We start from the raw sequence: 226,607 nt of genomic DNA on the forward strand, positions 1-226,607 counted from the left end.
GGGACGCTGCCCGTAAAGCTGACGACACGCGGTATGGGGCTCGTCACGAGTGCGCTCCCCACTTCGGCATCGCCATAGACGACACTCAAGGCGTCTTCGACAGCGTATTCGCTTTCGATGAAGAGTTTTGCGAAGAGGTAGGCCGTCGCCGGCGCTTCCGGGGTCGGCTTGAGCACGACGCTGCAGCCGGCTCCCAGGGCGGGAGCGAGTTTGTGCGCGGCGAGATTGAGCGGGAAGTTGAACGGGGTGATCGCCACGACGACGCCGGCGGGAACGCGGCGCCAGAAGGCCGTCGATCTCTTTCCGCTCGGTGTCGCGTCGGTCGGGATCGTCTCACCCCGCAGATGAACCAGTGCATCGGCCGTCAGGTCGATCGTCTCGATACAGCGATCCACCTCGATGCGGCTGAACATGACCGGCTTCCCGATCTCGTCGGTAATCGTTTTGGCAAAAAGCTCCTTCTGTTCTCTCATCCGTTTCGCCACGTCACGTAGCCATGCGATACGCTGTGAAAGCGGTGCTCTCCTGCTTCGCTCGAAGGCGCTTTCCGCTACCTTCAGCGCCGCTTCGGCATCTTCGGCACCGCAAAGCGGAAACACTGAAACCACCTCACCGCTGTATGGTGATTTTCTCTCCCCTTTTTCACCTTTTGAAACCGTTTTGGACCCCATAAAGATTTTCGCTTCGATCATGCTATCCCTTTTTCAAAAACTGCTTTTAATCTATTATAAGATAAAATCAACCAATTTTTTACTGAAACATCTCTTTTGGAGTACTGAATGAAACAAGCTGATACCATTTGGATGAACGGCAGACTGGTTCCCTGGGACGAGGCGAACGTTCATATCCTGACACATACGCTACACTACGGCAACGGCGTCTTCGAAGGGACCCGCGCCTACAAGACCGACAAAGGACTGGCGATCTTCCGTCTGCGCGACCACACCCGGCGCCTGCTCAACTCGGCCAAGATCACGATGATCAAGAGCCCATACACACTCGAAGAACTCGAAGCCGCACAGCTGGAACTGCTGCGCGAAAACCACTTCGAAAGCAACGTCTACATTCGCCCGCTCATCTATCTGGGATACGGCGTCATGGGCCTCTACCACATCAACGCCCCCGTCGAAGTGGCGATCGCGGCATGGGAGTGGGGCAGCTACCTCGGCGACGATGGGCTCGAAAACGGAATCCGCGTCAAAATCGCCTCGTTTGCCAGAAACTCGGTCAAATCGACGATGGGCAAAGCCAAGGCGGTCGCCAACTATCTCAACAGCCAGATGGCCAAATTCGAAGCGCTCGAAGCGGGCTACGAAGAGGCGCTGCTTCTCGATGACGAAGGCTTTGTCGCCGAAGGGAGCGGCGAATGTTTCTTCATCGTCCGCGACGGTGTCATCGTCACGCCACCGCACGACAACAGCCTCGAATCGATCACCCAGGCGACTGTCATCGAGCTTGCCGAAAAACTGGGTTACACCGTCGAATTCCGCCGTATCACCCGCGACGAAGTCTACATCGCCGACGAAGCTTTCTTCACGGGGACCGCGGCGGAGGTGACACCGGTGCGCGAAGTCGACGCCCGCGTTATCGGCGAAGGCAAACGCGGCCCGATTACCGAACATTTGCAGCGTGAATACTTCGATGTCGTTTACGGCCGAAACAAAGATTTCGAACACTATTTGACCTATATCTAAATTTTGTTATCGGGTATACTGGGATTGAAAAACCTTTTTTCAAAAACCAAAACACTCGATACACAACATAGTACTTAACACAAAAAAGGAACATCATGCCAGCAGACATGAACGACTATTTCAATAAGCAGCGCGGCAAAGGCGGCGACAACCAGCCTCCGAAACCGCCACAGTTCATCCAGGATTTCAGCAAGAAAGCGACGGCGCTTTACGTGCTCATCATCGTCGCGGCGCTACTGATATTTTTCAAACCGTTCGTCGTCATCAACTCCGGCGAAGTCGGTATTTTGAAAACGGCGGGTAAGTTCGATCCCCAGCCGCTTCAGCCGGGGCTTCACCTCTTCATTCCCGCCATACAGGATGTCATCGTCGTCGACACGCGCGTACGGATCGTCAACTATAAATCGCATGCGGGCGAAGGGGATTTCGACCGACGCGGCGGCGTTTTGATCAAACCGGCGATCGAAGTGCTCGACGCACGGGGCCTTCCTGTCAATATCGAATTGACGGTTCAGTACCGACTCAACCCGATGCGCGCTCCCCAAACCATCGCGGAATGGGGCCTCAACTGGGAAGAGAAGATCATCAACCCCGTCGTGCGTGATGTCGTTCGAAACGTCATCGGCCAGTACAAAGCAGAAGATCTTCCCGTCAAACGGAACGAAATCGCGATAAAAATCCAGACAGCGATCGCCAAAGAGATCGACAAACTGGAAGGCGAACCGGTCGAACTGGTCGCCGTGCAGTTGCGATCCATCATGCTGCCTCCGAAAATCAAAGACCAGATCGAGCGCGTTCAGATCGCGAAGCAGGAAGCGGAGCGTGTCAAATACGAGGTGTTGAGAGCGAAACAGGAAGCCGAGAAAAAAGCGGCACTCGCAAAAGGTACAGCTGACGCGAAAAAGATCGAAGCGCAAGGCGAAGCGGACCGTATCCGCATCGAGGCCAATGCACAGGCCAAAGCGAACAAACTGATCAGCGATTCACTCTCCGACAAACTTTTGACACTCAAACAGATTCAGATCCAGGGCAAGTTCAACGAAGCACTCAAGTTCAACAAAGACGCCAAAATCTTCCTGACACCCGGTGGTGCGGTACCGAATATCTGGATCGACAGCAAAGACAAACAGAAGACGACGACCGTAGGACGTTAGCATGATCACGATCGACTGGGAAAAGACGCCGCTCGTTCCTGCCATCGTGCAGGATGCCGACACCAAAGAGGTGCTGATGCTCGCTTACATGAACAAAGAGGCGTTCGAGAAAAGCCGCGACACCGGATATGCACACTACTACTCCAGAAGCCGCAAGCGTCTCTGGAAAAAAGGTGAAACCAGCGGCCACACCCAGGAGATCGTGCAGATGATGCTCGACTGCGACGGCGACACCTTGCTGCTGCTGGTGCATCAACACGGCGTCGCCTGCCATACGGGCCGCAAAAGTTGCTTCTTTACCGATATTCAGTCCGGTAAAACGACCACGGACGCGGAGGTCGATACGACTGCAGTCTACGGCGTCGTCGACACACTCTACCACACCATTCTCGAGCGGAAAAAGAGCGATCCGAACACTTCGTACACGGCAAAACTGCTGCAGGGAAAAGAGAACGGCATGCTCAAAAAAATCGTCGAGGAGGCGGGAGAGTTCTGTTTCGCCGTCAAAGACGACGATGAGGACGAGATCGTCTACGAGTGTGCGGACCTGACCTATCATGTCCTGGTCGCACTCGGAAAAAAAGAGATCTCTCCCGACCGTATCAAACAGGAGCTCGCACGCCGCTTCGGCATGAGCGGCATCGAAGAGAAAAACAGCAGAGACGATGGCTGAACTTTTTAAAAGTTACCTCTACTACACCTTTCATTCTCTTACAAAATACGATTTTATGGCGATTGGATGGGTTCTCTTCCTCGCTGTGCTCCTAATGATCCTCGGTGCTTTCATCAAGCGAAAAACGATTGCTTACGCACTTCTTTTTATCGGTTTTCTCCTCTTCTTCGCAGGCCCGCCAGCCATCAAGGTGGCGATGGACAGTTATCTAAGAGCAGCCGAAGTCGAGGTTGAAAAGGTAAAAACACTGGCATACAGCGACGCCGCTATCGTTGAAGGTACCATAGAAAATCGTGGAAAGATCAACTTTTCAAAATGCGATCTCGTGCTGATTTTCCGCAAACCTGCGAAGGGCGGGATCGAAGCACTCTCCGCTTTTTTCAAACCGCTCGATATCCGTATCGAGCCACTCGGCGAGGCACTCGAAAAAGGCTCGGCTAAACCCTTTAAAATAGTCGTCGATCATTTCAGTAGAAACGATTTCAATCTCTCCGTACTAGCGAGGTGCTATCCATGACCTATTTCACCATCATCCACTGGCTTATGCTTCTCTTTTTTCTGGCCCTCTTTATCCTACTGGTCATCGTCTCAAGAAAAGAGAGCCGGCCAAACGTCTTCTGGTCGATGGTCTTCGCATCGTTCCTGGTTACGTCGACAGCAGCCGTATTCAGCATGTTCGTACTCGACAAATATACAAAAAAAGGGAAACTGCTCTCGATAGAGAATCATCGGATACTCCGTACCGAAGAGATCGTTTTCAAAGGGAAGGTCGCCAATGTCGGGAAGTTCACGATCGGGAAGTGCAAACTCACGGTCAAGATGATCAACAATCCGGTGGAAGCGGGAAAACTGAGCGGAGGGCAGATATTCAAGCCTTCCGGACTCGAGTTCTTCAAATCGAAAGAGAAGAAGGAAAACCGGCCCAATACGATCGAAAAAGAGTTTGTCGTAGCCAGAGATCTCAAGCCGAGAGAAGTGCAGCCTTTCACGATACGGATGCACTATCCGCCCTACTTTTCAAAGACACGCCTTATCTACAAACTCTACTGCCACTGAAGAGTTTTGAGTTTTGAGTTTTGAGTTTTGAGAAAGATGACATGAACGGGAGTTCATGTCAAGGGTTCAGTAGATGTACCCCGCTTTTTTCAGCGCTTCACGAATATGCTTCATCTGCCGATGTTTGTTGCGGCACCACTCCGGAGCGAGCAGCGAATCGTCTTCGATACCTGCCGTCACACGCTGCACGCTGATCGTCGGCGGCAGCATCTTGATCGACTCGACCAGCAGCCTGATGTAGGTCTCTTCATCGATAGGCGTGAACTTTCCCTTCAAATAATCGACGGCGAGCGCCGTGTTTTTGACGACATAAAGGGGGTGAATCTTGATCGAGTCGATACCCCACCGGATTGACTCCCGAACGGTATCGAGCATCATCGTCTCATTTTCACCCGGCAGACCGAAAATCACGTGGCCGCAAACATTGAGCCCTTTTGCCTTGCTGCGTTCGATCCACTCTTTGACATTGGCACTGTCGTGCCCCCGATTGATCGCTTCGAGCGTCTCATCGTAGATCGACTGGATTCCATACTCGATCCATATCTCATACCTTTCGGAAAGTTCCGCAAGATAGTCGAGAATCTCGTCGGTCACGCTGTCACTGCGTGTTCCGATGCTCAGGCCGATACAGCCAGGCTGCCGCAGCGCCTCTTCATAGAGCGCCTTGAGCGTCTCGATAGGAGCATAAGTATTGGTAAACGACTGAAAATAGGCGAGAAACTTTTTCACGCCATATTTGCCCGCAAGGCGCTTCGATGTGGCACCGTACTGTATGCGCACCTGCTCGAGCTGTTTTTCAAGCAGCGGGTTTTCGCTGCTTGCGGGATTGAGATAGAACTTTTTCGAAGGTTTGGCGAGATTGGGGCTGAACGATTCGTTCAGACAAAACGTACACCCTCCCTTCGCGACGGTCCCGTCGATATTCGGACAGGTAAACCCCTGGATACTGAGCGGTACCTTGTAGACATCTTCGCCGAATTTTTTGCGAAAATACCGCCCAATGGTCAATACTTTTTTCACACTCCCCCTTTAACGCTTCGCTTGGCTGGAGGTGGAAGTCGAGAGAGTTTTCGTCTTGAAAACTCGGCTCCAACCTTCGCCTCTTCAACCTTCTAAACGATATAGTTCCCGTCGAAACAGGCTTTACAGTAACTCTGGTCATCCCCTACGGATCGCATGAGACCCTCGATCGAAATATAGGCGAGCGAGTCGGCTCCGATATAGTCACGGATCTCTTCCGTCGTCATACGCGCGCTGATCAATTTGTCTTTTTCCGGCGTATCGACCCCGTAGTAACAAGGATCGGTCGTCGGCGGAGAGGAGATACGCATATGTACCTCCGCCGCCCCCGCCTCTTTGAGCATCGAAACGATCTGTTTGCTGGTCGTACCCCGTACGATCGAGTCGTCGATGACGATGAGGCGCTTGCCTTCGATCACTTCGCGGATCGGACTCAGCTTCATTTTGACCTTCAGATTGCGAAGTTCCTGCGTCGGTTCGATAAAGGTACGGCCGACATAGTGGTTCCGCATAATACCGAGTTCGAACGGAATGCCACTCTCTTGCGAATAGCCGAGTGCCGCGGCAACGCCGCTGTCGGGGACCGGTACGACCATATCGGCATCGACGGGAAGCTCTTTGGCGAGTTCACGCCCCATCTTTTTCCGCAGCGTATAGACATTTTTTCCGTAGACCACGCTGTCAGGACGCGCAAAGTAGATATATTCAAAGATACATTTGTGCGGATCGGGCTCGAAAACCTGGATGGATCGCGGCGCTTTGCCCTTTTCGAATATCAGCATCTCGCCCGGCTTGATGTCGCGGATAAACTCCGCACCCACCAGATCGAACGCACACGTTTCGCTGGCGACCATGTAGCCGTCACCGAGCTTGGCCAGGCTTAGCGGGCGGAAGCCGAAACGGTCACGCACCGCATACATCTTGCTGCGGCTCTGGATGACGAAAGAGTATGCCCCCTCCACTTTGTGCAGTGCGTCGACGATACGGTCGATCAGGCGATCCTTTTCACTCTTGGCGATCAGGTGGATCATATTTTCCGTATCCATGAAGGTCTGGAAGATCGCACCCCGCTTGATCAACTGGTCACGCACCTCCTGTGCATTCGTCAGGTTGCCGTTATGAACGATCGCGATCTCTCCGAGATCGTAGCGTGCATACACCGGCTGAGCATCGAGAATCGAATCGTCCCCCGCAGTCGAGTAGCGGGTATGGCCGATCGCCATATCGCCCTTGAGCTTTTTGATCTTCTTTTCGGTAAAGACGCGCGTCACGAGCCCCCGATCTTTGATCAGATGAAACCTTCCCTCTTTGTTGGAGCAGATTCCTGCCGCCTCCTGGCCGCGATGCTGCAGCGCGAAAAGACCGAAATAAGCGATCTGCGCCGCACCTTTGACGTCGAAAACACCGACAACCGCACACTTTTCGTTTAATGCTCTATCCATCGCTACAGTCCCAGACAATCACTGATATCGTAAAGGCCGGCAGGCTGGTTCACCAGCCACTTGCAGGCACGCACCGCACCTTTGGAGAAGGTCTCCCTGCTTGTCGCCGTGTGGTTGAGTTCTATAAATTCACCGTCGTTGTAGAACCCCACCGTATGCCGGCCGACCACATCGCCACCGCGAATCGCCATGACGCCGATCTCCTCTTTGGAGCGTTCTCCTGTCATGCCGTCGCGGCAGCTGACACGCGCCTTGTCGAGATCGACGCCGCGCCCTTTGGCAGCGAATTCGGCAAGCGTAAGTGCCGTACCGCTCGGTGCATCTTTCTTGTACCGGTGGTGCTGTTCGACGATCTCGATGTCGAAATCACCCAACTTTTCCGCGGTCATCTGTACCAGTTTCTTGAGCAGTGCGATCCCTGCCGACATATTGGTCGCATAGAGGATCGGCATGATCTCGCTCGCCTCTTCCAACAATGCACGCTGTGCATCGTTCAGTCCCGTCGTCCCGATCACCAGCGGTTTCGGGCGATCCATCGCCGCTCTCAAAAGTGCTTCGGTCGCTTCGGGGACCGTAAAATCGATCGCCGCGTCGCAGCTGTCGAGAAATATTTTGGCATCGTTGGTGACGACCGACCCCTCCGGTGCATGGTAGTCGATGCGGTCTCTTTCGCAAAGCGCTGCGACCGTGGTATCCGGATCTTCCGTCAAATTTTTGACCAACAGCTGGCCGACGCGTCCATTGGCGCCGTAGACTCCAACATTCAGCATAGATTCTCCCGTTTAAGATGTTCTACATAGGCGATGGCACCGATGGCGGCATTGGCACCGTCACCGGCGGCACAGACAACCTGTTTGGGGGCCATAATGCGCAGATCCCCCGCAGCGAACAGGCCCTCTTCACTCGTTCGCATCGCCAGGTCGACGACCACTTCGCCCCATTCGTTCAACTCGCAGAGAAACGAACCGTCTTCTTGTTTCAGTACCTCGTTGTTTACATTGTTGCCGACGAATACGAAGACGCCCGGTACCGGCAGGTCGATCACTTCACCCGACTCTCTCTTTTTCACTTTCAGGCCGTTGACGCCCATCGCATCGCCGTAGACCTCTTCGGGAACGGCATTCAGAACCAGTTCGATCTTCTCGTTCTCCTTGACACGTTTTACCGTGGAAGGCGCGGCCCGGAACTCGTCACGACGGTGTACGACATAGACTTTCGAACAGATGTTGGCGAGATAGAGCGCCTCTTCGAGCGCCGTATCACCGCCACCGATGACAGCCACCTCTTTGCCTTTGTAGAAAAATCCGTCGCAGGTGGCACAGGTGCTGACACCACGGCCGAAAAACTCGTCTTCACCTTTGAAGCCGGCACGCTTGGGCGTGCTTCCGGTACAGACGATGACGCTCTTGGCCGTTTCGACCCTCCCGTCGCTCAGTTCGATCTTGAAACAGAGCCCTTCGGGACGACTGACACGACTCACCTCGGCCATCTCATGCTTGAGTCCGAAACGCATACACTGTTTCGGCCACTCCTGCATCAATTCCATCCCCGTTACCACCTCCGCGATACCGGGATAGTTCTCGACCTCGCTGCTCTGGGTAATCGCACCGCCGGGCATCCCCTTTTCGTACATCACGACATTTTCGAGTCCTCCGCGCGTGGCGTAGAGCCCTGCCGTCAATCCGGCCGGTCCGCCTCCGATAATCGCCAAGTCAAGCATCTTTTCTCCTTCTTATTGCACTGTATCCAGCAGATAGATTTTGCTGTCTTGTTTGTAACGCCCGTGGTCGTTCTGCTTTTTAATCATAAAATAGCTTGGAACTTCACGAATGTGAAACCGATGAATGATTTTAAGCAGCGTATTGGTCCCCGCCGTCGCAAAAGTCACATTTCCTTCAGCGGCTCTGCGCTGTTGATACAAGTCGATCGCCAGTACACTGTTTTTTCGCTGAAGCGGCACCAATGCTTTGTCGATATTTCCCATATGCGAACTGTAGATCACAACGATGTAGCGATCTTTCTCAGGTACGAATAATTGGGACTTAGTATAGAGTATCGTCTCTTTGAAATTGATAAATTTGTACTGGGAGTATTTGTAGTTGAAGTAGGCGAAAGCCGCCGCGATCATCGCCGCGCCGAAGAACGACGCGAAAACATACGAGAAGGAGAAAAGAGATTTTCCCCTCCGTTTCTGCATCGGTTTCAGACGTTAGCTGAGCAGTGCGTCGAGTTTTTCGGCAAATGCCTGCTTCGAAGCGGCACCAACCATCTGATCTACAACCTGGCCGTCTTTGAAGAAGAGGATACTAGGAATAGAGCGGATACCGTATTTGATCGCGAGATCCTGCTCTTCGTCAGTGTTGACTTTCGCGATTTTCGCTCTGCCTTCATACTCTTCGGCAAGCTCTTCGATAACCGGCGCGATCATACGGCACGGTCCGCACCACGGGGCCCAGAAATCTACCAGAGTCACACCCTCTTTTACCGTTTCGTCGAAGTTACCGCTGTTCAGTTCAATATATTTACCCATTATGGATCTCCTTGAGAAATTTGTTGATAGATTATAGCGGGTAAATCTTTAAAATATTTTGTTGTCGGGGACTAATCGTGTCATCAAACCGTAATATTTTCTATCCATTCGCACCGCTCACCCTTTACGATCAGCGCATCGAGCTGATAAGGGCTTTCGAGTCGATGTTTTTTGAGATAGGCATCGATAGAACGGAGGAGTTTGGCAAGTTTGGAAGGCGTGATATTGTAGATCGGCTCGAAGGTGGTTCCGCTCTTGACCTCGACAAAGTGGAGAACGCCGCCCTTCTCGGCGACAATGTCGATCTCGCCGAAGCGGGAATAGACATTGCGCTCCAAAATCCGGCACCCCTGCAGCATCAGCCAATCGCAGGCGAGATCTTCGGCGCGGTTGCCCCGTTCTCTGCTCACGCCGGAAGAACCTCCACTTTGATCGATTTGAACGCAGCGGTGAGGATCAGCTCGTCGCTCGCATCGCCGAAAAGATAGTTGATGTGCGATTTGGCGTGGTGGAAAGTGGTAAAGAGGGTATTCGGCCTGATCTTGTCGCTAAATTTGACACACAGCGGAGCGCTCTGGCCGTAGGCACTCTTCAAAACGACGTACTCGCTTTTTGGAAAGCGTGCTTCATCCTCTTCACTCGCCAAAAGAATATCCTCGGCATAGCGGTTGTTCAGCTTCTCGCTCCGGATTGTCTGAGCGGCATTGTTGTAGTGAGCAAGCGTTCTCCCGGTTGTCAGGTAGTAGCCCTCTTCGACACCTTCGTTCAGCAGCTCTTCCACCATCCCGCGCAGTTTGTAGGAGTGGTAGATGAATCTGCCAAGGCCATCTTCTGTGCGAAAATCGAGCAAATGCAGCACCGGCGTATCCTCGATATAGACCGGCCATTGCAACCCGCGCTTGCGGTGGCGTTTCAGACGCAGGTAGCTGGCGCCGCTGAACCTTCGATGGGCCACTTCACGCACTTCGTTCCAGACATCTTCACTCGTTTCGTAGTCGTAGTTGCCCCCCATCGCGTTATCGAGCATCTTGATCACTTCCCAATCGTCGGGAAGGTCGCTTTCGATCAGCGGTTGAGAGAGGTGAAGGCGCCGCATCGCGTTGACATAGACGCCCTCCTTTTCGTACGCCGATTTGACGCCGATGACGATGTCGGCGCGCTTTGCGATCTCGGTCATGAAAAGCTCCTGCACCATGATGAACTCGAGCTCGTTCAGTGCTTTGTCGATCTTGTTCTGGTTGGGGTGGATATGGGCGATATCTTCACCCATATTGAGCAGTGCCTTGATTTTGCCCTCCAGCATCGCATCGACCAGCTGCGGCGTCATCAACCCCACCTTTTTCGGTGTCTGGTAGTCGGGATCGTAGTAGGGAAGACACCCCATGTCGCACGCACCCTGTACATTGTTCTGGCCGCGCAACGGCATCAGCCCGGCTCCCGTCTTTCCAATATTGCCGGTCAGCAGCGCCAGATGGGTGATCGCCATCACCGCGTAGCTTCCATCCAGATGCTCCGTGATCCCGAGTCCCCAGAAGATCATCGATTTTTTCAGTGCATACTCGCGTGCGATGATAGGAATGAGTGTGGCCAGATGTTCGTAGCCCGGAATCTTTCTGAAGAATTCCGGATCGGCATACGGGTCGTTCAATATCTTCTGCCTGTAGGCCTCGAATCCCGTCGTCCGGCTCTCCACGAACTTCTTGTTGTAGAGCTCGTCCTTGAGAATGACGTATGCCATCATATTGAGTACCAGGAGATTCGCTTCATGCGGGATGACCGCCTTGTGCTTGGCGTATTTCATCATCTTGATCTCGCGCACATCGATGACTGCTACATTGTCGTGAAGTCTCGCCGCATCGATGATGCGGTTGGCGACGATCGGATGCGCTTCGGTTGTATTGGAGCCTATGATCAGAATAAACTCGGTCTCGTAGATGTCGTTGTAGGGATTGGTCGCAGCCCCCTCGCCGATCGTGGCACGCATTCCCTTGAGGCTGGGAGAGTGGCAGACACGCGCACAGTTGTCGACATGTGGCGAGTTCATAGCGTCGCGGGTGAACTTTTGAAAGAGGTAGGCACTTTCACAACTGGTACGTGCCCCGCCGATGGCGCAGAAACTCTCGTCGCCGTAGCTTTTGCGGATTTCGCTCAGTTTCATCGCCGCGGCTTTGACGGCACTTTGCAGATCGGTCGTATACCAATCGTCGTCGAGCGGTTTCAAAGCGCCTTCTATCTCGTTTCTTATAAGCGGATTCTTTTCCAGAAACCGTCTGGCGATACGCGGTTCGCGGAGGCGTGCATCGGCATCGAGGAAGTCGAACCCATATTTGCCTTTGATGCAGAGTTTTCCCTGGCTGACATAACCGTCTTTGTCGGCCGTGATTTTCTGGATTTTGTTGTCGTCGACCTGTGCGACGATATCACAGCCGACACCACAGTAGGTGCAGACACTTTCGATTTCGGTGTAATGCAAGATGAGCCCCCTGATCAGTTGAAAACTAAAAATTGAAAATTTCAGTAAACTGCTCTACAGTCAACATTTAAAAATTATAATAAAAAGCGAAGCGCTTTTCCCAAACTTTTCATTTTTAGTTTTTAACTTTTAACTGGCGTTATGCACCATGCACTCCCATCCGCCACTCAAACGTCGTACGAGTGCACGAGGCAGCGGCAAGGAAAGCTACGTTCGAAGCTTTTCAACGGCGTTCTCGTTTGACGGATGGCGGTGTTTGGTGCGTAGCGTCGGTTTGAACTTACGCTTCCATCCGTATCATCATCGGACGCTCTTTGACACTTTCGAGCTCGAAGAGAGCTTTAAGGGCTTCCTGCATCGCCCGCTCTTCACAAGCATGCGTCGCAAGCAGCAGTGATGCGGAGCCCTCTTGCCCAGGTTTTTGAAGCATCGTCTCGATCGAGATATTCTGCTCGCCCATTACCTGGCTCACTTTGGCCAATACACCCGGACGGTCCGCCACTTCGAGGCGAAGATAGTATTTGCTGACGATCGATTCGCGACCGAGCAGTTTGAGCCCGCTCTCGAGCGGACGCTTGAAGCCGAGCATCGGTGATGCCTTGCCGCCACGGGCGATCGCGATAATGTCGCTGATCACGGCACTCGCCGTCGCATCGCCGCCGGCACCCGGCCCGTAGTACATCGTCTCGCCGACCTTGTCGCCAATGACGCTGATACCGTTCATGACGCCGTCGACCTTGGCGATCATCTGGCTCTGCGGAACCAATGCCGGATGAACACGCAACTCGACGAACTCGCCCACCTTCTTGGCGATGCCGAGCAGTTTGATCGTATAACCGAACTCTTTGGCGAAGCCGATATCGGCCTGGGTGATCTGCTCGATCCCTTCGATCATGATCTCTTCCGGCTTCGCATCGATTCCGTAGGCGATGGATGCGAGAATCAAAAGTTTGTGCGCCGCATCGAAACCGCCGATATCGAAGGTTGGGTCCGCCTCGGCATAACCGAGTTCTTGCGCCTCTTTGAGGACCGGCTCGAAATCGACCCCCTCGTTCATCATCTTGGTCAGAATGTAGTTGGCCGTCCCGTTGATGATCCCCTTGATCGACTCGATATGGTTGGCACTAAGCCCTTCACGAAGCGCTTTGATGATCGGGATACCGCCCGCCACACTCGCTTCGAACTCAAAGGGCAACTCGCCGGCCGTCTCCTGCAGTTCGTAGCGGTGATAGGCCAGAAGCGCTTTGTTGGCCGTCACAACCGCCTTGCCGTTTTGCAGTGCTTTGCGTACGACGCGGTAGGGCTCCTCGACTCCGCCCATCAACTCCACGACAATGTCGATTTCGGGATCGTCGAGAACCTCATCCACATTGTCGGTCAGAGGAATGTCGACATCGCGTGCCCGAGAGAGGTTACGTACCACGCCCTTTTTGACGACAATCTCTTTCCCCGCCCTTGCCGAAATGATATCGCGGTTGGCTTCGAGAATCTGTGCAACACTCTCACCGACGGTACCGACACCGATAATGCCTACCTGGATCATCACCCATCCTCTTTCAGTGTTTTCAAATATTTCTTGATATTGCGTGCCGCCTGACGGATGCGCTTTTCGTTTTCGATCAACGCGATGCGGACATACTGGTCGCCATACTCGCCGAATCCGATGCCGGGGCTGACCGCCACCTTCGCTTCGGTCAGCAGTTTTTTGGAAAACTCCAGGCTCCCAAGATGCAGTGCCTCTTTGGGCAGCTTGGCCCAGACAAACATACTGGCATTGGGCTTTTCGATCGGCCAGCCCGCTTTGTTGAAGGTGTCGATCAAAACGTCGCGGCGTTTGCGGTACTTTTCGATCGTCTTGTCGACTTCGCTTTCCAGCTCGTTGATAGCGATCGTCGCAGCCACCTGAATCGGTGTGAACATTCCGTAATCGAGCCAACTCTTGATCTTCTGCAGCGCACCGACCATCTTCGGATTCCCGACGATAAACCCGACGCGCCAACCGGCCATGTTGTAGCTTTTGGAAAGGGTAAAGCTCTCGACCGCCACATCCTTCGCCCCCTCGACACTCAGAATCGACGGCGTCTTGTAGCCGTCGAAGGTGATGTCGGCATAGGCGATATCGCTGATGATGTAGAAACGCTCTTTTTTGGCCATATCGACGAGCCGTTCGTAAAAGGCCGGTGTCACCGTCGCCGTCGTGGGATTGTGCGGAAAATTGACGACGACGAACTTCGGACGGGGCACCGACTCGATCAATGCCTTTTTGAGGTTGATGAAGAAGAGATCCTCATCCACTTCGTAATGGTCATTGAATACCAGTTCCATCTTGCGGACCGCGCCCCCCGCCAGCATAAAGGCATAGGAGTGGATCGGATAGGTCGGATCGGGAACGATGGCCGTGTCGCCGGGATTGGTGATCGCCTGTACGAGATGGACATATCCCTCTTTGCTTCCCATCGTCGCGACCGCTTCGGTCTCGGGATCGAGCGCGACGCCGTAGCGGCGCTCGTACCAGTTGCAGATCGCCAGGCGAAGCTTGTAGATGCCCTTGCTGGCGGAATAACCGTGTGTTTTTGGCTTTTTGGCCGATTCGACCAGCTTTTCGATAATTTTTTCACTCGGAGGCCCGTCCGGATTGCCCATACTGAAGTCGATGACATCTTCACCGGCACGCCGTGCCGCCATTTTGAGGTCGTTCACTTCGGCAAAGACATATTTCGGAAGCCGTTTCAGTTTTTCAAACTCTATTTCGTCAAACATCTTTTATCTTTCACCTTTGGCGGTCAGTTTGAGGCCGCTTCGAAGATTTTCCAGGGTAAAACGATCGCTGATTTTTACATAGACTGCATCGGGCGGCAGTTTGAGGCTCAAATAGCGTGTGCGCGTATCGTTCTGTTTCATGGATAAAATATGCAGCATTTTATCATAAACTACGACATCTGCATACCAGTGGCTGCCAGGTAATTCACGTACAATCAACCGTTTGATACGGGAAACGTCGATCCAGACAGGACGTACCGGCCGGACGATCTTCTCCACACTTCCGGCCTCCATCATCTTCGCATCGATGCGGGCATTGCTCATATCGATTCTGTAGCGCCATCTGGCCGCATCGAGACGTTCGAGTTCCGTGATCTCGACACGGTTTTTCTCCAGACGCTTCGCGACGAGTACAGGATCGGGAACCATTTTCGACTCGAACATCACGGTCCAGACAAATCCGTTCTTGTCCAGGACGGCTTTTTTCGTGAGCACGAAAGAGAGGCCCATATTGCGAAGCGTATCTCCCATCAGTTTCATAAAGAAGAGCGGATTCTCTCCGCCATATTCGAAGGTCAGCTCGATCTGCCGTGCAGCAGGAAGCGTCAGATTCAAAAGGCCGTTCTCTTCCAGCGTCGTCGCAACTTTGACCATATCGAAGCGGGAACCTTTTCGAAAAGCTTCTTCATCCTCGAAAAGGAGCGCGATCAGTTTTTTATGGGAGTTGTAGCTGTTTTCATCCATCAGTGAACGAGCCCGGTCCATCAAGCCTTCGGCACAAAGGAGCGAAGAAAAGAGCAGCGGCAACAGAACCTTTTTTACCAACCCTTGCCTCCGTTGAGACGTTTGAATTCGTCGGACCCGATCTCTTTGACCATGCCGTCATCGATTAGAAAATAGTGCTTTTTCGCATCGTTGAACTTGAAGAGGTTGCCGAACGCGTCACTGATCTCGAAACGTCCGTGGCCCGTGACGAGCAGTTTTTTCCCCGTGGAATCGATCTCGTATGGTTTGTCCGTCACTTTGGCGATACGTTTTTTCGTCTTGAGATCGATCACGCCGAACCAGAGTTTTACCAAAGGGGTGATCACGGCATTCTCCACAGGAACGTAGGGTTCGGATGCGGCACGCTTCTCTTCCTCTTTCACTTCTGTGCCCATGACGGAACTCCCGCTCTGCTCAGCCGCCGATGCAGGACGCTTCTGTGTTTCGTCGGTACCGGAACTGCCGTTCTCTTTTTCCACTGCCCCCTCTGGAAGCACGCCTTCCTTTTCAGGCTTTACCACCTGGGCCTTTTCCTGAGTGGAAACGGATAGAGCCTTTTCCTCCCGGGACGAAAACTCCTGCCGGAAAAGATAGAGTGCAAGAAAGAGAACCACTGCGGCCAGTGCCAGAACGATCCAAATCTTGCTTTTTGCCGGTTCACCCCTCTCTACGGCGACAAAGACCTCTTCGCTGCCCGTCCCGCTTTGTGAAAACCACGCATCGAGTGCCGATTTCAGATCACTGAAATCTTCATCGAACTCGCGTTCCAGAATTTTGACGAAGCCGTAGGCCTGGGGTTTCGTAAATCCTTCAAAGTCACCGCTTTGCAGTTTTTCGAGATTTTTCTTCGAGATCTTTGTACGATTGACCACCACCTCGATGCTGTACTGTTCCACTATCCGCTCAAACATGTCCCATCCTGTAGATCAATATCGCAGCCGCCGCACTGACGTTCAGAGAGTCGAAGGGCCTGGCCATTTCGACCGTGACGATTTTATCCATCTTTTCCATTGCACGTTTCGGTATGCCCGTTCCTTCACTGCCGAGAACCAGCACCCGTTTTTTATCGATCTTCACATCCTCGATCGCTTCGCCCTCCATGCCCGCGCCGTAAAGAGTGAACCCCTTCTGCTTCAGCTCGTTCAAAAGGTCCAGCAGATTGGGAGCGATCGCGACAGGCAGGTCGAACATCGCACCGGCGCTCGTACGTACCACCGCTTCGCTCTGCAACTGCTTGATGCCGCTGACGATCACACCGTCGGCACCGAGCGCATAGGCGCTTCGGATGATCGCCCCGATGTTGCCGACATCGGTAAGACCTGCCAGAACCACCAGGAAACCGGCCTCTTTCAACTCACTCGGGTCCGCATATCGGTAGGGCCTGATATCGCAAAGCCACCCCTGATGATTGCCCCCGCGCGCCAACGCCTGCGCCTTTTTCGGATCGACCTTTTCGATCGGTTTGCCGATCTGCCTCACCTTCGCGAACTCTTTTTTGTCGAGCTCTTTCGCCAGAATAAAACGTTCGATCAACTCCGGATGACGCTCGATCAAAATATTGCATATCTGTTTTCCATAAACTATCATAGGATGATAATATCGAAAGTTTGATTAATTTTTATCGTCGATACCGGGCAACGGGGTGTACTTCGTCAGTTGTTCGCTTTCGTTAAAAGATTTCGATAGCACTCCTTGACCGGTTGGCCGGTGAGCTTCGCGATCAGTTTCGCTTTCTGCTTGGGTGGCAGATCGAGTGCTTCGATCTCTTTGAGGGAGATAGCGGAGGTCTCCGCCTCGATTTCGGCCGGGGAGACAATGACGACCCACTCCCCTTTCAAAAGCGGGCCTGTGATCTCGCTTTTCAGTTCCGAGGGGGTGCCTTTGAAAAATCTCTCATGTTTTTTCGTGATCTCTTTGGCGGCGAAGATGATACGTTCCGGCACAGCCTTCTCGAGTTCTTCAAGCAGTTTTTCGAGACGGTGCGGCGCTTCGTAGAGGATGACGGGCCACCTCTGGCCCAGAAGGTGCTGCAAGGCATTCTCACGCTCTTTGCCTTTGTGGGGCAAAAACCCGTAAAAGGTGAAGTGTGTCTGTGTAAAGCCGCTTGCGGCAAATGCCGTCGCAAACGCACTCGGTCCCGGCAAAACCGTATATTCGACCCCATGCTTCTGGCAGTAAGCCACCAGAAGCGCGCCCGGATCGCTGATGCATGGCATGCCCGCATCACTCATATATACGACGTTCCGCTCAAAAAAAGTTCTGTCGAAGGTTTCGAGTGTTTCCGCTTCGTTATGGCTGTGAAGTGAAATGAATTTTTCAATGGAGTGCTTCAGGCCGTGGCGTTCGGAAAGAAGATGAAGAAGTTTTTTGGCGACGCGGGTATCTTCACACAGAAGCACGTCGGCCTCTTCCAGAACCCGAAGCGCACGAAGCGATATATCTTCGATATTTCCGATCGGGGTTGGAAGAAGTGTGAGCAAAGGTGTGGGGTGTTACTTGCCCAGTTTGTATTTGCTTTTAAATTTCTCTACACGTCCGGCTGCATCGACGATCTTCTCGGATCCCGTGAAGAACGGATGGCACATGTTGCAGATATCGATTCGCATTTCAGGCTTGTTGGAGAGTACGGTAAAACTGTTGCCGCATGCGCAGCTGACGTGGCATTCGACATACTCAGGATGGATCCCTTTTTTCATAACTGTGTCCTTGTGTATTGATTTGGCGTCATATACAACAGCGGCTTCGGAAATTTACGAAACCGCTGCTACATAGGGGGAGGGTTGAAATTATACTTGAATTGCAGAAAAATTGCAAGAAGAGATCGTCAACCGCTTAAAAAGCGAACCAGTAAATATCGGCATACGCGTTGTTCTGCGTATTGTAATCGGTCGGCGACTGGATGTCTCCGGCATTGTATTGGCCGTCGTCATACTTTTCGTCGAGTGCCTTGATGACATCGGTCGGAATGTTTTCGACATAGATATAATTGCCGGACTTCCCATTGTAATTGTTGCGATACCTGAACAGATATCTTCCCCCAAAAGGCGTACGCTTGGGATTGGTCGCTTCATCGTTGTCCGTTGGGTCTCCGCTAATGAATCCAGCACCGACCAACTCCTGCCATGCGCAGGCATACTCGATCGCCCCTTGGTCGAACAAACCGTTTCCATTGCCTCCCGTACATCCTGTCGCTCCAAGATCTGTAGTTCTGTCGTTTCTGTCATCTCCGGGAAGATAGCTATATTTGTCCTGATAGCTGTAAACCGCCGCGACAATCGAGTCTATATCGCTTTTAACCCTTTTGATCTTCGCATTCTCGATCATCGCTTTGCCTTTCAGCACTCCACCGATCAGAAGTCCGATGATCACCAAAACGATCGAAAGTTCGACCAACGTAAATCCACTTCGCATTTTGCTCATAGCAACTCCCTTTAAATTAAGTTTTCACTAGAGTATATCGGCCCTTTTCAAAGCCATTTAACCCTTTGGCGGAAATTTTACACGCCCTTTTATAAAAAGCCTCTGACATACCGTTTCATTTGATACTGGAGAGCATATCGTACAAGGGGCCCATGATACTTATCATCACCAGAGCCATGAAGCCTCCGACCACGATGAGGATGACCGGTTCGATAATCTTGCCGATATTTTCGGCATAGTACTCGACCCTTTCATAATAGTAGTCCGATACCGTTTCCAGCTGCTTGTCCAGCGAGCCGGACTCTTCCCCCATGGTCAGCATCCGGATCACGAAAGGGGTCATGATACCGGTCTTTTTCAGACTTCCCGAGAGTTGATGCCCCTGCTGGATGCTTTCGAGCGTCGAATCGAGTGCCCGCTTGAAGACTTCGTTGGAGATGTTTTTCCGCAACGAGTCCAAGTTGTCGACGATCGGGATGCCCGATTCGATCCCGATTCGCAGATACTCCGAAATAAACGCGATGTTGAACCCTTTGACGATCTGGGAGACGATCGGTATTTTCATCACCGCTCGGTCGAGATAGAAACGAAACTGCGAAGATTTCCGATAGGCGGCGATCACCAAAACGGTCACGGCGGCGATCCCTGCGATCAGATAGAGAATATACTCCTGCAGAAAATCGGACGCGGCCATCACCGCAAGCGTAATACCGGGCAGTTCGATATCCATCTCTTCGAAAAGCTGCGTCATCTGCGGCAAAACGTAGATCATCCAGACAAGCATGGCGGAAAAAACGGCGATAAAGGCGAAAGAGGGGTAGATGAGTGCCTGTTTGGCTTTTCTTTTGAGCGATGTCGTCTTTTTTAAAAATTCGGCTGCGCGCCTGAGCGTCATTTCGAGCTGTCCCGTCCTCTCCCCGATGCGTACGAGATTGAGAACCACATCGCCGATGGAGCGGCGATAGGGCTCCATCGAGGATTCCAGCGAATGGCCGCTGTTGATCTTCTTCGCGATATGTTTGAGCATCGTTTTATAGCGTTTGTCGGATGCATCCTGTGCCAGATCCATGATTCCGCGGTAGAGCGGCAGGCCAGATTTGACGACGAGATGGACATTTTCCAGAAGTTCGATGACATTGTCGGTAGAGACCTTCCCGGTTTTTCCGACCAGAAGTTTCCCCAAAGCGGGAGGCAGTACGGCGATCTTTTGGGGAATCAACTCTTCGAGTGCCAGTTCCTCCAGGAGCGTTTCGAAGTTTTCGACTTCGAAAACGGAGAAAACCGTTTTCCCGCTTTCCGTTTTGGCATGAACGAAAAAGTAGATCACGTGACGACCCTGTAAACCTCTTCGATCGTCGTGACCCCTTCAAGTACCTTTCTGAACCCATCTTCCTTCATCAGGTGCATCCCTTTGCTTATCGCTTTCTGCTGAATGTTGAGGACCGATTCGCCGGCTGCGATCATCGCTTCGATATCCTTGTCGACCTCGAGAATCTCGATGATCGCTTCCCTTCCGGCGTATCCGGTATACCGGCAATGCTCACACCCCACCGCTTCGTATATTTTGACCGTATCCTGCCCTTTTAGCATCGATTCGGGGATACCGAGTGCCACGAGATCCGCTTTCGGAACCTCGACGGGATGCTTGCAGTAACGACAGAGTTTTCTCACCAGCCGCTGTGCGAGAATGGCCAGAAGACCGGAGCCGACGAGATAGGGCGGAACCTGTAGGTCGATCAACCTGGGAATGGCACCGACGGCATCATTGGTATGCAGTGTCGTCAAAACCAGGTGGCCCGTGATCGACGCACGTATCGCCAGTTCGGCCGTTTGGGGGTCACGAATCTCTCCGACCAGCATGACGTCGGGGTCTTGGCGCATGAAGGCGCGGATGGCCGCATCGAAAGTGTATCCCGCTTTGTCATTGGCCTGCGTCTGTTTGATAAAGGCGAATTTGTATTCGATCGGGTCTTCGATCGTCAGGATGTTCTTCTTTAACGAATCGACCTTTCTGAGTGCGGAATAGAGTGTCGTCGTCTTACCGCTTCCGGTAGGCCCCGTTACGAGAATGATGCCGTAAGGCTTGGAGAAGTAATACTCGATCTTGTTTTTGTTCTCTTCGGAGAAACCGAGGTGGTGGAGGCTGAAGAGCGAACCGCTCTTTTCAAGCAGGCGCATCACGATATTTTCGCCATAATTCGTTGGAAGTGTCGAGATACGCAGGTCGAACTCTTCTCCGAGGAAGGTGTAGGTAAACCCGCCATCCTGCGGTTTTCTCTGCTCCGCAATATCGAGATTGCTCGCGATCTTGACCTTCGCGACGAACTGCTGATGAATCGATACCGGAAGGGCGTAATAATGCTTTAGCACACCGTCGAGGCGGTAGAAAATGTGCAGCGTCCCGGCCTGCGGCGTGATATGGATGTCGGTCGCTTTGTCTTTGATCGCATTGTTCAGGATCATATTCAGCAATGTCTCGATATTGATCGTACGTCCCGCCTTGACATCTTCGATGATCGCGGCGATCTTCTTCTCGATCGGGTTTTCGAGCTGATAGTAGTAGATCTGGGCATAGTGGATGATTTTTCGTTTGTCCGCCACCCGGTACTCGATCGTACGTCCCGCCGTCTTTTGAAGAAAGTCGGTCAGCATCAGGTCGTTGACATCCTGCGTCGCCACGACCAGGCTCCCATCCCTAATTTCGAGCGGGAGCACCGTTTTGGAAAGCGCGATATCGTGGGGAATCGATTTGAGTGCCTCTGTCTCGGGAACGATCGTATCCAGATCGATATATTCTACATTATACTGCAGTGCCAGTACTTCCGCGACTTCGCTGCTACTTACAAAATCGAGCTCCTGGAGGATCTCTCCGAAAAACTTTTTTTCGACTTTCTGAACAGCCAGCGCCACTTCGATCTGCTCTTCGTTGATATAACCTGCCTCTTCGAGCAGTTTTCCTATCGGTTTGTTCTCTGCCATCGTCTATCCTCGCTCCATCGCATTTACGGCCGCGGCCAGGGCCAGGGCCATCCGCCGCCGTTGCCGCCTCCGCCGTTTCCACCGCCATTTCCTCCGCCATTTCCTCCGGAACCGCCGCCGCTGCCGCTGTCGACGGTCAATACGAGCGTGCGTTTCGCGCTGCGCCCCGTCCCGTCGACAACCTGGAACGTCAGCGGATAGCTTCCGGCGGTACCGGCGTTTGGCGTACCGGAAATATTATTGTCGTTATCGCCACTGAAAGAGAGCCCTCTGGGCAAGTTTCCGGTCAGCGAAATGGAGTAGTTTCCGTCACCGCCGGTCGCCGCCAGCTGTGCCGTATAAGGTATCCCCTCCGTTGCTCTCGGCAATTCGGTATTGGCGATTTCTGGATAATCGGGTTCCACGACGACCGAATACTCTTTTCTGGCGATATTGTCGTTGCTGTCGTGCAGATAGAACCGCGCGGTAAAGATGTTCTGCGTACTCGAACCGGTCGAACCCGACAGAATCGGTCTGGTGCACTGCCCCCAGGTAGCCGCACCGTTTTTCGTTCCGTCACTTTGCAAACAGGAGGAACTCACTGCCAAAGTCCCATTGCACGAGACCGAAATCCCGGGAGGAAGAGAGCCCTCCCAACACCACTCGGCATCCTCTTCCGTATCGCTGTCGCCTCCGTCGGGGTAGGGCACGCCCCCCGCAAATGAAAGCGATGCTTGATATCCGTGATTTTCATATGCTTTCGGAAGTTCGGGCGTAATGATCTCTATCTGTCCGCTTTTACACCCCATTGCGATACGAAGTTGCTGCAGCGTCATCCATTCGGCCAAATCGTCGTAAGGCTCCAATCTCGAAACCGAATCGCCCTGTGCCGTCTGGTTGTCGTCGACGTTCGGTTTGCCCTGTTTGTAAATTTTGACTTCGCTGCCGCTGCGTGCCGTCTGCATATTGTAGTTGCCGCCACCGCTGACAATGACGAACGCCACATCGCTGACATTTTCGTCACCCCCGATCCTGAGCTGCGTCGTACGGTAGTAGCAGACGTCATCGTTCATCAATGCCGAATCGGCAGTGTACAAAAGCGGTTTGTCCCAGCTGTCTCTGTTCTGCTTTACCAAAGAGGAAAACTCGGCTCCATTCGGAAGATAGCCGTGCGTCTGGGCAAAACCCGTAACCGCCTCTTTCGCCGCTGCGAGAGTCTGTTTCGTCTCGGTCACTTTCGCCCGTTTGCTCAAAATCTGCATCGTTTTGAATCCACCGCCGACCAACAGGCCGATAATGATAAGGACAATCGCCAATTCGATCAGCGTAAAGGCTCTTCTTCCCATCTCACTCTCCTATCTGCTGCAATCTTCGCAGCGCATACGCCTGCAGATCTTTTTGGGCGAACGGCATCTGCACGATACGCGCATAGATCTTTGCGGCCTCTTTTTTACGGTTCTGCATATCCAAAATTCTGGCGTAGGCATACGCGACATAGGGATCGCCGGGATTGGCCGCATATCCTGCCGAGTACCACCGAAACGCTTTCTGCATCTCTCCTTCTCTTTCGTAAAATGCACCGAGAAGAAGCATGAGCCGGCCACTTCTGTCGAGTCTGGCGAAAGGGGTGATATGCTCGATCTCGTTCCTGCGGAAACCATGCATCGCTCCCAGTGCATACGCATAGACCAGTGCATCGAGACCGTGCCGCTTTTTCATCAGTTCCCTGGCACTCACCCAGTTCCCCTGCAAGCCATAGAGATATAAAAGGTTCGACAACGCCCTTCTGTTTTCCGGCTCCGCCCCGTTGACCAGAAGTTCGTAAATTCTGACGGCCTGCGGGATATCTCCCTCCTCGAACGCCCTGTCGGCTTCTGCCGCCAGCACCATCTTTTTCCCTCTGTCAAGCGAAAAAGGGACCTTCCCGTCTCCCGGCCTCTTCTCCTCTACCGGAACCGCTTCGGATTCTTTCATCTTTCTCATCGGTTTCGACTTGACGAACGCATCGTGAAAATAGTTTTTCCGAATCATGGAAAGTATCTTTTCGAAACTCTTTGGGGTGGCGGCTCTTCCATACTCTCCCACATAGTAGCCGCCGAGCTTGATGATTCTCGTATCTTCGACGAATGGTTCGGGCAGTTTTCGGACCAGCTCTTCGGCCTTCGACTCCTTTTTGACACTGAAAAGCTGTATCGTATAGAATTTTTGGGTTTTACTTAGCGAAATCGTATGCTCTTCTGCCTGCAACAACAGAAAAAAAACCGAGAGCAGAGCGATATATTTTCCCATTATCTAACCACGTTTATTTTCAGGAGTATGACCATTTCGCGCTTTTCGAGACTCTTCTGCTCGTTTCTGAAAAGGGCTCCGACTCCGGGGATTTCATCGAGAAAAGGGACACCCTCGACGATATTTTTCTCGGTCGTGTTGATAAGCCCCCCGATGACGACGATTTCGTTGTCGTTCGAGAAAACCGTCGTGCCCGCCTCTTTCATATTGATAATCGGAGCCGTCGCCACCGTATTGCCCGCTTCATCCTTGTACTCGACGATATCCTCTATCGAAGAGTTGATCGGAACGATATTGAGCATGATACGGCCGTCGGTCATGATGACAGGCGTCACTCCGATTGCGATACCGTCGAGAACATCACGTCTGTTATAGGTGATCTGGGGAACCGCGACCGTGTTGGACCCTCCACTCGAAACGGCGGTATACTCGACCTCCTTCTCCCAAAAAGGCACCAGTTTTCCGGAAGAAAGAAGTGCCGATTGACCGTTGAGTACCTTGATTCTGGGGTTCGAGAGGGTTTCGACATCGCCGGCGTTGTGAAGGACTGAGAGAATCACGTTCCAGTTGTCGCTGGTATACTGGATCGCTCCGGCGACGGCCCCCTGAAGGCCGAGTGATTGGGAAAAGGTCAGTTTCCCGTTGTTCGCGAGATTGTCAAAGACCCTTTGCCATTCGACACCATACTGATGATTATGGTTCAGAACCACTTCGAGGATCTTCGCTTCGATGAGAATCTGTTTACCTGTTCGGTCCATGACCGATTTGACGAGCGACTCGACCTCCTCCACCCTCTTTTTGGTGTCATGTACCGTCAACACCCCGCTATAACGGTTCAGCGTGTAACGCCCCTCTTCGCTCAATGTCTTTTGTACATTCTCCTCGAGTTGCGCGTAAAAATCGTTGGCCTCTTCCGGATTGCTGTACTTCAACGTACGCTTGCCGGAAACTGCGGTTTGTCCGGAGCCCCCTCCAGAACCGCCCGAAGAGGATGAAGAAGAGCCTGTCTGTGCGGAGCCGAGAATGTCCCCTCCGAGTTCCGTCACGGAAGAGGTCTGCATATGGACATACGGAACGATAAAGGTTTTCGTCACCATCCTTTTGACATGAAGGATCGACCCCTTAAGCTCGTAGTAGCAGCCGGAGATATCCATCACCACACCGAGCGCCTCTTTCAAAGAAGCGTTTCTTAGTGTCAGCGTCACCGGCATTCCGGCGGGAACGTCCTTGTCGATGACGAGATTCAATCCCACACTTTTGCTGATGGCATAAAGAAGTTTGGAGAGTGCCACGCCTTCACCCGTGAACGAAACAGTCCGATCGGCCAGTGGGTCCAGAGGCTGGTACACGGGTGGCAGAACGAGCGGTGGCGGCGGAGACGAAACGGGTCTTTCGTTCGCCGCCGCGATCTCCTTTTTTACGGCCTGCGTCCCGTAATCCGGTGTCGTAATCTTTCGCTGCTGCTGACTACATCCTGCAAAAAGAAGAAATATTAATACTATTTGAACAATTCCAACCATTTGACAACATTCCCTTTTTTTAGTTTGACACTATCGTTCGTAATTTTCGCAATCGTGTAACCATCGACCTTTTCGCCGATTTTATAAATGCGATCATCGATGATCACATATCCACTCCCGGGAATAACCATCTGCAACGTAAGCGTACGATTTTTCGCCGAGGGCCGGTGCCTCGACGCTTTCGGCCGATAGAGATAGCGTTCGACCAACCATTTCGATTTTCCGGGTCGCGATTTCACCTTTTTGTAGATTTCATCGAACGCCTTTCTCTTTTTGGCGATTTCCGTATAGACCTTGATCTTCTGCTCGAAATCCACGTTTCTGTAAAGCTGGTACTTCGGCAAGAATGCATCGAAAGAACCGACGAAATATTCACTCACCGTCCCTATCGCCAAGGCCAGTACCAGGGGAGAGGCCAGCAGCGTCCACTCCTTAGTGCGCAGATACATTCCCGTCCCTTTCCGCGAAGAGTCGGTAAAGGCGCAACTCTCCTTCGACCATCCCCTCGCCCACATCGAACGCAAAGAAACCTATCATACCGTTTTCGAATGTATGGTTCAAGAGACGGTATAACCTTTTTTTATCTCGACGAGGTACTCCGAACCGATAGTCCATCTGGGCATTCTCTCCGTCGAAATAGATGAATCTCTCCAGTTCGAGGCCGAAAGGTGCTCTATAGGTATCGAAATATCGCAACATCTGCAGATCGTACGCTCCTGTAGATTTGATCTTTTCCACATAAGGAAAGACCTCACGTTCGAGAAAGTCGTTGATACGCTGTGTCTCTTTGATCTCTTGTATATCCCTCAAATGTTGACGATTGATCTTTTCCAGTTCGAGACGTTTGCCATCGAGCCATGTCGAAAGTGGGAGGAAAAAAGCCCCCATCGAAAAAAGCAGAAGCGCCACCCAGAACCGTCTCATCGATGCCTCCTTCTTCTGCCAACGCCGGAGACGCTCTTACGCTCCTTCTCGCCCAAATCGACTCTCATCGAAAAACGCCCCATCTTGTAATCGGTCGTGGAGATGAAACGCAACTTTTCATTCTCCTTTTTCAGTCGCTCCGCTATCCGTTCGAACGACTTTTCGAAAAGATAGAGATCGGAGAGATTCTTGAAATCCTTTTCGAAAAGGAAAGTAGCATAGGCACCCGCCGTTCCATTCCGCTTCCAGCTGCTCTTTTTTGGCGGAAGCAGTGCGATCAGTCTGTGCAAAGCGAAGTAGTCGTCGACCGGATGGTGTTTCATTACTTCCATATAGGTACCGATATAATCCCTGCTGTGAAGAAGTTTCGGCAGCGGATAGGTCTTGGCCTGCCGAACCGTTCTTTGCAGTCTGTTTTGAATCGTCTCATACGCTTCGACGGAACTTCGAAAATCGAGGGCCGAGAGAGCGAGATTGAATGAAGCATAAAGGAAAAAAAGGGCGGCACCAAGTGCCACGATACCGAGACCGGCATAGAGCTCTCCGGCCCGCAGAATTTTAGGTGGAAGAAAGTTTTTCTCTTTTGTCAGGCCCTGAACGCCGAAAAGGAAAATAGGTTCGTATCGCTCCTCCTCTTCGGAAAACCCTGCCGATGCAGGCATCAGGACAGCCGAAACCGGCAACCCCGAAAGCATAAAGACTCTTTGCGCGGCCTCTTCCCTCTCCGCCACCCCGCCGGCGAGTATCAGATGGGAATACTCCCGTTCCCGCTGATACTGCTGAATATAGAGGATCGTCTTTTCGACTTCGGAAAGTGCCCTATCCCTCTCTTCGCGTATGGGTATCACTCGTTGAAAAGTGATTTCACCCTCGGCGAGGGCAAGCACGATCACTTTGTTCTCATCGGTATAGACGGCCAGAACGTTCCCCTCAACGGCACGCTGGACGAAATTTGCGAAGGCATACTCTTCGAACGTCACAAAAGAGACGGCATAGAGTTTTTTCAAAGATTTCGTAATTTCATAAAAACGGGAGTCGTTGATGAGAAACACTCGGTAAACCGACTCTTTCGTCTCCGTATCGGTGGAGAGATGCGTAAACGTGAAAACATCGCTCGCGATCTCGGCGTGCTCTTCATCCAGCCTCTGGCGGATCAGTTGGCGAATCATCGCATCCGAAGTGACGAGCGAAGAGAGCGTCACGTCGATCTCGAGCTTCGATTCCGATGGAAGGACCAATCCGATGCTCTTCTGGGTATTCAGATATTGCACCGCGTCTTGTATCGAAGCGAAACGTTTCGTTTCGATACACGTTCCGTCCGCCTTGAACTTCCCTGCATAAAAAGTCCCCTCTTTCATATGCAGGACGGTCAGGGCCCTGACGCTTCGGTGCGACAATGTCATCATTCCCAATCCGTCACTCCTCTCTTCTATCGCATCAACGTTAGAGATGCGACCGCTATCGCGGCACTTTCGCTTCTTAGAACCAGCGGTGTTTCCATGCCATAAATCGGCCGATTTTCGAAAAGTTTTCGCTCCTCTTCGCAAAATCCCCCTTCCGCTCCGATGAGAATCGATTCGAACGGCGTTTCACACTGCAAAGACGCACCTCCGAAATCGAGTATCGCACTCTTTGGATAGGCTTCAAGATAGGAAGCGGCCGAATCGAACGTCTCGAGCGACATCATCTCGCTACGGCCACACTGCTGAGAGGAGTTGACGAGAATGCGGTGAAGGCGTTCGAAGTCCGGCTTGAAGTTTTTCTGACTTCGGTCACAGTAGACGAAAGAGATCTTCGTAACACCCATTTCGTTGAGCATCGGAAGACTCTTTTCGACCGTTTTCGGATCGACGACGCACCATCCGATATGCAGCCGTCGGCGAGGCATGACGATGCGCGCCTCCTTTTCCTCCAAAACGAGCTCCGCCTCTTTTTTCGTCACCCTGTCGATACGATAGAAATAGAGATATTCATTCGTCAGATTGCGTAAGGCGATACGTTCGCCCTCATTATGGCGGCGTACTTTGAAGATGTAGCGGTAGGCTTCGCCTTCGATCGTGATATCGGGCAAACCGGCATCGGGATGGTAAAGAAACTGCATCGGCTTTCTCCTTACGGCAGCTGTGGCACGAAGCCCCCGATCATCAGGATCCAGAGGAGCTGGAAGATGTAGTAGCGTAGAACTTTTTTTCTTGCATCCGAAAAACATTCGTTACCGGGACGCGACCGTTTTATCAGATAGTGCCGGCGTATCTCGAGCGACGAAAGGGCGACAGCCGCGACGATCATCAAAATAATCTTGACCGAAAAACCGATGTGCAGATAGGCCATCACGGCAGCCCCGGTAAAGAGAATCATACTCATCAGCGTTGTCCATGCCGTCGCCTGGATACGCAGATACTTTTTCAGTTTGCGGTCGTCTTTTTGCATCAGAATCACCACGATATTGAGAGCGATCAGAAAAGCTAGCGCAACCACTGGCCAAATGTGCAGCTGAATCATCATATTTTCCATAGTTTCCATAAGTTCGATTGTACTATAATCACTTTAAAAAAAGACCTTGACTCTCCGGATGATATATAAGGTCTTCTTAAACACTGCCGTTACGCGGTTAAAAAGGATTGGTATGGTTTCGATCACGGAAGCACTGGAGCGCATTCATGCAAATGTCAAAGCGGCGGGAACCGAAATCCTGCCTATCGAATCGGCAGTCGGATACGTCAGCGCCGAACACCTCCATGCACGATTCGATTTGCCGCGGTTCGACAACTCCGCGATGGACGGGTATGCGGTCACGATGGCGGATGCCGGGGGAATCATCGCTTCGCAACCGACCATTTTCGCCGGTGATGAGAGTGACGTAAAAGTACGTCCCGGATACGGAGTGAAGATCATGACGGGCGCCGTGATGCCCAAAGGCGCGGATGCCGTCATTCCGGTCGAGAACACGATTGAAACTGCCGAGGGCATCTCTCTTCCGGATACGATAAAACGGGGGGCACATATTCGCAAAAAGGGTGAAGACATCACGAAAGGCGAACGCATTCTCTCGGCAGGCGAAACGATTACCGCATACGCCCTCACCCAGCTTGCCAGTCAGGGTATCACCCATGTGAGGGTCTTCCAAAAACCGCGCGTTACCGTTTTCGCCACCGGCCATGAACTGCGAATGCACTACGAACCGATCGAAGCGCACCAGATCTACAACTCCAACGCCCCGATGTTCATCGCCAGATCTCTGGAGCTCGGATGCGATGCCAGATTTACGGGAGCGACTGCCGATACGATGGAGTCGATCAAAGCCCATATCGCTGCGGCACTCGATGCCGATCTCATCATCACCAGCGGCGGCGTCAGCGTAGGGGATGCCGACTTTACCAAAGAAGCGTTCGCCGAACTGGGCATGGAGACACTTTTCAGCAAGGTGGACATCAAACCGGGAAAACCGACCAGTGTCGGACGCATCGGAAAGACGTGGGTCGTCAACCTTCCAGGGAACCCCTCTGCCGCAGCCGTCAACTTCGAGATCTTCGCCCGCTCCATCATCAACCGGCTTCACGGCATGCAGGCACCCTATATCGCACCGATCGTTACCCTATGCGCTGAGAGCAAAAAGATCAAACCGGGAAAGTACAGCGTGCTGATGGGCAGATTTGACGGAGAGGGATTCGAGATTCTGGAGAAACAAGGACCGGGCATGGTCAGTCCCCTCAAAGAGGCGGACGGTCTGATCATCGTCACACCAAAGGTAGAGTGCCTCGAGAAAGGGCAGCGGGTCCGGATGATTCCGCTGCGATGCAATCAGACGGCCGAAAGCGCCGTGGAACTCTTTACTTCAGTTTAGCGATATAACCGGCGAGTGCCTCGATCTGACCGGAGGTGAGTGAACGGACCTGGCCGGCCATCAACCCTTTCATCGGGCCGCCGTAGGTGCCGTTTTTATACCCCTCCATCTTTTTGACGAGGTCGGCTTTGGACTGCCCGGCGATAATGTTGCTCTTGCCGAGCGCATGTTTTTCGCCTTTGAGGCCATGGCAGCCGGCACACTTGGTGAACAATGCGGCCGCATCGACTTTGACCTCTGTCTCTTCGGCTTTCGGCTCAACCGCTTTGGGTGCCTTTTGCGCCTCCGCCTTCACACTCTCGGAGATCGCTTCCACTTTTTTCGCAGCCTCTTCTTTCGCCACTGTGGCACTTTCGGTAACCGGTTGTGACGCAGGCGACGCCGCCGATTCTCTCTTCTCGGCCGGTTTGACAGCAGGTGCTACTGCCGCGGATTCGACCTTGGCCGAAGGTTGTGCAGCCTCATGCTGCACAGAGTCACTTTTTTTCTCTCCGCATCCGCTCATCATCACCATTGCGGCAACCGCCATCGACAATGCAATTCGTTTCATTCGTTCACTCCTTGAATTTCTGCCATCTTAGTCCTCCCGTGCTTAAAAAGGACTTCATCGATTTTAAACACCGGTGTTAAACGATATCCGGATTGAGAAACCTCTTTCCGGCCAACAGCTCCTCGAACATCTCCGGGTTGGACCACTCCGCCTTGACCCGTTCCGAGAAGACAATTCTATCGAGTTCGGTGGGGCCCATCGTGGAGTTGTAAGCATCCTCCCTCTTCGCTTTGGCGTATCCGGTTTCCGTTTCATGGACGATGACACCCTCGAGCATGACATCCGATTCACCGTTGATCATCTCGGTCTGCTGGAGTACTCTATCGACGAGAAGGAAGATCGTGCGGGCGAACTGCTCCGCCGAGGGGTTGACGGGCAGCTCCACCCAGCGCTCGCTCCACTTTTTCATATCGGCGAGATAGGCCGGATCGTCGCCGCTCCATAGCGTTATAGCATGATCGAACGCATCGATAAACTCTTTGATCATTCCCTTCGTGAGGCCGAAATCGTAGACCATCTGTCCGCGATCGAGAGAGGGTGCGGTAAAGAGAAGCTCCACCTTGTAGGAGTGTCCGTGAATGCTTCGACTGCAGCGCCTCGATGTACACTGCCGCACAATGTGTGCGTTCTCGAATTTGTAAAGCTTACGAATGAGCATGAGCCCCTCCCCAATGTTCAACGTCCAACGACCAACGACAGATTCTCATCGTTTCTCCTCTCTGTTCCACAATCGCACATGCAGCCTGTCGCTGTAGCGATAGCCGGACCGCAGGCAAAACTCTGCCACAACCGGGGCGTTCGCTTGCAGTTGCCGCACATTGTCCCCCAGCGGCATACAGTAGATCTCATTCTCGAACGGCTCGCAAATTTCGCGAATCTCCCGCTCGACCTCCTTTTCTATCGAGGTAGAGTCGAGCGTAAACTTGAAAAAAGAGTCGTTCCCCTCCTCCGCCAGGCGCCGAATGATCCCGGGAACCACTCTCTTCGCTTTGGGTTCGCCGCTATTGGAAAGCTTGACCGCCATCGCGAAGGTTACGTCACGATAGGCAGGATAGGCTTCAAACGGAGGTGCCAGCGTGGCATTGGTTTCGATCGTTACGCGAAACCCATGTTCCAACATCCATACGACCGTTTCGTAAAATATCGGATCTTCCGCATAGATCATCGGCTCTCCGCCGGTCAGAATGATATCGGGGCGATATGCAACTCTATCGACATATTGCATGACCACGCTTTGCAATGCCCCCTCATCGTCCACGCTCTTCCACATATGCTTGAAACGCTTTGTGTGTACTGCGCGTATCGTGTCGCATCCTGCAATCCTTTCCCCACCGATCTCATAGGCCCCGAAGCCCCGACATCGAAGATTGCAGCCGCCAAAACGCAAAAATATGGAAGGCACTCCGCTGTAGCGCCCCTCTCCCTGAATGGAAAAAAAGTGTTCGACCAGATAGATCATCGATGCCTCTTGGCTTTCATCTGTTTCAATCTTGAAAACTTCCTTTTATTTCACTTCCGGCTATCCGGACCATGCGGCTGCAAGTTTGCAGACCGCACGCTCGTAAATCGCCGTACGATTCAGCCTGGCCGTTCTTCCTTTGGCCCACCCGGACCATGCGGCTGCAAGTTTGCAGACCGCACGCTCGTAAATCGCCGTACGATTCAGCCTGGCCGTTCTTCCTTTGGCCCACCCGGACCATGCGGCTGCAAGTTTGCAGACCGCACGCTCGTAAATCGCCGTACGATTCAGCCTGGCCGTTCTTCCTTTGGCCCACCCGGACCATGCGGCTGCAAGTTTGCAGACCGCACGCTCGTAAATCGCCGTACGATTCAGCCTGGCCGTTCTTCCTTTGGCCCACCCGGACCATGCGGCTGCAAGTTTGCAGACCGCACGCTCGTAAATCGCCGTACGATTCAGCCTGGCCGTTCTTCCTTTGGCCCACCCGGACCATGCGGCTGCAAGTTTGCAGACCGCACGCTCGTAAATCGCTAAAAAAGGCAAGCAGTTGCCTTTTTCTTTACGCGATTTACCCACCCGTTTCGTAAAATGCACGGGTCGACTCTTCGCCGTTCTCTTCATCCCATCGGTTTTTCTCCGGCTTGTTGCGAAGTACTTCACGAAGCACCTCGCTCGCTCCTTCTATGTCACCGGCTTTGACGGCATCCCGGATACTCATAGCTTCATCAAAATAGAGGCAAGGAATTAGAAATCCCTCGGCCGTAAGACGAATACGGTTACAGCTTTCGCAAAAATCGTGTTTATGCGGATCGATGACTCCGAACTTGTAACCGTCATCCGTCAGGTAGTTGAACGCGGGACTGCTTCCCTCTCGACCCACTTTTTTTATGACATACTTCTCTTTCACCCTTTCGAGAATCTCTTTGCCGCTCAAGCCTTTCAACCCTACCTTGGCATGAACGTTCTCCATATATTCGATATAACGAATCGTCATGCCACGCGCTTTGGCGTACTCCATCACATCGACGATCTCGTCGTCGTTGATTCCCTTCAGGGGAACCATGTTGACTTTCACTTTCAAGCCAACTTCAAGTGCTTTTTCAACACCTGCGAGTACTTTGTCCAATACATCTTTCTGGGCTATTTTTGCCGCAACTTCGGGTTTGAGCGAGTCTATGGAGATGTTGATTCGCTTGAGGCCCACCTCTTTCAGCCGCTCCGCCACGTCAGCGAGGAGATACCCGTTGGTCGTAAGCGCCAGATCGATATCGGGTTTATGGTCGTGAATCATTTGAACAAAACGATCGAGATCTTCACGCAGAAGCGGTTCGCCTCCCGTGATACGGATCTTGTCGACCCCTTCGTCGATCGCGACGCGTACAAAGCTGAAAAGCTCTTCGAAGCTGAGAAGATTCTCACGCGGAACCCATGAAAACGGTTTCTCCGGCATACAGTATTGGCAACGGAAATTACATCGTTCCGTCACGGAGATTCTAAGATAATTGACCGTTCGGCCATGTCCGTCTATTAACATTGCAACTCTTTGAAGAGAAATTTACTCTTATTTTACTGCAAATACTAAAAAAGAAGTTTAATCGTAGAAAGAATCCGCAAAGCCGAAGCTCCGCGGATTATAGAAGAGGAAAAGAGTTCTTAGTGAAGCTCTTTCCAGATGCTCTGTTTCCAGAGGTAGGCGAGGAAAGCGAAGATGAAGAGATAGATCATCACTTTTTTCCCGACACTGTCGCGCTCGGCATGTTTGCTGTCGCCGACTTCCGTCAGATACTCGAGGACTTTCTCGGCGCTTTCGGCCGTTACACCGACACGCGGCATCGCGGTACCCGGAAGAAGGTTCTGTGGATTTTCCATGAATGTCTTGATGTAGTGCTCGCCGCGTGAGCGGATATACATCGAAAGATCCGGCGGAAGTTTACCCATATACTTGGTCAGGTGATCCTGATAGTCGAGTACTTTCGCATCGTAAAGAAGCTCGTCTTTTTTATACTTGAACTTCGGCTTTTCACCCATTTGCGTCCAGTTGTCGTAATGGACGGCATGACAACGTCCACACGCTGTTTCAAACGCCATTTTAGGCGTAATTTCTTCAGCCTTCGGAGCGATCGATTTCAGATAAGCTACGATATCTGCAACTTCCTGATCGATATCCCCGCCAAGACCGTAGAAAGCTGTCATAGGATGTTGTCGCCCGCCGGTAAATTTGTGTTCAACTTTCAGAGCGTGCGCAGGATTTTTAATCAGTGCTGAAAGAAACTTTTCGTCAAAAATCGCACCAGCCTCACTGAGATCCGGAGGATTGACACCAAAACTTTGTGCTGCTGCAATAGGATCCATTGGCGCGGGCATACCTTGAGATTTGACACCATGGCACCCAATACATCCAGCATTCATAAAGGTTTCGGCACCTTTGGCCGCATCACCTTTCTTGCCTGTATCTTTCAGATCGTTGTAGGCAAAGTTTTCACTCTCGACATGCGGATGCATGACAGAGTGCGCATATGGCTCGACACCCCAATAGGTCAGCAGTGTAAAGAATACGACTACCGCTAAAATTTTCAATTCTTTCATTTCAGCCCCCTCACACTGCTTTTTCTTTTTTGGTAATAAACGGTAAAAGTATCCAAAGAGCGATGAACACGACTGCCGCAACCAAACCAATTGTACTATAAATGCCCTGTGGAGGCAGTTTACCCATCACTGTCAACACGATCATATCAAGTAAAAGTACCCAAAACCATACCGCAAATATACCACGTCGACTCGCCGGTGCAACGTTCGGACTCTTATCGAGGAACGGAAGCAGGAAGAAGATAACCTGTGCAAACCCGAATGCGACAAGGCCCGGATCTTTCGGGAACGGACGCAGAATCTCGTAACTCCAGAGGAAGTACCACTCAGGATAGATGTGCGGCGGAGTTTTCAGACCGTCAGCAGGATCGAAGTTAATCGGGTCCATAGCGAAATCGAAATGCCAGAAGACAAGATAGAAGTAGAAGATCAGAAAAATACTGACGACAAACATATCTTTACTCAAGAAGTCATTCGCGAAACGGATAACTTTCGCCTCTTTCGTCTTACCTGCAAGATACTTTTTCGCTTCCTCATCAAAGTCGATCTCTTCACCGTCTTGGTTGTTGACATGCGGGATACGCAGCGTACCGAAGTGCAGACCGATCAGCGCCATGATCACAAGCGGTAGCAAAAAGACGTGAAGCATAAAAAATCGTGTCAGGAATGCCTGTCCCGGAACATAGTCACCGCGAATCCACTCGACCAGGCCATTGAGCTCCAGAGAGCCGAGGCTGAAGAGGTTGGTGATAACCATACCGGCCCAGTAGCTCATCTGTCCCCACGGTAACATATAGCCACTGAACGCCTCTGCAGAGAAGCTGACAAACAATAGCATGCCCGAAATCCAAATAAGCTCGCGCCCTTTTTTATAGGAACCGTAATAGATACCGGTAAACATGTGGATATAGATGATCAAAAAGACGACCGATGCCGCGACCGCGTGCATATGGCGCCAGAGCCACCCGAACTCCACTTCCTGCATGATCGTATAGTTGACGCTGTCGAACGCCAGATCGACGTTCGGCTGGTAATACATCAAAAGGAAAATTCCGGAAACGACCAAAATGCCGAACGTGAAGGCGAGGACCATTCCCATCGCCCAAAGGAAGTTGATGTTTTTCGGAATCCAGTACTCCTCCGCCAAGACACGCCGCAGTGTCTTGATCGCAAGACGCTGGTCGAGCCACTCTTCTAAACTGTGTGCTTTTTCAAAATGTGCCATTTATCTGCTCCTTTAGGCGATAACGCCGGCTTCTTTCATCTTTTTATACTCAGGTCCCTCTTCACCGAGAACAATCGTCGTCCCTTCTATTTTGAACGGAGGGATAACCATCGGGCTTGGTGGCGGTGGAAGGGTATTAATTCCACTTACATCGAACTCCCCTCCATGGCAGGCACATTTGAAATCATGTCTATCGGGGCGATAGGCTGGAATACATCCAAGGTGTGTACAAAGACCGATACAGACAAGAAAGTGATCCTTTCCAACAACAACATCACGTGCTGTCTCTTCTTCACTTTGTTTTGCCACCATTTCCGGGGTTTTCTTAAGGATAAAGATGGGTTTTCCGCGCCATTTTTCAACGTTAAGTACGTTGGGTTCCGCAGCGGAAAGATCCACTTTTGTAAATCCTGCCGCTTTAACGCTTGGAAGGGGGTCCCAGGTCTTCTTGGCCGCGTAAAGCGCACCAAGGCCACCAAGAGCCGCCCAACCGCCAAAGACTTTACCCATAAAGTCGCGTCGGCTGCTATCTGCCATAGCTGATCCTTTTGTAGAGATTTTAAATCAGCTTATTATAGGGCTTAAAAGGTTAATTTCTTATAAATATTACCTGAGATTATCTTTAATATAGGTCGCAACTTCTGAAGCTGCTTCTTTTCGTAGCACTTTCTTTCGATAAACCAATGTTGCGGAGAGCGCTTGCTCTATCGCATCCTTGTCGAAGGAAGAAAGTACGGGAATTCCAAGACTCTCCATCTTCGCATCCCATGCAACCGAAATGCCGCTTTTTTTAAGATAGAGAGGGTTCGAACCCGCTGCAAGCGCTTCGAGCACACTCTGCGGTGACGACGAAAGGAACCGTCCCGCATGCATCAAGACCTCATCATAGTTTTCCGAATCTTCGACGCTCTTGAATTTTCCGGCGAGTTCGCTCCCGTACTGCATGAAGAAGTAGTACCCCTCGAGCAGGGTGATATCCAACCCTTCAAAGGCGTCGGCAACTCTCAAAAGTTCCTGGTCGTAATCGTCGTCACCCCAGAAATAGATCCTCTCGTCGCCGTGATCGGTCGCTTCGAAATAGCGTGGATCGACAATATCCGCCTTTGGCGCATCCCCGATGGATTTCATGCTCGAAATCAGAATCTCGCCGGCTTCCGCAAAATCGTCCGGATTGTCGCTGATACGGATGAAACTTCGAAAATAGGTCGCCATATCCGCCCACATCGCACGACTCTCCTCTTCGGAATCGAACACCAGTGCATCGGCAGGTGTCGCGATATTGGCGATATTACGGACCACATCGACACTCACGTATTTCCTGATACCGAATTGCTCTTTGGCATATTCACCGGCCCGAAAATCGTTCGTCAGCATCGATACCTCGATGCCCATGTCGCTCAATGCATTGATGACCGGTGCGCTTCGGCGAAGCCTGTCGAGTCCGATTCTGTGACCGGTATTGATATAATAGTAGAGTTTCAAATGGATTCCTTTTTAATAACTGACGTTACGCACCCTATGCCGCCATCTGTCGAACGAGAACGGATGCAATGCAAGGCGGAGGACTTCGGGCGTAGCCGTAGCTACGTTCGGAGTTCTCCAACGAAGTCAGTGTGTGCGTTATCGTTCGACCCCATAGGGGCGGCGTTATCGCCATACGATTGCCGCGTTACGACGGCATCGGTGTAGCTTCGGCTACACCTCACCACCGTGCCTTGCACTCCCACGACGCTAAAGCCGCAGATGGTGGCATAGGGTGCGTAACGTCAGTGAATGAGAAATATTCCCCGCGAAGCGGTTCAGACTCATTTTTAGTTTTTAGTTTTTAGTTTTTCATTCCTCTCGGCCATCTTGATATAGATATGCAAAATATCGATCGCAGCCGGTGTCATACCGCTGATCTGGCTCGCCGCCTGCAACGTCGGAGGTTTGAAACGGGCCAGTTTCTCCTTGATTTCGTTGCTGAGACCGGAGATGTGTTCGAACGTCATCCCTTCGGGAATCTTCACTTCGAGCATTTCGTGCATCTTGTCGATCTGCTCTTTCTGCTTCTGGATATATTTGTCGTATTTGGCGTGAATCAGCAGCTGTTCTTTGACATCGTCAGGAAAGTCGGCCACTTCCGGGATCAGTTTTCCGAGTTTCTCCATCGTAAAATCGGCCCGGCCGACAATCAGCTTCAACGGCGTCTTATCGGTGATCTTTTCGACCCCCAACGCTTCGAGCAGCTTCAGCCCCTCTTTGCTCGGTGTCAAAAAGCGCTCTTCCATCAGCTTCAGCCCTTCGTCGATCATCTGCTTCTTCCTGAGAACTTTCGCATAGGTCGCTTCATCGATCAGCCCGAAGGCGTGGCCGTACTTCATCAGGCGCAGGTCGGCATTGTCCTCGCGCAGGATAAGGCGGTATTCCGCTCGGCTCGTAAACATACGGTAAGGCTCTTTGGTCCCTTTCGTCACCAGGTCGTCGATCAGAACCCCGATGTACGCCTCGTCGCGCCCCAGTACAAAGGGCTCACTCCCCTCTGTCGCCAGTGCCGCGTTGATACCGGCCATCAGACCCTGTGCCGCCGCCTCCTCATAGCCTGTGGTACCGTTGATCTGCCCTGCCAGATAGAGCCCTTTTATCTTTTTCGTCTCCAGCGTATGTTTCAGCTCCGTCGGATCGACATAGTCATACTCGATCGCGTAGCCGTACCGTACGATCTTGGCATTCTCCATCCCCTTGACGGAGCGGATCATCGCGAGCTGCACATCGGTCGGAAGCGAGGTGCTCATGCCGTTGATGTAGTACTCCGTCGCTTCCAGCGTCTGCGGTTCGACAAAGAGGTGGTGCCGTTCTTTGTCCCGGAAGCGGTTGATCTTGTCTTCGATGCTCGGGCAATAGCGCGGCCCCACGCCTTCGATCTGTCCCGAAAAGAGCGGCGCACGATGGAAGTTGCCTTCGATCAGCGCATGGGTCCGCTCGTTCGTATAGGCAATGAAACAGGGCAGCTGTTTTGGATGGAACGACGCACGGTCGGTACGGAAACTGAAGGGTTTCGGCGGTTCGTCGCCAGGCTGCGGTTCCATCTTCGAAAAGTCGATACTCGACCCGTCGATACGAGGGCAGGTTCCCGTTTTGAGCCGGCCGACATTCAGCCCCAGCTGCTTCAGGTTCTCCGCCAGCGCCGTCGATGCGAACTCTCCGGCCCGGCCCGCCTCCTGGGTCACCTCGCCGATATGAATGACCCCGTTAAGAAAAGTCCCTGTCGTCAAAATCACTTTCCCGCCATGGAACGTTTCGCCAAGCTCCGTCTTCACGCCGACCACTTCTCCGTTTTCGACGATCAGCTCTTCAACCATCCCCTGCAGAATGTCGAGATTCTCCGTTCCGAGGCAGACGGTACGCGCCTCGATACGATAGCGATCCATGTCGATCTGCGCACGGCTTCCGCGTACGGCCGGCCCTTTGGTTTCGTTCAGAATGCGGTACTGCAGTCCCGCCTTGTCGGTCAGAAGCCCCATCTCGCCGCCCAGCGCATCGAGCTCCTTGACCAGGTGCCCCTTCGCCAGTCCGCCGATCGCTGGATTGCAGCTCGCCGCGCCGATCTGTTCGGCCAATATCGTGATCATCAACGTTTTGAGCCCCATGCGTGCAGGCGCCAGCGACGCCTCGATCCCTGCATGCCCTCCGCCGACTACGATTACATCATATTTCATACATCCATTCCTGTCGATTTCAAATACGTTTCAACGAATATCTCCGATGAAACGGGACCGGTCGCGGTTTTCGAGAAACGGAGCGTTTGCCAAAAAAGCGAACCGTTTCCAAATCTCTGAAAAATATCGGGAGGAAACTCCGAAAAACAAGCAGCCAGTTCCCATTTCATCACAGCTCGGTGGCAACCATACAATAATGCGGGATTATAGCTTTTTGAGGTTAAAAAAGATATGATAATATCAATCTAAACCAAAAGGCGGAACGTTGCAGGGGAAAATCGTCGTCTACTCCGATCAGACCGGTATCGGAAAGATCATCACTCCCGAGCATAAAAAGTACAACTTCACAATCGACGAATGGAACGAATACGAAACCATCCCGCAGATCGGTCAAACCATCACCTTCGATCCGGAAGGCATCGATGCGAAGAACATTCTCCTCTCGTCGGCAGATGCACCGCCCCGGACACCTGCTCCCACCGTAGAGGAGCGCTTTGCGCCGCATACAAACGACGAAACACCGCTCGAAACATCGAAAGAGGAGCCGGTGGAAGAGGATTACGGGCTGGAGCCGAGTGTAGATGTCGACACTGCCATTCAACTCCATTTCAGCGATATCCAAAAGAGAATTTCAGACAACAAAGAGCTCATCAAAGAGAATCGAAAGCTCGATTTTATCCGGATGAACCGTTTTTTGACGACCGCCTACAACAATCTCATCGAGATTGACCACGGTTTCGAAAACCATGCTCTGACCGAACTCAGAATAGAGCTTCTGGAAGCCTATGAAGCCTATCAGAATTTCAAATCGAAAACCTCCTATCTCCAGAACGCCTATGAAGATGTCTTTTTGAGCAAACAGATACGCTACAAGGAGTTGCGTGCGAAACTGGAGCTCAACAAAACCCAGATTGCCAATCTCAACGAAAATGCCACCAAACGAGAGATCGAGATCAAGGAGAAGAGCGGAAAACTCGCGGCACTGGGTTCGCAAAGCGATGAGTACATCTACCTTTCCAACGAAATTAAAATATTGAAGCGGACGATGGTCGATGCGATTCACGAAGTGGCGAAACTGAACGAAGAGAATCGTCTCTATATCGATCTTCTGGACAACTTTTACAAAATGCATTATGAAAGATTCAAAGCTTCGTTCGAAGAGTTCGTCCAGACCCATGACTCCCTTCTTCGCAAGATACAGGATGTTCTGGCCTATCGATTCGACGCACTGATCTGGCAAAAAGCGAACTGCTCCAAACCGATTCAGAATTTTTTCGTCCAGGCCGGGATTGCCGACGAGTTCAGCTCCATTACCTATCTAAAATACTACCTCAAGACACTCGATGCCTCCAAACTGAACCGGCAGAACAAAGAGCTTATGGATCTACTTCAGTATCTCGAACAGCAGGCGAAAAAGAAGATCGTCTGCATCGACGACGACACGGAATTTCTCGGCATGGTCAGAGAGGTTGTGGGGGAGATCGACAGAGAGATCAAAGTGACACTGACGACACGGCCCGAAGCGACACTGCCCGATCTCAAAAACATCCAGCCCAATATTCTCATCATCAATCCCGATATGCGCAACATCCATATCGAAGCTCTCCTCGAATATGCCAGAAAAATCGTCCCCGAGATCGAAGTGGCTTTTTTTGCCAAGCGGATCAGCCGGGAACTCCTGCTTCAGGCCAAACGCTATAATGTCGCAGCCATTATTCCAAAAAGCGTTCACAAACAGGAACTTTTGGAACAGTTCAAACAATATATCGATTAGGGGAGCAACATGTTTACGGGACTGATACGGGAGATGGCCGAAGTCGTCTCTTACGAGAACAATGTTTTGACACTCAAAGCTTCCTACCGTCCGAATATCGGAGACTCCATCGCCGTCAACGGTGCCTGCCTTACGGTCGTAAAACTCGGAGAGGGAACGTTCAGTGTCGAACTGGCCGATGAAACACGTAAAGTCATCGCCATGGAAAATCTCAAAGGGAGGGTCCATATCGAACCTGCCATGCAGATGGGAGAGCGATTCGAGGGGCACATCGTTCAAGGGCATGTCGATACCGTCGGCACCGTCACGCGAATCCAAAAACGTACCAACGGCACCGATTTTTTCATCACCATTCCCGGAGAGTTCCTTCAGTACGTTATCCCAAAAGGCTCCGTCACGGTCGATGGTGTAAGCCTGACCGTCAATGAAGTGACGGACGATGGATTTCGGCTTACGATCATTCCCCATACACTCAAAGAGACACTTTTTGGAAACTACCGCATCGGTACCCGCGTCAACGTGGAAACCGACCTTTTCGCCCGCTATGTCGCCAACATTTTAGAAAAGCGGGAAACGGCGAAGCGGAGCGGATGGGATACCATCGAACGGATCCAGGCACTCTACTGATGCGCCTCTTTCTCGGAAGTTTCGCGACGGTTGAGTTTTACGACGATATCCGCCGTGATCTGCAACCCTTCTTCGAAGGCAGATGGGTCGCCCCCCAGCATCTGCACATGACATGGTTCTTTCTCGGAGAAAGAGAGTCACCCGAAAAAATTGTCGATGCCCTTCAGCCGCTCAAAACCATCGGCAGACGGCCCCTCGCCATTCAAGGGTTTGGAATGTTCGGCAAGCCGGACCCGAAAATCTTCTACCTCAAAACTTCTACGAAGGCGCTGCTTCCGATCTATCGCCGTATCGAAGAGCTGCTCGGAGAAAGAGTCCGAAGCCCCTTTCGCGCCCATGTGACACTGGCCCGTATAAAACGTTTTCGCTCGTTCGGATTCAGACATCTGGAGCGCCCATGGATGAGTGAACCGCTCGGGACCATCGAACCGACGATCCGTCTCGTCGAAAGCCGGCTCACCCCTTCCGGCCCTGTCTACATTCCCCTGGAGACGTTCTGACATGAAAAATCTGCTGAGTATCCCTATCCCGAAAGTTGGAGAGTTTTTCGAAACGCTTCTTTGCAATGCACACGTGACGATCGAAACGATCGTCAGCAGCGATACACCTGAACCGAAACTCTACAAGCAGCCTCACGATGAAGCGGTTCTTCTGATCGAAGGGGAAGCGGCGTTGGAAATAAACGGAAAAACCATCCTTTTGAAAGCCGGAGATTTCCTTCATATTCCCGCCCATACGCCGCACAAAGTTTCAAAAACGAAAAACGGAACCCGCTGGCTCGCGATTCATTCAAAGGAGCCGCTGTGCTGACCCCCAAGGCGGCCGCACTCAAATACAATGCCGACATACAAAACGCACCCAAAGTGGTGGCGGCCGGCCGAGGGAAGATCGCACAGAAGATTCTCGAAAAAGCGAAAGCCTTCGATGTGCCACTTTTTCAGAACGAAGCCCTCGCGGAAGCGCTTCTACAACAAGAGGTCGGTACGGAGATCGATCCGCAACTCTTTCAGGCGGTTGCGGAAGTCTTTATCTGGCTTCTGGAAAGCGAAGAGAACGCCGAACTCTCCAAATAGATTTTACGCACCGCATCCGGAATTGTCACACTCCTTGAACTTTTCGACCTGATAAACGAAAATCTGCGGATGATACGCCAGGCAGTTTTGCGGTAGCCCCGCTTTGAGACACAGGTGGGCGAAAAAGTGGTCGAAATCGTTCAGCTCTTCCCACACCTGCGGCAAGAAAGTCGCTTGGCGGCCATCAAGCTGCAAAATCACGCCATCGACACCGGGACGGATTTTACGACGCAAATCATCGATATCGTCATACTCCAACGAATGCGGTACCGTTAGAAGGGAAACTTCGATATCGACCTTTTCGAACTCTTCCGGTGTCAATGGAGAAAAGCGTGGATCGTCGAACGCCGCCGCTTTGGCATTGGCGACCAAATCGTCTATCAGACGGCGATGCGGAATGATCGATCCGATGCAGCCGCGAAGGTTGCCGTTGATCGTCAATGTCACAAACGTAGCCTGCTCTTTCGCCAATTCCGGGAATTGAGCAACCAACGCCTCTTTGTCCACTTCCGGCGTCAAGCCGAATGACGCGGCAATCGATTGGCGCGCGATTTTAAGTAAAAGCTCTCCCATATGAGCCTCCTTGTATAAGCTTTATTGAGCATTATACCATATTTTAAGATTTATTTAAAATCTTTGTCTCGCAGCGAGGCGGCGTTTGGATTGCGCTCTTTTTTGAGTTGCATGTCGATGGAATCGAGAGGAAGTTTCGAAGAAGGTGATGCGATCGTTCCACTTCGCACACCCGTTTTTGGGGGTTCGTAAACGTAAAGCCCATTTTCGACCATTCCCATGCGAACCGGTGTCGCCGACGAATAGGTCGTAACGACAGCATCCTTCTTTAGATGCTTCACAAGGTCGGCAAAATACTCTTTGGTCCAAAGCAGCGGGTTTTTTTTGGGGCTGAACGCATCCTGGTAGGCGATGTCGAATTTCAGATCGGTCGTTTTTAGAAAATCTCGGGCATCGCCGAAGACGACATCCACACGGACTTTCTCGTCATCGTAGTATCCGTGTGCCGCAATCGCGTCGACCACCCGTTTGAATGGCTGCAGCGCCTCGGGATAGGGAAAATCGACAAGCGAATGCACCAGCGCTTCGTCGAATTCCGGTGAGACGATACGAAGTTTACAGCGAAGATCGTGTTGCCGGGCGTAATAGAGCGTCGTCAATGTATTGTACCCCAACCCGAAGCAGATATCGAGAATCGTCAGCTCTTTTTTGGAAGTATCGATCAGAGAAAAAGCTGGCTCGATATGCTTTTTGAGCGACTCCTGCAGCGCCCCGTCACGCGTCGAGTGATAGCACTCGTCGAACCGTTCCGAGCGACAGGTATAACTGCCGTCTTCGGTTTCAATCAACTGTTTAGCCATAAATATCCTGCACCCGAAAATTAAAGCAAGTGTGGTTTGTCTTCACATGATCTCTCTGGGAGAATTTCGGCATCGGCATATCGTCAATAACTCGCTTCATGAAGCTCTTTGAACTTGAACCCTTCCATCACTTCATCGAGGTCCGCTCCCTCTCTGGCGACGAGTACGAAAATATTCTCCTCGACCATTGGCCAGATCGGCTCGCCCTGCTTGGCAACGATGGCATAGTCGACGAAATCGTCGATCTCCTCCCGCGTATCGTAGAAGTCGATCTTTTTCACCTCTCCTTCGTCGAATGTAATGAGCCCCCACACCGCAGCACTCTCCATCGCGACGAGTTTCGCGTTTTCGGGATCTTTGCTGTCAAGCGGCAGTTCGATCAGCATGTCGCTCCTTTCAGTTTTTCGGGGTCGAGTTTCAGCTCTTCGTTGTGCATGATGCCGATGCCTCGATCGAGTACCCCTTTGGCAATCGCTTTGGCTTCGTCGAGAGAGTGCATTTTACAGCTCCCACACTGGTAGATGTTAAGCTCCGGGATATCCGCCATACTCTGCACGTTCAGCACATCTCGCATCGCCGCCTCCCACGCTTTGGCGACACGTATCTCCTCCGGCTCGCCGATGAGACTCATATAAAAGCCCGTACGGCACCCCATCGGAGAGATATCGATGATCTCGACATCTTCGCTGTTCAAGTGGTCACGCATGAAACCGGCAAAAAGATGCTCGAGCGTGTGAATCCCTTTTTCGCTCATCATCTCTTTGTTGGGACGGCAGAATCGCAGATCGAAAACGGTGATGGTATCACCGCACGGTGTCTTCATCGTTTTCGCTTTGCGTACGGCAGGTGCCGGCATAATCGTGTGATCGACGGTAAAGCTCTCGAGTAGCGGCATGGTATAGACCTTTTTTCTTTGCAGTGTACATCAAAAAGGGTTAGGAAAAAATTGAAAGGAAAAAGTTATAAAGAAGTCGAAGGGTTTACGAAAGATGACCTGGTGTCTTGATGATATCCAACGGTTTAATTGTGTGTAGACCTGCTCCTCGAACGAACTCTACATCGATCTATCCCAAGGAGCTTGGCTCCTTGGGCATAAAACGAAAATGGCTGTTAAACACCCGCCTCTTCGCGTCTTTGGAGATACTCCCAGTAATCATCGACTCGCTTTTGCCACTCGTCGATCAGATACTCGTACTCCGGTTTGAAAAGATGCTTGAAGCGTCCCTGTGCGCCGAGGTAGTCACGGACCGGAACTTTGTTCTTCGGCCGGTAGGTGATTGTCAGTTTCGTACCGTTTTCGATCTCGTAAAGGGGGAAAACGAGCGAATCTGTCGCGAGATCGGAGATCGCGATCGTATCGTCCGGTGCAAACTTCCACTCGGTCGTACAAGCACTCATGGCATTGATGTAGACAGGACCTTCGGTCGCCAAACCTTTCTGGATCTTTTTAACCATGTCTTTCCACTTGTTTGGAGCGACCTGTGCAACATATGGAGCCCCATGCGCAGCCATGATCTGAACCATATCTTTTTTATTTTTCTTCTCACCATAACTGACGCGTCCAGCAGGAGAAGTCGTCGTGCTTGCACCGATAGGCGTCGATGAGCTTCTCTGCCCGCCAGTATTGGCGTAAACTTCATTGTCGAGACAAACATACATCATGTCATGCCCACGCTCGAAACAGCCGGAGATCCACTGGAACCCGATGTCATACGTAGCGCCATCACCGCCGAATGCAACGAATTTCGGGGTTTTGCCTTCGCATGAAGCCGGCAGTTTCCCTTTTCTTTTCAGCGCCTGATACATCGCTTCGGCACCGGCAACGGCCGTAGAACCGTTTTCAAAACCGATATGAATCCATGACGCGTCCCATGATGTGTAGGGGTAAACGGCGGTACAGACTTCAAGACATCCGGTCGAAGCGGCAAGGATCAGCGGGTCATTGGTTGCATTCAGAACTTCTCGAACGATAATCGAGTGTGCACATCCCGGGCACAAAAGGTTCGCACCCTCGAATCGGTCGGCAGAGGTCGAGAACTCTTTAAGGTTTTTTATCTTTTTCATTTCACTCATCGTGCACTCCTCTTAATAAAACGACAGTTTTGGACCGCGAAGGCCTACAAACTGCTGCAATGGTGTCGTCAATTTGCCCTCTTTGGCATTGGCATCCAGCTCGTTATAGATCTCTTTGGCGTGATCGATCGTAAAGTCACGTCCGCCAAGACCATAAATATAGTTCGAAATAACCGGATGGTTATCGCTTTGATAGAGTGATGCCGCAACTTCGTTGTAGAGCATTCCGAGTGCACCGTTTGGACTACTGCGATCGAGGCAGGCGATCGCCTTGACTTTTCCAAGCGCTTTTTTGATCTGCTCATGTGGCCATGGACGAATCAGACGAGGAGAAACGACACCAGCCTTGACACCCTCTTCGCGCATCATCTTCGCGACCATGACGGCCGTTTCGACTGTCGTACCGAGTGCGACGATCGCCACTTCCGCATCATCCATCAGATACTCTTCGACGATATTGTATCTGCGTCCCGTTTTCTTTTCGAACGCGTCAAACGTCTCTTCGACTTTTCCAAAGACTTTGGTCATCAAGTCCGCATGCTGACGCGCTTTGTGTTCGAAATGCCAATCCTCTTCCGTCTGTACACCGTAGGTAACCGGTTTCGCCAGATCGAGCATCGCGTTCATCGGCTTGTATTCGCCGACGAATTCATACGCTTCATCGTCGCTGAGAGGCCGGACGTTCTCTGCGGTATGCGACGTGATAAACCCATCCTGATGGACCATCACGGGAAGACGAACGGCATGATCTTCACCGATCCTGAACGCCATCAACGTCAAGTCGTACGCCTGCTGTGAATTGTAGGCATCCAGTTGAATCCATCCGCTGTCGCGTCCGAGATACATATCCGAATGGTCACCGTTGACATTCAGTGGGGCTGCAAGTGCGCGGTTGACGACCGTTAGCACGATCGGCAGACGCATACCACTCGCCTGATAGAGAACTTCCGTCATCAGTGCGAAACCCTGCGAACTCGTCGCCGTCGCGACGCGGCCGCCGGCTGCCGCTGCACCGACACATCCGCTCATTGCGGCATGTTCCGACTCCACCATGACGAATTCGCCATCGATATATCCGTTCGCCAAAAACGAACCATAGTTTTGTACGATCGGAGTAGACGGGGTGATCGGGTACGCCGCGACGACATCGATTTGTGCCTGGCGCAACGCCTGGCTCGCGGCCATGTTACCGTCCCAAACCTCTACTTCATTCAATTCCATTTTTTCAGCCATCAAACTCTCCTCTTACTCTTTCTCGGGCCACTGTGCAAGAGCTTCGTCGTTATCGACGCGCTCTTCGAACATCAGAAGCGATTTCGGGTTGGTCGGGCAGACTTCCACGCAGATGCCACACCCTTTGCAGTGGTCGTAATCGACACCGATCATCTTTTTGTCTCGTGAAATGATCGAAATATCGGGGCAATAGATCCAACAAAACTGGCAGTCGATGCACAGGTCGCGATTGTAGACAGGCTTCAGAACCCGCCAATCTCCGACATACGCTTCATGTGAGTTGGTTTCCGCATAAGGTCGCTCTTCAGGTAAAATCTCCGCCGCATCCTTCTCCAGCTCTTCATCGAACGAAAAGAGAATCGCTCCCGGGAGCAGTTCATCCCATCCAAGATATTTCATCGTCTCTCCCTTACTTTACTGAATTGTACGCACGTTCGATCGCAGCCATGTTGGCGTCAATGATCTTTTGCGGGAACTTTGCAAGAACCGACTTCATCGCATTCAAGAAATAGTCCAGATCGAACATTCCGGAGACTTTCATCAACGCTCCCAACATCGGCGTATTCGGAATGGCCCGGCCGATTGTATCGAGAGAAATCTGCATACAGTCGACAACGTAAACCTCTTTGCCTTTGAGTTTGGGTTGACTCTCGATCAACTCCTCTTTGCTCAAGTGTGTCGTAATGATATATTTCGTCGTATCTTTTTCATGCGCCGTAATGTCGGCCGTATAGGTAAGAGCCGGGTCGATAACCAGTACATAATCCGGATGCATGAATTTTTCATGATTCAAAATCTCTTCGTCATCAACACGGTTGTAGGCTGTCATCGCCGCACCGCGCTTCGCCGATCCGTAAAATGCAAATGCCTGCACATACTTTCCGGTTCGCGAGACGACATCCGCCAAACCTTTGGCGCCAGTAACCGCACCCTGCCCTGCACGAGAGTGCCAGCGAATTTCCAACATCGATTCTCCCTTTCAAAACGCAAAAACCAAATGGCTCTTTTGCGCTTATTATTAAACTTGTAAGGTAGCCTAATTGTAATCAAGCCGCTCTTAAAGCAAGCTTTTTTTCATCGCGATGTTTTCGATAGCGGTTTTCACGTCTTTGGCCACGTGTTCGCACGCATCCGACAGCTCCTCTTCGCTTCCGTAGCCACATGTCAGTGCGTAAGGCGTCACACCGGCTGCATGGGCAGCATGGACATCCAGAAGCGTATCGCCGATCATCCACGTGTTTGCGGGAGACGCCTCCATAGATGCCAACGCTTTATGGATCGGCTCGGGATGTGGCTTTGGATGTGTTACATCCTCTCTTCCGATCAAGACTTCGAAGTGGTGCATCAAGCCCATGTGCTCGAGAAGTTCTCTGGAGTAGCGGCCGGTTTTCGTCGTCACGACCCCGAGTCGCGCAAACCCGGAAGCCCGTTCGACAGCTTCCTTCGCACCCGGAAGCAGTACGGTCTTTTGCCGGCTGATCTTTCGATAATGCATTTTATAGGCCTGCACAAACGCATCGACCTTCGCGGAATCCACGCCAAGACGAACAAACATCACGTCGAGCGGATATCCAATCAGGGCCTTGATCTCATCCGCTTCCGGCGTGTTTTGCGAAAAAGTATCGTAGGCGACTGAAAAACTCTCCAGAATCGCTTCCGTCGAATCGATCAGCGTCCCATCGAGATCGAAAAGTATGGTGGTCATGGTTTTATCCAGTCGATTTGATTGTGCATTATGCCGATAATGGAGGGTTCGATCGGTGCGATCTTCCGGTTGACGACGGTGATCGAATCCGGGATATAGAGAAATATGTACGGTTTCTCTTCGGCAATGATTCGAAAGATCTTGCGATAAAGCCTGCCGACTTCTGCCATGTCGGTTATCTTCTCGGCTTTTTTGATAAGGTGATCCACCTCTTCGTTACGATATCCGACGAGATTGAAACCGCCCAGCTTGTCGGATTCGGAGTGCCACAACGCATAAGCATCGGGAATGAGCCCAAGACTCCATCCCAGAAGAATCGTCTCAAAGCGGCGGGGCGTCACAACCGTATTCAAAAAGGCCTGCCACTCCATCGCCCTGATCTTGACCCGTATCCCGACCTTTCCCAGTTGATATTGAATGATCTGTGCCGCATAGAGGCGTGTGCTGTTGTTCGCGTTGGTCGATATCGTAAATTCGAGAGGATGGTGCATGTCATACCCAGCCTCTTTCAGCAAAGCTATCGCCTTTTTCGGATCATAAACGCTTCGTCGGGGATGCTCCGGATAGGCAAACGTACCCGGCATAAAGGGACCGTTGCATATCTGTCCGTAAGAGAAGAAAAGAATGCGTATCATCTCCTCTTTGTCGATGGCCAGATCGACCGCTTTTCTGACACGCGGGTCTTTGAACTTTTCGTTGTTCAGATTGAATCCCAGGTAGGTATATCCATGCCCCGGCAAACGTACGATACGGTAGTAGTCGTTGAAGATTTGGTCGATCTGCTTTTCGATCTGAAGCGGTGTGAGCGCTCCAACATCCAGTTTATGCGCTTTGAGCGTCATAAACTGCGTCGTCGGGTCCGGAATAAAATGGTAATGAATCGTCTCGATGTTCGGAGTGTGTTCGAAATAATTGGGATTCGCTTTCAAAATGACATCCCCGGAGTTGGAGATACTTTCGAGCATGTAGGGACCCGTTCCGACAGGATGACGGTTGAGCTTCGATGTCATCGGATCGTCTACCGCTTTCCACAGATGCTTTGGCACAATACCGAGCATCCAGATCGATAGCGCTTTGTAGTAGGGTGCCTTGTAGCTGACTTCGACTGTATACCGGTCGATGGCGCGGACCGATTCGACGTAGCGAAATTCACTGCTGTAGGGGGTAAAGAGTTTCGGAGATTGCGAAAGGGTATAGGTGAAAACGACATCTTCCGACGTAAATGGATGGCCGTCATGCCAAAGCACGTTTTTTCTGAGATAAAAAAGAAGGTGAGTATCGTCTTTAAATTGGAACGACTCGGCCAAATCCCCGACGATGTTGTCATCTTTGTCGAACTTGACGAGGCCGTTGAAGATCCAGTTGGTGATTTCGCCGCTCGCACTGTCCGTAGCGAGTAGCGGATTGATTCGGCTCGGATTGGCTCCGAGCGATAGGTGGAGCGTCGAGGCGAAAAGAGAAAATGGGAATAAAAAAAGAAAAACGATCCGAATCATTGAAGATAGGGCTTCAAGGGCTTACCATGTCGTTTCCAGTTGAGAATACCCCCGCTTAGATGGTAGACATTTCGATAGCCAAGCTTCTCGGAGAGAAAGTTACCCACCATTCTGGTGCGGCTCGCGGAACGGCAGACGAGAATAAACGGCTTCTCTTTGTCGATACCCAAAGCGTGAAGCCTGTTCAAAAAATCTTTCACGTCATAGCTTCCATTGGGCCTGAAAAACATGACGGTATGACTTTTGTCGATAATTCCTGTCTCTTTCCACTCCTGAGGGGTACGGATGTCGATAACAGGAATACCGTTTTGTTTCAACTTTTCGAATGATGATATATTGAGATTTTTGACTTCTGCAAAAAGCAAAGCAGGTAAAAGAAGAATCAGTGCAATGAGTTTTTTCATGGTTGAGGCTCCCCCGGGATGGCTCCCGGGAAAAAGATTAACGTTTGGAGAACTGAGGACTTCGGCGCGCTTTATGTTTACCATATTTTTTACGCTCGACAACACGTGAATCACGTGTAAGAAGTCCGTGTGGTTTCAGAATTTTTCTGAACTCTTCGTCAAATGCGACCAGCGCTTTTGAGATACCGTGCTTCAGCGCATCTGCCTGTGCAGAGTATCCGCCGCCGAGTGTCTGAGCGACGATATCGACGCTCGTTTCCTGCTTTGTCAGAAGAAGAGGCTGCATGACTTTGCGTTTGATCGCTTCGTGACCGCCAAGCCATTCGTCGAGGCCCATGCCGTTGATTGTCATCTTGCCGCTGCCAGGTTTCAGCCAAACCTTCGCGACAGACGATTTACGTTTTCCGGTTGCATAAACATTTGCCATCTTAGTTTTCCTTTGCTTTTACTTGCGCTGTGTGAGGATGCTCGCTGCCTGCATAGACGCGAAGTTTTTTCAGCATCGCGCGTCCGAGTTTTGTCTTAGGAAGCATTCCACGCGTTGCAAGTTTGAAAAGTTTTTCCGGGTTTTTATGAACGAGTTCACCCAGTTTTTCGCTCTTGACGCTGCCGAAATATCCGCTGTGTCGGTGGTACTGCTTGTCTTCGAGCTTGTTGGCTCCGCTGAACTTCACTTTCGACGCATTGATCACGATGACGTGATCGCCGCAATCGACGTGGGGAGTAAAATATGGTTTGTGTTTTCCGCGAAGATAGGTTGCGATTTCCGTAACCAGTCGTCCGAATGTTTTTCCTTCTGCATCGATAACGATCCAGTCACGCTCTACTTGAGCGTTGTTTACCATCTTTGTCATTTTCATGGTAGCTTGACCTTTAAAAAGATTTGAACGAAGGGATTGTAGGGTAAGTTTGTTTAATTATTGCTTAATTTCAGTGTTCTATAAGGTTTTTACCAGGAAGGGGGGCTCCGTCAAACGCTTATTTGACGAAGGTTTTGTAAGTTTTGAAACCATTCGTTCCCTCGATCGTGACTTTGACCTCTATGTTCCAGCGTCCGCCGCGCTTCAGTTCGAATGGTTCGCTGAGAAACTTCTCTCCCGTCCATTCGAATTCATTCAACCGAATGTCATCCTTGGATGTTGTCGGCCGGGTAACGATGGCAATGACCTCGGCACCTTCTACAGGATTGCCATTTTTGTCCACAACACGGATCTCGATACGATTTTCACCGAGTTTGAGCGTATTGCCGCTCAAATCGATGCGATACTTTTCATCGAACATTTTCTGACTCGCCAGGATCTCGTTGATCTTTTCGTCGACGTCCTGATACTTCATCATGTAGCTGTTGTCTTCCTGCACCGGATTGTTGACAGCCACCTTGATCGTCCAGATGCCAAGCATCACGACCGTAAGAATCATACTAACGATGGCATAAGGCCAAAAATTGAATTCGTTTTTTCCAGTGTTACCCACGCTGTTTCCTCTTGTAATAGATATACCGCAAAAAAATAAATGCAAGTATGCCATAGAAGATCCAACGTACGATCAAAAAACTATCCTTACTTCCACTTCCTATACTTGAACTAAGCTTTACGCCTTTTGCTTTGGCAACCTGATCGACGATATCTGCGTAACCGTTAAAAATTGCTACCTCGAGTTTTACCGCTTCATTTTTACTGAATGCGGGACTCATCACTGGCTTGATCGTACCTAGCCATGGCAAAGGACTCAAGATCTGATCGAAATCGGCAAGTTTTTTGGCATCATCGCTAGAAAAGATATTCACACTTGTCGGATGCTTCGAAAAGTAAAGAAGAATGTAGGTCGGATATTCCCGCTCGATCCTTTCGATCAAATCGATGGGTTTGGTCCGATTCAAATCGTCGACGGCAGCCACAAAGACCGGTACATGGGCCTTTTGATAGAGTTCTCTACCCATTTCATTCAATTTTTCAATCTCTTTATCCGGCATAATAGCGTCATTGGCGATGATCGGGCTAAATGTAGTTCTTGCAAAAAGAGAGGAACCTAGAGAGAGTAAAATTAGGAGAAGGGGCACACATGCCCCTTTCCGCATGAAATGCTTCAACATCATCCTACAAAGGCGTGGTTTGCAGTCAATACGGCCCACAATGTGAAAACCGCTGTTACAACCAGACCCCATGAAAGTACTTTATCCATAATCTGAATCATTCTATTCTCCTTGTTTTTTCAAATGTTTTTGCGCGATGTCCCAACGGGGATAGACGAAGACTGTATGGCGTTCGACGACGATCTTTTCGGGATCGTCCACCGCATAGGCTTTGATCGTGATCGGAATCGGCGTATCTTTTCGCGTATCTTTCGCCAGCGGCTTGGTCGCCTCCAGCTGTACGATCTTTTTCGCTTTCTTGCCTGCCGCCAGTTTGAACGGCTTACTCGGCTTGACGATCTTGATCTCCGGGTGTCCCTCCACTTCGAAGTAGTACGTGTGCTCTTTGCTATCCGTATTCTGGAAGAGGAACGTATAGTCGTTGACGATCCTTCCGTCATGGGTGAACCGGTAGAGTTGTGCCGTCTTGTTGATATTGAGCAGCATATGCTCTTTTTTGGTCCCCATCACCAGCAGCGCGACGAAGACGATCGTCAGGGCCACGGCGTACGCGATCGTCCGCGGCCGTATGTAGTGGGTCTTTTCACCCTGTTCGATCTCTCTCGGGGAACTCCACACCACGAGGCTCGGTTTACCCAGTGCGCCCATCACTTTGGTACAGGCGTCGACACATTCGAGGCAGTTGATACATTCAAGCTGCATCCCCTGGCGGATATCGATATGGGTCGGGCAGACCTTCACGCAGCTTTCACAAGCCGTACACTCCGCCTCGGGCTCTCTTTCATGCAGCTCTTTGACGTTGTGAACCAGCTTTTTCGCATCCTGCCCCTCATGGTCGTAGATATGCCCTCCGCGGTGCACATTGTAGATCGCCATGATCGTATCGTCGTCGTACATGACCGACTGCACCCTGCTGTAGGGGCAGATATAGACACAGAAATTCTCTTTAAGCCACACCACATCGACGATCAGAAACAGCGCGATACCGATCCAGAAGCCGATGAGCACGGGGTGCTCACCGGGGTTCTGGATATACTGGAAAAAATCCTCCGGCGGAACGAAGTACCAGACGAAGTCCGCGGCCGCAATGAGGGCCAGCACGGACCACAACCCGATCGCGATCGCCTCTTTCGCCTTGTTCTCCGGTTTGGACCAGTCGGGCTCTTGCTGTTTGTTCGTGATACGTTTACGCAGGTGCAGCAGTTTCGTCTCGAACAGGTCACGGTAGATGACGCGGAAAATCGTCTGCGGGCACGCCCATCCGCACCAGACGCGTCCTCCGAGCGTCGTCATGAAAAAGATCCCCAAAAACAGCAACATCAACAGAAACGGCATCAGGTAGAGCTCCTGCATATCGAAGCGCACGAACAGAAAATGGAGCTGCTTGTGGTCGAAGTTCAGCAGGAAAAAGTGGTTGCCGTTGATCTTGATGAACGGCAGCACGAGTGCAACGATCGTTACGATACCGAAGAGCCAGTACCGCTTTATTCGGTACGGTACCCAGTTCTTCAGGTACTCTTTGGCTCTGTTTCTCTTTTTTGCACCCACCGCTCCCGTCATTGCCTATGCCTTACTTCTCGAATTTATATTTGTGGAGGGTATCTCCACCCACCGGATTACCGTGGATAATGACATGCGTCTCGTTCTCGAGGTTAGGTCCAACCATTTTAATACCGAGAGGATCAACGATCTCATACGACTGCTGCGCCGTTGCCTGCTGTGTAGCGATTGCAGCATAGGTCAATCCCGCAAGCGTTGAAAGCAATATTCCCGTCGCAATCAAAAATCCGGTAATTCCGTGAATTCCGAATGGGCTTCCTTGTTTTTCCATCATTTACTCCTTATTCGCCACGTGAAAGGCTGAGGATATAGGTACCGACAGCTTTTTCTTGAATCGGTGTCAATCGGCCTTTGAAACTGACCATCGTACCGATAAAACCTTTTTTACCACGGTTGAGTACATCCGCGACAAAGTCAGGGGTTCCGTATTTGGACAAATCCGGTGCCATACCGCCCATACCTTTTCCGTCCGCTCCATGACATCCTGCGCATGTCGCGAACTCGGCAGGCTGCTCGCCTTTCATGCCATTGGCGACATACTCTGCAACTTTCTGAGCCGCGTCACCACTAAGCATACCGGCTGGCATTTCCCCCATAGGATATCCAAGACCTTTCGATCCGTTTTTGATCGTCTCAAGAACTCCTGCAGCGGATCCCCACACAGTCAAGTCTGCCGCTTTGCCACCCATACCATCACCGGCAATACCATGACACGGTGCACACTGAACGAGGTAAACACCTTCACCCATCTCCTGAAGAGTCTGGCTGTCCGCGCTGGCCCATTTGCTTTCGAATCTTTGTGTATGTGCAGCGACCTCTTGATTGTATTCACCGATCTGGGAATATCCGTCGACAGGATATCCTGCAATCATATACCACATGCCCCAAATGATCGTACCAAGAAACGTATAGGCCCATCCAGCAGGGAGTTCGTTCTTGTATTCACCAATGCCATCCCAATTCTCTTCGGCAAGCTCACCCGTCGACTTCTCCGTCTTCATCTGTTTGATATATTTACCAGCGACGTAAATAGTCAGGATGAGGATAACGGCTGCACCGATCAGGGCGAGCTGATTGACATTATCGCTTAACCAGTTCATTTTTGCTCCTTGTTTTCATTCATCTCATCAGAATTCTCATTGGGTTCAACTGGCTTACTGTCGAGTTCATCGTCCAGCGCCAGATTCCCATATTTCTCATAATTTCTCGTGCCTTTTTTTTCGGCACGGTAGAGATGCAGGATATAGGCGTAAAGAACCACCACCAAAAAGACGGTGAAGAAAAAGTATCCAAATGCCTGCAATTCTCTAATATTTTCCATGCCGATCCTTAATGAAGGCTGTTCAGATATGCGATCAATGCAACGATTTCAGGAATTTCACCACGTGCTACCGCATCTTTGACATCCTGATTTTTCATGTCGTCAGCAACCTTTTTCGCCTCTTCGAGCGCCTCTTTTTTCGCCTCTTCCCATGTCCCGAGTTTAGTATGGCCCGGCTTGTCATAAGGGACGTTGAAAACTTTCTTGACCGTCAATGCTTCCGCATAAGCCGTCTCAAGATCGACATTTTGATGAAACATATGTTTATATGCTGGCATGATGGAACCAGGAACGACAGATGTCGGTTCCCACATGTGGTTCTCGTGCCAATCAGTCGTACGATACTCGCCAACACGGTGAAGGTCCGGACCTGTACGTTTTGAGCCCCACAGGAACGGTCGATCATACGCATACTCCCCACTTAGGCTGTACGGACCGTAACGGTCGGTTTCAGACTTGAATGGACGGATGAGCTGTGAATGACATGCATTACAGCTGTCTTTGATATAGACATGGCGCCCTGCAAGCTGAAGCAGTGTATAGGGTTGTTTACCTGCCACTGGACGGGAAGCCTGTGCAAAATCAGGCACGATCTCGATAAGTCCAGCGAACGCGATGACGAGGAACAGAACTACCGAAAAGAAAAACGGTCTTTTTTCTAGCCAATGAAACATTCTACCCTCCTCTTATGCGCCCATAGGCGATGCAAATGCAGGCTCTTTTTCAAGCACTTTGTCGCTTTGCATTGTTTTAACGAAGTTGTAAGCCCACATAAAGAGACCCACAACAAACAGCAGGCCGCCGATTGCACGAATCGTATAGTACGGATGCAGTACGGTGACCGTATCGATAAATGAATATGCCAGGTTTCCATATTGGTCGACCGCTCGCCACATCATACCTTGCGTAATACCAGCAATCCACATACTGGAGAAGTAGAGAACGATACCTGTCGTTTGAATCCAGAACTGCATCTCCATCAGTTTTTTACTATAAATCTCACGCTTGTAGAAACGCGGAGCCATATGGAGTGATGCGGCGATAATCATAAATGCAACCCAACCGAGTGTACCGTCATGAACGTGTCCCGGAATCCAGTCAGTGAAGTGTGCGAGTGCATTGACCGACTTGATCGCCTGAATCGGACCTTCGAGTGTCGAAAGCATATAGAATGTCGAAGCAAGGACCATGAACTTGATAAGCGGAGACTCTTTCAACTGGTTCCATTCACCCTTCATCGTAAGAAGCATGTTGATCGCAGAACCCCATGAAGGCAGGATTAGAATAACCGAGAAAATAGATCCCATTGTCTGCATCCAGTCAGGCACTGTCGAATAGATCAAGTGGTGTCCACCAGCCCACAGATAGACGAACATCAATCCCCAGAAAGAGAGCAGTGAAAGCTTGTAAGAGAAGACAGGCTGACCGGACTCTTTCGGAAGGAAGTAGTAGATGATCGCGATGATCGGCACGGTAAAGACGAATGCGACCGCATTGTGTCCATACCACCACTGAACGAGTGCATCATTGGTACCGGAGTACATGGAAACGGAGTGCATCCAGCTACCCATACCTGTCACGAAATAGGTCGGGACTTCCATGTTGTTGAAGAGATAGAGCATGGCAACACCGAGGAATGTCGCAATGTAGTACCACATGGAAATGTAAAGTGTTTTCTCACGTCGCATACCGATGAGACCGAACATCGCAGTACCCCAAAGAACCCAGACTACGACGGTCAACAGGTCAAGAGGCCACTCCATTTCGGCATACTCTTTGGATGTCGTAAATCCGAGAAGCTCGGAAACGACCATCCATGCAGCGAGCGCGAGGTAGAGCCAGAAATGAAGTTTTCCGACGCCATGAACGAATTTCGATTCGGCGATGGAAACTTTCAGAACACGCTGTGCTACATAGTAGAAAGTCGCGAAAATACCGCTCAGCGTAAAGCCGAACGCCACCACATTCGTATGGATCGGTCGAAGACGGCTGAATGTTCCATACTGGCCGAACAGATTGTTCAGTTCAGGGAACGCCAGTTCAAACGCGATATACGTACCAATTGTCATACCGACAATACCGAAAGTAATGGCCAGATAAGTGAACCATTTCGCGACGGTATAGTCGTATTCCAACGCTGCATTTTGCATGCAAACCTCCTTTGATTTATTGTCTTGACAGAACTCAAGAGAATATTACAGTGACATCATAGTGACATTTTTATGAAGATAGGCTTAAAATCTGTTAACCTTGAATTAACTTTTTTATTAAGGCAGATTTTATTAATGTGGTATTTTTCCGTCAGGGGAGTGCCCTGACAAGAGGTATTAAAATTGATAAGTTAGATTGCAGTAGTAGTAGCGGCCCGGTTCGTTCAAAAGCATTGGCTCATCATTCGTGCCCGTAACCAGGATCATGTCGGCATAAGTGTTTGTGATTGCATATGTGTGATCCAGTATATTGTCGATACCAGCCGTAATCTCGAAATGTCGGCTTACGTCTTTTCTTAATTTAAAATTGAAAACCGCATACCCTGGAAGCTCCTGTTCTCCATTTTCGTAATCGACATCTTTCCATCGACTCGCAGCGATCATACTCAGCCTCATCGTCAATGAATCGTCATAATCATAACCCAAGGCGATATTCGCCTTCAATGGCAAAATATTCGGCATATTCATTCCGCTTTGCCCTTCCAGAGGATTCTCTTTCTCACCGCGTTGATACGCAACACCGAAATCGGTGTAAAGCTGTTCTGTAATCAAATATGTACCGTCAAAAGAGACACCATATAATGTAGCATCAACATTTTCATATTTATTCGTTGTCTTCTCTTTATTGAAAGCAATAAAGTTATCTAATTTGCTATAAAAACCTTTAAGCCGTAAATGCGCCGAATCGAACAGATCTTTTTCGATTCCTATATCCACTTGATAGTTGGTTGTCTGATCGAGATCCGGTGTTCCTATATAAACGCCGGTTTTATCCTGAAAATAGAGTTCTTTGCCATCGGGAACACGGGAAGATTTTCCGATTCCTGCGAAAATTTTCGTACTTTCATCCATAGAATAGGTTCCAAAAACAAAAGCATTTACGGCAGTATAGTCGTTCGAAGCGGCCGTAGGGTCTTCGTTGCTTACAGAAGTGTCGTCATATCTCAACCCCATTTGAAAATCCATGCTTCCGAAACGTTTGTCATACTCCGCAAAAAGCGCACCGTTTTTGGTTTCGGCATAATTGATACTGTAAATAGGAGTGGGAATACCGTTTTTGACATAGCGCCCATCCCATTTTCTTTTACTGGCATCGATACCATAAGTCAGTATACCTTCCGCAAGATCCATTTTGTTTTTGATTTTACCACCATAGATACGGGAGTTCATCACATTCTCAAATACCGTATTCGTCATAACGGCAGAAACTCTGTAATATGTACCCATCGGATGGTAGACCCATGAGTTGTAAAATTCGAAATCGAGCTCTTTTGAAAAATATCCAAGATTCTTGACAACGTATTTTGCATTGAAAAGGTTGGAATCATCTTTAAGCGCATCCATCGGGGAGTTGGGATACAAAACATCTTCACTACGATTTGCCGTATAGCTAAGTTTCAATTCCTGATTATCTGTAATGTTTGCAAATAATTTCAGCATCGCCGTTTTTTTATTATACGCATCCATATCGTGATAAGGTGTAGAATATTTTCTTCCACCCTGGTCCGGATTGTCCGCGATATAGGCATCGACCTGTTCGGCAAGTGTAAGGCCATCTCCATCTTCATATTGGCCACTGCTTTCCGTGGAGGCTCCGACAAATACACGGAACTTCTCGTTTCCTCCACTTGCCTGAACTCCGATCTTTCTATATCCCCAGCTTCCGATATTCAAGTTTCCTTCACCGTGGAACCCCTGCTCCGGTTCAAGCGTCTCGACCTCGACGAGCCCGCTGAGCGTTCCGAAATTCTCCACATCGTAAGGTCCCTCTTTGACAACGATCTCTTTCACGTTGTTGGCGAGGACATGGGAAAGAGGAGGGTCCATGCGGTTGGGGCAGCCCCCATAAATTTTTCCGCCATCGATCAATACATTGATATCGTCTTTGCGCATACCGCGTATGATAATATCGTTGGCGATACCGCTCCGCCGGATCAACTGAATGTCTGGATCCAATTTGTAAAGTGAATCTGCCAGATCGGCGGAACGAACCTCTTCACCGGCGACATCTTTGACGATCGTCATATCGACCGTCTCTTCGACTTCGATTGTTTCCAGTGCCACATCTTCGGCATACAAAGAGAGTGACGCCGCCAACGAAATAGCACCGATGCTCAAGACTTTTTTCATCATTCGGTTCCTTCAGATAAAGTACCGCTTCAATAAAGGGAGTAGAAGTGGAGTTTTATGAAGCGGTTCTGAAAGGAAATTATAAAACAGTGTTGTTAAGTTAATGTTAACTACAAGAAGCGATGGAAGCGGAGTGCTATCTCCGCTCGATCATTTGAAGGAATTCGCCGAAAACGTATCGGCTCTCATGTGGCCCGGGTGACGCTTCGGGATGGTGTTGTACCGAGATGATCGGGCTCTCTTTGTACCGAACCCCTTCGATCGTCCCGTCGAAGAGATTGGTATGGGTCACGTCGGCGATTTCGGTGATGGAATCGGGAACGTTGTAGTTATGGTTCTGTGCGGTAATCTCGACAACACCCGTCTCGACATTTTTGACCGGATGGTTTCCACCGTGGTGGCCGAACTTCAGCTTGAAGGTATCGTACCCGTGCGCGATGGAGAGAAGCTGATGCCCGAGACAGATACCGAACATCGGCACTTTCGCCTCGATAAGTTTTCGGATTTTCACCTGCTCCTCTTTGAGGATCAGTGGGTCTCCGGGACCGTTGGAGAGAAAAAGGCCGTCGATATCGCCGCTTTCGTAGCGCGCGATCAGTTCATCGGCATCGACCGTGTTGGGTACCACTTCGACGGCCATACCGGCCTGTGTGAGCTCGTTGAGGATATTCCGCTTGACTCCGAAATCGAGCGCGACGATTTTCGCTTTCGGTTCGGGAGCTTCGTTGTAACGGTAACGCGAGGCATCGTACTGGCCGGTTTTGTGGAGGTAGGGCTCTTTTGTGCTGACAGCTTCGATATAGTTGACCTCACTGATATGCGGCGCATCGGAAAGCATTCGTGCAAGCTCCTCTTTTTCGCATACCTCGGTCGATGCGATCATCATCATCGCACCCTCTTCCCGAAGCATTTTGGTCAGAAACCGCGTATCGATATCGCAAATACCGAGGATTCCGAAACGATTCAGAAGTTCATGCAGCGGCTCTTCGCTCCTGAAATTGGAAGGCTCCTCCTGGTATTGCCGGACGATAATCCCTTTGCACCACGCCGCTTTCGACTCCATGTCTTCCGCGTTGCAGCCGACGTTTCCGATCTCGGGCATCGTGAAGGTAACGAACTGTCCGGCATAGCTTGGATCGGTTACGATCTCCTGATACCCCGTCATCGAAGTGTTGAAAACGATCTCACCGACGCGCGTTCCTTCGGCACCGAAGCTCTTCGCTTCCAAAAAAGTTCCGTTTTCCAGATAGATATAGATTGGTTGCAAAGTCATATTACATCATCCCCCGTTTGCGAAGCTCCTCTTCGTAGAGGCGCTCGAAAATAAGATCGTACTCTTCGGTACCCGGATGCAGCTCGCGCTTGTAGTGCGACATTTTCTCGAGTACCGCATCTTCGATCTGCTCGAACGATTTCATATAATCTTCTATCGCTTTGAAGATCACCCCGCGCACCTGATTTTCACTCACCGTATAGTCGATGAGATCCTCTTCCCAGAGCTCGTTCAGAATCTTGTGCGAAAGGTCGCTGTAGCGTTCTTCATTATTGAGGATGACACCATATTCCGGAGCCAGCTTCTTTTTGATCATCCAGAAAAGCTGGCGTACATCGGCCCGCATGAACTCGATCTCGTCCTCTTTCTCTTCCAGCAACTCGTTGACACGCTCTTCGAGTGCGCGCTCGTTCTTGATATCCGCTTCGATCACCTCTTTGGCTTTTTCGATCACCGGTTCAAGTCCCCGCTTGATCTCCACAAAAGGTGCGTTCGCCAGATCGATCCCGATTTTGTTGGCTATATAGGGAGCATGGGCTAAATTCAACTTCATAACGCGCCTTTGTCCTGCCCGCTTCTAAAGATACGGGCATAATTTTTTGATAGTTTATCGAAAGATATGTAAGAGATTGATGAAAGTTTGATAGTGAGTCATGGAAAAGGCCGAAAAACGCTCCATTTTCTACTTTTTCATATCGCCTTCAAGCAGCAGCGTGATCTTTGAAGCCTTTTGCGGATTCATTTTCGAAAGAATCTGGCCGACCGTTTTCGGCTTGAGAGTAGCGAGAATGCGAGCTGCCTCTTTCGGTTCCATCTGTTCGAGAATCTGTGCCGCGGCGGAGGCTTTCATCTTTGCATAGGTCTGGGAAACTTTGCCCGCTTTGGCCTCTTTGATCGCTTTGAGCAACGCTTCGTTTTGCGCAATGAGCTCTTCGATCGCTTTGCGCTCGGCTTCGAGTTTTTCACGTGTCGCATTGAGCTCACGCTCCTTTTGCCTCAGCATCTGCTCTTTGCGTTTGAACATCGATTCCGTCGCATCTTTGAGTGCTTCATACGCCTGACGCGCTTCATCGATCTCTTCGAGTTTGAGCTCGAGCTCCTGTTTGCGCTCTTCAAATATTTTGTTGCACTCCAGAAGTTGAGAGGTCTGGGCGAAGAGTATCATCGGCAGCAGCATAAAAAAGAAGCTCTTCATTTCCGCTCCTTCTTTCCCATATCCCGGTCACGCCAAAACCGCTGCGATGCAATTTCGTCAAGCCGCCCCGCTTCGTCGCGCTTCCGCTTCGCCATCATCTTTTGTATCGCTTGCGATTCGATACTCTTGGCCTGTTCGTAAGCGATATGTGCCGCTTTCAACAACTTTCTCTTCTCCTCTTTGAAGCGCCTTGCCGCATCGATCCGATACTCGAGCGCCTCGAGCGCAGACTTGATCGCACGTTTTTGATCGAGTAGAGCAGCGAGCTGCCTACCGGTCCCCGAAGCTGGCGGTTCGATCGCTCGTTCGTCGGAACGCAGTGCCTCCTTTTCGTCCAACAGCCGGATAAGCGCTCTCCCGGCTGCCGCCATTTCCTGTTCCGCACGTTCGAACTGCTGTCTTCTCAGTTTTGTCAACGCACGGTAATTTTTCGACACGAGAGAGGCCTTACCCTTATCTTACGATCGTATCGTTACGATCCGGGCTGGTCGATATGATACCAACTTTCACGCCGCTGACCCGCTCGATCGTCTCAATGTAGGCTTTGGCCGAATCCGGAAGCGCATCGTACTCGCTGATCCCTTCGACCTTTTCCCATCCCGGGAAGGTTTCATAGATCGGCTTGACACGCTCCAGATCGTAAGGGACATAGTCGATCACCTCCCCTTCGAACTCGTAGCCGGTACATATTTTTATCTCGTCGAACCCGTCTAAAACGTCAAGCTTCATCAATGAAATCTGATCGCATCCATTGAGTGCACAAGCGTGGCGGATCGCGACCGCGTCGAACCAGCCGCAACGCCTCGGTCTACCGGTCGTCGTCCCGAACTCATGCCCCTGCTGACGCAGCCGCTCACCTTCCGGACCGAACTCTTCACTCGGGAAAGGACCGTTGCCGACGCGTGTGCAATAGGCTTTGGCTATGCCGGTAACTTTGCCGATCGTTTTTGGCGAAAGCCCCATGCCTGTGCATGCACCACCGGCAACGGTATTGGAACTTGTAACGTAGGGATAGGTGCCATGGTCGATATCGAGCATCGTCCCCTGTGCCCCTTCCAGCAGTATCTTTTTGCCCGCATCGAGATATTTCCAGATCATCTGCGTCGTATCGGCGATGTAGGGCATCAAGCCGTCACGGTAACACTTCAAATCTTCTTTCAGTGAAGATTCTGTCGGAATCTCGACCCCCATCGCATCGAAAACAGGCTTGTTCTGCTTCAGATAGTCGACGATCTTTTCAAAGAGCGTATCGATATCTTTTAACTCCCCGACACGGTGGCCGGATCGTGAAATCTTGTCGGCGTAGGCAGGCCCGATGCCACGTCCGGTGGTACCGATCGCCTTGTCGCCTCGCATCCGCTCTTTCGCCTGATCGATCAATTGATGGTAGGGCAGAATCAGGTGCGCTTTGTCGCTGAGCCATAGACGCCCTTCGAGGTTGTCGAACTGCGACATCTCCTTCATCAAATTGGTCGGGCAGACAACGACACCATTTCCGATGATGTTGACCGCCTCGGGATTGAGAATGCCCGAAGGGATCAGGTGAAGCGCATACTTTTTGCCGTCGGTGACGATCGTGTGGCCGGCGTTGTGGCCGCCCGCGAAGCGTGCCACCACCTCATACTTCTGGGCCAGCATATCGACGATCTTGCCTTTTCCTTCATCACCCCACTGGAGTCCGACTATCAAATCAGCTTTTTGCAAATCTGCCTGGTTCATTTTACATTCCCTTTGAGCCGCGCCTCGATCAGCGCATCGGTATAGAGCGCAAATCCGGCTGCGGAGATGTCATCGTTTATAAAGTGCCCGCCGGAAGCCAGCGGCGTATTGTTTTTAAAGCATTGGAAAAAGAGTCCGTCATAGTAACGCATCTTCGCATAATAGAGTGGTGACAGCACACACTGCTCACATTGGCACGCCTCCGTCAGTTCTTTCATCTTTTCGAGTTCCGGCCGGAGAATCTGCGGAACATGTTCCATCACGGCATCGAGCTGCTCCATGTGTTGCACGCGTGCCAGCTCCCCCAACCACGCGTACTCGGTTCCAAGCAGCTTTTCGATCTGCATCGATGCGAACCACTCGAGAGGAATGCCAAATTCAAACGAGATAAGCACTGGAATCTGGATGTTCGAGATCTGCAGTACCGGCTTGACGTCCAGTGCGTCGAAGAGCGACATCGTCACATCGAGTACGTCCGCCAGCTTCCCATCGAGCCACTCGGCCCCTACCTGATTGATCTCGCGAGTCGGGTAGCGAAAGACGGGCTGGATGTAGAACCACTTCTTCTGCCCGGTCGAACGCCCCAGACGCTTCGTGACCAGCCGCACAACGTCGATCGTGCTGTCTGCACGCAGCGTCACTTCGCGGTTTTGCGGGTCGCCGAGGCGGATCAGCTCGTGGCGGTCTCGGATACTCTGGTGCTGGTGGTACGAGAAAAGAGGCGTCGCGATCTCCTCGAACCCCTCTCTTTGCAGTAGGTCGCTGGCGATCCGTTCGATCTCGCGCTTGGCCCTGGCGCTCTCGCCAAAATAGAGGCGGCTGCCCGCCGGGATTTCGTGTTCGAAAATCATAGCGTCTCGTTTGCGTAGTAGACTTCGTTGAAGACTTTCGAAGCCAGGCCGTCGTAGGGACGGCGGTCGAGTTTGTCATAGGCCCACTCGATCGCGTTGACAACCCAGGCACTCTCGTAGACCGGGATCAGCCCCATCTGATTGATACGGAAGAGCTTGCCCTTGAGGTGATCCTGACCACCCGCGATATTGACGCCGAACTCCGTTTTGAGAATGGAGCGAACGGCATTGGCCTCCTCGTCGTAGACCGCACTCATGGAGAGCGCCGGTGCCTTGGGGTAGAGCTGGCATCCGATCGCCTCCAATGCCGCACGTGTCGCCAGCGCACGTGCCTTCGTATCACGGTAGAATGCGTCGTACCCTTCCGCCTCGATGAGCTCGAGCATCTTGTTCAGCCCGATGATCAACGTTGTCGGTGCCGTGTAGGCAGTAGTGTTCTGGCGCTGCTTCTTGATTTCGGATGCGAGGTTGAAGTAGTAGCCGCTCCCTTCGCCGATCTTTTTGACCGCCGCGTCGCTGAGGCCGATCATCGCCATCCCCGGCGGCAGCATCAGCGCTTTCTGGCTTCCGGCGATCAGCGCGTCGATGCACGTCGTATCGATCGGCTCTACACCTACGGCTGTGATACCATCGGCGATCACCATGATCTCAGGGTTGATCGCTTTGATCGCCGCTGCAATCTCTTCGACCGGGTGGCGCAGACCCCCCGCACTCTCGCTCACCTGGATACAGAAGGCGTCGATAGCGGGATCGTCCGCCAGGGCCGCCTTGACATCCTCTACATTCGCTGGAGTATCCCAGGCATATTTGAGCTCCACATGCTCCAGGCCGAACGCCTGGACGATCTTTCCGAAACGCTCACCGAACTTTCCGGCATTGACCGTCAGCGCTTTTTTTGTGCATAGATTCGACACACACGCTTCCATCGCACCCGTACCGCTCGATGCAAGCATGACACACTCGTCCATGCCGAAAAGGCGCATCAGCCGTGTTCGTGCCTCTTTGAAGATCGCTTCGAATTCGGGAGTTCTATGGTGAATCGTGGGGCCTGCCATCGCCATGCGGACAGCTTCGGGAACCGGCGTCGGGCCGGGAGTAAAAAGCAGCATACGCCTACCTTTAAAACAGAAATTTTGGGTGATTATAGCAAATGTCTACTGAAAGGAGCGTGACCGGTAAAGAGGGCCGCAGAAACGGCAGCGGCCCGACAAAGCATAAAAAACTATTGACAGCGTCTCTTCGTCTTGATATCGAACGCGATCTTCACATCCTGCCAAGTTTTTCCTTTGTGAAGGTCGTAACAGGCTTTGTTGATGCTTTCCAGCGATGGCAGCATATCGAAATCGCCCAGATCGAGGTACCCTTCCGCCTGGACTTCATCTTCGTCGAATTCGACTTTCATCGGAACGATCTTCGTGATACCGTTCATCGTGACTTCGACATTCGCCACATCTTTTTCGATGCTCTTGATTTCGGCCGTAATCGTCTCGACACCCTGTATATGGAAGAAAAACTTCACCAGCTTGGCATCACGCCCCTTGTTTTTGGAATCGACACTCCGCGTATCGATCACCACTCTCGCACCCTCGAGCAGCCCTTTTTCCGTCTTGTCCGGCATCGCGTTCAGTTTGATCGCGTCGAACGTTCCGCCGACTCCGATTTTGAGCGGTGTTTTGTAGGCTTTCCACTCGACGTCGATATCTTTGACACTGTAGGTACATTCACCTGCGAAAAGTCCCACCGCCATAACGATTCCCATCACAAAATATTTCATCATCTTCCTTGTTTTATCGATCGAGATATTGCATGGTACTACGATTTGGATGGATGCACCTTTAAACAAAAAAACTATTTCCGCGCATCGACTCCTTTGGCGCGGATCTTTCTCCCCTCTTCATACCAAACCTGCCGGACAAGCCTGCTGCGCCACCTGCCGTCGACGCGTTCTATGTCGTAACCTTCCCGGTACAAAAGTTTTCCGGAGGGAAGATAGTCCGTCCGTTCGAGCAAAAGCTCCCTTCGGGTTTTGTCTCTGTCGATTTTTCCGAGAGAAACGAGCTCCACCGTTCCGCCTCCGGGAAGAAAGTGGGTCGTAATGATCTTGGCGGGGCTGAGCCTGTTTTTCAGATAGATGAAATGCTTGTGCATGCGCATCTCTCCGATGTCGGAGAAGTGCCAGATGTTGGAAGGGACCGGTATAAAATGGCCGGGTTTGTAGTTGATCAAACGATACTCCATAATCAGCGGTTCGCCGACAAACGAATAGAGTTCGACGGGATAGTAGCTCTTTCCGTCGCTCAGGTAGAGAATCCTCGACGAAAGAGACTCCTTCGCTTCCATTCTGAATCCTTCCGGAAGCGGCAGAATCTCCGTCTCGTTTCGATCGCGGATCCGCAGAGGAAGCTTCAGGCCGTGAAGCGAGCCAAGCGCTTCCAGCGAAACCCGCATGGGGCCCGGCAGCTGTGTCGGAGCACGAAAGATTCCGCTATCCTCATCACGAAGCGATCCTCTTCTTTTCCTGGATACCTCCGGCAGATCGAAAGAAGCTGCCGTCTGCGCGACGATTCGTGATGCGAAGTCGACTTTCTCGTTCAGACCGAAACGCTCCAGATTTTTCTGCAGAAGTACACGGTTGAGTTCATAGCTCCTTTGCAAAGCGGCGTGTTGCGCGGAAGAGGTGCCGATTTTCGAAGTTCGGTTCTCCTCGGGCAGGGAAGCCGCAGCGGCCGCCGGGGATGCCTTCGCTACAGAAATTTCCGCAGGGGCCTGCTTGTTTTCATAGAGCCATTTGGCTGTCAAAAAACCGCTCATGAAGATGAAGGCCACCGTGACCGCCGCACCGAGGATGTAGGCATACCGCTTCAAGGAATCCTCACTGGTCGGGTTTTTCGGCGGAATCGGTGCTTGCGGCGATTCGCTCTTTTTGCGATAGGCCAGGTACTTTTCAAGCAGATAGTCCCGTTCGGTCGCCAGACTCTTTTTGCCGAAATATTTCGAAGCGATGTCGGAAGGGAGATAGGCGTTTAGCAGCAAATCATATACCTTCTCGACAATCTTGACGTTGGACATCAGGGGAATGTCGTTGGCGACGAAATGCGATACCAGCCCCAATGCACGCTTCTCGCTGGCACCCCACGATTCATGCTTCAAGACGCGCTGCAGATCTTCCGTATTGGAAAATAGGGCGATAATCCGCTCCATTTTCGTCTGCAGAGGAATACCTTCTTCCGCATCCGCTTTTTCTCCATCCAAATGAATCCGCAAAATCGCATGTGCCCATGCGATGAGATTTTCATCGGGTGTGGAGTTTTGGAGTGTTCTGGAAGCATCGAGAAGCAGATACGCCTCTACACCGCTCAGAAGATAGCGCCGTTTTATCTCGTCCACCTCTTTTTCGGAGGGGATGGTCTCCATAAGGAATTTTACTTTTTCATCGAACGTCACACTTCTTCCTTTTCGAACCACGACGACAGCCCAGAGGAGTGTCGGGATTGGAATTTCAGAAGTGTATCAGCCATGAACTAAAAAAAACTTTTATTGCTGCTATGCTTCCTCGAATGGCATCGTCTCCTGCCCAATTTCCAGATAGCGGTTCCAGTAGTGGTCGACAAAGGTACGGACCGTTTCATTTTTGGGCAGCCAAACACCATCTTTTTTCTCGACATAACTCGCCAGGAATCCACCTGCATCACGTTTGGGAAGGTAGAACCCGTGCACGAGACGGATATAGCGTGCCCGATAGAGCGCTTTTTGCCTGCGATAGGCTCCGTCACTCAGATCGATCGAGAGTTTTTCGCCGTCGAACCCCAGTACTCCCGCTTCGAAGAGAATGTCGAGATGCAGCAACCCTTCGACATAATAGGGCTCCACCTCGCCCGTCTTGCGCCAGCTCATCAGGCTTACCGCACGGGCCACCGTATCGCGCAGGATCTCCTCTTGAAGCGTTTCGTCTTCGTGCATGAAAAATGCCATCAGCCCGCCTGTCGTCGCCTTGAACTCTTCGACGTTTTTATAGTTCCCGCTGCCGTTCATCTTCGTTTCGGTATCGTCGTCGACCCAGAGTACGTGGCCGTACTCGTGGCCAATCGTCGTGATCTCGTAAACTTTGTGCCAAAGTTCCGGTTTTTCAAGCATCACGGTACGCTGATGCAGAACAAAATCATCACCGAAGGTTTCGCGCGCAATGCGCATCACCGGACGCGCCTTTTTGGATTCGAGCACGTTGTCGGCGAACGCGAATATCTTTTTGCCGAGTTCACGGCTCACCTCCGTGTCGTTGGGGACCACCTGCGCCGAGAAGAGCCCCTGGAACTCCGCTCCGTAAAAGAGTGCCGGAATGCCGATGTAGAGCTGCGTACGCTCCACCTGCCTTGCACAGTTTTCATTAACCTCTCTTGCCTCTTCGCCAAATTCGTGGGCCAGCGCTTCGCTCATCTCGAGGATCCGGGCGGGGATCTTCGTCTCCTGCATCAGTTTCGGCGATGCCAGCCGGACGTCCCATTCCAATGCCACTGCCTTGCGGTAGTGATCTTCATAATACTCGAGAGGATGGCCGATCTGGATCGGTGCCGTGATCGCCATCCATTTTCGGTCTACTTCGGCCCACTTTTTGATCAGCCCTTCGGTTTCGGTATGGGAAAAAGCGTCGATAAGCGCATCGATATAGGCGAGCCACTCGGCCTGCTGGCCGAAGACCTCATCCTCCATCGTCGCCAATACGCCGCGCATATTGGTCAACTTGTTCACAACCTCCTGCACCTCCATCCGAAAGGCTTTCGCGTAAGGGACGCTTTTAAATCCTTTGCGCGTCTTCTTGAGTACCGAATAGCAGCGGTCGCCCACACACCCCTCTTCACGAAGATCGAGCAGATCTTCGGACTCCAGCATCTCGTAAATCTTCTCTTCATCCCCATTGAAGAGCTCGAAGAGTTCACGGTTGACACCGTGGATAATATGTGCCGTCCAGGCGCTCTGCCATGTGCTCATCGCTTCACCCACCCGGTGCGCCTCTTTCAAAATTTCGCGATAAAACGGTGTCAACAGCGCTTCATCCTCGATCCAGTCGAGCAGCTCCAGATGACGTTTCAGGTAGAAGTCGGCCACCATCTTGTAGGCACTCTCTTTCGCTTCGATGATCGCCTTTTCCTCGCGCCCCTCTTTTTCCAGCACCTGGGCCAGTGCATCGTCACGCAGGCCGATCAATCGCGTCAGCGCCGCCATCCGGGTCTCCGGCGTCTCGGGCAACTCGAGGCGTCTCAGGAAATCACCGATCCATGCCTCCGCCTCGGCATGGCCGCTCCCGAGCAGATCGTAGTAGCTTCCCAGCTCTTTTTGCCGCCGCAGGATTTCGTTATAGAGTGTTTGAAGATCCTCCATAAAGACCTCGTAGTAAGTTTCACGCATGCTGACTCCTGAGCATTTCAATAATCGGTTTCGCCAGTTTCAATGCCTTACTGCGGTGCGAAAGCTCTTTCTTGATCGCCGGATCGAGCTCCCCGATCGTTTCGTCGAACCCTTCGGGAACGAATATCGGATCGTAACCGAACCCCCCTTCGCCCCGCGGCGTGTCGATCGCCTTTCCGTGCATCCAACCGTGCACCACATATTCGGCATTTGGCGCGACGATGGCAATGGCTGCCGTATAGAAGGCCGGTGCCTCCTTCATGCCTCTCTTTTTCAATTCATCGACCAGTTTGCTCAGGTTATCCTTGTCGCTGGCACCTGCACCTGCATATCGTGCACTGTAGATACCAGGTTCACCGTTCACGGCCGGTACGGTAATCCCGCTGTCATCACTGATGACGATCGCGTCGTCTCGTCCGAGCTTTTCGAAGATCGTCCTGGCTTTGATCAATGCGTTTTCGGCGAAGGTCGAACCGTTCTCCTCGATCTCCATCGGTCCGAGAAGTTCGCTGAAGGGGACCACTTCGTCCTTTTCGAAGAGCGACTGAATCTCTCTTACTTTACCCTTGTTTGAAGTGGCGAGTATAATTTGCATTCTTTTCAATCCTTTTTTAATGATAGGAGTATAATTTTTGCAAAATTCTACCATAAGGAAAACAAAGTGAAAGAGATTTTCAAGAAGGTACTCCCTTTAAGTCTCATCGTCGCGCTGAGATTTTTCGGTCTCTTCATCGTATTGTCGGTACTATCGCAGTATGCGGTGGAGCTTCCGGGCGGTACGGCGTTTCTCGCCGGTGTCGCCGTCGGCGGATACGCCCTCACCCAGGCGGTACTGCAGGTTCCGTTCGGCGTGCTGAGTGACAAGATCGGGCGTAAAAAGACGCTGCTCATCGGTCTGCTCATCTTCGCGGCGGGATCGGTCATCTGTGCCGTCGCCGACAACATCTACATACTTCTGCTCGGGCGGTTCCTCCAAGGAGCCGGTGCGATCGGTTCGGTCGTCACGGCGATGATCGCCGACCATGTCCGTGAAGACCAGCGCGCCCATGCGATGGCTGTCATGGGAATGACGATCGCGATGAGCTTCGCCGCAGCGATGATCATCGGACCGATCATCGGCGGGTTCTACTCCGTCAGCGCCCTCTTCTGGCTCACGGCGATTCTCGCGATTCTGGCCCTTGCGATTCTCTTCACAGCCGTTCCGGAACCCCCAAAGATCATTCACAGCTACTCCGAAGAGGAGGCGAAGATCAAGCATGTCTTCAAAGACAAAGACCTTGTACGTATGTATATCACATTCCTCTTTCACAGTTCGACGATGGCGATCGCCTTTTTCCTGATTCCACTGGTGATGAAGCAGAAGTTCGGCCTGGAACCGGAGAGCTACTGGAAAATCTACCTGCCGGCCGTCTTCTTCGGCATCATCGCCATGGGGCCGGCGGCGGTATTCGGCGAAAAATATGGCAAAGGCAAAGAGGTCTTTCTGGTCTCCATCGCATTCATCGCCGCCGCCTTCGCTCTGATGGGATGGAGCAGTTCGGTCGTCTGGTTCGGCGTGGGTGCCACCTTCTTCTTCATCGGATTCAACATGTTCGAGCCGCTGCTGCAGAGTTTCGTCAGCAAGTTCGCAAAAGTCCATCAAAAGGGTGCGGCACTGGGTGTGGCCAACACCTTCGCCTATGTCGGGATCTTCCTCGGCGGTGCGATCGGCGGCTGGCTCTACCAAAAATTCGGCGCAAGCGGTGTTTCGATATTCGTCCTGTTCCTCACCATTTTCTGGGCGCTCTGGATCTTCACGATGCGAAGCCCCGGCGTGCGCGACAACCTCTTTTTACCGTATGTGGAATATGATAAAGAGAAAGTAGACGGGTTGAAACTGATCAACGGCGTGACCGATTTCTACCTCAACGAAACCGAGCAGATCATCGTCGTCAAATTCGACAACGAGATTGTCAGTGCGGAAGTGATCGAAACGTTTTTGAAGAAGTGAGAAATGGGTGGGCTTTGCCCACCGTCAGTATTGGGTGTTGAGGATTGAGTATTGAGCGTTGAGGGTTGAGAATTTAACTTGACCGGAGCTCGGCGAGCTACGCTCGCCTACTTCTCACTTCTCACTTCTCACTTCTCACTTCTCACTTCAGCGAAACCACCCGCACACGGTCACCCGCCTCTTTGTCACCCTCATCGGCATTCAGCCACAATAACCCCACGTCTCCCAGCATATTGGTCATGATGGCACTGCTGCCGCTGCGTTTTCCTTCGAAGTCGCACAGATACTCGCCATCTTCGAGCCACAAATTGCACGCTGCGAACTCCGTTTTGTTCTTCGTCTTCTTTCTGTAACCGTCGAGAATGCGGGCCGTCACGACCGGTATCGTGTATTCTCGCCCCTGCAAACGATAGAGAATCGGCAGGACATAGAGGATAAAAGTGACGGTGGAGGAGTAGGCGAAGCCGGGGAGTGCCACGATGAATTTATTACCTCTTTTCGCCACCATAATATGCTGCCCCGGTTTGATCAGCACCCCCTTGAAAGCGACATCGCACCCAAGCTCGTCGCGTATGACATCCTTGACGAAATCGTAGTCGCCTACGCTCACACCGCCGGTGGTGACGACGATGTCGGCACTTCGAAGTGCCTCTTTCATCGCGAAGGTAATGGCGGCACGCTCATCGTGGACGCTACCCATTTGCACCGGCTCCCCGCCGTGCTGTTTTACGAGCGCTTCAAGTGTGTAGTTGTTGGAACTTCGAATCTGCGCGGGGTTGTCACTGCACTCGCCAAGTTCCAGTACTTCACTGCCCGTGGCGAGAATGGCGACTTTGGGCTTTTGTACCACCAAAGGGGCCACGACGTTGAGGCTCGCCATAACGCCAACCTCGGCAAAGCCGATCGTACTCCCCTTTTTGACGAGTACTTCGCCTCTTTTGAAGTTCTCACCGACCGGTCGGACCGAAAAGCCCTCCGGCACCGGTTCATCGATACGTATGGCACCCCCTTCGACCGTCACATTTTCAATGGGAATCAGTGTATCGGCCCCTTCCGGCATCAGTGCACCCGTAAAAGTCTTTATGGCCGTTCCGGGTACGACACGCAATCCTTCCGTATCGCTGCCGGCGGGATTCTCTTCGATAATCTCCAGCCGCCCCAGAGATTGGTCGCTTCCGATAATCGCATACCCGTCCATCGCCGAAGTCGGATACTCCGGGGAGTTCTCCTGCGCGACGATATTTTCCGCCAGCACACGCCCCTGCGCGTTCGGCAGATAGACCTTCTCCACGCCGACCGCTTCGACAATCAGGCTATTCAACTTCTCCATTGATTCTTCGAAATCTATCATGATAATGTTGCCTTTTTAATTTCGGGATGTAAAACACGTGCAATTTATCTGCAATCGGACACCCACAAAGGGGCTGCTCATTTGAGCAAAAGCCCACTGCCATTCATGGGGGTCGAGCGTTTTTCGGCATAGATACGTTTGCCGTCGATCACGTCATATTTCCAGATCGGAGCGTTGGCTTTGAAATCTTCGACGAAGGCATCGAGCATCTCGAGTGCCACACGCCGCTTGGGACTGAAAATGGCGCAGGCGAAGGAAGATTTATGCACCGGAACATCGCCTTCGCTATGGGCCATCGCGAGCAACGCACCCTCTTTGGCCAGTTTCTCTTTCCATCTGCCGAACCACTGTTCGAGCACCGGACGGTAAATATCGAAACTCAGCGCTTCGATACCCCCTTCTTCACGGATCGTTCCAACGAAACTCACCATCGCACCGAAGTTTTTGTCGTGCTCCGCATCGTACCAGCGGCTCAGCAACTCCTCGACATCGATCGGTCCTTTGTATATCAACACCATCGCTCACCCGCCGCATACCGGAGGAAGAAGCGATATTCTATCCCCCTCTTTCAATTCGATATCGAGCGTGTTGACCATCGTGTCGTTGACGGCGACGGCGGACTGCTCGAGCCATTTCGCGATCTCGGGGTCCCTCTTCAGGACTTCGGCCACATCGGCGAGTGTTTTGGCGTCTATTTCGATCGGGGCTTTGCCGATTGGCCCCAAAAATTCCACTTTGACCATCATTTTCCCTCAATTTTTTGGAACGATTATAGCACAGTGGGTATAATGGCACTATGATTTTTGGAAAAATAGAATATCTCAACCTGCTGCCCTTTCATCTCTTTTTGAAACGCGCTTTACGCCACGGTATAGAGAAGAAAGCGTGGCAGAAACGCGGTTCGGTCCCCTCCCGGATCAACCGTGCATTCGAAGCAAGACGGGTCGATGCGGCCGTCATCTCCAGCATCAAAAGCAGAGGAAGAGAATGCACCGATTTCGGTATCGTCGCTGACGGCGAGGTGATGAGCGTTCTCGTTCTGCCGGGAAAAAGCCGCCGAGACACGGATTCGGACACATCCAACGCGCTGGCGAGCCTTCTGGGGATCGAGGGAGAGGTGATGATAGGGGACAAGGCACTGCGATATCGGCTCGCCAATCCGGGCGAAGGTATCGACCTCGCCGAAGCATGGAAAGAGCGGACTGGCCTCCCTTTTGTTTTCGCGAGGTTGTGCGCCCATTCCAGACATATCCGGCGTCTCAGACGGCTGACGCAACGCTTTTTCACCTCTCCTCCAAAAATTCCCTACCGAATCCTGAGGAGAGAGGCGAAGGCCCGCGGATTGAACGCTGCGGAACTTCGGAATTATCTGAATAAAATCTACTACCGGCTTGGCTGGCGGGAAAAAAGGGCGCTCAAACGCTTTTTACGAAACGAACGAAGAGGCAGAAGAAAAAGATGAAAATGAAATATACGCTTCTTTTTATACTTTTGATAGGAGGTGCGCTTCATCTATCGGCGGACGAACCGATTCAACCCATCCCTAAAACCATTCCCTACGATCACAAAAAAGCGGAACTCGGCAGGCTGCTTTTCATGGATCCGATGCTCTCTTCCGACGGTACGGTTAGCTGCCACAGCTGCCACGATTTCGACCATGGCGGAGCGGACCCGAGACCCGTTTCGATCGGCGTACACGGGAAGCCCGGCAATGTCAACGCCCCGACGGTCTTCAACAGCTACTTCAACTTCCGCCAGTTCTGGAACGGCCGCGCCAAAGACCTGAAAGACCAGGCCAACGGACCGCTCCACAATCCCGTCGAGATGGATATGATTCCCAAAGAGATCGAAACCTACATATCGAAAAACGGATACTACAACAGACTCTTCCGCGAAGTTTTTCACTCCGAACCCTCCTACCCGAAAGCGCTCGAAGCGATCGCGGAGTTCGAAAAGGCGCTCATCACGCCCAATTGCCGTTTTGACCGATACATGAGAGGAGAAATTGAACTCTCCGCTATGGAGAAAAAAGGGTACAGGCTCTTCAAAACCCTCGGATGCATCACCTGCCACAACGGAATCAACGTCGGAGGCAACAGCTACCAGAAATTCGGTCTCATCTTCCCTTACGTCTGGAGAGCGGAAAATCCCGACAGATATGCCATCACCCACGATCCGAAAGACAAGAATGTCTACAAAGTCCCGACGCTCAGAAACATCGCGCTCACAGCCCCCTACTTTCACGACGGGAGCGCGAAGAGTCTCGAAGAGTCTCTTCGTAAAATGGGCCACCACAATCTCGGTTTCGAACTGGAAGAGGAGGAGATCACGGCTCTGAAAGCTTTCTTGAACGCTCTCACCGGCGAAAAACCCGCCATTTTGCGAGAGGGCGGGCGAAAGCGATGAACCGGCTCTTCGCGAAAGTTGGCATCGCCCTGACGGCCGCGCTGCTCGGCATCGGCATCATCCTCTATCAGCAAAATTCTCTCAAAGAGAGTTTCGGTCGGATCGAATCGACCAACCAGACCTTCCAGAAACTCCATACCGACATCGTGACGCTCCAGCATACGGTTCTTCAGGCCAACTATTTTCTCTATTTCAACACCGACAGGATTCTTCAGGAGAGCAAAACCATCACAAACGAACTCCAATCGCTCGAAAAAAAGATCCGTGACAACGCCGACTACTATCCCTATACCCTTCACCATTTGCGAAAGACCCAAGCGCTTTTCGCAAAGCGGGTCGAAACGATCCACGATTTTCTGACCCTGAACGCCTCCTTGAAAAACAGTTTCGTCTATCTGCCGACACTGGCACGCAAAGCCTATACGCTCTTCGATATCACGAAACCGCTGGACCGGGAAATCATCCTGCTCCTTTCGAAAATCAACACCAGCCTTTTTCTCGCGAAAAACGCGCTCGACGAATCGTTCGTCGAAGAGCTGCACACGTACGAAAAGGAGCTGGCCGGCTATCTGAGACGTATCGGCGAGAAACGGAAAGCGCGTCTGCTGGAAGCCTCATACAGGCATCTCAATGTCTTCGTCTCCTATTTTCCGAGGTTTCATAAAGAGTTGAACGAAATTCTCGACAAATCGATGGTGCACAGCCTCGAGAAGACCTTCCGTCTCTTTTCGAAAGAGAGCAAAAAGGAGCTGGACCACATCAATACGATTGGAAACGTTTTCCTGCTCATCTATCTCGGCACCATTCTGGTCGTGATCTATTTCATTATCCATTCCGAAAAAGAGAATATCCGGTTGAAGAAGATGCGCGATTGGCTGGAAAAGTCGCTCGTGACCGATCCGCTTACGGGCCTTTTGAACAGAGAGGCGTACCATCACCGTAAGAACCTTCTATCGAAACCCGCACTGATTTTGCTCAATATCGACCGCTTCAAACATATCAACGAGTTTTACGGCGCCGCCATCGGCGATGCCGTCTTGCAAGAGTGCACCAAACGACTCAAAACCCTCCTTCAGACATCACAGAAAGCGTCTCTCTACCGTCTGGGAGGAGACGATTTCGGCGTTTTGTTCGAGTATGAAAACCAGGATGAGATCGAAGCGCTGATCGGAGAGATATTCGACAGCTGCGACAACACCTCCTTCGAGATAAACGGACTCGTTATCGATATCTCCATGTCCGCAGGCGCCAGCACGGCAAAAGAGCGCCTCCTGGAAACGGCGGACATGGCCCTCAAGGCGGCCAAATCATCCAGGCGTAGCCGCTATCTGATCTTCAATCCCTCCATGGACGTCTCCGAAACGATCGCCCGCAACATCCATGCCATTCAACAGCTCAAAACCGCCATCGCGAATGATGAAATTTTCCCCTATTTCCAGCCGATCGTCGATCTCGAAAGCGGAAAAACGGTCAAATACGAAGCCCTTGCACGCATGCGAACCGCGAGCAAAGAGGTTCTCACACCCTACCACTTTCTCGAAGCGGCGAAACAGGCGAAACTGAGCGGGACCATCACCGCAACCATTCTGCGCCAGACACTCGAAACGGCGCGCCAAAGCGGCGCGCACTTCAGCGTCAATATCTCGTCGGGAGATATCGCGAGCAGCTACGATAAAAAGATCATCTGTGGTCTTTTGCATGAATACGAAGAGATTGCGGACCGGATCACTTTTGAGATACTCGAAAGCGAAGAGATCGAGGATTACGAACTGGTGGCCGATTTTCTCAACCGGGTCAGACATCACGGCTGCAAGATCGCCATCGACGATTTCGGAAGCGGCTACTCCAATTTCGAAAAACTGCTGCAGCTCGATATCGATTTTCTGAAAATCGACGGTTCACTCATCAAAAATATCGACCACGACACCCACGCCGAACTCATCGTCCGAACCATCGTCGAATTCGCCAAAGGCGCGGGCATCGAAACGGTCGCGGAGTTCGTCCACTCCGAAGCGGTATTGAGAAAGGTGAAAAGCCTGGGCATCGGGTTTGGACAGGGCTTTTTTCTCGGCAAGCCACTCCCTTTTTCGGATTGTCCGGAGTGCCAAATAAAAGATTCATGATTTTCAGCTAAAATCACCTATACGCGATAGAATCTGGATGTTTCATTTTCCGCCCTCAGACAGAGCCAAACGAATGGAAGCTTCACCGAAGCCGGCTTTGTCAAAAAATTTCAGACAAAAGGTAAACCATGGATTTGGATCAACGATACGCCAATACCTGCCTACAGATACTAAGAAGTGACGACCTCACGCTTCCGGAGACGATCGAAAAAGAGCTTTCAACCCACCCCTTCGCAGCGGAGTTTATCGAAGACGAGAATGGTGCGCTCTATCTGAAGATCTACAGCACACACCATTTTATGTTGACGCAGATCGTACCACTTCTGAAAAATATCGGTCTGGCCGTCCACAGTGAAATCACCTACGAAATCCCTTTCGGAGAAAAAAAGATATCGGTCAGCCGCTATCGGATCGGAAACGAGCGTGTCGACGATATCAAGCGGACGAAAAAGAATATTCTCGAGCTTCTGGAAACGATGCTCTGCCACCCGAAACTCCCCAACACACCGCTTTTGCAGCTCACTCTGCTCGAAAATTTTTCCCCCCGGGAACTCGAGTTGCTCAACGCACTGATCGATTTCGAAAACCAGTTGGTCCTCTCCTTCAACCGCGTGACGATCACCGATGTTCTCATCAAACATCACCAAATCACCAAATCGCTTCTGACCTACTTCTATTTGAAATTCAACCCTGCCCTCAAACGCAGAAAAGAGCAGATGAACGAGAGCGAAAAGAGGATCGAAAAGATGCTCCATCCCATTACCCACATCACGGAAGATATGGTCATCCGTATGCTCTTCGAGATGATCCGACAGATGGTAAGAACCAACTTTTTTCTCGAAAAGGAGACGATCGCATTCAAAACACACACGGATCGAATCCAAGGCAAACTGGAGGGGATCCAGCCCCACATCGAAGCTTTCGTCCACCACTATCGTCTCAGCGGGGTCCATCTACGCATGGGAAAAGTGAGCAGGGGGGGAATCCGCTGGAGCGATCGATTCGAAGATTTCCGCGTCGAAATCCACTCTTTGATGCTTACGCAGGAGGGGAAAAATGCCGTCATCATTCCCCGTGGTGCAAAAGGAGGGTTTATCATACGTCTTCCGAGAGAAGAGATCGACCGCAATACTTTTAAACATTTCTACGAACTCTATATCGATGCCCTACTCGACCTTGTCGACAATCAGGAGGAGGGAAGAACGATCGTCAATCCGAAAATCGTCCGATACGATGGAGACGACACCTATCTTGTCGTCGCGGCCGACAAAGGAACCGCCCATATGAGCGATACCGCCAACGCGATCGCGCTAAAAAGAGCGTTCTGGCTGGGCGATGCGTTTGCGAGCGGAGGAAGCAACGGATACAACCACAAAGAACTCGGCATTACCGCCAAAGGAGCGATGCGTTCCGTGGAGCGCTTTTTTATCGAACGGGGCATCAACTTCTACGAAACACCGATAACCGTCGTCGGCATCGGGTCGATGAATGGGGATGTCTTCGGCAACGGTATGCTGCTGAGCCGCCATTTCAGGTTGCTGGCGGCCATAAGCCATAACGAAATCTTCATCGATCCAGACCCCGACCCGGAGATCTCCTACCAGGAGAGAAAACGCCTCTTCGCCGCGAGCCCCAAAGGGGGATGGCGATACTACGATCCTGAAAAGATCAGCGAAGGTGGCGGTGTCTTCGGACGCGACGAAAAGGAGATCCTGCTTTCGAACGCGATGCAGAAACTCTTCCGGACGACACGCCAGAGTATGAGCGGTGAAGAGATCGTGCAGGCCGTCTTGCGCTTGAAAGCGGATATGCTCTTCAACGGTGGCGTCGGAACTTACGTCAAAGCGAGTTGGGAGAGCAATCTCGACGTCGGCGACAAAGCGAACGAAAATGTCCGCATCGACGCGTCCGACCTGAAGGTTCATGCCGTTTGCGAAGGGGGAAATCTCGGATTCACGCTTCCTGCACGGATCGAATATGCGAAAGCGGGCGGCTTCATCAATCTCGACGCCATCGACAACTCCGCCGGCGTCAATACCAGCGATTACGAGGTCAATCTGAAAATCACGCTCGGTGCACTTGTAAGAAAGGGACAGCTGGACGACAAGAGCCGCCTCGAAGCGCTACAGCACCAGGCGGAAATGGTCACCAACAGGGTACTCTGGACCAACTACCACCAGTCGCTCGCCATTTCACTCGACTATCGCCGAAGCCAGCGCGATATGGTGCCGTTTCTACAGGCGATCGCCCTGCTCGAACGCGAACTTCCCGTCTTCAGCCGAAAACAGTTCCACATCCCCAAAGACGAAAAAATCGAGCAAGTACTCGATTCAAACCAGGGGCTCGTTCGTCCCCTACTCGGCACACTTCTCTCCTACGCCAAAATATTTCTGAAACGCCAGCTTCTCGAAAGCGACCTACTCGAAGAGTCGTTCGCCCAGGAGTACCTGCTCAAATATTTCCCAAAAACCTTTACCACCATCTACGAAGACGAAATACTCGGCCATCCCCTAAGGCGCGAAATCGCCGCTACCGTTATGGCCAACAGGGTCGTCAACAATGCAGGGGTCACCTTCGTCAGCGATTTCGACGAACTCGGCAACGAACGTTTCGTATCGAAAGTCAAAAGTTATCTGATATGCAACCAACTCTTCGGCTCCAACGATATCCGGTTCGAAATCTTCCGTCACGATTATGCGATGGAGGCCCAAAAGCAGTATGAACTGCTCTTCGAAATCGAGACGACGCTGGAGTTCAGCGTCAACTGGATGATACGCCATCTCTCACCCGAGCAGATCCATGCGCCGACACTTCTTCGGTACAAGAGCGAACTGGCGACCCTGATGGAGATGACACCGGATGAAAACATCGTTCCGATCGTCAACGAAAAGAGCCCGATCAACCGCTTTTTTCACCATCTTCCCTACATGAAATTCACTGTTGCCGCGATCATTCTGCATGAAAAGAACCACCGCCGCTTCGACGAAACGGCGAAGCTGATGTACGCCATCATCAAAGAGCTTCATATCAACGAAATCATGGAAGCACTGGAAAATTACCGTCCGAAAAACAAAGAGGAGCATACGATCAAAAAGCAGCTCGAAGAGTTCATCGAGTTCGCCGTCACCTCTCTGAGCGAAAAAGTGATCCACTACCAGAGAAAGAACGAAACGATGGAAGAGGCACTCAAAAGCTACCTTCACGATTGCGAAGAACGGTACACTTTCCTTCAGGAGAGTTTTGGAAAATTCATGGAACAGCCCGTCATCGAAAGGCTCGAGGATATCGCGATCCTCGTCAACAGCCTGATCCAGATGACCGTGGAGAATCCCATTTAAAAATGGGGAGATACGCCTCTATTCGCAGGGATCGGCGAGTATGAGTCCGATATCGGCGGCGAGCTTGGTGCGGTATTTGCAGTAGTCGAAACTCTCCACCTGCGCCACACCCTCTTCCACCGCCGCTCTCGCCACGGCCGCGGATTCCCAAAGCAATACCCGCTTGTCGAACGGTTTGGGGATCAGATAGTCGGGGCCGAAAGCGAGCTCCTCCCCACCGTAGGCATCTTTGACATATTGGGGAACCGGCTCTTTCGCCAGATCCGCAAGCGCTTTGGCCGCCGCCATCTTCATCCCCTCCGTGATCGCCGTCGCACGGACATCGAGCGCGCCTCGGAAAATGAAAGGAAATCCCAAAACGTTGTTGACCTGATTCGGGTAGTCGCTGCGGCCCGTACCCATCATCGCATCGTCACGCACTTCGGCGACCACTTCGGGCAAAATCTCCGGTACGGGATTCGCCAGGGCGAAGATGATGGGATCGGGTGCCATCGAAGCGACCATCTCTTTGGTCACGAGCCCCGCCCGAGAAAGGCCCAGCACCATGTCGGCACCGCGCATCGCATCTTCGAGGGTTCTGTCGGTGGTATCGAGTGCGAACTCGGCTTTGTAGGGGTTCAGGTCGTCACGTCCGCTGTGGATGACCCCTTTGGAGTCGAGCATCACGATCTCTTCGGCACCGAGCTGGCGGTACATCTTCGCACATGCAATACCCGCGGCGCCTGCACCGATGACGACGATCTTCATCTTCGAAATATCCTTTCCCGTCAACTCCAGTGCGTTCATGAGCCCCGCGCTCGTGATGATCGCCGTACCGTGCTGATCGTCGTGCATCACCGGAATGTTGGTAATTTTCTTCAGCTTCTCCTCGATTTCGAAACACTCCGGGGCTTTGATATCTTCGAGATTGATCCCGCCGAACGTCGGTTCGAGCGCTTTGCAGATCGCGATCAGCTTCTGCGGATCTTTTTCGTCGATCTCGATGTCGAAAGCGTCGACATTGGCGAACTTCTTGAAAAGGACCGACTTTCCCTCCATCACGGGCTTGCTCGCCCAGGGTCCGATATCGCCGAGTCCCAGCACCGCCGTTCCGTTCGTGATGACGGCGACGAGATTGGCTTTGTTGGTGTAGCGGTATGCCAATGCCGGGTCCTTCTCGATCGCCAGGCACGGCTCCGCCACGCCCGGAGTGTAGGCCATCGAAAGGTCTCGGGCGCTGTCGCAAGGCTTGGTGATCGCGATACCGATCTTGCCGCCTTCATGGTATTTTAGGACTTCGTCTTTTGTGATGCTATGAGGCACTGGATTCCTTTATGGTGTTCAATAGTTTTTCGATGCGCGCAACGGTCTCTTGTTTGCCGACGATACTCATCACATCGCTCAGATCGGGGCCGCCGAGGCGACCGATAAGTGCGACGCGAAGCGGCATGCCGATCTTGCCGAAACCGATCTCTTTTTCCTTGACGAAATTCTCCATCAGTGCATGGTAATCGGTCGGAAGATGCAACTCTCCGGCGGCATCTTCGATTTTCTGCACAAACGCTCTGAGAATCTCGGCGGCATTGCCTTTCATCGCCTTCTTGAGCGCTTTTTCATCGTAGCTTTCAGGTGTTTCGATCACCTCTTTGATCTGCTCCGCCATCTCTGCCAGCGTTTTGCATCGCTCTTTGAAAATGTCGAGCAGAATCTCGCGCTTGTCGTGGCTGAGCAGATAGAGGCCGAAATCTTCCAGCAGTTTCGCCAGACGCTCGTTGGAGCTGTTTTTGATGTAGTGGGCGTTGAGCCAGAGCAGCTTGTCCGGGTTGTACTGCGACGCGGAGGCGTTGATATCGGTCGGATCGAAGTGCTCGAGCATCTCCTCCATACTGAAAATCTCCTGGTCGCCGTGACTCCATCCCAGGCGTACGAGGAAGTTGAGCAGCGCTTCGGGAAGATAGCCGGCACGCTTGTAGTCCATGACATCGGCCGCGCCGTCGCGTTTGGAGAGCTTCTTTCCCCCTTCGCCCAGGATCATCGGCACATGATAGAAACGCGGCAGTTCGAAGCCGAGCGCTTCGTAGACGATGATCTGCTTGGGCGTGTTGTAGAGGTGGTCGTCACCGCGGATAACGTCGGTCATCCCCATCAGCGCGTCGTCGATCGCGACAACGAAGTTGTAGGTCGGAGTCCCGTCGCTTCGGGCGATGATGAAGTCATCGACTTCATCGGCTTTGATCGTGATGGTCCCTTTGATCCCGTCTTCGAAAACGATTTCGCCCTCCAGCGGCGCCTTGATGCGCACGACCGGTTCGACCCCCTTCGGCGGCGTTCCGGTGAAATCACGATAGCGCCCGTCGTAGCGCGGCCGCTCTTTTTTCGCCATCTGCTCTTCGCGGAGCTTGTCGAGCTCCTCTTTGCTCATGTAGCAGTAGTAGGCCTTCCCCTCGTCGAGCAGCTTCAGGATGTAGCTTTTGTAGAGGTCGAACCGGTCGGACTGATAGACGGGTTCGCCGTCGTAGTAGAGGCCGACCCAGTCGAACGCCTCGAGGATCGCTTTCGTCGCTTCGGCCGAGTTGCGGCTCTGGTCGGTATCTTCGATACGCAGCTTGAACTCCCCGCCGTTCCTCCGTGCCCAAAGATAGTTGAAAAGTGCGGTTCTCAGCCCGCCGATATGCAAAAATCCCGTTGGTGACGGGGCAAAACGTGTCACTACCATAATTTGTCCACCTTTGAAAATAGTTGGGCCATTATAGTTTCTTTTAGATAAAAAGCTGATACAATATCGGCTATAACTATTGTGAGGTATCCACCGAGATGATAAAACCGTTACGCCTTCTCCTTTCGGCATGTTTGATTTCCGCCACAACGATCTACGCCGGCCTTGTGGACGCCATCAGCATCGTTGTCGACGACCAGCCCATCACCCTGTACGAGATCTACAAAGCCCAGAAACAGCTGGGTCTGTCGAAAGAGAAAGCGGTCGAATACCTGATCAAGCAGCGCCTCAAAGACGAGGAGCTGAAGCGTCTGGGCATTCAGGTCGACGATTTCGACGTCAATCAGGAGATCGAACGCATTGCGCAGCAGAACAACATCGACTCGCTGAAGATGCGCACGATCCTGGCCAATCAGGGGGTCGACTGGGACGCATACAAAAAGAGGGTCAAGGAGAAACTGCTGCAGGAACGGCTCTACCGCCAGATCCTCAGCACCAAAATCCAGCCGCCGAGCGATACGACACTCGAAGAGTACTATCGTCTGCACATCGACGAATTTTCCATCCCTGAAGCGATACGCGCGATCCAGTACTCCGCCCCTTCCAGGCAGGCACTTCAAAAGGCGATGAAAAATCCGATGGCGGCCGTTCCGGGCGTCACCCAGACCGCCCAGACGATCCCCACGAACAAGCTCGACCCCCAGCTCCTCTATCTTCTGACACAGACACCCAAAGGGCAGTTCACACAAATCATCCCCGCAGGCGGGCAATTCGTCACATTTCTGATTCAGGAGCTCGTCAACCCAAGGCCGCTTCCGTTCGAACAGGTCAAGCAGAAAGTCTATGCCAAATGGATGGAGGAGAAACGCAAAGAGGCGATCGAAAGCCACTTTGAAAAACTCCGCGCCGCCGCCAACGTCAAAATCCTTCGCGCTCCCTGACCGTCATGATCCGGCATCTGCTCACGGCACTGCTCTGCCTTTTCGCCGCTCCCCTTTTCGCCTATGTCGATATCTCTCCCATCGAAATCGGGGAGCATCCCGGAACAAGCGGTTCACTGGCCCTTTCGCTCTCCAACCAGCGCGGCAATACGGAAAAAACGGAGATAGGGCTCGATCTCGACCTTCGCTACGACAGCAACGCCAGCTATGCCATCTGGGCGCTTGGCGGCTACAACTACACCGACACGCTCGGAGCGCAGATCGAGAACAAAGGATTCGCCCACCTGCGTTATCTTTACAAAATCAGTGATCCGTTCTATGCCGAAGCCTATATCCAGACCGAAAGCAACAAACTCAGAGAGATCGAGAACCGATCGCTGGCAGGAGCGGGGGTTCGCTACCGGTTCTATGACGACAGAACCTATGGGCGTATCTACTTTGGGATGGGCCTGCTCTACGAACGGTTGCGATTCAGCAATCCGGAGATCGATCCGGACGAATACAATACCCGTTTCAGCGGCTACCTCCACTACTCAAAAAACTTTTCCAACAAAACGGAGATCAACGCCTATCTCTTCTATCAGCCAAAAATCGATGCATGGGAGGACTATACGGTCCACTCCATCGCGGAACTGCAGACACCGATCTTCGAAAATTTCTACCTCCTGCTTCGCCTTATCAACAATTACGACTCCACGCCGCCCAAAAACAACGATGTCAAAACATACGACGTAGCGCAGAAAGTTTCACTGATGTGGAAGTTTTGAGAGAAAAGAGAGCGACAGAGTAACGAAAAAAACGGCCCGAAAAGGGGCCGCTTCCTACATGTGGGATTCGAGGTATTTGGTATCGAAGCGGTTTTCGATGAAATCGGGGTTGCGCATCATACGGCGGTGAAAATCGATGACGGTTTTGACGCCACCGATCTCGAACTCGTCCATCGCACGGCGCATCTTTTTGATCGCACGGGCACGGTCTTTGTCCCATACGATCACTTTTCCGATCATCGAGTCGTAATGCTGCGGGATAATGTAACCCGCATGGGCATGGCTGTCGATACGCACATCTTTTCCGCCTGGCGCGATCCATTTGCTGATCTTTCCGGGACAGGGGATGAAGTTGACCGGATCTTCGGCCGTGATGCGGCACTCGATCGCGTGACCCTCGAGTCGTACGTCGCTCTGGTCGAAAAGCCTCTCCCCTTCGGCGATGCGGATCATCCATTCGATGATGTCGATGCCGCTCACCATCTCGCTGACGCAGTGCTCTACCTGAAGACGGGTGTTCATCTCCATAAAATAGAAGTTTTTGTGTTTGTCGACCAGAAACTCGAAGGTTCCTGCACTCTCGTAGCCGATATGCTTCGTCGCCTTGACCGCCGCTTCATGCAGCTTCGCCCGCGTCTCGTCATCGAGGAACATCGCCGGCGACTCTTCGATCAACTTCTGGTGACGTCGCTGCATCGAGCAGTCACGTTCGCCGATATGAACGGCATTGCCGTGGCTGTCGGCAAGCACTTGGACTTCGATATGGCGCGGATTTTCGATAAATTTCTCCATGTAGATCGTCCCATCGCCGAATGCCGTGATCGCTTCGCTTTCGGCCGCGAGGAAGGCGTTCTCGACATAGCTCTCGTCTTCGACGACACGCATCCCGCGGCCGCCGCCGCCGGCTGCGGCTTTAAGAATAACTGGGAAACCCATCTCTTTGGCGAGTTTTTTCGCCTCTTCGACCGTTTCGACGGCCCCGTCGCTTCCCGGGATGACCGGAACGCCCGCCTCTTTCATCACCTGCTTCGCTTTGCTTTTGTCGCTCATCAGTGCCATGACGTCGACGCTGGGGCCGATAAACTTGATATCGTGAAACTGGCAGATCTCGACGAAATTCTGGTTTTCGCTCAAAAAGCCGTAACCGGGAAAGATCGCGTCGCACTCGCTCACTTCCGCCGCCGCGATGATCGCCGGAATATGCAGATAGCTCTCGCCGCTTTTTGCGCCGCCAATGCAGATCGTCGCATCGGCAAGCCGCAGGTAGCTGGCATCTTTGTCGGCCGTGGAGTATACGGCGACCGCCTCCTTGCCCATCTCTTTGATCGTTCGAATCGCCCGAAGCGCGATTTCACCGCGGTTTGCGATCAGGATACGTTTGATTTCAGCCATCGGCTCAGACCTTCTCTACCAGGAAAAGCGGCATGTCGTACTCGACCGGCTGGCCGTCTTCCACCAGGATATCGAGTATTTTGCAGTCGAACTCCGCCTCGATTTCGTTCATGATCTTCATCGCCTCGATGATGCAGAGCGTCTGACCTTTGCGAACGACATCGCCGATGTTGACAAACGGAGGGGAGTCCGGTGAAGGTGAGCGATAGAAGGTACCGACCATCGGAGAGGTGATGTAATCGGCATTTTCCGGGATGCTCTTCTCACTCTGCTCTGTCGGAGCGGGGGCTGTTGCGGCAGGCGCCGGAGCGGCCTGTACCTGCTGTACCGGTGCCGCTGTGGCCGCCACGGCCGCACCGCCTTTTTCGAGTGTCAGCGCAAAATCGCCGTCTTCGACTTTCAGCTTGCTCAAATCACTGCCGTTAAATACTTTTATCAGATCTTTTATCTCTTTCAGATTCATCACATTCTCCAAAAATTTAAAGTAAGGTGTAATATAATAACACATCTATATTTAGAGGATGATTGATGGGGCTCAAGAGCGATACGTGGATACGTGAAAAAGCACTGAAAGAAAAGATGATCGAACCGTTTTGTGAAGATCAGGTGGGCAAAGGGGTCGTCAGCTACGGCCTCAGCAGTTACGGCTACGACATACGCGTCAGCGACGAATTCAAAATCTTCACCAACGTCAACGCCGAAGTGGTCGATCCAAAACACTTCGACGAGCGAAACGTCGTCGATTTTCAAGGCGACATCTGTATCGTGCCGCCCAACTCCTTCGCGCTCGCGCGCACCGTCGAGTATTTCCGCATTCCCCGTAACGTCCTGGCGATCTGCCTGGGCAAAAGCACCTACGCCCGCTGCGGTATCATCGTCAACGTCACGCCGTTCGAACCCGAGTTCGAAGGCCACATCACGATCGAAATCTCCAACACGACACCGCTTCCGGCCAAAATCTATGCCAACGAAGGGATCGCACAGGTACTCTTTTTCGAAGGTGACGAGATGTGCGAAACGAGCTACAAAGACAAAGCCGGCAAATACCAGGCACAGACCGGCATCACGCTGCCGCGCATATTGAACGAAGATTGAGACAGACACTCATTCTGCTTCTTGTCGCACTCTTTGTCGCGGCCGCTTTCTACCTCAACCGCTCGCGCCATCTCTCCAAAACGGAACACCGCCACGAAACGAAGCGCGAAGCGGCCGAATGTTCGGTGTGCAGAGAAAAAGAGAGTAAAAAGACACTGGAAGAGCTGCGCTCCGTCGCCTACCTGGAACGCTACATCGAAAATGTCATCAACAACGGCTCGTCCCAAAAACTCGGGTACGCCTACGGCGACATGCAAGCCGGTTTCGCCGATCCGGAGGCGGCCAAAAAGATCGCTGCCTACGTCGTCACTCTGGCAGGTCTGAAACCGACCCATCCCGAGTGGGTCAGGGAAGGACACACCTTCTATGTCAGCAACTGCGGCGGATGCCACGGCGAAGACGGCAAAGGTGTCCACGGAACCTTCCCCGACCTGACGCGCCATCCGCTGCTGGGAATCGAAAAGCGCATCCGCGAGGCCGAGAAGCTGCGCTCATCCTCACCGAAAGAGTGAAGCGAGCCTCTTCCAGTCGATCTTTTTCATCAGATCGAGCGCCTCTTTCCAATCCATGTTCTGGAAGTTCCCTCCCAGCACGGCGTTGTCCGCCAACCGGACGACGATGCCCCCCGAACGCTCTTTTTTGTCGTAGGAGATACCGACCTGGAATCCGTCGATCGTTTCGAGTTTCACCAGCGCCTCGTCGTTTTCTATCGTGGTGCCGGCGGCGTAGGGTCCCCACATCATCATCGCCTGCATGCCGCTCACCACGGTCACTTCCAGGCTGCTGTCGCCTTTGGTATAGGTTTTGGCGGCCGTCACCACTTCGCCCATCATCGGGTTGACCATCTTCATCCCCTCACATTTGGTGAGGGACCATCCGGGAATCTCTCCCAACTCTTCGCACAGCGTCTTGTAGTTCGGAAGATTCGCACCCAGAGCCAGTGTGGCGCCGAGGGCCACGCTCAGTATACTTCTCGTTATCGGTTTCATCGTTCACTCCTTCTGTAGATATGTATGGTATCGAAATCACTGATAAACAGTGCATCGTCTCCCGCCGTCGCGTCCAGCACCGTCGAATCCGCAAAATCGACGAGCTGGCGCAATCGCAAATCCGAGGCGTCCAGCACCTTCAGCGCCACCGCCCGCCGCTTCAAACAGCCCCGGTAGGCGGCGAAGCGATTGTGCGGGGCGCTCATGAAGCCGAAGATATGGCGCCCATCCCGCGAGGGGAAAAAGAGGCCCGCATAACTTTCGTGCCTGCGGGAGGCGGCCACGGTGCGGCCCGTTTCGGCATCGAAGATCCGTAGCGCCCCGAAAATCGTCGAGGCGACGATCCTCCCGTCGCCGGGAAGAAAGGCGACGCAGCGGTAGGGTTTGTAGCTCTCTTTCGTCCGCCACCGCAGGGTTTTTGTCTCGTAATTCCAGAGTCGTCCGTTGTCGTCGAAGAGCCAGGGGCGGGTATGGGCGAAGACGAAAGCCCCACCGCCCCCTTCGATCTCGAAAACCGGCCGCAGGCTCTTCGTGTCGAAAAGGCCGATGCCGCCGTCTTTCAGCAGCAGGGCGACACGCTCGCCGTTAGGCGAGAAGCGGTAGTGGGGGACGCGATAGGATTTTCCGAAAGCCTCCCCCGAACTGTCGCGGGAATCGAAAAGCAGGGTGCGCTTTTCAAGTCGCCAGGTTTTTCTGTCGATGAAACGCAGTGCCTTCTGGTTCCACTTTTTCGGGTTTTCGACCAGAAAGGTCAGAGACTCACCGTCGGATGTGAAGCACACCTCGTCGACGGCGTTGGCGAAAATGGCGGAATAGAGCCTTTTGCCCGAGGGTACGGCCAGAACGTCGATGCGCCCGACGGGGTGGTAGCGCCCTTTGCTATCCTCCACGCTCAGATCGGTCAACACCGCCAGCTCGCGCCCGTCGGGAGAGAAGTCGAGCGACAGGACCGGCTGGTCGATACCCAGAGCGACTTTGCGCCATTCACCCCGGCCGCTCACCAGAATCACCCCCGTTTCGCCCAGATTGCCGATGGGCTCTTTGGAGGCTTCGGGGTGGCTTTTCGCATAGGTCAGCGCCCCTTTCAGAAACAGCGGCACCGCCTCCTGCACCACCGCCGGAGGCATCAGGCGCTTCACCCACGAAGGGGCGCCGGACTCCTCCCGGGCCGCGGCTTTGCGGCCCGCCTCTCTCATCGCCTTTTCATACTTCTCCCAGCTGCCGTATTCGCGCCGGATCCCTTCGTCGATGATGGTACGCATCCTCTTTTCGTGGGCTTCGAGCTCTTCGGGGGTGGGCTCGACCTTGCTGACGTAACCGAAGGCGGCCCACTCGCCGCCCGATCGCGCGGGAGTGAAGTAGTAGGTGCCGGGAATTTGGATCTGCCGCGTCTGCTCGAACGGTGCGGCCCAGATCGCTGTGGCGAAGAGGAGAGAGAGGAGCCAAAGCGCTCTCATCTTGGCACTCCACCGAAAGGAGCGATCGGAAAGGCGGCCGGCCCACGCGGCAGCGCGAAGGTTTTGGCCCGTTTTCTCGCTTTCGCGTCGATCGTCGTCTCGCCCCCTTCGAATCCGAAGTCGATCAGTTCAGCACCCGGTCGCCCGGGAAGGCGGACGACACCGAAAGGGACCCGTTCACTCACGAGTATCGTCTCCCCCGTTTCGGAGGTGATGGCAGTCGCTTCAATCCTCTTTCCGCTCTTTAGCCTGACCGACCGCGAAGAGAGCCGCGGTATATGGGAACAATCGGGTGGTACATGGATCTGAGCGGGAGTGAGAATGGTGCTGAGACTCCGGCGCCCCATAAAAGTTTCGAGTATGGATAGCTGGGAGTAATCGAGCCGAAAGAGGCCATTTTTCGTGCGCACGAACAGGAGACGTGGATCGAGGGTGCGCATCGTGTAGGTTTCGCCACCGATCGTGAAACGTTTGTCGACGATGGCGTACCAGACCTGTTCGACCACGGGAGCATTCCCAAACTCGATACCTTGCAGGGTCGAGTTTCCGATGCGCGCTCTGCCGGCGTAGACGGCTTTGACGCTCCGGTCGCCGGCACGATACTCGGCCCACGCGCCGGGCTCGAGTTTTTCGAACGCATCGGTCACGATGGCGTTTTGCAGATCGAACAGTTTTTGACTCGTTTCGATGCATAGCGCATCGTTTCCTGCCATCAGGGGCAGCAGAGAGAGTATCAGCGTCAAAAAAATCCGTTTCATTCCATCCTCCTATCTCAGCAATTCATAGCGGGGGCACCCCTCGGCGTCGATAAAGAAGCGGGCGTTGTTGTCCCTAGCTTTCCATCCCGGGGCGGGGGTTTCGACGATACGTCTGTATCCTCCCTCCCCATCGGGGACCCACCTCCACTCTTTCGTTTTGGCGGCACATCGGGGCGGAAGGTAGTAGAGGAGTTTCCCCCCTTCGGCCAGATGCGCGATCTGCTCCCGATCCTTTGCCGACAGCCCCAGGAGATACCCCCGGTTTTCGAGGGTTTCGAGAATCGTTCCGACGGCCTTGCCAAAATCGTAGTCGATTCTCTTTGGATGGGACTCTGTCCAGTAGATATCTTCGCGGCTGCGCTCCTCATCTCGGCTTTCGGGGAAATGTGCGCCGTAGACGACCTTTTTGAGCAGGGCGTTGATCCGGTGCAGGCTCGCCCTGGCCTCCTTCAGGCTTCCGAATCCTCCGGGCTCTCCGATGTTGGCTTCGATACGGAGGGTCTTCGGAGCTGGCCACCGAAGCTGCCACTTGAGAAAGTCGGGTTCCTGTACAGACGCCGCTTCCCCGCCCCCTTTTGGGCAGAGATCGCGATCCTCACCGCTGCATTCACACCGCTCCTCTCCCGTGAGTTTGCGAACGAAGGCTTCGTCGATCTTTCGGACCAGCTTCGCGTCCCCGGATTCGGGAGGAAGCTGGCAGGCATGAAAAACATCCCAACTGCCCATACACTCTTTGCGCTCGAAAAATCGGCTCAGATCCACCTGCGAACCCACTTTCGTGACCACTCTTTCCGGAGGGGGCGCCACGAGCACGATCTGTGCGATGTTCTCTTGGCTCTTTCCGATTTCGAGCCTGCGCGCCCCTGCCCTTTTTCTCAACCTCTCCACCTCTTCGGCGGGCGGTGTTTTCAGAGTGACGCCCGCTCTGTTCAGCTCGATGGCGAGGGTGTCCGGCATCGGCGGGCAGGCGAAGAGCCACCCGGCCAACGTCAGCAGGAGTGCCAGAGCTTTCATGGCGCTACTTCACGATCCGTATCTCCACCCGTCGGTTCTTCGCGCGGCCCGCTTCGGTGGCGTTGTCGGCGATCGGGTCGGCTTTGCCCTTTCCGACGATCTCGAAAAGCTTCGAATCGACCTTTTCGCAGTAGATCAGATAGTCCGCCACCGACTGGGCCCGCTGCAGGGAGAGTTTCAGGTTGTAGGCATCCGATCCTACGTTGTCGGTGTAACCGGTGACGATCAGCTTTTTGGCCGGATTTTCACGGATGATGTCGCCCACTACGCTCAGCGCCTCTTTGGCTTCGGGCTTGAGGATGAACTCGTTGAAACCGAAGAGCACCTTCTCCGGTACCGTCAGTTTCATCCCCTCTTTTGTCTTTTTGACGCCGATGCCCAGCTTTTCGGGGGTGGGCTTGGCCTCTTTTTTGGTATATCTGGCGACACGGATATTTGAAAGAAGCGCGCCGTAGGCCGGCATGTCCCAAAAGACGAATTCGAAGCCGTGGGCTTTAGCCTGAAAGGGGATCGAGGCCAGCCTCTTGCCATCGACGAAGACGCGGTACTGATGGCGCCGAACCTGAAGGGCAAAGTGAAGCTTTTTGACGCTTGGGTGCCGCACATCCATCAGCTTGCCCACCTGGCCGAACTGGATGCGGTCGCCATAGAAGGTGAGATCGTAGGGTTCGTCGATATGCGGATGGGCCTCCCTGTCCCACTCTTTTTCGCTTTTACCCTGGGTCAAGAGGCGCATTTTCACTTTGGGATTGATCCCCTTTTTGCTTTCAGGGTTGAGGAGCAGGTCGTACTCGATCGAAAAGTCGTTGCCGCCGAGGGCCAGCTTTTTCCAGAGCCGCATGCCGTTGTCGGTGGAGGGAGCGATCCAGATATGGTCGTCGAATTTGACGCATTCGACCGCCTTTTCGAACTTGTCGAAGCCCTCGGGAAACTCCCCCACCGGGCAGTCGCGGAAATCGGTCTCGAAGAGTACCTTGTCGCCGGGTTCGAACTTGGTGTACTTCGTCTTTCCCGTCACCAGGCCGCCGGCCACGAGCAGCACCGGCAGCAGGAGCATCCATGAAAACGCGGCGATCTTTCTCATCTTTCACCTCCTTTTTAGCTTGTGAGGCTAATGAAACTTTAGTCCTCGATTTTAAAAATTATACCACGTTTTTTTTCGTCGTTTTGTGACCTGGTACACACTTTAATATCTCATATCGCAATACAATCCATATCGAAAGAGTGAGCCATGAAGGGGAGGCACGAGGAACGACAGCGCCACTCCGATTCAGGTGCAGGGGCTCTGAGGCGCTAAAGGCGCTTTTCGAGCCACTTGCAGAGGAACCAGACGGCGTAGAGGTGGTGTTTGAAGCGCCCCTTTTTCGACTTTTCGACCATGAAGCGCAGGCTCGAATCGTCGAAGAGTTTCATCATCGCGTTCACGCGGTCGATGACGGCAAGCTCGCCGCTTGCGTGAAGCCACTCGATAAAGGGGTAGGAGAACCCCTTCTTTCTCCTCTCGACGATCTCGTTGGGCAGGTAGCGCTTCGCTACCTCTTTGAGCAGCCATTTTGGCCGCTCTCCCATGCGCCACGCAGGATCGCATGAAAAGAGCGCCTTTACCAGCATCCGGTCCATGAAGGGGCTGCGGGCCTCGATGCCGTGGGCCATGCTGACACGGTCGAGTTTTTTCAAGAAAACCTCTCCAAGCTGCACCTTGATGTCGATGTAGCTGTACCATTGCGAGCCTACCGCATCGCCGAAGCGTTCGATGTAGTGCGCGATCCATGTCAACGACCGATCGTCTTTGACATTCTGTTTCAAAAGGCGGTTTTGCTGCAGATCGGTGAAGAGTTCGGCCGAAGAGCGAAAGAGCACGGAATCGTCGAAGATACGTTTGTACCACTCCCACTCCCGGTTGGGGCTGTAGTGGGCGCGGAAGTAGTTGCGCAGCCAGTTTTTGAACTTCAAGTCACGGGCCCTCTCGATGTCGGCCATCTCGTAATAGGGGCGGTAGCCGAAGAAGAGCTCGTCCGCCCCGTCGCCGCTGAGAACGACTTTGACACCCGCTTTTTGGATCTTTCGGCTCAGAAACCAGAGCGGCACCGCCGCCGGGTCGCCGAGCGGTTCGTCCAGATGCGCCGCCAGCGCGTCCGCGCAGGAGAGGAAATCTTCCATTCCCATTTCGTAAGCGTGATGGTCGCTGCCGATACGCTTCGCCACCATCTCGGCATACCTGCGCTCGTCATACTTTTCATACCCTTTGTAACCGACGGTAAAGGTAGGCAGCGGTTTGGCCAGTCTGCGCTGCGCCATCGCCGCTACGAGCGAACTGTCGATCCCGCCGCTGAGCAGCGCGCCCAGTGGAGCGTCGCTCACCAGGCGGTAGCGGACGGATTCATCGATCAGCGCTTCGAGCCGGTCGAATCCGATACTGCCACTGCCGGGATCTACGGGCAGCACCTCCTCGACGGTTACATCGATCTCTCCCTTCTCGTATCGCAGATACCCGCCGGGTTCGAGTTGGGAAATCTGTGGAAAGAAGGTATATGGCGAAATGAACGATTGATAGGAAAGGTAAGAAGGGATCCGGTCGCGGGACCATCGGATTTGGGGAAACATGGAACGGATCGCCTTTATTTCGGAAGCGAAGAGGAAAGTCTCTCCGATTTTGGCGTAGTAGAGAGGCTTTTTGCCGAAGGGGTCGCGAAAGAGGTGGAGGACCCCGTCGCGCCAGAAAGCGGCGGCGTACATCCCGCGCAGACGCTCCGGCATCTTTTCGCCCCACGCCAAAAAGGCGCGCCCCAGCACTTCCGTGTCGCTTCGGGTACCGAAACGGCTACCCAGCTTCTCGCGAAGCTCGCGGTAGTTGTAGATCTCGCCGTTGAAAAGCACCGTCGTGCCGCCGACGCGCATCGGCTGGTCGGCCTCGGGAAGCGGGTCGATGACGGCGAGACGGTGGTGGGCCAGAAAGAGGCCCGGTTCGGCGACGATGCCGCTGCCGTCGGGCCCCCGATGGGCGAATGTCGAAAAAGCCCTGCGGGCCGCCTTTTCGTCGTAGGGGCCGACGATGCCGAAGATCGCGCACATGCTCTAATCCGAACGCTTTTTCAATCCCGTCGAGACGATTTGTCGCATCGCCTCCTCATCCGCGTAACGAACGCAACGGATCGATGCTTCGATATACTCCCGGGGTGTAAAAAAACTGTAATCGATGAGGTGGTATCCGTTGTACGTGGCGATGAGGTCGAAAAAAAGTCTTGTAATACGGCCATTGAGTTCATAAAAAGGGTGCAGGGCGATCAGTTCGCATTTGAAGTACGCCAATTCTCGGGCGAAATCGTCTCGTGTAAAAGATTGGCAGTTTGTGAGATATTTTTTCATTTTCAATTCCGAAAAAATACGTTGCGATTCGCTTGCAACGTAAAGACCCCGACAAAACAACGAATCACCCTTTGCCATGTCGAATGTACGATACTCCCCGGCCCACTCGTAGAGAGGGGAAAACGTTCTGTAATGTAGTGATTTGAAATAATTTTCGTCGAATTGCGTGGTTTCATCGAGTTCGGAGATAAATGTCTCGTAAGCTTCGTAAAGAAGTTCGCTTTCCAACGCATGGATGGTTTCGGAATCCTCAATGCCCAGTTTATTGACGGGAACATCGGTACCCGGGTAGTAGATGGGGCTATCGCTTAGCCGATACTTTGACATGGACTCTTTTTTTAAGGGCGCGAACGATGCGGCACACTTTCTCTTTCGGGGGTTTGTATCCCTCTATCGTCTGCGAGATCGTGACAGCACGTCTGATTTCGGACTTTTCGATCGTTTTCATGGCTCTATATTACCATGAATCGATGCGAACTGTAAAATCCCCCTCCAGGTAACCCTCGTAGAGCGTCACCCTCCCGAAAGGGCGGCACGCCTTTTCGATTTCGCGGGGGAGCCAGTGGTTGAAGGTACCATCGCGCTCTTTGCCTTCGAGCAGGTTGAAGACGATGCCCCGGTTGGCGGCATCGAGGCAGCGTTTGATCGCCAGCAGCGTCTCGAAACGGGTCAGCAGGTTGAAGCTGCCGCTGGCGAGATACCAGTCGGCTTCGGGAAGCGGGTCTTTGAGCATGTTCCGACGCAGAATGTTTCGCCCCGTGCGCTTCCTGGCCTCTTCGACCATCACGTCGAGCATATCGATACCGATGTAGCGCTTCGGCAAAAGACTCTTTTCCCGCATATGGAGATAGAGGTCGCCGAAACCGCAGCCGGCATCGACGACGGTTCTGTTTCGGATATCTTTTATCTGCTTGAGCAGCATCGTAAAACGCCTTCTTTGGCGCATTTCGTCGCTCCATGCGACGCCTCTGGCATTGAAGCCGTGTCTTTCGATGGAACGGATATAGAAGAGAGACTGGTCGATACGTGCCATAATGACCTACAAAAAGAGGGATTTCAAGAATTTTATCGAAAAGAAGGAAAAAAAGAGCTTTCCGAAGCCCGAAAAGGCTCCGGAAGAAAAACGACTACTGAAGGAGTCGCAGCACGTTCTGCTGAACGGCGTTCGCCTGTGAAAGGGCGTAGGAACCGCTCTGAGCGAGAATGTTGTATTTCGCGAAGCGTGCGGACTCTTCGGCGAAGTCGACGTCGCGGATCTGGCTTTCGGCTGCGGTCACGTTGACCTGGGTGACGGAGATGTTACGGATCGTCGATTCGAGCTGGTTCTGGACCGAACCGAGGTCAGAGCGGGTCGCATCAAGTTCCTTCAATGCAGCGTCGGTAATGACAATGGCCATTTCGGCACCTATACGTGAAAGAACATTAACATCGTCCAAGCTCGTATCGTTGGCTTCGGGGGTGAAGCCTCCTGCCGTAAATCCAAAAGTTGCCGGATCGTTTCCGCCTACCACAACTTTTTCGTCACTGACGATACTCACAGTACCTTTGTTGGAACTGTTGTGAATTCCTTCTTGACCAGATGCAAAGCTGTATGTAGCAGCGGCTGATCCTGCGATATTTATATCGGCACCGGTGTTTGATACAAGAGTGATAATACCACCGTTTGTTCCGTCTGCGATCGAGGAATTTTCCAAACCATCAATCGCTTGAATTGCGGCAATCAGCTCGTCTGCAGCGCTTCCCGCCACTGAAGAACCATATGTACCGGCCATGTCGTGCCCATTGATGATCAATGCACCTTCGGCGATCGTTACTGCACCTGTATCAGTTGTAAGCAATCCGTTTGCCGCATCATTAGTTCCTGTTACGGTTGTTGTGGAATCCGTCAAACCTGTTGCAGCTGTTGTAGCTGTTCCACCGAGATCGATACTAATGTTTCGACCATCTTCAGCAACGAGTTTGATTTTACCGTTGGCAAGTTCCGCTTTAACACCTGTCAAATGGCTTACATCGTTGATCGCTTTCGCGAATGCACCATCACTGTCATTGGCAGTAATAGTGACTTCACCGATATTGATACCGTTAATTTTGACATAGTCGGTGTCTCCGTCAAGCGTAACACCGCCAATAGCTCCACCTTGTACTTCCGTTTTGGCGGTCGCGAGCAATCCAGTCTCGTCGGAAATGGCTGCAGCAACGCTTTTTGCACTTAAAAGGTCATTAGGATTTTTTTGATTAAGGGCAGTTGTGACATCTATACCGTTGATAGTGAGCTCGCCTTGATTAATCACATAGCCTTTTGAAGTTTCTGTTACATTGTCCGTACCATTAACCATCGATGTGGTACTGATATCATTTCCAGAAACACTTGTGATTTCTCCCACTTCCGTTGTCCTTACAGAAGAGACACTTAAACTGACAGTTTCACCGGCATATGCACCAATGTGAAATTTTTTGTCAGTATATGTGCCATCCAACAGTTTCAGACCATTGAACGACGTAGTTTTGGCAATGTTGTCCGCCTCTTCGAGGAGCCGGTTGATGTCGCGCTGGATTGCCTGGCGAGAGTCGGCGTTCTGGCCGTCGGAGGCAGCCTGGATCGCTTTGGTGCGGACCGTGTTGATGATGTTGATGTACTCGTCCAGCGCCCCGTCCGCGGTCTGGACGACACCGATACCGTCGTTGGCGTTTCGGATGGCCTGTCCGAGACCCTGCGCCTGTGCGCGGAGCGAGTCGGCGATCGCCATGCCCGAGGCGTCGTCCGCGGCTTTGTTGATGCGAAGTCCGGAACTCAAACGCTCAAGTGACGTATTGAGGTTTTTGTTCGTCATAAGTGCATTGCGATGTGCATTCATCGCACCGATGTTTGTGTTGATTCGAAATCCCATGATTTCCTCCTTGGTTGATTTGGGTAAAGAGCGTCCTTGCTCTTACATAACCAGATCGGACATATGGAAAAATTGTTTAGGGAGCCGCTTCGAAAAAATGGAAACGGCAAGAAATTATGGAAAAATCGCGGCTATTTTTTGGCGGCGGCGAGCTGGGCGTCGATCATCGACTGCAGGGACTGGAAAGAGGAGTTGAGCTTCCCGATCAGCGCGTCGTAGGCGGCGAAACGCTTCGCCATCACCTCATATTTGGCCTCGATGGAGGCGAGGGCCCGGTCGCGGCGCTCCTCCAGACTCTTTTGGCGCTCTTTGAATTGGGTATCGAGGTTGGAGAGTAGTGAATCGCGGCCCACTGCCGCATCGTCGAGGTAGTTTTTGAGGTTCAGGAAGATACCGGAGCGCTCGTCGCTCCCCGCGAAAGTCTCCTGAACGCTCTCGGTCTCTTTTTCAAGCGAAGAGACCAACTTTTCCTTGTCGAGACTCATGATCCCGTCTCGAGTGACGTCGATGCCGAAATCGGCCAATCCTTTGCCATTGGGTGCCACGCCCAGTGCGATACGGGTGATGGAGAGTTTGAGCGAAGTGATGGTGCTGTCGCCCTGGAAGATGCCGGCCGTTTTGTTTTCGGCGTCGTATTTCGTGTCGGTATCCAGCGTGCCGATGAGTTCGTTGTACTGGTCGACGAAAAATTGTACTCGGTCCGCGATGCCTTCGTTGTCCTGTGTGATGGAAAGATGGTTGGCACTCGTGCCTTCGCTTTTTAGCTCGAGGGTCAGGCCGACGACCAGGTCGTCGACGGTGTTGGAAGAGCGGACGATGTCGACGCCGTTGAAAGTGAACAGGGCGTCGCGTGCGTCCTGGACGTTGGCTTCGGGAGCCGTGAGGTTCAAAAAATCGTCGTCGGCCGTGTTGGGGTCGCCGTCGTCGAAGGAGAAGCTCATCGCCTGGTCGGCACCGGTTTCGGCGGTTTTGAGGATAAGGCGGTAGGGGTCGGTACCGCCCGTGTTGAGCAGCGTGGCTTCCACGCTGCCGCCCATCTTTTCGTTGATCAGCTCTTTGAGGTCTTTGAGGGTCGTGTTCGCGGCCACGGTGAAAGTGGTTGCCTGGCCGTCGATGGTGATGGTCATGTCGGTGTCGACAGTGGTGACCACCGCGCTGTCGGAGGCGAAACCTTTGGTCTGCTTGATGTCGGCTCTGGCGAGCTCTTTGACGGTGATGTCGATCTCCTGGGCTTTGGTGCCGTCCTCCACTTCCACCTCGATGTTGTCTCCCGTGACGTGGACGGTACGTTTGGCGAAGAGTACGGGGTCGGAGAGGTCGAAGAGAGAGCTTTTCAGCGATGCGGTCATCGTGATGATTTTAGCGAGTTCCGTCTCTTTGCTTTTGACCGTTTCGATCTGCCCGTCGAGGGGTTTGATCTGGGCGTCTTCGTCGACTTTGCGCAGTTTGTCTATAATATCGTAGCTGAGTGCGCCGCCGCTTCCCAACCCGAGGGAACTGAGCGCTCCGAAATCTGCCATGGTTCAATCCTTTGATTGGCTTATCTGCTCCTATATCGGTTATTTCTTAAAATAGTTTAAGATGGCATTATGTTAGAATTGCAGCCATCGAATTTTTTTATCTACCATATTATATAGGAAACAACATTGAAAAACCTCATCATCGTCGAGTCGCCGGCCAAAGCGCGCACCATCAAAAATTTTCTGGGGAAAGATTACGAAGTGATCGCCTCCAAGGGGCACATTCGCGACCTTCCCAAACACAGCTTCGGCATCAAGATCGAAGATGACAGGTTCGAACCGCAGTATCGGGTGGACAAGGACCACAGTGCCATCGTCAAGCAGATCAAGGATCTGGCCAAAAAGAGCGACCAGGTCTACATCGCGACGGACGAGGACCGCGAAGGGGAGGCGATCGGCTACCATATCGCCAAGGCGATCGGCAAAGACCCGGAAGCGCTGCCGCGCATCGTCTTTCACGAAATCACCAAGAGCGCCATCCAGCACGCGCTGGAAAACCCGCGCAAAATCGACATGGACCAGGTCAACGCCCAGCAGGCGCGCCGGCTTCTCGACCGCATCGTCGGCTACAAGCTCTCGCCTCTGTTGGCTTCCAAAATACAAAAAGGGCTGAGCGCCGGGCGCGTCCAGTCGGCGGCACTGAAGATCGTCGTCGACCGCGAACGGGAAATCCAGGCGTTCAAACCGGTCGAGTACTGGAGCGTCGATGCCGTTTTCAGACCGGAAATCGAAGCGGGGCTTGTCGAATACAGGGGCAAGAAGATCGAAAAAATGACGATCGGCGACGAGAAAGAGGCGCGTGAAATCGAAGCGACGCTGAAGGGCGAAACCTACCGCGTCAAAAGCATCGAGAAGCGACAGCGCAAGAGCTCGACACCGCCGCCATTCATGACGTCGACGCTGCAGCAAAGCGCTTCGGGGCGCCTCAGTTTCTCGCCCAAAAAGACGATGATGATCGCACAGAAGCTTTATGAAGGCGTCAAGACCGATCAGGGACAGATGGGGGTCATCACCTACATGCGTACCGACAGCCTCAACATCGCCAAAGAGGCGCGCGACGCGGCACGCGAGACCATTTTGAAAACCTACGGGGAGAAATACCTGCCGCCCAAGCCGAAGATCTACAGTTCCAAAGCCAAAGGCGCGCAGGAGGCGCACGAAGCGATCCGCCCGACGCGTCTCGACTTCACACCCCAGATCGCGGCGAAGTACCTGGCACCCGACGAACTGAAACTCTATAAACTCATCTACAACCGCTTTCTCGCCAGCCAGATGGCCGACGCGATTCTCGAGTCGCAAACCATCCTCTTCGCCTCCGAACACGGCGTCTTCAAGGCAACGGGCCGGAAACTGCTCTTCGACGGTTTCTACCGTGTCATGGGCTACGACGACAGGGACAAACTGCTCCCCGAACTGAAAGAGGGCGAAGAGGTGCCATTGGAGAAACTGACGGCCAACCAGCACTTCACCGAACCGCCGCCACGCTACACGGAAGCCAGCCTCATCAAAAAACTCGAATCCCTCGGCATCGGCCGTCCGAGTACCTACGCACCGACCATCTCGCTGCTGGTTTCGCGCGAATACCTCAAGATCGAAAAGCGGCAGCTGATCCCGACCCCGATCGCCTTCACCGTCATCGAAATTCTCGAGAAACACTTCCCGGAAATCGTCGACTCCAATTTTACCGCCGAGATGGAGGAGAAACTCGACGAAGTGGCCGAGAAGAAGGTCGACTGGCAAAAACTTCTGCTCGATTTCTACCAACCCTTCATCGAAAAGGTCGAAAAGGGGAAAAAAGAGATCAAGAGCCTCAAAAAGGCCGAACCCATCGGACGTGAATGTCCCGAATGCGGGAGTGAACTGCTGCTTCGAAGCGGCCGTTACGGTGACTTCATCGCCTGCAGCAACTACCCCAAATGCCGCTATACCGAAGCGATCGAGAAGGAGGGTGAAGAGAAACCCACACCGCAGACGACGGATGAAGTGTGCGACAAGTGCGGTGCACCGATGGTCATCAAGAGCGGCCGGCGCGGAGCGTTTCTCGCCTGCAGCGCGTACCCCAAATGCAAAAACACCAAACCGCTCGAAAAGCCCAAGACACTCGAGGTCAAGTGTCCCGAATGCGGCGGCGAACTGCTCGAGCGCAACTCGCGCCGCGGCAAATTCTTCGGCTGCAGCAACTACCCGAAGTGCACCTTCGTAAGCAAGTTCGAGCCGACCGAGAAGAAATGCCCCGAGTGTGGCTACCCGATGGCACGGCGTACCTTCCGCGGCAAAGAGGTTTATGAGTGCATCAAGTGCAAACACCGGGAGGATGCCGAGCCGGCATCCTGATGTTGGATTTTGGATGATTTTAGGGATCTTGTCCGACACGCATAAAAAAGTGGGCCGCGCCAAAAAAGCGATCGATATGCTTTTGGAAAACGGTGCGGAGTATCTCATCCATGCCGGCGACATCGGGAAAGAGGAGGTATTGGCCTATATGGAGAGCACACGCGTCCCCTACACGGCGGTACTGGGCAACAACGACCGCAAACTTGTCCCGTTGAAGGAGCGCTACCACCTCTTTACGGAGCCGCACTACTTCTGCATCGGCGACTTGAACGTCAAACTGATGCACCACCCCTGGTTCCTGAGCCCCGATGCCGATCTGATCGTCTTCGGCCACACCCACAAGTTTTCTCTGGAGTGCCGTACGGCAGGCCAGCTTTTTCTCAACCCGGGTGAAGTGTGTGCCCGAAACAAGCCGGTCAGCGAAGCGGTGCTTCTCAAGGTTCTCAAAGATGCATGGGAAGTGACCCACTGCCAAAGACGCATCAAAGAAACAACTTGGCACTATAACAAAAAAATATGTGAAAGAGTCGTCGAACATGTCTAAAAAAGTATTTTTGTGCGCCATCAGCAACATCTCCAGCGGCCACTGCCTCGAAGATTGCAAATTTTGCACCCAGAGCGTCAAGTACGGTGCGAAAATCGAGCGCTTCTACCACAAACCGATCGATACGATCGTCGAAGAGGCGAAGCTGGCCAAAGCACGCCAGGCGATCGGGTTTTGTCTCGTCACCGCCGGCAAAGGGATCGACGAAAAGACGTTGCGCTTTGTCTGCGAAGCGGCAGAAGCGGTCAAAAAAGAGGTCGAAGATCTCAATCTCATCGCCTGCAACGGCACGGCGAACACCGAACAGCTTCGCACCCTGAAAGATCACGGCATCGACAGCTACAACCACAATCTCGAGACGTCGGAGCGGTTCTATCCGCAGATCTGCACGACCCACGGATGGAAAGAGCGCTTTGAAACGTGTGAAAACGTCAAGAAGGTGGGGCTCAAACTCTGTACCGGCGGTATTTTCGGCCTGGGCGAAAGCATGGATGACCGCCTGTCGATGCTCGAGTCGATCGCTTCACTCGATCCGGAGTCGGTTCCGATCAACTTCTACCACCCAAACGTCGCGCTGCCGCTCGAAGGGAGGACCCTTCCGATGGAGGAAGCGCTCAAAATGATCGAAACGGCCCGCAGGATGCTGGGCGATCGCCGCATCATGGTGGCCGGCGGTCGTGAAATCACTTTCGGCGACGAAGATTACAGAATCTTCGAAGCGGGTGCCAACGCCATCGTCATCGGAAACTACCTCACCACGCAAGGAAAAGACCCGATGCGCGACCACGCCATGCTTCAAAAGCACGGCTACGAGATAGCAGCAAGTTGCAATGACAAGTGACGTCATCATCATCGTCACGCTCTCTCTGCTCATCTGGGTGGCGCCGTTCATCGCGAAACTGATCAAACTTCCGACCACCCCCGTCGAAATCATGCTCGGCTCCGCCGCCGGGGCGATCGGCCTTTTCGGGCACGGCCACAACGAGCTCTTCGATCTGGTCGCGGAGTTCGGCTTTCTCTATCTGATGTTCGTCGCGGGACTCGAGGTCAACGTCAAAAAACTGCTCAAAACCGATACGAAGATCCTCAAGACCGGATTCGTCTATCTTGGCATTCTCTATGCCCTCTCGACGCTCATCGCCTACCAGCTCGGCATGAGTTTCGTCTTCATGGTGATCTTCCCACTCATTTCGGTCGGGCTCATCGCCGCACTCTCCAAAGAGTACGGCAAAGAGAGGCCTTGGATCAAACTCTCGCTCACCATCGGCATCCTCGGCGAGCTGGTCAGTATCATCGTCCTCACACTCGCGAGTGCTGGGATTCAGTACGGCGTCGGCCTGGAGTTTTTCACGAAAATCACGACGCTCGCGCTTTTTATCGGAGCGTTGGCGCTTCTGTACTACCTGCTGCACCTGCTATTTTGGTGGTATCCCGAGATCCGAAACGTCATGATGCCCTACTTCGACACCAAGGAGCAGGATATCCGTCTCAGTATGGCGACGCTCTTCATCATGCTCGCCATCATGATCTACCTGGGGCTCGAGACGGCGTTCGGTGCCTTCATCGCAGGCGTTTTCATCGCCACGTTCTTTTCGCACAAAGAGGATCTGGAGACCAAACTGTCGAGTTTCGGCTTCGGCTTTTTGATCCCGATCTTCTTCATTCATGTCGGAAGCTCTCTTCCGATTGCCGCACTGGAAAAAGAGGGGCTCATTCTGTTGGCTTTCATCATCGCCGGCATCATGCTTTTCGTGCGGCTGCTGGCCTCCTTCGCGTTCATCCGTTACTGTGGTGTCAAAAATTCGGTCCTTATCGGGCTTTCTCACGCCATGCCGCTGACGCTGCTCATCGCCGTGGCGACGTTGGCATATCACGCCAAAAGTATCGATCAGTTCAACTATGAAGCGTTCGTTCTGGCGAGTCTTCTGGAGGTGATCATCGCGATGGTGGGCATCAAACTTTTGACGCGTGATGCCCCTGACGAAGAGTGCCGTCTGACGACATGATCTTCTCCACGATCTCACCGGCCGGACGGTCGGCGTCGACGGTAATCTGAGCCTGCGCTTCGTAGATCTTCTCACGTCTTTCAAAAAGCCTCTTCGCCTCTGCGAGATCATGAAACAGAGGGCGTTTCGCCCGTTCTTCGGGAGATATGCGTTCCAGAATCTTCTCGAAGGGCAGTTTCAGATAGACGACGACGCCGATATCGTGTAAGCGCTCCACGACAAGCGGCATACCGCCGCCGGTGGAGATGATGCTTCCCCGTACACATTCGGCCATCCAGCGTGCACTCTCTCGCTCGAGTTCCCTGAAATAAGCCTCCCCTTCCTCATTGAAAATCGATGCGATGGCCCGCCCCTGTGCCGACTCGATAAGAGCGTCGGCATCGAGGAAGTAGCGGCCGCTCTTTTGGGCCAGCAAACGCCCCACCGTGCTCTTTCCCGAACCCATAAATCCGATGAGAACGATATTTTCAGCGCACGTCGAGGAGGTAGCCATCGTCCGTTTTTTCAATGCTGTATCTGTAAGGGGCGTCGAAGGTCACCACCACACGGTAGTAACCGTTGTGGTTGCCGATGTCCATCGCGCGAAACGGTGGAGTCTTCAGTGGAATATGTTTGGTGAGAAAGCCCGCTTCTCTCTTGAAGTCGATGGCGACTTTAAATGGATGCGTCAAGTGAAAGGAGCGGATTTTCCTGTCTTTGGTAATGATATGAATCCGCTTTTCGGCAACTTCGAGCGAAAGAAACGGCAAAGGGCGGTACGTCGATGAGGGCTCGATTTTTTTGTGGGTTCTCTTCGTTTGGGGCTTTCGACTCGAGACTTTCGGTGTTCCCCGAGCGCTCCCACCCTCCTGCACCACCACAATCGGTTTATGCCAATCGATCGACCGGTCGACCGCGACGATCTCTTTCTTGATCGATCCGTCGATGGATTGGTAATAGAAGGCGACCGATGTCAAAATCCTCGCGTCACGTGGAAGCTTCACTTTGACCGTTTCAAACGGGGGGACTTTCTTCACCTGATTGGAGGTGACCGGAAGTACCGTACTGTCGATAACAGGTTTGAACGGGTTTTCCCTTGCAAAGAGCGACAATATTCCCAGACAAAGTATGAAAAGACTTCTCATGATTCCGGCTCCAGCTGTTTCAGCTCAAAATACTCTTTTTGCAGAGCCGCATTTTGGGCCTTGAGGGTTTTGATGTGGGTTTCGTAGGTCGCACGCTGCTCTTCCAGCCCCAGTAGTACCGTCAGGGAGTTGGGGCCGAAAAGCAAAATCCCGGCATAGATGCCGAGTGCGATCACCGCGGCGAGCGCGACGGCGATCCGTTGAAGAGGCAGACCGAAAAGTGCGGCAGGCGCACGCTCCTCGGTCGGTACGACCTCGATTTCGGACATTATCCGAAGATCTCTCGGCCAAGGTATTCGAAGTAGCCGAGCTCACGCTCGATGGCGAGAAGGCGGTTGTACTTCGCGATACGCTCGCTGCGCGCCGTCGATCCGGTTTTGATCTGGCCGGTGTTGAGCGCGACGGCGAAATCGGCGATGAAACTGTCTTCACTCTCCCCGCTTCGGTGGCTCATGACACAGGTGTAGCCGTTGCGCTGCGCGAGGCGGACCGTCTGCATCGTTTCGGAAACCGAACCGATCTGGTTCGGCTTGATCAGGATCGAGTTGGCGATTCCTTTGCTGATCCCTTCATTCAGGATGGAAGCGTTGGTGACGAAAAGATCGTCACCGACGAGCTGAACTTTGCAGCCCAGACGCTCGGTCAGCACTTTCCACCCGTCCCAGTCATCTTCGCTCAGACCGTCTTCGATGCTGACGATCGGATACTTCGCGATGAGCTCTTCGTAATATTCGACGAGCTCTTCGCTGCTGAGCGTCCTGTTTTCGCTCTCGAGTCGGTAACCACCTTCGGCGACCAGCTCGCTACTGGCGACGTCGAGTGCGATCGCGATCTGCTCGCCCGGCTTGTAGCCCGCCTTTTCGATCGCCTGCATGATCACCTGGATCGGCTCCTCGTTGCTGGAGAGGTTCGGCGCGAAACCGCCCTCGTCACCCAGTGCAGTGCTATGGCCTGTCTCGTGAAGGATCTTTTTGAGATTGTGGTAGACCTCGGCACTTGCACGGAGCGCTTCGGAAAACTCGTCGAAACCGGTCGGCATGATCATGTATTCCTGGAAGTCGACGCTGTTGTCGGCATGGCTTCCGCCATTGATGATGTTGAGCATCGGCGTCGGCATAACCAGCGCATTGGCGCCACCGAGGTAGCGGTAGAGCGCCATATTGAGGCTCTTTGCCGCCGCACGCGCGACCGCCATCGAAACACCCAGTACCGCATTGGCGCCGAGATTACCGTAATTGTCGGTCCCGTCGATCTCTTTCATGATCGCATCGACTTCGCTCTGATTGTACGGGCTGAGACCGATCAGTTCATCGGCGATTTTGATGTTGACGTTTTCGCACGCGGTCAACACCCCTTTGCCCATATAGCGGTCTCCTCCGTCACGCAGCTCGAGCGCTTCGCGTTTTCCGGTGCTCGCACCACTTGGAACGATCGCATCGGCGCTTGTTCCGTCGCTCAGGCGCACCGTCGCGCGTACCGTCGGGTTCCCCCTACTGTCCATGACCTCGTCGGCTCTGATATCGTCAATAAAAACCATCGTAATTACTCCTCTCCAGCTGATTTAATCTCTTCTTCGCTCATTTCGAGCATCTTGCTCCCGATACCGAGCGCCTGCTTGATCTCCTCTTCGATCTGTTCCGCAAGCTCCCGGTTCTCTTTGAGTGTCTGTTTGGCGTTTTCGCGTCCCTGGCCCAGCTTCGTCTCTTTGTAACTGAACCACGAACCGCTTTTATCGATAATGTCGAGTTTCACACCGTAATCGATGATCTCGCCCTCTTTGCTGATCCCCTCGCCGAACATGATGTCGAACTCGGCGATCCTGAACGGAGGCGCCACCTTGTTTTTGACCACTTTGGCCTTGACGCGGTTTCCGATCTGGTTTTCACCCTGTTTCAGCGTCGCGATACGGCGCACGTCGACACGAACGGAAGCGTAGAACTTCAGGGCGTTACCGCCGGTCGTCGTCTCCGGGCTTCCATACCCCATCGTACCGATCTTCATACGGATCTGGTTGATGAAGATGACCGTCGTCTCCATTTTGTGGAGCACGCCTGTCAGTTTTCGAAGCGCCTGGCTCATCAGACGTGCCTGCAAGCCGACGTGGGTATCGCCCATGTCACCCTCGATCTCGGCCTTGGGTGTCAGCGCCGCGACCGAGTCGACGACGATGACGTCGACCGCACCGCTTCGTGCGATCGTCTCGACGATATCGAGCGCCTGCTCCCCGAAGTCGGGCTGGCTCACCAACAGGTTTTCGACATCGACTCCCAAGTTCTTCGCGTAGCGCACGTCAAGCGCATGTTCCGCGTCTATGAAGGCACATATACTGTTGTTTTTCTGCGCCTCGGAGATAATCTGCAGCGCCAGTGTCGTCTTACCGGAACTCTCCGGCCCGTAGATTTCGATGATACGCCCGCGCGGCACGCCGCCGATACCGAGTGCCATATCGAGCCCCAGAGAACCGGTGCTGATCGCTTCGATCGGTTCGATCTCCTTGTCGCCGAGGCGAACGAGCGCCCCTTTGCCGAACGCCTTGTCGATCTGTTTGATCGCGACGTCCAACGCTTTCTGTTTATTCGGATCGATGTCCATAAATACCTCACGTAAATTTGAAATTAGAGATATTTTAACACTATTTCGATAAAATCAAGCAAAAACTGAATCAGTGGGAAGTGAGAAGCAAGAAGTGGTAAACAGTCAGCCGCAAGAAGATTCGATCCAGAGTCCAAAATCGAGAACCCAAAATCCCATCACCATCGCACACTCGCCCGATGCGGACGATATCTTCATGTACTACGCTGTCAAGTTCGGATGGGTTTCGACACCGGCACCGTTCGAAAATATCGCACTCGACATCGAAACACTCAACGAAGCGGCGATCGCGGGCACCTACGACGTCACGGCGATCAGCTTCGCGCTCTACCCGAAAATCCGTGACGACTTCGCGCTCCTTCGCACCGCCGTGAGTTTCGGCGAGGGGTACGGCCCAAAGCTCATCAAACCCAAAGGGAAACGACTGCGCCGAAACTTCAAAGTGGCACTCAGCGGCCGCCACACGACCAATGCGATGCTCTTTCGCATCGCCTACCCCGAAGCGCGTATCGTCTACAAAAACTTTCTGGAGATCGAAAAGGCGGTACTCGAGGGTGAAGTGGACGCCGGCGTACTGATCCACGAAAGTATCCTCGATTTCGACGAAAGCCTCGAAGTGGAACGCGAAATCTGGGATATCTGGCAGGAACTCGCAGGCAAAACGCTGCCGCTGCCGCTCGGGGGCATGGCTCTGCGCCGCTCCATTCCGCTGACGCGTGCCATCGCCGTCGAAAAGGCACTGATCAAAGCGGTCGACGTCGCCAACACCCACCGCGGCCTTCTGGCGAAAATGCTTCTGGAACGCGATCTCGTACGCATCGACGCCCCCACGCTCGACAGATACCTCGACCTCTACGCCAACGACAAATCGGTGACGATGGACGAAACCCAGCTCGAAGCCCTCGACCGCCTCTTTCGGATCGGCTACGACCACGGATTCTACGAATGCCCGATCCACGCCGAAGATTTCATGATTCCGCATGAATATTTGGAAGCGAGAAACTCATGATGGAAATGGGGAATTGAAAATGGTAAAAAGGAGCGGAGCGACTTTTCCTGAATTCTCCATTTTCCATTTTCCATTTTCCATTCGCTCCTTCGTGGAAGGAGCGTAACGTGGAAGCCCAATTCATCGCTCTCGGGGTCGAAACGCTCAAGGTCGCCCTTATTCTCTCACTGCCGATGTTGCTCGCAGGTCTCATCGCCGGACTGGCCATCAGCATTTTCCAGGCGACGACCCAGATCAACGAGATGACGCTCAGTTTCATTCCGAAAATCATCATCGTCGCACTCGTCATGATCATCACGATGCCGTGGATGATGAATACGATGATCGACTTCACGACCCGCCTCTTCGATATGATCAAGGATTTCGCCTTTTGAGAAAACGGCAGATCGACTTCTCGAAATTCTCAAGCATCAAGATCGGTCCAACCGTCGATGTCGCCGTCCTTGAAAAAGGGGACAACCCACCCGAAGACCACACCCTTGTCGGTCATGCCAACAACCTCCTGGTGGGCCCGACCCCACCCCCGCTGATGATGCTCGGAAAAGATTTCGACTACCTTCGAATCGAAGGTGAACGATTGATCATAGGTGCCGCCACGCCGACGGGGAAAATTCTCTCGTTTTGCAAAAAGCACGATATCGGGGGCTTCGAGTATGTCGCGAAACTTCCAGGCACACTGGGCGGAATGCTGGCGATGAACGCCGGGGTCAAATCGCATGAAACCTTCGACACTCTCGTGGAGATCTCGACAAACGAGGGAACGTTCCCAAAAACGGCGATAGCGCACGGTTACCGCTTCGCGAAGCTGCCGGGTGTCGCCTACGAAGCGTCGTTCCTCTTCAAAAAAGGGTTCGATACCGCACTGGCCGAGGAGCTGCTTCGGCTGAGGAACAATCAGCCGAAAGAGCCGAGTGCCGGAAGCGCTTTCAAAAATCCGCCGGGCGATTATGCCGGACGGCTCATCGAAGCGGCCGGCCTCAAAGGGTACCGCATCGGAAATATGGCCTGGAGCGGTATGCACGCCAACTTTCTCGTCAATCTCGGCGGCGGCACCTTCGACGAAGCGATGGAGTTGATAACACTCGCCCAAAGCCGTGTCGCCTCCATTTTCGGCATTACCCTCGAACTCGAACTCAAAATAATTAATAACTCTCATTAAACATTTTTATTTCATAAATTCTTCTGATTTGTTATATAATTCCTCAAAATTTTTATCAGAAGGATGACTTATGCCACGGAAAATATCCTGGTTTACAGGCGGCATTTTGATGGCGCTGCTGATTCTCTTTACCTTTTCGATCTGGGGCGCCGACCGACCAATCGGTGCTTCGACCTACGTTCCCTACTTTGCAAGCATCATCTTCGGACTTGATCCCGAGCAGTATGAGTATGTTGCGGAAGTGGAAAAAGCGGGGGCATGGGAAGGTGTCATGCTCATCGGTGCCTTTCTCGGTGGTCTCTTCATGTCGATTTTCGTCACCAAAACCTTCCGGTTCAGCGTCCTCCCGGCGCTGTGGAAAGAGCGTAAAAACCATTCGGTCGCGTCCCGTCTTTTCTGGAGTTTCACCGCCGGCTTCATCATGATCGTCGGTGCGCGCCTGGCGGGTGGATGCACCAGCGGTCACTTTCTCTCCGGTGCCAGCCAGATCGCCGTAAGCGGTCTGATCTTCGGCGGTATCACGATGGCGACGGTGATCATCACCGGCCGGCTCTTCTATAAAAGAAAGGGAGCGTGACCATGATCGATCGATTTGTCCATATGTTCGAAATCGTCGCACAGGAGGGGCACGGCAATGTCTGGCTGGTCCTTTTCATCGGCTTCGTCTTCGGCGCGATCATCCAGTGGTCGCGTGTCGACAAGTTCGAAAAGATCGCCGGATTTGCGATGCTCGAGGATATGACGGTGCCGAAACTTCTCTTTTTCGCCATCGGCTTGGCGAGTATCGGTCTCTATTTCATGATAGAAGCGGGATACGCCCACTACCATGTCAAACCGATCATGCTCGGGGGTATCGTTATCGGCGCCGTTCTTTTCGGTATCGCGATGGCGATTTTCGGAAAGTGCCCCGGAACCGGCCCCATCTCGGTGGCGGAAGGGCGCATCGACGTTCTCGTGGGAGCGATCGGCGGAATATTCGGCGGCCTCTTTTTCACGATGGCGTACCCATGGCTCAAACAGATCATGGGCCCGGACTACGGCGAACTGACCCTCCCCGAACTTTTCCACGGGCATGAATCGACGGTCGTGCTTCTTTATGGCATTGCCCTCATCGCTGTCGCTTTTCTGATTCCCAACATCGAGTATCTCGATCCGGAAGATCACGAAGAGAAAGCGGAAATTTAACCCTTTCAAACCAACTCGATACCACACTTTGCTATAATGACCTCCTTACAAGGAGGTCACCATGCAGATCAAAACCCACGGAATTCACATCGAACTGATGCAGGTCGACGATAGCGCCTATGTCGAGTTCAAACTTATCGGAAAACTGACACATGAAGATTACGAGACCTTTGTGCCCTTTATCGAAAGTGCCGTCCGGAACCTTCCGCCAAAGCGTCTCAATATCCTCATCGATATGACCCATTTCGAAGGATGGACGCTCGAAGCGGCATGGGACGACTTCAGATTCGGACTCGAACTCCGGAAAGATATCAACAAAATGGCGGTTGTCGGCGATAAAACATGGGAAGCGCTCTTCGCCAAAATGGCCGACTGGCTCATCGCAGGGAAAGCGAAATTTTTCCACTCTGCCGAGGAGGCGCGCACTTGGCTGATGCAGAGTTGAATCTCAGCGAAAAGATCGCGAAGCAGATCGCACAGATCGTGAAAGAGAGTGTCGAGATCGATATCGAAGTGATGCAGTTTCTGAAAGAGGATTTCGAAGAGATACGAGAAATCGCGAAACGAGAGAATATTTCGTCGAAGAATCTGCTTCTTCAGATTCTGGAGGGGGTCAAGAAAGGATTGATCGAAAGCGGAAAGATTACCGTGGAGGAGATCAAAAAGATTCTGGAACAGTCCGAAAAAGAGCTTCACGATCTGGAAAACCGAAAGAAAAAGCCTGAAAAATCGGCATAAAAAAAGGAGAGCCAAAAAGCTCTCCTTCCCATTCCCCCGAATGTAGCAGCTGTTGAAGCTTACTTGCTCGCAGCGGCTTTTGCAGCTTCGAGTGCTTCTTCGTATTCCGGCTCTTCTGTAATTTCAGGAACCAGTTGCTTATAGACGATCGTACCGTCTTTGTCGACAACGAAGATCGCACGTGCAGTTACGCCTGCAAGCGGGCCTTCAGCGATAAGTACGCCGTAAGCGTTCGCGAAATCTTTGTTACGGAAGTCAGAAGCGACCGTCAGGTTTTCGATACCTTCAGCAGAGCAGAAACGTCCTGCAGCGAACGGAAGGTCCATAGAGATAACAGTCGTATCGACACCTTCGATTTCAGCAGCTTTCTCGTTGAATTTGCGTGTTTCAGCCGCACATACCGGCGTATCGAGCGAAGGAACGACAACGAGAAGTTGAACTTTGTCCTGTGCACCGCCGACTTTTTTGTCTGCAAGACCTTCCGCGTTTACAACGGTTACTTCCGGAGCTTTGTCTCCAACGTTTACTTCGTTACCAGCCAGTTTGACTTCGTTACCTTTGAGCTTAGTAGTTGCCATAGGATTTTCCTTTTTATAATGTTTTGATTAACATGTTTGATTCGCATTTGCATGCGGTTGATGGTATTGTACATGAATAGGATAAAAATACTCTTAATTAAAAAAACTTAGTTTTAAGAATTCTGTAAACTTTTAGAGAATTAAGAAATATTATCCGTTCTTGGCGAAACCTCGATCGTCAGCGCGTCGGAAAAACGCTCCATATAGTAGGCATCGATCGCGCAGCGCCCTACCATCGCGGCATTGTCGGAGCAGTACTGCAAGTCGGCAAGATGCAGGTTGCAGTCAAACCTCGCACAGAGGTTGGCGAACGCTTCACGAACGGCCATGTTGGCACTCGCCCCACCGACGATGGCGAAATCTTTCGGCTTCAGCGTTGCAAATATCTTCTTCGTTTTCTGCATCAGATGGGCAATCGCCGCTTTCTGGAAACTGGCGGCGATGTCGGCTTTGGTCTGTTCGTCGAGAGGCTGGTTCGCTTCGACGACAAGCCTGACGGCGTTTTTGATACCGGAGTAGCTGAAGGCGATTTTTGGCGAGTGCTGCAAGGGAATCGGCATTGGGAATCGGTCGGGGTCACCCTTTTGTGCCAGCTTTTCGATGACCGGACCGCCGGGGTATCCCAATCCCATCATCTTCGCCACTTTATCGAAACTCTCTCCGAAGCTATCGTCCATCGTCGTCGCGACCACCGTGATCTCATCGAAGCTTTCGACATCGAGCACCATCGTATGGCCACCCGAAATGAGCAGCACCAGCATCGGGAAGATCGCCTCTTTTTCGATGAAAAGCGAGTAGATATGCGCCTTGAGATGGTTGATCGGGATGATCGGCAGTCCCTTGGCAATGCTGAGTGCCTGTGCCATCGCCACCCCTTCGAGCAGTGTCACCGACAGGCCCGGGGCGTTGGTGACGGCCACCGCTTTGAGGTCGTCGAGATAGGGTTTCGCCTCCTCCAGAAGTTTCGGCAGATCGACCGCATGCAATCGACTCGCAAGCTCCGGTACGACACCACCATATTTGGCGTGTTCCGCCTCTTGGGAAATTTTCCGGTGAAAGAGAATCTCTTTCGTAACGATATCGGTCACGGCGATCGAACTGTCGTCGCAGCTGCTTTCGATGCTTAAAATCATCTATTTACACCTTCTTCCTCGGAGCATATCATGCCCGTTTGTAGATACTCCAGAATCCATGGCCACTCCCCGTAGCCGCTTTCGGCATTGATATGGCCGGCGTTTTCGATCACCTTCATGGGAATGCCCAACGCCTCCTGTAACCTCCACGCCTCTTCGAGAGGCATATAGGGATCGTTCGTCGAGACGACGAGCGTGGCGCTTTTGGCGAAAAGGTTTTTCGGGGCTTCGACCGGAAAGAAACTCTTGATCGTCTCGATTTCGCAGTCGAGCCTGGGCGGTGCGACGAGAATCAGCTTTTCGACCGGTTCGATCTCGCCTTCGTTGCAGAGGTGAAACCAGAGGGTGTTGGCGAGCGAGTGGCAGATGACGGTATGCGGCCTGAAATCCGCCAAATACGCCTTAACCTCTTTTTTCCAGCGGTTCAGGTGTGGAAAATGGGGATGCTGAATAAGCGGAAAACTGACAGTGCCGTACGCTTTGGCCAGTTCACCGGCCAGCCACGCCTGCCAGTGCGGATAGTCGCTGCCGCCCCAACCATGCAGAAGCAGTCTCTTATCGCGTTTCACACCATCTCCTCACTTCACGGTCGATTTCGAAAACCTCATCGATACTCTGCGGGTCGACACCGCTGAAGTGTTCATACGCAGCAATCGTAAGCCTAGGCAAATCGCCGAAAGCGATCCTCCCCTCCACAAATTTCGTGATCGCCGCTTCATTGGCGGCATTGACGACGACACCCCGTTTGGGGTGTTTCAGCAAATCCTCTTTGATGGCCCAGATCGGGTAGCGGTCGGGGATGATTTCGCGAAACTCCAGCGAACCGACCCTGAGCAGATCGACCGGTTCGAGCACCGGAACGTTCACCTCCTGCATCAGGGCGTAGGCGATCGGCAATTTCATGTCCGGATGGGCCATCTGCGCCGTCGTCGCACCGTCGGCAAATTCGACGAGGGCATGAATGACCGATTTGGGCTCGATGATCGCATCGACGTTTTCGCAGCCATACAACCAGCGTGCCTCGAGGAGCTCGAAGAGTTTGTTGGTCATCGTGGCGCTGTCGATCGTAATCTTCGCCCCCATACTCCAGTTAGGATGTTTCAGGGCGTTTTCGAGTGTCGCATGCTCGATTTTTTCGATCGGCCAATCACGGAAGGCGCCGCCACTGGCGGTAATCGTCATCTTTTTGGGTATTCGGCCATTCAGCAGGTACCAAAGACCGAAGTGCTCGCTGTCGATGGGGCGCAGATGTTTGGGATCGATAAAAGCTCCCGCCGCCACCAACGACTCTTTGTTGGCCAGTGCCACCGTCTTGCCCTCTTCGATCGCGACGATCGTCGGACGAAGGCCCAGGAAACCGACCAGTGCATTGACGACGATGGACGAACTGCTGTTGCGGATCGCCTTTACGATCCCCTCTTCACCCCAGAAAACTCTGGGATGGTCGATCTGTTCGGCCAACTCTTTGGTCGCAACCGAGACGAAACAGGGCTGAAATTTCACAATCTGCTCTTTGAGCAGTGCGATGTTGTTGCCGGCGACCAAAACTTCGACACGGATGTTGAACCGCTCCGCCACCGCCAGTGTATTGACCCCGATGGAACCGGTCGAACCCAACAGTACCACTTAGATGAGCCCCCTCAGCAGCAACACCATCACAATACCGCCAAAAAGATAGCCGTCGACACGATCGAGCGCACCGCCATGGCCCGGCAAAAGGTCGCCGCTGTCTTTGACACCGGCCTCCCGCTTGAGGTAGCTTTCGAAAAGGTCGCCGAAAATCGACGCCACCGAAACGCCAAGCGAAATAAGCAGCGCCTGTGGCCAGTCGACAAGCACACTGCCTGCGAAAAAGCCCGCGAAAGTGGCGATCAGCACACCGCCGACCACCCCTTCGATCGTCTTGTTGGGGGACGTGGGACAGAAAGGGCGACGGCCGGCCAGCTTACCGGTAAAGTAGGCGCCGATATCGGTTAGCGCCACGACCACGAGAAGCCAAAAGAGCGATCCGACGCCGAAATCGTGGTAGAGAGCCAGCAGAAAGAGAAACGACGCCGTCGGATAGAGAAAGGGCAAAAAGAGTTTCTTGTCGAACTCCCTGGTATAGGCCAGCAGCGAAGCGAAAATGACGGCGATAAGAAAAAAGAGGTCGTCGGGATTGGGGTAGATGAGCGCCAGAAGCCATATCGCCACGGCATAGGCGTACATCTGATTGTCACTCTCTACACCGAAGAGACGCATCGCCTCGTAAAAGGAGAAGAGATAGACGATGCCCAAAAAGAGCCATATCAGGAAAAAGTTGTCGATCAAACCGATCGAAACGACGACCGCGACAAGCACGGCCCCTGTCAGAAAGCGTGTTTTGTTTTCGGAAACGATGGAGAAAAGACCCATAAAGCACCCTTTTTCAATATGCTTTTAGTATATCGGATAAAAGGTTAAACCGACGTTACGCACCCTATGGCAGTCAAACGTGAATATCGAGATGCGGGTTTCCATCCTCGTCGATCGTGAAACCTTTGTCTTTATGGGTTTTGGGTTTTTTCTTCGCGGCTTTTTCCCGTTCGCGTTCCTGCGCTTCGGCTTCCTGACGCGTATGTTCACGCTCTGGGTCGATGTTATGCAGTTCTTCGGCCTGGCGGGTCTCCTCGATCGTTTTCTCTTTTTCGTTGACCATCGCCTGCGCCGCGACATTCTGCATGTCGTACCGGTTGAACTGCATATTCTGCACCGATGCCGCGACATGCATGTTCTGGTTGACGAAGATGATGTTGGTAAGCGGAGAGATGGCCATCGGGTATCCTTCTTACTCTTTTTGGACCTTTATCGTATCGTAGTTGACATAATTGACATGCGCACCTTTGACGATTTTCACATTGCGCCTATTGGTAACATCGACCAGATAGCTGCCTGGTTGAGTGACGCTTGTCTCGACACAGATTTTGGCCGCCTTCTCGATCACCTCTTTGGGCACCTGCTTTCGTCCGCCGCTTTGGACAATGCAGTGCGAAGAGGGACGGTCTTTGAGATGGAGCCAGATGTCGCCGGCTTTGGCGTTTTTCAGGACCCACTCGTTCTCACGCTCGTTGCGCCCGACCATAACGCGAAACGAATCGATCCAGAAGATTTCGCACTGTGCTTTGGCCTGCCGTTTTTTCCGTTGCTGTTTCGGTGGAAAGAGCAGCGAAATCTCCCCTTCGTTCCGCGCCCGCTGCAGGTTCTCCAAAAGCCTCCGGTAGAAGGCGATACGGCTTTTGAGATTCTCCTCTTCGATATGCAGATGTGCCGCCTTGTTGGCCGCCCGTTTCGAAAGGGCGTAAAAGTGCTCCCCTATCCGCTTTGGATTCGGAAGCGCCGGAAGCTCGATCGCCACAGGGTTTCCTTCGAAATCTTCGGTCCGCAGCTCTGTATCGTATGGCTTGATCTCATGAAGGTGCGCCAGCACGATCGAAGCGTACATCGCATACATCTGCGCCCTGTTCTCCAGTTCCGCTTTGTCGGGAAGGTGCTGCAACGCCTTCTCGAGACGTTCGATCTTTTTTTCGAGGGTCTGGGCATGGCGCGCTTTGAGCTGAACGAGACGCCGTTCGCTTCGCACTCTTGCACGCTCTTCGAGCCATGCTTCAACCTCCACGATCTCACCTTCTGCACGCTTGCCACGGTAGGGCACCAGCGGCTTGAGCTCCACCCCTGGCTTGACGATCCGGTAGCTTGCATCGCTGTCGACATGACGCAGCGCTTCGAGAACCACCCCGTTTTCATCCAGAATGATCGCATTCGTATGACGGCCGGTGAACTCGAGTTGCAAAAAGCTTTTTTGCGCCTTGTAGGCTCCTTGCAAAGAGGCTTCGATACGAATGATCTTATCATCCTGCGGCATATCGACCCGAATGATCTTCGCACCGTTGAAACGCTTTTTGAGCATCGTGTCGAACGGCGCATGGTAACTTCGAACAGCCGCATTCACTCTCGCCGCAAAAATTTCGCTGCGGCCACGCGAAAGGTCGAATCCGACAGCATCTTCTCTCTTGAAAACCAGCCGGATGACATTGTCGTCGATGCGTTCGGCAGATCGTATCTGCCCAAAACCGTTCAAATATGTCGCTATGGCTTTCAATTCATAAAATTTCATACGCTCTTCGCTTGATTTTTTCTCTCTGGCCTATTTATAATTTCTTATATTCACCGATTATAGTGACGTATAGAATCCCCCTTTACAGGAAGAACAAAACATATGAAAACGACTCTCGCACTTTTTAAAACGATCCGCGCCAAATTCATCGCGAATCTTGTTCTGTCGGTCATCGCCATCTTTATCAGTATCATTGTAGCATACTCTCTCGCCGTCAAAGATGTCGATACGATCATGAAAACCGACATCGGTTCCGTTGCGGACGCCCTGCAGCAGGAGACGCTCTACATCGCCGAAAGAGATCCGAAAGGGTACCTCGACCCTGCCTTCAAAAAACATATCTACGACATTAAAATCGGAAAGAGCGGCTATGTCTATCTGATGGACGAAAAGGGGACGTTCGTCGTACATCCGAAAAAAGAGGGGAAAAACTTCGCCGGCCACGACTATGTCGACAAAATCCGCCAAGACAGAAGAGGCGGTTTCCTCGAGTACACCTCCGCCGCCACGGGCCAGGAGAAGATCGTCGCCTATCGATATATCGCTCCGTGGAGACTCTGGATCGTCCCGGGTGTCAACAAAGCGGACTATTTCGAAAATATTCAAAAAAGCTTCATGCTGTGGTTCAGTATTCTCGGGATCGGGATGGTCGCACTGCTGACACTGCTCAACTACATCACGGGAATGAGTATTCTTGGCCCTATCCGGGAGCTCGACGACGTCGCCAAAGACCTGGCCGAAGGTGAAGGCGACCTGACCAAACGCCTTCCGATCAAAAGCGACGACGAGATCGGACTGGCCGGCCGCTACGTCAACCAGTTCATCGAGAAGATCCAGCAGCTTGTCAGACAGGCAAAACGCAGCGGCCTGGCGACGATCGAAAAGATCGCCATGCTCGGCAAGAAGATCGATGCGGTGACGAAAAGTGCCCAGGAGACCTCCGAAGCGACGGCACAGACACAGCATCTGGCCGACGAGATCCGCCGAACCGTGGATGCATCGTTGCATCTCAGCAGAGAGACCAAAGAGCGGATCGACACCATCGCGGGCGAGATGCATCTGGTAACCGAATCGATCGACCGCATCAACAACCGTATCAGCGAAACGGCCCACATCGAATCGGATCTGACGGTTCAGTTTGCCCACCTCAAGGACCAGGCGGGGTCGATCACCGAAGTGTTGCAGATGATATACGAAATCGCCGACCAGACCAATCTTCTGGCACTCAACGCCGCGATCGAAGCGGCTCGGGCGGGGGAACACGGACGCGGCTTTGCCGTCGTAGCCGACGAAGTCCGAAAACTGGCCGAACGGACCCAAAAGAGTCTGAGTGAAATCAACGCCACGATCACGGTCGTCACGCAATCGATCGCAGATGCGGGAACACTGATGGGCAGGAATGCCGCGAATATCGAAGCGCTGCTCCAGCAAAGCGGCAATGCCAAAACGACCATCGAAGCTTTCTACGGAAAACTCGACGAAACAGCTAAAATGAGCGACACCAACTTCGAAAGTACCCGGACGATCGTAGAAAAGATAGAGAAGATTCTGCAGAGCATCGATCGGATCGATTCGCTCTCGTCCGCCAATAGCGAAGAGGCGGAACAGATGCGCCGTATCGGGCAAGAGCTGGAGGCCCAGGCAAAAGAGCTGCAAACCCTGTTGGATACCTTTAAAAGTTAATCAGCCCCTTTTTGCTATAATCGCGCCAGTTTACTCTAATGGCGCGTTGCGCCTTCCAGAAGGATTTTCATGGGACAGACCATTACCGAAAAGATTTTCAGCGAGCATATCGGACGCGACGTCAAAGCGGGCGAGATCGTTCGCTGCGACATCGACATGGTGATCGGCAACGACATCACGACGCCGATCTCGATCCGTGCGTTCGAAGAGAGCGGCGCGACGAAACTGGCCAATCCCGACGGCTTCTCGATCGTCATGGACCACTTCATTCCGGCCAAGGATATCGCCAGCGCCAACCAGGCGAAGATCAGCCGCGAATTCGCCTACAAGCATGACCTCAAACACTTTTTCGACGAGAAGGATATGGGGATCGAGCATGCGCTGCTGCCTGAAAAGGGGCTTGTCGTACCAGGTGACGTCATCATCGGTGCCGACAGCCACACCTGCACCCACGGCGCACTCGGCGCTTTCTCGACCGGGATGGGATCGACCGACCTGGCCTTCGCGATGATCACGGGCGGCAACTGGTTCAAAGTGCCCGAGACGATCAAGGTCGTTTTCACCGGAAAACCGGGCGAGCACATCTATGGCAAAGACCTGATCCTGGAGCTGATCCGCATGATCGGTGTCGACGGCGCGCTCTACAAGGCGCTCGAGTTTACCGGCGACACCATCGAATACCTCAGCATGGACGACCGCTTCAGCCTCTGCAACATGGCGATCGAAGCGGGTGCGAAGAGCGGTATCATCGCTGTGGACGAGGTTACAAAAGCGTTTCTTGCCGACAAACCACTGGCGCGCGAGCCGAAGTTCCACTACTCCGACCCCGATGCCAAATACTGCCAGACGATCGAGATCGATGTCAGCAAGCTCGAACCCGTCATCGCCTACCCGCACCTGCCGAGCAACGGCAAGCCGATCAGCCAGGCCGTCGCGGACGATCTGAAGATCGACCAGGTCTTTATCGGAAGCTGCACCAACGGGCGCCTCGGTGACATCAAAATCGCGGCGGAAATCGTCAGAGGCAAGCGTGTCGCACGCCATACCCGCATGATCGTCACGCCCGCAACCCAAAAGATTCTCAAAGCAGCCGAGAAAGCGGGCTACATCGACACACTGATCGATGCAGGCGCCGTCGTTTCCAACCCCACCTGCGGCGCATGCCTGGGGGGCTACATGGGAATCCTCGGCGACAATGAGCGCTGCATCTCCACGACCAACCGCAACTTCGTCGGCCGCATGGGCGCGCGAAGCAGTGAGATCTACCTCGCCAACTCCGCCGTCGCAGCCGCCAGCGCGATTGCGGGAAAAATCGTCGACCCACGCGATATCTAATGCCCCGGATCCCTCTCCCCTGCGTCATCTTCGCCGGCGGCAGGAGTTCGCGCATGGGGGAGGACAAGGCACTGCTCCCCTTCGGCGGTTACGCTACACTCGCCGAGTATCAATACCGACGCGTTTCACCTCTTTTCAAGCATACCTGCATCAGCACGAAAACCGATAAATTTCCCTTCAAAGCAACACTTGTATTCGATAGCAAAATGCGCCAGACCCATGCCCCGACCTCCGGGCTCATCGCCGTATTCAAAACACTCGAAGAGGATGCTTTCTTCGCCCTTGGCGTCGACACCCCCTTCGTAGACGAATCCGTTATAAAAAAGCTTGTCGAAGCGTATGAAAAAGAGGAGGCCGATGCCATCATCGCCAAGAGCCCCAATGGCATCCACCCGATGTGTGGCATCTACACGAGAAAGATGTTACCCAGACTCGAAGAGATGGTCGCGAACAACCAGCATCGGCTAGGCTATCTGCTGAAACTCTCGAATACACTCTTCGTCAATTTCCAAACGGACGAACCGTTCTTCAACCTAAACTACCCGGAAGAATACAGAACGGCCCTGAAAAAATCCCGATAACCGTGATGGAAATATATATGGAGCGAGGGAGCGCTGTCAGCGCTCCAATATCTTGCCCAGCTGCATTCGCGTAAAGTAGATAAACTTGTTGAGTAGAGAAGTTTTGTATTTGTCTTTATGGTAAATCAGAAGAAACTGCCGTTCGAACCTCAGTTTTTTGATCTTCACCTCGAAGAGATCTTCGCGTTCGAGCTCTTTCATCACACTGATACGCGGCAGACAGGTGAGACATTTGCCACTCTGGATCAGCATATTTTTGATCGATTCCGGGTGCCCGAGCTCCAAAAAGAGGTTGAGCTGTGTCGCCATGTCGCCAAGATGGGTCAAAAAGACTTCCCGCGTTCCGGATCCCTCCTCCCGAAGGATCCACCGTTTGTCCAGAAGTTTGTCGATATAATACCCCTCCTCATTCGAGGCGAGCTCTCTGTCTCCCGTCACGACGATCAGTTCGTCGAGCCCCACAACCTCCTGTTTGATCGAGGTCGAATCGACATTCCCTTCGACGAATCCCAAGTCGATGGCACCGTTTTCGATCATCTCCACGATATTTCTGGTATTGCCGATTTTCAGATTCACTTTCACCCGCGGATAGCTCTTCATATAGTCGCAGATGATCGGAGGGATCAGGTAATCGGCGATTGTCGTACTCACCCCGATCAGCAGCTCACCGTTATTTTCGTCGTTTTTGAACTCCTCCTCGATATCGTTGAGCTTGCTGACAAGCGGCGCGATCGCCTCCGCGAAGGCCCTTCCCTTTTCATTGAGCGCGAGTTTCTTGTTGATGCGGTCGAAAAGTTTGTACCCGATGATATTTTCGAGCTCCTTGATCGACATCGACACCGCCGACTGACTGAGCCCCATCTTTTCGGCTACTTTGGTCAGATGGCCGGTATGAGCCACCTCGAGAAAAATCTCCATTTGGCGCAGTGTTGCTTTCATTTTTCTTATCCGTTCTCTCACTAATGTCAAATTTTTTTATTATTGTATCATATTTTGTTTATTTTGTTTATAAGTATTTTTATACTATAATAATGAGTGATACTTATCTCAGTCCAATAATTCCAACAGTAATCCTGATAAATAACACCTCCAACAGACTGAAAGGATCGACATGGCATTTTCACCCGAAAAAAGAAAAGGTACCATCAGCGGCATCATTTTCGTCGCACTCGTCGCAGCCTCCGCAACCTACATCGCAGGTCTCGGGCCGGTACAGAAACTCGGCATCTCCCCGCTTGTCGTCGGTATCGTCATCGGTATCTTCTACGCCAACACACTCCACAACCATTTCCCCGCGGCATGGGAGACGGGTATCGTCTTTTCAGCCAAGAAGATTCTTCGCTTCGCAATCGTTTTCTATGGGTTCAGGATCACCTTCCAGCAGATCGCCGAAGTGGGTATCGAAGGGTTCATGGTTTCGCTCATCATGCTCTCGACCACCTTCATCATGGGAACATGGCTCGGCCACAAAATCTTCAAACTCGACCGCGACACGGCGATGCTGACCGCATCGGGTGCCTCTGTCTGCGGTGCTGCCGCCGTTCTCGCGACCGAACCCGTACTGAAAGCCGAAGAGCACAAAGCCGCCGTCGCCGTCTCTATGGTCGTACTTTTCGGTACGATCGCGATGTTCCTCTACCCGGCACTCCTGAAAGCAGGTATCTTTCATATGACACCGCAGGAGTTTGGTATTTACGCCGGTGGCACCATTCATGAGGTGGCGCAGGTCGTCGCCGTCGGTTCCATCGACGGCCCCGATACCGAAATGGCCAAAGCCGCCGTCATCGTCAAGATGACCCGTGTCATCATGATCGCCCCGATGCTGATACTATTGGGCATCTACCTCTCCTATACTGCGAAGAAAACGGGTACTGAAGCTGGCGGTGTCAAACTGGTCATACCCTGGTTCGCCGTCTACTTCATCGGAATGGCAGGCGTCAACTCACTGATCCAGGGATATGTCGAAAGCGGCGCATCCGAAAGTATGGCACAGACGATCCAAAGCACCATCGCCAACATCAACGCCATCGATACCTTCCTCCTCACGATGGCGATGACGGCACTCGGAATGGGTACCCGCTTCGCCAAATTCAAAGGGCTTGGCCTCGCACCTCTCTACGCCGCCAGCGCCATGTTCGCCTGGCTCGTCATCGGCGGCTACTTCATCACGAAGTGGGTCGTGGCGGTCTTTTAGGATAAAAAGATTTCGTTTCCCTTGAACGCCATCCCGCTCCCCTGCGGGATGCTTTCATAAAGCAGCGGACTGTCCAGATCCGCATAGCGTATCGTTTCAGGATACGCCATCGCCAATTGAAGCGCCGCCTTGATCGAGGCGGGGCTTTCGAGCATCGAGCCCATCATGCACTTCACACCCCTCGCTTCACACCACTCCACTATTTCCCGTGCCTTGTAAATGCCGCCGCACTTCATCAGTTTGATGTTGATCATCTCGGCCGCTTTCGTTCCGATAACCCGTTTGGCATCTTCGAGGGTGAAGACCGACTCGTCGGCGAGAATGGGGATGGGGCTTTGCGCGGTGACGGCCTGCATCCCCTCGAGATTTTCGGCCGGCAGAGGTTGTTCGATCAGCTCGATGCCAAGATCCGAGACAGCACCGATCATCTTCAGCGCTTCGGTTTCGCTCCATGCCTGGTTGGCATCGACGAGAAGCAGGGCATCGGGTACGGCCCTCCTGACACCTTCAAGTCGTGCGATGTCCCGACCGTCCCTGCCGCCCACTTTGACTTTGAGAATGTCGAAGCCCTCGGCGAGAGCTATCCTTGCATCGGCAGCCATCGTACCGGGATCGTTCAGGCTGATCGTGACGTCGGTTTCGACGGAACGGTTTTCACCACCGAGGAATCGGTAGAGCGGCTGGCACGTCTGCTTGCAAAAGAGATCGTAAAGTGCGATGTCGACGGCTGCTTTGGCACTGGTTGCGCCTTTGCAGCTTGTATGAAGGATCTTTTGCACCTCTTCCATCGTTTCGAAAGGTTTGTGCAGCATATTCGGCGCGATCTTCGCCTCGATGGTCGATCGGATCGATTGAAGATTTTCCCCCGTAATCACTTCGGTGGGCGGCGCCTCGCCGATACCCTGCAGACCGCCGTCCGTGCTTAGCGTCACACGGACCGCTTCGACATTTTCAACACGCCGCAACGCCGTGACGAAAGGCGTCTTGAGCGGTATTTCAACGGTTGAAAAGACGATATCCGTAATCGTCACGATGCGATCCACCGCAGCGTATAGCCGACCAACAGACCGCCGAAGGTACCGATGAGATACCCCATTATCGCCATCAGCACGGCGATACCGATGAGTGCACGATTATAGGCGCCGGCGAGAATGGGAGCCGAAGCGACACCACCGATGTTGGCGAGCGAAGCGACGGCAATACTGAAGAGATCGAGCTTGAACTTTTTGGCCACGATGGCCATCATAAGTGCATGCAGCGCGAGAATGGCAGCGCCGGCAGCGATGTAGCGCGGCACTGCACCAAAGTCGGCAAAATCGGCACGCGAACCGATCAGGGCGACCAGAAGAAGGAGCATCGTGGAGGCCAGCTCGTTCGAGCCGTTGATACGTGAAAGCGGTGTATAGGCACCAACGAGTCCGGCGAAGGTGGCGACGAGTACCGTCCATGTCGTCGTGCCCAAACCTCCGAGATGCATGCCGACGAACTGCGAAACGATGGCGACGGCGAAGGCGGTGCCCAGCAGCAGCCAGTAGCGTTTGGGGCCGATCGTACAGGCGCATCCGAGATCGGAGAGCACAACCGAACTCTCCACCGCGCCACTCCAGCGTGCAAAAAGCGGGGCGATACGCACGAGAGAAAGCAGCAGCATCACCCAAAAGGTATAGTCTACGGCATCGACGACGAGGGTATAGCCCATCATCGTTTCGTTGACATTCAGAGCACTTCCGACGGCGAGCATGTTGGCTGTACCGCCCATCCAGCTGCCGCATAGTGCACCGAAAAGACCCGCCTCATCCCGGCCAAATCCAAAACTCCAAAAGACGAGGAAAAACGCGATGCCAATGGAGAGTGTCGCAGCGACGTAGGCAATGAGCAGCGGCCGGCCGAGTTTCAGAAAACGGCGCAGGTCGACGTGCAGAAGCATCAGAAAGAGCATTGCCGGCAAAAGGTTGTTTTTGGCGGTTTTGTAGACGGCGCCGATCGCTTCGTTGCGTTCCCAAAGTCCCGTCTGCGCCGCAACCATCGCCGCCATGTAGATCAAAACGATGGCAGGCAGGTAGGTAAAGTAACGCCGGGTACGATCGAAGCGTTCGGCAATGCCGAAAACGGCGGCGATCGAGGCGATAGAGACGAGATAGAAGAGCGGCGAGGCGATCATGGGGCCGGTTTGAGTGATGGAAAATGGCGGCGAAGGGCTCGCATGAAATCGTTTCCCGGATCGCTCTTGCGTGTACGGTACCCCGCATCTTTCTCACGCCAGAGCGGGTGCCCTTCGAAACGGCGATACTCATGGTGCCCGATCAGATACTCGATGGTCGGGTATTTTTTCATCAGATAACGCACCAGCTCGATATTCGCCTTCAGCTGCGCCGGCGTCAGATCGCCGGGACCGTGAACGCCTCCGACATTTTCGATGCCGATACTGCAGTGGTTGAGACCAATGACATGGCGCGCCATCGTCGTCTCATCCATCAACTTGTAGACGGCCCCGTTGCGATCGACAAGGAAATGGGCCGAAACGTTGAGTGACGAAGCTCCGGCGATGTCGCCTCGGCCCCCGGACAATCTTTCGTCGACGAAACAGCGATAGGCTCCCTCCAAATCCTCCGTCGCCGTATAATGGATGACGATGATTTTAGGGATGATCCCGATCTCTCCCATTTGAATGCCGTAATGGGTTTTCATATAGGCTTTGGTGAGCGCGACGCGTTCCGGACCGAATGCGATGGGTTTGTCGACGATATCGAGCGCAAACAGCGAGACAAGACAAAGAAGCCAAAGCAGCGGGAACCTCAATACGCTACCCTCTTCTTCTGAAACTCAGCGCCTCCAGAAGATGCGCCTTTTCAATGGAATCGCTTCTCTCCAGATCGGCGATGGTGCGCGCCACCTTCTTTACGTTGGCCACGCCGCGGTGGCTCAGGCCGAAACTGTGGACCGCTTTGTGCAAAACCGCTTCCGCTTCACCCTCGAGACGGCAGAAGCTCTCGATCTCCCGCTCCTCCAGCTTGCCGTTAAGACGCCGCTGCCCCCGCTCCATCTGCCGACAGAAGGTGTCGATCACCTTTTGGTGCATCGATGCGGAATCGACCGAAGGCCGGTCGTCCGGGCCACTCTCCTGCATCTGGACGTAGATTTCGATCCGATCGAGCAGCGGGTCGGAGAGGCGCTGTTTATAGCGTTTGATCTCGATATCGCTGCAGCGGCAGGGTTGCACGGAGCTGAGCAGATTGCCGCAGGGACAGGGATTCTGTGCCGCGACAAACATGAAACGGGTCGTATACGCCACTTTACTGTTGACGCGCGAAATGAGCACCCTGTGATCCTGCAGCGGTTCGCGAAGCGCTTCGAGAACGGTTTTGGAGAAGTGGGGAAATTCGTCGAAAAAGAGGATGCCACCGTTTGCGAGGGCAACCTCCCCGATACGCGCCTGGCTCGATCCTCCTCCGAAGACACTCGGTTTGCTCGCCGAGTGGTGCGGGGAACGGAACGGGCGCAGCGGCTTGAATGTGGGCTCTTCGTCTCCCAGCAGCGCATACTGGTTCGCCTGCAGAATCTCATCGAGCGACATCGGCGGTAAAATATGACACAGGCGTTTGGCGATCATACTCTTTCCGCAGCCCGGGCTCCCCTCCATCAGCATATTGTGCATCCCCGCCGCAGCGATCAGTGCAGCCCGCTTGGCCACCTCCTGTCCTTTCACGTCGTGAAAATCTTCCGGGTACTCTCGCAGAAAGTGAAACCTCTCGGGGCCGATTTCGACCGAGTCCCCCTCGATGGGTGTCGCTTTCACCTCTTTGGGGGCCTGTTCATTTTTGCAGACGGCAACCGCCTCCGAAAGCGTCTCGACACCGATATAGGTAATGCCTGGAATGAGCGAGAGTTTTTCAAGCGATTCCACAGGCACCATGGCCTTGGTGACGAGGTTTTGATTTTTAAGAGAAAGCAGGATGGGAAAAATGGAGCGGGTATCTTTGAGCCTGCCGTCGAGCCCGAGCTCGCCAAAAACATAGAGGTTGTCCAGCTCTGTCGGATCGTTTTGAAGCGCGATGACAAGGGCGATGGCCAAGTCCATATGGCTGCCCGTTTTCTGAAGGTCGGAAGGACTCAGGTTCACGGTGATTTTGAGCGGAGGAAACGAAAAACCGTTGGTCAGAAGTGCAGCCTTGACCCTCTCTTTCGCCTCCTGTATAGAAGAACTGGCCAATCCGACGATGCCGAATGCCGGCAGCCCTTTCGTAAAGGTCGCTTCAACGTCGACGGGCTTGGCATCGATGCCGTCAAGCGTCGCGGAAAGCAGCTGCTTCACGCTACTTCTTTTTCTCTTTCAGCTCTTTCAGCTTCTTTTTCCACTCTTTCTCGAACTTCTTGCGCTTGAGGAAAGAGAGCTTTTCGATAAAGAGGTGCCCGTCGAGGTGGTCCATCTCGTGCTGAAAGGCGATGGCAAGCAGCCCGTCGGTTTCGATCTCCCGGCGTTCGCCATGGCGGTCGTAAAACTCCACCTTGACCCACTCGGCACGCTCGACATCGTCGTAGTACTCCGGCACGCTCAGACACCCTTCCGTATAGGTAGTGAAACCCTTCTTCTCGAGAATCACCGGATTGATCACCTCGATCAGGTTTTCGGGGTACTGGTTTCCCTCCTCATCCGGAAGGTTGATCAAAAGGGCGCGCAGCGGCACGCCCACCTGGATGGCGGCCAAGCCGATACCGTTGCTAGCCATCATCGTTTCGTTCATATCGTCGAGCAACGTATGCAGCGTCTCGTCGAACGCCATCACCGGTTTGCTCTGCTGCTTCAGCCGTTTGTCGGGGTAGACGACTATCGGTCGTATCATTTGTTAAATCTCCACATCCTGCGGGCAGATGCCACACGATTCTTCGGTTTTTTTCGCAATGTCAAGTCCGTCGAGTGCACAGACGATCGTCTGCTCGCTCGAGCGGTCTATGTCGATCCGCGCGATTCCGATATCGACATCGAGCATGATCTCCTGATCTCCTACAAAAAAGTTGGTATTACCGACAAGGTCTTTGAGTCTGTCGGCTGCCTGTTTGGCATTCTGTAACGATGTGTGGCGCATGAGAATCGCGAAAATTCCACCCTCGTAATGGGCAACGAGATCGCTTCTGCGTGAAGTTTTCAGCAACAGCCTCGCTACGGTACGAAGGACGAGATGCTGAACCTTCGGGCTACCCACTTCGCGTAAAACTTTGTCGCTGGCACGTACCATCATAAGCGTACTATCATGCCGGAACTCCTGGATTAGCTTCTCTTCCTGATGGATCTTTTTGAGCAGATAGTGCTTTTTATAGACCCCATACTTCTCTTCATGAATGGCATGTTCTTGAACCTCCGAAACGAGTTCGCTCGTTGCTTCGTAGGTCTCTTTCAGCTCCCCCGCCTCTTTTTTTATGATCTTCGTCATCGTGTTAAGATCTTTTTTCATCGCGTCCAGAAGCGTCGCCATTGCACTTTTGTCTGCAATCGCTTCGGCTTCGAACTGGCGCTTTTCAATCACGGTTTCGAGATGGCGAAGATTTTTATAAAGAAGGTTGATATGCTGAAGGAACTTTTTGACATTGACAAACGCATCTTTGAGATACTGCTCAAGCACGCCCTGATGGTCGTCTTCCCCGCCGTCTTCAAGCTCGAGAAGCTTCAGAATACGTTTACGAAACGCAGCGGGCTTGTCATCGAGGAGTTTGTCGAAATAGGCATCGAAGTTGGAAGGCGTGGGCGGAACGCCTTCGCGGATCATCGCTTCGAGAACCTCTTTCGCATAGGTTTCGAGTTCATTGGTCGGCTCGCCAAGGTTCCGTACGCGATATCTTCCGCCCCGCTCCATCTTCGCCTACTTGAAACTGCGCGTCAGTACTTCGTCGATCAGACCGTACTCTTTGGCCTCTTCGGCACTCATGAAGAAGTCGCGTTCCGTATCTTTTTCGATGGTACGGACTGTCTTTCCGGTACGCTCGGACATGATTTTGTTGAGATACTTCTTCAGGCGCAGAATCTCCCTCGCCTGAATCTCGATGTCGGTCGCCTGCCCCTGTGCACCGCCGAGCGGCTGATGGATCATAATACGCGAACTCGGCAAGGCATAGCGCTTGCCGGGTGCGCCGCACGTAAGCAGAAACGCGCCCATCGACGCCGCCTGCCCGATGCAGATTGTAACGATGTCAGGCTTGATGTAGTTCATCGTATCGTAGACACTGAATCCGCTTGTGATCACACCGCCCGGAGAGTTGATATAAAGGTAGATATCTTTGTCGGGATCTTCCGCTTCCAGAAAAAGCATCTGCGCCACGATCGAAGATGCGACAGCATCGTCGATCGGACCGCTCAACATTATGATGCGGTCTTTCAGAAGCCGTGAATAGATGTCGTACGAGCGCTCTCCGCGTCCGCTCTTTTCAATGACGAATGGAACGTAACTCATGCTTCTTCTTTTTCGGTAGTCTCTTCTTTGTTTTCACTTTTGTCGTTTTTGTCGTTGAGCAGTTTGGTCAACAGTCTGTCTTCGATCATCGCCATCTTGATCGCCGGCAAAAGGTTCTGTTTCTGATAGTATTCGAAAGTCTGCTGCGGATCCTGCCCCATGCTCATCGCTTCGTAGTAGATCGTCTGCATCATCTCCTGATCGTTCACTTCGATCCCCTCTTTTTTGGCAAGAGCGTCGACGATAAAGGTCGCTTTGACACTTTTGGCCGCATCGCCGCGAAGTTCGTCGCGAAGCGCTTTGACCTTCTCCTCGTTTTCACGAAGCTCGCCCAGCTCCTCTTCGCTCATCTGTTGGACCTTGTTGCGCAGCGCCATCTCGATCTCCTGCTCGACGACGCTCTCGGGCAGGTCGAACTCGAACTGCTCGACCAGCGCCTCGACCAGTTGCGGCTTCAGCTCCTCGTTGTAGAGTTTGCTCAATTTTTCACTTCGGATCTGCTCTTTCACCTCTTTTTCGAGCTTTTCGAGCGTTCCGTTTTCATCGCCCAGCAGTTTTTTCGCCAGTTCGTCGTCGATTTCGACCGGCTTCTTGGCTTTGATCTCCTTCAGCTTGATCTTGAACTCGACCTCTTTGCCGGCAAGCTCCTTGTTGCGGTAATCTTCGGGAAAGGTGACTTTGATCGTCTTCTCTTCGCCCTTCTTCATCCCCATCATCTGCTCTTCGAAGCCCGGAATGAACTGTCCACTACCGATACGAAGCTCGAAATCTTCGGCTTTGCCACCTTCGAACGGTTCGCCGTTCAAGAACCCTTCGAAATCAAAGACTGCCAGGTCGCCCTCCTGAAGGCCACGATCCTCTTCGACAGATTCAAAAGGCGCCTGCGCTTCGGCAAGCTCTTTGATACGCTCTTCGACCTCTTTTTTAGTCACGCGCGGCGTTTTGACTTCCGGGATGATGTCACTGATATCGCCGATCTCGATCTCGGGGCGGAGGCTCAGTTTCAGTTCCACTTCGATGAACTCTTCGCCACGGTCGAATTTCGTCACAGCAGGCTCTCCGATGATCTTTTCGGCATCGAGTTCCAGCTCTTTGGAAGCTGTGTTGAGCACTTCGCGAAGCGCTTCGGCTTCAGCATCCTGAACCAGGCGGTCACCGAGACGTTTTTTGACGACCGATACCGGCGCTTTTCCCGGACGGAACCCGTCGATCTTCATCTGTTTCGCCGCCTGCTTGGCGATCTTCTCAACTTTCTTATCGATGTCGGTTTTGGCGATTTTCGCTTCGACACTTACATTGGCACTGTCGGTTTTTTTGGCAGTCACTTCCATAAATTCACATTCCTTCGAAAAAATTAATGCATTATTTTACCCAAAAGTGGCTTCATAAGTCTACAATCATAAATAGAGCTGTTTTTTTACCCAAAAATCGATATACTTAAAGCAAAAAAGCGAGTAGCGTATGTCAAGTGAAAAAGCGAAAAAATTTGAAGAAGCGGTCAAAACGATCCTGGAACTGATCGGAGAAGACCCGAGCCGCGAAGGGCTCGTCAAAACACCGCACCGTGTCTACAAAGCCTTCGACCATCTGTGCGAAGGGTATCGGATGGATCCCAAAAAAGTGCTGAACGACGCTTTGTTCGAGAGCAGCAACGACGAAATGGTTCTGGTTCGCGACATCGAGTTCTATTCCATGTGTGAACACCATATGCTTCCAATCATCGGACGGGTACATGTGGCCTACATTCCAGACGGGAAAGTGGTAGGACTCAGCAAAATCCCGCGCATGGTCAATATCTTTGCACGCCGGTTGCAGATTCAAGAACAGATGACCGAGCAGATCGCGGATGCGATTTTGGAGACGATCCAGCCCAAAGGGGTCGGCGTCGTCGTCGAAGCGCGCCATATGTGCATGGAGATGCGCGGTGTGGAGAAGATCAACTCCACAACGGTAAGCTCGGCACTGAGGGGACTCTTCAAACGCGATGCCAAGACGCGCGAAGAGTTTATGAGCATGGTCAACGCACCCCTTCGCCCACGCTACTGATGCCACTCAAATCACTTCGAAAGCGCATCAAGAGCACGGCGCTCTCCCCTGCATACGGGATGATTCAGAGTATCAACGCCAATGCCATCGTCGCGACGGGACTGAAAGTGAGTATCGGGCAGAGCGTTACGATACTCGCCGGCGACGAACGGCGCCTTGGGATGGTGACCTCCCTGGGAGCAGAGAGTTTTACGATCACTCCGTTCGGTTTCATCGAGGGCATGAAAGTGGGCGATCGCGTCCTTTTGAACCGAAGAAGCCTCGATATCCCGGTCGGCGAGAAGCTTCTAGGCCGCGTCGTCGACCCGTTCATGAATCCGATCGACGGAAAAGGAGCGATCCATCTCGACGATTATGAGCCGATCATGAAGTCACCGATGGATGCGATGAAACGCGGACTCATCGACGAGCACTTCAGTGTCGGTATCAAAAGTATCGACGGGCTGCTAACCAGCGGGAAAGGACAGAAAGTCGGGATTTTCGCCGGCAGCGGGGTCGGAAAGTCGACGCTGATGGGAATGATCGTCAAAGGGAGTGAAGCGACAATCAAAGTGGTGGCGCTCATCGGGGAACGGGGAAGGGAAGTGCCCGAATTCATCGCCAAAAACTTGGGCAACGACCTGACCAACACCGTCATCGTCGTCGCGACGAGCGATGACAGCGCACTGATGCGCAAATATGGCGCCTTCAGCGCGATGAGTGTCGCGGAATACTTCAAGCGCAAAGGCCATGACGTTCTTTTCATGATGGACTCGGTTACCCGTTTCGCGATGGCGCAGCGTGAAATCGGTCTCGCGCTCGGCGAACCGCCTACCTCCAAAGGGTATCCGCCCTCATCTTTGACACTGCTGCCCCAGCTGATGGAGAGGGCTGGAAAAGAGGATGGCCAGGGTTCCATCACCGCCTTTTTTACAGTACTCGTCGAAGGAGACGACCTCAGCGATCCAATCGCCGATCAGAGCCGCAGTATTCTCGACGGCCATATTGTACTCAGCCGTGAACTGACCGACAGAGGTATCTATCCGCCGGTCGACATCCTCTCCTCAGCTTCACGGGTCATCGACGACGTCACGACGCCGGAGCACCTTGCAGCCGCCAGAAAATTTCGGCATCTACTGGCACTGCTCAAAGAAAACGAGATGCTTGTCCGCATCGGCGCCTATCAACGCGGCACCGATCCGCAGCTCGACGAAGCGCTGGCGAAAAAGGAACGGATGGAGGATTTTCTGCGTCAGAGTGCACAGGAGGTACTGCCTTTCGATCAAACCGTCGAAATGCTGAAAGAAGTCGTCAGCTGAGGCGTTCCCTCAGCCGTTTCTCGAAAGGTGCGAAATCGGGAAGTTCGAGTGTTCCCGCCCTTTGCTTTTTACCCCACATCGGCTCCGGGAAATAGCTGTCGTTTTCAAACCGTGCCATCACGTGAATGTGGACCCGGGGCACGTAGTTTCCAAACGAAGCCATATTGATCTTGCTTGGATTGAAATAGTCGATCATCTCTTTTTCGACCACCTCGTAGATGTTCCACAGCTTTGCACGCAATGGCGCGGGCACGTCGGTCAGCTCTTTGTAGGGCTCTTTCGTAAAAATCTTGATCCACGGAATCTCGCTCTCTTCCCATTCAAGATAGATATCGGCATCTTCATAGATCATGATCAAAGCAAATCCCTGATGCCGATGGCATACCAGACAATGACGAGATTGAGCAGAAAGATCAACATCGAACTGCCGCGCGAAACGATGTTCTGGAGTGTTGTCCGCTCGACATTATGCGTTTTGAAGGCAATCGCCATATGGATGATCGTCAGACACGTCAAGACGCCGACGATCATCAGTTTCACACCCATCAGCCTGGCCAGGTCCGAATCGGAAGCATGGGACATTACGTCATCGATACCGAAATGAAAAAACATCGTCAGCCCCGTTGCCCAGAGCAGCACGAGCCAAAAGGTTTCGAAATAACCGTAGATAGGGCCAAGATGGGCATATACGTTTTTCTGTGCCTGCTTGTCCCTCAGCAGGATACCGAGCGCAAAGAGCAGCAGCGAGCCGCCAACCCATGCCGTCGCAGAGAGGATATGGACATACAAAACCGCTTTAATCAATAGAGCCGCCTTTTCGGGTTGTTCATGATATCTTCTGGTTTGATACCGGTCCATTCACGTATTTTTTCCCGATCTTCGGGTGAAAGTTTTGCCTGAGGATGTGCCTGCACATACATACCCAGGGGCATCGCGAGACCGATAGCTGTGAAGATCATCTCTTTCAACTTCTTTTTCTTCGCTTCGTCGTAGCTCTCCCACTCACTGAAGTTGAGCCACTGCCGCCCCACTCTTACATCACGTGCGATGAACCATTTCATCGGTGCGATGTTGCTGTACCAGGGCCAGCGGGTTTTGTTGGAGTGGCAATCGTAGCACGACCGTTCGAAAATTTCCTTGACTTCGGTCGGGGCTTTGATTTCCAATGCCGGATCGCTTTTCGGATTGCTTCGTTCGACCGGAATCAGCTGAATCATGGAAAATCCGATCAAAAATATCAGTCCGAGCATTTTTCCTGCAGACATTTCTCTCCCTTTTATCTCTTTTTATAGGTGCTATTGTAATGAAAACCATAAAATTTTGTGAACAAAATTAAAATTTGTCTCCAACTTTTAGTTAGACCTAAATTTCCGCTCCGTGAATACCTTGAAGTCCTGTGTACAGCATTTACCCTGTGGATTGCGAAGCGAACAGTTGCATCCGGCGGTTTTCGTCTTTGCATTGCGTGCCTCGAACGAGTCGGGCGTGATATTGCCTTTCGTATAGCCGAAACAGTAACAGATACAGGCATCTTCGGAACTGTAGCTTTTGACTCCGATTTCACGTATCATCTCGTCGTGTAGAAACTCATTTTCAAGACTGAAATAGACCACTTCACACTCGGGCGTTCTACAGAAGAAGTACTCCGCGTCATCGAGTTTTGAAAGATCCTTCACATGAACGGCCATCGTCTCTTTTTTAACGCCGCTCCCTTTCCCTTTACACCGGGGGCATATCCCCGGGGCTTTGAAAACAAACATCGCTATAACTTCCTTTCACATAGCTGCACAACCGGACATTCGCTGCAGATCGGTTTTACTGGTCTGCATAGTACCTGCCCGAAACTCACAAGCAGCTTATTCAACCCCTTCTGTTCAGCCGGAGTGAGTTTTTCTTTGAGTATTTTGAGACTCTCTTCCGGTGTTTTCGTGCTGACGAACCCCCACCGGTTCAGAATGCGGTGAACATGGATGTCCACCGCCACGGTTTCCACTCCGAAAGCCGATTCGAGGATGATGTTGGCAGCCTTCGGGCCGATTCCCTTGATTCCCAGCAGTTCCGCCTCGCTTCGGGGTACCTCTCCTTTGAATCGTTCCAAAACGGTATGCGAAATATCCAGAATCGTCTGGGCCTTTTTACGATAGAACCCGACAGGATAGATCACTTTTTCGATCTCTTGCCGGCTCAATTTCACCATCTTTTCAGGCGTGTCGGCCAGCGCGAAGAGCTTCTTGTCCGCAGCCAGCGTCACCTCGTCTTTGGTCCGAAAACTGAGAACAACAGAGATCATGATCGTATAGGGCGTTCGTCTGTATCCTCTCTCGAACCGTTTGGCGGGGGCATCCCAATCTTCATAGGCTTCCTCGAGAAGCTTTACCGCTTTAGCAAAATTTATCTTATTCATAAACGCATTATAATTCAGCTTTAATAAATATTCTTGTAACATTGGAGCAAACGGGGAGAGATTTCTATCGAAAAGGGAATATTATGGTAAAAAAAACGGTACTGGTTCTGGCAGTCGGGAGTCTGCTCTTTACGGGGTGTGCACAGAAAAACCTTGAAGGTACGGCCATATCGGGAAGCGGAACGGAAATGATGATCGAAAAGCGGTTGGAGCACCGTGTCGATGCGGAAAAACTCAAAAATGCCATCGTCAAAGCGGCCAAAAGTATCGGTTGGATGACGACACCGCTGGGTGAACGCAAAATCATCGCCGAAAAGTATTTCAGTGAAACCAAAAACATCGCTGCGGAGATCAGTCTCGGTGCCGAAGGCTACACGATCGAATACAGCAGCGGACAGAATGTTGAAAGCGAAGCGGCGGACCTTCTCGAAGATCTCGAAAATGCAATCGAGAAGGAACTGAAAAAAGAGAGTGAACACGGCCACTGAGAAAATCTCAGTACACCTTTTGATACTCTTCATGGTTGACCGCGACCTTGTAGGTCGGGTCGTCCTCTTCATAGGTACAGTATTTGCCCGCACGCTTGAGCAGCTTCTTGCAATCGTCACTCAGATGGCGGATCGTAAGCTTCTTGCCTGCTTCCTCGTAGCGGCGTGTAATCTTGTCGATCGCCTCGACACCACTTGAGTCCATGACGCGGGCGCGCTTGAAATCCATCACCACTTCATCGGGATCGTTTGCTACATCGAACTGATCCAAAAAACCCTGAACCGAACCGAAAAAGAGCGGACCGTCGAATTCGTAGATTTTGCGCCGTCCCTCGACATAGGTACGCGTATAGACACGCGCATGCTGCCATGCAAAGACGAGCGCCGAAATGATGACACCGATGATGACGGCCATCGCCAGATCGGTGAAGATCGTGACGATCGTGACGGTGGCGAGAATAAAAGCGTCGGTTTTCGGCATCCGGCGCAACCGGTCGATACTCGCCCACTCGAAGGTCTCCACACTCACCATAAACATGATCCCTACGAGTACGGCGATCGGAATCTGCCCGATATAATCGCTCAGCGCCACGACAAAGAGAATGAGTAAAACCGCCGCCGTCACCCCGGAAAGGCGCCCACGTCCGCCGGAAGTGAAGTTGATGATACTCTGTCCGATCATCGCACAGCCCGCCATACCGCCGAAGAGACCGCAGGTTGCGTTGCCTGCACCAAGTGCCACTGCCTCTTTGTTCGCGTTGCCTTTCTCACCGCTCATCTCATCAAGTACCGAAAGGGTCAACAGCGACTCGATCAGGCCGACAGCCGCCATGACCGCCGCATAGGGGAGCACAATCTTGAAGGTTTCGAAACCGAGCGGAACCTCCGGCCAGTGAAAACTCGGAAGGTCCCCTGCAATGCTTCCAAGGTCGGCCACACGTTTGGTATCGAGGTCGAAGATAACGGTGATGAGGCTCAAGACGATGATCGCCACCAAACCCGCCGGGACCGCTTTCGTGATTTTGGGCAAGAAAACCATCGTCGCCATCGTCGCGAAGACGAGGATATACATCACCGGCCCTTCCCCTTCGAACATCGGCAGCTGCGCCAATGCAATGACGATCGCCAGGCCATTGACGAACCCGAGAATCGCCGGCTGCGGTACGAGCCGGATAAATTTGGCCAGCTTCATCAGCCCGAACGCCACCTGGATAAGCCCCGTCAGAATCGTCGCGAAAAAAAGGTACTCCACGCCGTGTGACGCCACCAGTGCGACCATAACGACGGCGACACTACCTGTCGCACCGCTGATCATCCCCGGTTTTCCGCCAACAAGCGCGGTAATGAGTCCCAACAAAAAGGCCGTATAGAGCCCGACAAGCGGAGATACGCCTGCAATCAGCGAAAAAGCGATCGCTTCGGGAACCAGCGCAATCGCAACGACAGCACCCGAAAGAACGTCGTTTTTGACACTGTGGCCCGAATAGGCTTTGAGTAGTTGTGCGAACATGGAAAACCTTTAATGAGTCGTCAGCCGCAACTTTTTCCGAAAGATTCTTGCGACCTGGGGTATGCCGGTGCCGTGCTTGCGACTTGTGGCTAAAATAGGCGCGATTATAGGCTAAATGCTCTTAAAAAGGCTTAAGCTGATTAATGTATAATTATACCTCTCCAAAGGCTCCGGAATCATTATACTTTATAATTCAGCAAATCTTAAACAAACTTGATTTATCATGCAGTAAGTTAATTAAGACAAAAATTGTCCTAATTAGAATTTAGGAGTTTTTATTATGATGAAAGTCTATCTCGACAACAATGCGACCACAATGGTCGATCCCGAAGTCAAAGCTGCGATGGATCCCTACTTTACGGAGATCTATGGCAACCCGAACTCGCTGCACGATTTCGGAACCGCGTGCCATCCGGCATTGCGAAAAGCGATGGATCATATGTACGAGGCACTCGGCGCACGCGACGAGGATGACATCGTCGTCACCTCCTGTGCAACCGAGTCGAACAACTGGGTCCTCAAAGGCATCTATTTCGACCTGATCAAAAATGGCGAAAAAGATCACATCATCACGACGGAAGTCGAGCACCCTTCCATCACTGCGGTCTGCCGATGGCTCGAAGAGCAGGGTGTGCATGTAACCTATCTGCCGGTCAATCAGGACGGTATCGTCGAAGCGCATACGGTTCGTGACTTCATTACCGACAAAACGGCACTCGTGTCCATCATGTGGGCGAACAACGAAACGGGAGCGATCTTTCCGATCGAGCAGATTGCCGAGGTCTGCAAAGAAAAAGGTGTCCTGTTCCACACGGACGGTGTGCAGGCAGTTGGAAAGATTCCCGTCGACGTCATCAAAGCGGGCGTTGACTTCATGAGCTTTTCGGCCCACAAATTTCACGGACCTAAAGGAGTCGGCGGCCTCTACATCCGAAACGGGCATCCGCTGACATCGCTGCTGCATGGGGGAGAACATATGGGCGGACGCCGCTCTGGAACGCTCAACGTTCCGGGAATCGTCGGCATGGGAAAAGCGATGGAGCTTGCGACCTACTACCTCAAATTTGAAGAGGAAAATGTCCGCCGACTGCGCGACAAACTCGAGGATGCGATTCTGGAGCTTCCGGACATCTACAGTGTCGGGCCGCGTGAAAACCGAACACCGAATACGATTCTCGTCTCCGTTCGCGGCGTCGAGGGCGAAGCGATGCTTTGGGACCTCAACCGTGCCGGTATCGCGGCGAGCACCGGAAGCGCGTGTGCGAGCGAAGACCTGGAGGCGAACCCGATCATGACGGCCGTAGGCGCCGACAGTGAGCTGGCCCATACCGCCGTCCGTCTGAGTCTCAGCCGATTTACGACGGAAGACGAGGTAGACTATACGATAGAACAATTCAAAAAGGCGGTCGAACGACTTCGATCGATTTCGAGTTCGTACGCCTATATGCCCGAAAGCATGAAAGATAAGCAAGGAGAAGGAGCGACACATGGCTAAGCAAGATTTGATAGGCGGTAGCATCTGGGAAGAGTACAGCCAAAAAGTACAGGATTTGATGAACAACCCCAAAAACCAGGGGGAACTGACCGAAGAGGATGCCAAGCGTCTCGGCGGCGAACTGATCGTCGCCGACTTCGGAGCAGAAAGCTGCGGCGATGCCGTACGCCTCTACTGGATCGTCGACCCGAAAACCGACAAAATCCTCGAGGCGAAATTCAAGAGTTTCGGTTGCGGTACCGCGATCGCGAGTTCCGACACGATGGTCGAGCTCTGCAAGGGCAAGACAGTCGACGAAGCGGTGAAGATCACCAACATCGACGTCGAGAAAGCGATGCGCGACACACCTGAAACACCGGCCGTTCCACCGCAGAAGATGCACTGTTCGGTTATGGCGTACGACGTCATCAAAAAAGCGGCGTCACTCTACAAGGGTGTCGACATGGAGAGTTTCGAAGACGAAATCATCGTCTGCGAATGTGCACGCGTCAGCCTGCAGACACTCAAAGAAGTGATCAGACTCAACGACCTCAAAACCGTCGAAGAGATCACCGACTATACCAAAGCGGGTGCATTTTGTAAAAGCTGTATCAAACCGGGCGGCCACGAAGAGCGCGAATACTACCTCGTCGACATTCTGGCCGAGACCCGCAAAGAGATGGAAGAAGAGAAGCTCAAAGCGACAGCCGACAAACAGGCCAGCGGCGAAGAGATCTCATTTAACGATATGACGCTCGTTCAAAAGATCAAAGCGATCGACAGCGTCATCGACGAGAGTGTCCGCCAGTACCTCATCATGGACGGCGGAAACATGGAAGTTCTGGACGTCAAACAAAACGGCCAGTACACCGATGTCTACATCCGCTATCTGGGTGCATGTTCCGGATGTGCCAGTTCGACAACGGGCACCCTCTATGCGATCGAGTCGGTCCTGAAAGAGAAACTCGACCCGAACATTCGCGTTCTGCCGATCTAACAAACCTTCCGAAGGTGGAGTTTTTCTCCGCCTTCGGCCCCTCTTTTTCCACTATAATACTCCAGATGGAATACCCACGCTTTTTACCGACATCACAAATCTCGCCTTCAGGCGAAATTTCAGTGAAAGGAATTGCTTCGTGGACACTTGTCTCCGTGAAGAGAGGAGAGACCAAACAATGAAAAAGAATATAGGAATTTTTTTGCTATTCGCCAGCATGGCGCTTTTCTACTGGGGCTATCACGAGTCGCAGCTTGTCAGCGAACCCGTTGCCGGTCTTTTTCAAAAGGACAACGGGACACGACATATTCTCTACATCAACATGCTTGCCATAGCTGTTCTGCTGGTAGGGGGCTACCTGTCGATGGATGAATACAGGTAAACCGTTTCACCCCTGATAAAAGTTGAGTACCATCTTCTGCATGATCGTGATGAGACGGGTCTGCTGCAAGGCGATGTAGCTCTCGATCTTCTGTTTGAAAAAGTGGTTGGGATAGATCGAAAAGATGAGCTGGCCATCTTTTTTCGCCCGAAGGAGCGCCGAAATACGGATATGCGTTTTTCGTTTTTCGCGTTCGGGTAGATCGAACGACAGAACGACATGCCGGTTCTCCTCCTCAAAACATAGCTTTGCCAGATTCTCATCCTCCAGCTTGACCGCGACGGAGTTGACCGCCAGAGAGTGGACGGTTCCGATAAGCTCCTCCCCGTTGGCGCACTCGATCGAGACCTCGATCCGCTCATCGGGCGTCACGCGGATGTTTTCGCGGTCCACAGGCGATTTATCGATAAATCTCAAATTGGTCAGCACGACCTCCGCACGATTGGGAACGGCATTGACGATATCGGCTTTGATCGTATCGGGCAGCAGCGGATGTTTTAGAAAGGTAAAGGGTTCACTCTTCAAAAAAGCGGCCCTGGCAAGCGACGTTTTGATTCGAAGCACCCCGTTTTGATAAGAGAGCACCTTCACCTCTTCGCTGAGCGGCATGCCATTGTAGAAGTTGTAGAGGGTTATGGCGTCATACTCGTCGAAAAAGTTGGCAAATATCTCCTCTTCCCCTCCTTCGGTGCAAAAATCATATTTCGCCGTTCCATAGCATATCTTGCCATTGCCGATCGCTTCGGCCCGGGAGAGATAACGCCGAAGACGTGCGATCAACGCGTCATAATCGTCCTGCTTGTCGATCATCGTCAACGCGCCGTAGGCGATCCCGACATCGAGCTCTTTTTTCAGCATCTCCTGCAGATTCTTTACCATCTGCACACACCGGTGCAGCTGCATATCTTTGATGAACGTCAACAGCGTTCCTTCGTCACAAAGCATAAGCGGTGCAAAGTCCGTCTGCTCCTGGAGTATCATAACGAGACTTTCGACCCTCTCATCCGAGAGTTCAGGCAGGGCCGGCGCCAAACACAAAAGTGCCATCGGAACGCCGCTTTTTTCGACGAATCTCAGATGGGATCCGATAATCCCCCGCTCCATAGCTTTTTGGTTTATGCGCGCCACCCGGTTCATATCGGTTTGACCACCACCATGATGACGATAACGATCATCAGTATGGTCGGGACCTCGTTGTAGGCACGGAAAAATTTTCCGCTTTTGGTGCATGTGCCTTCATGCAGACGCTTTTTGAGCCAACCGAGCGAAAAGTGGTAGGCCACCAGCAGCAGCGCCGCCGTCAACTTCACATGCAGCCACATCCCGGTTTGAAAAAGCTCCGGTGCCAGTGCGATCATCGCGCTTCCGCTAACAATCGTCGCCCACATCGCCGGAACGCCGATAAAGTGGTAGAGCTTGTTCTCCTGGATCTTCACCACTTCGATAAAGCCTCCGTTGTCGGCATGCTCCCGGTGGTAGACATAGAGCCGCGGCTGATAAAAGAGCATCGCCATCCAGCTGATGAAACTCATCACGTGAAATGCCAATATCCATGTATAGTATTCCATCTACTTTTCCCTTTCCAATATCTTCCCGAGAAGCCCGACAAACAGACGGATCATCAGCAGAAGCAAATAGACACCGGCCGTGATATAGATCGGATGCAGCACTCCCAGAGGGCTTCCCGACAACGCGCTCAGGTGCGCAACCGGATGGTCCATCCACTCCTTGAAGTGCATCCCGAGCGCGAGAAGTACAAACAGCCCAAAAAAGACAACAAGCTCTCTTTTCAACCGCTTCATTCACATCCCTTGGTCAATGATTTTTTATACGGTAGCATTTAGCGCGTTAGTTTCTCTTGAATCGATTAAAGTACTCTACCGCCATTTAGGATAGATGTGCATTTTGAGCGCATCTTTGAAGGGAACATCCGGCAGCCGGATGGCATCGTCTTCGATACGGCCTTTGAGAATATCCGGATGGCATGCGTCACAGCTGTACTTCGAATCGACCGCTTTCGATTTGAAAACTTTTGTGGGAATCTCTTTGTGCCGCTTTCTCCAATAGGGTGTCCGTACGATCGAAAGTACGTTTTCTCTGCCTTTTACCGAGGCGAGAACCTTGACGGCCGCTTCCCGTGTGGAGCGTTCGGCACTGTGCCGAAGAAGATAGGCACGGATCGTTTCGGCATCTTCGGTATCGAGATCGAGTTCCTCTCCATAGTGATCCTCCGGTGTATCCATAATGATTTTCCATGACTTTTCCGGAAGAAGGTAGGCAGGAAAGACGATATGGCAATCCCCGCACTCCAGCGCCAGTACAGGTTGCGCCTTTTCATAATCGATATCCGCAAAGCGGCTTTTCACCAATGCATTGTCAGGGGTATGAACGATATAGTAGTAGATCCATACCGAGCCGAAAAGAAAAAAGGCGGCAAAAAAATTCTGTTTCCAGTCGAGATGGACATCGATTCCCTCGGTATCGTACTTGTATCCCGTGAACATCGACCAGATGATCCCCGTATGGTGATAGAGTTGCTCGAAGACCACACCCCCGATATGAATCATCACGACCGCGAGCAGAAGGTAAGCCGAAAAGGTATGGATCAGGCCAATCTGATCCATATAACCGAAAAAGTAGGGGTTCAGAAACGATACGATGCCTCGCCCTTCCTGAATCCCATAGAGCAGAAGTCCGGTCATACCGAGAAGAAACCCCAATACCAGCATCACCATCGCACCCCAGCTCGAGGCAGGATTGTGTCCGGGTGTCTTCTCCTTCTGGCCGAAAAGATGGAGTATGTAGTTGACGAGATGATCGCCTTGGAAATCGAAACAGCGGAAGTTGGAATAGAGTGGACCTATGATGCCCCAGGAGAGCCGGAAAAGTGCCAGAAGTAGAAAGACCATGCCGAATGCCACATGCAGTGTCAAGAGGTTTTCGAACCAGACCAACACGAATGCGGCAAAGAAAGAGAGGGCATAGAGCCAGTGAAATGTACGGATACATAGCGGCCAGACATAAATCTTTCGTTTCAATCACCCTCCCTCGCCGATCTGGCAGATTGTGTAGATTATTCCAAATCCTCCGGTGCGGGGAACTCCACGACGATCGCTCCGCGCAAATCGCCGGAATGAAACCCGTACCCTCTGTCTTGCGGATATTTTTTTGCGAAATAGTTTACAATTTTGGGATCAATCGCCGCTTTGTCGCCATGGCACTTTTTACAGGCTCGGCTATTCATTATCAAAGGAGCATAAAGTTTGAAACTCCCGTCCTCTTTCGCTTGCACGACAGTTTTCGGCATGAACGCTCCGGCTTTCGCCATCATATCCAATGCCTTGAGCATCATCTCTTCATCCTTTTTCGGCGCATTTTTCGGATTTCTGTTGCCAAAACTGATGCGTTTGACATGCAGATCGATTCCATATTTTTCCCCAATGGCTTCAATATCTTTAAAAGAGTTTTCGGCACAATATTCGGCCATCGCTTCGAGCCCGCCGCTCTTTTTAGCCTTTTTCAATTTGCGTTTCATCGTCTTTTTGATCTCTTTGACAATTTTCCCGCCAATCTTCTCGACATCCTTCAGCGAATACTCCGTCGCGCCGGCGATACCGACAATCAACACCGAAAAAAGCAACAGCCGTAATAATCCTCTCATTCCTACTCCTTCAGGCCGACCCACCCCAACAGGAGCCGATCGGCGATATTCATTAATGGTGTTCCGGCATGCTGTCCAGATCGAAAAGTTTCGTGCCCAGGAAATAGAGAATCAGACACAGACCGATCCCTCCGAATCCGATCATCATCTCGGTCAATGACGGAAAATAGTCGACAAAGGAGGGCGGCAGTTGATACTCTCTGATTTTCAGCGTCTGCATCGGAAAGAGCTGCGCATCGTGCACCAGGTCGTAACGCATATAGAAGATCCCGATCATTCCGATGAACGATGCCCAGACCATGCTTTTGATCGCCGTACCCTTGCTCTTGAGAATGACCAGAAAAGGTATCACCATACCACACAGAACCTCTCCGAGCCAGAACGATTTGGTATGCAGAATATGCATGATGGTATCGGCACGCTCAGGCATTCCACCATAGACTCCAGTCAACATTTTCCATGTTTCGAAAAACATCAAAATTGCGAGTAGCAACCCCTGTATTTTAGCGAAATTCGTCAAAGCTTTCGCTACATCTTCAGGGAACGGTTGCCCGCGATATTTGTATCCGTACATCAAAAAGATCAGATAGATACCGGTGATGAACGCCGTCAAAATGAAATAGGTCGGATAGAAAACACCGTTCGCGACAACACGCGCATTCAGGAAACCGAAAACACCTCCGAGGTTGGAGTGTGCCGCAAGACCGACCAGCAGCCCGATCAAACCAAAGATTTTCGCACGCTTCATATCGTTGCGCATCAGGAAGACAAACTCGATGACCATGAAAGTGAGGTAGATACCGTAGAGTGTACCCATCCACCAGATGGCCGATGTAAGGCCCGGACTGATCACATTGTAGATCATCATTCTGACCGGATGCCCGATCTCGAACGCGATGACGGCAAAGCCGGAAAGGATCGTGATGATCGATCCGAAAATCGCACGTTTGCTGACGGCCATATAATCTTTGAAACCGAAAACGTCACCGAACGATCCGACGATACAGAGCCCCGTACTCGAAACGACGAAAAAGATATACATCGCGATCAGAAGCCCCCATGGATGCTCACGTGTAACACCATAGGCGTGATGTCCATGCACCAGATAGATCATGACACCGATCAGAAAGAGCGCCGTAAGCACAATGGCGACCAATGCCATAAATTTATTTTCAGGTACCAGCAGCTCTTTGAGAGACAATTTTCTATACGGAATAATTTTTTGCAAATCCATTATCCACCCCTTAAATCAAATAGAAGAGTTTGGGTTTGGTACCCAGATGGGTTTTGAGCGTAAAATGTTCTCGCTCCCTTAAAACCTGACTGATTTCGCTGTTCGGATCGTCAAGATCACCGAAAATACGTACTTTTGTCGGACAGGTTGCCTGACATGCCGTCGTTACCTCTCCGCGAGCCAAACGCGTATCCGAGCAGAAGTTACATTTGTCGACCGTAACAGTACGGTCGTCGACATAGCGTGCATCGTACGGACAGGCATTCATGCAGTAGCTGCAGAGAATACATTTATCACTGTCGACCCGGACAACACCGTTTTCATCGTAGTAGGTCGCATGCGTTGGGCATACCTCTTCACACGGAGCATTGTCACAATGCTGGCATTGGCTCGGCATGAATGTATTGGAAGCGATGCTCAGCAGAGGAAACTCCCCTTCGATCTCCTTGACACCAACCCAGATGCGGTGTTTATCCGCTCCGAGCAACACACCGTTCTCCTCCTTGCATGCCACTTCGCACGCCTTGCAGTTGATGCAGTTTTTGTAATCCAGGGCCATTCCATATCGTGCCATTTCTTACACCTTTCTTATTTCAACATTGGTTTCATGCATTGCCGCACCGCCATACACCGGTTCTACGGCATCTTCAATCACGGCATTGTCGTTACCGCCACTGCGATACGCCCAGGTCAGAGCCTCCGACTCTTCACCGAAGCCGTGAATGAAAAAGACCTGATCGGGTGCGATCTTCTCCGTCGGATACGCTTTGATGCGCGTTTTTCCGGCACGACTGGAGACTTCGATCAGATCGCCGAACCTGATCCCCATCTTTTTCGCGACACGTTTGTTGATCCAGATGTAGTTTTCATGGATCAGGTCGTGCAGCATCGCATTGTTGGCCGTACCGCTCTGCGTGAACTGTGCATGACGCCCCGTCAGCATCCTGAATTTTCCTTCCGGGACGGTGTATTCGTACTCTTTGCGCCAGGTCGGCATCGGGTCGACACCCTTCTTGGCTATACTTCTGAGATTGCACTCCACCTTTCCTGAAGGCGTTTTCGGTGCACCGCCCTGAACGGAGTAGGCTTTTTTCTCCTCCGGGTAGTAGACATGTTCATTGACCGAAACCTGCTTGAAATACTCTTCGATTTTCGGGTAGAAGACACCGTGCTCTTTCAACGCTTCGTAGGCGCCGGGATAGCCGGAGACCGCATGCTCGTTCAACTCTTCCTGGCTCTGCTTGAACGGAATCGTCAAGTCGTACTCTTTGTAGACATCCTCTTCTCCCCTATCGGCAATCTCGTCCTGCACATCCTCATCATACTTTTTCGTAATTTCGAAGAGCGGTTTGGAGATCTTTTCAGTCAATCCTCTCAAAATCTCGATGACCGGCTTGGTTTCGAACATCGGATCGATCACTTTGTTTCGCACAGCGATCGCCGGTTCGGCACCACCGAACGTTTTGACAGGATCGGTTCGCTCGAGATAGGTGCACTCCGGCAGTACGACATCGGCGTACATCACAGTATCGCTCGGCATCGTATCGATCGTAACGATTAGATCGAGCCCTTTGAGGAATTTGGCGGTCTTCGCGGTATTGGGCATATTCATCATCGGATTGTGTTTGTAGACGAACAACCCTCTGACGGGATAGAGGCTTCTGCCCTCCAACACCCTGTTTCTGAAAGGAACCCATCCGCCGCCGCCGGAGACGATGGCGCAGTCGGCATATCCCGGTTTGCCTTTGGTACGGTCGACATCCACGCCCTCTGCCTGTGCGTACATCGGTGCGACCGTTTCATGCCCTTTGAGAGGAAGTTTCTTTCCGAAAATCAGTCCCCCTTTCGTATCGATACCGCCACCGAGTGCCTGGAAAATCGCCATGGCACGTCGAAGCTGGAAGTCATTTTTCGCAAAGGTACTTCGCCGTCCCGGATAATAGACCGCTTTTGGTGCATACGCCATGAAGTCACGTGCGATTTCATAGATATCTTTGGCGGCAATTCCCGTAATCTTCTCTGCCCATTCCGGCGTATATCCTTCGGCATAGATATGGTTTTTGTAAACATCGAAAGATTTGAAATATTTTTCGACATACGCTTTGTCGTAGAGTTCTTCGTTCAAAACGACATAGGTAAGCGCGAGAACGAACGCCAAGTCTGTACCCGGTTTGATTGGAAGCCACTTGTCCGCTTTCGCCGCAGTATTGGTGAATCGCGGATCGATGCAAATCAGTTTGGCACCGCGTCCCTTCGTCCGCTTGAAGAAATCCATCGTGTCGGGTGTAACGATCGCTTCGGCACGGTTGGCTCCCGCCATGATGATATACTCCGCATTCTCGAGATCCGCCTGAGGGTACGTTCCCAGTGTGACGCCATAGCCTGAAACCACGGTCCTGAGACAGAGCGAGGCATGATTGAGCCAGTTGGAGGAGCCGAAACCTGTATAGAAGTTTTTAAAGGTATGTTCCGCCATACCTTCACCGGCACAGAAGACAAATGTCGAACGGTTGTCCTTCTCTTCCTCCAAAATCTGCTTCATCCCTTTGAACTTGTCGGTACCATTCCAAATCGCATCGTACGCTTCATCCCACGTCACGCGTTTGAATTTTCCCTCTCCTTTTTCGCCGATACGGATCATCGGGTACTTCAGCCTATCAGGGTCATAAAGTGCCTGGATACCGGCATTCCCGCGTGGACAGAGCATATTGCGCGACTTCGGGAACATCGGATTGGGGTTCAATTTTGTGACAACACCGTCTTCGACACGTGCAATCGCCGCACATTTGTTGACACACATTTCGCACAGGGTCGGAACGAGCACAGCCTTGCCCGTTCCTGTCTTCGTTGTAATAGAGAGCTCACCCTTCTCTTTCTCGTTGGAAAAAAGGTTGCTCGGCGCCATCGACATCCCGCCCAGTACGGTCATGGCGACGCTTCCTTGCAGAAAGCGTCTTCTGGAAACTTCGACCGCCATATCTCCTCCTTTTTAATAATTAAATAATAAATAAGATATATTTAATCTTATTTATAATCTCAACTTAAATTTTAGTACAAATAAGCTTATACTATTCTTCTTATAACTTTTATCAAAAAAATTGATTATATAGAAAATTATTCAAAAGAATTCTTGATCAAAAGAATGACAGTTTTCAAAATTATTTATGAATAAACCGATATCAACGAAACATCATCGCTTTAAACTCGAAAAGAAACCGTTGGCGACGAGGCGAATCTTCGCGAAGACGGGCCACTTGTCGTACATGCATGCACTCTCTATCAGAACATCACGTCAAGAATGTGCGAATGAGGATGATTTTTAGTAAATGGTATGTATTCCGCTACGACGTCCGGATACTCTCAAAACTACCGGTAGTATCCACCGCATAACATAAAACATAAATAAAAATAAACGCGGCAGTTCATCAGGACTGCCGCTGGTTGAGGGAAAATCGTTATTTCGCGTGGGGATTGAAAGAGTAGTAGAGATATTTTGCCATGGACTGAGGATCGACTTTGATACCCTTCTTTCTTTCGAGTACTTTTAAGTTATGGGCCATTGCTTCATGCTGGGTGCCCTCAAAACTTTTCTCTTCGACATCCATCAAATCGTCGAAGAGTTCATTGATATCCTTGTCGTTGAGTGCCGGTCCTTTTTTTGCCGGATTTCCCTCTCCGTTTGAACCATGGCATTTTTTACAGAATTTCGCATAGATCTGTGCATTACTCATCTCGGCTGCCATCGCGCCGGCACTCAGTGCCGTCAAACATGCAACCGCTCCAACTATTTTACTGATTCGCATCTTTTCTCCTTCTTCGGAAATATTTTTCATTTTAACGTTCAATCGTGTAATCATCGTGAATGATGTTCTCTTACATCAAGCCCCGCATCATCAGATTCCAATACATCGGCTTGAGCATATAGAGGTCGAAAGCCCACCAAATCCATCGCGGTTCGCTCGGGTCGAGAGGGAAAGAGGGAGCAGGACCGTCATAGTTGAACTCCGCCAGCATGATTTTGCCATACTGTGTCTTGAGAGGGCAGACGGTATATCCATCAAATTTGGCAGTCGGTTCTTTGCCCTCCATCACGGCGATCAGGTTGTCTTGCAGAACCGGTCCATGGTGACGAGCCGATCCACCCGTTTTTCCGAGAGGAATTCCCAGAATATCTCCGATTCCGAAAACATTTTTGTATTTGATGTGCTGGAGCGTGTAGCGGTCCGCCGCCATCCATCCTTTTGCCGTTCCCTTCTGCCATCCGATCGGAGAATTCGCGACGGCGTCCACCGCTTTCATCGGAGGAACGATATGGATAAAGTCATATTTCATCTGCACTTTTTTGACCATCGGGATAACCTCGAACTCTTCGAGGTCCTCGTCCCACTCCCCTTTTTCGAGATAGTGGTAATTGTATGTCGCCATCTTTTTATCTGCGTCGATTCCGATCAGGTCGTAGCCGAATGCATCTTCGATGTTGCCGTAATCGACGGTGAGTTTCAGAAGTGTCTGGTTGTAGGATTTGATACCGAAAAGCTTTCCACCCTTTTTCGTAAAGGTGAATTTCGCATTGTCGTGGATATCCTTTCCTCCGAGCGGGCTGTTGCCGCGAAGCATATCGTCACACAGATAGAGGATCTTCTGGGGTGCACCACCACACTTGATCGGCGTACTCGGCTGCGTACAGATGATCTGCAGCGGGTTGCCCGAATCTCTCTTTTCGGCCGCAGCGCGTACCTGCTTGAACCACTCCCATGTTGCGGTACCCCCTTTTGCCGTTCCGGCTTTCGGATCATTGAGGTAGACACTCGAAATCCCTTTCTGGCCGACGAGCTCGGGAGACATTCCCTCGATACGCTCGTAATCGTACTGCAGGCCCGTCGCGACCACGAGAAAATCGTAGTTTATTTTTCCGTTTTTCGCCGTTTCGACCAGATTGCTGTCAGGATCGAACGTTTTGACTTCGTCTTTGACCCATTTCACACCATCGGGCATCAGATCGCTGTTGGGCTTCTTGATATCCTCTTCCGTATAGAGGCCGGCCGCCATGAAGACCTGGCCCGGCTGGTAGAGATGAACGTCGTTCGGAGCGATCAGAACGATCTCGGCATTGGGAGCCGCTTTTCTCAGACGTGCCGCCGCCATGATACCGCCGGCTCCGCCACCGACGATAACGATTTTGGCCTTCTTGTCGCTGGAAGCCATCGCCGCCGTCGCCGCACTCGCGGAAGTGGGTGCCGTTCCCATCATAGTCGCCGCACCGCCGAGTCCCATCAGTTTTAGAGCGTCACGCCGGCTCATGCCATCTTTTTTCATGAGTTCCTCGATAACCTCTTGGCTATGTTTTAACATTTTTTTATCCATACCATAACTCCTGTTTTTGTAACGAATGTTAATATTATATTCATACTAGGTAAAAATTATCTTATTTCTTCATCAATGTATTTTATCGATGAGCATCTGAACCGACCGTTTGTTGTTGAATTCATTGATCTGCAAAGAGCCCGTAACTGCGACTTTCTGACCGATTTCGACCATTTTTTCGTATCCAAATTGAATCGCCTGGAGCTTTCTATCCGAACTTCCGAGAATCAGTTTCAGATGATTTTTTTCTGCACCGATCACTCTTGCATCAATTATACTGATATCTTTAATAAGAAATCTTGGCTTGATATTGGCCTCACCATAAGGCTCGAATCTGGAGAGAATCTCCATCAACTCCCAATCCACTTCGGTGATGGGGAGTTCTCCCATCAGATGCTCTTTCGGAAAGAAGAGTTCCGGATCGAGCGCAGAAGCCGTTTTACACAATGCGGCACGGAAAGCATCCACCCTCTCGGCATCGAGCCTCAATCCGGCCGCCATTTTATGCCCTCCGAAACCATCGAGATATCCGCTGCAATCGTCGAGAAGGGAAAAAAGGTCGACCTCGCCGATACTTCTGCCGCTTCCTTTGGCCACACCATTCTCTATGGAAAGGACGATGGCCGGCTTTTTGAAACGATCCACCAGTCGGGATGCCACGATACCGACGACACCGTCGTGCCACCCCTCCCCTGCCACGACGATGACAGAATCGGACGGATTGGCCATGGCGAAAGCTGCTTCGGTCGTCTCCGTTTCGATTCGCCTTCGCATCTGGTTGAGATTGTCGAGCTCCATCCACTCCCTGCTCGCATCGCTGAGCGTTTTGGCTCTCAAAAACCTCAGCGCGATCGACGCATCCTCCATTCGTCCTGCACTATTGATGCGGGGAGCGATGCCATAACCGATATCTTCTGCACCGAAACGGCTCTTGCCAAGATAGGCGCGTACCGCTTCGAAAGCGGGGCGCTGCGATATCGAGAGCATCTCGATCCCCTTTTTCACGAGTGGCCGGTTGATCGATGTCAGCGGCATCACATCGGCGACGATCGCCAATGCGAGCAGATCGAGAAATCTCCCCATCCTAAGATCGAGGCCCAACCGCTGTTTCAGCGCACCGATCAGAAACCATGCCACCTGCGCCCCACAGATTTCGGGATAGGCGAAACTGCACTCCTCTTTTTTTGGATTGACGATGGCATAGGCATCGGGAAGCGTTTCGGAAGGGGTGTGGTGGTCCGTAATGATCAAATCGATACCGCGCCTTCTGCAAACCTCCGCCGCATCGATCGCGGTGATGCCGTTGTCGACAGTCATCACGACATCCGCATCGACCCTCTCCAGGATTTTCGGAGAAATGCCGTATCCGTCACGGAACCGGTTGGGGATAATCACTTCGACCGGATATCCGATGATTTCGAAAAACTCCTCCATCAGTGCCGAAGAGACGACACCGTCGACATCGTAGTCGCCAATGACGACGATGCGCTCTTTGCGTTCGATCGCCTTCACGATGCGTTCGGCGGCACGTTCCATGTCGTGAAGTTCGAAAGGGCTGGGGAGCTCTTTGAGGGTTTTGAAGCCATCATCGAATCGCGCCGCGAGAAGTGCGGCGATCTTCGCTTTTGTCAAACGCGGCAGATTACTCATTCTCGGCGTTTTTCGCCGTCAATGCCGCATTGGCAAATGCGAGGATGGAAGGGTTGGGATTTTGCAGGCGCGAAGTGAATTCGGGATGAAACTGCACACCCAGGAACCATGGATGCTCTTTCACTTCCACAGCCTCGATCAGGCCGTTGGATTCACCGGAAACGATCATGCCCGCATTTTCGAGTCGCTCGCGGTAAGCCGGGTTCGCTTCGTAGCGATGGCGGTGGCGCTCGTAGATGATCTTTTTGCCACCGTAAGCCTCAAAGAGTTTCGTCCCCTCCTTGATCTCGCATGGGTAGGCACCCAGACGCATCGTGCCACCAAGCGGGCTTTTGTGGGTACGCACCTGTTTCTCTCCGGACTGGTCGATGAATTCGTCGATCAGATAGATAACCGGCTCTTTGGTTTCGGGATCGAACTCGACCGAGTTGGCCTCTTCGATACCGAGGACGTTGCGTGCGTACTCGATAAGGCTGAGCTGCATGCCCAGACAGATTCCGAGATAGGGAATCTTGTTCTCCCTGGCATGGCGAATCGCCATTATCTTTCCTTCGACACCCCGAACACCGAAACCGCCGGCGACCAGAATGCCGTCCACTTCGCCGATCGTCTCCTCGATCCCCTTCTCCTCGACATCTTCACTGTCGACCCAGTGGATGTTGATTTTCGTATCGAGTGCCGCACCGGCATGGATCAGCGCTTCGGTCAAAGATTTATAAGACTCTTTGAGATTCAGATATTTGCCGACGAAAGCAATCGTGATCTCGTCACGCGGCGCGATGATACGCTTGACCAGAATGTCCCACTCTTCCATATTGGGTTCTTTGTCGGCCAGGTGGAAACGTTTGGTCAGCGGATGCATAATCCCGTCTTTGAGGAAGTTGAGCGGCACCTGATAGATCGTCGGCGCATCCATACACTCGATGACGCTGTCCATATCGACGTCGCAGCTCATCGCGATCTTGCGGCGAAGCTCTTTGGGCAGCGGTTTTTCACAGCGCGCGATGATCATATGCGGGGTGATACCGATACGGCGGAGCTCCTGCACACTGTGCTGGGTCGGCTTCGTTTTCAGTTCGCCCGCCGCTTTGATGTAAGGCACGAGCGTGACGTGGATGTTGATGACACGTTCACTACCGAGTTCATGCTTGATCTGACGGATCGTCTCGAGAAACGGCAGCCCCTCGATATCGCCGACCGTTCCGCCGAGCTCCACGATCAAGACGTCTTTGCCTTTTCCGGCATCGAAGATGCGCTGCTTCACTTCACCGACAATGTGCGGGACAACCTGGATCGTCTTGCCCAGATACTCCCCTTTGCGCTCCTTCGTCAAAACGGTATGATAGATCTGGCCGGTCGTGAAGTTGTTCTTTTTGCTCAGATCGACGTTCAAAAAGCGTTCGTAATGCCCCAGGTCGAGGTCTGTCTCCGCGCCGTCTGCGGTGACGAAAACCTCGCCGTGCTCAAGTGGGCTCATCGTGCCCGGGTCCATATTCAGATATGGATCCATCTTCAGAATGGAGACATCGAGTCCCGTCTGCTTCAGAAGCGTTCCCACGCTCGCTGCCGTGATCCCTTTTCCAAGAGAGCTGAGAACCCCACCGGTTACAAAGATATATTTGGTCATGTACGCCTCGCCATAAAGTAGTTGGGTTATTTTAACAAACCGCCACTAAGAGACGCCTTGCACAAAAAGCAGCCAGTAGACGCCAAGCCCCATCAGCGATGTAAGGGCCATGCCGACAAAAACCCACCGGCCGATACGTCTATGGGCAGCGAACATCGGCTGCCGCTGTCGAAACGTTTTGAGCGAACGGATCACCAAGTAACCCCACGCGACAACGGCAACCAGTGCAACGGTGACATGGACGACCATGTAAAGTGCCATGGCCGTTTCGGGTATCGATGTCCGGGCGATGTAGTATCGATATCCGCCATCGATGCGCACGCCCACTTCGAAAAAGAGCACCATCGCCATTGTCGCTGCGAACAGTGCTGTCTGCATATGGGCATGCAGACGCAACCGCCGTCGGACCGCAAGCATGACAGCACCGCCCATCAGCAACGGAAGCAGTGTAAAATAGAGTGTCGCCAAATCCATGTAAAACGGTGCAGCGGTACCGAAAAATCCCGTTTCGAACATCTCAACTCTTCGGCTGCGCGATGCCGAGCCGGCACCGCATCGCTTCGGCAACGAGCAGCCTCGCCATCTCCCTGCTTTCGACAAGGATATGGTCGATATTCAAATCACGAATCATCTCGGCTTCCTCTTCGCAGTGCACCTTGACAACGACATTTGCATGTGGCGCGACCTGCATCAGCGCTTCGCAGATAAGACGCAGATGCCGGATATGGTCGACGGCGACGATCACGGCGCTCGCACGTCCCACGTCGAAATGTTTGAGAACCTCTTCGTTCGCAGCATTGGCGAAGAAGATCGGTTCGCCCATCTTCCGTCCCCACTCCATTCTCTGAATGTCATGCTCGAGAATCAGGTAGGTCACCCCCTGGCGCTTCAGTTCCACCGCCACCTTCCGCCCCAACGGTCCGAACCCGCAGACGATGACATGGTCGGAAAATCCCGTCGATTCAACCTTGACGATCTCCGGTTCCGGTTCGGGGATGAACCTGTCCGCAATGTCACGGACACGGCTCAGAATGAAGACGGAGAGGATCATCGAAATCACGACGGCACTGAGCAGGATCTGCGTCTGTGTATTGCCGATGAGCCGATTCGCCTGCGCCAGGGCGAAGACCGCCAGGGCGAATTCGCCTACCTGTGCCAGTGCCAGCGCCGTTTTGAGCGCGACACGGGGGCGTGTGAAAAAGCGCATGAAAAGAAAAATGACCCCGAATTTCACGACCATGACGACAAGTGCCACCAGAAAAATTGTGACGATGCTGTGTGCGACCTCCTGCAGATCGATCTGCATACCGACCGTAACGAAAAAGAGTCCCAGAAGCAGATCACGAAACGGCACCAGTTCCGCTTCGATCTGGTACTTGTAGTGTGTCTCCGCCAGCATCATCCCCGCCAAAAAAGCGCCAAGCGAATAGGTGAACCCGAACAGATGTGCCAGCTCCGCCGATCCGACCACGAGAAAGAGTACCGTGCCCAGGAAAATTTCCGACGAATTGGCCCGCGTCACCCACCCGAGCAGCCATTCGATCATATACTTCCCGACCAGGTAGATGATGATCCCCACGACCACCGCATCGAGCAGGATGGTTTTGAGCATCGCGAAGATATCGCTGTTTTCGGAGGAGAAGATCGTCACCGTCAACAAGATCGGGATAACGGCCAGATCCTGAAAAATGAGAATCCCGACCGCTTTGCGGCCATACGGGGTCTGCACATCGCCGCTTTCGTTCAGTGCCTTCAGAACGATCGCCGTGGAAGAGAGCCCAAGCGCCAATCCCGTAATGATCGCACCCTCGGCAGCCATACCGAAAAGATGGGCCGCCAGCCCAAAGAGCAGAGCACTGAAACCCATCTGAAGCGAACCGTAGAGCATCACCTCTTTGCGCATCGCCACAAGCTGGCGGAACGAAAACTCCAGCCCGATCGTGAACATCAAAAAGACGATGCCGAATTCGGCGATCTCGCTAAGTTCATGATAATGGTCATGATGAAGAGCGAATACCGCAGAGATTGCGATACCCGTCGCGATATAGCCGATGACAGTGGGGATACCCACGCGTTTCAAAAGAGAGTTGATGGCCACCGAAAAAAAGATGCCCGCGAGAATGATCGGTAGATAGGTCACGACACGCCTTTTTGCTGAGGATATCACTCTTTTGATCGATTATATCAAAGGTGGCGCAAAAGGGTATGCAAAAGGTCGTTCAGTCCGCCGAAAACAAGCGGACCGAAAAAGAGGAGTCGAAAAAATTTTGGAGAACGGATCAGGCGTTTTTGAGTGCTTTCGCCCATGATTCCATCGCATTGTTCGCCTGCGGATTGGGCGCTTCCATGAAGATGACGACAAATTTGTCACCCATATCGCTGACGCCGATGGAACGCGGGCGCACAGCCATCACTTCCGGCGTCGGAAGCTCCTTGCCAAAGCAGAAGACAATGTTTTTCGCCCCTTTGATCTTTTCGTTGATCTCGCCTTCGGCCAAACCGCTGGTATGGGCATAGTGATCGAATGTCGCGATGTAAGCCGCAACCGGATGCTCCTCGATTTTCGCTTTGAAGTAGTCGATCACATCATCGACCGTTTTGCATGTCGTCTCCTCTTTGTCGATGATCAGTTCGAAAATCGGATACTTCTCTTTGAATACTTTCTGGGTCACTGGTAGCTCCTTCTATTTGATTTTGGGGAGTTTATTCTATCCTTATCTATATTCAAAGAAAATAATTGTCATAAGTTCGTTTTTTAATCTTCAGAATTGCCTTTGGCTGTTTCCGCCCTGAAAATCATCGGGTGGAAGGCTTTGGAGACGATCTGGATCCGGCTGCCGATACGCAGTCCTTCGCGTTCACGCTCTGTAGCCATGATTTTGACGATCTGCGTTCCGACGGCAACGGTCAGCAGATAGACCATTTCGCACGGTTCGATGGCGAGCACTTCACCAACGAATTTGAAGCTGCTGCTGATGCGCTCTTTGACAAAGACCTCCGAAGGGGTGCCCACCTCTTTTATCTCTCCGCGCTCGAGGCGATAAACGCTCCCGCAGAGGCGGAAGATTTCGCTCGGATCATGACTCACAAGGATCGTTGTCAGTTTGAACCGCTTATGGATCTCGGCAAGCTCGTCCTGGAGTCTGATACGCATCGCATGATCGAGTGCCGAGAGCGGTTCGTCGAGCAGAAGCAGGCGGGGGCGGCGCACCAGTGCACGCGCCACCGCAACACGCTGCTGCTGGCCGCCGGAGAGCTGTGAGGGGAGGCGATCGGCGAGCTCACGCAACCCAATCGTTTCGATAAGCTCATCGACAATCACGGGATTCTCCCCTTTTTGCAAGGCAAAGCGAAGATTCTCCGCGACCGTCATATTGGGGAAGAGCGCGTAATCTTGAAAAACGAATCCTATTTTGCGTTTTGCGGGCGGCAGGTCGATCTTTTTTCGACTGTCGAACCATGTTTCGCCGTCCACGACGATGCGGCCGGCATCGGGTGTTTCGAGCCCTGCGATCATCCGCAGTACCGTCGTCTTTCCGGCTCCGGACTCACCGAAAAAAGCGACGAACTCGCCATTCTCGATGGTTGTCTTAATGCTGAGCTCCAGCTCTCCTTCGGTAGAGAGCAGCTTTTTTTTGAGTGCAAGTTCTATCATCGTTACATCTTTTGCATGAACGAACGGTTCACGAGATAGACCACCAGCAGAATCGAAAAGGTGACTGCAAAGAGGATCAGTGCGTAGTGGTTGGCGATATCGTAGTTGAGTGCCTCGACTTCGTCGTAGATGGCGATGGAGGCGACGCGCGTTTCGCCGGGGATGTTGCCGCCGATCATCAAGACCACGCCGAATTCTCCGACCGTGTGGGCGAAGGTGATGACGATGCCCGTCAATAGCGAGGGTTTGATATTGGGCAGCAGCACGCGAAAGAGGATGGACGTGCGGGATTTGCCGAGCATCTGCGCCGCTTCGGTGAGCGATTTGGGCAGATTCTGCAGGCCCGCCTGGATCGGGTGCACCATAAAGGGAAGACTGAAAATAGCCGAACCGAGCACTAGTCCCTCGAAAGTGAAGGGGAGACGAAAACCCAGCACCTCTTCGCAGAATTTTCCAAAGGCGTGTTCGCTGCTGAACGCCACTAGTAGATAAAAACCCAGTACCGTCGGCGGCAGAACCAGCGGCATACTGACGACGGTTTCGATGATCGGCTTGAATCGTGAGCGGGTCGAGGCGAGAAAATAGGCGAGCGGCACGCCGATAAAGAGCAGAATGATCGTCGTGACGACGGCAAGCTTGAACGTCAACGCCATCGTCGTCCAAAACTGTGCATCCATCAATCACTCTCCATCAGCGTTATTTCGTTGGCTTTGACCAGCGCCGTGACGCGGTCACCGACTTTCAGTTCCATCGCTTCACAGGCGCGGCGGCTGATGATCGAAACGATCGTATCGCCCGCGTAAGCCAGCGTCACCTCCGCCAGCAGATCGCCGAGGACGATCTTTCCGATACGACCCTCAAAACGGTTACGAAGACTCAAGGCCCCGCTGAAACCTTTGGCGAGCGCCACTTCGCTCTCCTTGAAAAGCACCCAGACATCGCTGCCGACCGCCACACCCGGATTTTCGTTGGGTTTCCCGAGCATAAACGCCGTCAAACCCGTGTTGCCGCATGCGATATCCACCTGTGAAAGTTCGCCTGAACATTGTATCGCGGTGACGCTGCCTTTCAAGCGGTTCATGGTGTGATATAGCCGTATGTTTTGAAAATTTTTCTGCCTTGTGGGCTGAAAAGAAAGTCGTAAAAGGCCCGGACGGCGTTGGGATGGTTTTTCTCGCCGTGCTTGAGGATCACGACGCCCTGCTGGATCGGGGAGTAGAGTGCGGGATCGACATCGACAAAGCTACCTTTGCCTGCCACCTTGGGCGAAAGCACGACCGATTTGGCCGTCATACCGATATCGGCGGCTTTGGAGACGATGTACTGATTGGTCTGCGATACGCTCTCCGCATAGATCAGTTTGGATTTGACTGCATCGTAAACACCTGCATTCTGCATCGCTTTGAGTGCCTGAATGCCGTAGGGGGCGTTTTTGGGGTTGGGGATGGCGATGCGTTCGGCCGCAGGATTCGTCAAAGATTTCAGACCCGCTTTCGTATCGATCGGTTTGAGCGTCCAGATGACCAGTGAACCGTAAGCGTAGACCCTGGGTTCGGTGACGGCGAACCCATGTTTACGCAGGTACTCGGGATACTTCATATTGGCGGACAAAAAGAGGTCGAAAGGCGCGCCGCTTTTGATCTGTGCGGTCAGTTTCCCCGAAGAGGAGATGACGGTACGGACCGTAATCCCGGTCTCTTTCTCGAATGTTTTTTGCAGTTCGGCCATGGCGAACTGGACGTTGGCCGCCGTGGCAACGGTGATCTCTTCGGCGACGGCACCCATGGCGGCCAGTGAAACCAAAAATAGCAACAGACTCTTTTTCATGATATCACTCCTTGTCGGTTGCCAGAATGACGCTGCCGGCTTTAAATACGGCACAAACTTCGCTGCCGCCCTCGATCTTCATGGCCAAAGCCGATTCGCGGGTCACGATTACGCTGATGACGTCGCCGTTGGCTGTTTGCAAGATCACCTCGGTATTGACTGCCCCCTCTTTGACGGCACTGACGGTCCCGCAGATTTTGTTGCGCGCGCTGATCGAACGGACGGACGGTTCGGCCAGCATAATCCACGACGCTTTCAAGATCGCCAGGCATGGTTTGCCGGGGGCGAGCCCGAGAGATTCCGCGCTTTCATCGGTGATGATGGCACACAGGGGCGTTCCATTCTCGAGCGCCATTTCGACTTCAGTGTTGACCGCGCCCCGTTTCAGGCCGGTCACGGTGCATTTGAACGCATTTCTCGCGCTGATTTTCATGGAACACTCCTTTTAGAAAAGGTAGTTCGGTCGAAGTTGCAGATGCATAAAAGAGCCCCTGAAAAAATGGAACCATCGATCGTTATATTTAAATATATACAACGAAATTGTAATAATCTGCTACATAATTTTCGCTTAAAGCCATCTGTTTCAGCGCGCCAAAAGCACGTGTGAGGATTGAAAGACGGCGTAGGCTGTATCGCCTTCGCAAAACTTCAGTTCATTGAGCGATTCGGAGGTAATGACGGCGGTAATGGTATTGTCGCCTTGAAGCTGGAGTGTGACTTCGGAAAGCAGACCGTCGTTTTGGATGCTGACGATGGTGCCCTTCAGGCAATTTCTGGCACTGAGTGTCGGCGGTTCGGTCGCCAGAAGCACCCAGTTGCTTTTAATGAGCGCGAATAAATCTGTGCCGACGTCGATTCCCATGGCTTTGGCGCTTTTATGGGTGATTGAGGCATAGATGGTCTCTTTTCCGCCAAGCGTCAATTCGACTTCACACGTCACGGCGGAACTCTTCATTGAAGTTACCGTGCCGTGGTATTGATTGCGCGCACTGGTCTGCAGGGTCAAACGGCGTCCGAATGACAGAAGGTTTTCAAGGGCGTCTCCTTGTTCACCGAGCAAGTCGAAGAGCTTTTGCTGCAGTGTGGAGATCTCTTTGTACATACGGATATACTCGTGCCCCTTGGCGGTTAGACGCGTACCGCCGCCCCCTTTACCGCCGGTTTCTCGGACAACGATCGGCTCCGCACTGAGATTGTTCATCTCGTTGACGGCATCCCATGCGGCTTTATAGCTCATTTTCATCGCTTTGGCCGCTTTGGAAATCGACCCATAGCGGTCGATCTGCTCGAGAAGTTCGATGCGCCCTTTTCCGAAAAAAGCCTTTTGTTCGTTTTCGAACCAGAGGTTGCTTTTGATTTTCATGGGGTCATTATAGCCTTGCAACCCTTCAAAAGCCCCACGTGCGCGGAGCCTTCGATCAAAAAGAGTTACATTCCGGGGATACGCGGAATTTTGCCCAGTTTGGAGTTGCGGCAGTACCAGCCCCACCCTTTTTTCAGCCAGTGGCCGATCACGGGCATCGGAATCATTTTGCCACCCTTGTTGTCGCGGTAAACAAACGCGGCACCGTCCCCACTGTCCATGACGCAAAGTATATTGAGATGATCGAGATACCCTTTACGCTCTTCGCTCCCCTTTGCGATCGCATCGATGTTGAACGCGACATTGCGCGCCATCACTTCGGCGATATGCCCCTGTTTCGCACGCCAGTCCGGACCATCGAGCGCGACCGAGTCACCAATGGCGAAGACATTGTATTTTTCCGGTGTCTCATCGTAGTCATGCATCACTTCACAATAGTCGTTGACTTTGATCAGCCCCGCTTCGTTGAGCGGCAGATCGGAGTTTCTGAAAACGGGATGGCCGTCGCCCGCGGGAATGAACATCGTAAAATCGCTCTCGAGTTTGCTATCGTCTTCGAAAACGATACCGTCCGCTTCGAAACGCTTGATCTTTTTGCCAAAATGTTTATGAATATTGAGTTTGTTGAAAAACAGATCCATCATTTTGAGAGCCTGCGGCCCCATCCGCGCACCCGGTTTTTCCATCGGTGCAAAAAAAGTCAGCTCGAACTTGTCCCGAATCCCTTTCTTTTTCAATTCGTTATGGACATTGAAAAGCACTTCGAATGCCGGACCGCCCCGCACGTTGCTCGGATCTTTCGGATTGCCGCCAAATCCCATCGCGATCTTTCCACCCCCTTTTTCTATCAACGCATCGATACGCTCCTTGATTTCGAGCGACTCTTCGGGTTTACCGCAGATCGAGAGGAAATGCTCGCTCCCTTCGTGTTTCACTTTGCCGCTACCGATTGCGATAACGAGATACTCGCAGCGGTATTCGCCGTTGGCGCAGACAACACGCCGCTCTTTGGAGTGGATCTCCTTCACCTCATCGATGATCAACTCGAATCCATGAGCCTCCTGCAGATCTTTGAGCGGAACGCAGATATCTTCGAACTCCGCTTCACCCGTTGGGATCCAGATCGATGTGGGATAGATGTAGAAATAGTCCCTATCGGAAATCAGAGTCACCGAATACCCTTTTTTGCGAAGAAAAATCGCCGCTTCCACACCAGCGAATCCTCCACCAAGAATCAAAACCTTTTTCATCGCACTTCTCCTTTGTCAGTGATGCGTAAACCGCATGACATTTTCGATCGTAATCTCTTCAAGTTCATCGTTTTTCAATTTATCAAGGGCTTCCGAAACGAGGATGCGCCCCTCTCCCGGGTAGTAGAGGCGGACACCCGCATCCTTCAGAAACATGAATGGATTGCCCCCGATATGAGGGGTGACGATCTCTTTGACACCATTTTCGATAAGCCAGGCAACCGTCTTCGGCCCGGCACCCGCGAAGGGGTTTTCACGAATCACGACCTTTCCGTTTCCATCGGCGAAGACAAACCACTTCGCCTTCCCGAAAACCGTGGTCAGCGGCGGATCCTCTCTGTTCATCTTTACCGGCATCGCGACCATGAGGCTACTCCGCCTTTTTCAAATGTTTTTGCGCGATGTCCCAACGGGGATAGACGAAGACTGTATGGCGTTCGACGACGATCTTTTCGGGATCGTCCACCGCATAGGCTTTGATCGTGATCGGAATCGGCGTATCTTTTCGCGTATCTTTCGCCAGCGGCTTGGTCGCCTCCAGCTGTACGATCTTTTTCGCTTTCTTGCCTGCCGCCAGTTTGAACGGCTTACTCGGCTTGACGATCTTGATCTCCGGGTGTCCCTCCACTTCGAAGTAGTACGTGTGCTCTTTGCTATCCGTATTCTGGAAGAGGAACGTATAGTCGTTGACGATCCTTCCGTCATGGGTGAACCGGTAGAGTTGTGCCGTCTTGTTGATATTGAGCAGCATATGCTCTTTTTTGGTCCCCATCACCAGCAGCGCGACGAAGACGATCGTCAGGGCCACGGCGTACGCGATCGTCCGCGGCCGTATGTAGTGGGTCTTTTCACCCTGTTCGATCTCTCTCGGGGAACTCCACACCACGAGGCTCGGTTTACCCAGTGCGCCCATCACTTTGGTACAGGCGTCGACACATTCGAGGCAGTTGATACATTCAAGCTGCATCCCCTGGCGGATATCGATATGGGTCGGGCAGACCTTCACGCAGCTTTCACAAGCCGTACACTCCGCCTCGGGCTCTCTTTCATGCAGCTCTTTGACGTTGTGAACCAGCTTTTTCGCATCCTGCCCCTCATGGTCGTAGATATGCCCTCCGCGGTGCACATTGTAGATCGCCATGATCGTATCGTCGTCGTACATGACCGACTGCACCCTGCTGTAGGGGCAGATATAGACACAGAAATTCTCTTTAAGCCACACCACATCGACGATCAGAAACAGCGCGATACCGATCCAGAAGCCGATGAGCACGGGGTGCTCACCGGGGTTCTGGATATACTGGAAAAAATCCTCCGGCGGAACGAAGTACCAGACGAAGTCCGCGGCCGCAATGAGGGCCAGCACGGACCACAACCCGATCGCGATCGCCTCTTTCGCCTTGTTCTCCGGTTTGGACCAGTCGGGCTCTTGCTGTTTGTTCGTGATACGTTTACGCAGGTGCAGCAGTTTCGTCTCGAACAGGTCACGGTAGATGACGCGGAAAATCGTCTGCGGGCACGCCCATCCGCACCAGACGCGTCCTCCGAGCGTCGTCATGAAAAAGATCCCCAAAAACAGCAACATCAACAGAAACGGCATCAGGTAGAGCTCCTGCATATCGAAGCGCACGAACAGAAAATGGAGCTGCTTGTGGTCGAAGTTCAGCAGGAAAAAGTGGTTGCCGTTGATCTTGATGAACGGCAGCACGAGTGCAACGATCGTTACGATACCGAAGAGCCAGTACCGCTTTATTCGGTACGGTACCCAGTTCTTCAGGTACTCTTTGGCTCTGTTTCTCTTTTTTGCACCCACCGCTCCCGTCATTGCCTATGCCTTACTTCTCGAATTTATATTTGTGGAGGGTATCTCCACCCACCGGATTACCGTGGATAATGACATGCGTCTCGTTCTCGAGGTTAGGTCCAACCATTTTAATACCGAGAGGATCAACGATCTCATACGACTGCTGCGCCGTTGCCTGCTGTGTAGCGATTGCAGCATAGGTCAATCCCGCAAGCGTTGAAAGCAATATTCCCGTCGCAATCAAAAATCCGGTAATTCCGTGAATTCCGAATGGGCTTCCTTGTTTTTCCATCATTTACTCCTTATTCGCCACGTGAAAGGCTGAGGATATAGGTACCGACAGCTTTTTCTTGAATCGGTGTCAATCGGCCTTTGAAACTGACCATCGTACCGATAAAACCTTTTTTACCACGGTTGAGTACATCCGCGACAAAGTCAGGGGTTCCGTATTTGGACAAATCCGGTGCCATACCGCCCATACCTTTTCCGTCCGCTCCATGACATCCTGCGCATGTCGCGAACTCGGCAGGCTGCTCGCCTTTCATGCCATTGGCGACATACTCTGCAACTTTCTGAGCCGCGTCACCACTAAGCATACCGGCTGGCATTTCCCCCATAGGATATCCAAGACCTTTCGATCCGTTTTTGATCGTCTCAAGAACTCCTGCAGCGGATCCCCACACAGTCAAGTCTGCCGCTTTGCCACCCATACCATCACCGGCAATACCATGACACGGTGCACACTGAACGAGGTAAACACCTTCACCCATCTCCTGAAGAGTCTGGCTGTCCGCGCTGGCCCATTTGCTTTCGAATCTTTGTGTATGTGCAGCGACCTCTTGATTGTATTCACCGATCTGGGAATATCCGTCGACAGGATATCCTGCAATCATATACCACATGCCCCAAATGATCGTACCAAGAAACGTATAGGCCCATCCAGCAGGGAGTTCGTTCTTGTATTCACCAATGCCATCCCAATTCTCTTCGGCAAGCTCACCCGTCGACTTCTCCGTCTTCATCTGTTTGATATATTTACCAGCGACGTAAATAGTCAGGATGAGGATAACGGCTGCACCGATCAGGGCGAGCTGATTGACATTATCGCTTAACCAGTTCATTTTTGCTCCTTGTTTTCATTCATCTCATCAGAATTCTCATTGGGTTCAACTGGCTTACTGTCGAGTTCATCGTCCAGCGCCAGATTCCCATATTTCTCATAATTTCTCGTGCCTTTTTTTTCGGCACGGTAGAGATGCAGGATATAGGCGTAAAGAACCACCACCAAAAAGACGGTGAAGAAAAAGTATCCAAATGCCTGCAATTCTCTAATATTTTCCATGCCGATCCTTAATGAAGGCTGTTCAGATATGCGATCAATGCAACGATTTCAGGAATTTCACCACGTGCTACCGCATCTTTGACATCCTGATTTTTCATGTCGTCAGCAACCTTTTTCGCCTCTTCGAGCGCCTCTTTTTTCGCCTCTTCCCATGTCCCGAGTTTAGTATGGCCCGGCTTGTCATAAGGGACGTTGAAAACTTTCTTGACCGTCAATGCTTCCGCATAAGCCGTCTCAAGATCGACATTTTGATGAAACATATGTTTATATGCTGGCATGATGGAACCAGGAACGACAGATGTCGGTTCCCACATGTGGTTCTCGTGCCAATCAGTCGTACGATACTCGCCAACACGGTGAAGGTCCGGACCTGTACGTTTTGAGCCCCACAGGAACGGTCGATCATACGCATACTCCCCACTTAGGCTGTACGGACCGTAACGGTCGGTTTCAGACTTGAATGGACGGATGAGCTGTGAATGACATGCATTACAGCTGTCTTTGATATAGACATGGCGCCCTGCAAGCTGAAGCAGTGTATAGGGTTGTTTACCTGCCACTGGACGGGAAGCCTGTGCAAAATCAGGCACGATCTCGATAAGTCCAGCGAACGCGATGACGAGGAACAGAACTACCGAAAAGAAAAACGGTCTTTTTTCTAGCCAATGAAACATTCTACCCTCCTCTTATGCGCCCATAGGCGATGCAAATGCAGGCTCTTTTTCAAGCACTTTGTCGCTTTGCATTGTTTTAACGAAGTTGTAAGCCCACATAAAGAGACCCACAACAAACAGCAGGCCGCCGATTGCACGAATCGTATAGTACGGATGCAGTACGGTGACCGTATCGATAAATGAATATGCCAGGTTTCCATATTGGTCGACCGCTCGCCACATCATACCTTGCGTAATACCAGCAATCCACATACTGGAGAAGTAGAGAACGATACCTGTCGTTTGAATCCAGAACTGCATCTCCATCAGTTTTTTACTATAAATCTCACGCTTGTAGAAACGCGGAGCCATATGGAGTGATGCGGCGATAATCATAAATGCAACCCAACCGAGTGTACCGTCATGAACGTGTCCCGGAATCCAGTCAGTGAAGTGTGCGAGTGCATTGACCGACTTGATCGCCTGAATCGGACCTTCGAGTGTCGAAAGCATATAGAATGTCGAAGCAAGGACCATGAACTTGATAAGCGGAGACTCTTTCAACTGGTTCCATTCACCCTTCATCGTAAGAAGCATGTTGATCGCAGAACCCCATGAAGGCAGGATTAGAATAACCGAGAAAATAGATCCCATTGTCTGCATCCAGTCAGGCACTGTCGAATAGATCAAGTGGTGTCCACCAGCCCACAGATAGACGAACATCAATCCCCAGAAAGAGAGCAGTGAAAGCTTGTAAGAGAAGACAGGCTGACCGGACTCTTTCGGAAGGAAGTAGTAGATGATCGCGATGATCGGCACGGTAAAGACGAATGCGACCGCATTGTGTCCATACCACCACTGAACGAGTGCATCATTGGTACCGGAGTACATGGAAACGGAGTGCATCCAGCTACCCATACCTGTCACGAAATAGGTCGGGACTTCCATGTTGTTGAAGAGATAGAGCATGGCAACACCGAGGAATGTCGCAATGTAGTACCACATGGAAATGTAAAGTGTTTTCTCACGTCGCATACCGATGAGACCGAACATCGCAGTACCCCAAAGAACCCAGACTACGACGGTCAACAGGTCAAGAGGCCACTCCATTTCGGCATACTCTTTGGATGTCGTAAATCCGAGAAGCTCGGAAACGACCATCCATGCAGCGAGCGCGAGGTAGAGCCAGAAATGAAGTTTTCCGACGCCATGAACGAATTTCGATTCGGCGATGGAAACTTTCAGAACACGCTGTGCTACATAGTAGAAAGTCGCGAAAATACCGCTCAGCGTAAAGCCGAACGCCACCACATTCGTATGGATCGGTCGAAGACGGCTGAATGTTCCATACTGGCCGAACAGATTGTTCAGTTCAGGGAACGCCAGTTCAAACGCGATATACGTACCAATTGTCATACCGACAATACCGAAAGTAATGGCCAGATAAGTGAACCATTTCGCGACGGTATAGTCGTATTCCAACGCTGCATTTTGCATGCAAACCTCCTTTGATTTATTGTCTTGACAGAACTCAAGAGAATATTACAGTGACATCATAGTGACATTTTTATGAAGATAGGCTTAAAATCTGTTAACCTTGAATTAACTTTTTTATTAAGGCAGATTTTATTAATGTGGTATTTTTCCGTCAGGGGAGTGCCCTGACAAGAGGTATTAAAATTGATAAGTTAGATTGCAGTAGTAGTAGCGGCCCGGTTCGTTCAAAAGCATTGGCTCATCATTCGTGCCCGTAACCAGGATCATGTCGGCATAAGTGTTTGTGATTGCATATGTGTGATCCAGTATATTGTCGATACCAGCCGTAATCTCGAAATGTCGGCTTACGTCTTTTCTTAATTTAAAATTGAAAACCGCATACCCTGGAAGCTCCTGTTCTCCATTTTCGTAATCGACATCTTTCCATCGACTCGCAGCGATCATACTCAGCCTCATCGTCAATGAATCGTCATAATCATAACCCAAGGCGATATTCGCCTTCAATGGCAAAATATTCGGCATATTCATTCCGCTTTGCCCTTCCAGAGGATTCTCTTTCTCACCGCGTTGATACGCAACACCGAAATCGGTGTAAAGCTGTTCTGTAATCAAATATGTACCGTCAAAAGAGACACCATATAATGTAGCATCAACATTTTCATATTTATTCGTTGTCTTCTCTTTATTGAAAGCAATAAAGTTATCTAATTTGCTATAAAAACCTTTAAGCCGTAAATGCGCCGAATCGAACAGATCTTTTTCGATTCCTATATCCACTTGATAGTTGGTTGTCTGATCGAGATCCGGTGTTCCTATATAAACGCCGGTTTTATCCTGAAAATAGAGTTCTTTGCCATCGGGAACACGGGAAGATTTTCCGATTCCTGCGAAAATTTTCGTACTTTCATCCATAGAATAGGTTCCAAAAACAAAAGCATTTACGGCAGTATAGTCGTTCGAAGCGGCCGTAGGGTCTTCGTTGCTTACAGAAGTGTCGTCATATCTCAACCCCATTTGAAAATCCATGCTTCCGAAACGTTTGTCATACTCCGCAAAAAGCGCACCGTTTTTGGTTTCGGCATAATTGATACTGTAAATAGGAGTGGGAATACCGTTTTTGACATAGCGCCCATCCCATTTTCTTTTACTGGCATCGATACCATAAGTCAGTATACCTTCCGCAAGATCCATTTTGTTTTTGATTTTACCACCATAGATACGGGAGTTCATCACATTCTCAAATACCGTATTCGTCATAACGGCAGAAACTCTGTAATATGTACCCATCGGATGGTAGACCCATGAGTTGTAAAATTCGAAATCGAGCTCTTTTGAAAAATATCCAAGATTCTTGACAACGTATTTTGCATTGAAAAGGTTGGAATCATCTTTAAGCGCATCCATCGGGGAGTTGGGATACAAAACATCTTCACTACGATTTGCCGTATAGCTAAGTTTCAATTCCTGATTATCTGTAATGTTTGCAAATAATTTCAGCATCGCCGTTTTTTTATTATACGCATCCATATCGTGATAAGGTGTAGAATATTTTCTTCCACCCTGGTCCGGATTGTCCGCGATATAGGCATCGACCTGTTCGGCAAGTGTAAGGCCATCTCCATCTTCATATTGGCCACTGCTTTCCGTGGAGGCTCCGACAAATACACGGAACTTCTCGTTTCCTCCACTTGCCTGAACTCCGATCTTTCTATATCCCCAGCTTCCGATATTCAAGTTTCCTTCACCGTGGAACCCCTGCTCCGGTTCAAGCGTCTCGACCTCGACGAGCCCGCTGAGCGTTCCGAAATTCTCCACATCGTAAGGTCCCTCTTTGACAACGATCTCTTTCACGTTGTTGGCGAGGACATGGGAAAGAGGAGGGTCCATGCGGTTGGGGCAGCCCCCATAAATTTTTCCGCCATCGATCAATACATTGATATCGTCTTTGCGCATACCGCGTATGATAATATCGTTGGCGATACCGCTCCGCCGGATCAACTGAATGTCTGGATCCAATTTGTAAAGTGAATCTGCCAGATCGGCGGAACGAACCTCTTCACCGGCGACATCTTTGACGATCGTCATATCGACCGTCTCTTCGACTTCGATTGTTTCCAGTGCCACATCTTCGGCATACAAAGAGAGTGACGCCGCCAACGAAATAGCACCGATGCTCAAGACTTTTTTCATCATTCGGTTCCTTCAGATAAAGTACCGCTTCAATAAAGGGAGTAGAAGTGGAGTTTTATGAAGCGGTTCTGAAAGGAAATTATAAAACAGTGTTGTTAAGTTAATGTTAACTACAAGAAGCGATGGAAGCGGAGTGCTATCTCCGCTCGATCATTTGAAGGAATTCGCCGAAAACGTATCGGCTCTCATGTGGCCCGGGTGACGCTTCGGGATGGTGTTGTACCGAGATGATCGGGCTCTCTTTGTACCGAACCCCTTCGATCGTCCCGTCGAAGAGATTGGTATGGGTCACGTCGGCGATTTCGGTGATGGAATCGGGAACGTTGTAGTTATGGTTCTGTGCGGTAATCTCGACAACACCCGTCTCGACATTTTTGACCGGATGGTTTCCACCGTGGTGGCCGAACTTCAGCTTGAAGGTATCGTACCCGTGCGCGATGGAGAGAAGCTGATGCCCGAGACAGATACCGAACATCGGCACTTTCGCCTCGATAAGTTTTCGGATTTTCACCTGCTCCTCTTTGAGGATCAGTGGGTCTCCGGGACCGTTGGAGAGAAAAAGGCCGTCGATATCGCCGCTTTCGTAGCGCGCGATCAGTTCATCGGCATCGACCGTGTTGGGTACCACTTCGACGGCCATACCGGCCTGTGTGAGCTCGTTGAGGATATTCCGCTTGACTCCGAAATCGAGCGCGACGATTTTCGCTTTCGGTTCGGGAGCTTCGTTGTAACGGTAACGCGAGGCATCGTACTGGCCGGTTTTGTGGAGGTAGGGCTCTTTTGTGCTGACAGCTTCGATATAGTTGACCTCACTGATATGCGGCGCATCGGAAAGCATTCGTGCAAGCTCCTCTTTTTCGCATACCTCGGTCGATGCGATCATCATCATCGCACCCTCTTCCCGAAGCATTTTGGTCAGAAACCGCGTATCGATATCGCAAATACCGAGGATTCCGAAACGATTCAGAAGTTCATGCAGCGGCTCTTCGCTCCTGAAATTGGAAGGCTCCTCCTGGTATTGCCGGACGATAATCCCTTTGCACCACGCCGCTTTCGACTCCATGTCTTCCGCGTTGCAGCCGACGTTTCCGATCTCGGGCATCGTGAAGGTAACGAACTGTCCGGCATAGCTTGGATCGGTTACGATCTCCTGATACCCCGTCATCGAAGTGTTGAAAACGATCTCACCGACGCGCGTTCCTTCGGCACCGAAGCTCTTCGCTTCCAAAAAAGTTCCGTTTTCCAGATAGATATAGATTGGTTGCAAAGTCATATTACATCATCCCCCGTTTGCGAAGCTCCTCTTCGTAGAGGCGCTCGAAAATAAGATCGTACTCTTCGGTACCCGGATGCAGCTCGCGCTTGTAGTGCGACATTTTCTCGAGTACCGCATCTTCGATCTGCTCGAACGATTTCATATAATCTTCTATCGCTTTGAAGATCACCCCGCGCACCTGATTTTCACTCACCGTATAGTCGATGAGATCCTCTTCCCAGAGCTCGTTCAGAATCTTGTGCGAAAGGTCGCTGTAGCGTTCTTCATTATTGAGGATGACACCATATTCCGGAGCCAGCTTCTTTTTGATCATCCAGAAAAGCTGGCGTACATCGGCCCGCATGAACTCGATCTCGTCCTCTTTCTCTTCCAGCAACTCGTTGACACGCTCTTCGAGTGCGCGCTCGTTCTTGATATCCGCTTCGATCACCTCTTTGGCTTTTTCGATCACCGGTTCAAGTCCCCGCTTGATCTCCACAAAAGGTGCGTTCGCCAGATCGATCCCGATTTTGTTGGCTATATAGGGAGCATGGGCTAAATTCAACTTCATAACGCGCCTTTGTCCTGCCCGCTTCTAAAGATACGGGCATAATTTTTTGATAGTTTATCGAAAGATATGTAAGAGATTGATGAAAGTTTGATAGTGAGTCATGGAAAAGGCCGAAAAACGCTCCATTTTCTACTTTTTCATATCGCCTTCAAGCAGCAGCGTGATCTTTGAAGCCTTTTGCGGATTCATTTTCGAAAGAATCTGGCCGACCGTTTTCGGCTTGAGAGTAGCGAGAATGCGAGCTGCCTCTTTCGGTTCCATCTGTTCGAGAATCTGTGCCGCGGCGGAGGCTTTCATCTTTGCATAGGTCTGGGAAACTTTGCCCGCTTTGGCCTCTTTGATCGCTTTGAGCAACGCTTCGTTTTGCGCAATGAGCTCTTCGATCGCTTTGCGCTCGGCTTCGAGTTTTTCACGTGTCGCATTGAGCTCACGCTCCTTTTGCCTCAGCATCTGCTCTTTGCGTTTGAACATCGATTCCGTCGCATCTTTGAGTGCTTCATACGCCTGACGCGCTTCATCGATCTCTTCGAGTTTGAGCTCGAGCTCCTGTTTGCGCTCTTCAAATATTTTGTTGCACTCCAGAAGTTGAGAGGTCTGGGCGAAGAGTATCATCGGCAGCAGCATAAAAAAGAAGCTCTTCATTTCCGCTCCTTCTTTCCCATATCCCGGTCACGCCAAAACCGCTGCGATGCAATTTCGTCAAGCCGCCCCGCTTCGTCGCGCTTCCGCTTCGCCATCATCTTTTGTATCGCTTGCGATTCGATACTCTTGGCCTGTTCGTAAGCGATATGTGCCGCTTTCAACAACTTTCTCTTCTCCTCTTTGAAGCGCCTTGCCGCATCGATCCGATACTCGAGCGCCTCGAGCGCAGACTTGATCGCACGTTTTTGATCGAGTAGAGCAGCGAGCTGCCTACCGGTCCCCGAAGCTGGCGGTTCGATCGCTCGTTCGTCGGAACGCAGTGCCTCCTTTTCGTCCAACAGCCGGATAAGCGCTCTCCCGGCTGCCGCCATTTCCTGTTCCGCACGTTCGAACTGCTGTCTTCTCAGTTTTGTCAACGCACGGTAATTTTTCGACACGAGAGAGGCCTTACCCTTATCTTACGATCGTATCGTTACGATCCGGGCTGGTCGATATGATACCAACTTTCACGCCGCTGACCCGCTCGATCGTCTCAATGTAGGCTTTGGCCGAATCCGGAAGCGCATCGTACTCGCTGATCCCTTCGACCTTTTCCCATCCCGGGAAGGTTTCATAGATCGGCTTGACACGCTCCAGATCGTAAGGGACATAGTCGATCACCTCCCCTTCGAACTCGTAGCCGGTACATATTTTTATCTCGTCGAACCCGTCTAAAACGTCAAGCTTCATCAATGAAATCTGATCGCATCCATTGAGTGCACAAGCGTGGCGGATCGCGACCGCGTCGAACCAGCCGCAACGCCTCGGTCTACCGGTCGTCGTCCCGAACTCATGCCCCTGCTGACGCAGCCGCTCACCTTCCGGACCGAACTCTTCACTCGGGAAAGGACCGTTGCCGACGCGTGTGCAATAGGCTTTGGCTATGCCGGTAACTTTGCCGATCGTTTTTGGCGAAAGCCCCATGCCTGTGCATGCACCACCGGCAACGGTATTGGAACTTGTAACGTAGGGATAGGTGCCATGGTCGATATCGAGCATCGTCCCCTGTGCCCCTTCCAGCAGTATCTTTTTGCCCGCATCGAGATATTTCCAGATCATCTGCGTCGTATCGGCGATGTAGGGCATCAAGCCGTCACGGTAACACTTCAAATCTTCTTTCAGTGAAGATTCTGTCGGAATCTCGACCCCCATCGCATCGAAAACAGGCTTGTTCTGCTTCAGATAGTCGACGATCTTTTCAAAGAGCGTATCGATATCTTTTAACTCCCCGACACGGTGGCCGGATCGTGAAATCTTGTCGGCGTAGGCAGGCCCGATGCCACGTCCGGTGGTACCGATCGCCTTGTCGCCTCGCATCCGCTCTTTCGCCTGATCGATCAATTGATGGTAGGGCAGAATCAGGTGCGCTTTGTCGCTGAGCCATAGACGCCCTTCGAGGTTGTCGAACTGCGACATCTCCTTCATCAAATTGGTCGGGCAGACAACGACACCATTTCCGATGATGTTGACCGCCTCGGGATTGAGAATGCCCGAAGGGATCAGGTGAAGCGCATACTTTTTGCCGTCGGTGACGATCGTGTGGCCGGCGTTGTGGCCGCCCGCGAAGCGTGCCACCACCTCATACTTCTGGGCCAGCATATCGACGATCTTGCCTTTTCCTTCATCACCCCACTGGAGTCCGACTATCAAATCAGCTTTTTGCAAATCTGCCTGGTTCATTTTACATTCCCTTTGAGCCGCGCCTCGATCAGCGCATCGGTATAGAGCGCAAATCCGGCTGCGGAGATGTCATCGTTTATAAAGTGCCCGCCGGAAGCCAGCGGCGTATTGTTTTTAAAGCATTGGAAAAAGAGTCCGTCATAGTAACGCATCTTCGCATAATAGAGTGGTGACAGCACACACTGCTCACATTGGCACGCCTCCGTCAGTTCTTTCATCTTTTCGAGTTCCGGCCGGAGAATCTGCGGAACATGTTCCATCACGGCATCGAGCTGCTCCATGTGTTGCACGCGTGCCAGCTCCCCCAACCACGCGTACTCGGTTCCAAGCAGCTTTTCGATCTGCATCGATGCGAACCACTCGAGAGGAATGCCAAATTCAAACGAGATAAGCACTGGAATCTGGATGTTCGAGATCTGCAGTACCGGCTTGACGTCCAGTGCGTCGAAGAGCGACATCGTCACATCGAGTACGTCCGCCAGCTTCCCATCGAGCCACTCGGCCCCTACCTGATTGATCTCGCGAGTCGGGTAGCGAAAGACGGGCTGGATGTAGAACCACTTCTTCTGCCCGGTCGAACGCCCCAGACGCTTCGTGACCAGCCGCACAACGTCGATCGTGCTGTCTGCACGCAGCGTCACTTCGCGGTTTTGCGGGTCGCCGAGGCGGATCAGCTCGTGGCGGTCTCGGATACTCTGGTGCTGGTGGTACGAGAAAAGAGGCGTCGCGATCTCCTCGAACCCCTCTCTTTGCAGTAGGTCGCTGGCGATCCGTTCGATCTCGCGCTTGGCCCTGGCGCTCTCGCCAAAATAGAGGCGGCTGCCCGCCGGGATTTCGTGTTCGAAAATCATAGCGTCTCGTTTGCGTAGTAGACTTCGTTGAAGACTTTCGAAGCCAGGCCGTCGTAGGGACGGCGGTCGAGTTTGTCATAGGCCCACTCGATCGCGTTGACAACCCAGGCACTCTCGTAGACCGGGATCAGCCCCATCTGATTGATACGGAAGAGCTTGCCCTTGAGGTGATCCTGACCACCCGCGATATTGACGCCGAACTCCGTTTTGAGAATGGAGCGAACGGCATTGGCCTCCTCGTCGTAGACCGCACTCATGGAGAGCGCCGGTGCCTTGGGGTAGAGCTGGCATCCGATCGCCTCCAATGCCGCACGTGTCGCCAGCGCACGTGCCTTCGTATCACGGTAGAATGCGTCGTACCCTTCCGCCTCGATGAGCTCGAGCATCTTGTTCAGCCCGATGATCAACGTTGTCGGTGCCGTGTAGGCAGTAGTGTTCTGGCGCTGCTTCTTGATTTCGGATGCGAGGTTGAAGTAGTAGCCGCTCCCTTCGCCGATCTTTTTGACCGCCGCGTCGCTGAGGCCGATCATCGCCATCCCCGGCGGCAGCATCAGCGCTTTCTGGCTTCCGGCGATCAGCGCGTCGATGCACGTCGTATCGATCGGCTCTACACCTACGGCTGTGATACCATCGGCGATCACCATGATCTCAGGGTTGATCGCTTTGATCGCCGCTGCAATCTCTTCGACCGGGTGGCGCAGACCCCCCGCACTCTCGCTCACCTGGATACAGAAGGCGTCGATAGCGGGATCGTCCGCCAGGGCCGCCTTGACATCCTCTACATTCGCTGGAGTATCCCAGGCATATTTGAGCTCCACATGCTCCAGGCCGAACGCCTGGACGATCTTTCCGAAACGCTCACCGAACTTTCCGGCATTGACCGTCAGCGCTTTTTTTGTGCATAGATTCGACACACACGCTTCCATCGCACCCGTACCGCTCGATGCAAGCATGACACACTCGTCCATGCCGAAAAGGCGCATCAGCCGTGTTCGTGCCTCTTTGAAGATCGCTTCGAATTCGGGAGTTCTATGGTGAATCGTGGGGCCTGCCATCGCCATGCGGACAGCTTCGGGAACCGGCGTCGGGCCGGGAGTAAAAAGCAGCATACGCCTACCTTTAAAACAGAAATTTTGGGTGATTATAGCAAATGTCTACTGAAAGGAGCGTGACCGGTAAAGAGGGCCGCAGAAACGGCAGCGGCCCGACAAAGCATAAAAAACTATTGACAGCGTCTCTTCGTCTTGATATCGAACGCGATCTTCACATCCTGCCAAGTTTTTCCTTTGTGAAGGTCGTAACAGGCTTTGTTGATGCTTTCCAGCGATGGCAGCATATCGAAATCGCCCAGATCGAGGTACCCTTCCGCCTGGACTTCATCTTCGTCGAATTCGACTTTCATCGGAACGATCTTCGTGATACCGTTCATCGTGACTTCGACATTCGCCACATCTTTTTCGATGCTCTTGATTTCGGCCGTAATCGTCTCGACACCCTGTATATGGAAGAAAAACTTCACCAGCTTGGCATCACGCCCCTTGTTTTTGGAATCGACACTCCGCGTATCGATCACCACTCTCGCACCCTCGAGCAGCCCTTTTTCCGTCTTGTCCGGCATCGCGTTCAGTTTGATCGCGTCGAACGTTCCGCCGACTCCGATTTTGAGCGGTGTTTTGTAGGCTTTCCACTCGACGTCGATATCTTTGACACTGTAGGTACATTCACCTGCGAAAAGTCCCACCGCCATAACGATTCCCATCACAAAATATTTCATCATCTTCCTTGTTTTATCGATCGAGATATTGCATGGTACTACGATTTGGATGGATGCACCTTTAAACAAAAAAACTATTTCCGCGCATCGACTCCTTTGGCGCGGATCTTTCTCCCCTCTTCATACCAAACCTGCCGGACAAGCCTGCTGCGCCACCTGCCGTCGACGCGTTCTATGTCGTAACCTTCCCGGTACAAAAGTTTTCCGGAGGGAAGATAGTCCGTCCGTTCGAGCAAAAGCTCCCTTCGGGTTTTGTCTCTGTCGATTTTTCCGAGAGAAACGAGCTCCACCGTTCCGCCTCCGGGAAGAAAGTGGGTCGTAATGATCTTGGCGGGGCTGAGCCTGTTTTTCAGATAGATGAAATGCTTGTGCATGCGCATCTCTCCGATGTCGGAGAAGTGCCAGATGTTGGAAGGGACCGGTATAAAATGGCCGGGTTTGTAGTTGATCAAACGATACTCCATAATCAGCGGTTCGCCGACAAACGAATAGAGTTCGACGGGATAGTAGCTCTTTCCGTCGCTCAGGTAGAGAATCCTCGACGAAAGAGACTCCTTCGCTTCCATTCTGAATCCTTCCGGAAGCGGCAGAATCTCCGTCTCGTTTCGATCGCGGATCCGCAGAGGAAGCTTCAGGCCGTGAAGCGAGCCAAGCGCTTCCAGCGAAACCCGCATGGGGCCCGGCAGCTGTGTCGGAGCACGAAAGATTCCGCTATCCTCATCACGAAGCGATCCTCTTCTTTTCCTGGATACCTCCGGCAGATCGAAAGAAGCTGCCGTCTGCGCGACGATTCGTGATGCGAAGTCGACTTTCTCGTTCAGACCGAAACGCTCCAGATTTTTCTGCAGAAGTACACGGTTGAGTTCATAGCTCCTTTGCAAAGCGGCGTGTTGCGCGGAAGAGGTGCCGATTTTCGAAGTTCGGTTCTCCTCGGGCAGGGAAGCCGCAGCGGCCGCCGGGGATGCCTTCGCTACAGAAATTTCCGCAGGGGCCTGCTTGTTTTCATAGAGCCATTTGGCTGTCAAAAAACCGCTCATGAAGATGAAGGCCACCGTGACCGCCGCACCGAGGATGTAGGCATACCGCTTCAAGGAATCCTCACTGGTCGGGTTTTTCGGCGGAATCGGTGCTTGCGGCGATTCGCTCTTTTTGCGATAGGCCAGGTACTTTTCAAGCAGATAGTCCCGTTCGGTCGCCAGACTCTTTTTGCCGAAATATTTCGAAGCGATGTCGGAAGGGAGATAGGCGTTTAGCAGCAAATCATATACCTTCTCGACAATCTTGACGTTGGACATCAGGGGAATGTCGTTGGCGACGAAATGCGATACCAGCCCCAATGCACGCTTCTCGCTGGCACCCCACGATTCATGCTTCAAGACGCGCTGCAGATCTTCCGTATTGGAAAATAGGGCGATAATCCGCTCCATTTTCGTCTGCAGAGGAATACCTTCTTCCGCATCCGCTTTTTCTCCATCCAAATGAATCCGCAAAATCGCATGTGCCCATGCGATGAGATTTTCATCGGGTGTGGAGTTTTGGAGTGTTCTGGAAGCATCGAGAAGCAGATACGCCTCTACACCGCTCAGAAGATAGCGCCGTTTTATCTCGTCCACCTCTTTTTCGGAGGGGATGGTCTCCATAAGGAATTTTACTTTTTCATCGAACGTCACACTTCTTCCTTTTCGAACCACGACGACAGCCCAGAGGAGTGTCGGGATTGGAATTTCAGAAGTGTATCAGCCATGAACTAAAAAAAACTTTTATTGCTGCTATGCTTCCTCGAATGGCATCGTCTCCTGCCCAATTTCCAGATAGCGGTTCCAGTAGTGGTCGACAAAGGTACGGACCGTTTCATTTTTGGGCAGCCAAACACCATCTTTTTTCTCGACATAACTCGCCAGGAATCCACCTGCATCACGTTTGGGAAGGTAGAACCCGTGCACGAGACGGATATAGCGTGCCCGATAGAGCGCTTTTTGCCTGCGATAGGCTCCGTCACTCAGATCGATCGAGAGTTTTTCGCCGTCGAACCCCAGTACTCCCGCTTCGAAGAGAATGTCGAGATGCAGCAACCCTTCGACATAATAGGGCTCCACCTCGCCCGTCTTGCGCCAGCTCATCAGGCTTACCGCACGGGCCACCGTATCGCGCAGGATCTCCTCTTGAAGCGTTTCGTCTTCGTGCATGAAAAATGCCATCAGCCCGCCTGTCGTCGCCTTGAACTCTTCGACGTTTTTATAGTTCCCGCTGCCGTTCATCTTCGTTTCGGTATCGTCGTCGACCCAGAGTACGTGGCCGTACTCGTGGCCAATCGTCGTGATCTCGTAAACTTTGTGCCAAAGTTCCGGTTTTTCAAGCATCACGGTACGCTGATGCAGAACAAAATCATCACCGAAGGTTTCGCGCGCAATGCGCATCACCGGACGCGCCTTTTTGGATTCGAGCACGTTGTCGGCGAACGCGAATATCTTTTTGCCGAGTTCACGGCTCACCTCCGTGTCGTTGGGGACCACCTGCGCCGAGAAGAGCCCCTGGAACTCCGCTCCGTAAAAGAGTGCCGGAATGCCGATGTAGAGCTGCGTACGCTCCACCTGCCTTGCACAGTTTTCATTAACCTCTCTTGCCTCTTCGCCAAATTCGTGGGCCAGCGCTTCGCTCATCTCGAGGATCCGGGCGGGGATCTTCGTCTCCTGCATCAGTTTCGGCGATGCCAGCCGGACGTCCCATTCCAATGCCACTGCCTTGCGGTAGTGATCTTCATAATACTCGAGAGGATGGCCGATCTGGATCGGTGCCGTGATCGCCATCCATTTTCGGTCTACTTCGGCCCACTTTTTGATCAGCCCTTCGGTTTCGGTATGGGAAAAAGCGTCGATAAGCGCATCGATATAGGCGAGCCACTCGGCCTGCTGGCCGAAGACCTCATCCTCCATCGTCGCCAATACGCCGCGCATATTGGTCAACTTGTTCACAACCTCCTGCACCTCCATCCGAAAGGCTTTCGCGTAAGGGACGCTTTTAAATCCTTTGCGCGTCTTCTTGAGTACCGAATAGCAGCGGTCGCCCACACACCCCTCTTCACGAAGATCGAGCAGATCTTCGGACTCCAGCATCTCGTAAATCTTCTCTTCATCCCCATTGAAGAGCTCGAAGAGTTCACGGTTGACACCGTGGATAATATGTGCCGTCCAGGCGCTCTGCCATGTGCTCATCGCTTCACCCACCCGGTGCGCCTCTTTCAAAATTTCGCGATAAAACGGTGTCAACAGCGCTTCATCCTCGATCCAGTCGAGCAGCTCCAGATGACGTTTCAGGTAGAAGTCGGCCACCATCTTGTAGGCACTCTCTTTCGCTTCGATGATCGCCTTTTCCTCGCGCCCCTCTTTTTCCAGCACCTGGGCCAGTGCATCGTCACGCAGGCCGATCAATCGCGTCAGCGCCGCCATCCGGGTCTCCGGCGTCTCGGGCAACTCGAGGCGTCTCAGGAAATCACCGATCCATGCCTCCGCCTCGGCATGGCCGCTCCCGAGCAGATCGTAGTAGCTTCCCAGCTCTTTTTGCCGCCGCAGGATTTCGTTATAGAGTGTTTGAAGATCCTCCATAAAGACCTCGTAGTAAGTTTCACGCATGCTGACTCCTGAGCATTTCAATAATCGGTTTCGCCAGTTTCAATGCCTTACTGCGGTGCGAAAGCTCTTTCTTGATCGCCGGATCGAGCTCCCCGATCGTTTCGTCGAACCCTTCGGGAACGAATATCGGATCGTAACCGAACCCCCCTTCGCCCCGCGGCGTGTCGATCGCCTTTCCGTGCATCCAACCGTGCACCACATATTCGGCATTTGGCGCGACGATGGCAATGGCTGCCGTATAGAAGGCCGGTGCCTCCTTCATGCCTCTCTTTTTCAATTCATCGACCAGTTTGCTCAGGTTATCCTTGTCGCTGGCACCTGCACCTGCATATCGTGCACTGTAGATACCAGGTTCACCGTTCACGGCCGGTACGGTAATCCCGCTGTCATCACTGATGACGATCGCGTCGTCTCGTCCGAGCTTTTCGAAGATCGTCCTGGCTTTGATCAATGCGTTTTCGGCGAAGGTCGAACCGTTCTCCTCGATCTCCATCGGTCCGAGAAGTTCGCTGAAGGGGACCACTTCGTCCTTTTCGAAGAGCGACTGAATCTCTCTTACTTTACCCTTGTTTGAAGTGGCGAGTATAATTTGCATTCTTTTCAATCCTTTTTTAATGATAGGAGTATAATTTTTGCAAAATTCTACCATAAGGAAAACAAAGTGAAAGAGATTTTCAAGAAGGTACTCCCTTTAAGTCTCATCGTCGCGCTGAGATTTTTCGGTCTCTTCATCGTATTGTCGGTACTATCGCAGTATGCGGTGGAGCTTCCGGGCGGTACGGCGTTTCTCGCCGGTGTCGCCGTCGGCGGATACGCCCTCACCCAGGCGGTACTGCAGGTTCCGTTCGGCGTGCTGAGTGACAAGATCGGGCGTAAAAAGACGCTGCTCATCGGTCTGCTCATCTTCGCGGCGGGATCGGTCATCTGTGCCGTCGCCGACAACATCTACATACTTCTGCTCGGGCGGTTCCTCCAAGGAGCCGGTGCGATCGGTTCGGTCGTCACGGCGATGATCGCCGACCATGTCCGTGAAGACCAGCGCGCCCATGCGATGGCTGTCATGGGAATGACGATCGCGATGAGCTTCGCCGCAGCGATGATCATCGGACCGATCATCGGCGGGTTCTACTCCGTCAGCGCCCTCTTCTGGCTCACGGCGATTCTCGCGATTCTGGCCCTTGCGATTCTCTTCACAGCCGTTCCGGAACCCCCAAAGATCATTCACAGCTACTCCGAAGAGGAGGCGAAGATCAAGCATGTCTTCAAAGACAAAGACCTTGTACGTATGTATATCACATTCCTCTTTCACAGTTCGACGATGGCGATCGCCTTTTTCCTGATTCCACTGGTGATGAAGCAGAAGTTCGGCCTGGAACCGGAGAGCTACTGGAAAATCTACCTGCCGGCCGTCTTCTTCGGCATCATCGCCATGGGGCCGGCGGCGGTATTCGGCGAAAAATATGGCAAAGGCAAAGAGGTCTTTCTGGTCTCCATCGCATTCATCGCCGCCGCCTTCGCTCTGATGGGATGGAGCAGTTCGGTCGTCTGGTTCGGCGTGGGTGCCACCTTCTTCTTCATCGGATTCAACATGTTCGAGCCGCTGCTGCAGAGTTTCGTCAGCAAGTTCGCAAAAGTCCATCAAAAGGGTGCGGCACTGGGTGTGGCCAACACCTTCGCCTATGTCGGGATCTTCCTCGGCGGTGCGATCGGCGGCTGGCTCTACCAAAAATTCGGCGCAAGCGGTGTTTCGATATTCGTCCTGTTCCTCACCATTTTCTGGGCGCTCTGGATCTTCACGATGCGAAGCCCCGGCGTGCGCGACAACCTCTTTTTACCGTATGTGGAATATGATAAAGAGAAAGTAGACGGGTTGAAACTGATCAACGGCGTGACCGATTTCTACCTCAACGAAACCGAGCAGATCATCGTCGTCAAATTCGACAACGAGATTGTCAGTGCGGAAGTGATCGAAACGTTTTTGAAGAAGTGAGAAATGGGTGGGCTTTGCCCACCGTCAGTATTGGGTGTTGAGGATTGAGTATTGAGCGTTGAGGGTTGAGAATTTAACTTGACCGGAGCTCGGCGAGCTACGCTCGCCTACTTCTCACTTCTCACTTCTCACTTCTCACTTCTCACTTCAGCGAAACCACCCGCACACGGTCACCCGCCTCTTTGTCACCCTCATCGGCATTCAGCCACAATAACCCCACGTCTCCCAGCATATTGGTCATGATGGCACTGCTGCCGCTGCGTTTTCCTTCGAAGTCGCACAGATACTCGCCATCTTCGAGCCACAAATTGCACGCTGCGAACTCCGTTTTGTTCTTCGTCTTCTTTCTGTAACCGTCGAGAATGCGGGCCGTCACGACCGGTATCGTGTATTCTCGCCCCTGCAAACGATAGAGAATCGGCAGGACATAGAGGATAAAAGTGACGGTGGAGGAGTAGGCGAAGCCGGGGAGTGCCACGATGAATTTATTACCTCTTTTCGCCACCATAATATGCTGCCCCGGTTTGATCAGCACCCCCTTGAAAGCGACATCGCACCCAAGCTCGTCGCGTATGACATCCTTGACGAAATCGTAGTCGCCTACGCTCACACCGCCGGTGGTGACGACGATGTCGGCACTTCGAAGTGCCTCTTTCATCGCGAAGGTAATGGCGGCACGCTCATCGTGGACGCTACCCATTTGCACCGGCTCCCCGCCGTGCTGTTTTACGAGCGCTTCAAGTGTGTAGTTGTTGGAACTTCGAATCTGCGCGGGGTTGTCACTGCACTCGCCAAGTTCCAGTACTTCACTGCCCGTGGCGAGAATGGCGACTTTGGGCTTTTGTACCACCAAAGGGGCCACGACGTTGAGGCTCGCCATAACGCCAACCTCGGCAAAGCCGATCGTACTCCCCTTTTTGACGAGTACTTCGCCTCTTTTGAAGTTCTCACCGACCGGTCGGACCGAAAAGCCCTCCGGCACCGGTTCATCGATACGTATGGCACCCCCTTCGACCGTCACATTTTCAATGGGAATCAGTGTATCGGCCCCTTCCGGCATCAGTGCACCCGTAAAAGTCTTTATGGCCGTTCCGGGTACGACACGCAATCCTTCCGTATCGCTGCCGGCGGGATTCTCTTCGATAATCTCCAGCCGCCCCAGAGATTGGTCGCTTCCGATAATCGCATACCCGTCCATCGCCGAAGTCGGATACTCCGGGGAGTTCTCCTGCGCGACGATATTTTCCGCCAGCACACGCCCCTGCGCGTTCGGCAGATAGACCTTCTCCACGCCGACCGCTTCGACAATCAGGCTATTCAACTTCTCCATTGATTCTTCGAAATCTATCATGATAATGTTGCCTTTTTAATTTCGGGATGTAAAACACGTGCAATTTATCTGCAATCGGACACCCACAAAGGGGCTGCTCATTTGAGCAAAAGCCCACTGCCATTCATGGGGGTCGAGCGTTTTTCGGCATAGATACGTTTGCCGTCGATCACGTCATATTTCCAGATCGGAGCGTTGGCTTTGAAATCTTCGACGAAGGCATCGAGCATCTCGAGTGCCACACGCCGCTTGGGACTGAAAATGGCGCAGGCGAAGGAAGATTTATGCACCGGAACATCGCCTTCGCTATGGGCCATCGCGAGCAACGCACCCTCTTTGGCCAGTTTCTCTTTCCATCTGCCGAACCACTGTTCGAGCACCGGACGGTAAATATCGAAACTCAGCGCTTCGATACCCCCTTCTTCACGGATCGTTCCAACGAAACTCACCATCGCACCGAAGTTTTTGTCGTGCTCCGCATCGTACCAGCGGCTCAGCAACTCCTCGACATCGATCGGTCCTTTGTATATCAACACCATCGCTCACCCGCCGCATACCGGAGGAAGAAGCGATATTCTATCCCCCTCTTTCAATTCGATATCGAGCGTGTTGACCATCGTGTCGTTGACGGCGACGGCGGACTGCTCGAGCCATTTCGCGATCTCGGGGTCCCTCTTCAGGACTTCGGCCACATCGGCGAGTGTTTTGGCGTCTATTTCGATCGGGGCTTTGCCGATTGGCCCCAAAAATTCCACTTTGACCATCATTTTCCCTCAATTTTTTGGAACGATTATAGCACAGTGGGTATAATGGCACTATGATTTTTGGAAAAATAGAATATCTCAACCTGCTGCCCTTTCATCTCTTTTTGAAACGCGCTTTACGCCACGGTATAGAGAAGAAAGCGTGGCAGAAACGCGGTTCGGTCCCCTCCCGGATCAACCGTGCATTCGAAGCAAGACGGGTCGATGCGGCCGTCATCTCCAGCATCAAAAGCAGAGGAAGAGAATGCACCGATTTCGGTATCGTCGCTGACGGCGAGGTGATGAGCGTTCTCGTTCTGCCGGGAAAAAGCCGCCGAGACACGGATTCGGACACATCCAACGCGCTGGCGAGCCTTCTGGGGATCGAGGGAGAGGTGATGATAGGGGACAAGGCACTGCGATATCGGCTCGCCAATCCGGGCGAAGGTATCGACCTCGCCGAAGCATGGAAAGAGCGGACTGGCCTCCCTTTTGTTTTCGCGAGGTTGTGCGCCCATTCCAGACATATCCGGCGTCTCAGACGGCTGACGCAACGCTTTTTCACCTCTCCTCCAAAAATTCCCTACCGAATCCTGAGGAGAGAGGCGAAGGCCCGCGGATTGAACGCTGCGGAACTTCGGAATTATCTGAATAAAATCTACTACCGGCTTGGCTGGCGGGAAAAAAGGGCGCTCAAACGCTTTTTACGAAACGAACGAAGAGGCAGAAGAAAAAGATGAAAATGAAATATACGCTTCTTTTTATACTTTTGATAGGAGGTGCGCTTCATCTATCGGCGGACGAACCGATTCAACCCATCCCTAAAACCATTCCCTACGATCACAAAAAAGCGGAACTCGGCAGGCTGCTTTTCATGGATCCGATGCTCTCTTCCGACGGTACGGTTAGCTGCCACAGCTGCCACGATTTCGACCATGGCGGAGCGGACCCGAGACCCGTTTCGATCGGCGTACACGGGAAGCCCGGCAATGTCAACGCCCCGACGGTCTTCAACAGCTACTTCAACTTCCGCCAGTTCTGGAACGGCCGCGCCAAAGACCTGAAAGACCAGGCCAACGGACCGCTCCACAATCCCGTCGAGATGGATATGATTCCCAAAGAGATCGAAACCTACATATCGAAAAACGGATACTACAACAGACTCTTCCGCGAAGTTTTTCACTCCGAACCCTCCTACCCGAAAGCGCTCGAAGCGATCGCGGAGTTCGAAAAGGCGCTCATCACGCCCAATTGCCGTTTTGACCGATACATGAGAGGAGAAATTGAACTCTCCGCTATGGAGAAAAAAGGGTACAGGCTCTTCAAAACCCTCGGATGCATCACCTGCCACAACGGAATCAACGTCGGAGGCAACAGCTACCAGAAATTCGGTCTCATCTTCCCTTACGTCTGGAGAGCGGAAAATCCCGACAGATATGCCATCACCCACGATCCGAAAGACAAGAATGTCTACAAAGTCCCGACGCTCAGAAACATCGCGCTCACAGCCCCCTACTTTCACGACGGGAGCGCGAAGAGTCTCGAAGAGTCTCTTCGTAAAATGGGCCACCACAATCTCGGTTTCGAACTGGAAGAGGAGGAGATCACGGCTCTGAAAGCTTTCTTGAACGCTCTCACCGGCGAAAAACCCGCCATTTTGCGAGAGGGCGGGCGAAAGCGATGAACCGGCTCTTCGCGAAAGTTGGCATCGCCCTGACGGCCGCGCTGCTCGGCATCGGCATCATCCTCTATCAGCAAAATTCTCTCAAAGAGAGTTTCGGTCGGATCGAATCGACCAACCAGACCTTCCAGAAACTCCATACCGACATCGTGACGCTCCAGCATACGGTTCTTCAGGCCAACTATTTTCTCTATTTCAACACCGACAGGATTCTTCAGGAGAGCAAAACCATCACAAACGAACTCCAATCGCTCGAAAAAAAGATCCGTGACAACGCCGACTACTATCCCTATACCCTTCACCATTTGCGAAAGACCCAAGCGCTTTTCGCAAAGCGGGTCGAAACGATCCACGATTTTCTGACCCTGAACGCCTCCTTGAAAAACAGTTTCGTCTATCTGCCGACACTGGCACGCAAAGCCTATACGCTCTTCGATATCACGAAACCGCTGGACCGGGAAATCATCCTGCTCCTTTCGAAAATCAACACCAGCCTTTTTCTCGCGAAAAACGCGCTCGACGAATCGTTCGTCGAAGAGCTGCACACGTACGAAAAGGAGCTGGCCGGCTATCTGAGACGTATCGGCGAGAAACGGAAAGCGCGTCTGCTGGAAGCCTCATACAGGCATCTCAATGTCTTCGTCTCCTATTTTCCGAGGTTTCATAAAGAGTTGAACGAAATTCTCGACAAATCGATGGTGCACAGCCTCGAGAAGACCTTCCGTCTCTTTTCGAAAGAGAGCAAAAAGGAGCTGGACCACATCAATACGATTGGAAACGTTTTCCTGCTCATCTATCTCGGCACCATTCTGGTCGTGATCTATTTCATTATCCATTCCGAAAAAGAGAATATCCGGTTGAAGAAGATGCGCGATTGGCTGGAAAAGTCGCTCGTGACCGATCCGCTTACGGGCCTTTTGAACAGAGAGGCGTACCATCACCGTAAGAACCTTCTATCGAAACCCGCACTGATTTTGCTCAATATCGACCGCTTCAAACATATCAACGAGTTTTACGGCGCCGCCATCGGCGATGCCGTCTTGCAAGAGTGCACCAAACGACTCAAAACCCTCCTTCAGACATCACAGAAAGCGTCTCTCTACCGTCTGGGAGGAGACGATTTCGGCGTTTTGTTCGAGTATGAAAACCAGGATGAGATCGAAGCGCTGATCGGAGAGATATTCGACAGCTGCGACAACACCTCCTTCGAGATAAACGGACTCGTTATCGATATCTCCATGTCCGCAGGCGCCAGCACGGCAAAAGAGCGCCTCCTGGAAACGGCGGACATGGCCCTCAAGGCGGCCAAATCATCCAGGCGTAGCCGCTATCTGATCTTCAATCCCTCCATGGACGTCTCCGAAACGATCGCCCGCAACATCCATGCCATTCAACAGCTCAAAACCGCCATCGCGAATGATGAAATTTTCCCCTATTTCCAGCCGATCGTCGATCTCGAAAGCGGAAAAACGGTCAAATACGAAGCCCTTGCACGCATGCGAACCGCGAGCAAAGAGGTTCTCACACCCTACCACTTTCTCGAAGCGGCGAAACAGGCGAAACTGAGCGGGACCATCACCGCAACCATTCTGCGCCAGACACTCGAAACGGCGCGCCAAAGCGGCGCGCACTTCAGCGTCAATATCTCGTCGGGAGATATCGCGAGCAGCTACGATAAAAAGATCATCTGTGGTCTTTTGCATGAATACGAAGAGATTGCGGACCGGATCACTTTTGAGATACTCGAAAGCGAAGAGATCGAGGATTACGAACTGGTGGCCGATTTTCTCAACCGGGTCAGACATCACGGCTGCAAGATCGCCATCGACGATTTCGGAAGCGGCTACTCCAATTTCGAAAAACTGCTGCAGCTCGATATCGATTTTCTGAAAATCGACGGTTCACTCATCAAAAATATCGACCACGACACCCACGCCGAACTCATCGTCCGAACCATCGTCGAATTCGCCAAAGGCGCGGGCATCGAAACGGTCGCGGAGTTCGTCCACTCCGAAGCGGTATTGAGAAAGGTGAAAAGCCTGGGCATCGGGTTTGGACAGGGCTTTTTTCTCGGCAAGCCACTCCCTTTTTCGGATTGTCCGGAGTGCCAAATAAAAGATTCATGATTTTCAGCTAAAATCACCTATACGCGATAGAATCTGGATGTTTCATTTTCCGCCCTCAGACAGAGCCAAACGAATGGAAGCTTCACCGAAGCCGGCTTTGTCAAAAAATTTCAGACAAAAGGTAAACCATGGATTTGGATCAACGATACGCCAATACCTGCCTACAGATACTAAGAAGTGACGACCTCACGCTTCCGGAGACGATCGAAAAAGAGCTTTCAACCCACCCCTTCGCAGCGGAGTTTATCGAAGACGAGAATGGTGCGCTCTATCTGAAGATCTACAGCACACACCATTTTATGTTGACGCAGATCGTACCACTTCTGAAAAATATCGGTCTGGCCGTCCACAGTGAAATCACCTACGAAATCCCTTTCGGAGAAAAAAAGATATCGGTCAGCCGCTATCGGATCGGAAACGAGCGTGTCGACGATATCAAGCGGACGAAAAAGAATATTCTCGAGCTTCTGGAAACGATGCTCTGCCACCCGAAACTCCCCAACACACCGCTTTTGCAGCTCACTCTGCTCGAAAATTTTTCCCCCCGGGAACTCGAGTTGCTCAACGCACTGATCGATTTCGAAAACCAGTTGGTCCTCTCCTTCAACCGCGTGACGATCACCGATGTTCTCATCAAACATCACCAAATCACCAAATCGCTTCTGACCTACTTCTATTTGAAATTCAACCCTGCCCTCAAACGCAGAAAAGAGCAGATGAACGAGAGCGAAAAGAGGATCGAAAAGATGCTCCATCCCATTACCCACATCACGGAAGATATGGTCATCCGTATGCTCTTCGAGATGATCCGACAGATGGTAAGAACCAACTTTTTTCTCGAAAAGGAGACGATCGCATTCAAAACACACACGGATCGAATCCAAGGCAAACTGGAGGGGATCCAGCCCCACATCGAAGCTTTCGTCCACCACTATCGTCTCAGCGGGGTCCATCTACGCATGGGAAAAGTGAGCAGGGGGGGAATCCGCTGGAGCGATCGATTCGAAGATTTCCGCGTCGAAATCCACTCTTTGATGCTTACGCAGGAGGGGAAAAATGCCGTCATCATTCCCCGTGGTGCAAAAGGAGGGTTTATCATACGTCTTCCGAGAGAAGAGATCGACCGCAATACTTTTAAACATTTCTACGAACTCTATATCGATGCCCTACTCGACCTTGTCGACAATCAGGAGGAGGGAAGAACGATCGTCAATCCGAAAATCGTCCGATACGATGGAGACGACACCTATCTTGTCGTCGCGGCCGACAAAGGAACCGCCCATATGAGCGATACCGCCAACGCGATCGCGCTAAAAAGAGCGTTCTGGCTGGGCGATGCGTTTGCGAGCGGAGGAAGCAACGGATACAACCACAAAGAACTCGGCATTACCGCCAAAGGAGCGATGCGTTCCGTGGAGCGCTTTTTTATCGAACGGGGCATCAACTTCTACGAAACACCGATAACCGTCGTCGGCATCGGGTCGATGAATGGGGATGTCTTCGGCAACGGTATGCTGCTGAGCCGCCATTTCAGGTTGCTGGCGGCCATAAGCCATAACGAAATCTTCATCGATCCAGACCCCGACCCGGAGATCTCCTACCAGGAGAGAAAACGCCTCTTCGCCGCGAGCCCCAAAGGGGGATGGCGATACTACGATCCTGAAAAGATCAGCGAAGGTGGCGGTGTCTTCGGACGCGACGAAAAGGAGATCCTGCTTTCGAACGCGATGCAGAAACTCTTCCGGACGACACGCCAGAGTATGAGCGGTGAAGAGATCGTGCAGGCCGTCTTGCGCTTGAAAGCGGATATGCTCTTCAACGGTGGCGTCGGAACTTACGTCAAAGCGAGTTGGGAGAGCAATCTCGACGTCGGCGACAAAGCGAACGAAAATGTCCGCATCGACGCGTCCGACCTGAAGGTTCATGCCGTTTGCGAAGGGGGAAATCTCGGATTCACGCTTCCTGCACGGATCGAATATGCGAAAGCGGGCGGCTTCATCAATCTCGACGCCATCGACAACTCCGCCGGCGTCAATACCAGCGATTACGAGGTCAATCTGAAAATCACGCTCGGTGCACTTGTAAGAAAGGGACAGCTGGACGACAAGAGCCGCCTCGAAGCGCTACAGCACCAGGCGGAAATGGTCACCAACAGGGTACTCTGGACCAACTACCACCAGTCGCTCGCCATTTCACTCGACTATCGCCGAAGCCAGCGCGATATGGTGCCGTTTCTACAGGCGATCGCCCTGCTCGAACGCGAACTTCCCGTCTTCAGCCGAAAACAGTTCCACATCCCCAAAGACGAAAAAATCGAGCAAGTACTCGATTCAAACCAGGGGCTCGTTCGTCCCCTACTCGGCACACTTCTCTCCTACGCCAAAATATTTCTGAAACGCCAGCTTCTCGAAAGCGACCTACTCGAAGAGTCGTTCGCCCAGGAGTACCTGCTCAAATATTTCCCAAAAACCTTTACCACCATCTACGAAGACGAAATACTCGGCCATCCCCTAAGGCGCGAAATCGCCGCTACCGTTATGGCCAACAGGGTCGTCAACAATGCAGGGGTCACCTTCGTCAGCGATTTCGACGAACTCGGCAACGAACGTTTCGTATCGAAAGTCAAAAGTTATCTGATATGCAACCAACTCTTCGGCTCCAACGATATCCGGTTCGAAATCTTCCGTCACGATTATGCGATGGAGGCCCAAAAGCAGTATGAACTGCTCTTCGAAATCGAGACGACGCTGGAGTTCAGCGTCAACTGGATGATACGCCATCTCTCACCCGAGCAGATCCATGCGCCGACACTTCTTCGGTACAAGAGCGAACTGGCGACCCTGATGGAGATGACACCGGATGAAAACATCGTTCCGATCGTCAACGAAAAGAGCCCGATCAACCGCTTTTTTCACCATCTTCCCTACATGAAATTCACTGTTGCCGCGATCATTCTGCATGAAAAGAACCACCGCCGCTTCGACGAAACGGCGAAGCTGATGTACGCCATCATCAAAGAGCTTCATATCAACGAAATCATGGAAGCACTGGAAAATTACCGTCCGAAAAACAAAGAGGAGCATACGATCAAAAAGCAGCTCGAAGAGTTCATCGAGTTCGCCGTCACCTCTCTGAGCGAAAAAGTGATCCACTACCAGAGAAAGAACGAAACGATGGAAGAGGCACTCAAAAGCTACCTTCACGATTGCGAAGAACGGTACACTTTCCTTCAGGAGAGTTTTGGAAAATTCATGGAACAGCCCGTCATCGAAAGGCTCGAGGATATCGCGATCCTCGTCAACAGCCTGATCCAGATGACCGTGGAGAATCCCATTTAAAAATGGGGAGATACGCCTCTATTCGCAGGGATCGGCGAGTATGAGTCCGATATCGGCGGCGAGCTTGGTGCGGTATTTGCAGTAGTCGAAACTCTCCACCTGCGCCACACCCTCTTCCACCGCCGCTCTCGCCACGGCCGCGGATTCCCAAAGCAATACCCGCTTGTCGAACGGTTTGGGGATCAGATAGTCGGGGCCGAAAGCGAGCTCCTCCCCACCGTAGGCATCTTTGACATATTGGGGAACCGGCTCTTTCGCCAGATCCGCAAGCGCTTTGGCCGCCGCCATCTTCATCCCCTCCGTGATCGCCGTCGCACGGACATCGAGCGCGCCTCGGAAAATGAAAGGAAATCCCAAAACGTTGTTGACCTGATTCGGGTAGTCGCTGCGGCCCGTACCCATCATCGCATCGTCACGCACTTCGGCGACCACTTCGGGCAAAATCTCCGGTACGGGATTCGCCAGGGCGAAGATGATGGGATCGGGTGCCATCGAAGCGACCATCTCTTTGGTCACGAGCCCCGCCCGAGAAAGGCCCAGCACCATGTCGGCACCGCGCATCGCATCTTCGAGGGTTCTGTCGGTGGTATCGAGTGCGAACTCGGCTTTGTAGGGGTTCAGGTCGTCACGTCCGCTGTGGATGACCCCTTTGGAGTCGAGCATCACGATCTCTTCGGCACCGAGCTGGCGGTACATCTTCGCACATGCAATACCCGCGGCGCCTGCACCGATGACGACGATCTTCATCTTCGAAATATCCTTTCCCGTCAACTCCAGTGCGTTCATGAGCCCCGCGCTCGTGATGATCGCCGTACCGTGCTGATCGTCGTGCATCACCGGAATGTTGGTAATTTTCTTCAGCTTCTCCTCGATTTCGAAACACTCCGGGGCTTTGATATCTTCGAGATTGATCCCGCCGAACGTCGGTTCGAGCGCTTTGCAGATCGCGATCAGCTTCTGCGGATCTTTTTCGTCGATCTCGATGTCGAAAGCGTCGACATTGGCGAACTTCTTGAAAAGGACCGACTTTCCCTCCATCACGGGCTTGCTCGCCCAGGGTCCGATATCGCCGAGTCCCAGCACCGCCGTTCCGTTCGTGATGACGGCGACGAGATTGGCTTTGTTGGTGTAGCGGTATGCCAATGCCGGGTCCTTCTCGATCGCCAGGCACGGCTCCGCCACGCCCGGAGTGTAGGCCATCGAAAGGTCTCGGGCGCTGTCGCAAGGCTTGGTGATCGCGATACCGATCTTGCCGCCTTCATGGTATTTTAGGACTTCGTCTTTTGTGATGCTATGAGGCACTGGATTCCTTTATGGTGTTCAATAGTTTTTCGATGCGCGCAACGGTCTCTTGTTTGCCGACGATACTCATCACATCGCTCAGATCGGGGCCGCCGAGGCGACCGATAAGTGCGACGCGAAGCGGCATGCCGATCTTGCCGAAACCGATCTCTTTTTCCTTGACGAAATTCTCCATCAGTGCATGGTAATCGGTCGGAAGATGCAACTCTCCGGCGGCATCTTCGATTTTCTGCACAAACGCTCTGAGAATCTCGGCGGCATTGCCTTTCATCGCCTTCTTGAGCGCTTTTTCATCGTAGCTTTCAGGTGTTTCGATCACCTCTTTGATCTGCTCCGCCATCTCTGCCAGCGTTTTGCATCGCTCTTTGAAAATGTCGAGCAGAATCTCGCGCTTGTCGTGGCTGAGCAGATAGAGGCCGAAATCTTCCAGCAGTTTCGCCAGACGCTCGTTGGAGCTGTTTTTGATGTAGTGGGCGTTGAGCCAGAGCAGCTTGTCCGGGTTGTACTGCGACGCGGAGGCGTTGATATCGGTCGGATCGAAGTGCTCGAGCATCTCCTCCATACTGAAAATCTCCTGGTCGCCGTGACTCCATCCCAGGCGTACGAGGAAGTTGAGCAGCGCTTCGGGAAGATAGCCGGCACGCTTGTAGTCCATGACATCGGCCGCGCCGTCGCGTTTGGAGAGCTTCTTTCCCCCTTCGCCCAGGATCATCGGCACATGATAGAAACGCGGCAGTTCGAAGCCGAGCGCTTCGTAGACGATGATCTGCTTGGGCGTGTTGTAGAGGTGGTCGTCACCGCGGATAACGTCGGTCATCCCCATCAGCGCGTCGTCGATCGCGACAACGAAGTTGTAGGTCGGAGTCCCGTCGCTTCGGGCGATGATGAAGTCATCGACTTCATCGGCTTTGATCGTGATGGTCCCTTTGATCCCGTCTTCGAAAACGATTTCGCCCTCCAGCGGCGCCTTGATGCGCACGACCGGTTCGACCCCCTTCGGCGGCGTTCCGGTGAAATCACGATAGCGCCCGTCGTAGCGCGGCCGCTCTTTTTTCGCCATCTGCTCTTCGCGGAGCTTGTCGAGCTCCTCTTTGCTCATGTAGCAGTAGTAGGCCTTCCCCTCGTCGAGCAGCTTCAGGATGTAGCTTTTGTAGAGGTCGAACCGGTCGGACTGATAGACGGGTTCGCCGTCGTAGTAGAGGCCGACCCAGTCGAACGCCTCGAGGATCGCTTTCGTCGCTTCGGCCGAGTTGCGGCTCTGGTCGGTATCTTCGATACGCAGCTTGAACTCCCCGCCGTTCCTCCGTGCCCAAAGATAGTTGAAAAGTGCGGTTCTCAGCCCGCCGATATGCAAAAATCCCGTTGGTGACGGGGCAAAACGTGTCACTACCATAATTTGTCCACCTTTGAAAATAGTTGGGCCATTATAGTTTCTTTTAGATAAAAAGCTGATACAATATCGGCTATAACTATTGTGAGGTATCCACCGAGATGATAAAACCGTTACGCCTTCTCCTTTCGGCATGTTTGATTTCCGCCACAACGATCTACGCCGGCCTTGTGGACGCCATCAGCATCGTTGTCGACGACCAGCCCATCACCCTGTACGAGATCTACAAAGCCCAGAAACAGCTGGGTCTGTCGAAAGAGAAAGCGGTCGAATACCTGATCAAGCAGCGCCTCAAAGACGAGGAGCTGAAGCGTCTGGGCATTCAGGTCGACGATTTCGACGTCAATCAGGAGATCGAACGCATTGCGCAGCAGAACAACATCGACTCGCTGAAGATGCGCACGATCCTGGCCAATCAGGGGGTCGACTGGGACGCATACAAAAAGAGGGTCAAGGAGAAACTGCTGCAGGAACGGCTCTACCGCCAGATCCTCAGCACCAAAATCCAGCCGCCGAGCGATACGACACTCGAAGAGTACTATCGTCTGCACATCGACGAATTTTCCATCCCTGAAGCGATACGCGCGATCCAGTACTCCGCCCCTTCCAGGCAGGCACTTCAAAAGGCGATGAAAAATCCGATGGCGGCCGTTCCGGGCGTCACCCAGACCGCCCAGACGATCCCCACGAACAAGCTCGACCCCCAGCTCCTCTATCTTCTGACACAGACACCCAAAGGGCAGTTCACACAAATCATCCCCGCAGGCGGGCAATTCGTCACATTTCTGATTCAGGAGCTCGTCAACCCAAGGCCGCTTCCGTTCGAACAGGTCAAGCAGAAAGTCTATGCCAAATGGATGGAGGAGAAACGCAAAGAGGCGATCGAAAGCCACTTTGAAAAACTCCGCGCCGCCGCCAACGTCAAAATCCTTCGCGCTCCCTGACCGTCATGATCCGGCATCTGCTCACGGCACTGCTCTGCCTTTTCGCCGCTCCCCTTTTCGCCTATGTCGATATCTCTCCCATCGAAATCGGGGAGCATCCCGGAACAAGCGGTTCACTGGCCCTTTCGCTCTCCAACCAGCGCGGCAATACGGAAAAAACGGAGATAGGGCTCGATCTCGACCTTCGCTACGACAGCAACGCCAGCTATGCCATCTGGGCGCTTGGCGGCTACAACTACACCGACACGCTCGGAGCGCAGATCGAGAACAAAGGATTCGCCCACCTGCGTTATCTTTACAAAATCAGTGATCCGTTCTATGCCGAAGCCTATATCCAGACCGAAAGCAACAAACTCAGAGAGATCGAGAACCGATCGCTGGCAGGAGCGGGGGTTCGCTACCGGTTCTATGACGACAGAACCTATGGGCGTATCTACTTTGGGATGGGCCTGCTCTACGAACGGTTGCGATTCAGCAATCCGGAGATCGATCCGGACGAATACAATACCCGTTTCAGCGGCTACCTCCACTACTCAAAAAACTTTTCCAACAAAACGGAGATCAACGCCTATCTCTTCTATCAGCCAAAAATCGATGCATGGGAGGACTATACGGTCCACTCCATCGCGGAACTGCAGACACCGATCTTCGAAAATTTCTACCTCCTGCTTCGCCTTATCAACAATTACGACTCCACGCCGCCCAAAAACAACGATGTCAAAACATACGACGTAGCGCAGAAAGTTTCACTGATGTGGAAGTTTTGAGAGAAAAGAGAGCGACAGAGTAACGAAAAAAACGGCCCGAAAAGGGGCCGCTTCCTACATGTGGGATTCGAGGTATTTGGTATCGAAGCGGTTTTCGATGAAATCGGGGTTGCGCATCATACGGCGGTGAAAATCGATGACGGTTTTGACGCCACCGATCTCGAACTCGTCCATCGCACGGCGCATCTTTTTGATCGCACGGGCACGGTCTTTGTCCCATACGATCACTTTTCCGATCATCGAGTCGTAATGCTGCGGGATAATGTAACCCGCATGGGCATGGCTGTCGATACGCACATCTTTTCCGCCTGGCGCGATCCATTTGCTGATCTTTCCGGGACAGGGGATGAAGTTGACCGGATCTTCGGCCGTGATGCGGCACTCGATCGCGTGACCCTCGAGTCGTACGTCGCTCTGGTCGAAAAGCCTCTCCCCTTCGGCGATGCGGATCATCCATTCGATGATGTCGATGCCGCTCACCATCTCGCTGACGCAGTGCTCTACCTGAAGACGGGTGTTCATCTCCATAAAATAGAAGTTTTTGTGTTTGTCGACCAGAAACTCGAAGGTTCCTGCACTCTCGTAGCCGATATGCTTCGTCGCCTTGACCGCCGCTTCATGCAGCTTCGCCCGCGTCTCGTCATCGAGGAACATCGCCGGCGACTCTTCGATCAACTTCTGGTGACGTCGCTGCATCGAGCAGTCACGTTCGCCGATATGAACGGCATTGCCGTGGCTGTCGGCAAGCACTTGGACTTCGATATGGCGCGGATTTTCGATAAATTTCTCCATGTAGATCGTCCCATCGCCGAATGCCGTGATCGCTTCGCTTTCGGCCGCGAGGAAGGCGTTCTCGACATAGCTCTCGTCTTCGACGACACGCATCCCGCGGCCGCCGCCGCCGGCTGCGGCTTTAAGAATAACTGGGAAACCCATCTCTTTGGCGAGTTTTTTCGCCTCTTCGACCGTTTCGACGGCCCCGTCGCTTCCCGGGATGACCGGAACGCCCGCCTCTTTCATCACCTGCTTCGCTTTGCTTTTGTCGCTCATCAGTGCCATGACGTCGACGCTGGGGCCGATAAACTTGATATCGTGAAACTGGCAGATCTCGACGAAATTCTGGTTTTCGCTCAAAAAGCCGTAACCGGGAAAGATCGCGTCGCACTCGCTCACTTCCGCCGCCGCGATGATCGCCGGAATATGCAGATAGCTCTCGCCGCTTTTTGCGCCGCCAATGCAGATCGTCGCATCGGCAAGCCGCAGGTAGCTGGCATCTTTGTCGGCCGTGGAGTATACGGCGACCGCCTCCTTGCCCATCTCTTTGATCGTTCGAATCGCCCGAAGCGCGATTTCACCGCGGTTTGCGATCAGGATACGTTTGATTTCAGCCATCGGCTCAGACCTTCTCTACCAGGAAAAGCGGCATGTCGTACTCGACCGGCTGGCCGTCTTCCACCAGGATATCGAGTATTTTGCAGTCGAACTCCGCCTCGATTTCGTTCATGATCTTCATCGCCTCGATGATGCAGAGCGTCTGACCTTTGCGAACGACATCGCCGATGTTGACAAACGGAGGGGAGTCCGGTGAAGGTGAGCGATAGAAGGTACCGACCATCGGAGAGGTGATGTAATCGGCATTTTCCGGGATGCTCTTCTCACTCTGCTCTGTCGGAGCGGGGGCTGTTGCGGCAGGCGCCGGAGCGGCCTGTACCTGCTGTACCGGTGCCGCTGTGGCCGCCACGGCCGCACCGCCTTTTTCGAGTGTCAGCGCAAAATCGCCGTCTTCGACTTTCAGCTTGCTCAAATCACTGCCGTTAAATACTTTTATCAGATCTTTTATCTCTTTCAGATTCATCACATTCTCCAAAAATTTAAAGTAAGGTGTAATATAATAACACATCTATATTTAGAGGATGATTGATGGGGCTCAAGAGCGATACGTGGATACGTGAAAAAGCACTGAAAGAAAAGATGATCGAACCGTTTTGTGAAGATCAGGTGGGCAAAGGGGTCGTCAGCTACGGCCTCAGCAGTTACGGCTACGACATACGCGTCAGCGACGAATTCAAAATCTTCACCAACGTCAACGCCGAAGTGGTCGATCCAAAACACTTCGACGAGCGAAACGTCGTCGATTTTCAAGGCGACATCTGTATCGTGCCGCCCAACTCCTTCGCGCTCGCGCGCACCGTCGAGTATTTCCGCATTCCCCGTAACGTCCTGGCGATCTGCCTGGGCAAAAGCACCTACGCCCGCTGCGGTATCATCGTCAACGTCACGCCGTTCGAACCCGAGTTCGAAGGCCACATCACGATCGAAATCTCCAACACGACACCGCTTCCGGCCAAAATCTATGCCAACGAAGGGATCGCACAGGTACTCTTTTTCGAAGGTGACGAGATGTGCGAAACGAGCTACAAAGACAAAGCCGGCAAATACCAGGCACAGACCGGCATCACGCTGCCGCGCATATTGAACGAAGATTGAGACAGACACTCATTCTGCTTCTTGTCGCACTCTTTGTCGCGGCCGCTTTCTACCTCAACCGCTCGCGCCATCTCTCCAAAACGGAACACCGCCACGAAACGAAGCGCGAAGCGGCCGAATGTTCGGTGTGCAGAGAAAAAGAGAGTAAAAAGACACTGGAAGAGCTGCGCTCCGTCGCCTACCTGGAACGCTACATCGAAAATGTCATCAACAACGGCTCGTCCCAAAAACTCGGGTACGCCTACGGCGACATGCAAGCCGGTTTCGCCGATCCGGAGGCGGCCAAAAAGATCGCTGCCTACGTCGTCACTCTGGCAGGTCTGAAACCGACCCATCCCGAGTGGGTCAGGGAAGGACACACCTTCTATGTCAGCAACTGCGGCGGATGCCACGGCGAAGACGGCAAAGGTGTCCACGGAACCTTCCCCGACCTGACGCGCCATCCGCTGCTGGGAATCGAAAAGCGCATCCGCGAGGCCGAGAAGCTGCGCTCATCCTCACCGAAAGAGTGAAGCGAGCCTCTTCCAGTCGATCTTTTTCATCAGATCGAGCGCCTCTTTCCAATCCATGTTCTGGAAGTTCCCTCCCAGCACGGCGTTGTCCGCCAACCGGACGACGATGCCCCCCGAACGCTCTTTTTTGTCGTAGGAGATACCGACCTGGAATCCGTCGATCGTTTCGAGTTTCACCAGCGCCTCGTCGTTTTCTATCGTGGTGCCGGCGGCGTAGGGTCCCCACATCATCATCGCCTGCATGCCGCTCACCACGGTCACTTCCAGGCTGCTGTCGCCTTTGGTATAGGTTTTGGCGGCCGTCACCACTTCGCCCATCATCGGGTTGACCATCTTCATCCCCTCACATTTGGTGAGGGACCATCCGGGAATCTCTCCCAACTCTTCGCACAGCGTCTTGTAGTTCGGAAGATTCGCACCCAGAGCCAGTGTGGCGCCGAGGGCCACGCTCAGTATACTTCTCGTTATCGGTTTCATCGTTCACTCCTTCTGTAGATATGTATGGTATCGAAATCACTGATAAACAGTGCATCGTCTCCCGCCGTCGCGTCCAGCACCGTCGAATCCGCAAAATCGACGAGCTGGCGCAATCGCAAATCCGAGGCGTCCAGCACCTTCAGCGCCACCGCCCGCCGCTTCAAACAGCCCCGGTAGGCGGCGAAGCGATTGTGCGGGGCGCTCATGAAGCCGAAGATATGGCGCCCATCCCGCGAGGGGAAAAAGAGGCCCGCATAACTTTCGTGCCTGCGGGAGGCGGCCACGGTGCGGCCCGTTTCGGCATCGAAGATCCGTAGCGCCCCGAAAATCGTCGAGGCGACGATCCTCCCGTCGCCGGGAAGAAAGGCGACGCAGCGGTAGGGTTTGTAGCTCTCTTTCGTCCGCCACCGCAGGGTTTTTGTCTCGTAATTCCAGAGTCGTCCGTTGTCGTCGAAGAGCCAGGGGCGGGTATGGGCGAAGACGAAAGCCCCACCGCCCCCTTCGATCTCGAAAACCGGCCGCAGGCTCTTCGTGTCGAAAAGGCCGATGCCGCCGTCTTTCAGCAGCAGGGCGACACGCTCGCCGTTAGGCGAGAAGCGGTAGTGGGGGACGCGATAGGATTTTCCGAAAGCCTCCCCCGAACTGTCGCGGGAATCGAAAAGCAGGGTGCGCTTTTCAAGTCGCCAGGTTTTTCTGTCGATGAAACGCAGTGCCTTCTGGTTCCACTTTTTCGGGTTTTCGACCAGAAAGGTCAGAGACTCACCGTCGGATGTGAAGCACACCTCGTCGACGGCGTTGGCGAAAATGGCGGAATAGAGCCTTTTGCCCGAGGGTACGGCCAGAACGTCGATGCGCCCGACGGGGTGGTAGCGCCCTTTGCTATCCTCCACGCTCAGATCGGTCAACACCGCCAGCTCGCGCCCGTCGGGAGAGAAGTCGAGCGACAGGACCGGCTGGTCGATACCCAGAGCGACTTTGCGCCATTCACCCCGGCCGCTCACCAGAATCACCCCCGTTTCGCCCAGATTGCCGATGGGCTCTTTGGAGGCTTCGGGGTGGCTTTTCGCATAGGTCAGCGCCCCTTTCAGAAACAGCGGCACCGCCTCCTGCACCACCGCCGGAGGCATCAGGCGCTTCACCCACGAAGGGGCGCCGGACTCCTCCCGGGCCGCGGCTTTGCGGCCCGCCTCTCTCATCGCCTTTTCATACTTCTCCCAGCTGCCGTATTCGCGCCGGATCCCTTCGTCGATGATGGTACGCATCCTCTTTTCGTGGGCTTCGAGCTCTTCGGGGGTGGGCTCGACCTTGCTGACGTAACCGAAGGCGGCCCACTCGCCGCCCGATCGCGCGGGAGTGAAGTAGTAGGTGCCGGGAATTTGGATCTGCCGCGTCTGCTCGAACGGTGCGGCCCAGATCGCTGTGGCGAAGAGGAGAGAGAGGAGCCAAAGCGCTCTCATCTTGGCACTCCACCGAAAGGAGCGATCGGAAAGGCGGCCGGCCCACGCGGCAGCGCGAAGGTTTTGGCCCGTTTTCTCGCTTTCGCGTCGATCGTCGTCTCGCCCCCTTCGAATCCGAAGTCGATCAGTTCAGCACCCGGTCGCCCGGGAAGGCGGACGACACCGAAAGGGACCCGTTCACTCACGAGTATCGTCTCCCCCGTTTCGGAGGTGATGGCAGTCGCTTCAATCCTCTTTCCGCTCTTTAGCCTGACCGACCGCGAAGAGAGCCGCGGTATATGGGAACAATCGGGTGGTACATGGATCTGAGCGGGAGTGAGAATGGTGCTGAGACTCCGGCGCCCCATAAAAGTTTCGAGTATGGATAGCTGGGAGTAATCGAGCCGAAAGAGGCCATTTTTCGTGCGCACGAACAGGAGACGTGGATCGAGGGTGCGCATCGTGTAGGTTTCGCCACCGATCGTGAAACGTTTGTCGACGATGGCGTACCAGACCTGTTCGACCACGGGAGCATTCCCAAACTCGATACCTTGCAGGGTCGAGTTTCCGATGCGCGCTCTGCCGGCGTAGACGGCTTTGACGCTCCGGTCGCCGGCACGATACTCGGCCCACGCGCCGGGCTCGAGTTTTTCGAACGCATCGGTCACGATGGCGTTTTGCAGATCGAACAGTTTTTGACTCGTTTCGATGCATAGCGCATCGTTTCCTGCCATCAGGGGCAGCAGAGAGAGTATCAGCGTCAAAAAAATCCGTTTCATTCCATCCTCCTATCTCAGCAATTCATAGCGGGGGCACCCCTCGGCGTCGATAAAGAAGCGGGCGTTGTTGTCCCTAGCTTTCCATCCCGGGGCGGGGGTTTCGACGATACGTCTGTATCCTCCCTCCCCATCGGGGACCCACCTCCACTCTTTCGTTTTGGCGGCACATCGGGGCGGAAGGTAGTAGAGGAGTTTCCCCCCTTCGGCCAGATGCGCGATCTGCTCCCGATCCTTTGCCGACAGCCCCAGGAGATACCCCCGGTTTTCGAGGGTTTCGAGAATCGTTCCGACGGCCTTGCCAAAATCGTAGTCGATTCTCTTTGGATGGGACTCTGTCCAGTAGATATCTTCGCGGCTGCGCTCCTCATCTCGGCTTTCGGGGAAATGTGCGCCGTAGACGACCTTTTTGAGCAGGGCGTTGATCCGGTGCAGGCTCGCCCTGGCCTCCTTCAGGCTTCCGAATCCTCCGGGCTCTCCGATGTTGGCTTCGATACGGAGGGTCTTCGGAGCTGGCCACCGAAGCTGCCACTTGAGAAAGTCGGGTTCCTGTACAGACGCCGCTTCCCCGCCCCCTTTTGGGCAGAGATCGCGATCCTCACCGCTGCATTCACACCGCTCCTCTCCCGTGAGTTTGCGAACGAAGGCTTCGTCGATCTTTCGGACCAGCTTCGCGTCCCCGGATTCGGGAGGAAGCTGGCAGGCATGAAAAACATCCCAACTGCCCATACACTCTTTGCGCTCGAAAAATCGGCTCAGATCCACCTGCGAACCCACTTTCGTGACCACTCTTTCCGGAGGGGGCGCCACGAGCACGATCTGTGCGATGTTCTCTTGGCTCTTTCCGATTTCGAGCCTGCGCGCCCCTGCCCTTTTTCTCAACCTCTCCACCTCTTCGGCGGGCGGTGTTTTCAGAGTGACGCCCGCTCTGTTCAGCTCGATGGCGAGGGTGTCCGGCATCGGCGGGCAGGCGAAGAGCCACCCGGCCAACGTCAGCAGGAGTGCCAGAGCTTTCATGGCGCTACTTCACGATCCGTATCTCCACCCGTCGGTTCTTCGCGCGGCCCGCTTCGGTGGCGTTGTCGGCGATCGGGTCGGCTTTGCCCTTTCCGACGATCTCGAAAAGCTTCGAATCGACCTTTTCGCAGTAGATCAGATAGTCCGCCACCGACTGGGCCCGCTGCAGGGAGAGTTTCAGGTTGTAGGCATCCGATCCTACGTTGTCGGTGTAACCGGTGACGATCAGCTTTTTGGCCGGATTTTCACGGATGATGTCGCCCACTACGCTCAGCGCCTCTTTGGCTTCGGGCTTGAGGATGAACTCGTTGAAACCGAAGAGCACCTTCTCCGGTACCGTCAGTTTCATCCCCTCTTTTGTCTTTTTGACGCCGATGCCCAGCTTTTCGGGGGTGGGCTTGGCCTCTTTTTTGGTATATCTGGCGACACGGATATTTGAAAGAAGCGCGCCGTAGGCCGGCATGTCCCAAAAGACGAATTCGAAGCCGTGGGCTTTAGCCTGAAAGGGGATCGAGGCCAGCCTCTTGCCATCGACGAAGACGCGGTACTGATGGCGCCGAACCTGAAGGGCAAAGTGAAGCTTTTTGACGCTTGGGTGCCGCACATCCATCAGCTTGCCCACCTGGCCGAACTGGATGCGGTCGCCATAGAAGGTGAGATCGTAGGGTTCGTCGATATGCGGATGGGCCTCCCTGTCCCACTCTTTTTCGCTTTTACCCTGGGTCAAGAGGCGCATTTTCACTTTGGGATTGATCCCCTTTTTGCTTTCAGGGTTGAGGAGCAGGTCGTACTCGATCGAAAAGTCGTTGCCGCCGAGGGCCAGCTTTTTCCAGAGCCGCATGCCGTTGTCGGTGGAGGGAGCGATCCAGATATGGTCGTCGAATTTGACGCATTCGACCGCCTTTTCGAACTTGTCGAAGCCCTCGGGAAACTCCCCCACCGGGCAGTCGCGGAAATCGGTCTCGAAGAGTACCTTGTCGCCGGGTTCGAACTTGGTGTACTTCGTCTTTCCCGTCACCAGGCCGCCGGCCACGAGCAGCACCGGCAGCAGGAGCATCCATGAAAACGCGGCGATCTTTCTCATCTTTCACCTCCTTTTTAGCTTGTGAGGCTAATGAAACTTTAGTCCTCGATTTTAAAAATTATACCACGTTTTTTTTCGTCGTTTTGTGACCTGGTACACACTTTAATATCTCATATCGCAATACAATCCATATCGAAAGAGTGAGCCATGAAGGGGAGGCACGAGGAACGACAGCGCCACTCCGATTCAGGTGCAGGGGCTCTGAGGCGCTAAAGGCGCTTTTCGAGCCACTTGCAGAGGAACCAGACGGCGTAGAGGTGGTGTTTGAAGCGCCCCTTTTTCGACTTTTCGACCATGAAGCGCAGGCTCGAATCGTCGAAGAGTTTCATCATCGCGTTCACGCGGTCGATGACGGCAAGCTCGCCGCTTGCGTGAAGCCACTCGATAAAGGGGTAGGAGAACCCCTTCTTTCTCCTCTCGACGATCTCGTTGGGCAGGTAGCGCTTCGCTACCTCTTTGAGCAGCCATTTTGGCCGCTCTCCCATGCGCCACGCAGGATCGCATGAAAAGAGCGCCTTTACCAGCATCCGGTCCATGAAGGGGCTGCGGGCCTCGATGCCGTGGGCCATGCTGACACGGTCGAGTTTTTTCAAGAAAACCTCTCCAAGCTGCACCTTGATGTCGATGTAGCTGTACCATTGCGAGCCTACCGCATCGCCGAAGCGTTCGATGTAGTGCGCGATCCATGTCAACGACCGATCGTCTTTGACATTCTGTTTCAAAAGGCGGTTTTGCTGCAGATCGGTGAAGAGTTCGGCCGAAGAGCGAAAGAGCACGGAATCGTCGAAGATACGTTTGTACCACTCCCACTCCCGGTTGGGGCTGTAGTGGGCGCGGAAGTAGTTGCGCAGCCAGTTTTTGAACTTCAAGTCACGGGCCCTCTCGATGTCGGCCATCTCGTAATAGGGGCGGTAGCCGAAGAAGAGCTCGTCCGCCCCGTCGCCGCTGAGAACGACTTTGACACCCGCTTTTTGGATCTTTCGGCTCAGAAACCAGAGCGGCACCGCCGCCGGGTCGCCGAGCGGTTCGTCCAGATGCGCCGCCAGCGCGTCCGCGCAGGAGAGGAAATCTTCCATTCCCATTTCGTAAGCGTGATGGTCGCTGCCGATACGCTTCGCCACCATCTCGGCATACCTGCGCTCGTCATACTTTTCATACCCTTTGTAACCGACGGTAAAGGTAGGCAGCGGTTTGGCCAGTCTGCGCTGCGCCATCGCCGCTACGAGCGAACTGTCGATCCCGCCGCTGAGCAGCGCGCCCAGTGGAGCGTCGCTCACCAGGCGGTAGCGGACGGATTCATCGATCAGCGCTTCGAGCCGGTCGAATCCGATACTGCCACTGCCGGGATCTACGGGCAGCACCTCCTCGACGGTTACATCGATCTCTCCCTTCTCGTATCGCAGATACCCGCCGGGTTCGAGTTGGGAAATCTGTGGAAAGAAGGTATATGGCGAAATGAACGATTGATAGGAAAGGTAAGAAGGGATCCGGTCGCGGGACCATCGGATTTGGGGAAACATGGAACGGATCGCCTTTATTTCGGAAGCGAAGAGGAAAGTCTCTCCGATTTTGGCGTAGTAGAGAGGCTTTTTGCCGAAGGGGTCGCGAAAGAGGTGGAGGACCCCGTCGCGCCAGAAAGCGGCGGCGTACATCCCGCGCAGACGCTCCGGCATCTTTTCGCCCCACGCCAAAAAGGCGCGCCCCAGCACTTCCGTGTCGCTTCGGGTACCGAAACGGCTACCCAGCTTCTCGCGAAGCTCGCGGTAGTTGTAGATCTCGCCGTTGAAAAGCACCGTCGTGCCGCCGACGCGCATCGGCTGGTCGGCCTCGGGAAGCGGGTCGATGACGGCGAGACGGTGGTGGGCCAGAAAGAGGCCCGGTTCGGCGACGATGCCGCTGCCGTCGGGCCCCCGATGGGCGAATGTCGAAAAAGCCCTGCGGGCCGCCTTTTCGTCGTAGGGGCCGACGATGCCGAAGATCGCGCACATGCTCTAATCCGAACGCTTTTTCAATCCCGTCGAGACGATTTGTCGCATCGCCTCCTCATCCGCGTAACGAACGCAACGGATCGATGCTTCGATATACTCCCGGGGTGTAAAAAAACTGTAATCGATGAGGTGGTATCCGTTGTACGTGGCGATGAGGTCGAAAAAAAGTCTTGTAATACGGCCATTGAGTTCATAAAAAGGGTGCAGGGCGATCAGTTCGCATTTGAAGTACGCCAATTCTCGGGCGAAATCGTCTCGTGTAAAAGATTGGCAGTTTGTGAGATATTTTTTCATTTTCAATTCCGAAAAAATACGTTGCGATTCGCTTGCAACGTAAAGACCCCGACAAAACAACGAATCACCCTTTGCCATGTCGAATGTACGATACTCCCCGGCCCACTCGTAGAGAGGGGAAAACGTTCTGTAATGTAGTGATTTGAAATAATTTTCGTCGAATTGCGTGGTTTCATCGAGTTCGGAGATAAATGTCTCGTAAGCTTCGTAAAGAAGTTCGCTTTCCAACGCATGGATGGTTTCGGAATCCTCAATGCCCAGTTTATTGACGGGAACATCGGTACCCGGGTAGTAGATGGGGCTATCGCTTAGCCGATACTTTGACATGGACTCTTTTTTTAAGGGCGCGAACGATGCGGCACACTTTCTCTTTCGGGGGTTTGTATCCCTCTATCGTCTGCGAGATCGTGACAGCACGTCTGATTTCGGACTTTTCGATCGTTTTCATGGCTCTATATTACCATGAATCGATGCGAACTGTAAAATCCCCCTCCAGGTAACCCTCGTAGAGCGTCACCCTCCCGAAAGGGCGGCACGCCTTTTCGATTTCGCGGGGGAGCCAGTGGTTGAAGGTACCATCGCGCTCTTTGCCTTCGAGCAGGTTGAAGACGATGCCCCGGTTGGCGGCATCGAGGCAGCGTTTGATCGCCAGCAGCGTCTCGAAACGGGTCAGCAGGTTGAAGCTGCCGCTGGCGAGATACCAGTCGGCTTCGGGAAGCGGGTCTTTGAGCATGTTCCGACGCAGAATGTTTCGCCCCGTGCGCTTCCTGGCCTCTTCGACCATCACGTCGAGCATATCGATACCGATGTAGCGCTTCGGCAAAAGACTCTTTTCCCGCATATGGAGATAGAGGTCGCCGAAACCGCAGCCGGCATCGACGACGGTTCTGTTTCGGATATCTTTTATCTGCTTGAGCAGCATCGTAAAACGCCTTCTTTGGCGCATTTCGTCGCTCCATGCGACGCCTCTGGCATTGAAGCCGTGTCTTTCGATGGAACGGATATAGAAGAGAGACTGGTCGATACGTGCCATAATGACCTACAAAAAGAGGGATTTCAAGAATTTTATCGAAAAGAAGGAAAAAAAGAGCTTTCCGAAGCCCGAAAAGGCTCCGGAAGAAAAACGACTACTGAAGGAGTCGCAGCACGTTCTGCTGAACGGCGTTCGCCTGTGAAAGGGCGTAGGAACCGCTCTGAGCGAGAATGTTGTATTTCGCGAAGCGTGCGGACTCTTCGGCGAAGTCGACGTCGCGGATCTGGCTTTCGGCTGCGGTCACGTTGACCTGGGTGACGGAGATGTTACGGATCGTCGATTCGAGCTGGTTCTGGACCGAACCGAGGTCAGAGCGGGTCGCATCAAGTTCCTTCAATGCAGCGTCGGTAATGACAATGGCCATTTCGGCACCTATACGTGAAAGAACATTAACATCGTCCAAGCTCGTATCGTTGGCTTCGGGGGTGAAGCCTCCTGCCGTAAATCCAAAAGTTGCCGGATCGTTTCCGCCTACCACAACTTTTTCGTCACTGACGATACTCACAGTACCTTTGTTGGAACTGTTGTGAATTCCTTCTTGACCAGATGCAAAGCTGTATGTAGCAGCGGCTGATCCTGCGATATTTATATCGGCACCGGTGTTTGATACAAGAGTGATAATACCACCGTTTGTTCCGTCTGCGATCGAGGAATTTTCCAAACCATCAATCGCTTGAATTGCGGCAATCAGCTCGTCTGCAGCGCTTCCCGCCACTGAAGAACCATATGTACCGGCCATGTCGTGCCCATTGATGATCAATGCACCTTCGGCGATCGTTACTGCACCTGTATCAGTTGTAAGCAATCCGTTTGCCGCATCATTAGTTCCTGTTACGGTTGTTGTGGAATCCGTCAAACCTGTTGCAGCTGTTGTAGCTGTTCCACCGAGATCGATACTAATGTTTCGACCATCTTCAGCAACGAGTTTGATTTTACCGTTGGCAAGTTCCGCTTTAACACCTGTCAAATGGCTTACATCGTTGATCGCTTTCGCGAATGCACCATCACTGTCATTGGCAGTAATAGTGACTTCACCGATATTGATACCGTTAATTTTGACATAGTCGGTGTCTCCGTCAAGCGTAACACCGCCAATAGCTCCACCTTGTACTTCCGTTTTGGCGGTCGCGAGCAATCCAGTCTCGTCGGAAATGGCTGCAGCAACGCTTTTTGCACTTAAAAGGTCATTAGGATTTTTTTGATTAAGGGCAGTTGTGACATCTATACCGTTGATAGTGAGCTCGCCTTGATTAATCACATAGCCTTTTGAAGTTTCTGTTACATTGTCCGTACCATTAACCATCGATGTGGTACTGATATCATTTCCAGAAACACTTGTGATTTCTCCCACTTCCGTTGTCCTTACAGAAGAGACACTTAAACTGACAGTTTCACCGGCATATGCACCAATGTGAAATTTTTTGTCAGTATATGTGCCATCCAACAGTTTCAGACCATTGAACGACGTAGTTTTGGCAATGTTGTCCGCCTCTTCGAGGAGCCGGTTGATGTCGCGCTGGATTGCCTGGCGAGAGTCGGCGTTCTGGCCGTCGGAGGCAGCCTGGATCGCTTTGGTGCGGACCGTGTTGATGATGTTGATGTACTCGTCCAGCGCCCCGTCCGCGGTCTGGACGACACCGATACCGTCGTTGGCGTTTCGGATGGCCTGTCCGAGACCCTGCGCCTGTGCGCGGAGCGAGTCGGCGATCGCCATGCCCGAGGCGTCGTCCGCGGCTTTGTTGATGCGAAGTCCGGAACTCAAACGCTCAAGTGACGTATTGAGGTTTTTGTTCGTCATAAGTGCATTGCGATGTGCATTCATCGCACCGATGTTTGTGTTGATTCGAAATCCCATGATTTCCTCCTTGGTTGATTTGGGTAAAGAGCGTCCTTGCTCTTACATAACCAGATCGGACATATGGAAAAATTGTTTAGGGAGCCGCTTCGAAAAAATGGAAACGGCAAGAAATTATGGAAAAATCGCGGCTATTTTTTGGCGGCGGCGAGCTGGGCGTCGATCATCGACTGCAGGGACTGGAAAGAGGAGTTGAGCTTCCCGATCAGCGCGTCGTAGGCGGCGAAACGCTTCGCCATCACCTCATATTTGGCCTCGATGGAGGCGAGGGCCCGGTCGCGGCGCTCCTCCAGACTCTTTTGGCGCTCTTTGAATTGGGTATCGAGGTTGGAGAGTAGTGAATCGCGGCCCACTGCCGCATCGTCGAGGTAGTTTTTGAGGTTCAGGAAGATACCGGAGCGCTCGTCGCTCCCCGCGAAAGTCTCCTGAACGCTCTCGGTCTCTTTTTCAAGCGAAGAGACCAACTTTTCCTTGTCGAGACTCATGATCCCGTCTCGAGTGACGTCGATGCCGAAATCGGCCAATCCTTTGCCATTGGGTGCCACGCCCAGTGCGATACGGGTGATGGAGAGTTTGAGCGAAGTGATGGTGCTGTCGCCCTGGAAGATGCCGGCCGTTTTGTTTTCGGCGTCGTATTTCGTGTCGGTATCCAGCGTGCCGATGAGTTCGTTGTACTGGTCGACGAAAAATTGTACTCGGTCCGCGATGCCTTCGTTGTCCTGTGTGATGGAAAGATGGTTGGCACTCGTGCCTTCGCTTTTTAGCTCGAGGGTCAGGCCGACGACCAGGTCGTCGACGGTGTTGGAAGAGCGGACGATGTCGACGCCGTTGAAAGTGAACAGGGCGTCGCGTGCGTCCTGGACGTTGGCTTCGGGAGCCGTGAGGTTCAAAAAATCGTCGTCGGCCGTGTTGGGGTCGCCGTCGTCGAAGGAGAAGCTCATCGCCTGGTCGGCACCGGTTTCGGCGGTTTTGAGGATAAGGCGGTAGGGGTCGGTACCGCCCGTGTTGAGCAGCGTGGCTTCCACGCTGCCGCCCATCTTTTCGTTGATCAGCTCTTTGAGGTCTTTGAGGGTCGTGTTCGCGGCCACGGTGAAAGTGGTTGCCTGGCCGTCGATGGTGATGGTCATGTCGGTGTCGACAGTGGTGACCACCGCGCTGTCGGAGGCGAAACCTTTGGTCTGCTTGATGTCGGCTCTGGCGAGCTCTTTGACGGTGATGTCGATCTCCTGGGCTTTGGTGCCGTCCTCCACTTCCACCTCGATGTTGTCTCCCGTGACGTGGACGGTACGTTTGGCGAAGAGTACGGGGTCGGAGAGGTCGAAGAGAGAGCTTTTCAGCGATGCGGTCATCGTGATGATTTTAGCGAGTTCCGTCTCTTTGCTTTTGACCGTTTCGATCTGCCCGTCGAGGGGTTTGATCTGGGCGTCTTCGTCGACTTTGCGCAGTTTGTCTATAATATCGTAGCTGAGTGCGCCGCCGCTTCCCAACCCGAGGGAACTGAGCGCTCCGAAATCTGCCATGGTTCAATCCTTTGATTGGCTTATCTGCTCCTATATCGGTTATTTCTTAAAATAGTTTAAGATGGCATTATGTTAGAATTGCAGCCATCGAATTTTTTTATCTACCATATTATATAGGAAACAACATTGAAAAACCTCATCATCGTCGAGTCGCCGGCCAAAGCGCGCACCATCAAAAATTTTCTGGGGAAAGATTACGAAGTGATCGCCTCCAAGGGGCACATTCGCGACCTTCCCAAACACAGCTTCGGCATCAAGATCGAAGATGACAGGTTCGAACCGCAGTATCGGGTGGACAAGGACCACAGTGCCATCGTCAAGCAGATCAAGGATCTGGCCAAAAAGAGCGACCAGGTCTACATCGCGACGGACGAGGACCGCGAAGGGGAGGCGATCGGCTACCATATCGCCAAGGCGATCGGCAAAGACCCGGAAGCGCTGCCGCGCATCGTCTTTCACGAAATCACCAAGAGCGCCATCCAGCACGCGCTGGAAAACCCGCGCAAAATCGACATGGACCAGGTCAACGCCCAGCAGGCGCGCCGGCTTCTCGACCGCATCGTCGGCTACAAGCTCTCGCCTCTGTTGGCTTCCAAAATACAAAAAGGGCTGAGCGCCGGGCGCGTCCAGTCGGCGGCACTGAAGATCGTCGTCGACCGCGAACGGGAAATCCAGGCGTTCAAACCGGTCGAGTACTGGAGCGTCGATGCCGTTTTCAGACCGGAAATCGAAGCGGGGCTTGTCGAATACAGGGGCAAGAAGATCGAAAAAATGACGATCGGCGACGAGAAAGAGGCGCGTGAAATCGAAGCGACGCTGAAGGGCGAAACCTACCGCGTCAAAAGCATCGAGAAGCGACAGCGCAAGAGCTCGACACCGCCGCCATTCATGACGTCGACGCTGCAGCAAAGCGCTTCGGGGCGCCTCAGTTTCTCGCCCAAAAAGACGATGATGATCGCACAGAAGCTTTATGAAGGCGTCAAGACCGATCAGGGACAGATGGGGGTCATCACCTACATGCGTACCGACAGCCTCAACATCGCCAAAGAGGCGCGCGACGCGGCACGCGAGACCATTTTGAAAACCTACGGGGAGAAATACCTGCCGCCCAAGCCGAAGATCTACAGTTCCAAAGCCAAAGGCGCGCAGGAGGCGCACGAAGCGATCCGCCCGACGCGTCTCGACTTCACACCCCAGATCGCGGCGAAGTACCTGGCACCCGACGAACTGAAACTCTATAAACTCATCTACAACCGCTTTCTCGCCAGCCAGATGGCCGACGCGATTCTCGAGTCGCAAACCATCCTCTTCGCCTCCGAACACGGCGTCTTCAAGGCAACGGGCCGGAAACTGCTCTTCGACGGTTTCTACCGTGTCATGGGCTACGACGACAGGGACAAACTGCTCCCCGAACTGAAAGAGGGCGAAGAGGTGCCATTGGAGAAACTGACGGCCAACCAGCACTTCACCGAACCGCCGCCACGCTACACGGAAGCCAGCCTCATCAAAAAACTCGAATCCCTCGGCATCGGCCGTCCGAGTACCTACGCACCGACCATCTCGCTGCTGGTTTCGCGCGAATACCTCAAGATCGAAAAGCGGCAGCTGATCCCGACCCCGATCGCCTTCACCGTCATCGAAATTCTCGAGAAACACTTCCCGGAAATCGTCGACTCCAATTTTACCGCCGAGATGGAGGAGAAACTCGACGAAGTGGCCGAGAAGAAGGTCGACTGGCAAAAACTTCTGCTCGATTTCTACCAACCCTTCATCGAAAAGGTCGAAAAGGGGAAAAAAGAGATCAAGAGCCTCAAAAAGGCCGAACCCATCGGACGTGAATGTCCCGAATGCGGGAGTGAACTGCTGCTTCGAAGCGGCCGTTACGGTGACTTCATCGCCTGCAGCAACTACCCCAAATGCCGCTATACCGAAGCGATCGAGAAGGAGGGTGAAGAGAAACCCACACCGCAGACGACGGATGAAGTGTGCGACAAGTGCGGTGCACCGATGGTCATCAAGAGCGGCCGGCGCGGAGCGTTTCTCGCCTGCAGCGCGTACCCCAAATGCAAAAACACCAAACCGCTCGAAAAGCCCAAGACACTCGAGGTCAAGTGTCCCGAATGCGGCGGCGAACTGCTCGAGCGCAACTCGCGCCGCGGCAAATTCTTCGGCTGCAGCAACTACCCGAAGTGCACCTTCGTAAGCAAGTTCGAGCCGACCGAGAAGAAATGCCCCGAGTGTGGCTACCCGATGGCACGGCGTACCTTCCGCGGCAAAGAGGTTTATGAGTGCATCAAGTGCAAACACCGGGAGGATGCCGAGCCGGCATCCTGATGTTGGATTTTGGATGATTTTAGGGATCTTGTCCGACACGCATAAAAAAGTGGGCCGCGCCAAAAAAGCGATCGATATGCTTTTGGAAAACGGTGCGGAGTATCTCATCCATGCCGGCGACATCGGGAAAGAGGAGGTATTGGCCTATATGGAGAGCACACGCGTCCCCTACACGGCGGTACTGGGCAACAACGACCGCAAACTTGTCCCGTTGAAGGAGCGCTACCACCTCTTTACGGAGCCGCACTACTTCTGCATCGGCGACTTGAACGTCAAACTGATGCACCACCCCTGGTTCCTGAGCCCCGATGCCGATCTGATCGTCTTCGGCCACACCCACAAGTTTTCTCTGGAGTGCCGTACGGCAGGCCAGCTTTTTCTCAACCCGGGTGAAGTGTGTGCCCGAAACAAGCCGGTCAGCGAAGCGGTGCTTCTCAAGGTTCTCAAAGATGCATGGGAAGTGACCCACTGCCAAAGACGCATCAAAGAAACAACTTGGCACTATAACAAAAAAATATGTGAAAGAGTCGTCGAACATGTCTAAAAAAGTATTTTTGTGCGCCATCAGCAACATCTCCAGCGGCCACTGCCTCGAAGATTGCAAATTTTGCACCCAGAGCGTCAAGTACGGTGCGAAAATCGAGCGCTTCTACCACAAACCGATCGATACGATCGTCGAAGAGGCGAAGCTGGCCAAAGCACGCCAGGCGATCGGGTTTTGTCTCGTCACCGCCGGCAAAGGGATCGACGAAAAGACGTTGCGCTTTGTCTGCGAAGCGGCAGAAGCGGTCAAAAAAGAGGTCGAAGATCTCAATCTCATCGCCTGCAACGGCACGGCGAACACCGAACAGCTTCGCACCCTGAAAGATCACGGCATCGACAGCTACAACCACAATCTCGAGACGTCGGAGCGGTTCTATCCGCAGATCTGCACGACCCACGGATGGAAAGAGCGCTTTGAAACGTGTGAAAACGTCAAGAAGGTGGGGCTCAAACTCTGTACCGGCGGTATTTTCGGCCTGGGCGAAAGCATGGATGACCGCCTGTCGATGCTCGAGTCGATCGCTTCACTCGATCCGGAGTCGGTTCCGATCAACTTCTACCACCCAAACGTCGCGCTGCCGCTCGAAGGGAGGACCCTTCCGATGGAGGAAGCGCTCAAAATGATCGAAACGGCCCGCAGGATGCTGGGCGATCGCCGCATCATGGTGGCCGGCGGTCGTGAAATCACTTTCGGCGACGAAGATTACAGAATCTTCGAAGCGGGTGCCAACGCCATCGTCATCGGAAACTACCTCACCACGCAAGGAAAAGACCCGATGCGCGACCACGCCATGCTTCAAAAGCACGGCTACGAGATAGCAGCAAGTTGCAATGACAAGTGACGTCATCATCATCGTCACGCTCTCTCTGCTCATCTGGGTGGCGCCGTTCATCGCGAAACTGATCAAACTTCCGACCACCCCCGTCGAAATCATGCTCGGCTCCGCCGCCGGGGCGATCGGCCTTTTCGGGCACGGCCACAACGAGCTCTTCGATCTGGTCGCGGAGTTCGGCTTTCTCTATCTGATGTTCGTCGCGGGACTCGAGGTCAACGTCAAAAAACTGCTCAAAACCGATACGAAGATCCTCAAGACCGGATTCGTCTATCTTGGCATTCTCTATGCCCTCTCGACGCTCATCGCCTACCAGCTCGGCATGAGTTTCGTCTTCATGGTGATCTTCCCACTCATTTCGGTCGGGCTCATCGCCGCACTCTCCAAAGAGTACGGCAAAGAGAGGCCTTGGATCAAACTCTCGCTCACCATCGGCATCCTCGGCGAGCTGGTCAGTATCATCGTCCTCACACTCGCGAGTGCTGGGATTCAGTACGGCGTCGGCCTGGAGTTTTTCACGAAAATCACGACGCTCGCGCTTTTTATCGGAGCGTTGGCGCTTCTGTACTACCTGCTGCACCTGCTATTTTGGTGGTATCCCGAGATCCGAAACGTCATGATGCCCTACTTCGACACCAAGGAGCAGGATATCCGTCTCAGTATGGCGACGCTCTTCATCATGCTCGCCATCATGATCTACCTGGGGCTCGAGACGGCGTTCGGTGCCTTCATCGCAGGCGTTTTCATCGCCACGTTCTTTTCGCACAAAGAGGATCTGGAGACCAAACTGTCGAGTTTCGGCTTCGGCTTTTTGATCCCGATCTTCTTCATTCATGTCGGAAGCTCTCTTCCGATTGCCGCACTGGAAAAAGAGGGGCTCATTCTGTTGGCTTTCATCATCGCCGGCATCATGCTTTTCGTGCGGCTGCTGGCCTCCTTCGCGTTCATCCGTTACTGTGGTGTCAAAAATTCGGTCCTTATCGGGCTTTCTCACGCCATGCCGCTGACGCTGCTCATCGCCGTGGCGACGTTGGCATATCACGCCAAAAGTATCGATCAGTTCAACTATGAAGCGTTCGTTCTGGCGAGTCTTCTGGAGGTGATCATCGCGATGGTGGGCATCAAACTTTTGACGCGTGATGCCCCTGACGAAGAGTGCCGTCTGACGACATGATCTTCTCCACGATCTCACCGGCCGGACGGTCGGCGTCGACGGTAATCTGAGCCTGCGCTTCGTAGATCTTCTCACGTCTTTCAAAAAGCCTCTTCGCCTCTGCGAGATCATGAAACAGAGGGCGTTTCGCCCGTTCTTCGGGAGATATGCGTTCCAGAATCTTCTCGAAGGGCAGTTTCAGATAGACGACGACGCCGATATCGTGTAAGCGCTCCACGACAAGCGGCATACCGCCGCCGGTGGAGATGATGCTTCCCCGTACACATTCGGCCATCCAGCGTGCACTCTCTCGCTCGAGTTCCCTGAAATAAGCCTCCCCTTCCTCATTGAAAATCGATGCGATGGCCCGCCCCTGTGCCGACTCGATAAGAGCGTCGGCATCGAGGAAGTAGCGGCCGCTCTTTTGGGCCAGCAAACGCCCCACCGTGCTCTTTCCCGAACCCATAAATCCGATGAGAACGATATTTTCAGCGCACGTCGAGGAGGTAGCCATCGTCCGTTTTTTCAATGCTGTATCTGTAAGGGGCGTCGAAGGTCACCACCACACGGTAGTAACCGTTGTGGTTGCCGATGTCCATCGCGCGAAACGGTGGAGTCTTCAGTGGAATATGTTTGGTGAGAAAGCCCGCTTCTCTCTTGAAGTCGATGGCGACTTTAAATGGATGCGTCAAGTGAAAGGAGCGGATTTTCCTGTCTTTGGTAATGATATGAATCCGCTTTTCGGCAACTTCGAGCGAAAGAAACGGCAAAGGGCGGTACGTCGATGAGGGCTCGATTTTTTTGTGGGTTCTCTTCGTTTGGGGCTTTCGACTCGAGACTTTCGGTGTTCCCCGAGCGCTCCCACCCTCCTGCACCACCACAATCGGTTTATGCCAATCGATCGACCGGTCGACCGCGACGATCTCTTTCTTGATCGATCCGTCGATGGATTGGTAATAGAAGGCGACCGATGTCAAAATCCTCGCGTCACGTGGAAGCTTCACTTTGACCGTTTCAAACGGGGGGACTTTCTTCACCTGATTGGAGGTGACCGGAAGTACCGTACTGTCGATAACAGGTTTGAACGGGTTTTCCCTTGCAAAGAGCGACAATATTCCCAGACAAAGTATGAAAAGACTTCTCATGATTCCGGCTCCAGCTGTTTCAGCTCAAAATACTCTTTTTGCAGAGCCGCATTTTGGGCCTTGAGGGTTTTGATGTGGGTTTCGTAGGTCGCACGCTGCTCTTCCAGCCCCAGTAGTACCGTCAGGGAGTTGGGGCCGAAAAGCAAAATCCCGGCATAGATGCCGAGTGCGATCACCGCGGCGAGCGCGACGGCGATCCGTTGAAGAGGCAGACCGAAAAGTGCGGCAGGCGCACGCTCCTCGGTCGGTACGACCTCGATTTCGGACATTATCCGAAGATCTCTCGGCCAAGGTATTCGAAGTAGCCGAGCTCACGCTCGATGGCGAGAAGGCGGTTGTACTTCGCGATACGCTCGCTGCGCGCCGTCGATCCGGTTTTGATCTGGCCGGTGTTGAGCGCGACGGCGAAATCGGCGATGAAACTGTCTTCACTCTCCCCGCTTCGGTGGCTCATGACACAGGTGTAGCCGTTGCGCTGCGCGAGGCGGACCGTCTGCATCGTTTCGGAAACCGAACCGATCTGGTTCGGCTTGATCAGGATCGAGTTGGCGATTCCTTTGCTGATCCCTTCATTCAGGATGGAAGCGTTGGTGACGAAAAGATCGTCACCGACGAGCTGAACTTTGCAGCCCAGACGCTCGGTCAGCACTTTCCACCCGTCCCAGTCATCTTCGCTCAGACCGTCTTCGATGCTGACGATCGGATACTTCGCGATGAGCTCTTCGTAATATTCGACGAGCTCTTCGCTGCTGAGCGTCCTGTTTTCGCTCTCGAGTCGGTAACCACCTTCGGCGACCAGCTCGCTACTGGCGACGTCGAGTGCGATCGCGATCTGCTCGCCCGGCTTGTAGCCCGCCTTTTCGATCGCCTGCATGATCACCTGGATCGGCTCCTCGTTGCTGGAGAGGTTCGGCGCGAAACCGCCCTCGTCACCCAGTGCAGTGCTATGGCCTGTCTCGTGAAGGATCTTTTTGAGATTGTGGTAGACCTCGGCACTTGCACGGAGCGCTTCGGAAAACTCGTCGAAACCGGTCGGCATGATCATGTATTCCTGGAAGTCGACGCTGTTGTCGGCATGGCTTCCGCCATTGATGATGTTGAGCATCGGCGTCGGCATAACCAGCGCATTGGCGCCACCGAGGTAGCGGTAGAGCGCCATATTGAGGCTCTTTGCCGCCGCACGCGCGACCGCCATCGAAACACCCAGTACCGCATTGGCGCCGAGATTACCGTAATTGTCGGTCCCGTCGATCTCTTTCATGATCGCATCGACTTCGCTCTGATTGTACGGGCTGAGACCGATCAGTTCATCGGCGATTTTGATGTTGACGTTTTCGCACGCGGTCAACACCCCTTTGCCCATATAGCGGTCTCCTCCGTCACGCAGCTCGAGCGCTTCGCGTTTTCCGGTGCTCGCACCACTTGGAACGATCGCATCGGCGCTTGTTCCGTCGCTCAGGCGCACCGTCGCGCGTACCGTCGGGTTCCCCCTACTGTCCATGACCTCGTCGGCTCTGATATCGTCAATAAAAACCATCGTAATTACTCCTCTCCAGCTGATTTAATCTCTTCTTCGCTCATTTCGAGCATCTTGCTCCCGATACCGAGCGCCTGCTTGATCTCCTCTTCGATCTGTTCCGCAAGCTCCCGGTTCTCTTTGAGTGTCTGTTTGGCGTTTTCGCGTCCCTGGCCCAGCTTCGTCTCTTTGTAACTGAACCACGAACCGCTTTTATCGATAATGTCGAGTTTCACACCGTAATCGATGATCTCGCCCTCTTTGCTGATCCCCTCGCCGAACATGATGTCGAACTCGGCGATCCTGAACGGAGGCGCCACCTTGTTTTTGACCACTTTGGCCTTGACGCGGTTTCCGATCTGGTTTTCACCCTGTTTCAGCGTCGCGATACGGCGCACGTCGACACGAACGGAAGCGTAGAACTTCAGGGCGTTACCGCCGGTCGTCGTCTCCGGGCTTCCATACCCCATCGTACCGATCTTCATACGGATCTGGTTGATGAAGATGACCGTCGTCTCCATTTTGTGGAGCACGCCTGTCAGTTTTCGAAGCGCCTGGCTCATCAGACGTGCCTGCAAGCCGACGTGGGTATCGCCCATGTCACCCTCGATCTCGGCCTTGGGTGTCAGCGCCGCGACCGAGTCGACGACGATGACGTCGACCGCACCGCTTCGTGCGATCGTCTCGACGATATCGAGCGCCTGCTCCCCGAAGTCGGGCTGGCTCACCAACAGGTTTTCGACATCGACTCCCAAGTTCTTCGCGTAGCGCACGTCAAGCGCATGTTCCGCGTCTATGAAGGCACATATACTGTTGTTTTTCTGCGCCTCGGAGATAATCTGCAGCGCCAGTGTCGTCTTACCGGAACTCTCCGGCCCGTAGATTTCGATGATACGCCCGCGCGGCACGCCGCCGATACCGAGTGCCATATCGAGCCCCAGAGAACCGGTGCTGATCGCTTCGATCGGTTCGATCTCCTTGTCGCCGAGGCGAACGAGCGCCCCTTTGCCGAACGCCTTGTCGATCTGTTTGATCGCGACGTCCAACGCTTTCTGTTTATTCGGATCGATGTCCATAAATACCTCACGTAAATTTGAAATTAGAGATATTTTAACACTATTTCGATAAAATCAAGCAAAAACTGAATCAGTGGGAAGTGAGAAGCAAGAAGTGGTAAACAGTCAGCCGCAAGAAGATTCGATCCAGAGTCCAAAATCGAGAACCCAAAATCCCATCACCATCGCACACTCGCCCGATGCGGACGATATCTTCATGTACTACGCTGTCAAGTTCGGATGGGTTTCGACACCGGCACCGTTCGAAAATATCGCACTCGACATCGAAACACTCAACGAAGCGGCGATCGCGGGCACCTACGACGTCACGGCGATCAGCTTCGCGCTCTACCCGAAAATCCGTGACGACTTCGCGCTCCTTCGCACCGCCGTGAGTTTCGGCGAGGGGTACGGCCCAAAGCTCATCAAACCCAAAGGGAAACGACTGCGCCGAAACTTCAAAGTGGCACTCAGCGGCCGCCACACGACCAATGCGATGCTCTTTCGCATCGCCTACCCCGAAGCGCGTATCGTCTACAAAAACTTTCTGGAGATCGAAAAGGCGGTACTCGAGGGTGAAGTGGACGCCGGCGTACTGATCCACGAAAGTATCCTCGATTTCGACGAAAGCCTCGAAGTGGAACGCGAAATCTGGGATATCTGGCAGGAACTCGCAGGCAAAACGCTGCCGCTGCCGCTCGGGGGCATGGCTCTGCGCCGCTCCATTCCGCTGACGCGTGCCATCGCCGTCGAAAAGGCACTGATCAAAGCGGTCGACGTCGCCAACACCCACCGCGGCCTTCTGGCGAAAATGCTTCTGGAACGCGATCTCGTACGCATCGACGCCCCCACGCTCGACAGATACCTCGACCTCTACGCCAACGACAAATCGGTGACGATGGACGAAACCCAGCTCGAAGCCCTCGACCGCCTCTTTCGGATCGGCTACGACCACGGATTCTACGAATGCCCGATCCACGCCGAAGATTTCATGATTCCGCATGAATATTTGGAAGCGAGAAACTCATGATGGAAATGGGGAATTGAAAATGGTAAAAAGGAGCGGAGCGACTTTTCCTGAATTCTCCATTTTCCATTTTCCATTTTCCATTCGCTCCTTCGTGGAAGGAGCGTAACGTGGAAGCCCAATTCATCGCTCTCGGGGTCGAAACGCTCAAGGTCGCCCTTATTCTCTCACTGCCGATGTTGCTCGCAGGTCTCATCGCCGGACTGGCCATCAGCATTTTCCAGGCGACGACCCAGATCAACGAGATGACGCTCAGTTTCATTCCGAAAATCATCATCGTCGCACTCGTCATGATCATCACGATGCCGTGGATGATGAATACGATGATCGACTTCACGACCCGCCTCTTCGATATGATCAAGGATTTCGCCTTTTGAGAAAACGGCAGATCGACTTCTCGAAATTCTCAAGCATCAAGATCGGTCCAACCGTCGATGTCGCCGTCCTTGAAAAAGGGGACAACCCACCCGAAGACCACACCCTTGTCGGTCATGCCAACAACCTCCTGGTGGGCCCGACCCCACCCCCGCTGATGATGCTCGGAAAAGATTTCGACTACCTTCGAATCGAAGGTGAACGATTGATCATAGGTGCCGCCACGCCGACGGGGAAAATTCTCTCGTTTTGCAAAAAGCACGATATCGGGGGCTTCGAGTATGTCGCGAAACTTCCAGGCACACTGGGCGGAATGCTGGCGATGAACGCCGGGGTCAAATCGCATGAAACCTTCGACACTCTCGTGGAGATCTCGACAAACGAGGGAACGTTCCCAAAAACGGCGATAGCGCACGGTTACCGCTTCGCGAAGCTGCCGGGTGTCGCCTACGAAGCGTCGTTCCTCTTCAAAAAAGGGTTCGATACCGCACTGGCCGAGGAGCTGCTTCGGCTGAGGAACAATCAGCCGAAAGAGCCGAGTGCCGGAAGCGCTTTCAAAAATCCGCCGGGCGATTATGCCGGACGGCTCATCGAAGCGGCCGGCCTCAAAGGGTACCGCATCGGAAATATGGCCTGGAGCGGTATGCACGCCAACTTTCTCGTCAATCTCGGCGGCGGCACCTTCGACGAAGCGATGGAGTTGATAACACTCGCCCAAAGCCGTGTCGCCTCCATTTTCGGCATTACCCTCGAACTCGAACTCAAAATAATTAATAACTCTCATTAAACATTTTTATTTCATAAATTCTTCTGATTTGTTATATAATTCCTCAAAATTTTTATCAGAAGGATGACTTATGCCACGGAAAATATCCTGGTTTACAGGCGGCATTTTGATGGCGCTGCTGATTCTCTTTACCTTTTCGATCTGGGGCGCCGACCGACCAATCGGTGCTTCGACCTACGTTCCCTACTTTGCAAGCATCATCTTCGGACTTGATCCCGAGCAGTATGAGTATGTTGCGGAAGTGGAAAAAGCGGGGGCATGGGAAGGTGTCATGCTCATCGGTGCCTTTCTCGGTGGTCTCTTCATGTCGATTTTCGTCACCAAAACCTTCCGGTTCAGCGTCCTCCCGGCGCTGTGGAAAGAGCGTAAAAACCATTCGGTCGCGTCCCGTCTTTTCTGGAGTTTCACCGCCGGCTTCATCATGATCGTCGGTGCGCGCCTGGCGGGTGGATGCACCAGCGGTCACTTTCTCTCCGGTGCCAGCCAGATCGCCGTAAGCGGTCTGATCTTCGGCGGTATCACGATGGCGACGGTGATCATCACCGGCCGGCTCTTCTATAAAAGAAAGGGAGCGTGACCATGATCGATCGATTTGTCCATATGTTCGAAATCGTCGCACAGGAGGGGCACGGCAATGTCTGGCTGGTCCTTTTCATCGGCTTCGTCTTCGGCGCGATCATCCAGTGGTCGCGTGTCGACAAGTTCGAAAAGATCGCCGGATTTGCGATGCTCGAGGATATGACGGTGCCGAAACTTCTCTTTTTCGCCATCGGCTTGGCGAGTATCGGTCTCTATTTCATGATAGAAGCGGGATACGCCCACTACCATGTCAAACCGATCATGCTCGGGGGTATCGTTATCGGCGCCGTTCTTTTCGGTATCGCGATGGCGATTTTCGGAAAGTGCCCCGGAACCGGCCCCATCTCGGTGGCGGAAGGGCGCATCGACGTTCTCGTGGGAGCGATCGGCGGAATATTCGGCGGCCTCTTTTTCACGATGGCGTACCCATGGCTCAAACAGATCATGGGCCCGGACTACGGCGAACTGACCCTCCCCGAACTTTTCCACGGGCATGAATCGACGGTCGTGCTTCTTTATGGCATTGCCCTCATCGCTGTCGCTTTTCTGATTCCCAACATCGAGTATCTCGATCCGGAAGATCACGAAGAGAAAGCGGAAATTTAACCCTTTCAAACCAACTCGATACCACACTTTGCTATAATGACCTCCTTACAAGGAGGTCACCATGCAGATCAAAACCCACGGAATTCACATCGAACTGATGCAGGTCGACGATAGCGCCTATGTCGAGTTCAAACTTATCGGAAAACTGACACATGAAGATTACGAGACCTTTGTGCCCTTTATCGAAAGTGCCGTCCGGAACCTTCCGCCAAAGCGTCTCAATATCCTCATCGATATGACCCATTTCGAAGGATGGACGCTCGAAGCGGCATGGGACGACTTCAGATTCGGACTCGAACTCCGGAAAGATATCAACAAAATGGCGGTTGTCGGCGATAAAACATGGGAAGCGCTCTTCGCCAAAATGGCCGACTGGCTCATCGCAGGGAAAGCGAAATTTTTCCACTCTGCCGAGGAGGCGCGCACTTGGCTGATGCAGAGTTGAATCTCAGCGAAAAGATCGCGAAGCAGATCGCACAGATCGTGAAAGAGAGTGTCGAGATCGATATCGAAGTGATGCAGTTTCTGAAAGAGGATTTCGAAGAGATACGAGAAATCGCGAAACGAGAGAATATTTCGTCGAAGAATCTGCTTCTTCAGATTCTGGAGGGGGTCAAGAAAGGATTGATCGAAAGCGGAAAGATTACCGTGGAGGAGATCAAAAAGATTCTGGAACAGTCCGAAAAAGAGCTTCACGATCTGGAAAACCGAAAGAAAAAGCCTGAAAAATCGGCATAAAAAAAGGAGAGCCAAAAAGCTCTCCTTCCCATTCCCCCGAATGTAGCAGCTGTTGAAGCTTACTTGCTCGCAGCGGCTTTTGCAGCTTCGAGTGCTTCTTCGTATTCCGGCTCTTCTGTAATTTCAGGAACCAGTTGCTTATAGACGATCGTACCGTCTTTGTCGACAACGAAGATCGCACGTGCAGTTACGCCTGCAAGCGGGCCTTCAGCGATAAGTACGCCGTAAGCGTTCGCGAAATCTTTGTTACGGAAGTCAGAAGCGACCGTCAGGTTTTCGATACCTTCAGCAGAGCAGAAACGTCCTGCAGCGAACGGAAGGTCCATAGAGATAACAGTCGTATCGACACCTTCGATTTCAGCAGCTTTCTCGTTGAATTTGCGTGTTTCAGCCGCACATACCGGCGTATCGAGCGAAGGAACGACAACGAGAAGTTGAACTTTGTCCTGTGCACCGCCGACTTTTTTGTCTGCAAGACCTTCCGCGTTTACAACGGTTACTTCCGGAGCTTTGTCTCCAACGTTTACTTCGTTACCAGCCAGTTTGACTTCGTTACCTTTGAGCTTAGTAGTTGCCATAGGATTTTCCTTTTTATAATGTTTTGATTAACATGTTTGATTCGCATTTGCATGCGGTTGATGGTATTGTACATGAATAGGATAAAAATACTCTTAATTAAAAAAACTTAGTTTTAAGAATTCTGTAAACTTTTAGAGAATTAAGAAATATTATCCGTTCTTGGCGAAACCTCGATCGTCAGCGCGTCGGAAAAACGCTCCATATAGTAGGCATCGATCGCGCAGCGCCCTACCATCGCGGCATTGTCGGAGCAGTACTGCAAGTCGGCAAGATGCAGGTTGCAGTCAAACCTCGCACAGAGGTTGGCGAACGCTTCACGAACGGCCATGTTGGCACTCGCCCCACCGACGATGGCGAAATCTTTCGGCTTCAGCGTTGCAAATATCTTCTTCGTTTTCTGCATCAGATGGGCAATCGCCGCTTTCTGGAAACTGGCGGCGATGTCGGCTTTGGTCTGTTCGTCGAGAGGCTGGTTCGCTTCGACGACAAGCCTGACGGCGTTTTTGATACCGGAGTAGCTGAAGGCGATTTTTGGCGAGTGCTGCAAGGGAATCGGCATTGGGAATCGGTCGGGGTCACCCTTTTGTGCCAGCTTTTCGATGACCGGACCGCCGGGGTATCCCAATCCCATCATCTTCGCCACTTTATCGAAACTCTCTCCGAAGCTATCGTCCATCG

Annotated in this window: 241 protein-coding genes and 2 pseudogenes (2 of these 243 only partly in view); 61 read left to right on the plus strand and 182 right to left on the minus strand. The window is 52.7% G+C overall.

The window, feature by feature from the left end; all coding sequences use genetic code 11:
* Nucleotides 1–692: the beginning of an aldehyde dehydrogenase family protein gene (locus tag QUD54_RS05370; RefSeq protein ID WP_286337925.1), read on the minus strand. It extends 727 nt beyond the left edge of the window; only the first 692 of its 1,419 coding nucleotides appear in the window; the start codon lies at nt 690–692; the stop codon falls past the left edge of the window.
* 87 nt (nt 693–779) lie between these two features.
* Between QUD54_RS05370 and QUD54_RS05375 the strand changes: the two genes are divergently transcribed.
* From QUD54_RS05375 to QUD54_RS05395, 5 genes are all read left to right on the plus strand, one after another.
* On the plus strand, nt 780–1,694 hold the full coding sequence (locus tag QUD54_RS05375; protein WP_286337926.1) for a branched-chain amino acid transaminase: 915 nt from the start codon (nt 780–782) through the stop codon (nt 1,692–1,694).
* Nucleotides 1,695–1,789: 95 nt separating this feature from the next.
* Nucleotides 1,790–2,848: a prohibitin family protein gene (locus tag QUD54_RS05380; protein ID WP_286337927.1), complete on the plus strand. Its 1,059-nt coding sequence runs from the start codon at nt 1,790–1,792 to the stop codon at nt 2,846–2,848.
* A 1-nt stretch (nt 2,849) separates the two neighbouring features.
* Nucleotides 2,850–3,521, plus strand: a complete 672-nt coding sequence (gene hisIE / locus QUD54_RS05385; RefSeq protein WP_286337928.1) for a bifunctional phosphoribosyl-AMP cyclohydrolase/phosphoribosyl-ATP diphosphatase HisIE — start codon at nt 2,850–2,852, stop codon at nt 3,519–3,521.
* A complete protein-coding gene (locus QUD54_RS05390; protein ID WP_286337929.1) occupies nt 3,514–4,038 on the plus strand; it encodes a DUF2393 family protein in 525 nt (174 codons plus the stop codon). Before hisIE ends, QUD54_RS05390 begins: the two co-directional genes overlap by 8 nt.
* A complete protein-coding gene (locus QUD54_RS05395; RefSeq protein WP_286337930.1) occupies nt 4,035–4,577 on the plus strand; it encodes a DUF2393 family protein in 543 nt (180 codons plus the stop codon). The genes QUD54_RS05390 and QUD54_RS05395 overlap by 4 nt, the downstream gene beginning before the upstream one ends.
* A gap of 66 nt (nt 4,578–4,643) precedes the next feature.
* Here the strand turns inward: QUD54_RS05395 and QUD54_RS05400 are convergent, their stop codons facing one another.
* From QUD54_RS05400 to QUD54_RS05525, 26 genes are all read right to left on the minus strand, one after another.
* On the minus strand, nt 4,644–5,597 hold the full coding sequence (locus QUD54_RS05400) for a TIGR01212 family radical SAM protein (protein WP_286337931.1): 954 nt from the start codon (nt 5,595–5,597) through the stop codon (nt 4,644–4,646).
* A gap of 92 nt (nt 5,598–5,689) precedes the next feature.
* Nucleotides 5,690–7,039, minus strand: coding sequence for an amidophosphoribosyltransferase (gene purF / locus QUD54_RS05405; RefSeq protein WP_286337932.1), 1,350 nt, complete (start codon nt 7,037–7,039; stop codon nt 5,690–5,692).
* 2 nt (nt 7,040–7,041) lie between these two features.
* A complete protein-coding gene (gene dapB, locus QUD54_RS05410) occupies nt 7,042–7,809 on the minus strand; it encodes a 4-hydroxy-tetrahydrodipicolinate reductase (RefSeq protein ID WP_286337933.1) in 768 nt (255 codons plus the stop codon).
* Entirely contained in the window at nt 7,803–8,759 is a 957-nt protein-coding gene (gene trxB / locus QUD54_RS05415) for a thioredoxin-disulfide reductase (RefSeq protein WP_286337934.1), read from the minus strand. Before trxB ends, dapB begins: the two co-directional genes overlap by 7 nt.
* Nucleotides 8,760–8,771: 12 nt before the next feature.
* Nucleotides 8,772–9,236 carry a hypothetical protein gene (locus tag QUD54_RS05420; RefSeq protein WP_286337935.1) on the minus strand — a complete coding sequence of 155 codons (465 nt, stop codon included), beginning with the start codon at nt 9,234–9,236 and terminating at the stop codon, nt 8,772–8,774.
* Nucleotides 9,237–9,248: 12 nt separating this feature from the next.
* Complete coding sequence (gene trxA, locus QUD54_RS05425) at nt 9,249–9,569, minus strand: thioredoxin (protein ID WP_286337936.1); 321 nt, start codon at nt 9,567–9,569, stop codon at nt 9,249–9,251.
* Between the two features lie 83 nt (nt 9,570–9,652).
* Nucleotides 9,653–9,928: a YraN family protein gene (locus tag QUD54_RS05430; protein WP_286338015.1), complete on the minus strand. Its 276-nt coding sequence runs from the start codon at nt 9,926–9,928 to the stop codon at nt 9,653–9,655.
* Between the two features lie 47 nt (nt 9,929–9,975).
* Complete coding sequence (locus tag QUD54_RS05435) at nt 9,976–12,042, minus strand: molybdopterin oxidoreductase family protein (RefSeq protein WP_286337937.1); 2,067 nt, start codon at nt 12,040–12,042, stop codon at nt 9,976–9,978.
* A 280-nt stretch (nt 12,043–12,322) separates the two neighbouring features.
* A complete protein-coding gene (locus tag QUD54_RS05440) occupies nt 12,323–13,585 on the minus strand; it encodes a homoserine dehydrogenase (protein WP_286338016.1) in 1,263 nt (420 codons plus the stop codon).
* A complete protein-coding gene (locus tag QUD54_RS05445) occupies nt 13,585–14,802 on the minus strand; it encodes an LL-diaminopimelate aminotransferase (RefSeq protein WP_286337938.1) in 1,218 nt (405 codons plus the stop codon). The genes QUD54_RS05440 and QUD54_RS05445 overlap by 1 nt, the downstream gene beginning before the upstream one ends.
* Before the next feature lie 3 nt (nt 14,803–14,805).
* Nucleotides 14,806–15,627 (minus strand): hypothetical protein, encoded by an 822-nt coding sequence (locus QUD54_RS05450; protein ID WP_286337939.1) that lies wholly within the window; start codon nt 15,625–15,627, stop codon nt 14,806–14,808.
* On the minus strand, nt 15,621–16,478 hold the full coding sequence (locus QUD54_RS05455) for a hypothetical protein (protein ID WP_286337940.1): 858 nt from the start codon (nt 16,476–16,478) through the stop codon (nt 15,621–15,623). Before QUD54_RS05455 ends, QUD54_RS05450 begins: the two co-directional genes overlap by 7 nt.
* Complete coding sequence (gene rlmB, locus QUD54_RS05460) at nt 16,471–17,154, minus strand: 23S rRNA (guanosine(2251)-2'-O)-methyltransferase RlmB (protein ID WP_286337941.1); 684 nt, start codon at nt 17,152–17,154, stop codon at nt 16,471–16,473. The genes QUD54_RS05455 and rlmB overlap by 8 nt, the downstream gene beginning before the upstream one ends.
* Before the next feature lie 65 nt (nt 17,155–17,219).
* Nucleotides 17,220–18,047: a 16S rRNA (cytidine(1402)-2'-O)-methyltransferase gene (rsmI, locus tag QUD54_RS05465; RefSeq protein ID WP_286337942.1), complete on the minus strand. Its 828-nt coding sequence runs from the start codon at nt 18,045–18,047 to the stop codon at nt 17,220–17,222.
* Nucleotides 18,048–18,059: 12 nt separating this feature from the next.
* Nucleotides 18,060–18,263, minus strand: coding sequence for a 50S ribosomal protein L31 (gene rpmE / locus QUD54_RS05470; protein WP_286337943.1), 204 nt, complete (start codon nt 18,261–18,263; stop codon nt 18,060–18,062).
* A 136-nt stretch (nt 18,264–18,399) separates the two neighbouring features.
* A complete protein-coding gene (locus QUD54_RS05475; protein ID WP_286337944.1) occupies nt 18,400–18,987 on the minus strand; it encodes a type II secretion system protein in 588 nt (195 codons plus the stop codon).
* A 115-nt stretch (nt 18,988–19,102) separates the two neighbouring features.
* A complete protein-coding gene (locus QUD54_RS05480) occupies nt 19,103–20,314 on the minus strand; it encodes a type II secretion system F family protein (RefSeq protein WP_286337945.1) in 1,212 nt (403 codons plus the stop codon).
* Nucleotides 20,311–21,966 (minus strand): GspE/PulE family protein, encoded by a 1,656-nt coding sequence (locus tag QUD54_RS05485; RefSeq protein WP_286337946.1) that lies wholly within the window; start codon nt 21,964–21,966, stop codon nt 20,311–20,313. The genes QUD54_RS05480 and QUD54_RS05485 overlap by 4 nt, the downstream gene beginning before the upstream one ends.
* Before the next feature lie 23 nt (nt 21,967–21,989).
* Nucleotides 21,990–23,291, minus strand: a complete 1,302-nt coding sequence (locus QUD54_RS05490; RefSeq protein ID WP_286337947.1) for a putative Ig domain-containing protein — start codon at nt 23,289–23,291, stop codon at nt 21,990–21,992.
* A gap of 1 nt (nt 23,292) precedes the next feature.
* Nucleotides 23,293–24,234 carry a tetratricopeptide repeat protein gene (locus tag QUD54_RS05495; protein WP_286337948.1) on the minus strand — a complete coding sequence of 314 codons (942 nt, stop codon included), beginning with the start codon at nt 24,232–24,234 and terminating at the stop codon, nt 23,293–23,295.
* Nucleotides 24,234–25,754: a secretin N-terminal domain-containing protein gene (locus QUD54_RS05500; RefSeq protein WP_286337949.1), complete on the minus strand. Its 1,521-nt coding sequence runs from the start codon at nt 25,752–25,754 to the stop codon at nt 24,234–24,236. The genes QUD54_RS05495 and QUD54_RS05500 overlap by 1 nt, the downstream gene beginning before the upstream one ends.
* Nucleotides 25,733–26,203: a hypothetical protein gene (locus QUD54_RS05505; protein WP_286337950.1), complete on the minus strand. Its 471-nt coding sequence runs from the start codon at nt 26,201–26,203 to the stop codon at nt 25,733–25,735. Before QUD54_RS05505 ends, QUD54_RS05500 begins: the two co-directional genes overlap by 22 nt.
* Nucleotides 26,187–26,678, minus strand: a complete 492-nt coding sequence (locus QUD54_RS05510; protein WP_286337951.1) for a hypothetical protein — start codon at nt 26,676–26,678, stop codon at nt 26,187–26,189. Before QUD54_RS05510 ends, QUD54_RS05505 begins: the two co-directional genes overlap by 17 nt.
* A complete protein-coding gene (locus QUD54_RS05515) occupies nt 26,675–28,084 on the minus strand; it encodes a hypothetical protein (protein WP_286337952.1) in 1,410 nt (469 codons plus the stop codon). The genes QUD54_RS05510 and QUD54_RS05515 overlap by 4 nt, the downstream gene beginning before the upstream one ends.
* Nucleotides 28,085–28,107: 23 nt before the next feature.
* Entirely contained in the window at nt 28,108–28,779 is a 672-nt protein-coding gene (locus QUD54_RS05520; RefSeq protein ID WP_286337953.1) for a 16S rRNA (uracil(1498)-N(3))-methyltransferase, read from the minus strand.
* A gap of 11 nt (nt 28,780–28,790) precedes the next feature.
* Nucleotides 28,791–29,201 carry a hypothetical protein gene (locus QUD54_RS05525; protein WP_286337954.1) on the minus strand — a complete coding sequence of 137 codons (411 nt, stop codon included), beginning with the start codon at nt 29,199–29,201 and terminating at the stop codon, nt 28,791–28,793.
* Nucleotides 29,202–29,304: 103 nt separating this feature from the next.
* Between QUD54_RS05525 and QUD54_RS05530 the strand changes: the two genes are divergently transcribed.
* Nucleotides 29,305–30,522 carry a molybdopterin molybdotransferase MoeA gene (locus QUD54_RS05530; protein ID WP_286337955.1) on the plus strand — a complete coding sequence of 406 codons (1,218 nt, stop codon included), beginning with the start codon at nt 29,305–29,307 and terminating at the stop codon, nt 30,520–30,522.
* Here QUD54_RS05530 and QUD54_RS05535 read toward each other — a convergent pair.
* The 10 genes from QUD54_RS05535 to mnmG form a co-directional block, all read right to left on the minus strand.
* Nucleotides 30,509–31,072, minus strand: a complete 564-nt coding sequence (locus tag QUD54_RS05535; RefSeq protein WP_286337956.1) for a c-type cytochrome — start codon at nt 31,070–31,072, stop codon at nt 30,509–30,511. The genes QUD54_RS05530 and QUD54_RS05535 overlap by 14 nt on opposite strands.
* A 76-nt stretch (nt 31,073–31,148) precedes the next feature.
* On the minus strand, nt 31,149–31,730 hold the full coding sequence (locus QUD54_RS05540) for a 6-pyruvoyl trahydropterin synthase family protein (RefSeq protein ID WP_286337957.1): 582 nt from the start codon (nt 31,728–31,730) through the stop codon (nt 31,149–31,151).
* A gap of 45 nt (nt 31,731–31,775) precedes the next feature.
* A complete protein-coding gene (locus QUD54_RS05545; protein WP_286337958.1) occupies nt 31,776–32,531 on the minus strand; it encodes a 7-carboxy-7-deazaguanine synthase QueE in 756 nt (251 codons plus the stop codon).
* 60 nt (nt 32,532–32,591) lie between these two features.
* Nucleotides 32,592–33,074: a hypothetical protein gene (locus QUD54_RS05550; RefSeq protein WP_286337959.1), complete on the minus strand. Its 483-nt coding sequence runs from the start codon at nt 33,072–33,074 to the stop codon at nt 32,592–32,594.
* Nucleotides 33,075–33,099: 25 nt separating this feature from the next.
* The gene (gene moaA / locus QUD54_RS05555) at nt 33,100–34,065 is read right to left on the minus strand and encodes a GTP 3',8-cyclase MoaA (RefSeq protein WP_286337960.1); all 966 of its coding nucleotides are present in this window, start codon (nt 34,063–34,065) and stop codon (nt 33,100–33,102) included.
* A gap of 119 nt (nt 34,066–34,184) precedes the next feature.
* A complete protein-coding gene (locus tag QUD54_RS05560) occupies nt 34,185–35,117 on the minus strand; it encodes a c-type cytochrome (protein WP_286337961.1) in 933 nt (310 codons plus the stop codon).
* 10 nt (nt 35,118–35,127) lie between these two features.
* Nucleotides 35,128–36,342, minus strand: coding sequence for a cytochrome b (locus QUD54_RS05565; RefSeq protein WP_286337962.1), 1,215 nt, complete (start codon nt 36,340–36,342; stop codon nt 35,128–35,130).
* 12 nt (nt 36,343–36,354) lie between these two features.
* Nucleotides 36,355–36,879, minus strand: coding sequence for a ubiquinol-cytochrome c reductase iron-sulfur subunit (gene petA / locus QUD54_RS05570; RefSeq protein ID WP_286337963.1), 525 nt, complete (start codon nt 36,877–36,879; stop codon nt 36,355–36,357).
* A 69-nt stretch (nt 36,880–36,948) separates the two neighbouring features.
* The gene (locus QUD54_RS05575; RefSeq protein WP_286337964.1) at nt 36,949–37,824 is read right to left on the minus strand and encodes a hypothetical protein; all 876 of its coding nucleotides are present in this window, start codon (nt 37,822–37,824) and stop codon (nt 36,949–36,951) included.
* A gap of 329 nt (nt 37,825–38,153) precedes the next feature.
* On the minus strand, nt 38,154–40,040 hold the full coding sequence (gene mnmG / locus QUD54_RS05580; protein ID WP_286337965.1) for a tRNA uridine-5-carboxymethylaminomethyl(34) synthesis enzyme MnmG: 1,887 nt from the start codon (nt 40,038–40,040) through the stop codon (nt 38,154–38,156).
* A gap of 265 nt (nt 40,041–40,305) precedes the next feature.
* On the opposite strand from mnmG, the gene QUD54_RS05585 reads away from it, so the two are divergent.
* From QUD54_RS05585 to QUD54_RS05605, 5 genes are read left to right on the plus strand one after another with little or no spacing between them, the layout of a single operon-like run.
* A complete protein-coding gene (locus QUD54_RS05585; protein WP_286337966.1) occupies nt 40,306–41,814 on the plus strand; it encodes a hypothetical protein in 1,509 nt (502 codons plus the stop codon).
* 9 nt (nt 41,815–41,823) lie between these two features.
* Nucleotides 41,824–42,441, plus strand: coding sequence for a riboflavin synthase (gene ribE / locus QUD54_RS05590; protein WP_286337967.1), 618 nt, complete (start codon nt 41,824–41,826; stop codon nt 42,439–42,441).
* Nucleotides 42,441–42,941 carry an RNA 2',3'-cyclic phosphodiesterase gene (gene thpR, locus QUD54_RS05595; protein WP_286337968.1) on the plus strand — a complete coding sequence of 167 codons (501 nt, stop codon included), beginning with the start codon at nt 42,441–42,443 and terminating at the stop codon, nt 42,939–42,941. Before ribE ends, thpR begins: the two co-directional genes overlap by 1 nt.
* 1 nt (nt 42,942) lies before the next feature.
* A complete protein-coding gene (locus tag QUD54_RS05600) occupies nt 42,943–43,251 on the plus strand; it encodes a cupin domain-containing protein (RefSeq protein WP_286337969.1) in 309 nt (102 codons plus the stop codon).
* Nucleotides 43,245–43,514 carry an EscU/YscU/HrcU family type III secretion system export apparatus switch protein gene (locus tag QUD54_RS05605; RefSeq protein ID WP_286337970.1) on the plus strand — a complete coding sequence of 90 codons (270 nt, stop codon included), beginning with the start codon at nt 43,245–43,247 and terminating at the stop codon, nt 43,512–43,514. The genes QUD54_RS05600 and QUD54_RS05605 overlap by 7 nt, the downstream gene beginning before the upstream one ends.
* Nucleotides 43,515–43,517: 3 nt before the next feature.
* Here the strand turns inward: QUD54_RS05605 and amrA are convergent, their stop codons facing one another.
* The 33 genes from amrA to rdgB (QUD54_RS05770) form a co-directional block, all read right to left on the minus strand.
* The gene (gene amrA, locus QUD54_RS05610) at nt 43,518–44,087 is read right to left on the minus strand and encodes an AmmeMemoRadiSam system protein A (RefSeq protein ID WP_286337971.1); all 570 of its coding nucleotides are present in this window, start codon (nt 44,085–44,087) and stop codon (nt 43,518–43,520) included.
* 50 nt (nt 44,088–44,137) lie between these two features.
* Nucleotides 44,138–44,887, minus strand: a complete 750-nt coding sequence (locus QUD54_RS05615) for a tRNA (5-methylaminomethyl-2-thiouridine)(34)-methyltransferase MnmD (protein ID WP_286337972.1) — start codon at nt 44,885–44,887, stop codon at nt 44,138–44,140.
* Nucleotides 44,888–44,970: 83 nt separating this feature from the next.
* The gene (locus tag QUD54_RS05620) at nt 44,971–45,273 is read right to left on the minus strand and encodes a hypothetical protein (RefSeq protein ID WP_286337973.1); all 303 of its coding nucleotides are present in this window, start codon (nt 45,271–45,273) and stop codon (nt 44,971–44,973) included.
* A complete protein-coding gene (gene luxS, locus QUD54_RS05625; RefSeq protein ID WP_286337974.1) occupies nt 45,267–45,782 on the minus strand; it encodes an S-ribosylhomocysteine lyase in 516 nt (171 codons plus the stop codon). Before luxS ends, QUD54_RS05620 begins: the two co-directional genes overlap by 7 nt.
* A gap of 215 nt (nt 45,783–45,997) precedes the next feature.
* A complete protein-coding gene (locus QUD54_RS05630) occupies nt 45,998–46,960 on the minus strand; it encodes a thiamine pyrophosphate-dependent enzyme (protein ID WP_286337975.1) in 963 nt (320 codons plus the stop codon).
* Nucleotides 46,961–46,972: 12 nt separating this feature from the next.
* Nucleotides 46,973–48,193 carry a 2-oxoacid:ferredoxin oxidoreductase subunit alpha gene (locus tag QUD54_RS05635; RefSeq protein WP_286337976.1) on the minus strand — a complete coding sequence of 407 codons (1,221 nt, stop codon included), beginning with the start codon at nt 48,191–48,193 and terminating at the stop codon, nt 46,973–46,975.
* A 12-nt stretch (nt 48,194–48,205) separates the two neighbouring features.
* A complete protein-coding gene (locus tag QUD54_RS05640) occupies nt 48,206–48,592 on the minus strand; it encodes a 4Fe-4S dicluster-binding protein (protein ID WP_286337977.1) in 387 nt (128 codons plus the stop codon).
* 10 nt (nt 48,593–48,602) lie between these two features.
* Complete coding sequence (locus QUD54_RS05645; protein WP_286337978.1) at nt 48,603–49,160, minus strand: pyruvate flavodoxin oxidoreductase subunit gamma; 558 nt, start codon at nt 49,158–49,160, stop codon at nt 48,603–48,605.
* 90 nt (nt 49,161–49,250) lie between these two features.
* Nucleotides 49,251–49,898, minus strand: a complete 648-nt coding sequence (locus QUD54_RS05650) for an HAD family hydrolase (protein ID WP_286337979.1) — start codon at nt 49,896–49,898, stop codon at nt 49,251–49,253.
* The gene (locus QUD54_RS05655; RefSeq protein ID WP_286337980.1) at nt 49,895–51,394 is read right to left on the minus strand and encodes a peptide-binding protein; all 1,500 of its coding nucleotides are present in this window, start codon (nt 51,392–51,394) and stop codon (nt 49,895–49,897) included. The genes QUD54_RS05650 and QUD54_RS05655 overlap by 4 nt, the downstream gene beginning before the upstream one ends.
* Nucleotides 51,391–51,798, minus strand: coding sequence for a rhodanese-like domain-containing protein (locus QUD54_RS05660; protein WP_286337981.1), 408 nt, complete (start codon nt 51,796–51,798; stop codon nt 51,391–51,393). Before QUD54_RS05660 ends, QUD54_RS05655 begins: the two co-directional genes overlap by 4 nt.
* A gap of 37 nt (nt 51,799–51,835) precedes the next feature.
* A complete protein-coding gene (rpsI, locus tag QUD54_RS05665) occupies nt 51,836–52,225 on the minus strand; it encodes a 30S ribosomal protein S9 (RefSeq protein ID WP_286337982.1) in 390 nt (129 codons plus the stop codon).
* Between the two features lies 1 nt (nt 52,226).
* The gene (gene rplM, locus QUD54_RS05670; RefSeq protein WP_286337983.1) at nt 52,227–52,652 is read right to left on the minus strand and encodes a 50S ribosomal protein L13; all 426 of its coding nucleotides are present in this window, start codon (nt 52,650–52,652) and stop codon (nt 52,227–52,229) included.
* A gap of 124 nt (nt 52,653–52,776) precedes the next feature.
* Nucleotides 52,777–53,217 carry a FixH family protein gene (locus QUD54_RS05675; protein WP_286337984.1) on the minus strand — a complete coding sequence of 147 codons (441 nt, stop codon included), beginning with the start codon at nt 53,215–53,217 and terminating at the stop codon, nt 52,777–52,779.
* Nucleotides 53,218–53,263: 46 nt separating this feature from the next.
* Nucleotides 53,264–53,857: a hypothetical protein gene (locus tag QUD54_RS05680; protein WP_286337985.1), complete on the minus strand. Its 594-nt coding sequence runs from the start codon at nt 53,855–53,857 to the stop codon at nt 53,264–53,266.
* A 135-nt stretch (nt 53,858–53,992) separates the two neighbouring features.
* Complete coding sequence (ccoG, locus tag QUD54_RS05685; protein WP_286337986.1) at nt 53,993–55,450, minus strand: cytochrome c oxidase accessory protein CcoG; 1,458 nt, start codon at nt 55,448–55,450, stop codon at nt 53,993–53,995.
* A 10-nt stretch (nt 55,451–55,460) separates the two neighbouring features.
* Nucleotides 55,461–55,724 carry a DUF4006 family protein gene (locus QUD54_RS05690; RefSeq protein WP_286335978.1) on the minus strand — a complete coding sequence of 88 codons (264 nt, stop codon included), beginning with the start codon at nt 55,722–55,724 and terminating at the stop codon, nt 55,461–55,463.
* Between the two features lie 7 nt (nt 55,725–55,731).
* Complete coding sequence (locus tag QUD54_RS05695; RefSeq protein WP_286335979.1) at nt 55,732–56,550, minus strand: cbb3-type cytochrome c oxidase N-terminal domain-containing protein; 819 nt, start codon at nt 56,548–56,550, stop codon at nt 55,732–55,734.
* Complete coding sequence (locus QUD54_RS05700; protein ID WP_286335980.1) at nt 56,547–56,771, minus strand: cytochrome c oxidase, cbb3-type, CcoQ subunit; 225 nt, start codon at nt 56,769–56,771, stop codon at nt 56,547–56,549. The genes QUD54_RS05695 and QUD54_RS05700 overlap by 4 nt, the downstream gene beginning before the upstream one ends.
* 8 nt (nt 56,772–56,779) lie before the next feature.
* On the minus strand, nt 56,780–57,445 hold the full coding sequence (gene ccoO, locus QUD54_RS05705; protein ID WP_286335981.1) for a cytochrome-c oxidase, cbb3-type subunit II: 666 nt from the start codon (nt 57,443–57,445) through the stop codon (nt 56,780–56,782).
* A 12-nt stretch (nt 57,446–57,457) separates the two neighbouring features.
* Nucleotides 57,458–58,921, minus strand: a complete 1,464-nt coding sequence (gene ccoN, locus QUD54_RS05710; protein ID WP_286335982.1) for a cytochrome-c oxidase, cbb3-type subunit I — start codon at nt 58,919–58,921, stop codon at nt 57,458–57,460.
* Between the two features lie 177 nt (nt 58,922–59,098).
* Nucleotides 59,099–61,114, minus strand: a complete 2,016-nt coding sequence (locus tag QUD54_RS05715) for a TonB-dependent receptor (RefSeq protein ID WP_286335983.1) — start codon at nt 61,112–61,114, stop codon at nt 59,099–59,101.
* 133 nt (nt 61,115–61,247) lie between these two features.
* On the minus strand, nt 61,248–62,384 hold the full coding sequence (carA, locus tag QUD54_RS05720) for a glutamine-hydrolyzing carbamoyl-phosphate synthase small subunit (RefSeq protein WP_406600558.1): 1,137 nt from the start codon (nt 62,382–62,384) through the stop codon (nt 61,248–61,250).
* Nucleotide 62,385: 1 nt separating this feature from the next.
* Nucleotides 62,386–62,937, minus strand: coding sequence for a DUF507 family protein (locus QUD54_RS05725; protein ID WP_286335984.1), 552 nt, complete (start codon nt 62,935–62,937; stop codon nt 62,386–62,388).
* A gap of 129 nt (nt 62,938–63,066) precedes the next feature.
* Entirely contained in the window at nt 63,067–63,579 is a 513-nt protein-coding gene (locus QUD54_RS05730; protein ID WP_286335985.1) for a MotE family protein, read from the minus strand.
* The gene (locus QUD54_RS05735) at nt 63,576–63,995 is read right to left on the minus strand and encodes a flagellar FliJ family protein (RefSeq protein WP_286335986.1); all 420 of its coding nucleotides are present in this window, start codon (nt 63,993–63,995) and stop codon (nt 63,576–63,578) included. The genes QUD54_RS05730 and QUD54_RS05735 overlap by 4 nt, the downstream gene beginning before the upstream one ends.
* 37 nt (nt 63,996–64,032) lie before the next feature.
* A complete protein-coding gene (locus QUD54_RS05740; RefSeq protein ID WP_286338018.1) occupies nt 64,033–65,283 on the minus strand; it encodes an adenylosuccinate synthase in 1,251 nt (416 codons plus the stop codon).
* A gap of 11 nt (nt 65,284–65,294) precedes the next feature.
* Nucleotides 65,295–66,149: an ATP phosphoribosyltransferase regulatory subunit gene (locus QUD54_RS05745; protein ID WP_286335987.1), complete on the minus strand. Its 855-nt coding sequence runs from the start codon at nt 66,147–66,149 to the stop codon at nt 65,295–65,297.
* Entirely contained in the window at nt 66,146–67,258 is a 1,113-nt protein-coding gene (locus QUD54_RS05750) for a pyridoxal-phosphate-dependent aminotransferase family protein (RefSeq protein WP_286335988.1), read from the minus strand. Before QUD54_RS05750 ends, QUD54_RS05745 begins: the two co-directional genes overlap by 4 nt.
* Before the next feature lie 113 nt (nt 67,259–67,371).
* Nucleotides 67,372–67,926: a YceI family protein gene (locus tag QUD54_RS05755; RefSeq protein WP_286335989.1), complete on the minus strand. Its 555-nt coding sequence runs from the start codon at nt 67,924–67,926 to the stop codon at nt 67,372–67,374.
* Between the two features lie 71 nt (nt 67,927–67,997).
* Nucleotides 67,998–69,593, minus strand: a complete 1,596-nt coding sequence (locus QUD54_RS05760) for a hypothetical protein (protein ID WP_286335990.1) — start codon at nt 69,591–69,593, stop codon at nt 67,998–68,000.
* Nucleotides 69,594–69,692: 99 nt separating this feature from the next.
* Entirely contained in the window at nt 69,693–71,552 is a 1,860-nt protein-coding gene (gene ciaB / locus QUD54_RS05765) for an invasion protein CiaB (RefSeq protein ID WP_286335991.1), read from the minus strand.
* Nucleotides 71,545–72,147, minus strand: coding sequence for an RdgB/HAM1 family non-canonical purine NTP pyrophosphatase (gene rdgB / locus QUD54_RS05770; RefSeq protein ID WP_286335992.1), 603 nt, complete (start codon nt 72,145–72,147; stop codon nt 71,545–71,547). The genes ciaB (QUD54_RS05765) and rdgB (QUD54_RS05770) overlap by 8 nt, the downstream gene beginning before the upstream one ends.
* 75 nt (nt 72,148–72,222) lie before the next feature.
* On the opposite strand from rdgB (QUD54_RS05770), the gene QUD54_RS05775 reads away from it, so the two are divergent.
* Nucleotides 72,223–73,542 carry an MFS transporter gene (locus QUD54_RS05775; RefSeq protein ID WP_286338019.1) on the plus strand — a complete coding sequence of 440 codons (1,320 nt, stop codon included), beginning with the start codon at nt 72,223–72,225 and terminating at the stop codon, nt 73,540–73,542.
* Between the two features lie 142 nt (nt 73,543–73,684).
* Here the strand turns inward: QUD54_RS05775 and QUD54_RS05780 are convergent, their stop codons facing one another.
* The 3 genes from QUD54_RS05780 to QUD54_RS05790 form a co-directional block, all read right to left on the minus strand.
* Complete coding sequence (locus QUD54_RS05780) at nt 73,685–74,893, minus strand: molybdopterin molybdotransferase MoeA (protein WP_286335993.1); 1,209 nt, start codon at nt 74,891–74,893, stop codon at nt 73,685–73,687.
* A 77-nt stretch (nt 74,894–74,970) separates the two neighbouring features.
* Nucleotides 74,971–75,411, minus strand: coding sequence for a molybdopterin synthase catalytic subunit (locus QUD54_RS05785; RefSeq protein WP_286335994.1), 441 nt, complete (start codon nt 75,409–75,411; stop codon nt 74,971–74,973).
* Between the two features lie 3 nt (nt 75,412–75,414).
* Nucleotides 75,415–75,636, minus strand: coding sequence for a MoaD/ThiS family protein (locus tag QUD54_RS05790; RefSeq protein WP_286338020.1), 222 nt, complete (start codon nt 75,634–75,636; stop codon nt 75,415–75,417).
* A 53-nt stretch (nt 75,637–75,689) separates the two neighbouring features.
* Between QUD54_RS05790 and QUD54_RS05795 the strand changes: the two genes are divergently transcribed.
* The 4 genes from QUD54_RS05795 to QUD54_RS05810 all read left to right on the plus strand — a co-directional run bounded on the left by QUD54_RS05795 (nt 75,690) and on the right by QUD54_RS05810 (nt 82,760).
* Entirely contained in the window at nt 75,690–76,355 is a 666-nt protein-coding gene (locus tag QUD54_RS05795; RefSeq protein ID WP_286335995.1) for an MqnA/MqnD/SBP family protein, read from the plus strand.
* Between the two features lie 2 nt (nt 76,356–76,357).
* The gene (locus tag QUD54_RS05800; RefSeq protein WP_286335996.1) at nt 76,358–77,299 is read left to right on the plus strand and encodes a cytochrome-c peroxidase; all 942 of its coding nucleotides are present in this window, start codon (nt 76,358–76,360) and stop codon (nt 77,297–77,299) included.
* Entirely contained in the window at nt 77,296–79,422 is a 2,127-nt protein-coding gene (locus tag QUD54_RS05805) for a putative bifunctional diguanylate cyclase/phosphodiesterase (protein ID WP_286335997.1), read from the plus strand. Before QUD54_RS05800 ends, QUD54_RS05805 begins: the two co-directional genes overlap by 4 nt.
* 128 nt (nt 79,423–79,550) lie before the next feature.
* On the plus strand, nt 79,551–82,760 hold the full coding sequence (locus tag QUD54_RS05810; protein WP_286335998.1) for an NAD-glutamate dehydrogenase domain-containing protein: 3,210 nt from the start codon (nt 79,551–79,553) through the stop codon (nt 82,758–82,760).
* Between the two features lie 18 nt (nt 82,761–82,778).
* Here the strand turns inward: QUD54_RS05810 and QUD54_RS05815 are convergent, their stop codons facing one another.
* Both QUD54_RS05815 and gltX (QUD54_RS05820) read right to left on the minus strand, forming a co-directional pair.
* Nucleotides 82,779–84,062 carry a malic enzyme-like NAD(P)-binding protein gene (locus QUD54_RS05815; RefSeq protein ID WP_286335999.1) on the minus strand — a complete coding sequence of 428 codons (1,284 nt, stop codon included), beginning with the start codon at nt 84,060–84,062 and terminating at the stop codon, nt 82,779–82,781.
* Nucleotides 84,052–85,455, minus strand: coding sequence for a glutamate--tRNA ligase (gene gltX, locus QUD54_RS05820; protein WP_286336000.1), 1,404 nt, complete (start codon nt 85,453–85,455; stop codon nt 84,052–84,054). Before gltX (QUD54_RS05820) ends, QUD54_RS05815 begins: the two co-directional genes overlap by 11 nt.
* 98 nt (nt 85,456–85,553) lie before the next feature.
* Between gltX (QUD54_RS05820) and QUD54_RS05825 the strand changes: the two genes are divergently transcribed.
* Nucleotides 85,554–86,396: a peptidylprolyl isomerase gene (locus QUD54_RS05825; RefSeq protein WP_286336001.1), complete on the plus strand. Its 843-nt coding sequence runs from the start codon at nt 85,554–85,556 to the stop codon at nt 86,394–86,396.
* A gap of 5 nt (nt 86,397–86,401) precedes the next feature.
* On the plus strand, nt 86,402–87,163 hold the full coding sequence (locus tag QUD54_RS05830; RefSeq protein WP_286336002.1) for a DUF481 domain-containing protein: 762 nt from the start codon (nt 86,402–86,404) through the stop codon (nt 87,161–87,163).
* A 54-nt stretch (nt 87,164–87,217) separates the two neighbouring features.
* On the opposite strand, the gene QUD54_RS05835 is transcribed toward QUD54_RS05830, so the two are convergent.
* Nucleotides 87,218–88,555, minus strand: coding sequence for an acetyl-CoA carboxylase biotin carboxylase subunit (locus QUD54_RS05835; RefSeq protein ID WP_286336003.1), 1,338 nt, complete (start codon nt 88,553–88,555; stop codon nt 87,218–87,220).
* 4 nt (nt 88,556–88,559) lie between these two features.
* Nucleotides 88,560–89,018, minus strand: coding sequence for an acetyl-CoA carboxylase biotin carboxyl carrier protein (gene accB, locus QUD54_RS05840; protein WP_286336004.1), 459 nt, complete (start codon nt 89,016–89,018; stop codon nt 88,560–88,562).
* 65 nt (nt 89,019–89,083) lie between these two features.
* Here accB (QUD54_RS05840) and dcd (QUD54_RS05845) point away from each other — a divergent pair, with 65 nt between their 5' ends.
* Both dcd (QUD54_RS05845) and QUD54_RS05850 read left to right on the plus strand, forming a co-directional pair.
* The gene (gene dcd / locus QUD54_RS05845) at nt 89,084–89,650 is read left to right on the plus strand and encodes a dCTP deaminase (protein ID WP_286336005.1); all 567 of its coding nucleotides are present in this window, start codon (nt 89,084–89,086) and stop codon (nt 89,648–89,650) included.
* Nucleotides 89,647–90,162 (plus strand): c-type cytochrome, encoded by a 516-nt coding sequence (locus QUD54_RS05850; RefSeq protein ID WP_286336006.1) that lies wholly within the window; start codon nt 89,647–89,649, stop codon nt 90,160–90,162. The genes dcd (QUD54_RS05845) and QUD54_RS05850 overlap by 4 nt, the downstream gene beginning before the upstream one ends.
* On the opposite strand, the gene QUD54_RS05855 is transcribed toward QUD54_RS05850, so the two are convergent.
* The 11 genes from QUD54_RS05855 to fliD (QUD54_RS05905) form a co-directional block, all read right to left on the minus strand.
* Nucleotides 90,148–90,639, minus strand: coding sequence for a hypothetical protein (locus QUD54_RS05855; RefSeq protein WP_286336007.1), 492 nt, complete (start codon nt 90,637–90,639; stop codon nt 90,148–90,150). The genes QUD54_RS05850 and QUD54_RS05855 overlap by 15 nt on opposite strands.
* A complete protein-coding gene (locus QUD54_RS05860; protein ID WP_286336008.1) occupies nt 90,636–92,096 on the minus strand; it encodes a WD40 repeat domain-containing protein in 1,461 nt (486 codons plus the stop codon). The genes QUD54_RS05855 and QUD54_RS05860 overlap by 4 nt, the downstream gene beginning before the upstream one ends.
* Nucleotides 92,093–92,854: a hypothetical protein gene (locus tag QUD54_RS05865; protein ID WP_286336009.1), complete on the minus strand. Its 762-nt coding sequence runs from the start codon at nt 92,852–92,854 to the stop codon at nt 92,093–92,095. Before QUD54_RS05865 ends, QUD54_RS05860 begins: the two co-directional genes overlap by 4 nt.
* A gap of 9 nt (nt 92,855–92,863) precedes the next feature.
* Nucleotides 92,864–93,868 carry a hypothetical protein gene (locus QUD54_RS05870; RefSeq protein ID WP_286336010.1) on the minus strand — a complete coding sequence of 335 codons (1,005 nt, stop codon included), beginning with the start codon at nt 93,866–93,868 and terminating at the stop codon, nt 92,864–92,866.
* Between the two features lie 4 nt (nt 93,869–93,872).
* Nucleotides 93,873–94,952, minus strand: coding sequence for an OmpA family protein (locus QUD54_RS05875; protein WP_286336011.1), 1,080 nt, complete (start codon nt 94,950–94,952; stop codon nt 93,873–93,875).
* A gap of 209 nt (nt 94,953–95,161) precedes the next feature.
* Nucleotides 95,162–96,940 (minus strand): asparagine synthase (glutamine-hydrolyzing), encoded by a 1,779-nt coding sequence (asnB, locus tag QUD54_RS05880; RefSeq protein ID WP_286336012.1) that lies wholly within the window; start codon nt 96,938–96,940, stop codon nt 95,162–95,164.
* Nucleotides 96,941–96,943: 3 nt separating this feature from the next.
* Nucleotides 96,944–97,561 carry a Fic/DOC family protein gene (locus QUD54_RS05885; protein ID WP_286336013.1) on the minus strand — a complete coding sequence of 206 codons (618 nt, stop codon included), beginning with the start codon at nt 97,559–97,561 and terminating at the stop codon, nt 96,944–96,946.
* Complete coding sequence (locus QUD54_RS05890; RefSeq protein WP_286336014.1) at nt 97,536–97,682, minus strand: hypothetical protein; 147 nt, start codon at nt 97,680–97,682, stop codon at nt 97,536–97,538. Before QUD54_RS05890 ends, QUD54_RS05885 begins: the two co-directional genes overlap by 26 nt.
* A 9-nt stretch (nt 97,683–97,691) precedes the next feature.
* Nucleotides 97,692–98,267: a class I SAM-dependent methyltransferase gene (locus QUD54_RS05895; protein ID WP_286336015.1), complete on the minus strand. Its 576-nt coding sequence runs from the start codon at nt 98,265–98,267 to the stop codon at nt 97,692–97,694.
* A 94-nt stretch (nt 98,268–98,361) separates the two neighbouring features.
* Nucleotides 98,362–100,122 (minus strand): flagellin N-terminal helical domain-containing protein, encoded by a 1,761-nt coding sequence (locus QUD54_RS12085; RefSeq protein WP_286336016.1) that lies wholly within the window; start codon nt 100,120–100,122, stop codon nt 98,362–98,364.
* A 131-nt stretch (nt 100,123–100,253) separates the two neighbouring features.
* Nucleotides 100,254–101,642, minus strand: coding sequence for a flagellar filament capping protein FliD (fliD, locus tag QUD54_RS05905; protein WP_286336017.1), 1,389 nt, complete (start codon nt 101,640–101,642; stop codon nt 100,254–100,256).
* A 126-nt stretch (nt 101,643–101,768) separates the two neighbouring features.
* On the opposite strand from fliD (QUD54_RS05905), the gene topA (QUD54_RS05910) reads away from it, so the two are divergent.
* From topA (QUD54_RS05910) to QUD54_RS05925, 4 genes are read left to right on the plus strand one after another with little or no spacing between them, the layout of a single operon-like run.
* On the plus strand, nt 101,769–103,976 hold the full coding sequence (gene topA, locus QUD54_RS05910) for a type I DNA topoisomerase (protein ID WP_286335907.1): 2,208 nt from the start codon (nt 101,769–101,771) through the stop codon (nt 103,974–103,976).
* Between the two features lie 13 nt (nt 103,977–103,989).
* Nucleotides 103,990–104,520 (plus strand): YfcE family phosphodiesterase, encoded by a 531-nt coding sequence (locus QUD54_RS05915; protein ID WP_286335908.1) that lies wholly within the window; start codon nt 103,990–103,992, stop codon nt 104,518–104,520.
* Nucleotides 104,513–105,361, plus strand: a complete 849-nt coding sequence (locus QUD54_RS05920) for a biotin synthase (protein ID WP_286335909.1) — start codon at nt 104,513–104,515, stop codon at nt 105,359–105,361. The genes QUD54_RS05915 and QUD54_RS05920 overlap by 8 nt, the downstream gene beginning before the upstream one ends.
* Nucleotides 105,351–106,526: a cation:proton antiporter gene (locus QUD54_RS05925; protein ID WP_286335910.1), complete on the plus strand. Its 1,176-nt coding sequence runs from the start codon at nt 105,351–105,353 to the stop codon at nt 106,524–106,526. Before QUD54_RS05920 ends, QUD54_RS05925 begins: the two co-directional genes overlap by 11 nt.
* Here the strand turns inward: QUD54_RS05925 and QUD54_RS05930 are convergent.
* The 5 genes from QUD54_RS05930 to recA (QUD54_RS05950) are packed head-to-tail and all read right to left on the minus strand — an operon-like array spanning nt 106,474 to nt 110,242.
* Nucleotides 106,474–107,019, minus strand: a complete 546-nt coding sequence (locus QUD54_RS05930; RefSeq protein WP_286335911.1) for a shikimate kinase — start codon at nt 107,017–107,019, stop codon at nt 106,474–106,476. The genes QUD54_RS05925 and QUD54_RS05930 overlap by 53 nt on opposite strands.
* Nucleotides 106,994–107,650, minus strand: coding sequence for an AMIN domain-containing protein (locus QUD54_RS05935; protein WP_286335912.1), 657 nt, complete (start codon nt 107,648–107,650; stop codon nt 106,994–106,996). Before QUD54_RS05935 ends, QUD54_RS05930 begins: the two co-directional genes overlap by 26 nt.
* The gene (locus tag QUD54_RS05940) at nt 107,647–107,919 is read right to left on the minus strand and encodes a hypothetical protein (RefSeq protein ID WP_286335913.1); all 273 of its coding nucleotides are present in this window, start codon (nt 107,917–107,919) and stop codon (nt 107,647–107,649) included. The genes QUD54_RS05935 and QUD54_RS05940 overlap by 4 nt, the downstream gene beginning before the upstream one ends.
* Entirely contained in the window at nt 107,919–109,187 is a 1,269-nt protein-coding gene (gene eno, locus QUD54_RS05945; protein ID WP_286335914.1) for a phosphopyruvate hydratase, read from the minus strand. The genes QUD54_RS05940 and eno (QUD54_RS05945) overlap by 1 nt, the downstream gene beginning before the upstream one ends.
* Before the next feature lie 5 nt (nt 109,188–109,192).
* Nucleotides 109,193–110,242: a recombinase RecA gene (recA, locus tag QUD54_RS05950; protein ID WP_286335915.1), complete on the minus strand. Its 1,050-nt coding sequence runs from the start codon at nt 110,240–110,242 to the stop codon at nt 109,193–109,195.
* Nucleotides 110,243–110,438: 196 nt separating this feature from the next.
* Between recA (QUD54_RS05950) and QUD54_RS05955 the strand changes: the two genes are divergently transcribed.
* The 7 genes from QUD54_RS05955 to QUD54_RS05985 all read left to right on the plus strand — a co-directional run bounded on the left by QUD54_RS05955 (nt 110,439) and on the right by QUD54_RS05985 (nt 114,333).
* Nucleotides 110,439–111,251, plus strand: coding sequence for a menaquinone biosynthesis family protein (locus tag QUD54_RS05955; RefSeq protein ID WP_286338021.1), 813 nt, complete (start codon nt 110,439–110,441; stop codon nt 111,249–111,251).
* A 107-nt stretch (nt 111,252–111,358) separates the two neighbouring features.
* Nucleotides 111,359–111,625: a flagellar biosynthesis protein FliQ gene (fliQ, locus tag QUD54_RS05960; protein WP_286335916.1), complete on the plus strand. Its 267-nt coding sequence runs from the start codon at nt 111,359–111,361 to the stop codon at nt 111,623–111,625.
* Nucleotides 111,622–112,410 carry a UDP-N-acetylmuramate dehydrogenase gene (locus QUD54_RS05965; protein ID WP_286335917.1) on the plus strand — a complete coding sequence of 263 codons (789 nt, stop codon included), beginning with the start codon at nt 111,622–111,624 and terminating at the stop codon, nt 112,408–112,410. Before fliQ (QUD54_RS05960) ends, QUD54_RS05965 begins: the two co-directional genes overlap by 4 nt.
* Nucleotides 112,411–112,480: 70 nt before the next feature.
* Complete coding sequence (locus QUD54_RS05970; protein ID WP_286335918.1) at nt 112,481–112,987, plus strand: YeeE/YedE thiosulfate transporter family protein; 507 nt, start codon at nt 112,481–112,483, stop codon at nt 112,985–112,987.
* A gap of 2 nt (nt 112,988–112,989) precedes the next feature.
* Entirely contained in the window at nt 112,990–113,595 is a 606-nt protein-coding gene (locus QUD54_RS05975; RefSeq protein WP_286335919.1) for a YeeE/YedE thiosulfate transporter family protein, read from the plus strand.
* A gap of 61 nt (nt 113,596–113,656) precedes the next feature.
* Nucleotides 113,657–114,040, plus strand: a complete 384-nt coding sequence (locus tag QUD54_RS05980) for a SpoIIAA family protein (protein ID WP_286335920.1) — start codon at nt 113,657–113,659, stop codon at nt 114,038–114,040.
* Nucleotides 114,022–114,333 (plus strand): hypothetical protein, encoded by a 312-nt coding sequence (locus QUD54_RS05985; protein WP_286335921.1) that lies wholly within the window; start codon nt 114,022–114,024, stop codon nt 114,331–114,333. Before QUD54_RS05980 ends, QUD54_RS05985 begins: the two co-directional genes overlap by 19 nt.
* Nucleotides 114,334–114,392: 59 nt before the next feature.
* Here the strand turns inward: QUD54_RS05985 and tpx (QUD54_RS05990) are convergent, their stop codons facing one another.
* The 7 genes from tpx (QUD54_RS05990) to QUD54_RS06020 form a co-directional block, all read right to left on the minus strand.
* A complete protein-coding gene (tpx, locus tag QUD54_RS05990; RefSeq protein WP_286335922.1) occupies nt 114,393–114,911 on the minus strand; it encodes a thiol peroxidase in 519 nt (172 codons plus the stop codon).
* A 140-nt stretch (nt 114,912–115,051) separates the two neighbouring features.
* Nucleotides 115,052–116,044 carry a tRNA (adenosine(37)-N6)-threonylcarbamoyltransferase complex transferase subunit TsaD gene (tsaD, locus tag QUD54_RS05995; RefSeq protein WP_286335923.1) on the minus strand — a complete coding sequence of 331 codons (993 nt, stop codon included), beginning with the start codon at nt 116,042–116,044 and terminating at the stop codon, nt 115,052–115,054.
* The gene (locus tag QUD54_RS06000) at nt 116,041–116,613 is read right to left on the minus strand and encodes an RBBP9/YdeN family alpha/beta hydrolase (protein ID WP_286335924.1); all 573 of its coding nucleotides are present in this window, start codon (nt 116,611–116,613) and stop codon (nt 116,041–116,043) included. The genes tsaD (QUD54_RS05995) and QUD54_RS06000 overlap by 4 nt, the downstream gene beginning before the upstream one ends.
* On the minus strand, nt 116,600–117,670 hold the full coding sequence (gene dxr, locus QUD54_RS06005) for a 1-deoxy-D-xylulose-5-phosphate reductoisomerase (protein ID WP_286335925.1): 1,071 nt from the start codon (nt 117,668–117,670) through the stop codon (nt 116,600–116,602). Before dxr ends, QUD54_RS06000 begins: the two co-directional genes overlap by 14 nt.
* Complete coding sequence (locus QUD54_RS06010; RefSeq protein WP_286335926.1) at nt 117,671–118,438, minus strand: phosphatidate cytidylyltransferase; 768 nt, start codon at nt 118,436–118,438, stop codon at nt 117,671–117,673.
* Between the two features lie 73 nt (nt 118,439–118,511).
* Entirely contained in the window at nt 118,512–118,838 is a 327-nt protein-coding gene (locus QUD54_RS06015; RefSeq protein WP_286335927.1) for a hypothetical protein, read from the minus strand.
* A gap of 12 nt (nt 118,839–118,850) precedes the next feature.
* The gene (locus tag QUD54_RS06020) at nt 118,851–120,176 is read right to left on the minus strand and encodes an NFACT RNA binding domain-containing protein (protein ID WP_286335928.1); all 1,326 of its coding nucleotides are present in this window, start codon (nt 120,174–120,176) and stop codon (nt 118,851–118,853) included.
* Nucleotides 120,177–120,278: 102 nt separating this feature from the next.
* Here QUD54_RS06020 and QUD54_RS06025 point away from each other — a divergent pair, with 102 nt between their 5' ends.
* The 3 genes from QUD54_RS06025 to mobA all read left to right on the plus strand — a co-directional run bounded on the left by QUD54_RS06025 (nt 120,279) and on the right by mobA (nt 123,775).
* Nucleotides 120,279–121,859, plus strand: a complete 1,581-nt coding sequence (locus tag QUD54_RS06025; protein WP_286335929.1) for a methyl-accepting chemotaxis protein — start codon at nt 120,279–120,281, stop codon at nt 121,857–121,859.
* 69 nt (nt 121,860–121,928) lie between these two features.
* Nucleotides 121,929–123,194 (plus strand): 3-isopropylmalate dehydratase large subunit, encoded by a 1,266-nt coding sequence (leuC, locus tag QUD54_RS06030; protein WP_286335930.1) that lies wholly within the window; start codon nt 121,929–121,931, stop codon nt 123,192–123,194.
* Entirely contained in the window at nt 123,194–123,775 is a 582-nt protein-coding gene (gene mobA, locus QUD54_RS06035; RefSeq protein WP_286335931.1) for a molybdenum cofactor guanylyltransferase MobA, read from the plus strand. Before leuC ends, mobA begins: the two co-directional genes overlap by 1 nt.
* A gap of 36 nt (nt 123,776–123,811) precedes the next feature.
* Here mobA and QUD54_RS06040 read toward each other — a convergent pair whose 3' ends face one another.
* Entirely contained in the window at nt 123,812–124,714 is a 903-nt protein-coding gene (locus tag QUD54_RS06040) for a LysR family transcriptional regulator (protein ID WP_286335932.1), read from the minus strand.
* 172 nt (nt 124,715–124,886) lie between these two features.
* Between QUD54_RS06040 and QUD54_RS06045 the strand changes: the two genes are divergently transcribed.
* Nucleotides 124,887–125,969 carry a YeiH family protein gene (locus QUD54_RS06045; protein WP_286335933.1) on the plus strand — a complete coding sequence of 361 codons (1,083 nt, stop codon included), beginning with the start codon at nt 124,887–124,889 and terminating at the stop codon, nt 125,967–125,969.
* Here the strand turns inward: QUD54_RS06045 and QUD54_RS06050 are convergent.
* Genes QUD54_RS06050 through tig form a run of 8 tightly spaced genes read right to left on the minus strand, consistent with a single transcriptional unit; the run spans nt 125,966 to nt 133,743 of the window.
* On the minus strand, nt 125,966–127,000 hold the full coding sequence (locus QUD54_RS06050; protein WP_286335934.1) for a dipeptide epimerase: 1,035 nt from the start codon (nt 126,998–127,000) through the stop codon (nt 125,966–125,968). The two genes, QUD54_RS06045 and QUD54_RS06050, sit on opposite strands and share 4 nt — an antisense overlap.
* Nucleotides 126,997–128,130, minus strand: a complete 1,134-nt coding sequence (locus QUD54_RS06055; protein WP_286335935.1) for a DUF819 family protein — start codon at nt 128,128–128,130, stop codon at nt 126,997–126,999. Before QUD54_RS06055 ends, QUD54_RS06050 begins: the two co-directional genes overlap by 4 nt.
* Complete coding sequence (locus QUD54_RS06060) at nt 128,127–128,768, minus strand: N-acetylmuramoyl-L-alanine amidase (protein ID WP_286335936.1); 642 nt, start codon at nt 128,766–128,768, stop codon at nt 128,127–128,129. Before QUD54_RS06060 ends, QUD54_RS06055 begins: the two co-directional genes overlap by 4 nt.
* A 4-nt stretch (nt 128,769–128,772) precedes the next feature.
* Nucleotides 128,773–130,281: a YifB family Mg chelatase-like AAA ATPase gene (locus QUD54_RS06065; RefSeq protein ID WP_286335937.1), complete on the minus strand. Its 1,509-nt coding sequence runs from the start codon at nt 130,279–130,281 to the stop codon at nt 128,773–128,775.
* Nucleotide 130,282: 1 nt separating this feature from the next.
* Entirely contained in the window at nt 130,283–130,810 is a 528-nt protein-coding gene (gene def / locus QUD54_RS06070) for a peptide deformylase (protein ID WP_286335938.1), read from the minus strand.
* A 3-nt stretch (nt 130,811–130,813) separates the two neighbouring features.
* On the minus strand, nt 130,814–131,818 hold the full coding sequence (locus tag QUD54_RS06075) for a diguanylate cyclase (protein ID WP_286335939.1): 1,005 nt from the start codon (nt 131,816–131,818) through the stop codon (nt 130,814–130,816).
* A gap of 6 nt (nt 131,819–131,824) precedes the next feature.
* Nucleotides 131,825–132,412, minus strand: coding sequence for an ATP-dependent Clp endopeptidase proteolytic subunit ClpP (gene clpP / locus QUD54_RS06080; protein WP_286335940.1), 588 nt, complete (start codon nt 132,410–132,412; stop codon nt 131,825–131,827).
* A complete protein-coding gene (gene tig, locus QUD54_RS06085) occupies nt 132,409–133,743 on the minus strand; it encodes a trigger factor (RefSeq protein WP_286335941.1) in 1,335 nt (444 codons plus the stop codon). The genes clpP and tig overlap by 4 nt, the downstream gene beginning before the upstream one ends.
* Before the next feature lie 130 nt (nt 133,744–133,873).
* Between tig and folE the strand changes: the two genes are divergently transcribed.
* Together folE and fliI are read left to right on the plus strand one after the other, a co-directional pair.
* Nucleotides 133,874–134,458 (plus strand): GTP cyclohydrolase I FolE, encoded by a 585-nt coding sequence (gene folE, locus QUD54_RS06090; RefSeq protein ID WP_286335942.1) that lies wholly within the window; start codon nt 133,874–133,876, stop codon nt 134,456–134,458.
* Nucleotides 134,458–135,756, plus strand: a complete 1,299-nt coding sequence (gene fliI, locus QUD54_RS06095) for a flagellar protein export ATPase FliI (protein WP_286335943.1) — start codon at nt 134,458–134,460, stop codon at nt 135,754–135,756. Before folE ends, fliI begins: the two co-directional genes overlap by 1 nt.
* On the opposite strand, the gene QUD54_RS06100 is transcribed toward fliI, so the two are convergent.
* The 5 genes from QUD54_RS06100 to QUD54_RS06120 form a co-directional block, all read right to left on the minus strand.
* Nucleotides 135,749–136,108, minus strand: a complete 360-nt coding sequence (locus QUD54_RS06100; RefSeq protein ID WP_286335944.1) for an HIT family protein — start codon at nt 136,106–136,108, stop codon at nt 135,749–135,751. The genes fliI and QUD54_RS06100 overlap by 8 nt on opposite strands.
* Before the next feature lie 2 nt (nt 136,109–136,110).
* On the minus strand, nt 136,111–136,560 hold the full coding sequence (locus QUD54_RS06105; RefSeq protein ID WP_286335945.1) for a hypothetical protein: 450 nt from the start codon (nt 136,558–136,560) through the stop codon (nt 136,111–136,113).
* Entirely contained in the window at nt 136,557–137,021 is a 465-nt protein-coding gene (locus tag QUD54_RS06110) for a heme-binding domain-containing protein (protein WP_286335946.1), read from the minus strand. The genes QUD54_RS06105 and QUD54_RS06110 overlap by 4 nt, the downstream gene beginning before the upstream one ends.
* Nucleotides 137,022–137,108: 87 nt before the next feature.
* The gene (locus QUD54_RS06115; RefSeq protein WP_286335947.1) at nt 137,109–137,516 is read right to left on the minus strand and encodes a hypothetical protein; all 408 of its coding nucleotides are present in this window, start codon (nt 137,514–137,516) and stop codon (nt 137,109–137,111) included.
* 2 nt (nt 137,517–137,518) lie between these two features.
* Nucleotides 137,519–138,160, minus strand: coding sequence for an endonuclease III domain-containing protein (locus QUD54_RS06120; RefSeq protein ID WP_286335948.1), 642 nt, complete (start codon nt 138,158–138,160; stop codon nt 137,519–137,521).
* 83 nt (nt 138,161–138,243) lie between these two features.
* Between QUD54_RS06120 and QUD54_RS06125 the strand changes: the two genes are divergently transcribed.
* Nucleotides 138,244–138,648, plus strand: coding sequence for a hypothetical protein (locus tag QUD54_RS06125; RefSeq protein WP_286335949.1), 405 nt, complete (start codon nt 138,244–138,246; stop codon nt 138,646–138,648).
* 7 nt (nt 138,649–138,655) lie between these two features.
* Here QUD54_RS06125 and QUD54_RS06130 read toward each other — a convergent pair whose 3' ends face one another.
* A complete protein-coding gene (locus tag QUD54_RS06130) occupies nt 138,656–140,158 on the minus strand; it encodes a SulP family inorganic anion transporter (protein ID WP_286335950.1) in 1,503 nt (500 codons plus the stop codon).
* A gap of 283 nt (nt 140,159–140,441) precedes the next feature.
* Here QUD54_RS06130 and QUD54_RS06135 point away from each other — a divergent pair, with 283 nt between their 5' ends.
* From QUD54_RS06135 to QUD54_RS06145, 3 genes are all read left to right on the plus strand, one after another.
* Nucleotides 140,442–141,653 carry a NifS family cysteine desulfurase gene (locus tag QUD54_RS06135; protein ID WP_406600588.1) on the plus strand — a complete coding sequence of 404 codons (1,212 nt, stop codon included), beginning with the start codon at nt 140,442–140,444 and terminating at the stop codon, nt 141,651–141,653.
* On the plus strand, nt 141,646–142,629 hold the full coding sequence (locus QUD54_RS06140; protein WP_286335952.1) for an iron-sulfur cluster assembly scaffold protein: 984 nt from the start codon (nt 141,646–141,648) through the stop codon (nt 142,627–142,629). The genes QUD54_RS06135 and QUD54_RS06140 overlap by 8 nt, the downstream gene beginning before the upstream one ends.
* 178 nt (nt 142,630–142,807) lie before the next feature.
* The gene (locus QUD54_RS06145) at nt 142,808–143,011 is read left to right on the plus strand and encodes a DUF3185 family protein (RefSeq protein WP_286335953.1); all 204 of its coding nucleotides are present in this window, start codon (nt 142,808–142,810) and stop codon (nt 143,009–143,011) included.
* A gap of 6 nt (nt 143,012–143,017) precedes the next feature.
* Here the strand turns inward: QUD54_RS06145 and QUD54_RS06150 are convergent, their stop codons facing one another.
* The 41 genes from QUD54_RS06150 to rdgB (QUD54_RS06350) all read right to left on the minus strand — a co-directional run bounded on the left by QUD54_RS06150 (nt 143,018) and on the right by rdgB (QUD54_RS06350) (nt 183,164).
* A complete protein-coding gene (locus QUD54_RS06150) occupies nt 143,018–144,115 on the minus strand; it encodes a hypothetical protein (protein ID WP_286335954.1) in 1,098 nt (365 codons plus the stop codon).
* A gap of 29 nt (nt 144,116–144,144) precedes the next feature.
* Complete coding sequence (gene hemJ, locus QUD54_RS06155) at nt 144,145–144,579, minus strand: protoporphyrinogen oxidase HemJ (protein WP_286335955.1); 435 nt, start codon at nt 144,577–144,579, stop codon at nt 144,145–144,147.
* A complete protein-coding gene (locus QUD54_RS06160) occupies nt 144,580–144,813 on the minus strand; it encodes a hypothetical protein (protein WP_286335956.1) in 234 nt (77 codons plus the stop codon). It abuts the gene before it with no gap.
* 75 nt (nt 144,814–144,888) lie between these two features.
* Nucleotides 144,889–146,049: a cytochrome b/b6 domain-containing protein gene (locus tag QUD54_RS06165; RefSeq protein WP_286335957.1), complete on the minus strand. Its 1,161-nt coding sequence runs from the start codon at nt 146,047–146,049 to the stop codon at nt 144,889–144,891.
* 35 nt (nt 146,050–146,084) lie between these two features.
* Nucleotides 146,085–146,672: a Tll0287-like domain-containing protein gene (locus QUD54_RS06170; protein WP_286335958.1), complete on the minus strand. Its 588-nt coding sequence runs from the start codon at nt 146,670–146,672 to the stop codon at nt 146,085–146,087.
* 52 nt (nt 146,673–146,724) lie between these two features.
* Nucleotides 146,725–147,906, minus strand: coding sequence for an NrfD/PsrC family molybdoenzyme membrane anchor subunit (nrfD, locus tag QUD54_RS06175; protein WP_286335959.1), 1,182 nt, complete (start codon nt 147,904–147,906; stop codon nt 146,725–146,727).
* A 10-nt stretch (nt 147,907–147,916) separates the two neighbouring features.
* Nucleotides 147,917–148,480, minus strand: coding sequence for a 4Fe-4S dicluster domain-containing protein (locus tag QUD54_RS06180; RefSeq protein ID WP_286335960.1), 564 nt, complete (start codon nt 148,478–148,480; stop codon nt 147,917–147,919).
* A 3-nt stretch (nt 148,481–148,483) separates the two neighbouring features.
* A complete protein-coding gene (locus QUD54_RS06185) occupies nt 148,484–150,883 on the minus strand; it encodes a molybdopterin-dependent oxidoreductase (protein WP_286335961.1) in 2,400 nt (799 codons plus the stop codon).
* Nucleotides 150,884–151,361: 478 nt separating this feature from the next.
* A complete protein-coding gene (locus tag QUD54_RS06190; RefSeq protein WP_286335962.1) occupies nt 151,362–151,709 on the minus strand; it encodes a c-type cytochrome in 348 nt (115 codons plus the stop codon).
* Between the two features lie 70 nt (nt 151,710–151,779).
* Nucleotides 151,780–153,258: an NAD(P)/FAD-dependent oxidoreductase gene (locus QUD54_RS06195; protein WP_286335963.1), complete on the minus strand. Its 1,479-nt coding sequence runs from the start codon at nt 153,256–153,258 to the stop codon at nt 151,780–151,782.
* An 84-nt stretch (nt 153,259–153,342) separates the two neighbouring features.
* Entirely contained in the window at nt 153,343–154,920 is a 1,578-nt protein-coding gene (recJ, locus tag QUD54_RS06200; RefSeq protein WP_286335964.1) for a single-stranded-DNA-specific exonuclease RecJ, read from the minus strand.
* Nucleotides 154,913–156,547 (minus strand): glutamine hydrolyzing CTP synthase, encoded by a 1,635-nt coding sequence (gene pyrG, locus QUD54_RS06205; protein ID WP_286335965.1) that lies wholly within the window; start codon nt 156,545–156,547, stop codon nt 154,913–154,915. The genes recJ and pyrG overlap by 8 nt, the downstream gene beginning before the upstream one ends.
* 45 nt (nt 156,548–156,592) lie before the next feature.
* Nucleotides 156,593–157,063 carry a DUF420 domain-containing protein gene (locus tag QUD54_RS06210; protein WP_286335966.1) on the minus strand — a complete coding sequence of 157 codons (471 nt, stop codon included), beginning with the start codon at nt 157,061–157,063 and terminating at the stop codon, nt 156,593–156,595.
* 1 nt (nt 157,064) lies between these two features.
* The gene (locus QUD54_RS06215) at nt 157,065–158,687 is read right to left on the minus strand and encodes a cation:proton antiporter (RefSeq protein ID WP_286335967.1); all 1,623 of its coding nucleotides are present in this window, start codon (nt 158,685–158,687) and stop codon (nt 157,065–157,067) included.
* Between the two features lie 139 nt (nt 158,688–158,826).
* Nucleotides 158,827–159,219, minus strand: a complete 393-nt coding sequence (locus tag QUD54_RS06220) for a DUF6858 family protein (protein ID WP_286335968.1) — start codon at nt 159,217–159,219, stop codon at nt 158,827–158,829.
* Between the two features lie 83 nt (nt 159,220–159,302).
* A complete protein-coding gene (locus QUD54_RS06225) occupies nt 159,303–160,202 on the minus strand; it encodes a sulfate/molybdate ABC transporter ATP-binding protein (protein ID WP_286335969.1) in 900 nt (299 codons plus the stop codon).
* Nucleotides 160,203–160,204: 2 nt separating this feature from the next.
* Nucleotides 160,205–160,879 (minus strand): molybdate ABC transporter permease subunit, encoded by a 675-nt coding sequence (modB, locus tag QUD54_RS06230; protein WP_286335970.1) that lies wholly within the window; start codon nt 160,877–160,879, stop codon nt 160,205–160,207.
* Nucleotides 160,879–161,283, minus strand: a complete 405-nt coding sequence (locus tag QUD54_RS06235; protein WP_286335971.1) for a TOBE domain-containing protein — start codon at nt 161,281–161,283, stop codon at nt 160,879–160,881. Before QUD54_RS06235 ends, modB begins: the two co-directional genes overlap by 1 nt.
* On the minus strand, nt 161,280–162,029 hold the full coding sequence (modA, locus tag QUD54_RS06240; protein ID WP_286335972.1) for a molybdate ABC transporter substrate-binding protein: 750 nt from the start codon (nt 162,027–162,029) through the stop codon (nt 161,280–161,282). The genes QUD54_RS06235 and modA overlap by 4 nt, the downstream gene beginning before the upstream one ends.
* 4 nt (nt 162,030–162,033) lie before the next feature.
* Entirely contained in the window at nt 162,034–162,462 is a 429-nt protein-coding gene (locus tag QUD54_RS06245; RefSeq protein ID WP_286335973.1) for a TOBE domain-containing protein, read from the minus strand.
* A 150-nt stretch (nt 162,463–162,612) separates the two neighbouring features.
* Nucleotides 162,613–163,392 (minus strand): TOBE domain-containing protein, encoded by a 780-nt coding sequence (locus tag QUD54_RS06250; protein ID WP_286335974.1) that lies wholly within the window; start codon nt 163,390–163,392, stop codon nt 162,613–162,615.
* A 65-nt stretch (nt 163,393–163,457) separates the two neighbouring features.
* A complete protein-coding gene (locus QUD54_RS06255) occupies nt 163,458–164,642 on the minus strand; it encodes an NAD(P)/FAD-dependent oxidoreductase (RefSeq protein ID WP_286335975.1) in 1,185 nt (394 codons plus the stop codon).
* A gap of 15 nt (nt 164,643–164,657) precedes the next feature.
* Nucleotides 164,658–165,008 carry a NifB/NifX family molybdenum-iron cluster-binding protein gene (locus QUD54_RS06260; RefSeq protein WP_286335976.1) on the minus strand — a complete coding sequence of 117 codons (351 nt, stop codon included), beginning with the start codon at nt 165,006–165,008 and terminating at the stop codon, nt 164,658–164,660.
* Nucleotides 165,009–165,012: 4 nt separating this feature from the next.
* Nucleotides 165,013–166,467: a cytochrome c oxidase accessory protein CcoG gene (ccoG, locus tag QUD54_RS06265; RefSeq protein WP_286335977.1), complete on the minus strand. Its 1,455-nt coding sequence runs from the start codon at nt 166,465–166,467 to the stop codon at nt 165,013–165,015.
* Nucleotides 166,468–166,477: 10 nt separating this feature from the next.
* Nucleotides 166,478–166,741, minus strand: coding sequence for a DUF4006 family protein (locus QUD54_RS06270; protein WP_286335978.1), 264 nt, complete (start codon nt 166,739–166,741; stop codon nt 166,478–166,480).
* 7 nt (nt 166,742–166,748) lie between these two features.
* A complete protein-coding gene (locus QUD54_RS06275) occupies nt 166,749–167,567 on the minus strand; it encodes a cbb3-type cytochrome c oxidase N-terminal domain-containing protein (protein WP_286335979.1) in 819 nt (272 codons plus the stop codon).
* A complete protein-coding gene (locus tag QUD54_RS06280; protein WP_286335980.1) occupies nt 167,564–167,788 on the minus strand; it encodes a cytochrome c oxidase, cbb3-type, CcoQ subunit in 225 nt (74 codons plus the stop codon). The genes QUD54_RS06275 and QUD54_RS06280 overlap by 4 nt, the downstream gene beginning before the upstream one ends.
* Nucleotides 167,789–167,796: 8 nt before the next feature.
* Nucleotides 167,797–168,462, minus strand: coding sequence for a cytochrome-c oxidase, cbb3-type subunit II (ccoO, locus tag QUD54_RS06285; protein WP_286335981.1), 666 nt, complete (start codon nt 168,460–168,462; stop codon nt 167,797–167,799).
* Nucleotides 168,463–168,474: 12 nt separating this feature from the next.
* Nucleotides 168,475–169,938, minus strand: coding sequence for a cytochrome-c oxidase, cbb3-type subunit I (ccoN, locus tag QUD54_RS06290; protein ID WP_286335982.1), 1,464 nt, complete (start codon nt 169,936–169,938; stop codon nt 168,475–168,477).
* Between the two features lie 177 nt (nt 169,939–170,115).
* The gene (locus tag QUD54_RS06295; RefSeq protein ID WP_286335983.1) at nt 170,116–172,131 is read right to left on the minus strand and encodes a TonB-dependent receptor; all 2,016 of its coding nucleotides are present in this window, start codon (nt 172,129–172,131) and stop codon (nt 170,116–170,118) included.
* A 133-nt stretch (nt 172,132–172,264) separates the two neighbouring features.
* Nucleotides 172,265–173,401 carry a glutamine-hydrolyzing carbamoyl-phosphate synthase small subunit gene (carA, locus tag QUD54_RS06300; protein WP_406600558.1) on the minus strand — a complete coding sequence of 379 codons (1,137 nt, stop codon included), beginning with the start codon at nt 173,399–173,401 and terminating at the stop codon, nt 172,265–172,267.
* 1 nt (nt 173,402) lies between these two features.
* Nucleotides 173,403–173,954, minus strand: coding sequence for a DUF507 family protein (locus tag QUD54_RS06305; protein WP_286335984.1), 552 nt, complete (start codon nt 173,952–173,954; stop codon nt 173,403–173,405).
* 129 nt (nt 173,955–174,083) lie between these two features.
* A complete protein-coding gene (locus tag QUD54_RS06310; RefSeq protein WP_286335985.1) occupies nt 174,084–174,596 on the minus strand; it encodes a MotE family protein in 513 nt (170 codons plus the stop codon).
* Nucleotides 174,593–175,012: a flagellar FliJ family protein gene (locus tag QUD54_RS06315; RefSeq protein WP_286335986.1), complete on the minus strand. Its 420-nt coding sequence runs from the start codon at nt 175,010–175,012 to the stop codon at nt 174,593–174,595. The genes QUD54_RS06310 and QUD54_RS06315 overlap by 4 nt, the downstream gene beginning before the upstream one ends.
* 37 nt (nt 175,013–175,049) lie before the next feature.
* Entirely contained in the window at nt 175,050–176,300 is a 1,251-nt protein-coding gene (locus QUD54_RS06320) for an adenylosuccinate synthase (protein WP_286338018.1), read from the minus strand.
* Between the two features lie 11 nt (nt 176,301–176,311).
* A complete protein-coding gene (locus tag QUD54_RS06325; RefSeq protein WP_286335987.1) occupies nt 176,312–177,166 on the minus strand; it encodes an ATP phosphoribosyltransferase regulatory subunit in 855 nt (284 codons plus the stop codon).
* Nucleotides 177,163–178,275, minus strand: a complete 1,113-nt coding sequence (locus tag QUD54_RS06330; protein WP_286335988.1) for a pyridoxal-phosphate-dependent aminotransferase family protein — start codon at nt 178,273–178,275, stop codon at nt 177,163–177,165. Before QUD54_RS06330 ends, QUD54_RS06325 begins: the two co-directional genes overlap by 4 nt.
* A 113-nt stretch (nt 178,276–178,388) precedes the next feature.
* Nucleotides 178,389–178,943 (minus strand): YceI family protein, encoded by a 555-nt coding sequence (locus QUD54_RS06335; protein ID WP_286335989.1) that lies wholly within the window; start codon nt 178,941–178,943, stop codon nt 178,389–178,391.
* Between the two features lie 71 nt (nt 178,944–179,014).
* Entirely contained in the window at nt 179,015–180,610 is a 1,596-nt protein-coding gene (locus QUD54_RS06340; protein ID WP_286335990.1) for a hypothetical protein, read from the minus strand.
* Nucleotides 180,611–180,709: 99 nt separating this feature from the next.
* On the minus strand, nt 180,710–182,569 hold the full coding sequence (ciaB, locus tag QUD54_RS06345; RefSeq protein WP_286335991.1) for an invasion protein CiaB: 1,860 nt from the start codon (nt 182,567–182,569) through the stop codon (nt 180,710–180,712).
* Complete coding sequence (rdgB, locus tag QUD54_RS06350) at nt 182,562–183,164, minus strand: RdgB/HAM1 family non-canonical purine NTP pyrophosphatase (RefSeq protein WP_286335992.1); 603 nt, start codon at nt 183,162–183,164, stop codon at nt 182,562–182,564. Before rdgB (QUD54_RS06350) ends, ciaB (QUD54_RS06345) begins: the two co-directional genes overlap by 8 nt.
* A gap of 75 nt (nt 183,165–183,239) precedes the next feature.
* Between rdgB (QUD54_RS06350) and QUD54_RS06355 the strand changes: the two genes are divergently transcribed.
* Entirely contained in the window at nt 183,240–184,559 is a 1,320-nt protein-coding gene (locus QUD54_RS06355) for an MFS transporter (RefSeq protein ID WP_286338019.1), read from the plus strand.
* Between the two features lie 142 nt (nt 184,560–184,701).
* Here QUD54_RS06355 and QUD54_RS06360 read toward each other — a convergent pair whose 3' ends face one another.
* The 3 genes from QUD54_RS06360 to QUD54_RS06370 form a co-directional block, all read right to left on the minus strand.
* On the minus strand, nt 184,702–185,910 hold the full coding sequence (locus tag QUD54_RS06360) for a molybdopterin molybdotransferase MoeA (RefSeq protein ID WP_286335993.1): 1,209 nt from the start codon (nt 185,908–185,910) through the stop codon (nt 184,702–184,704).
* 77 nt (nt 185,911–185,987) lie between these two features.
* Nucleotides 185,988–186,428: a molybdopterin synthase catalytic subunit gene (locus QUD54_RS06365; protein ID WP_286335994.1), complete on the minus strand. Its 441-nt coding sequence runs from the start codon at nt 186,426–186,428 to the stop codon at nt 185,988–185,990.
* A 3-nt stretch (nt 186,429–186,431) separates the two neighbouring features.
* Nucleotides 186,432–186,653, minus strand: coding sequence for a MoaD/ThiS family protein (locus QUD54_RS06370; protein WP_286338020.1), 222 nt, complete (start codon nt 186,651–186,653; stop codon nt 186,432–186,434).
* Between the two features lie 53 nt (nt 186,654–186,706).
* Here QUD54_RS06370 and QUD54_RS06375 point away from each other — a divergent pair, with 53 nt between their 5' ends.
* The 4 genes from QUD54_RS06375 (at nt 186,707) to QUD54_RS06390 (ending at nt 193,777) form a co-directional block, all read left to right on the plus strand.
* The gene (locus QUD54_RS06375) at nt 186,707–187,372 is read left to right on the plus strand and encodes an MqnA/MqnD/SBP family protein (RefSeq protein WP_286335995.1); all 666 of its coding nucleotides are present in this window, start codon (nt 186,707–186,709) and stop codon (nt 187,370–187,372) included.
* 2 nt (nt 187,373–187,374) lie between these two features.
* Nucleotides 187,375–188,316, plus strand: coding sequence for a cytochrome-c peroxidase (locus tag QUD54_RS06380; protein WP_286335996.1), 942 nt, complete (start codon nt 187,375–187,377; stop codon nt 188,314–188,316).
* Entirely contained in the window at nt 188,313–190,439 is a 2,127-nt protein-coding gene (locus tag QUD54_RS06385) for a putative bifunctional diguanylate cyclase/phosphodiesterase (protein WP_286335997.1), read from the plus strand. Before QUD54_RS06380 ends, QUD54_RS06385 begins: the two co-directional genes overlap by 4 nt.
* Before the next feature lie 128 nt (nt 190,440–190,567).
* A complete protein-coding gene (locus QUD54_RS06390; protein ID WP_286335998.1) occupies nt 190,568–193,777 on the plus strand; it encodes an NAD-glutamate dehydrogenase domain-containing protein in 3,210 nt (1,069 codons plus the stop codon).
* A gap of 18 nt (nt 193,778–193,795) precedes the next feature.
* Here QUD54_RS06390 and QUD54_RS06395 read toward each other — a convergent pair whose 3' ends face one another.
* Together QUD54_RS06395 and gltX (QUD54_RS06400) are read right to left on the minus strand one after the other, a co-directional pair.
* Nucleotides 193,796–195,079 carry a malic enzyme-like NAD(P)-binding protein gene (locus QUD54_RS06395; protein ID WP_286335999.1) on the minus strand — a complete coding sequence of 428 codons (1,284 nt, stop codon included), beginning with the start codon at nt 195,077–195,079 and terminating at the stop codon, nt 193,796–193,798.
* Nucleotides 195,069–196,472: a glutamate--tRNA ligase gene (gene gltX, locus QUD54_RS06400; protein WP_286336000.1), complete on the minus strand. Its 1,404-nt coding sequence runs from the start codon at nt 196,470–196,472 to the stop codon at nt 195,069–195,071. Before gltX (QUD54_RS06400) ends, QUD54_RS06395 begins: the two co-directional genes overlap by 11 nt.
* Before the next feature lie 98 nt (nt 196,473–196,570).
* Here gltX (QUD54_RS06400) and QUD54_RS06405 point away from each other — a divergent pair, with 98 nt between their 5' ends.
* Both QUD54_RS06405 and QUD54_RS06410 read left to right on the plus strand, forming a co-directional pair.
* Nucleotides 196,571–197,413 (plus strand): peptidylprolyl isomerase, encoded by an 843-nt coding sequence (locus QUD54_RS06405; RefSeq protein WP_286336001.1) that lies wholly within the window; start codon nt 196,571–196,573, stop codon nt 197,411–197,413.
* 5 nt (nt 197,414–197,418) lie between these two features.
* Nucleotides 197,419–198,180, plus strand: coding sequence for a DUF481 domain-containing protein (locus QUD54_RS06410; protein WP_286336002.1), 762 nt, complete (start codon nt 197,419–197,421; stop codon nt 198,178–198,180).
* Between the two features lie 54 nt (nt 198,181–198,234).
* On the opposite strand, the gene QUD54_RS06415 is transcribed toward QUD54_RS06410, so the two are convergent.
* Both QUD54_RS06415 and accB (QUD54_RS06420) read right to left on the minus strand, forming a co-directional pair.
* Complete coding sequence (locus QUD54_RS06415; RefSeq protein WP_286336003.1) at nt 198,235–199,572, minus strand: acetyl-CoA carboxylase biotin carboxylase subunit; 1,338 nt, start codon at nt 199,570–199,572, stop codon at nt 198,235–198,237.
* A gap of 4 nt (nt 199,573–199,576) precedes the next feature.
* On the minus strand, nt 199,577–200,035 hold the full coding sequence (accB, locus tag QUD54_RS06420; RefSeq protein WP_286336004.1) for an acetyl-CoA carboxylase biotin carboxyl carrier protein: 459 nt from the start codon (nt 200,033–200,035) through the stop codon (nt 199,577–199,579).
* A 65-nt stretch (nt 200,036–200,100) separates the two neighbouring features.
* Here accB (QUD54_RS06420) and dcd (QUD54_RS06425) point away from each other — a divergent pair, with 65 nt between their 5' ends.
* Nucleotides 200,101–200,667: a dCTP deaminase gene (dcd, locus tag QUD54_RS06425; protein WP_286336005.1), complete on the plus strand. Its 567-nt coding sequence runs from the start codon at nt 200,101–200,103 to the stop codon at nt 200,665–200,667.
* On the plus strand, nt 200,664–201,179 hold the full coding sequence (locus QUD54_RS06430) for a c-type cytochrome (protein ID WP_286336006.1): 516 nt from the start codon (nt 200,664–200,666) through the stop codon (nt 201,177–201,179). The genes dcd (QUD54_RS06425) and QUD54_RS06430 overlap by 4 nt, the downstream gene beginning before the upstream one ends.
* Here QUD54_RS06430 and QUD54_RS06435 read toward each other — a convergent pair.
* The 12 genes and pseudogenes from QUD54_RS06435 to fliD (QUD54_RS06485) form a co-directional block, all read right to left on the minus strand.
* The gene (locus QUD54_RS06435) at nt 201,165–201,656 is read right to left on the minus strand and encodes a hypothetical protein (RefSeq protein WP_286336007.1); all 492 of its coding nucleotides are present in this window, start codon (nt 201,654–201,656) and stop codon (nt 201,165–201,167) included. The genes QUD54_RS06430 and QUD54_RS06435 overlap by 15 nt on opposite strands.
* On the minus strand, nt 201,653–203,113 hold the full coding sequence (locus tag QUD54_RS06440; protein WP_286336008.1) for a WD40 repeat domain-containing protein: 1,461 nt from the start codon (nt 203,111–203,113) through the stop codon (nt 201,653–201,655). The genes QUD54_RS06435 and QUD54_RS06440 overlap by 4 nt, the downstream gene beginning before the upstream one ends.
* Nucleotides 203,110–203,871 (minus strand): hypothetical protein, encoded by a 762-nt coding sequence (locus QUD54_RS06445; protein ID WP_286336009.1) that lies wholly within the window; start codon nt 203,869–203,871, stop codon nt 203,110–203,112. Before QUD54_RS06445 ends, QUD54_RS06440 begins: the two co-directional genes overlap by 4 nt.
* Before the next feature lie 9 nt (nt 203,872–203,880).
* The gene (locus QUD54_RS06450; RefSeq protein ID WP_286336010.1) at nt 203,881–204,885 is read right to left on the minus strand and encodes a hypothetical protein; all 1,005 of its coding nucleotides are present in this window, start codon (nt 204,883–204,885) and stop codon (nt 203,881–203,883) included.
* A 4-nt stretch (nt 204,886–204,889) separates the two neighbouring features.
* A complete protein-coding gene (locus QUD54_RS06455; RefSeq protein WP_286336011.1) occupies nt 204,890–205,969 on the minus strand; it encodes an OmpA family protein in 1,080 nt (359 codons plus the stop codon).
* 209 nt (nt 205,970–206,178) lie between these two features.
* Nucleotides 206,179–207,957: an asparagine synthase (glutamine-hydrolyzing) gene (gene asnB / locus QUD54_RS06460; protein ID WP_286336012.1), complete on the minus strand. Its 1,779-nt coding sequence runs from the start codon at nt 207,955–207,957 to the stop codon at nt 206,179–206,181.
* Nucleotides 207,958–207,960: 3 nt separating this feature from the next.
* Nucleotides 207,961–208,578 (minus strand): Fic/DOC family protein, encoded by a 618-nt coding sequence (locus QUD54_RS06465; RefSeq protein ID WP_286336013.1) that lies wholly within the window; start codon nt 208,576–208,578, stop codon nt 207,961–207,963.
* Nucleotides 208,553–208,699 (minus strand): hypothetical protein, encoded by a 147-nt coding sequence (locus QUD54_RS06470; protein WP_286336014.1) that lies wholly within the window; start codon nt 208,697–208,699, stop codon nt 208,553–208,555. Before QUD54_RS06470 ends, QUD54_RS06465 begins: the two co-directional genes overlap by 26 nt.
* A 9-nt stretch (nt 208,700–208,708) precedes the next feature.
* The gene (locus QUD54_RS06475; protein ID WP_286336015.1) at nt 208,709–209,284 is read right to left on the minus strand and encodes a class I SAM-dependent methyltransferase; all 576 of its coding nucleotides are present in this window, start codon (nt 209,282–209,284) and stop codon (nt 208,709–208,711) included.
* 94 nt (nt 209,285–209,378) lie between these two features.
* Nucleotides 209,379–209,612 (minus strand): annotated as a pseudogene (locus tag QUD54_RS12050) (flagellin); the annotation flags it as partial.
* A gap of 645 nt (nt 209,613–210,257) precedes the next feature.
* A pseudogene (locus QUD54_RS12055) lies at nt 210,258–211,139 on the minus strand (flagellin N-terminal helical domain-containing protein); the annotation flags it as partial.
* Nucleotides 211,140–211,270: 131 nt separating this feature from the next.
* Complete coding sequence (fliD, locus tag QUD54_RS06485) at nt 211,271–212,659, minus strand: flagellar filament capping protein FliD (RefSeq protein ID WP_286336017.1); 1,389 nt, start codon at nt 212,657–212,659, stop codon at nt 211,271–211,273.
* A 126-nt stretch (nt 212,660–212,785) separates the two neighbouring features.
* Between fliD (QUD54_RS06485) and topA (QUD54_RS06490) the strand changes: the two genes are divergently transcribed.
* The 4 genes from topA (QUD54_RS06490) to QUD54_RS06505 are packed head-to-tail and all read left to right on the plus strand — an operon-like array spanning nt 212,786 to nt 217,543.
* The gene (gene topA / locus QUD54_RS06490; RefSeq protein ID WP_286335907.1) at nt 212,786–214,993 is read left to right on the plus strand and encodes a type I DNA topoisomerase; all 2,208 of its coding nucleotides are present in this window, start codon (nt 212,786–212,788) and stop codon (nt 214,991–214,993) included.
* Nucleotides 214,994–215,006: 13 nt separating this feature from the next.
* Nucleotides 215,007–215,537: a YfcE family phosphodiesterase gene (locus tag QUD54_RS06495; RefSeq protein ID WP_286335908.1), complete on the plus strand. Its 531-nt coding sequence runs from the start codon at nt 215,007–215,009 to the stop codon at nt 215,535–215,537.
* Entirely contained in the window at nt 215,530–216,378 is an 849-nt protein-coding gene (locus QUD54_RS06500; RefSeq protein ID WP_286335909.1) for a biotin synthase, read from the plus strand. Before QUD54_RS06495 ends, QUD54_RS06500 begins: the two co-directional genes overlap by 8 nt.
* Nucleotides 216,368–217,543 carry a cation:proton antiporter gene (locus tag QUD54_RS06505; protein ID WP_286335910.1) on the plus strand — a complete coding sequence of 392 codons (1,176 nt, stop codon included), beginning with the start codon at nt 216,368–216,370 and terminating at the stop codon, nt 217,541–217,543. Before QUD54_RS06500 ends, QUD54_RS06505 begins: the two co-directional genes overlap by 11 nt.
* Here QUD54_RS06505 and QUD54_RS06510 read toward each other — a convergent pair.
* The 5 genes from QUD54_RS06510 to recA (QUD54_RS06530) are packed head-to-tail and all read right to left on the minus strand — an operon-like array spanning nt 217,491 to nt 221,259.
* A complete protein-coding gene (locus tag QUD54_RS06510; protein ID WP_286335911.1) occupies nt 217,491–218,036 on the minus strand; it encodes a shikimate kinase in 546 nt (181 codons plus the stop codon). The genes QUD54_RS06505 and QUD54_RS06510 overlap by 53 nt on opposite strands.
* On the minus strand, nt 218,011–218,667 hold the full coding sequence (locus tag QUD54_RS06515) for an AMIN domain-containing protein (protein ID WP_286335912.1): 657 nt from the start codon (nt 218,665–218,667) through the stop codon (nt 218,011–218,013). Before QUD54_RS06515 ends, QUD54_RS06510 begins: the two co-directional genes overlap by 26 nt.
* Nucleotides 218,664–218,936 carry a hypothetical protein gene (locus QUD54_RS06520; protein WP_286335913.1) on the minus strand — a complete coding sequence of 91 codons (273 nt, stop codon included), beginning with the start codon at nt 218,934–218,936 and terminating at the stop codon, nt 218,664–218,666. Before QUD54_RS06520 ends, QUD54_RS06515 begins: the two co-directional genes overlap by 4 nt.
* On the minus strand, nt 218,936–220,204 hold the full coding sequence (gene eno / locus QUD54_RS06525) for a phosphopyruvate hydratase (protein WP_286335914.1): 1,269 nt from the start codon (nt 220,202–220,204) through the stop codon (nt 218,936–218,938). Before eno (QUD54_RS06525) ends, QUD54_RS06520 begins: the two co-directional genes overlap by 1 nt.
* A gap of 5 nt (nt 220,205–220,209) precedes the next feature.
* Nucleotides 220,210–221,259, minus strand: coding sequence for a recombinase RecA (gene recA / locus QUD54_RS06530; RefSeq protein ID WP_286335915.1), 1,050 nt, complete (start codon nt 221,257–221,259; stop codon nt 220,210–220,212).
* A 196-nt stretch (nt 221,260–221,455) separates the two neighbouring features.
* On the opposite strand from recA (QUD54_RS06530), the gene QUD54_RS06535 reads away from it, so the two are divergent.
* The 7 genes from QUD54_RS06535 to QUD54_RS06565 all read left to right on the plus strand — a co-directional run bounded on the left by QUD54_RS06535 (nt 221,456) and on the right by QUD54_RS06565 (nt 225,350).
* Nucleotides 221,456–222,268, plus strand: a complete 813-nt coding sequence (locus QUD54_RS06535; protein ID WP_286338021.1) for a menaquinone biosynthesis family protein — start codon at nt 221,456–221,458, stop codon at nt 222,266–222,268.
* 107 nt (nt 222,269–222,375) lie between these two features.
* On the plus strand, nt 222,376–222,642 hold the full coding sequence (fliQ, locus tag QUD54_RS06540) for a flagellar biosynthesis protein FliQ (RefSeq protein WP_286335916.1): 267 nt from the start codon (nt 222,376–222,378) through the stop codon (nt 222,640–222,642).
* On the plus strand, nt 222,639–223,427 hold the full coding sequence (locus QUD54_RS06545; protein WP_286335917.1) for a UDP-N-acetylmuramate dehydrogenase: 789 nt from the start codon (nt 222,639–222,641) through the stop codon (nt 223,425–223,427). The genes fliQ (QUD54_RS06540) and QUD54_RS06545 overlap by 4 nt, the downstream gene beginning before the upstream one ends.
* A 70-nt stretch (nt 223,428–223,497) precedes the next feature.
* Complete coding sequence (locus QUD54_RS06550) at nt 223,498–224,004, plus strand: YeeE/YedE thiosulfate transporter family protein (RefSeq protein WP_286335918.1); 507 nt, start codon at nt 223,498–223,500, stop codon at nt 224,002–224,004.
* 2 nt (nt 224,005–224,006) lie between these two features.
* Nucleotides 224,007–224,612: a YeeE/YedE thiosulfate transporter family protein gene (locus QUD54_RS06555; RefSeq protein WP_286335919.1), complete on the plus strand. Its 606-nt coding sequence runs from the start codon at nt 224,007–224,009 to the stop codon at nt 224,610–224,612.
* Nucleotides 224,613–224,673: 61 nt separating this feature from the next.
* Nucleotides 224,674–225,057 carry a SpoIIAA family protein gene (locus tag QUD54_RS06560; RefSeq protein WP_286335920.1) on the plus strand — a complete coding sequence of 128 codons (384 nt, stop codon included), beginning with the start codon at nt 224,674–224,676 and terminating at the stop codon, nt 225,055–225,057.
* Nucleotides 225,039–225,350, plus strand: coding sequence for a hypothetical protein (locus tag QUD54_RS06565; protein WP_286335921.1), 312 nt, complete (start codon nt 225,039–225,041; stop codon nt 225,348–225,350). The genes QUD54_RS06560 and QUD54_RS06565 overlap by 19 nt, the downstream gene beginning before the upstream one ends.
* Nucleotides 225,351–225,409: 59 nt before the next feature.
* On the opposite strand, the gene tpx (QUD54_RS06570) is transcribed toward QUD54_RS06565, so the two are convergent.
* Both tpx (QUD54_RS06570) and tsaD (QUD54_RS06575) read right to left on the minus strand, forming a co-directional pair.
* The gene (gene tpx / locus QUD54_RS06570) at nt 225,410–225,928 is read right to left on the minus strand and encodes a thiol peroxidase (RefSeq protein WP_286335922.1); all 519 of its coding nucleotides are present in this window, start codon (nt 225,926–225,928) and stop codon (nt 225,410–225,412) included.
* A 140-nt stretch (nt 225,929–226,068) separates the two neighbouring features.
* A protein-coding gene (gene tsaD, locus QUD54_RS06575) for a tRNA (adenosine(37)-N6)-threonylcarbamoyltransferase complex transferase subunit TsaD (RefSeq protein WP_286335923.1) crosses the window boundary here: on the minus strand, nt 226,069–226,607 show its 3' portion. The gene runs 454 nt beyond the window's last position; 539 of the gene's 993 nt are visible here — the last part of the coding sequence; the start codon falls outside the window, past its right edge; its stop codon occupies nt 226,069–226,071.

The organism is Hydrogenimonas cancrithermarum, from assembly GCF_030296055.1.
GTDB classification, from domain to species: domain Bacteria; phylum Campylobacterota; class Campylobacteria; order Campylobacterales; family Hydrogenimonadaceae; genus Hydrogenimonas; species Hydrogenimonas cancrithermarum.

What these genes read in the sequence shown, in the direction of transcription:
- QUD54_RS05375 (WP_286337926.1), top strand. Translation starts at nt 780, where the DNA reads ATGAAACAAGCTGATACCATTTGGATGAACGGCAGACTGGTTCCCTGG.
- QUD54_RS05380 (WP_286337927.1), top strand. Translation starts at nt 1,790, where the DNA reads ATGCCAGCAGACATGAACGACTATTTCAATAAGCAGCGCGGCAAAGGC.
- hisIE (WP_286337928.1), top strand. Translation starts at nt 2,850, where the DNA reads ATGATCACGATCGACTGGGAAAAGACGCCGCTCGTTCCTGCCATCGTG.
- QUD54_RS05390 (WP_286337929.1), top strand. Translation starts at nt 3,514, where the DNA reads ATGGCTGAACTTTTTAAAAGTTACCTCTACTACACCTTTCATTCTCTT.
- QUD54_RS05395 (WP_286337930.1), top strand. Translation starts at nt 4,035, where the DNA reads ATGACCTATTTCACCATCATCCACTGGCTTATGCTTCTCTTTTTTCTG.
- purF (WP_286337932.1), bottom strand. Translation starts at nt 7,039, where the DNA reads ATGGATAGAGCATTAAACGAAAAGTGTGCGGTTGTCGGTGTTTTCGAC.
- dapB (WP_286337933.1), bottom strand. Translation starts at nt 7,809, where the DNA reads ATGCTGAATGTTGGAGTCTACGGCGCCAATGGACGCGTCGGCCAGCTG.
- trxB (WP_286337934.1), bottom strand. Translation starts at nt 8,759, where the DNA reads ATGCTTGACTTGGCGATTATCGGAGGCGGACCGGCCGGATTGACGGCA.
- QUD54_RS05420 (WP_286337935.1), bottom strand. Translation starts at nt 9,236, where the DNA reads ATGCAGAAACGGAGGGGAAAATCTCTTTTCTCCTTCTCGTATGTTTTC.
- trxA (WP_286337936.1), bottom strand. Translation starts at nt 9,569, where the DNA reads ATGGGTAAATATATTGAACTGAACAGCGGTAACTTCGACGAAACGGTA.
- QUD54_RS05430 (WP_286338015.1), bottom strand. Translation starts at nt 9,928, where the DNA reads ATGCTGCAGGGGTGCCGGATTTTGGAGCGCAATGTCTATTCCCGCTTC.
- QUD54_RS05440 (WP_286338016.1), bottom strand. Translation starts at nt 13,585, where the DNA reads ATGATCCAGGTAGGCATTATCGGTGTCGGTACCGTCGGTGAGAGTGTT.
- QUD54_RS05445 (WP_286337938.1), bottom strand. Translation starts at nt 14,802, where the DNA reads ATGTTTGACGAAATAGAGTTTGAAAAACTGAAACGGCTTCCGAAATAT.
- QUD54_RS05455 (WP_286337940.1), bottom strand. Translation starts at nt 16,478, where the DNA reads ATGTTTGAGCGGATAGTGGAACAGTACAGCATCGAGGTGGTGGTCAAT.
- rlmB (WP_286337941.1), bottom strand. Translation starts at nt 17,154, where the DNA reads ATGATAGTTTATGGAAAACAGATATGCAATATTTTGATCGAGCGTCAT.
- rpmE (WP_286337943.1), bottom strand. Translation starts at nt 18,263, where the DNA reads ATGAAAAAAGGGATCCATCCTGAGTATGTCGAATGCCACGTCAGCTGC.
- QUD54_RS05475 (WP_286337944.1), bottom strand. Translation starts at nt 18,987, where the DNA reads ATGAGCAAAATGCGAAGTGGATTTACGTTGGTCGAACTTTCGATCGTT.
- QUD54_RS05485 (WP_286337946.1), bottom strand. Translation starts at nt 21,966, where the DNA reads ATGGCAGAGAACAAACCGATAGGAAAACTGCTCGAAGAGGCAGGTTAT.
- QUD54_RS05490 (WP_286337947.1), bottom strand. Translation starts at nt 23,291, where the DNA reads ATGGGAAGAAGAGCCTTTACGCTGATCGAATTGGCGATTGTCCTTATC.
- QUD54_RS05495 (WP_286337948.1), bottom strand. Translation starts at nt 24,234, where the DNA reads ATGGGAAAATATATCGCTCTGCTCTCGGTTTTTTTTCTGTTGTTGCAG.
- QUD54_RS05500 (WP_286337949.1), bottom strand. Translation starts at nt 25,754, where the DNA reads ATGGTTGGAATTGTTCAAATAGTATTAATATTTCTTCTTTTTGCAGGA.
- QUD54_RS05505 (WP_286337950.1), bottom strand. Translation starts at nt 26,203, where the DNA reads ATGTATCTGCGCACTAAGGAGTGGACGCTGCTGGCCTCTCCCCTGGTA.
- QUD54_RS05510 (WP_286337951.1), bottom strand. Translation starts at nt 26,678, where the DNA reads ATGAGACGGTTCTGGGTGGCGCTTCTGCTTTTTTCGATGGGGGCTTTT.
- QUD54_RS05515 (WP_286337952.1), bottom strand. Translation starts at nt 28,084, where the DNA reads ATGATGACATTGTCGCACCGAAGCGTCAGGGCCCTGACCGTCCTGCAT.
- QUD54_RS05520 (WP_286337953.1), bottom strand. Translation starts at nt 28,779, where the DNA reads ATGCAGTTTCTTTACCATCCCGATGCCGGTTTGCCCGATATCACGATC.
- QUD54_RS05525 (WP_286337954.1), bottom strand. Translation starts at nt 29,201, where the DNA reads ATGGAAACTATGGAAAATATGATGATTCAGCTGCACATTTGGCCAGTG.
- QUD54_RS05530 (WP_286337955.1), top strand. Translation starts at nt 29,305, where the DNA reads ATGGTTTCGATCACGGAAGCACTGGAGCGCATTCATGCAAATGTCAAA.
- QUD54_RS05535 (WP_286337956.1), bottom strand. Translation starts at nt 31,072, where the DNA reads ATGAAACGAATTGCATTGTCGATGGCGGTTGCCGCAATGGTGATGATG.
- QUD54_RS05540 (WP_286337957.1), bottom strand. Translation starts at nt 31,730, where the DNA reads ATGCTCATTCGTAAGCTTTACAAATTCGAGAACGCACACATTGTGCGG.
- QUD54_RS05545 (WP_286337958.1), bottom strand. Translation starts at nt 32,531, where the DNA reads ATGATCTATCTGGTCGAACACTTTTTTTCCATTCAGGGAGAGGGGCGC.
- moaA (WP_286337960.1), bottom strand. Translation starts at nt 34,065, where the DNA reads ATGTTAATAGACGGACATGGCCGAACGGTCAATTATCTTAGAATCTCC.
- QUD54_RS05560 (WP_286337961.1), bottom strand. Translation starts at nt 35,117, where the DNA reads ATGAAAGAATTGAAAATTTTAGCGGTAGTCGTATTCTTTACACTGCTG.
- QUD54_RS05565 (WP_286337962.1), bottom strand. Translation starts at nt 36,342, where the DNA reads ATGGCACATTTTGAAAAAGCACACAGTTTAGAAGAGTGGCTCGACCAG.
- petA (WP_286337963.1), bottom strand. Translation starts at nt 36,879, where the DNA reads ATGGCAGATAGCAGCCGACGCGACTTTATGGGTAAAGTCTTTGGCGGT.
- mnmG (WP_286337965.1), bottom strand. Translation starts at nt 40,040, where the DNA reads ATGAAATATGATGTAATCGTAGTCGGCGGAGGGCATGCAGGGATCGAG.
- ribE (WP_286337967.1), top strand. Translation starts at nt 41,824, where the DNA reads ATGTTTACGGGACTGATACGGGAGATGGCCGAAGTCGTCTCTTACGAG.
- thpR (WP_286337968.1), top strand. Translation starts at nt 42,441, where the DNA reads ATGCGCCTCTTTCTCGGAAGTTTCGCGACGGTTGAGTTTTACGACGAT.
- QUD54_RS05600 (WP_286337969.1), top strand. Translation starts at nt 42,943, where the DNA reads ATGAAAAATCTGCTGAGTATCCCTATCCCGAAAGTTGGAGAGTTTTTC.
- amrA (WP_286337971.1), bottom strand. Translation starts at nt 44,087, where the DNA reads ATGGGAGAGCTTTTACTTAAAATCGCGCGCCAATCGATTGCCGCGTCA.
- QUD54_RS05615 (WP_286337972.1), bottom strand. Translation starts at nt 44,887, where the DNA reads ATGGCTAAACAGTTGATTGAAACCGAAGACGGCAGTTATACCTGTCGC.
- QUD54_RS05620 (WP_286337973.1), bottom strand. Translation starts at nt 45,273, where the DNA reads ATGCTGATCGAACTGCCGCTTGACAGCAAAGATCCCGAAAACGCGAAA.
- luxS (WP_286337974.1), bottom strand. Translation starts at nt 45,782, where the DNA reads ATGCCGCTACTCGAGAGCTTTACCGTCGATCACACGATTATGCCGGCA.
- QUD54_RS05630 (WP_286337975.1), bottom strand. Translation starts at nt 46,960, where the DNA reads ATGAGTGAAATGAAAAAGATAAAAAACCTTAAAGAGTTCTCGACCTCT.
- QUD54_RS05635 (WP_286337976.1), bottom strand. Translation starts at nt 48,193, where the DNA reads ATGGCTGAAAAAATGGAATTGAATGAAGTAGAGGTTTGGGACGGTAAC.
- QUD54_RS05640 (WP_286337977.1), bottom strand. Translation starts at nt 48,592, where the DNA reads ATGAAATATCTTGGATGGGATGAACTGCTCCCGGGAGCGATTCTCTTT.
- QUD54_RS05645 (WP_286337978.1), bottom strand. Translation starts at nt 49,160, where the DNA reads ATGTTGGAAATTCGCTGGCACTCTCGTGCAGGGCAGGGTGCGGTTACT.
- QUD54_RS05650 (WP_286337979.1), bottom strand. Translation starts at nt 49,898, where the DNA reads ATGACCACCATACTTTTCGATCTCGATGGGACGCTGATCGATTCGACG.
- QUD54_RS05655 (WP_286337980.1), bottom strand. Translation starts at nt 51,394, where the DNA reads ATGATTCGGATCGTTTTTCTTTTTTTATTCCCATTTTCTCTTTTCGCC.
- QUD54_RS05660 (WP_286337981.1), bottom strand. Translation starts at nt 51,798, where the DNA reads ATGAAAAAACTCATTGCACTGATTCTTCTTTTACCTGCTTTGCTTTTT.
- rpsI (WP_286337982.1), bottom strand. Translation starts at nt 52,225, where the DNA reads ATGGCAAATGTTTATGCAACCGGAAAACGTAAATCGTCTGTCGCGAAG.
- rplM (WP_286337983.1), bottom strand. Translation starts at nt 52,652, where the DNA reads ATGACAAAGATGGTAAACAACGCTCAAGTAGAGCGTGACTGGATCGTT.
- QUD54_RS05675 (WP_286337984.1), bottom strand. Translation starts at nt 53,217, where the DNA reads ATGATTCTTACGGTCGTGATGCTTGGCATCTGGACGATCAAGGTGGCT.
- ccoG (WP_286337986.1), bottom strand. Translation starts at nt 55,450, where the DNA reads ATGACGGGAGCGGTGGGTGCAAAAAAGAGAAACAGAGCCAAAGAGTAC.
- QUD54_RS05690 (WP_286335978.1), bottom strand. Translation starts at nt 55,724, where the DNA reads ATGATGGAAAAACAAGGAAGCCCATTCGGAATTCACGGAATTACCGGA.
- QUD54_RS05695 (WP_286335979.1), bottom strand. Translation starts at nt 56,550, where the DNA reads ATGAACTGGTTAAGCGATAATGTCAATCAGCTCGCCCTGATCGGTGCA.
- QUD54_RS05700 (WP_286335980.1), bottom strand. Translation starts at nt 56,771, where the DNA reads ATGGAAAATATTAGAGAATTGCAGGCATTTGGATACTTTTTCTTCACC.
- ccoO (WP_286335981.1), bottom strand. Translation starts at nt 57,445, where the DNA reads ATGTTTCATTGGCTAGAAAAAAGACCGTTTTTCTTTTCGGTAGTTCTG.
- ccoN (WP_286335982.1), bottom strand. Translation starts at nt 58,921, where the DNA reads ATGCAAAATGCAGCGTTGGAATACGACTATACCGTCGCGAAATGGTTC.
- QUD54_RS05715 (WP_286335983.1), bottom strand. Translation starts at nt 61,114, where the DNA reads ATGATGAAAAAAGTCTTGAGCATCGGTGCTATTTCGTTGGCGGCGTCA.
- carA (WP_406600558.1), bottom strand. Translation starts at nt 62,384, where the DNA reads ATGACTTTGCAACCAATCTATATCTATCTGGAAAACGGAACTTTTTTG.
- QUD54_RS05725 (WP_286335984.1), bottom strand. Translation starts at nt 62,937, where the DNA reads ATGAAGTTGAATTTAGCCCATGCTCCCTATATAGCCAACAAAATCGGG.
- QUD54_RS05730 (WP_286335985.1), bottom strand. Translation starts at nt 63,579, where the DNA reads ATGAAGAGCTTCTTTTTTATGCTGCTGCCGATGATACTCTTCGCCCAG.
- QUD54_RS05745 (WP_286335987.1), bottom strand. Translation starts at nt 66,149, where the DNA reads ATGATTTTCGAACACGAAATCCCGGCGGGCAGCCGCCTCTATTTTGGC.
- QUD54_RS05750 (WP_286335988.1), bottom strand. Translation starts at nt 67,258, where the DNA reads ATGCTGCTTTTTACTCCCGGCCCGACGCCGGTTCCCGAAGCTGTCCGC.
- QUD54_RS05755 (WP_286335989.1), bottom strand. Translation starts at nt 67,926, where the DNA reads ATGATGAAATATTTTGTGATGGGAATCGTTATGGCGGTGGGACTTTTC.
- ciaB (WP_286335991.1), bottom strand. Translation starts at nt 71,552, where the DNA reads ATGCGTGAAACTTACTACGAGGTCTTTATGGAGGATCTTCAAACACTC.
- rdgB (WP_286335992.1), bottom strand. Translation starts at nt 72,147, where the DNA reads ATGCAAATTATACTCGCCACTTCAAACAAGGGTAAAGTAAGAGAGATT.
- QUD54_RS05780 (WP_286335993.1), bottom strand. Translation starts at nt 74,893, where the DNA reads ATGATAGATTTCGAAGAATCAATGGAGAAGTTGAATAGCCTGATTGTC.
- QUD54_RS05785 (WP_286335994.1), bottom strand. Translation starts at nt 75,411, where the DNA reads ATGGTGTTGATATACAAAGGACCGATCGATGTCGAGGAGTTGCTGAGC.
- QUD54_RS05790 (WP_286338020.1), bottom strand. Translation starts at nt 75,636, where the DNA reads ATGGTCAAAGTGGAATTTTTGGGGCCAATCGGCAAAGCCCCGATCGAA.
- QUD54_RS05795 (WP_286335995.1), top strand. Translation starts at nt 75,690, where the DNA reads ATGATTTTTGGAAAAATAGAATATCTCAACCTGCTGCCCTTTCATCTC.
- QUD54_RS05800 (WP_286335996.1), top strand. Translation starts at nt 76,358, where the DNA reads ATGAAATATACGCTTCTTTTTATACTTTTGATAGGAGGTGCGCTTCAT.
- QUD54_RS05805 (WP_286335997.1), top strand. Translation starts at nt 77,296, where the DNA reads ATGAACCGGCTCTTCGCGAAAGTTGGCATCGCCCTGACGGCCGCGCTG.
- QUD54_RS05810 (WP_286335998.1), top strand. Translation starts at nt 79,551, where the DNA reads ATGGATTTGGATCAACGATACGCCAATACCTGCCTACAGATACTAAGA.
- gltX (WP_286336000.1), bottom strand. Translation starts at nt 85,455, where the DNA reads ATGGTAGTGACACGTTTTGCCCCGTCACCAACGGGATTTTTGCATATC.
- QUD54_RS05825 (WP_286336001.1), top strand. Translation starts at nt 85,554, where the DNA reads ATGATAAAACCGTTACGCCTTCTCCTTTCGGCATGTTTGATTTCCGCC.
- QUD54_RS05830 (WP_286336002.1), top strand. Translation starts at nt 86,402, where the DNA reads ATGATCCGGCATCTGCTCACGGCACTGCTCTGCCTTTTCGCCGCTCCC.
- QUD54_RS05835 (WP_286336003.1), bottom strand. Translation starts at nt 88,555, where the DNA reads ATGGCTGAAATCAAACGTATCCTGATCGCAAACCGCGGTGAAATCGCG.
- accB (WP_286336004.1), bottom strand. Translation starts at nt 89,018, where the DNA reads ATGAATCTGAAAGAGATAAAAGATCTGATAAAAGTATTTAACGGCAGT.
- dcd (WP_286336005.1), top strand. Translation starts at nt 89,084, where the DNA reads ATGGGGCTCAAGAGCGATACGTGGATACGTGAAAAAGCACTGAAAGAA.
- QUD54_RS05855 (WP_286336007.1), bottom strand. Translation starts at nt 90,639, where the DNA reads ATGAAACCGATAACGAGAAGTATACTGAGCGTGGCCCTCGGCGCCACA.
- QUD54_RS05860 (WP_286336008.1), bottom strand. Translation starts at nt 92,096, where the DNA reads ATGAGAGCGCTTTGGCTCCTCTCTCTCCTCTTCGCCACAGCGATCTGG.
- QUD54_RS05865 (WP_286336009.1), bottom strand. Translation starts at nt 92,854, where the DNA reads ATGAAACGGATTTTTTTGACGCTGATACTCTCTCTGCTGCCCCTGATG.
- QUD54_RS05870 (WP_286336010.1), bottom strand. Translation starts at nt 93,868, where the DNA reads ATGAAAGCTCTGGCACTCCTGCTGACGTTGGCCGGGTGGCTCTTCGCC.
- QUD54_RS05875 (WP_286336011.1), bottom strand. Translation starts at nt 94,952, where the DNA reads ATGAGAAAGATCGCCGCGTTTTCATGGATGCTCCTGCTGCCGGTGCTG.
- asnB (WP_286336012.1), bottom strand. Translation starts at nt 96,940, where the DNA reads ATGTGCGCGATCTTCGGCATCGTCGGCCCCTACGACGAAAAGGCGGCC.
- QUD54_RS05885 (WP_286336013.1), bottom strand. Translation starts at nt 97,561, where the DNA reads ATGTCAAAGTATCGGCTAAGCGATAGCCCCATCTACTACCCGGGTACC.
- QUD54_RS05890 (WP_286336014.1), bottom strand. Translation starts at nt 97,682, where the DNA reads ATGAAAACGATCGAAAAGTCCGAAATCAGACGTGCTGTCACGATCTCG.
- QUD54_RS05895 (WP_286336015.1), bottom strand. Translation starts at nt 98,267, where the DNA reads ATGGCACGTATCGACCAGTCTCTCTTCTATATCCGTTCCATCGAAAGA.
- QUD54_RS12085 (WP_286336016.1), bottom strand. Translation starts at nt 100,122, where the DNA reads ATGGGATTTCGAATCAACACAAACATCGGTGCGATGAATGCACATCGC.
- fliD (WP_286336017.1), bottom strand. Translation starts at nt 101,642, where the DNA reads ATGGCAGATTTCGGAGCGCTCAGTTCCCTCGGGTTGGGAAGCGGCGGC.
- QUD54_RS05915 (WP_286335908.1), top strand. Translation starts at nt 103,990, where the DNA reads ATGATTTTAGGGATCTTGTCCGACACGCATAAAAAAGTGGGCCGCGCC.
- QUD54_RS05920 (WP_286335909.1), top strand. Translation starts at nt 104,513, where the DNA reads ATGTCTAAAAAAGTATTTTTGTGCGCCATCAGCAACATCTCCAGCGGC.
- QUD54_RS05925 (WP_286335910.1), top strand. Translation starts at nt 105,351, where the DNA reads ATGACAAGTGACGTCATCATCATCGTCACGCTCTCTCTGCTCATCTGG.
- QUD54_RS05930 (WP_286335911.1), bottom strand. Translation starts at nt 107,019, where the DNA reads ATGGCTACCTCCTCGACGTGCGCTGAAAATATCGTTCTCATCGGATTT.
- QUD54_RS05935 (WP_286335912.1), bottom strand. Translation starts at nt 107,650, where the DNA reads ATGAGAAGTCTTTTCATACTTTGTCTGGGAATATTGTCGCTCTTTGCA.
- QUD54_RS05940 (WP_286335913.1), bottom strand. Translation starts at nt 107,919, where the DNA reads ATGTCCGAAATCGAGGTCGTACCGACCGAGGAGCGTGCGCCTGCCGCA.
- eno (WP_286335914.1), bottom strand. Translation starts at nt 109,187, where the DNA reads ATGGTTTTTATTGACGATATCAGAGCCGACGAGGTCATGGACAGTAGG.
- recA (WP_286335915.1), bottom strand. Translation starts at nt 110,242, where the DNA reads ATGGACATCGATCCGAATAAACAGAAAGCGTTGGACGTCGCGATCAAA.
- QUD54_RS05955 (WP_286338021.1), top strand. Translation starts at nt 110,439, where the DNA reads ATGTACTACGCTGTCAAGTTCGGATGGGTTTCGACACCGGCACCGTTC.
- QUD54_RS05970 (WP_286335918.1), top strand. Translation starts at nt 112,481, where the DNA reads ATGCCACGGAAAATATCCTGGTTTACAGGCGGCATTTTGATGGCGCTG.
- QUD54_RS05975 (WP_286335919.1), top strand. Translation starts at nt 112,990, where the DNA reads ATGATCGATCGATTTGTCCATATGTTCGAAATCGTCGCACAGGAGGGG.
- QUD54_RS05980 (WP_286335920.1), top strand. Translation starts at nt 113,657, where the DNA reads ATGCAGATCAAAACCCACGGAATTCACATCGAACTGATGCAGGTCGAC.
- tpx (WP_286335922.1), bottom strand. Translation starts at nt 114,911, where the DNA reads ATGGCAACTACTAAGCTCAAAGGTAACGAAGTCAAACTGGCTGGTAAC.
- tsaD (WP_286335923.1), bottom strand. Translation starts at nt 116,044, where the DNA reads ATGATTTTAAGCATCGAAAGCAGCTGCGACGACAGTTCGATCGCCGTG.
- QUD54_RS06010 (WP_286335926.1), bottom strand. Translation starts at nt 118,438, where the DNA reads ATGGGTCTTTTCTCCATCGTTTCCGAAAACAAAACACGCTTTCTGACA.
- QUD54_RS06015 (WP_286335927.1), bottom strand. Translation starts at nt 118,838, where the DNA reads ATGGCCATCTCTCCGCTTACCAACATCATCTTCGTCAACCAGAACATG.
- QUD54_RS06020 (WP_286335928.1), bottom strand. Translation starts at nt 120,176, where the DNA reads ATGAAATTTTATGAATTGAAAGCCATAGCGACATATTTGAACGGTTTT.
- QUD54_RS06025 (WP_286335929.1), top strand. Translation starts at nt 120,279, where the DNA reads ATGAAAACGACTCTCGCACTTTTTAAAACGATCCGCGCCAAATTCATC.
- leuC (WP_286335930.1), top strand. Translation starts at nt 121,929, where the DNA reads ATGGGACAGACCATTACCGAAAAGATTTTCAGCGAGCATATCGGACGC.
- mobA (WP_286335931.1), top strand. Translation starts at nt 123,194, where the DNA reads ATGCCCCGGATCCCTCTCCCCTGCGTCATCTTCGCCGGCGGCAGGAGT.
- QUD54_RS06040 (WP_286335932.1), bottom strand. Translation starts at nt 124,714, where the DNA reads ATGAAAGCAACACTGCGCCAAATGGAGATTTTTCTCGAGGTGGCTCAT.
- QUD54_RS06045 (WP_286335933.1), top strand. Translation starts at nt 124,887, where the DNA reads ATGGCATTTTCACCCGAAAAAAGAAAAGGTACCATCAGCGGCATCATT.
- QUD54_RS06055 (WP_286335935.1), bottom strand. Translation starts at nt 128,130, where the DNA reads ATGATCGCCTCGCCGCTCTTCTATCTCGTCTCTATCGCCTCGATCGCC.
- def (WP_286335938.1), bottom strand. Translation starts at nt 130,810, where the DNA reads ATGATACGACCGATAGTCGTCTACCCCGACAAACGGCTGAAGCAGCAG.
- QUD54_RS06075 (WP_286335939.1), bottom strand. Translation starts at nt 131,818, where the DNA reads ATGGAGCGGGGCGGAAGATATCGCGTACGGAACCTTGGCGAGCCGACC.
- clpP (WP_286335940.1), bottom strand. Translation starts at nt 132,412, where the DNA reads ATGAGTTACGTTCCATTCGTCATTGAAAAGAGCGGACGCGGAGAGCGC.
- tig (WP_286335941.1), bottom strand. Translation starts at nt 133,743, where the DNA reads ATGGAAGTGACTGCCAAAAAAACCGACAGTGCCAATGTAAGTGTCGAA.
- folE (WP_286335942.1), top strand. Translation starts at nt 133,874, where the DNA reads ATGTCAAGTGAAAAAGCGAAAAAATTTGAAGAAGCGGTCAAAACGATC.
- fliI (WP_286335943.1), top strand. Translation starts at nt 134,458, where the DNA reads ATGCCACTCAAATCACTTCGAAAGCGCATCAAGAGCACGGCGCTCTCC.
- QUD54_RS06100 (WP_286335944.1), bottom strand. Translation starts at nt 136,108, where the DNA reads ATGATCTATGAAGATGCCGATATCTATCTTGAATGGGAAGAGAGCGAG.
- QUD54_RS06110 (WP_286335946.1), bottom strand. Translation starts at nt 137,021, where the DNA reads ATGTCTGCAGGAAAAATGCTCGGACTGATATTTTTGATCGGATTTTCC.
- QUD54_RS06115 (WP_286335947.1), bottom strand. Translation starts at nt 137,516, where the DNA reads ATGTTTGTTTTCAAAGCCCCGGGGATATGCCCCCGGTGTAAAGGGAAA.
- QUD54_RS06120 (WP_286335948.1), bottom strand. Translation starts at nt 138,160, where the DNA reads ATGAATAAGATAAATTTTGCTAAAGCGGTAAAGCTTCTCGAGGAAGCC.
- QUD54_RS06125 (WP_286335949.1), top strand. Translation starts at nt 138,244, where the DNA reads ATGGTAAAAAAAACGGTACTGGTTCTGGCAGTCGGGAGTCTGCTCTTT.
- QUD54_RS06130 (WP_286335950.1), bottom strand. Translation starts at nt 140,158, where the DNA reads ATGTTCGCACAACTACTCAAAGCCTATTCGGGCCACAGTGTCAAAAAC.
- QUD54_RS06135 (WP_406600588.1), top strand. Translation starts at nt 140,442, where the DNA reads ATGAAAGTCTATCTCGACAACAATGCGACCACAATGGTCGATCCCGAA.
- QUD54_RS06140 (WP_286335952.1), top strand. Translation starts at nt 141,646, where the DNA reads ATGGCTAAGCAAGATTTGATAGGCGGTAGCATCTGGGAAGAGTACAGC.
- QUD54_RS06145 (WP_286335953.1), top strand. Translation starts at nt 142,808, where the DNA reads ATGAAAAAGAATATAGGAATTTTTTTGCTATTCGCCAGCATGGCGCTT.
- QUD54_RS06150 (WP_286335954.1), bottom strand. Translation starts at nt 144,115, where the DNA reads ATGGAGCGGGGGATTATCGGATCCCATCTGAGATTCGTCGAAAAAAGC.
- hemJ (WP_286335955.1), bottom strand. Translation starts at nt 144,579, where the DNA reads ATGGAATACTATACATGGATATTGGCATTTCACGTGATGAGTTTCATC.
- QUD54_RS06160 (WP_286335956.1), bottom strand. Translation starts at nt 144,813, where the DNA reads ATGAAGCGGTTGAAAAGAGAGCTTGTTGTCTTTTTTGGGCTGTTTGTA.
- QUD54_RS06170 (WP_286335958.1), bottom strand. Translation starts at nt 146,672, where the DNA reads ATGAGAGGATTATTACGGCTGTTGCTTTTTTCGGTGTTGATTGTCGGT.
- nrfD (WP_286335959.1), bottom strand. Translation starts at nt 147,906, where the DNA reads ATGGATTTGCAAAAAATTATTCCGTATAGAAAATTGTCTCTCAAAGAG.
- QUD54_RS06180 (WP_286335960.1), bottom strand. Translation starts at nt 148,480, where the DNA reads ATGGCACGATATGGAATGGCCCTGGATTACAAAAACTGCATCAACTGC.
- QUD54_RS06185 (WP_286335961.1), bottom strand. Translation starts at nt 150,883, where the DNA reads ATGGCGGTCGAAGTTTCCAGAAGACGCTTTCTGCAAGGAAGCGTCGCC.
- QUD54_RS06190 (WP_286335962.1), bottom strand. Translation starts at nt 151,709, where the DNA reads ATGCGAATCAGTAAAATAGTTGGAGCGGTTGCATGTTTGACGGCACTG.
- QUD54_RS06195 (WP_286335963.1), bottom strand. Translation starts at nt 153,258, where the DNA reads ATGTTAAAACATAGCCAAGAGGTTATCGAGGAACTCATGAAAAAAGAT.
- recJ (WP_286335964.1), bottom strand. Translation starts at nt 154,920, where the DNA reads ATGAGTAATCTGCCGCGTTTGACAAAAGCGAAGATCGCCGCACTTCTC.
- pyrG (WP_286335965.1), bottom strand. Translation starts at nt 156,547, where the DNA reads ATGACCAAATATATCTTTGTAACCGGTGGGGTTCTCAGCTCTCTTGGA.
- QUD54_RS06210 (WP_286335966.1), bottom strand. Translation starts at nt 157,063, where the DNA reads ATGTTCGAAACGGGATTTTTCGGTACCGCTGCACCGTTTTACATGGAT.
- QUD54_RS06225 (WP_286335969.1), bottom strand. Translation starts at nt 160,202, where the DNA reads ATGATAGAACTTGCACTCAAAAAAAAGCTGCTCTCTACCGAAGGAGAG.
- modB (WP_286335970.1), bottom strand. Translation starts at nt 160,879, where the DNA reads ATGGATGCACAGTTTTGGACGACGATGGCGTTGACGTTCAAGCTTGCC.
- QUD54_RS06235 (WP_286335971.1), bottom strand. Translation starts at nt 161,283, where the DNA reads ATGAACCGCTTGAAAGGCAGCGTCACCGCGATACAATGTTCAGGCGAA.
- modA (WP_286335972.1), bottom strand. Translation starts at nt 162,029, where the DNA reads ATGAAAAAGAGTCTGTTGCTATTTTTGGTTTCACTGGCCGCCATGGGT.
- QUD54_RS06245 (WP_286335973.1), bottom strand. Translation starts at nt 162,462, where the DNA reads ATGAAAATCAGCGCGAGAAATGCGTTCAAATGCACCGTGACCGGCCTG.
- QUD54_RS06250 (WP_286335974.1), bottom strand. Translation starts at nt 163,392, where the DNA reads ATGAAAATCAAAAGCAACCTCTGGTTCGAAAACGAACAAAAGGCTTTT.
- QUD54_RS06255 (WP_286335975.1), bottom strand. Translation starts at nt 164,642, where the DNA reads ATGAAAAAGGTTTTGATTCTTGGTGGAGGATTCGCTGGTGTGGAAGCG.
- QUD54_RS06260 (WP_286335976.1), bottom strand. Translation starts at nt 165,008, where the DNA reads ATGGTCGCGATGCCGGTAAAGATGAACAGAGAGGATCCGCCGCTGACC.
- ccoG (WP_286335977.1), bottom strand. Translation starts at nt 166,467, where the DNA reads ATGACGGGAGCGGTGGGTGCAAAAAAGAGAAACAGAGCCAAAGAGTAC.
- QUD54_RS06270 (WP_286335978.1), bottom strand. Translation starts at nt 166,741, where the DNA reads ATGATGGAAAAACAAGGAAGCCCATTCGGAATTCACGGAATTACCGGA.
- QUD54_RS06275 (WP_286335979.1), bottom strand. Translation starts at nt 167,567, where the DNA reads ATGAACTGGTTAAGCGATAATGTCAATCAGCTCGCCCTGATCGGTGCA.
- QUD54_RS06280 (WP_286335980.1), bottom strand. Translation starts at nt 167,788, where the DNA reads ATGGAAAATATTAGAGAATTGCAGGCATTTGGATACTTTTTCTTCACC.
- ccoO (WP_286335981.1), bottom strand. Translation starts at nt 168,462, where the DNA reads ATGTTTCATTGGCTAGAAAAAAGACCGTTTTTCTTTTCGGTAGTTCTG.
- ccoN (WP_286335982.1), bottom strand. Translation starts at nt 169,938, where the DNA reads ATGCAAAATGCAGCGTTGGAATACGACTATACCGTCGCGAAATGGTTC.
- QUD54_RS06295 (WP_286335983.1), bottom strand. Translation starts at nt 172,131, where the DNA reads ATGATGAAAAAAGTCTTGAGCATCGGTGCTATTTCGTTGGCGGCGTCA.
- carA (WP_406600558.1), bottom strand. Translation starts at nt 173,401, where the DNA reads ATGACTTTGCAACCAATCTATATCTATCTGGAAAACGGAACTTTTTTG.
- QUD54_RS06305 (WP_286335984.1), bottom strand. Translation starts at nt 173,954, where the DNA reads ATGAAGTTGAATTTAGCCCATGCTCCCTATATAGCCAACAAAATCGGG.
- QUD54_RS06310 (WP_286335985.1), bottom strand. Translation starts at nt 174,596, where the DNA reads ATGAAGAGCTTCTTTTTTATGCTGCTGCCGATGATACTCTTCGCCCAG.
- QUD54_RS06325 (WP_286335987.1), bottom strand. Translation starts at nt 177,166, where the DNA reads ATGATTTTCGAACACGAAATCCCGGCGGGCAGCCGCCTCTATTTTGGC.
- QUD54_RS06330 (WP_286335988.1), bottom strand. Translation starts at nt 178,275, where the DNA reads ATGCTGCTTTTTACTCCCGGCCCGACGCCGGTTCCCGAAGCTGTCCGC.
- QUD54_RS06335 (WP_286335989.1), bottom strand. Translation starts at nt 178,943, where the DNA reads ATGATGAAATATTTTGTGATGGGAATCGTTATGGCGGTGGGACTTTTC.
- ciaB (WP_286335991.1), bottom strand. Translation starts at nt 182,569, where the DNA reads ATGCGTGAAACTTACTACGAGGTCTTTATGGAGGATCTTCAAACACTC.
- rdgB (WP_286335992.1), bottom strand. Translation starts at nt 183,164, where the DNA reads ATGCAAATTATACTCGCCACTTCAAACAAGGGTAAAGTAAGAGAGATT.
- QUD54_RS06360 (WP_286335993.1), bottom strand. Translation starts at nt 185,910, where the DNA reads ATGATAGATTTCGAAGAATCAATGGAGAAGTTGAATAGCCTGATTGTC.
- QUD54_RS06365 (WP_286335994.1), bottom strand. Translation starts at nt 186,428, where the DNA reads ATGGTGTTGATATACAAAGGACCGATCGATGTCGAGGAGTTGCTGAGC.
- QUD54_RS06370 (WP_286338020.1), bottom strand. Translation starts at nt 186,653, where the DNA reads ATGGTCAAAGTGGAATTTTTGGGGCCAATCGGCAAAGCCCCGATCGAA.
- QUD54_RS06375 (WP_286335995.1), top strand. Translation starts at nt 186,707, where the DNA reads ATGATTTTTGGAAAAATAGAATATCTCAACCTGCTGCCCTTTCATCTC.
- QUD54_RS06380 (WP_286335996.1), top strand. Translation starts at nt 187,375, where the DNA reads ATGAAATATACGCTTCTTTTTATACTTTTGATAGGAGGTGCGCTTCAT.
- QUD54_RS06385 (WP_286335997.1), top strand. Translation starts at nt 188,313, where the DNA reads ATGAACCGGCTCTTCGCGAAAGTTGGCATCGCCCTGACGGCCGCGCTG.
- QUD54_RS06390 (WP_286335998.1), top strand. Translation starts at nt 190,568, where the DNA reads ATGGATTTGGATCAACGATACGCCAATACCTGCCTACAGATACTAAGA.
- gltX (WP_286336000.1), bottom strand. Translation starts at nt 196,472, where the DNA reads ATGGTAGTGACACGTTTTGCCCCGTCACCAACGGGATTTTTGCATATC.
- QUD54_RS06405 (WP_286336001.1), top strand. Translation starts at nt 196,571, where the DNA reads ATGATAAAACCGTTACGCCTTCTCCTTTCGGCATGTTTGATTTCCGCC.
- QUD54_RS06410 (WP_286336002.1), top strand. Translation starts at nt 197,419, where the DNA reads ATGATCCGGCATCTGCTCACGGCACTGCTCTGCCTTTTCGCCGCTCCC.
- QUD54_RS06415 (WP_286336003.1), bottom strand. Translation starts at nt 199,572, where the DNA reads ATGGCTGAAATCAAACGTATCCTGATCGCAAACCGCGGTGAAATCGCG.
- accB (WP_286336004.1), bottom strand. Translation starts at nt 200,035, where the DNA reads ATGAATCTGAAAGAGATAAAAGATCTGATAAAAGTATTTAACGGCAGT.
- dcd (WP_286336005.1), top strand. Translation starts at nt 200,101, where the DNA reads ATGGGGCTCAAGAGCGATACGTGGATACGTGAAAAAGCACTGAAAGAA.
- QUD54_RS06435 (WP_286336007.1), bottom strand. Translation starts at nt 201,656, where the DNA reads ATGAAACCGATAACGAGAAGTATACTGAGCGTGGCCCTCGGCGCCACA.
- QUD54_RS06440 (WP_286336008.1), bottom strand. Translation starts at nt 203,113, where the DNA reads ATGAGAGCGCTTTGGCTCCTCTCTCTCCTCTTCGCCACAGCGATCTGG.
- QUD54_RS06445 (WP_286336009.1), bottom strand. Translation starts at nt 203,871, where the DNA reads ATGAAACGGATTTTTTTGACGCTGATACTCTCTCTGCTGCCCCTGATG.
- QUD54_RS06450 (WP_286336010.1), bottom strand. Translation starts at nt 204,885, where the DNA reads ATGAAAGCTCTGGCACTCCTGCTGACGTTGGCCGGGTGGCTCTTCGCC.
- QUD54_RS06455 (WP_286336011.1), bottom strand. Translation starts at nt 205,969, where the DNA reads ATGAGAAAGATCGCCGCGTTTTCATGGATGCTCCTGCTGCCGGTGCTG.
- asnB (WP_286336012.1), bottom strand. Translation starts at nt 207,957, where the DNA reads ATGTGCGCGATCTTCGGCATCGTCGGCCCCTACGACGAAAAGGCGGCC.
- QUD54_RS06465 (WP_286336013.1), bottom strand. Translation starts at nt 208,578, where the DNA reads ATGTCAAAGTATCGGCTAAGCGATAGCCCCATCTACTACCCGGGTACC.
- QUD54_RS06470 (WP_286336014.1), bottom strand. Translation starts at nt 208,699, where the DNA reads ATGAAAACGATCGAAAAGTCCGAAATCAGACGTGCTGTCACGATCTCG.
- QUD54_RS06475 (WP_286336015.1), bottom strand. Translation starts at nt 209,284, where the DNA reads ATGGCACGTATCGACCAGTCTCTCTTCTATATCCGTTCCATCGAAAGA.
- fliD (WP_286336017.1), bottom strand. Translation starts at nt 212,659, where the DNA reads ATGGCAGATTTCGGAGCGCTCAGTTCCCTCGGGTTGGGAAGCGGCGGC.
- QUD54_RS06495 (WP_286335908.1), top strand. Translation starts at nt 215,007, where the DNA reads ATGATTTTAGGGATCTTGTCCGACACGCATAAAAAAGTGGGCCGCGCC.
- QUD54_RS06500 (WP_286335909.1), top strand. Translation starts at nt 215,530, where the DNA reads ATGTCTAAAAAAGTATTTTTGTGCGCCATCAGCAACATCTCCAGCGGC.
- QUD54_RS06505 (WP_286335910.1), top strand. Translation starts at nt 216,368, where the DNA reads ATGACAAGTGACGTCATCATCATCGTCACGCTCTCTCTGCTCATCTGG.
- QUD54_RS06510 (WP_286335911.1), bottom strand. Translation starts at nt 218,036, where the DNA reads ATGGCTACCTCCTCGACGTGCGCTGAAAATATCGTTCTCATCGGATTT.
- QUD54_RS06515 (WP_286335912.1), bottom strand. Translation starts at nt 218,667, where the DNA reads ATGAGAAGTCTTTTCATACTTTGTCTGGGAATATTGTCGCTCTTTGCA.
- QUD54_RS06520 (WP_286335913.1), bottom strand. Translation starts at nt 218,936, where the DNA reads ATGTCCGAAATCGAGGTCGTACCGACCGAGGAGCGTGCGCCTGCCGCA.
- eno (WP_286335914.1), bottom strand. Translation starts at nt 220,204, where the DNA reads ATGGTTTTTATTGACGATATCAGAGCCGACGAGGTCATGGACAGTAGG.
- recA (WP_286335915.1), bottom strand. Translation starts at nt 221,259, where the DNA reads ATGGACATCGATCCGAATAAACAGAAAGCGTTGGACGTCGCGATCAAA.
- QUD54_RS06535 (WP_286338021.1), top strand. Translation starts at nt 221,456, where the DNA reads ATGTACTACGCTGTCAAGTTCGGATGGGTTTCGACACCGGCACCGTTC.
- QUD54_RS06550 (WP_286335918.1), top strand. Translation starts at nt 223,498, where the DNA reads ATGCCACGGAAAATATCCTGGTTTACAGGCGGCATTTTGATGGCGCTG.
- QUD54_RS06555 (WP_286335919.1), top strand. Translation starts at nt 224,007, where the DNA reads ATGATCGATCGATTTGTCCATATGTTCGAAATCGTCGCACAGGAGGGG.
- QUD54_RS06560 (WP_286335920.1), top strand. Translation starts at nt 224,674, where the DNA reads ATGCAGATCAAAACCCACGGAATTCACATCGAACTGATGCAGGTCGAC.
- tpx (WP_286335922.1), bottom strand. Translation starts at nt 225,928, where the DNA reads ATGGCAACTACTAAGCTCAAAGGTAACGAAGTCAAACTGGCTGGTAAC.